Below are 230,686 nucleotides of genomic sequence, written 5' to 3'. Positions count from 1 at the left end.
GTCGGAATGTGGGTGGTGCAGACATGGTCGCCGTGAGCCAGTGAGGACAGCCGACGAACATCGACGCCCAGATAGTCCGAGAACATCGCGAGCTCTGCTTCGCAGATCTCGGGGAACTCGGAGGCGACTGCCTGGATCGGACAATGCCCTTGACACAGCTGCATCGCTTCGAGAGGGGTTCCGGCCGCCACCGGTGTCGCTGAGGCGGCGTACCCTTCCTTGGTCAATGCGGCAGCCAGTCCCCGGGAGCGGGAAGCCACGGTGGTGCCTCCCCGTCGGTCCAGCTCCGGGCCGAGGCGGTCGCGGAGTTTCGCAACCAGGTCCTCGGTGAAACCCTCAACGGCTTCAGGACCGACTCGGTCCTTCATAAACCGCAGGATGTCGACTGCCAGCTGGTCATAGGAGTGACTGACTGACCCGTGACCACGCGAGGTGACCACATAATGTCTGGCCGGTCTGCCACGGCCTGCCTGCTTGCCAGCGAGCTCTCGGACTTCGATGAAGCCCTCGTCCGCCAGCGCATCCATGTGACGACGAATCGCCGCCGGAGTCAGGTCAAGCCCTTTCGCCAACGCCGAGGCAGTGATCGGCCCTTCATCGAGCACCGATCGAAATACCTTCTCTCGGGTACGGCGATCTTCTGTGTCGTTCGCAGCCATTCTCCACCTCCTTGACTAACACAACACTATTGTTGCGTAATTTGTTTCGTAAAACTAGGTGAGCCTAACTACAGGCCGATTCGACGCGTCGTAGAATGGTGTGGTGTCAGAATCGGCCCTCACTATCCGTGGTCTCCATTACTCGTACGGCGCACACCACGTCGTCGACGGGATCGACCTCGATGCCACCACCGGATCCATCCTCGGTGTGCTCGGCCCCAATGGTGCTGGCAAGTCGACGACGATCTCCCTGGCGGTGGGCACAAGGCCTCCCGATGCCGGCCAGGTCGAGATCTTCGGCCACGATCCCTACCGTGAACATGGACGCACATCGCTGCTCGCCGGTGTCATGCTCCAAGACGGCGGGCTGCCGATGAGCGCGAAACCACTCCAGGTGCTGCGACATCTCGCCTCGCTCTATCCCAACCCGCTGACCATCGACGAACTCGCCGAGCCGCTGGGCATCCACGAATTCTCCTCCCGCACGATTCGTCGCCTCTCCGGCGGCCAGAAGCAGCGCGTGGCACTGGCGGCCGCACTGATCGGCCGGCCCCGGCTCGTCTTCCTCGATGAGCCCTGCGCGGGGCTTGATCCCCAGGCTCGGGCGGTCGTCCACGATTTCATCCGGGAGCTCGCGGCCGCCTCGGTGGCTGTGGTCCTGACCACCCATGACCTCGCCGAGGCGGAAGAGCTCGCCGATGAGGTCGTCGTCATCGATCGCGGTCGCATCATCGCCCAGGGTGCACCCGAGGAGCTCCGCAATGCCTCCCCCGCCGGTCGCCGACTTGTCATCACCGTCAGCCAGCCCCTGGAGCCGGCACCACGAGAACTTCTCGCATCCATGAACACGATCGCCCCCACCTCGGCGGTGGGACCGGCCTTCGTCGCCGACGGCGACCTCAACAGTGCACAGATCGCGGGCCTGTGTACGGCAGTTGCCGATGCGGGACTGGCAATCACGGACATCGACATGCACTCGCAGTCCTTGGCTGATGTGTTCTTCGAACTCACTGGCAGGCCGCTGCGATGAGCCAGGATTACGCAATGAGTTCCAGACGCGTCATGTCGCAGGTGCAGTTCGAGACGATCTCCGTCCTCCGTAATGGCGAACAGCTGCTGCTCTCACTCATCCTGCCGCTGGGAATGCTCATCTTCCTGGCGAAGACTCCTCTGCTCCGCGGCCTGGGCATCGTAGCAGAGGGAACGGACCCGCTGACCGTGGCACTGCCCGGCGCACTGAGTCTGTGTCTGGCGTCGACCGCGTTCACCGGTCAGGCGATCGCCACTGCCTTCGACCGCCGCTATGGGGTCCTGCGCCAGCTGGCGACGACGCCGCTGGGCACGAACGGTCTCATCCTGGGCAAGCTGGGAGCGGTCATCGCCGTTGTCATCATCCAATTCATACTTGCCTTCGCTATCGCTCTGGGCCTCGGCTTCGACGGCCCCATGAACGTCCTCGCACTGATCCTGGCCACGGTTCTTGGCACCGCAGCACTCCTGTCTCTAGGCTTGCTCATGGCAGGAACCGTGCGCGCCGAGGCCACTCTGGCAGGCGCGAACCTGATCTGGGTGCTTATGGCCGGTGTCGGCGGGCTCGTCATCGCGCACCCGGGAGAATGGGGCACCGTGGTCGGCTATCTGCCTTCCGGTGCCCTCGGCGATGCGATGCGCGCTGCCGTCGGCGGTGCGGGAATGGATATCAAAGCATTGATCGTGCTCCTCGTGTGGGGGCTGGTGGGAACGCTTGCGGCACGCAGGTGGTTCCGATTCGAATGAGGAGAGAAATGGTCACAAAGAGGATCCGCGTCGCCGCCTGGGCCATGCTCATTGCGCAGGCCGGAATCATCCTGAGCGGCGGCATCGTCCGCCTCACCGGTTCGGGGCTCGGCTGCACGAATTGGCCGAAATGCACGGACGACTCCCTCGTGACGACGCCTGAGATGGGGATCCACGGCCTCATCGAATTCGGCAACCGCACCCTCGCGGTGCTCCTGGCCATTCTCGGCGTCATCATCTTGCTCATGCTGTGGAAGAGCCGCAAACAGCGCCCTGACCTGTTCTGGCTCAATCTCGGTCTCCTCGCCATCGTGCCGTTTCAGGCAGTCCTCGGCGGGATCACGGTCTGGACGAAGCTCAATCCGTGGATCGTTGCCGGTCACTTCGTCCCCTCGGCCATCGCCGTCGGCGTCGCCGCCTACTTCGTTCGCCGCACCTACGACACTGGTGTGCGCACCGGCCAAAAGGCACCGTCCCCGTTGCCTGCCCTGGGCTGGATCATCCTTGCCCTGACAGCGATCATCGTCGTCTTCGGTGTCCTCACCACAGGTGCGGGACCACACTCGGGCTCGACGATGTCGACGCGAAACGGTCTGGACAACATCTGGATCACCCGCGCCCACGGATTCCCAGTCTGGTTGCTCGTCATCGCGACCATCACCACACTCGTCTTCGCGGTGAAACGGCATACCGTCATGGTCAAGCCCCTGGTTGTGCTTCTCATCGTCGAGGTCGCTCAGGGGATCATCGGCTACGTCCAGTACTTCACCGGGGTGCCGATAGTGCTCGTGGCATTCCATATGATCGGCCTCTCGGCCACGATCGCGGCAAGCGTTGTCGTCCTCGACAGCGCATACCCGAGGGGCACTCATGCCAACACCGATCAGGCCGCGCCCGTGGTTCACTGACCACGCCTTGGAGGCGATGGAGTTCTCCTGCTCCGTCTTCCCCAACTCGCACATCGTCTCCATCGACCGTTACCCGGATGAGTCCCTCGACCCGCATTACGCGGGAATGAGCGGCAAGGTCATCAAAGGGATCTTCGAACTCGACGGCAATCGATTCATCTGCCTCGACGGTGGCCCTGCTTTCACCTTCAATGAAGCGATCACACTGACCGTCGAACGCGGTGACCAGGCCGAGATCGACCATTATGGTCGTCGCTATCGGCTATTCACTCCAGCGAGCAGTGCGGCTGGCTCAAGGACAAGTATGGGATCAGTTGGCAGATCATTCCGGCCAACCTCGGCGAGCTGATGAACGGAGATGCTCAGCTGTAGGCGCTGATGGGGATGAAGAACACCGTCATCGAAGAGCTCGTCAACGCCGGCTGAGCGGCCCGACCCCTACACACTTGCCCGCTCCTTGCGTCCGGCGCTCACGTCCCAGTACGGACAGGTCGGTCTACGATCGTGCGCTACCTACCCGACACTTTGTAGCTGCGCTTGATAATGGCCGTCGCACGACCCCATTCGCTCGCTTTGACGCTCTTGATGGAATTCGAAGGAACGAACGTCCTTGAAACATTCGGAGACCTCCCACACCAACGGATTGTCACTCTGCTCCACGGCAAAGCAAACACACCCTGGTTCGGCCAGCGTCAACTCGATATGTCGAGGCAGAAAGCGGGATCAGTTTGCTGATTGTGCCAACCATTCTCGGCGCACAGTGACAATGAGCAAATTCATGGATGCCGGAGTCTGTCGGAGAGAGCCCGTCAGAGGGCGTTTGAGGTCTACCAGAAGCCGGGGAGGACGAACGGGTCGATCGCGACTGCGAGGAAGAGCAGCGACAAGTAGGTGATCGAGCCGTGGAAGACCTTCATCGCCCGCAGCTGCGTTCCGCTCTTGCCCTTCTTCGCCCGGGAGACGAGAGCGTAGCAGGAGAACAGGAACCAGGCACCGGCGAGGACCGCGACTGCTGTGTAGACGGGGCCCATCGGGGCAAGTGGAATGAGCGCCAACGAGCACGCGACCATCGCCCAGGTGTAGGCGATCATCTGACGCCCGACATTCGTCGGCGGCACCTTTGAGGGCAGCATCGGAACCTCTGCGGCGTCGTAGTCAGCCTTGTATTTGATTGCCAGCGGCCAGTAGTGCGGAGGTGTCCAGAAGAAGACGACGAGGAAGAGCAGGAGAGCTTCCCAGGACAGCCCGCCGGTGACGGCGGACCAGCCGATGAGCACAGGCATGCAGCCTGCTGCGCCGCCCCAGACGATGTTCTGCGTCGTGCGGCGCTTGAGGATCAGGGTGTAGAAGACCGCGTAGAGCAGGATGGCGCAGGCGGTGAGACCGGCGGTCACCCAGTTCGTGAAGCCGCCCAGCCAGAAGATCGACCCCAGGCCCAGGGCGAAGGCGAAGATGAGTGCGGCTCGTGGTGTGATCTCACCGGTCACCAGCGGGCGGTGCTTGGTGCGCTCCATCTTGGCGTCGATGTCACGATCGACATAGCAGTTGAAGACCGAAGCAGAGGCTGCGGCCGCTGCGCCGCCGATCAGAGTGTTGATGACCAGCCAGATATTCGGCATTCCCTGCGCGGCGAGGAACATCACCGGCGCGGTGGTCACCAGCAGGAGTTCGATCACGCGAGGTTTGGTCAGAGCAATGTAGGCACTGATGATCGAGCGAGGACTTTTTGAAAGTCGTTCCTCGTCGATTGCCCTCTGCAGAGGACGTTCACTCTGCGTGTCCTGGTTCTGACGAAGTTCACTCACGTCGTCGATTCTACCCTCTGTCGAATTTTTTGCCAGTCGGCGGATACTGTGTTTCGGAGTCTGTTCTCGGGCCAGATCTGCGTCGCACGGTCCAGATGATGAAGGCCACCACAAAGGTCAGCGGTGCCAACATGGCCAGTTGCACGACGATGACGGAGAGCAGCCCCAGAGCTGCGGTCGACGACTCGTCGCTCAGCACGGCGAGGCCAGAATCACCACGAACAGGAGCCATGAGACCAGTGCCGAAGCGTCAGTCTCACCAGTCAGCGGTCGGCCCAGGATCCATCCCACGACGAACGTGATGACGATGAATGCTGCAGGCACAACCGGTGCCGACCACGCACCGAGGCAGGCTGTCGATTTAGTCACTGTGCTCTTGTCTTCGGCCACGGTGCTACCTGCCTGGAACGGGTGCGGGCGATGACACCCTATCTCAGCCCTCGCGTTTGCGACCCGGCGCGGTAGAGTTTGAGTGCACGCCTCTAAGACGAACGAAGGATCGCTCGAAGACATGAACTCCCTGTCCTGGACAGAACTCGACAACCGCGCAGTCGACACCGCCCGCCTCCTTGCCGCAGATGCTGTGCAGAAGGCTGGACATGGTCACCCCGGAACCGCGATGAGTCTGGCACCTGTTGCCCATTACCTCTACCAGTACGGGCTCAAGCATGATCCCGCCGACCCAAGCTGGGCCGGCCGCGATCGCTTCGTTCTCTCGTGCGGACACAGCTCACTGACTCAGTACGTCCAGCTCTACCTCTCCGGCTTCGGACTTGAGCTCGACGATCTGAAGGCACTGCGCACCTGGGGTTCCCTGACGCCCGGCCACCCGGAGGTCGGTCACACTGCAGGCGTCGAGATCACCACAGGCCCGCTGGGATCCGGCCTCGCCTCGGCGGTGGGGATGGCCATGGCCTCACGCCGTGAACGCGGACTCTTCGACCCAGGTGCCGCCCCGGGAACCTCTCCCTTCGACCATTCCGTCGTGGTCCTGGCCTCCGATGGCGACCTCGAGGAAGGCGTTTCAGGTGAAGCCTCATCCCTGGCCGGAACCCAGGAACTGTCGAACCTGATCGTGATCTGGGACGACAACCGGATCTCCATCGAGGATGACACGGCGATCGCGTTCAGCGAGGACACCGCCGCACGCTACGCCGCCTATGGCTGGCACGTGCAGCACGTGGACTTCAGAGCCGGCGCCGAGTACAAGGAAGACCTCGATGCCTTCCACGCAGCCATGGAAGCGGCGAAGGCGGACTCACGTCCCTCCTTCATCCGTCTCTCGACGATCATCGCCTGGCCCGCCCCGAATGCGCAGAACACCGGCGGATCACACGGTTCGGCACTCGGTGATGATGAGATCAAGGCCACCAAGGAGATCCTCGGCTTCGATCCCGAGGCGACCTTCGATGTCCCCGCCGAGGTGCTCAATCACACCCGTTCGGCACTGGACCGCGGCCGCAGCGCCCACATCGAGTGGGACGAGTCCTACAAGGCATGGCGCGAGGCGAACCCGGCCAGCGCCGAACTCTTCGACCGTCTGTCCAAGCGCGAACTTCCGGCCGGACTCGACAGCGAGTTCCCCGTCTTCGAACCCAGCGACAAGGGCATCGCGACTCGGGCCGCCTCCGGACAGGTCCTCAACGCCATTGCCGCCACCATGCCCGAGCTGTGGGGCGGATCCGCGGACCTCGCCGGTTCGAACAACACACTGATCAAGGGCGATGCGAGCTTCCTGCCTGAGCATCGTTCGACAGGTGCATTCTCCGGCCACGAGTACGGGCGCAACATCCACTTCGGCGTCCGTGAGTTCTCTGCCGGACTCATCGGCAACGGCATCGCGCTGCACGGCGGCACTCGCCCCTACAGCGGCACCTTCCTCGTCTTCAGCGACTACCAGCGCCCTGCCATCCGCTTGGCCGCTCTGCAGCAGCTGCCGAACGTGTTCGTGTGGACCCACGATTCGATCGGTCTCGGCGAAGACGGTCCCACCCACCAGCCGATCGAGCACCTCTCCGCACTGCGTGCGATTCCCGGTCTCGATCTGGTCCGCCCTGCCGACGCGAACGAGACCTCGGTCGTGTGGCGCAAGATCCTCGATCGCACCGATGGACCCAGCGGACTCGTGCTCACGCGTCAGGCCGTTCCCGTCCTCGACCGGGAGAAGTACGCTCCGGCCTCCGAGGCGGCTCGTGGCGGCTACGTACTCTTCGACACCGCCGTAGAGCCCGAGGTGGCCATCCTCGCCAGCGGTTCTGAGGTCGCCATCGCGATCACCGCTGCCGAAGAGCTGCAGGCGGCGGGCACCGCCGTACGTGTCATCTCGATGCCGTGCCAGGAGTGGTTCGACGCGCAGCCCGAGGACTACCGCCGGGCGGTTCTCCCTCGCGGCCTCAAGGCCCGCGTGAGCATCGAAGCCGCATCGGCCATGAGCTGGCACAAATACCTCGGCGATGCAGGCCGTGCTGTGTCGATCGAGCACTTCGGCGCTTCGGCCGATTACGCCACACTGTACGAGAAGTTCGGAATCACCTCGGCGGCAGTCGTCACCGCCGCCGAAGAGTCGATCGCAGCGACGAAGGCGGACGCATGAGCAGCAATCTGGCACAGCTGAGCGAACACGGAGTCTCCATCTGGCTCGACGACCTGTCACGGACCCGCCTGGAATCCGGCGACTTGGCGCGGCTCATCGAGGACTCGAATGTCACCGGAGTAACCACGAATCCGACGATCTTCGCCAATGCCATCGCCGGGTCCGACAGCTACGACTCCGCCGTTGCCGAACTCGGCACGGACAAGGTCTCCGCCGATGAGGCGATTGAATCTCTGACCACCTCGGACGTGGCAGCAGCGGCCAGACTCTTCCGGCCCGTCTACGACGCCACGAACGGCGAGGACGGGCGTGTGTCGATCGAGGTCGCTCCCCCACTGGCACACGATGCCGAGGGCACCGTCGCAGCGGCGAAGGCCTTGTGGGAACGCGTCGGCGAACCTAATGCGATGATCAAGATCCCCGCGACCGAAGCCGGATTGCGCGCAATTTCCGAGACCATCGCGGCAGGCATCAGCGTCAACGTCACCCTGGTGTTCTCACTGACTCGCTACCGACATGTTGTGGAGGCCTTCCTCCAGGGCCTAGAGAAGGCACGTGCTGCTGGGCATGACCTCAGCCAGATCAAATCGGTGGCCTCGATCTTCGTCTCTCGTGTGGATGCGGAGATCGATGCGCGCCTCGACAGCATCGATGACCAAGCTGCAGCAGAACTCAAGGGGCAGGCGGGAATCGCGAACTGCGTCCTCGCTCATGAGATCCACTCGCAGCTGTTCACCTCCGAGCGCTTCCGGGTACTCGAACTCGCCGGCGCCACTCCGCAGCGACTGCTGTGGGCGTCGACCGGAGTCAAGAACCCTGATTACCCCGACACCATGTACGTGTCGGGACTCGTGGCCCAGAACACCGTGAACACGATGCCTGAGCCCACGATGCAGGCCTTCGCCGATCACGGTGAAGTGACTGCGAAGATCGCTCCGGAGAACTACCGGGCCGCTGACGAGGTCTTCGACCGATTGGCACGACTGGGAATCGACTACGCGGAGGTGATGACCGTGCTCGAGACTCAAGGACTCGAGAAATTCGACGTCAGCTGGGCAGAGCTCCAGGAGACGATTCGCACTGCTTTGGACCGCGCATGAGACTCCAGTACAGTGTTCCGGTCTCTGAGGACTATGAGGCCGAATTAGGCCGTCTCCTCGAAGCGTGTGTTCCCTCTCGTCTGGCGGCCAAGGATGCGTCCTTGTTCACCGCTGATGAGCAGCCTGTGCCGCGCATGGGTTGGGTAGATCTGCCACAGAGGGCTGAACAGCTCGTCGCTGAGATCGAGGCTCTGCGGTCTCGGCTGGAGGCCCAGGGCCTGCGCTCGATCAGTCTGACGGGGATGGGCGGTTCGTCCCTGGCCCCAGAGGTCATGGCCGAAGCTGCCGGAGTTAGGCTTGAGGTCGTGGATTCCACCGACCCCAATCAGGTCGCCGAGGCGATCGGGACCGATCTCTCACACACTGTGCTCATCGTCGCGTCCAAGTCCGGCACGACGATCGAGACCGATGCGATTCGGCGTGCGTTCTCGGCAGCCTTCGAATCGGTGGGCATCGATCCTGCGTCTCGCCTGATCGCCATCACCGATCCCGGCACCGAGCTCGACACTTTGGCCACTGAGCAGGGGTTCCTGGCCACCTTCCATGCCGATGCCACGGTCGGGGGACGCTACAGTGCCCTGTCGGCCTTCGGTCTCGTCCCTGCCGGACTTGCCGGTGTCGACGTCCGTGCGATTGCGGCGTCGGCGGCCGAGACCGTGGAAGGATTGGGAGCCGATACTCCTGATAATCCCGCGCTGCAGTTCGGCACGTGGCTGGGCATAGGTCATGCCAGGGCCACGGAGAAGCTCGTCCTCGCCGAGACCACCCCGGCTCTGTCGGGTCTGAGCAAATGGGTCGAACAGCTCGTGGCGGAGTCTTTGGGCAAGGACGGTCAGGGTATCCTGCCGGTCGTCGTCAACGGTTGCGCTGACATCGGCTTCTCCGATGCCCGCGCCGATGCGATGCTGTGCACCTTGGGTCCCATCACCGAGGTCGAGGCTCCATCCGGATTCGACTCCGAACTCGACGGTGACCTGGGCGAACTGTTCGTGTTGTGGGAGTTCGCCACTGCGATCGCCGGCTACAGCATCGGAGTCGATCCCTTCGACCAACCGGATGTGGAGTCGGCGAAGGAACACGCCCGGCAGGCACTATCACACGGCTCGTCCACGGCACCGGCAGAGCCGGCGATCCGTGAGGAGCAGATCGAAGTCTACGGTGAGTTCGAACAGGCCACCGATCTCGTCGACGCCATCGCAGAACTTTTCGCGCAGGTCGACGAGTACGGCTACGTCGGTGTGCAGGCGTTCCTCGACCGCATCGCGGATGCCGAAGCTGAAAACCTCCGTGCCTTGGTCTCACAGCATTCCGGTGTGCAGACCACCTTCGGTTTCGGACCCCGGTATCTGCACTCGACCGGCCAGTACCACAAGGGTGGGCACCCTAATGGGGTGTTCCTGCAGATCACAGCCGAACCTCGGACGGACTTGCTGGTACCTGGGCGTCGCTACGGCTTCACCGAGCTGCAGCGTGCGCAGGCCCTCGGCGATGCCGCTGCACTGGGTGAGAAGGGCCGCCCTCTCCTCAGGGTTCACCTGCTCGACCGTGCGCAGGGCCTTGAGCAGCTGCGCCGTGCGATTGCAGAGGTGGAGCCCAGGCATCATTATGGAGTCGACTGACACTTCCCGGCTCTGAGCATGAAGAAGGACCCTGACCGATCGGTCAGGGTCCTTCTTCATCGAACGTGGAAAGCGCACATGTCGTAACGTTCAGGGTCTGTACCAGAGACTGCACCGGCCAGGGGCCATGCAGATACACTGCCTGTGCCCACGAGAGTCGGCTGCAGTGTCAGGGAGAGCCGACGGCAATGTCAGGCGTTGAAGCGGGTGATGAGCCCCAGCAGGATGATGCATGCACCCCAGATGATCGCCATCAGCGTCGTGAACCGGTTCAGGTTGCGCTCGGCCACGCCAGAGGATCCCAGCGATGAGGACATGCCGCCGCCGAACATGTCTGACATGCCTCCACCCTTGCCCTTGTGCATGAGGATGAGGAGGATCAGAAAGATGCTCGTGAGCACGAGCAGCGCAATGAGAATGATGTTGAGGATTTCCACGTCGAGAACTACCTATATTTCGTCAGAGGATGTGTTGGTCAGTCTACTTCGCCACTGCGGCCTTGCACAAAGCGGCGAAGTCGGGCCCGTTGAGGCTGGCTCCCCCGACGAGTGCGCCGTCAACGTCATCGGAGGCCAGAATTTGCGCGACATTGTCGGTCTTGACCGAACCGCCGTAGAGGATCCGGGTGCTCGACGCCAATGCGGAGCCGTACTTCTCGACCAAGTGGGCGCGGATGGCCGCAGCCATCTCAGCTGCATCCTCGGCGGTTGCCGTCTCTCCCGTGCCGATGGCCCAGACAGGTTCATATGCGATGACGAGTCCCTCGAGTGCGGCGGCGTCCAGGCCGGCCAGCGACTCCTCCAGCTGAGTCAGTGTGAAGTCCACGTGGATCTTCTCCTGTCGCTGCTCCAGCGACTCACCGATACACAGGATCGGTGTGATGTCCTGCGCGAGAGCAGCCTTGACCTTGGCTGCGACGACGTCGTTGGTCTCGTGGTTGTTCGCTCGCCGTTCGCTGTGACCGACGACGACATAGGTGCAGCCGAGACGGGACAGGAACGATGCTGCGATCTCTCCGGTGTGGGCTCCGGGTTCGTACTGTGAAACATCCTGCGCACCGTAGGTCAACCACAGTTTGTCGCCCTGAATGAGGGTCTGCACGGACCGGATATCGGTGAAGGGCGGGATGACGACGACATCGCATTTGGTTTCGTCGAGTTTGGCGTCCTCGAGTGCCCAGGCGAGTTTCTGGACGCTCGAGATAGCTTCGAGGTGATCGTGGTTCATCTTCCAGTTGCCGGCCAGAAGCAGGGTGCGGTCGCTCATTGTCGCCTTCTTTCTCACGCGAGTGCTTCGAGTCCGGGCAGCGTCTTGCCTTCGAGGTATTCGAGGCTGGCACCGCCACCTGTGGAGATGTGGCCGAACTCGTCGTCGGCGAAGCCGAGCGTGCGCACGGCTGCGGCCGAATCTCCTCCGCCGACGACGGTCAGTCGTGACGAATCGGCGCCGGGTTCATCGGTCAGTGCCGCTGCCACGGCCTTGGTTCCTGCCGCGAACGCGGGGAATTCGAAGACGCCCATGGGGCCGTTCCAGAACACGGTGGTCGATTCGGAGATCACATCAGCATAGGCTGCGGCCGAGTCGGGTCCGATGTCGAGTCCCAGACCCTGCGCGCCGGCGGGGGTCGACTCGAGTTCTGCAACTGGGCGCACCCAGTTCTCCGCGTCGGCAGCGAAGGAGGCTGCCATCACGATGTCCGTGGGCAGGATGATGTTCGCTCCCCCAGCCTCGGCACGTTTGAGGTAGCCCTTGACGTCCTCGACTCGGTCCTTCTCCACGAGGCTGGATCCGATGTCGTGGCCCAGTGCGGCGAGGAAGGTGAAGACCATCCCGCCGCCGATGAGCAGATTGTCTGCACGGTCGATGAGGTTGTCGATGACTCCGAGCTTGTCGGAGACCTTCGAGCCCCCCAGGACGACGGAGAAAGGTGTCTGCGGATCGTTGAGCAGGCGATCGCTGACTTCGACTTCTGCTCGCACGAGTGATCCTGCGTAGTGCGGCAGCAGGCTGGCGATGTCGAAGACGGAGGCCTGTTTGCGGTGGACGACTCCGAAGCCGTCGGAGACGAAATCGTCTGCCAGCTCGGCCAGCTGCGCGGCGAAGGCTGCCCGCTCGCTGTCATCCTTCGAGGTCTCCCCCGGGTTGAAGCGCAGATTTTCCAACAGGAGAACCTCACCGTCGGCCAATGCTGCCGCTTTGGTCTTCGCTTCCTCACCGACGGTGTCGGCGGCGAATGCGACATCACGGCCGATCGCCTCGGCGAGTTCAGGAGCCAGCGGATGCAGCGAATACTGCGGATCGGGTGAACCCTTGGGCCGTCCCAGGTGGGACATCACGATCACCCGCGCCCCAGCCTCGGCGAGAGCCTTGATCGTGCCGGCCGAGGCCAAGATGCGACCGCGGTCGGTGATCGTGCCCTCATCCATCGGCACGTTCAGGTCACTGCGGACGAGTACCGTGCGGTGGGAGAAGATCTGCGGGTCGTCGTAAGTCCTCATTTGTTCCTTTCACCGAGGATGTAGCTGACCATGTCTTTGAGGCGGTTGGTGTAGCCCCATTCGTTGTCGTACCAGGCCACAATCTTGATCTGATTGCCAAGTGTCATCGTGAGCTGAGAGTCCACGATCGCCGAGGCGGTGGTGCCGACGATGTCGGTCGACACCAGTGGTGCTGTGCTGTATTCGAGGTACGGCGAGGATTCCGCGGCCTTCGCCAGGATCTCGTTGACCTCTTCGGTGGTGGCCCCCTGTTTCGGGGTGAAGGTGAAGTCGATGATCGACCCGGCAGGGACGGGAACGCGGATCGCGAGTCCGTCGAGTTTGCCTGCCAGGTGGGGCATCACTCTGCCGACGGTGCGGGCGGCGCCTGTGGTGGTCGGGACGATGTTGACGGCCGCGGCACGGGCCCTACGCAGATCGCGGTGCGGACCGTCGACGAGCATCTGATCGCCGGTGTAGGCATGGACGGTGTTGAGCAGTCCCGATTCGACTCCGATGGCGTCATCGACGGCTTTGACGATGGTGGCCATGCAGTTGGTTGTGCAGGAGGCGTTTGAGACGACGGTGTGCAGGGAGGGGTCGAAGTCGGCTTCGTTGACGCCCATGACGAACGTTCCATCGACATCCTTGCCCGGAGCCGACAGCACCACTGTCTTCACGGTCCCGCCGAGGTGGGCCTCGGCTTGGTCACGTCGGGTGAAGCGGCCGGTGGATTCGACGACGAGTTCAGCCTCGTGTGCGGACCAGTCGATTTCGTTCGGATCGGCCTGGCTGAGCACCGAGATGGTATTCCCGTCCACGGTCAGCGAATCGTCACCGGCTTCGACAGTGTGCTCGAAGCGCGGCCACACCGAGTCATAGGCCAGCAGATGGGCCAGTGTCTGTGTGTCGGTGAGATCGTTGATGGCGACGACCTCGAAGTCGGATGAGGGTTCGAGGGATAGGCGATACAGGGCACGACCGATACGGCCGAAGCCGTTGATGGCGATTCGTCTCATGCCTCGATCTTAGCGATCTTCGAGCATTTCCGGGGTGAGACTGGCCTCCGTGCCCGGAATTCCCAGATCTTCGGCATGTTTGTCGGCCGTGGACAGGAGACGACGGATGCGACCGGCGACGGCGTCTTTGGTCATCGGCGGATCGGCCAGTTGGCCCAATTCCTCCAGCGATGCCTGTTTGTGTGTCACGCGCAGCTGTCCGGCGTAGCGCAGGTGTTCGGGAACCTCGTCGCCGAGGATCTCCAGGGCGCGTTCCACTCGGGCACCGGCGGCCACTGCGGCTCTGGCGGAGCGGCGCAGGTTCGCATCGTCGAAGTTGGCCAGACGGTTCGCCGTGGCACGCACCTCCCGCCGCATTCGACGCTCCTCCCACACGAGGACAGCACTGTGAGATCCCATGCGGGTGAGCAGGGCCGCAATGTCGTCACCGTCGCGGATGACGACGCGGTCGACGCCGCGAACTTCGCGTGCCTTCGCGCTCAGTCCCAGTCGCCTGGCAGCACCGACCAGGGCCAGTGCCGCTTCTGGTCCCGGGCACGTAACTTCGAGCGCAGAGGAACGACCTGGCTCGGTCAGCGATCCGTGGGCGAGGAACGCTCCTCGCCAGGCAGCTTCGGCATCGGCGACAGAACCGTTGACGATGGCAGAAGGCAGTCCGCGCACGGGCCGTCCACGATTGTCGACGAGACCGGTCTGGCGAGCCAGGGCTCCGCCGTCACGGGTGACTCGGAGGAGGTAGCGATTGGATCGGCGGATTCCGGCAGCGTTGATGACGACGATGTCAGCGTATTGACCGTAGAGATCCTTGATCTCGCTGCGGAGACGTTTGGCGGCCTGGGCGGTGTCGAGTTCGGCTTCGAGCACGATCGAACCATTGACGAGGTGAAGTGCAGAAGAGAAGCGGAAAATCGCAGACACTTCGGCTTTGCGAGCAGAAGTACGGGTGATCTTCACCCGTGCCAACTCGTCCTTGACCTGAGCGGTCAGTGCCATTGTTCGTCCTCCTGCAACTGAATTTGCTACCACTGCTCGTCCACGCCGATGCCAGCGTCCACCAACATGTCACGGTAACACGCGGCGAGCTTGAGGGTGTCATGCTGTCCTGCCCGTCGTGACTGCAGGGGACGGGCCCACAGCTTGGCATTGAACATCTCATGTGCACACCGTTCCAGATCAGGCTCTGCCAGTGTTGAAGCCTCGTCGACGAGCACATAGTTCAGCTCGAGGGAGGGCGCATGCTTGTGCAGTGATACGAGGTGCTGACTGAGACTGAGATCTCTTGTTTCGGCGTCGCTGGAGCTGAGGTTCAACGTGAGGGACTTCACCGCAGAAGATCGTCCGATCGCTTCCGCGAGAGAGGGCACGAGGAGGTGCGGCATCACCGAGGTGTACCAGGATCCGGGTCCGAGGTTGAGCACATCGGCCTCGGCGACGGCGTCGATCGTTTCATGCCGTGCCGGCGGGACAGGCGGATCGAGCCGGACGGTCTCGACATGTCCGAGGGTGGAGGCGAGCACGGACTGGCCGCGCACGACCTGGAAGGAGCCCGGGAACTTCACATCTGCCTCGATCGTCAGCGGGATCGAAGACATGGGCAGGACGCGACCGTGGGCACGCAGCAGCTTGGCCATCCAGTCGAGCCCGGCGACATGATCACCGTGGATCTGCCACAGAGCGGAGATGAGCAGATTGCCCACGGAATGTCCGCTGAGCTCGCCGTCGGAGTCGAACCGGTGCTGGATCACGTCGCGCCAGGTCTTGCCCCAGTTCCCGTCGTCGCAGAGGGCCGCCAGGGCCATCCTCAGGTCCCCGGGCGGGAGTCCGCCGAGTTCGTCGCGCAGCCGACCGGAGGAACCTCCGTCATCGGCTACCGTAACGACGGCAGTGAGGGACTCGGTCAGCAGGCGGAAGGCACGCAGAGCGGAGTAGAGGCCGTGGCCTCCCCCGAAGGAGACGATCTTGGGACCCTTGTCCTTGACCGCGGGGATGATCTGCGGGAGATCTTCGGTCTCCATCTCACTCTCTCCCCAGATCACGGTGACGCACGGTGACCGGAATACCGGTCAGCGCGGCGAGGCTCTTGGCCACGCGTTCACTGATCGCCACCGAACGGTGCTTTCCGCCGGTGCAGCCGATACCGATCATGGCATAGCCGCGACCTTCGTGAAGATAGCCCTGCGAGACCGTCTCCAAGGTCGCGGTGTAACGCTCGATGAACTCTTCGGCCCCATTCTGGTTCAACACGAAGTCAGCGACATCTGAGTCGAGCCCGTTATGTCCACGCAGATGCGGAATCCAGTACGGGTTGGGCAGGAAGCGGACGTCGGCGATGTGGTCAGCGTCCTTCGGCAGACCGTATTTGAAGCCGAAACTCATCACGGTCAGACGCAGCAGCGGGGTGTCTCCGGTGCTGAAGCGTTTGCGCACCTGGGTGGAGAGCTGATGGACGTTGAGGTCCGAGGTGTCGATGATGATGTCGGCACGGCGTTTGAGCGAATCGAGAGCCGAGCGTTCGCCTTCGATTCCATCCAGCAGCGTCCCGTCGCCTTGCAGCGGGTGGGGACGGCGGGTGGATTCGAAGCGTCTGACGAGGACCTCGTCTGCGGCTTCGAGGTAGAGGATGCGCAGGGAGAGCCCCTGATCGACGAAGTCACTGATCGTGTCTTCGAGTTCTTCGTATTTCGCTCGCCCCTTAGAGTCGGTGACGATGGCGATCTTCGGCAGTGCACCGTCGGCGCGGGCCACGAGTTCCACGAGGGGACGCATCATCTGCGGAGGCAGATTGTCGACGACGTACCAGTCCATGTCCTCGAGCACATTGGCCACGGTGGTCCGACCTGCTCCGGACATTCCTGTCACGAGGACAACCTCGATGGGATGGTCGGCGCCGTTCGATTCGGCCTGCGTACTCACACGTCCTCCTTGGGGCTGCACGGTTGAAGACAGCTGTCGAAGACTACTCTAGAGCAGTTGTCCGCCAGTGGCCTCAGCGCCGGCTGCGACGTCAGTCTGCGAGTGCGGCGGCGACCTTCTCTGCGAGAGCTTGGCCGATGCCCTGGACCTCACACAGTTCTTCGATGCTCGCCGCGCGAACCTTCTTCACCGAGCCGAAATGGCGCAGCAGCGCGGTCCGTTTGGACTCGCCCAGACCGGAGATGTCATCGAGGACGGAGCTGGTCATCGCCTTGGCCCGTTTCGAACGGTGGTAGCTGATGGCGAAGCGGTGAGCCTCATCGCGCAGGCGCTGCATGAGGAACAGTCCCTCGGAGTTCCGGGGCAGGATGACAGGGAACGGATCGTCTGGGATCCACACCTCTTCGAGACGCTTGGCCAATCCCACCACCGAGATGTCGACGATGCCCAGATCATGCAGTGCCCTGGTCGCCGCCGCCACCTGGGGACCAGCGCCGTCGACGACGAGGAGGCTGGGGCGGTAGCCGAACCGCTCATCAGGTTCATCGGAGCTCAACTGCTCGAGGTACCGACTGAATCGACGTGAGACGACGTCGTACATCGATGCCGTGTCATCGGTTGCGGCTTCACCGTGGATGGCGAAATGACGATAGTCGCGCTTCTTCACGAGCCCGTCTTCGAACACGACGAGTGAAGCCACGACATTGGATCCCTGGGTGTGGGAGATGTCGATGCATTCGATTCGCAGCGGCGCCTCAGGCAACGACAGGTATTCCTGGATCTCTTTAAGCGCCGTGCTGCGGGTGGTCAGATCGGAGGACCGTTTGAGTTTGTGCTGAAGCAGCGCTTCCTTCGCGTTCTTCGCGACGGTTTCGAGAGCTGCCTTCTTCTCTCCTCGTTCCGGAACCCGAACTGTGACTCGGGATCCGCGCTGTTCACTCAGCCACATCTCGAGTGAGGCAAGATCGGCGGGGACCGTGTCGACGAGGATCTCGCGGGGAATGGCATCCGCGTCGAGACCTGTGTATGCCTGCCGCAGATAATCGGTGGTGAGTTCGGCTGGGCTGTGATCGTCGGAGCGTTCGATGATCCAGCCCCGCTGTCCCCGAATGCGTCCCTGCCGGACGTGGAAGACCTGCACCGAAGCTTCGAGTTCCTCAGTGACGAGTGCGAACACATCACAGTCGGCGTTGACGGAGAGGACGACCGCCGATTTGTCGAGCACCTTCTGTAGGGCAGCGATCTCATCGCGCAGGCGCGCCGCCCGTTCGTAGTCGAGTTCCTTCGCCGCCGAGGCCATCTCCTTCTGCCGGTAGCTGATGAAGCGGCCGGTGTTGCCAGACATGAAGTCGGAGATGCTGCGGGCAAGGTCCTTGTGGCCCTCCACACTGATCTGTCCCACACAGGGGGCGGCGCACTTGTCGATGTAGCCCAGCAGGCAGGGACGACCGCTGCGTTCGGCTCGTCGGTACACTCCTGCGGTGCAGGTACGCATCGGGAAGGCCCGCAGCAGCAGGTCGAGTGTGTCCTTGATCGCCCACACCTGAGCGAAGGGGCCGAAGTACTTCACGCCCTTGCGACGTTTGCCACGGGTGATGAAGGCCCGCGGCACCTTCTCATTCATCGTGATCGCGAGGTAGGGGTAGGACTTGTCGTCGCGGAACATGACGTTGAACCGCGGGTTGAATTCGTTGATCCACGTCCACTCCAGCTGCAGCGCCTCGACCTCGGTGTCGACGACTGTCCATTCCACCGAGGAGGCGGTGTGGACCATCGTCGAGGTGCGCGGATGCAGCTGCGCAGGGTTCGAGAAGTACGAGTTCAGTCGATTGCGGAGGTTCTTCGCCTTCCCGACATAGATCACCCGCCGGTCGGGGTCACGGAATTTGTAGACCCCGGCCGAAGTCGGAATACTGCCCGTGGCCGGGCGATAGGACGCTGGATCAGCCATCGAGCATCGCTTTGAGGAACCGTCCGGTGTGGCTCTTCTTGTTGACCGCTACCTCTTCTGGTGTGCCCTGGGCGATGATCTTGCCACCGCCGCGTCCGCCTTCGGGTCCCAGATCGATGACGTGGTCGGCGTTTCCGATGACGTCGAGGTTGTGTTCGATGACGATGACCGTATTGCCCTTTTCTACGAGTCCCTGCAGCACATGCAGCAACTTCGAGATGTCTTCGAAGTGCAGTCCGGTGGTCGGTTCGTCGAGCACGTAGGCGGTGCGGCCGCGGGAACGCTTCTGGAGTTCAGCCGCGAGCTTGACGCGTTGAGCTTCACCACCGGAGAGTGTGGTCGCGGGCTGTCCCAGGCGAACATAGCCCAGGCCCACCTCGACGAGGGTGTTGAGGTGCCGTGCGATGGCGGGGATCGCAGCGAAGAATTCCGCGCCCTGTTCGATCGGCATCTCGAGCACCTCGGCGATGGATTTGCCCTTGAAGGTCACTTCCAGCGTCTCGCGGTTGTAGCGGGCTCCCCCGCAGACCTCGCAGGTGACGTAGACGTCGGGCAGGAAGTTCATCTCGATCTTGATCGTGCCGTCGCCGCTGCAGTTCTCGCAGCGTCCGCCCTTGACGTTGAAGGAGAAGCGTCCCGGCTGGTAACCGCGGACCTTCGCCGATTCGGTCTCTGCGAACAGGCGACGGATGCGGTCGAAGACACCGGTGTAGGTCGCCGGGTTCGACCGCGGGGTGCGACCAATCGGCGATTGGTCGACATGGACGACCTTGTCGAGGTTGTCCAGACCGGTGACTCGCTTGTGTCGACCGGGTACCCGTGAGGCGCCGTTGAGGACGTTGGCCATCTGAGTGTAGAGGATCTCGTTGACCAGGGTCGATTTGCCTGATCCGGAGACGCCGGTGACGGCGGTGAGCACACCCAGCGGGAAGGAGACTGAGACGTCGCGGAGGTTGTTCTCCACGGCCTTCTCCACTGTGACGACTCGTTCTTTGTCCACTGGCCGACGGGTCGTGGGGACCTGGATTGCTCGGCGCCCGGCCAGATAGTCACCGGTGATGGACCGGTCCGCGTCTTTGAGCCCGGGGACCGGGCCGGAGTAGATGACCTCTCCCCCGTGTTCGCCCGCGCCGGGGCCGATGTCGACGATCCAATCGGCCGATGCGATGGTGTCCTCATCGTGTTCGACGACGATGAGTGTGTTGCCGAGTTCTTTGAGCTTGTTCAGGGTCTCGATGAGGCGCCTGTTGTCACGCTGGTGGAGGCCGATCGAGGGTTCGTCGAGGACGTAGAGGACCCCGACGAGGCCCGAACCGATCTGCGTGGCCAGGCGAATGCGCTGAGCCTCACCGCCGGACAGGGAGCCAGCGGGACGGTCGAGACTGAGGTAGTCGAGCCCGACGTCGAGGAGGAAGCCCAGACGTGCGTTGATCTCCTTCATCACCTGCGCTGCCACGGCTGCGTCGCGGGGATCCAGTTCCAACTGCGACAGGAATTCCGCGGATTCGTCGAGAGCGAGCTCGGACACCTCGGCAATCGACTTGCCGCCGACCTTGACGGCGAGGATCTCCGGCTTGAGCCGGGCACCGTTGCAGCTCGCGCAGGGGATTTCGCGCATATAGGACTCGTAGCGTTCCCGCGACCACTCGGACTCGGTCTCCTCGTGCTTGCGCTGAATGTACTGGTAGACGCCTTCGAAACCGGTTGAGTAGGTGCGTTCGCGCCCGAACCGGTTCTTGTATTTGACGTGGACCTTGTAATCCTTGCCGGTCAGGATCGCTGTCTTGTCTGACTTGCGCAGAGCCTTCCACGCGGTCTTCATGTCGAAACCGAGTTCGTCCCCGAGGCCCTTGAGGAGACGGTTGAAGTACTTCGTCACCTGCTTTCCGCCGGCCCACGGGGCGATGGCTCCCTCTCCGAGGCTGAGGTCCTCATCGGGGACGACGAGAGTCTCGTCGACCTGGAGACGAGTGCCGATGCCGTCGCAGGTGGAGCACGCGCCGAAGGGTGAGTTGAACGAGAATGTGCGGGGTTCGATCTCGTCGATGGCCAATGGGTGCTCGTTCGGGCACGACATGTGCTCCGAGAAGGTCCGGGTCACGCCGTCGTCGACCATCTCGACGTCGATGCGTCCATCGGCGAGGCCGAGGGCCGTCTCGACGGAGTCGGTCAGCCGGGGGCGCAGGCCGGACTTCGACACCAGCCGGTCGACGACGACGGAGATCGTGTGCTTGTACTGCTTCTCCAGGGTTGGTGGTTCGCTCAGGCTGATCTGCTCGCCATCAACGATGGCGCGGGCGAAGCCCTTGGCCTGCAGCTCGGTGAAGAGATCGACGAACTCGCCCTTACGGGAGCGGACGATCGGTGCGAGGACGAGGAACTTCGTCCTCTCCTCGAGTTCGAGCAGCTGATCGACGATCTGCTGTGGGGTCTGCTTCGTGATGATCTCACCGCACACAGGACAATGCGGTACTCCGATCCGAGCCCACAGCAGACGCAGGAAGTCGTACACCTCGGTGATGGTGCCGACCGTGGATCGGGGGTTACGCGACGTCGATTTCTGATCGATCGACACCGCCGGTGACAGACCCTCGATGAAATCGACATCGGGTTTGTCCATCTGGCCCAGGAACATTCGGGCATAGGCGGACAGGGACTCGACGTAGCGGCGCTGCCCCTCGGCGAAGATCGTGTCGAACGCCAAAGATGACTTCCCTGACCCCGACAGACCGGTGAAGACGATCATGGAGTCGCGGGGCAGGGCGACCTCCACGTTCTTGAGGTTATGGGCGCGCGCGCCCTTGACCCACAGAGTGTCGAGATGTGACACGCCTGCCGACTGCTCACCACTGTTAGTTTTCATCACCTGTCCACTGTATTACTCGGCACTGACATTGCTTGAATGGGGACGGGCACTGATCTCTCCGACTGCGAGGACACGGAGCACGATGTCTCCGGTTTCATCACTGGCGCGCACGTCCACCTCGGCGTCGATGGCCCAGTCCCGGTTGTCATCGGGATCGGCCAAGGTCTGACGGACGGTCCATGTCTGGGAACCAGGTTCGATCGAGATATATTCCTTGCCTCTGGCCTTCCCGTCGGTGAGGAGGTCACCGTACTCTTCGTAGAAGTCTTCGATCGCGTCTTCCCAGGCTGTGGAGTCGAAGCCGCTGTCGGCATCGAGACGGCCCAGTTCCGCGTAGTCGGCGCGTTCGGCCAGGAGCACCCGGTGGAACAGAGCATTGCGCACCTCGGCGGTGAAGACCCGCACGTTGTCGGAGAACTTCCGATCGAGGTCTGGCAGCTCTTCGTCCGCGAAGTCCGTCGGGGACAGTCCCTGCAGGGTGCGCCATTCATCGAGCAGGGATGAGTCGGTTCGGGCGATCGTCTCCCCCAGCCATTCGATGATGGTCGAGAGTTCATCGGTCCTGTCATCGGCGGGGACATTGTGTGTCAGTGCCCGGAAGACGTCGGTGAGGTAGCGCAGGAGGCTGCCCTCGACCCGGGTGAGAGCGTAGTAGCTGACGAACTGGGTGAAGCCCATCGCCTGCTCGACCATGTCGCGCACGATCGACTTCGGTTCGAAGTTGCCGGAGCGCAACCACGGGTGCACCTCGATGAAGTGTTCGAAGGCGGGTTCGAGGACCTCCGCCAGCGGCTTCGGTCCTTCGATCTCGTCGAGGATGGCCATCCGTTCGGGGTACTCGAGGCCTTCGGCCTTGAGCTCGGCCAAGGTGTCCTTCTTGATCCGATCGAGTTGGCCTTTGAGGACGGGGAACGGCACCGGTGTGGTGGATTCGACCAATGAGACCACATCGAGGGCAAAGGTCTCTGATTCAGGGTCGAGCAGTTCGAGTCCGGCGAGCACGAAGGGTGCCAGCGGCTGGTTGAGAGCGAACTGGGGTCCCAGGTCCGTGGTCGGCACCAACCCTCCGTCCTCGACTTCGATGAGACCGGCGTTGATCAGTGAGCGCCCGATGTTCAGTGCCGTGAGTTTAAGATCGAGGTGGCGTTCCCGGCTTTCGTAGGTCTTGTCGATGAAGCGGCTGATCATCGCCACGTTCGAGCCTGGGCGGGCGACCAGGTTGAGGATCGTCGAATGGTCGATCTTCATGCGTGAGCGCAGAGATTCGGCCTGGGATTCGATGAGTTTTGTGAAGGTCTCCTCCGACCAGCCGACGAACCCGGCGGGGGCGGACTTCTTCTTGACCTTCTTCTTTTTCTTGTCCGCGTTGGCCGCTTTGGCTTCTGCCCGCATGTTCTCGATGACATGTTCTGGTGCCTGCGCGATGACGTAGCCGCGGGTATCGAAACCGGCGCGACCAGCACGGCCCGCCAGCTGCTGAAATTCGCGGACGCTGAGTTTGCGCATCTTCCGGCCGTCGAACTTCGTCAGCCCTGTCAGCAGCACGGAGCGGATGGGAACGTTGATGCCGACGCCGAGGGTATCGGTTCCGGAGATGACCAACAGCAGGCCTTTGAGCGCGAGCTGCTCGACCAGCCTGCGGTATTTGGGCAGCATTCCGGCATGGTGGACGCCGACTCCGTGCAGTAGCAGTTTGCGCAGACTCTGCCCGAATCCCTTCGCGAAGGTGAAGCCCTTGATGGCTGCCGCGACTGCGGCCTTCTGCTCCTTCGACGCGAGGTCGACGGAGAGGAGACCTGTGGCCAGGTCGATGGCGCCCGCCTGTGAGTAGGACACGACGTAGACGGGGGCCTTGTCATTGCGCACCAGGGAGCGCAGCGTGTCGGAGAGGGGTTCGGTGGAGTATTCGTATTCCAGAGGCACCGGTCGGGTCGCCGAGGTGACTACGGAGCTGTCACGGCCGGTGGTGTCTTCCATGGTGCGGCAGATTTCACTCGTGTCGCCGAGGGTGGCCGACATGAGCACGAACTGCGCCTGCGGCATTTCGAGCAGCGGAACCTGCCATGCCCAGCCGCGTGAAGGATCGGCCACGTAGTGGAATTCGTCCATGACGACCATGCCTGCATCGACCAGACCGCCTTCACGCAGTGCCTGGTTCGCCAGGATCTCAGCCGTCGCACAGATCACGGGCGCATCTCCGTTGACGGTGGAATCGCCGGTGATCATACCGACGTTCTCAGCACCGAAGGCGTCGATGAGGGAGAAGAACTTCTCGCTCACCAGAGCCTTGAGCGGGGCCGTGTAATAGGCCCTGATCCCCCGGGTGAATGATTGGTAGAGGGCGAACAGCGCCACCAGTGACTTGCCCGAACCTGTGGGCGTGGCGACGATCGTGTTGTCGCCGGCCAGAATGTTGAGGATGGCTTCGTCCTGAGCGGGGTACGGTTCGATTCCCAGCTCGTCGCAGTAGTGGCCGAAGGCCTCGTACACCGCGTCTTCATCAGCGAATTCCGCTGGGATCTCCTGCAATCGCACCACAACTATGCACAGACCTTTCCGTTTAGACTGATGTCCATCCTATTGATCGAACCTCAGGAGTTTCAGATGCCGGTTTTCGCCGTCAACTATGTTTATGGTCCCGATACAGATACTCGCATGGATGCGCGCCCCGCTCATCGTGCGTGGCAGTCCGATCTGTATGAAGCCGGAACTGTACTGGCCTCGGGTCCGCTGGACAATGAGCCGGTGCCCGGTGGCCTGCTGCTGATGCAGGCCGCCGACCGCAAGGAACTCGATGCCCATCTGGCCAACGATCCCTACGCCTCGATCGGTGTCATCGACGAAACGGTCGTTCGGGAGTGGACCCCAGTCTTCGGTCCGTTCTCCCCAGCCTGAGCCTATTCCCTCAGGAGTGAGGCCGCATGGCCGCTGTGCGCGGGTCTCCCCATTCGGGAGGATACCCGCGCACAGTCATACCGGTGGCCAGCGGGCCCTTCGCTCAGTCCTGGGAGTCGTCTGACTCCTCGGCGTCGGTGCTGCGGATGGGAATGCCGTCCTTCTTCATCTTCACCAAGGAAGCGATCGTTGCCACCGCCATGGCAACGACGATGAAGCTCAGCGACAGCCACGTCGGGATCTCTGGGATTGACGCGCCCCAGGACAGGAAGTCCCAGTCCGATTCGTGGAGAGCGTGGACGAAGAGCTTGACGCCGATGAAGGCGAGGATCGCTGCGATTCCGTAATGGAGGTAGACGAGCTTGTCGACGAGACCTCCGAGCAGGAAGTAGAGCTGGCGCAGACCCATGAGCGCGAAGACGTTGGCGGTGAAGACGAGGAACGTATTCTGGGTGACACCGAAGATCGCCGGAATCGAGTCGAGCGCGAACATGACGTCCGTGGAACCGATCGCAATGAAGACGATGAACATTGGTGTCCAGTACTTCTTGCCTTCGAGAGTGACGCGCAGACTGTTGCCGTGGTACTCGTCGACGACATTGATTCGTTTGCGCAGAAGACGGATGAGTCCGTTTTCTCCATCGCCCTCATCCTCATCGCTGAATGCCTGCCGGTACGCGACGATGAGGAGGAAGATGCCGAAGATGAAGAAGACCTCGACGAACGCGGTGATGATCGCAGAACCGGCCAGGATGAAGATACCGCGGAAGACGATGGCGATGATGATGCCCACCATGAGAACTTCCTGCTGGTATTTCCGTGGCACTGAGAAGCTGCCCATGATGATGATGAATACGAACAGGTTGTCGATGCTGAGCGAGTATTCGAGCAGCCAACCGGTGAGGAACTCACTGCCGTGCGTTGCGTCGCCGATGGCGAAGAGCGCACCGGCGAACACAATGGCGAGGCCGACGTAGAACGCGACCCAGATGCCCGCTTCCTTCATCGACGGGGTATGGGGACGCTTGACGACGAGCAGAAGATCGAAGATGAGGATCGCGACGACGACGATGCCCGAGGTGATCATGAACCACGGAGGAATGGCGGACTCGCTGCCAGCTGCGGCTTGACCGCCTGCTGCGAGAGTGGAGGACAGGATATCCATGGATGCCTTTCAAAAGGAGTCGGTGATGTACCCGTGCCGAAAGTCTCTCCCACGCTATGACCACTGCGGCAGTGGCGGCGTGCGCTCCGCGCCCGGACCCTTCGAAGGATCGTGATGACGAGCACGGATGGACGGGATACTCCCTTTCGCCAGCCTCACCAGTATAGTCGGGCGGATGCTGGGCCACGCACATGCGCACCGATTCAGGCGTGCCCGGCTTGCTTCATCTGCCGCAATTCCTTCTTCAGGTCCGAGAGTTCATCTCTGAGGCGGGCGGCGAGTTCGAACTGCAGCTCCGCCGCTGCCGTGTGCATCTGCGATGTCAGGGATTCGATGAGCTCGGTCAGGTCCGCTGCCGGTGGACGCAGGGAACCGGCCTTGCCGGCAGCCTGACGCTGTTCGTCGGTGAGTGTCGAGTTGTACCCGCGTTTGCCCTTGCCGTAGTCGAATTCGGTCAGCAGCTCACGTGTGTCCGCGTCCTCCCGTTGCAACCGTTCGGTGATGTCGGCGATCTTCTTCACCAACGGCATGGGATCGATTCCATGTTCCTTGTTGTGGGCGACCTGGATCTCGCGTCGACGGTCGGTCTCGTCGATGGCCTCCCGCATGGACCGTGTGATGGTGTCGGCGTACATGTGAACCTGGCCGTTGATGTTACGCGCTGCACGACCGATCGTCTGGATCAGGGAGGTGGCAGAACGGAGGAAACCCTCCTTATCGGCGTCGAGGATGGCCACCAGGGAGACCTCGGGCAGGTCGAGGCCTTCACGAAGAAGGTTGATTCCGACGAGGACGTCGAATGAGCCGGCTCTCAGCTCTGTCAGGAGTTCGACTCGCCGCAGAGTGTCGACGTCGGAGTGGAGGTACTCGACTCGCACCTCGTGTTCGAGGAGGTAGTCCGTGAGGTCCTCGGCCATCTTCTTCGTCAGTGTTGTGACCAGGACCCGCTCTTGGGCGTCGACGCGGGTTCTGATCTCGTCGAGCAGATCGTCGATCTGTCCCTTGGTCGGTTTGACGACGATCTCCGGGTCGACGAGACCGGTGGGTCGGATGATCTGCTGGACGTATCCGTTCGCGTTGCCCAGCTCGAAGTTGCCGGGAGTCGCCGACAGGTACACGGCCTGCCCGATGCGTTCACGGAACTCATCGAACTTCAGCGGCCTGTTGTCCATCGCACTGGGCAGACGGAATCCGTGTTCGACCAGTGTGCGCTTGCGCGACATGTCGCCTTCGTACATGCCGCCGATCTGCGGCACGGTGACGTGGGATTCGTCGACGACGAGAAGGAAGTCTTCAGGGAAGTAGTCGAGCAGACAGTTCGGTGCCGACCCGGCGGGACGTCCGTCGATGTGCCGGGAGTAGTTCTCGATGCCGGAGGTGAAGCCCATCGACTCCATCATTTCGAGATCGTAGGTCGTGCGCATCTTCAGGCGCTGAGCCTCGAGGAGCTTGTTCTGCGATTCGAACTCGCTCAACCGTGTCTGCAGTTCGTTCTCGATCTCGCTGACGGCTCGACCCATACGGTTCTCACCGGCGACGTAGTGGGAAGCGGGGAAGACATGGATCGTCTCTTCTTCACGCACGATCTCACCTGTCAGCGGGTGCAGCGTCTGGAGAGTTTCGATCTCATCGCCGAAGAACTCGATCCGCAGGGCCAGTTCCTCATACTGCGGGATGATCTCGACAGTGTCGCCCCTGACACGGAAGGTGCCGCGGGTGAATGCCATGTCGTTGCGGGCATACTGCATCGACACGAAGCGTTTGAGGAGTTCATCGCGGTCGCACTGTTCGCCGCGCTTCAGCGTCACCATCCGGTCGACGTATTCCTCGGGTGTGCCCAGACCGTAGATGCAGGACACCGTCGAGACGACCACGACATCACGGCGGGTGAGCAGGGAGTTCGTTGCCGAGTGGCGCAGACGTTCGACCTCGTCGTTGACTGAGGAGTCCTTCTCGATGAAGGTGTCGGTCTGGGGAACGTATGCTTCCGGCTGGTAGTAGTCATAGTAGGAGACGAAGTACTCGACGGCGTTGTTGGGCAGCAGCTGACGGAACTCATTGGCAAGCTGTGCGGCCAAGGTCTTGTTCGGTGCCATGATCAGGGTCGGGCGCTGAACCTGTTCGATCAGCCAGGCCGTGGTTGCGGACTTACCTGTACCGGTGGCGCCGAGCAGGACGATGTCGCGCTCACCCCGGTCGAGACGTTCCGATATTTCGGTGATTGCGGTGGGCTGATCACCGGATGGGGAGTATTCGGAGACGACTTCGAAGGGGGCGACTGTGCGCGTGACATCCGGCCTGTGGCCGATGGCTGGCAGGGGACGTTCTGAGCTCATGGTCCCACACTAGCCCTCGACACTGACGCAGTGAATGATCGGGACCTGGCACAGGGAACTATTGGGACCTGCCACAGGGAATTCTCGGGGGTGAGACTGTCGTCGGGATGGGACTGGGGCGTGCGCCGCTCAGTCGAAGCTGCCGGGGACGAGTCGTCGGCGAATCGTCAGGAAGTAGGGTTCCTTCGCCTCCGCATATCCGTGGGAGTGATCATCGCCGGCATAATCAAGGGCCAAAGTGGACTTCAGCTGTGCGTATCGGTCGCGTTCGACGGTGTCCGTACGCAGCAGTTCAACGAATTCCCGCGCGAAGATGGCACCCACCGAATCCGTCGTTCGGACATGGAGGTTGACGGCCCGCCCCGGGTCCGTGTTCGCGTGAAATCGTTTGGTCTCCAGCTGCCCCTCGCCGAGGTTGTCGACAGCCTCTTTGCCCGGATATCCCAGCTCTGCCAGCCGGTCAGAGAGTTCATGTGCAGTATCGAGATCGGGTACGAGCATCTGCAGGTCGATGACGTCCTTCGCAGCGAGATCCGGTACTGCTGTCGACCCGATGTGGTCGATGTGGAACTGATCGCCGAGGCCGTGGTGGAGTTTGGCGATGATCCGCTGTGCCTGCAGCTCCCAGTCCTGACCATCGGGGTCAACGAGTTCGGCCGGGCCTCGTTCTGCACGCCGCTGCGCTGTCAGATTATCTGCGAAGGGAAGGATTCGGTCGTGGACGAGGTCGGCAACCCGGTCCTGCGTTGCAGTGACCGTGCCCGCGTTGTCGATGATCACGTCGCAGACGGCATACCGGTCCTCGTCGCTGGCTTGTCGGGCGATGCGCGATTCTGCGTCGTCGCGGGTCATGCCCCTGGCCCTCATCAGCCGTTCCAGGCGCAGTTCGGCCGGGACGTCGACGAGAAGATTGAGGTGGTAGGCGGGGGTCATCGCGTTCTCGACGAGCAACGGCACATCGTGGACGACCACCTCGGCGTCGGAATGCCTGGCGAAGTGCTCGAGGGTGCGGTCACGGATCGCGGGATGCATGAGCGCGTTCAAAGCCGCGGTGGACTGCTCATCGACAAATGCCGCGGCTGCCAGCTGCGCCCGGTCGAGTCCACCGTAGTCACCGATGATGGCCTCACCGAATCTCTCAGCAAGGTCATCGAGCAGGGGCTCCCCCGGTGCGACGACCTCCCGTGCGATCTTGTCGGCATCGATGATCGCGGCACCGTGGGCGGCGAGGATCTCGGAGACGGTTGATTTCCCGGCACCGATTCCACCGGTGAGACCTATTTTCAGCATGACCTCAGCCTAGCCATTTCAGGTGCACCTAGCGAGATCAGGTGCACCTAGCGATCGAGCGAGTAGACCAAAACTCCTTCCTCGGCGAACACCGGTTCGCCCAGGCTGGTGTTGAGGAAGTTCTCGTATTCTCCGGGACCACCGGGCAGAAGCGGCGCGTCCGGGGCAAGGACGACAAAGTCGACACCCGAATCGCGCAGCTCATCGACGGCCGCGCTCATCTCACTGCTCTCAGGATCTGGGAAGGGCGCACCGGAGTACACCACCTCGTGCAGCAGCGTGTCCAGAGCATCCTCCGGGGCTGCATAGGTGACACCCGCATCCGGGCTCGAGCCGATGAAATAGCCGCCGGTCTCCCGGTAGTGGAAACCGCTCACCGACTGCCACACCATGGCTTCGTCGGCATGGGGTTCGGCCCAGGCCAGCGGGCGGGGAACAGTCTTCACGACCGATCCTGCGGGAATCACCTCGGCGATGGATTCGGTGTAGAACTCGGGCACGTAGACTTCGCGTGACGTCTGCACACCAGGAATCACTGTGACCGCGGCAACTGCCAGCAGCCCCAGCAGAGCTTGGCCGACGCGGAGCCGGATATTCTCAAGCGCCCATTGCAGTCCGCAGCCGAGGATCACGAACAGTGCGATCGTCGAATGCAGGACCAGGCGCATGGGCAGGACGTTGTTGAGCACCGGTATCGCTTCGACCAATGCGAAGGGACCGGTCCCAAGGATGCTCTTCCCATTGAGAAGTACCGGTGAGCCCAGCGAGAGGACGAAGACCAAGAGCCCCGTCGCCGAGGCGATGGTCAGGATCGTTCCATACCTCGGCTTGCGGACCAGGCAGATGACGATGAGGGCAGCGACGATGAGGGCGGGCACTCCGACGTAGGCGCCGAGTTCGGCGGCATCGATGTCCATGATGCGCGGAATGGGTGAGGCACCTGACCCGAGAAGAGTCGGGCCGGCGGGGATGATGGGATCGAGCAGATCCGTGTTCCATACTCCGTGGGGTCGAATCGCACTGTCGGGCGCGTTGGGTCCGCGCATCGTGAACAGGAGGGGCAGGGCGATGAACAGCGCCAGCGCGGATCCGAGCACACCGCCGAGGCCCAATCTCAGCCAGCCGGGGAGGTTCCAGACCTTCCTGCCGAAGACGGCGATGCTGACCAGCAGGCACAGTGCGGCGATGAAGGTACCGGCGAGGACCTCGGTGGAGACGTAGAACTGGAACCCCAGCACAGCTCCCAGTCCGAGGCTCAAGGTCCAGAACTCACGGCTGCCGATTCCCACCCGAGGAGCCCGCAGCAGGAGTTTGAGGATGATCAATGCCACCAGTGGTGGTGCGACGGCGAAGGCGAGGTTGGGATGGCCGGAGGTCTGGGCGATCACGTAGCTGGAGAACCCCACTCCGCCGGCCGCGATGAAGGCAGGAATTCGGGTGAGGAACCGGGTGAAGAGAGCCGCAGCCGCGAGGCTGACCAGCACCGGGATGGAGATGATGAGCAGGTTGTAGCTGACGATGGGTCCTGCCGCCCAGGTGACGGGGGCCAGGATCAGGGCCAGGCCGGCCAGGGACGTGTTCCAGGCTCCGTTGACACCGCCGTTGAGTGTGTTCATCGCCTCCGTGAAGAGGAGGCCGTCCGCCGATCCTGCCTGAGGGGTGCCGAAGCCGAGCTGCGAGGCGAAGATGTCCGCGGCGTGTCCGAGCCACCAGATGAAGAGGGAGGAGTCGTCGTTGCCGGCGACAACTTGCCCTCCGGGATCGGCGGCGACCTGTCCGAACACGCAGATGCTGATGACAGTGAGCATAAGCGCATACCACAGCCACGGTCGGGCTCGCTGTCGCAGGGTGGATGCATACACAAAGGGCTCCCGGCCAATCGACCGGGAGCCCTTGTGAGTGCTGTTATCAGCTGCCTGCAAGCTTCTCACGCAGAGCTGCGAGAGCTTCGTCGCTGGCCAGTGTTCCTTCGTCGGCTGCCTCTTCCGAGGAGAACGATCCGGTGGCTGGTGCAGCTTCGGCAGGAGCGCTGCCGGCCTCTTCGGAGCCTGCTTCGGCATCCGCAGCGATGGCCTTGGCGACCTGCTTCTTGTGCTCTTCCCAGCGTTCCTGAGCGGCAGCGTACTGCTGCTCCCAGACCTCGCGCTGTGAGTCGAAGCCTTCCATCCACTCGTTGGTCTCTGGATCGAAGCCTTCTGGGTACTTGTAGTTCCCGTCTTCGTCGTATTCCTGCGGCATGCCGTAGAGGGCAGGGTCGAGGAATTCGTCGGCCTCGGGGTCGACGCCTTCGTTCGCCTGCTTCAGCGACAGCGAGATGCGACGACGCTCGAGGTCGATGTCGATGACCTTGACGTAGATGGTCTCGTCAACGGAGACGACCTGTTCTGGCAGGTCCACGTGGCGAACTGCGAGTTCGGAGATGTGGACGAGGCCTTCGATGCCGTCTTCGACGCGCACGAATGCACCGAACGGAACCAGCTTGGTGACCTTGCCGGGAACGATCTGACCGATGACGTGAGTGCGAGCGAAGTGCTGCCATGGGTCTTCCTGAGTCGCCTTGAGCGACAGGGAGACACGTTCGCGGTCCATATCGACGTCGAGCACCTCAACGGTGACCTCGTCACCAACGGTGACAACCTCGCCTGGGTGATCGATGTGCTTCCAGGACAGCTCGGAGACGTGAACGAGTCCGTCGACACCACCAAGGTCGACGAATGCACCGAAGTTGACGATGGAGGAGACGACGCCGGGACGGACCTGGCCCTTCTGCAGGGTCTGCAGGAAGTCGTGGCGGACCGCGGACTGGGTCTGCTCGAGCCATGCGCGACGGGACAGAACGACGTTGTTGCGGTTCTTGTCCAGTTCGATGATCTTGGCTTCGACCTGCTGGCCGATGTAAGGAGCAAGATCGCGGACGCGACGCATCTCAACGAGGGAAGCAGGCAGGAAGCCGCGCAGACCGATGTCGACGATCAGGCCGCCCTTGACAACCTCGATGACGGTACCGGTGACGACACCGTCGTCTTCCTTGATCTTTTCGATGTCACCCCAGGCGCGCTCGTACTGAGCGCGCTTCTTGGACAACATGAGTCGGCCTTCTTTGTCTTCCTTCTGAAGAACGAGGGCTTCGATTTCGTCCCCGACCTCGACGACTTCGCCGGGATCGACATCATGCTTGATGGAGAGTTCTCGCGAAAGGACGACGCCTTCCGTCTTGTATCCGATGTCGACGAGGACTTCGTCGCGATCGACCTTGACGACGGTTCCTTCGACGATGTCGCCATCGTTGAAGTACTTGATCGTCTCATCGACGGCGGCGAGAAAATCCTCAGCGGTTCCGATGTCGTTGACAGCGATCTGCTTCGGCTGCACCGATTCCGGCGTGGTGGTGGTCATATAGGTTGGGACTCCGATGGAATTATGGTCCAGATCCGATACTCTGAGGCGATGCTGTTAAACAGCCCGAGAACTGGATCCGGTCTCGATTACGATTTTGGACATGCATGCATACGCGCATACGGTTGTCAATACTAGCATCATCCATGGCGTGAATGCACGCCGCAGTCGGAAACAGAACATGGCAATCGCCACGGAGGAATGATGAGCGACGGAAGTTATCGGGCCGAGGTCATCAGCGGTGGCTATCTGCCCATCGATGAAGAGGCATCTGTCCGCGCCAACAGAGGCTATTGGGACAATTCAGCTGAGGAATATCTCGCCGAGCACGGCAGTTTCCTCGGTGCCTCCGAATTCATGTGGTGTCCCGAGGGAATTCATGAATCGGATGTCCGTCTGCTCGGAGATGTGAGCAGACGCCAGATCCTCGAGGTCGGCTGCGGCGCGGGTCAGTGCTCACGCTGGTTGGCCGAAGAGGGTGCAATCGCCACCGGAGTCGATGTCTCCGCCGGCATGCTCGAGCAGGCCTCGCGCCTGCAGCGTGAGCACCCGCTCAGCGACGACGCCACTCCCCCGACGTTCCTGCACGCCGATGCCCGTCAGCTTCCCTTCGCCTCGAACAGCTTCGACGTTGCGTTCTCCTCCTATGGGGCGCTGCCCTTCGTGAAGGACGCCGAGGTGGTTCTCGCCGAGGTCGCCCGTGTGGTCCGTCCGGGCGGACGGTGGGCGTTCTCGACGACGCATCCGATGCGCTGGATGTTCCCCGACGTGCCCGGCGAATCTGGCCTGACCGTTGAGTACTCCTACTTCGACCGGACCCCCTATGTGGAGATCTCCGCAGACGGCCAGCCGGTCTATGCTGAACACCACCGCACCATGGGTGATTGGGTGAACCTACTGGTGACAGCCGGCTTCACGATCGATTCGGTGACCGAACCTGAATGGCCGGAGTCCAACCAGACCGCTTGGGGCGGCTGGTCTCCGCTGCGTGGGACCCTGATGCCCGGCACCGTCATCTTCTCCACCACACTCAGCAAGGATTGACTCAACAGCAGACTGCCTCTGCACTGCCCGCTGCCCTCAGTGGGCGGCGTCGTGCCAGGAGACGCCGGTTCCGACGTTGACGTCCAGGGGCACGTCCAGCTCGAAGGCTGATCCCATCTCCTCGGTCACGATCGATGTCACCGATTCGACCTCATCAGGGTGGACGTCGACGATGATCTCGTCATGGACCTGCAACAGGACCGTCGACTTCAGATCGCCGAGGCGGTCGCTGACCTTGAGCATCGCAATCTTCATGATGTCGGCGGCCGAACCCTGGATCGGGGCGTTGAGGGCGGCGCGTTCGGCCATGTCCCGCAGCTGCCTCCGGTCACTGTGCAGAGCGGGCAGGTAGCGACGGCGCCCCATGATGGTCTCCGTATAGCCGTTGGTCCTGGCCTGCTCGACGATCTCGTCGAGGTAGTCCTTGACCGCACCGAAGCGTTCGAAGTACTGCTCCATGAGGTTCTTCGCCTCGTCCACACCGATCGCCAGCTGACGGGAGAGCCCATAGGCGGAGAGTCCGTAGACCAGCCCATAGGACATGGCCTTGACCTTCGAGCGCATCGCGGAGTCGACCTCGTCGATGCCGACGCCGAAGACCTTCGACCCGACGTAGGAGTGCAGGTCTTCACCGTCCTTGAAAGCCTGGATGAGTGCCGCATCGCCCGAGAGATGGGCCATGATGCGCATTTCGATCTGCGAGTAGTCCGCCGTCAGGAGCCGAGAGTCGGTGACCTGCGGGTCGGCGATGAAGATCTCACGTATCCGCCGCCCTGATTCGGTGCGGACCGGAATGTTCTGCAGGTTCGGATCCAGTGAGGAAAGTCGACCTGTCGCAGCAACGGTCTGCTGATAGGTCGTGTGGATGCGACCGTCCTCGGCCACGGTTTTGAGGAGCCCGACGACGGTCTGTTTGAGCTTCGTCGAATCCCGGTAAGCCAGCAGGTGCTGCAGGAAAGGGTGCTCGGTCTTGATGAACAGCTCTGCCAGCGCCTCGGCATCGGTGGTGTACCCGGTCTTCGTGCGCTTGGTCTTGGGCATGTCGAGCTCGTCGAAGAGCACGGCCTGCAGCTGTTTCGGCGACCCGAGATTGACCTCATGGCCGATTGCCTCGTAGGCGAGTCCGGCGCTGGCGTTCGCCTGCTTCGTGAATTCCTCGATGAGACCGGACAGGCCAGCCTCGTCGACAGCGATGCCAGCGAGCTCCATCTTGGCCAGCACAGGAACAAGCGGCAGTTCGATGTCGCGATAGACCTGGCTCATGTTCGCCTCGTCGATCGCCGTGGCCAGTTTGTCGTGGACTTCGAGCAGCGCGGCGGCTCTGTGCCCGTGAGTCTGAGCGGTCTGGTCGGAGTCGAGGTCGAGGACCAGCTGACCGCTGTCGCCAGTGGAGTCGCTGAGTTCGATGCCGGTGCGCTCGAGCGCGATCTGCGGCAGTTCGTAGCTGCGCTGATCGGGCACCAGGAGATAGGCGGCCAACGCCGTGTCACCGGCGACATCGTCGACGTCCAGGCCCAGCGAACGCCAGGCCTTGAGCTGCGTCTTCGAGCTGTGCAGAATGAGGGTCTTCGTCCGCAGCGCCGAGCTCAGCTTGGAGACGGCGGCTTCCCCCGCCTCGGCGAGGTCGACGACCCAGGCTTCCTCAGGTGCACCGGATACGGCGAGGATCCGAACATCACCGCGTCCGAGCTCGAAACGCGCATCGGAATCGAGGGCGAGCACATCGGAATCTGCCAACTTCTCAAGCAGTCCGGGAACCTCGAGAGTTTCAATGGAGACTTCCCGAGCCGGACCGGCAGCTGCTTCCGGCACGGCCTCCTCGCCGAAGATCGCACTGAGTCGCTTGCCGAGCGCCTGGAATTCGAGCTGGTCGAACAGGCTCGAGAGCTCGGACGGATCACCCTCGCCCCATTTCAAATCGGAATAGGTCAGACCCAGGTCCACATCGTCGAGCAGACGGTTGAGCCGGAAATTGCGTTCGACATCAGGAATGTGGTCCCGCAGCTTCTCACCGACCTTGCCCTTGATCGACTCCGCATTCTCAAGCACGCCGGGCAGGTCACCGTAGGATGCCAGCCACTTCGCCGCAGTCTTGTCACCGACACCGGGTACTCCGGGAAGGTTGTCCGCCTTCTCCCCCACAAGGGCTGCGAGTCCACGGTAGTTTGCGGGAGTGACCGCGTACTTCTCTTCGATCGCGTCCGGGGTCATGCGGTTGAGATCGCTGACTCCGCGCTTGGGGTAGAGGATCGTCACGGAATCGCTCGAAAGCTGGAACGAGTCCTTGTCCCCGCTCATCACCTCGACAGCGGCGCCCGCCTCGGTGCCCATGCGAGCCATGGTCGCCAGCGCATCATCGGCCTCGAAACCCTCTTTGGTCACCACGGTGAGTCCCATTGCGACCACGATGTCCTTGATCAGGTCGATCTGGGGATGGAACTCCGGTGGGGTCTTGGCACGTCCGGCTTTGTACTCTGGGTACTCCTCCAGACGGAATGTCTGTCGCCCCAGGTCGAAGGCGACGGCCACGTGGCTCGGTGACTCGTCCCTGAGGACATTGATGAGCATCGAGATGAAGCCGTAGATGGCGTTCGTCGGCTGGCCGGTGCTGGTGGCGAAGTTCTCCACCGGCAGGGCGTGGAATGCCCGGTACGCCAGAGAGTGTCCATCGATGAGCAGGAGAGATTCGTTTACTTGAGTCACATGGCATAGCCTATCGTTCAAAACTGACATGAAGGAGAACGATGTTCAGACCAGAGGCATCACTGACCGCGCAGACCACTGAGGGACAGAGCAGGGAGCTGCTCGGCCAGCTCAATGCTCCCGAAGCAATCGGTGATCTGGCGGCGAAAATGGGGATCGAGTTCACAGAGCTGACTCACGAACATGTCACCGGCCACGTGCCGGTGAAAAGCAACACTCAGCCCATGGGCCTCTTCCACGGTGGCGGTCATGTGGTGCTCGCCGAATCGCTGGCATCCATGCATTCGTTCCTCCTCTCCGGGGGTAAGAACGTCGTCGGTGTCGACCTCAATGCCACGCATCTGCGCGCCGCGCGAGATGGAACGGTGACCGGCCGCGCCGAGGTGCTCCATCAGGGACGCACGATCGTGTCCCATGAGGTGAAGATGACCGATGAAGCCGGTCGGCTTCTCTCGATCGTGCGGATCACGAACATGATCCTCAAGACCGACCCGAAATGATGCCCGGGCAGTAACAGCCGATGACAGGCAATGATGGCCAATGCGCTGTCACTGCTTCGCGGCAACGCAGGAGGCCGACGAATCGTCTTCGGATTCGCCGGCCTCAGTGTGTGTTCGGGTGGATGCTGACTACTTGTCGGAGCCGATCTGTTTGAGAACGGTGTCCGCGACCTCACGCATTGTCAGGCGGCGGTCCATCGAGGTCTTCTGGATCCAACGGAAGGCCTCTGGCTCGCTCAGACCCATCGAGGTCTGGAGCAGGCTCTTCGCACGTTCGACGACCTTGCGGGTCTCGAAGCGTTCGGTCAGATCCGAGATCTCGCTCTCGAGGGAGCTGATCTCCGCATGACGCGACAGGGCGATCTCGAGGGCTGGGATGAGGTCCGCTGCGGTGAAGGGCTTGACCACGTAGGCCATTGCTCCCGCATCACGGGCTCGCTCAACGAGCTCCTTCTGCGAGAACGCCGTGAGCAGGACCACCGGAGCGATGCGCGCCTTGGCAATCCTCTCCGCTGCGGAGATTCCGTCGAGGATGGGCATCTTGATGTCCATCACGACGAGATCGGGGCGCAGCTCTTCGGCCAGGCGGATTGCGGATTCACCGTCTGCGGCTTCGCCGACGACGTCGTATCCGACCTCGCGCAGCATCTCGACGATGTCGAGACGAATCACGGCCTCGTCTTCCGCCACTACGACGCGGCGAACCGGCACGGACTCATCTGAAGTTGGTTGTTCGCTGTTTGAAAGCACGGCACCAGTCTAAACCAGGCCCACGCGTGGACCGACCTCGGTACCCAAGTTTCTTCTGTGATGGTAGCCACCCGTGTGATCGCCGCCACCGCTGTCGATTGTGCAATCGCGCAAAAGCTGTCGTAAACTCTAGCGTGGCGCGGATTCAATCCGTGCTCAGCCGGATTGGCGGAATCGGTAGACGCGGTGCACTCAAAATGCATTGTCGAGAGACGTGTGGGTTCGAGTCCCACATCCGGTACTTTTCGCCCCAGAGGCGGCAGAGTTCTGACAGCAGAGAACCCCTGAGCATGATTGCTCGGGGGTTCTCTGCATTTCGGCTGAGGCGGTGTTCCACCGGCGAACTCCGCCTCAGCCGATTCGACACCGCTCAGATCGTGGACTCAGGCTCGGGTCCCACCCGAGGAGCCTTCGAGTGAGGACTCTTCGAGTTCGGCTTCGATCGTGCCTGCGCCGTTCTCACCTGCATCCACGTCCTCGCCCATCGGGACATAGCCGTTGATGCGGTCCGAGTCATAGCGTGCTTCGTCGAGGATTCCGTGGCGCTTGGCCACGATGGCAGGCACGAGGGCCTGGCCGGAGACGTTGAGCGCGGTGCGCCCCATGTCGACGATCGGCTCAATCGCCAGCAGCAGTCCCACACCTTCAAGTGGAAGTCCGAGCGTGGACAGCGTCAGTGTCAGCATGACGGTGGCACCAGTTGTCCCTGCTGTTGCCGCCGAGCCGATGACTGAGACGAACACGATGAGGAAGTACTGGACGATTGTGAGGTCGATTCCGAAGAACTGGGCCACGAAGACCGCAGCGATCGCCGGGTAGATCGCGGCGCAGCCGTCCATCTTCGTGGTCGCGCCGAAGGGAACCGCGAATGCGGCGTAGCTCTGGGGAACTCCGAAGTTGTCGGTGGCGACCTTCTGGGTGACCGGCATGGTACCGATCGATGACCGGGAGACGAAGCCCATCTGAGCTGCGGGCCAGACTCCGGAGAAGTACTGACGCACGGAGAGGCCATTGAGCTTCGCCAGGGTCGGGTACACGCCGAAGAAGACGATTGCCAGGCCGATGTAGACGGCCACGACGAACCACAGCAGGGAACCCATGGTCGACCAGCCGTAGGAGTTCACGGCATTGCCGATGAGCCCGAGGGTGCCGATCGGGGCGATGCGCACGATCCACCACACCACCTTCTGGACGACGGCCAGTGCTGCCTCCACGAACTGGAGGAATGGCTCGGCGGCCTTTCCGACCTTGACTGCGGCAATGCCGATCGCGCCGGAGACGATGATGAGCTGAAGGATGTTGAAGTTGACCTCGGAGACCATAGCGCCGGATTCATCGGCGGAGGTGCCGACCTCGAGGCCGAGGAAGTTCACAGGCACGAGACCGGTGAGGAATCCGATCCAGCTGCCGTTCGAATCCGGTGCAGATTCGCTCAACGATGAGGCATCAGCGTGCATGCCCGGCTGGATCACAACGCCGAGGATGAGGCCGATGAGGACGGCGATGAGGGCCGTGAGTGCGAACCATAGGAGTGTCGAGACTGCAAGACTGGCAGCGTTGGTGACCTTGCGCAGGTTGCCGATGCTGGCGATGATCGCGGTGATCACAAGCGGCACGACGGCCGCCTTGAGGAGTGTCACATACGAGGACCCGATGGTGTCCAAGGTCTGACCGAGCCAGTTGTCCTGGCCCTCACTGACCGGACCCCAGGACCGGGCGATCAGCCCGAGCACCACGCCCGCAATCAGGGCTATGGTGACCTGCACCCCGAAGGATCTGCTCCACTTGGGCAATCTCATGCGATTCCTCTTCTTTGCCTGTCGGTTTCGAAACAATGCTCAACGCAAGCGATGCTTGACTCAAGCATTGCTCAACTCAAGACACAACTGTTGAGCAATCTCTGAAATTCCGCAAGTCCAAGTGAAGTGGGTCTCACTCACCAAAGCCGCACCGGCCACCACCCTCCCCAAGCCACTCCGGTCACCACCCGCACATGGCAAACGGCGGCCACCCCAGATGGGGCGACCGCCGTTATCGACAGACTCAGCGCATGGGCGCTGTTGTGGCACTCAGTGCCTCGGTGTGCCGTTCTCCTTGACGATCGGCACCTCATGAGTGACCGGCGTTTCGGAGACGATGCCGTACCCGGCCAAAGGATCTTCCTCATCGTCCGAGGAGTCTTCGTAGGCTGCGGCAACACCCTTGGCTGCATCACCCATGGTGTGGATGCGCAGGGCATTGGTCGACCCGGGGATGCCGGGAGGGGAACCGGCTACGAGGATGGACTGATCGCCTTCGTGTGCTGTTCCGTCGGCTAGCAGCACAGCATCGACCTGTCTGGCCATCTGGTCCGTGTGTCGCACTGTCTTGACCAGGTAGGGGCGAACGCCCCAGGTCAGAGCCAGCTGGTGGCGAACCTGCGCATCAGGGGTGAACCCGAGGATCGGCCAGGCGGGACGCAGACGCGACATCCGGCGCACGGAGTCACCTGTCTGAGAGAAGGTGCAGAGCAGATCGATGTCGAGCTGTTCAGCAATCTGGACAGCGGCGGCCGTGACGGCCCCTCCCTTGGTGTGGGGAACTGTGCCCAGCTGCGGGATGCGCTCCATGCCGTGCTCTTCGGTGGACTCGATGATGCGGCTCATGGTCCGGATCGCTTCGACCCAGTATTCGCCGACCGAGGTCTCACCGGAGAGCATGAGGGCATCGGCACCGTCGAGGACGGCGTTGGCGCAGTCGCTCGCCTCGGCGCGGGTGGGCCTGGCAGCATCGATCATGGTCTCGAGCATCTGAGTGGCCACGATGACGGGCTTGGCCTGCTGTCGAGCGATCTCGACCGCACGCTTCTGGACGATCGGGACCTGCTCAAGCGGCAGTTCCACGCCGAGGTCGCCGCGGGCGACCATGATTCCGTCGAAGGCGTCGATGACCGCGTCGAGCTGCTCCACGGCCTGCGGCTTCTCCAGCTTGGCGATGACGGGGGCGTGGATGCCGACTTCGTCCATCACCGCCCTGACGTCATCCATGTCCTCGGGGCTGCGGACGAAGGACAGAGCCACCCAGTCGAAGCCGAGGTTGAGGCCCCATTTGAGGTCCTCTATGTCCTTCTCCGACAGTGCCGGCACGGAGACCGGAACACCGGGAAGGTTGATGCCTTTGTGGTTCGAGATCGTTCCGCCGATCTCCACCTCGGTGACGACATCGGTGTCGGTGACCTCGGTGGCACGCAGACGCAGGCGCCCATCGTCGATGAGCAGCGGATCTCCGACGGAGACATCGCCTGGCAGGGTCGAGAGCGTGGTGCTTACGACCTCCGCAGTGCCCGCGATGTCACGGTTGGTGATCGTGAATGTTGCGCCTTCGACGAGCTCTTCCTTGCCGTTGGCAAAATTGCCGACCCTGATCTTGGGGCCCTGCAGGTCCAACAGCAATGCGACTGCGCGACCTGTATCGAGTGCAGCCTGGCGAACCCAGGCGAATTTCTCTTCGTGCTCTTCCCGCTTGCCGTGGCTGAGATTGAATCTGGCCACATCGACGCCTTCGTCGACAAGAGCGCGGATCTCTTCATAGGAGTTCTGGTTCGGACCTAATGTTGCGACTATCTTTGCACGCCTCATGCACACCACCCTACCTGTAGCGTGGCAGGCGATACGAACCGCCTGCCACGTCTGTTCGTCGGAGGAGAATCACACACACCTACGTGCGGACTTCTCATTAAATGACACGGACTATCTTAACATTTAAAACTCTTTTCGTGTGGTCTGACCGGTTCTGGGAGCCGTGATGAGCCGGTGAGGAAGCGATCCACCTCGGCCGCAGCCGAGCGCCCCTCAGCGATGGCCCACACGATCAGCGACTGGCCCCGACCTGCGTCACCGGCGATGAAGACACCCGGCGCCGAACCCACATAGGAGTCATCGCGAGCGAAGGCGCCTCCTTCTGCAACGTCAAGGCCCAACGCTTCAGACTCGGGACCTGAGAACCCCAATGCCAAGAGGACGAGGTCAGCGTCGAGACGGTGCTCGGTACCAGGAGTTGGAACTCGTGCGCCATCGACGAAGCGGGTCTCGGCGACGTCGATGCCCATGACGCTGCCCCCGTCGTCGCCGACGAATCCAGTCGTCGACGCGAGGTAGCGCCGTGTTCCGCCCTCCTCATGAGAGGACTGGACTTCGAAGATCCGCGGAACCGTCGGCCAGGGATCGGACTCGCTGCGCTCGGCGGGAGGCTGCGTTCCGATCGCCAGTGTCGTCACCGAGGCCGCGGCCTGCCGCAGTGCCGTGCCCAAGCAGTCGGCACCCGTATCGCCGCCGCCGATGATGATCACGTGTTTGCCGCGGGCATCGATGAAGCCTCCGGACTTCCCGCGCCCCGACTGACCGGTGTCCTGCACCCCAGATTGTTCCCCCGCCTGCACCCTGTTCGAGGGCACCAGATAGTCCATCGCGAATTCGATGCCGTCGAGGTCCCGGCCGGCGATGCCCATGTCTCGGGGAACCGTGGCTCCCGTACATACGATGACCGCGTCGAAGCTCGACTGCAGCTCCTCGAGGCTGATGTCGACTCCGATCTCCATTGACGTCTTGAAGCGTGTGCCCTCAGCACGCATTTGGTCGAGTCGGCGGTCGATGTGGTGCTTCTCGAGTTTGAAGTCGGGAATCCCATAGCGCAGCAGGCCGCCGAGGCGGGCGTCGCGTTCGTAGACGACGACCGTGTGACCGGCTCTCGTCAGCTGTTGGGCTGCTGACAGGCCGGCGGGCCCGGAGCCGATGACGGCCACCGTGTGCCCGGTGATCCGCTCCGGGATCACCGGCTGGATGAGGCCGGCTTCGAAGCCCTGGTCGACTATGGTCACCTCGACCTGTTTGATCGTCACGGCCGGTTGGTTGATGCCGAGGACGCAGGCGTTCTCACATGGTGCCGGGCATGCCCTGCCGGTGAATTCAGGGAAATTGTTCGTCGCATGCAGCAGTTCGACCGCCCGGGGCAGCTCTCCGCGATACATTGCATCATTGAACTCGGGAATCAGATTGCCCAAGGGGCAGCCCTGATGGCAGAAGGGGACGCCGCAGTCCATGCACCGTGAGGCCTGTCTGCGCAGCTGTTCGGGGTCCCCCGCCTCGTAGACCTCGCGATAGTCCATCAGGCGGATGGGGACCGGTCGACGCCGGGGCGTCTCCCTCTGATCGACGCTTAGGAATCCGTGTGGATCAGCCATTGGCAACCTCCAGAATTGTGTGCCAGGCGGCTTCGGAATCCAGGGGCTCTCCGGACGCGGTGAGCTCGTCCTGAACGTCTTTGACCAACGCATAGGCGACGGGGATGATCTTCGTGAATCGGGAGAGGACGTCTTCTCCCCTGCGCAGTCCCTCGAGCAGCTGCGTGGCCAGGGGTGAATTCGTCCACTGAACATGTTCAGATAGCAGTCGCTGCAGCACGTCCGTATCGGCGATTCCGACCCCGGTGAAGCGGAACACCCCGGCGGCGCGTTCCTTGGGGTTGAGCCGGGCGGGGTTGAAGTCGAGGACGTACGCCGTGCCACCGGACATTCCGGCGGCGAAGTTGCGTCCGGTGCTGCCGAGGATCACGGCGATTCCTCCTGTCATGTACTCAAGGCCGTGATCGCCGATGCCCTCGGCGACCGCCTCGGCGCCGGAATTGCGCACCATGAAGCGCTCCCCCACCTGACCGGACACGAACAGCTTGCCGGCCGTCGCACCGTAGCCCAGCACATTGCCGGCGATCACGTTGTGTTCGGGACGGGTCGGGTTCTCAGGCTGGGGATGCACGCTGATCGTTCCCCCGGAGAGTCCCTTGCCGACGTAGTCGTTGGCATCTCCGTGCAGGTCGATGGTGACACCGTGAGGCAGGAACGCCCCGAGTGACTGTCCTGCGGTTCCGTGCAGCGACAGTCTGATCGTGTCCTCACGCAGCCCCCGATCTGCATGGGTGCGGGTGACGTGGTGGCCCAGCAGTGTGCCGACGCTGCGGTCCGTGTTCGCAATCGCCGAGGTGATCGTGACCTTCGTCCCGGACCGGATCGACGCCTGCGCCTGCGCCAACAGACGCAGGTCGAGTTCGTCCGCGAAGTCCCGGTCGACCGCGCTCGTGCATCTGCGCGCCACCGTGGTGTTGCCGTGAACATCTTCGGGCACCTTCAGGATGGATGCCAGGTCGAGGTGCAGGCCGGAGGCACGCTCTTGGGCTTCATCGATGCGCAGCCGCTCGACCGCGCCGATGGCCTCATCGAGCGTCCGCAGTCCCAGTTGTGCAAGATAGCCGCGGACCTCCTCGGCGATGAAAGTGAAGAAGTTCACCACATGGTCGGCCTGACCGTGGAAGCGTTCGCGCAGCTTCGGGTTCTGCGTCGCCACACCGACGGGGCAGGTGTCTTTGTGGCACACGCGCATCATGATGCAGCCGGAAACGACGAGAGCCGCGGTCGCGAACCCGAATTCCTCACCGCCGAGCAGAGCGGCGATGATGACATCCCGTCCGGTCTTCAGCTGACCGTCGACCTGAACGCTGACCTTGTCCCGCAGACCATTGAGCACCAGCGTCTGCTGGGCTTCGGCCAAGCCCAGCTCCCACGGTGTGCCGGCGTGCTTGAGCGAGTTCAACGGGCTGGCCCCCGTGCCTCCGTCATGGCCGGAGATGAGCACGACGTCGGCACCGGCCTTGGCCACCCCGGCGGCAACCGTGCCGACCCCGATCCCGGAGACGAGCTTGACGTGCACACGGGCCCGGGCGTTGGCCCGACCGAGATCGTGGATGAGCTGGGCAAGGTCTTCGATGGAGTAGATGTCATGATGCGGTGGTGGGGAGATGAGTCCGACTCCGGGAGTGGAGTGCCGGGTCTTTGCGATCCACGGGTAGACCTTGGCCCCGGGCAGCTGCCCGCCCTCTCCGGGTTTCGCTCCCTGCGCCATCTTGATCTGCAGGTCATCGGCCTCGCTCAGATAATGACTCGTCACACCGAAGCGACCGCTGGCGATCTGCTTGATCGCCGATCGGCGTTCGGGATCGGTCAGGCGTTCGGTGTCTTCACCGCCCTCACCGGTGTTCGACTTGCCGCCGATGCGGTTCATCGCGATCGCCAGGGTCTCGTGGGCCTCCTGCGACAGCGACCCATAGCTCATCGCGCCGGTCGAGAATCGCTTCATGATCGCCGAGGCGGGTTCCACCTCGGCGATGTCGATGGGTCCGGTGTCTGCGGGGACGAGCTCGAACAGGCCACGCAGCGTCATCAGCTCACGGGACTGTTCGTTGACCGCCCGAGTGTATTCGCCGAAGATGTCGAATCGTCCGGTGGCGGTGGAGTGCTGAAGCTTGAAGATCGTCTCCGGATTGAACAGGTGGCCCGGTCCCTCCCGTCTCCATTGGTACTCACCACCGATACGCAGATTCCGGTGCGCGGGTGCGGGATGATCGTCGCGATGGGCATCGGCGTGCCGGGCATTGGACTCCGCAGTGATCTCGATGATTCCCTTCCCACTCAGCTGATGCGGGGTGGAGGTGAAGTACTCGTCGATGAAGTCAGCGGAGAGTCCGAGGGCTTCGAAGGTCTGCGCACCGTGATAGGACTGCACCGTCGAGATCCCCATCTTCGACATGATCTTCAGCAGGCCCTTGTTCAGAGCCGTGAGCACATTGGCCACGGCAGCTGCCTCACTGACACCGCGGATGCGATCCGAGCGCACGAGCGCCTCCGCCGACTCCATGACGAGATACGGGTTGACCGCAGACGCTCCGAAGGCCACAAGAGTGGCCACATGATGGACTTCCCGCACGTCACCGGCTTCGACGATGATCGACACACGAGTGCGGGATCGGGCTCGCACCAGGTGGTGATGGAGCGCTGAGGTCAGAAGCAGGGACGGGATCGGAGCGAGATCGACCGTGGAGTCCCTGTCGCTGAGGATGATGAACACGGCTCCGGCCTCGACCGCGGCGCTCGCCTCCTGGCACAACACCTCGAGCCGTGCCGCCATGGCTTCGGGTCCGGCATTCACCGAATACAGGCCCGACAGGGTCACGCTGGGTCGGCCATCGTCGACGCCGAGGTGGTGGCCCTGGACGTGGGAGATCGCCGTGAGCTCGTCGTTGTCGATGACGGGCCGGTCGAGCAGGATGTGCGCAGAGTCAGGTCGCGTGGACTGGAGCAGGTTGCCTTCCCGGCCGATGCTCGAGGACATGCTCGTGACGATGTCCTCGCGGATGGAGTCCAGCGGCGGGTTCGTCACCTGTGCGAAGTTCTGATGGAAGTAGTCGAAGAGGAGTCTGGGCCGTGTGCTCAGCGCCGCGATCGCGGTGTCCGTGCCCATGGCTCCGAGCGGCTCGGCCCCGGTCTCCGCCATGGGTGAGATCAGGATCCGCAGCTCCTCCTCGGTGTAGCCGAAGGTGCGTTGGCGTCTCCGGACGGAAGCCTGCGGGTGGGTGACGTGGATTCGGGTAGGCAGGTCGGCCAGTCGTCGGGAGCACCCCTTGACCCAGTCCTCATACGGGTGTTCGGAGGCCAGCTGGTTTTTGATCTCTGTGTCGGAGATGATGCGCTCGGATTCGGTGTCGACGAGGAACATGCGGCCCGGGGTCAGACGCCCACGGGCAACGATGTCGGTCTCCGGTAAGTCGACGACGCCGATCTCGCTGGCCAGCACGACAGTGTCAGATGTCATGACGTAGCGCGCTGGTCGCAGCCCGTTGCGGTCGAGGACAGCACCGGCAAGCTTGCCATCGGTGAAGGCCACACAGGCCGGTCCGTCCCACGGCTCCATCAGCAGGGAGTGGTATTCGTAGAAGGCTCTGCGGGACTCCCCCATGCCGGGGGTGCTCTCCCAGGCTTCGGGGATCATCATCAGCATCGCCTGCGGCAGGGATCGTCCCGAGGCGACTATGAGCTCGAGCACGGAATTGAATGAGGCCGAGTCGGAGGCACCCGGGGGCACGATCGGGCACAATCTCTCGAGACTCGACGAGGTCCCGGGCACAGGAGACGTGAGGAGATCAGAGGCCAGAGTCGATTCTCTGGCCTTCATCCAGTTGCGGTTACCGCGCACCGTGTTGATCTCACCATTGTGGGCGATCGTGCCGAAGGGCTGTGCCAGCTGCCAGGACGGGAACGTATTCGTCGAGAATCGTGAATGCACGAGCGCGATCCGTGAGGTCACACGATCGTCAAGCAATTCGGTGTAGAAGGCGGAGAGCTGTCCTGTCGAGAGCATGCCCTTGTACGTGATCGTCGCGGGTGAGAGCGAGGGGAAGTAGATTCCGGCGTGGTCGAGACGTTTCCTCACAATGTAGGCCCGGCGGGTGAGGTCATGGTCGTCGCGTGAGGGGTAGCGTTCGTCGATGCCGAAGAAGACCTGCAACATGACGGGCATCGTGGCGCGGGCGGTGGCGCCGAGCACGCTGGCATCGTGGGGAACGTCGCGGTAGGCCAGAACACACAGCCCCTCTTCGGCGGCGATGCGTTCGAGGAGAGACTCCTCGTTGTGGGCCGAGGGGAACGAGACTGCGGGCTCGGGCTCAGACGCTCTGGTCAGGTCAGCTCGGTAGTCCTGAGCGAAGAAACCGATTCCCGCGGCGTAGGCGCCGGGATCGGGAAGCTCGACGCCCTGCTCACGCAGCACCTCGGCGAAGTAGTCGTGAGGCATCTGCAGGGTGATGCCAGCACCGTCGCCGGTGCCCTCATCGGAGCCGATTCCGCCGCGATGCTCAAGTTTGCGCAGAGCGCTCAGAGCCTGCTCGACAACCTTGTGGTCGGCCGGTCCGCGGTAGCGAACGATGAGTGCGAGTCCGCAGGCATCATGCTCGAGGGCGGGATCGTAGAGTCCTGCGCGCACTGGGTGGCGCAAAGTTTTCGGGTTCGAAGAGTCATCACTGTACATCGCTGCCTTCACGGGGTGTAGGTATCTACGTTAAAGACGGCGCTGTCTCTAGCTGTTGGTGCGGTGTCTTAAGAAGATCGTCCTCAGACAAAGGTGTGACGTGGTTCTCACGGTCGGATACCTAACCTACACCCCTGGGCAGCTCAGGTAGGCAGCGAAAAAGGACCGTAAAAAGAACCAGAACGTCTCAGTCGTCGGAGTTCGAACCGTTGGTGTCGTGAGATCGCGGCCTCACATCCGGCGTGATCGAGATCGCCGAGGTGACCGCTCCGAAGTATCCGAAGCCGTGCCCTCCGAAGTCCTCGCCGGCGCCCTTCGCGGCATCATCCGTGGCACGTGCCAGCTTCCGCGCACGCCGAGCCAGGCGATAGACGACTATGCCGACGATGAGGAGGACGACAAGGAGCGCAAGGGCCCCCAGGACCCAGAATGGGATCAAGACCGAGCCGAGCTGAAGGCCGTTGTCGGCGCTGAGCAAATCGGCCCGGCTCATGCACAGCCCTCGGCGAGTTCAGTGGCCAAGGCTGAGATTCCGCTGACTCCGTCGCTGTCAAGAGCACGCACCAGGGCAGAGCCGACGATCACACCGTCGGCGTAGTCGGCGACTTCTGCGGCCTGTTCGCGGGTTGAGACTCCGAGCCCGACGCAGGCGTGCGGTGCTCCGGCCTCTTTGAGGCGGGTCACCAGGTCGCGAGCGTGGTTGTCGACCTCGGAGCGAACTCCTGTCACGCCCATCGTCGAGGAGGCATAGACGAATCCACGGCTCGCATTCACGATGGCGGCAAGACGTTCGGGGGTCGATGAGGGTGCGGCGAGGAAGATGCGGTCCAGATCGTACTCGTCTGAGGCGCTCACCCATTCGGGGGCCTCATCGGGGATCAGGTCCGGGGTGATGATGCCGCCGCCGCCGGCCGAATCCAGGTCGCGGGCGAAGGCGGAGACACCGTATTGCAGGACGATGTTCCAGTAGCTCATCACTACGGCAGTTCCGCCGGCCTCGGCGACAGCTGAGACAGCGGTGAAGATGTCGGAGGTCCGCACCCCGGCAGCGAGTCCCTGTTCTGCGGCCCGCTGGATGACAGGGCCATCCATTCCAGGATCGGAGTAGGGCATGCCGACCTCGACGATGTCGACGCCGGACTTCACGAGTTCGACCATGGCCTCGATGGACCCCTCGACGGAAGGGAATCCGACGGGCAGGTAGCCGATGAGTGCGGCCTTGCGACCCGCTTGGGCGACCGCGTCGAGAGTGGTACCTGTTCGGAATCCTGAGCTCGTCATACCTGCACAGCTCCTTCGTCGAAGTAGTTGAACCATTTGGCGGCGGTCGTCATGTCCTTGTCACCGCGCCCCGAGAGGTTCACGAGCAAGACAGCATCGCTGCCGAGTTCCTGGCCGATGCGCATCGCGCCAGCCAGTGCGTGAGCGGATTCGATTGCGGGGATGATGCCTTCGGTCCGTGACAGGAGCTGCATGGCTTCCATCGCCTCTTCGTCGACGACGGGTTCGTAGGTCACACGCCCCGTGTCGTGGAGATGGGAATGCTCGGGGCCGACCGATGGGTAGTCGAGTCCGGCGGAGATCGAGTGGGAGCCTCGTGTCTGGCCGTCTTCGTCCTGCAGGATGTAGGTAGCGGAACCGTGAAGGACTCCGGGGCGTCCGCCGGAGAATCGGGCGGCGTGATGGCCGCTGTCGACGCCTTCTCCTCCGGCTTCGAAGCCGTAGATCTTCACCTCGGTATCGGCGAGGAACGCGGCGAAGATGCCCATGGCATTCGACCCGCCGCCGACACAGGCGCAGACCGCATCGGGCAGACGGCCGACAGCGTTCTGGATCTGTTCGCGGGATTCGATGCCGATGATGTCTTGGAATGACCGCACCATGGCTGGGAAGGGGTGGGGGCCAGCGACGGTGCCGATGATGTAGTGGGTGCGATCCACGTTGGCGACCCAGTCACGCATCGCTTCGTTCATCGCGTCTTTGAGTGTCTTGGTGCCGTTGGACACGGAGTTGACCTTGGCTCCGAGCAGACGCATCCGGGCAACGTTGAGTGCCTGTCGCTGAGTGTCCTCTTCGCCCATGTAGACCTCGCACTCCATGTCGAGGAGAGCGGCTGCTGTGGCTGTGGCGACACCATGCTGTCCAGCACCGGTCTCGGCGATGACGCGAGTCTTCCCCATGCGTTTGGCTAGGAGAGCCTGACCCAAGGCGTTGTTGATCTTGTGGCTGCCGGTGTGATTGAGGTCCTCACGCTTAAGGAAGACCCGGGCTCCGCCGCAGTGCTCGGCGAAACGGGTGGCCTCGGTGAGCAGGCTGGGACGGCCGATGTAGTTCTTCTGCAGGTCCAGCAGCTGTTCCGTGAACTGCGGATCAACTTGGGATTTGCGCCATGTCTCCTCGATCTCGTCGAGTGCGGGGATCAGCGCTTCTGGGAAGAACCTGCCTCCGTACGAACCGAAATAGGGTCCGTTCTCCTGGCTCAAATCGGTCATTGCCGTCCTTCGTGGTGCAAATTGGTGTTCGGGTGGATCAAGACTGACGACTGGTCGCCGCCCGGCGTTTCTGCCCGATCGAGGTGAACTCGGCCACAGCGGACTTCGCGTCGCCGCCGGTCACCAGCGCCTCGCCGACGAGCACGAGATCGGCGCCGGCATCGGCGTAGGTCTCGACTTCTGCGGGGCCTGCGACTCCGGACTCTGCCACGAGCGTGCATTCTGCCGGCGCCAGATCGGACAGCGGCGCAAAGCGGTTCGTGTCGACGCTGAGATCTTTGAGGTTGCGGGTGTTGATGCCGATAAGTGGGGCATCGAGTTCAGCCGCAATCGCCAGCTCTTCGGCGTTGTGCGTCTCTACGAGGGCCGTCATCCCCAATTCGTGGGCGAGGGCGTGGAACTCGTGGAGTTGGGCGACATCGAGTGCCGCAACGATGAGGAGGACGAGATCGGCGCCATGGGCTCGCGCCTCATGGAACTGGTACTCATCGACCATGAAATCCTTGCGCAGGACAGGAACGTCGACGGCTGCCCGGACGGAGTCGAGATCATCCAGGCTGCCGGAGAAGCGACGTCCTTCCGTGAGGACGCTGATCGCCTGTGCTCCCCCGGCGGCGTAGAGGCCGGCCAAGGTTCCTGGATCCGGGATGTGGGCAAGGTCTCCGCGGGAGGGAGAACGTCGTTTCACCTCGGCGATGACCCCGAATTCGGCATCAAGATCGAACGCACGCGCAGGCTGAGCCTCACGCGCGCGGTCGATGACGTCTGCCAGTGGTGTCTGCCTCCGGCGTTCGGCGAGATCTTCGCGTACTCCGGCGACGATGTCGTCGAGAACTGTCATTTCTTCTTCGGCTTGTTTCCCAGACCGACAGCACGCAGGATGACGCCGACGATGAAGCCGAGTACGACGACGCCGACGCCCACATAGGTGATGGTCGCGGTGTGGATCGTGAACCCGACGCAGCCGATGGTGACGCCGATGAGCATAATGATGACGCCGGTCCAACCGGCCACGGAATTCCCGTGTCCTGGGTCGGCGATGGCTGCATAGTCGATCGTCGATTTGTCGAGATCGGTTGCGCCGTTACGAGCGACGGTTTGCGACATGGTGCTCCTTAGAGATGCAGGCGTGGCACGCGTGAAAACTTGTTGCATCCATTGTGACACGCTTCGAGTTGGGTCGAGACACCGACCCGGTCACGAGGTCATTTCGATTCATCTTCGGCCCCACCAGCGTTGGGATCGGTGCCATCGGCTGTCGGCTCGTGGCCGTCATCGGACTCAGGGACCGATGTTTCGCTGGCCTCAGGCTCCGACGTTTCCGGGCCCGGTTCGGGGTCGTCTCCGCGGGAGAGTGCGTCCCAGGTCGCGGCCGAGTCGAATTCTTCGCCCCCGGCTTCCGCCGTCCTGGCATACCGGTTCGAATTGGCCCAACTCGCCGAGGCGAAGGCCACGTAGACGATGACGAGGAGGGCGATGGCTGCCGCGCACAGTCCCCCGATCGGCCAGGCGGTGGCACCGGGGGCCGACAAGGACTGCAGCGCCGTCATGCCGTAGCCGATCGCGGCCAATGCAGCGAAACCGAGGACGACGAAGCGTCCGATCTTGCCGAGCATGGCCGAGAGCAGTCCGGTGACGGCGATGATTGCGACGCAGGCGGTCGCGACCGGCGATGCCTGTGAACTCGCGTCCTCTGTGACATCGGCTACGCCTGCAGGTCCGAGCGTGTCACCGGCGACGCCGGCCTGCCAAGACGCAATGCTGATGGCCCACAGGGCACCGGCGAGGATGAGCACGAGGAGAACACCACGTGATTTCGTCATCTCAGCCTCGTTCCCTGGTCGAAGTTCCGAGCTTTTCCACGGCGCTGGCTGCTGCCGCCGCTCCGAGGACTGCTGCCGCCTTGTTCTGCGATTCCTCATATTCGGTTTCGGGCACGGAATCGGCGACGAGTCCGCCGCCGGCGTACACGCTCATGACCTTATTGCGAAGAACTCCGGTACGGATGGCGATCGCCAGATCGAGGTCGCCGGTGAAGGACATATAGCCCACGACTCCCCCGTAGATTCCGCGGCCGATGGGTTCGAGTTCGTCGATGATCTGCAGAGCCCGCGGCTTCGGCGCTCCGGAGAGTGTGCCCGCCGGGAATGTGGCCCGCAGAACGTCCACCGCGCCGTGGCCGGGTGCGAGTTGTCCGCGCACGGTCGAGGAGATGTGCATGATGTGGCTGTAGCGCACGATGTCCATGAATTCGCTGACATCGACGGTGCCGGCCACACACACCTTGGCCAGGTCATTGCGGGCGAGGTCGACGAGCATGAGGTGCTCGGCACGTTCCTTCTCGTCGCTGATGAGGTCTCTGGCCAGCGCCGAGTCCTCTTCGGTCGTGGCGCCGCGAGGGCGTGAACCCGCAATCGGGTGGGTCACGACGTCGCCGGAGCGGACCGTGACAAGAGCCTCCGGGGATGAGCCGATGATGCTGGAGGGCTGTTCTTGGTCGTCATGGAGGTTAAGCAGGTACATGAACGGGCTGGGGTTCGAATGACGCAGCATCCGATAGACAGTCAGCGGATCGGCTTCGCACGCGGTGTCGAAGCGTTGCCCGAGGACGACCTGGAAGATCTCTCCGTCGACGATCTCGAGTTTGGCGCGTTCGACGTTATCGAGATAGACCTGCGGGTCGGTGCGGGTCGTGACCTCGGGTTTGACGAAGTGCGTGCTCGAGATCTCGGCTTCGCTGGGCCTGCTGATTCGGGCCAGCATCGCTTCGATCCGATGCACACCAGCGTGGTAGGCCTCGTCGATGCCGGTATCGGCTCCGTTGACGTTGAATACGTTGGCGACAAGCGTGAGGGTTCCCGAGTAGTGGTCGTAGACCGCGATGTCTCCGGGGATCATCAGCTGCACAGTCGGCAGATGGTGCTCATTGGCGAGAGCGGGGCCGAGGCGCTCGAACTCACGCACAATGTCCCATCCGAAGTACCCGACGAAGCTCGAGACCATCGGTGGCAGAAGCGACTCGGTCCCGTCCACAGCAAGGAGCTCGAGGGTCGCGGTGACGGCATCGAGAACGCTGCCTTCGGTCGGGATCCCCACCGGCGGTGTGCCTTCCCAACGAAAGCTCTCTCCCTCGGAGATCAGGGTGGCCACCGGCGCGGAGCCGATGAACGAGTAGCGCGCCCAGGCTCCGGACACGGCCGATTCGAAAAGGAAGCTGCCGGGGCCACCGTCCGTGAGCTTGCGGTACAGGCTCAGCGGGGTCTCGGTGTCGGCGAGTACCTCCGCGTGGACCGGCACCAGGCGATGGTCGGCGCCCGAAGCGCGGAATTCCTCAAGGCTGGGGCGAATCGCCAGCGCTGTGTCTGCGGATCCGGTGTCGCTGGATCCTGTGTCGGTGGTCCCTGTGTCAGTTGGCACTGATGGTCCTTCCGGTGAAGCAGGTCGGGGTCTGGGTGTGGCAGGCCGGACCGGTCTGCTCGACCTCCATGAGCAGAGCGTCGGCATCGCAGTCGAGGCTCAGGGAGATCACCTTCTGTGTGTGCCCCGAAGTCTCACCCTTGACCCAGTATTCCTGCCGGGACCGCGACCAGTACACAGCGGCACCGGTGCTCAGGGAGCGTTCGATGGCTTCGGTGTCCATCCACGCCATCATGAGGACTTCTCGGGTCGTGACTTCCTGGACGATGACGGGAATGAGCCCGTCGGCGTTGACAGTGATCAGTTCGCGCCAATTGTCCGGATCGGCATCGACCTGGGTGGTTGAATCGTGTGTGCTCATCGGACCTCGATTCCTTCCTTGCGCAGTGCGTCTTTGACCTCGGCGATGCTCAGTGTCCCGAAGTGGAAGACACTTGCGGCCAGCAGCGCGTCGGCTCCGGCAGCCACGGCCGGAGCGAAGTGTTCGACCCGTCCGGCTCCCCCGGACGCGATCAGCGGAACGTCGACGGCTGCGCGAGCCGCGGCAATGAGCTCGAGATCGAAGCCGTCACGGGTCCCGTCTGCGTCGATGGAGTTGAGCAGGATCTCACCGACGCCGCGTCCGGCCGCCTCGGTGATCCACTCAATCGCACAGCGACCGGTCCCCTCACGGCCACCGCGGGTGGTGACTTCGAAGCCAGACGGAGTCTGCGTCCCCTGAGTACGACGGGCGTCGAGGGAGAGGACGAGGACCTGATTGCCGAAATGGTGGGCGATATCGCTGATGAGCGTCGGATCTGCCACCGCGGAGGTGTTGACGGAGACCTTGTCGGCCCCATCGCGCAGAAGCCGGTCGACGTCGTTGACGCTGCGGATGCCGCCGCCGACGGTCAGCGGGATGAAGACCTCTTCCGCGCAGGCACGGACGATGTCGTGGACGGTCTCCCGATCACCGCTGCTGGCGGTGACATCGAGAAACGTCAGCTCGTCTGCTCCGGACTCCCCGTAGCGTCGCGCCAGTTCGACCGGGTCGCCGGCATCCTTGAGGTCAGCGAACTTCACGCCCTTGACGACACGTCCTTCGTCGACGTCGAGGCAGGGTATGACTCTGATGGCAACCATGTGATTCTCCTAGATTCCCAATCGACGTTCAGATTCCAAGTGTGCGATACCGTTCCATCCGCCGCGCCAGGCGACGATCGGAGGGTTCGCGCATGAGTTCGATGAGTTCGTACTCCAGTGTCGCACCCACCCGGGACACGAAGTCCAACGGCTCCTGGCTAGCGTCCGGATGTTCGGCGATGATGCGGTCGACGACACCCGTCTCCTTGAGCATGGGTGCATGCACGCCCTGGCTTTGGGCCATCTCCGGTGCGCGCTCGGTTGTTCGGTGCACGATCGCTGAGGCGCCTTCCGGTGGCAGCGGTGAGAGCCAGCCGTTCTCGGCGCTGAGGACTCGATCGGCGGGAATCAGTGCGAGGGCTCCCCCACCGGATCCTTCACCGAGGATGAGGGACACCGAGGGGGCGTCGAGGTTCGCGAGGTCGGCGAGGCTGCGGGCGATCTCTCCGGCGATTCCCCCTTCTTCGGCGGATTTCGACAGTGCAGCGCCAGGGGTGTCGATGACGGTCACGAGAGGAAGATTGAGTTCGGCCGCCAACCGCATGCCGCGCCTAGCCTCGCGCAGTGCTGCAGGCCCCAGAGGTGCCCGGGAGTCCTGACGAAACCGGTCCTGGCCGAGAATGATGCACGGGGCGGAGCCGAATTTCGCCAGTGCGAGCAGCAGGCCGGGATCCTTCTCCCCCTGTCCGGTGCCGTTGAGTGGCAACACGGTGTTGGCTGCGGTGCGCAGGAGGTCACGGACTCCAGGACGCTCCGGGTTGCGCGACCGGGTGATCGCCTCCCAGGCATCGGAGTTCGGGTCCACCACCTCGGGGCGGGTGTCAGGATCGGCGACGCGCAGCGGAATCTCTTTGGCGCCCATGAGCACGTCGAGGACGCGAGCCACAGTGGTCTGAATCCGCTCGGGACCGATCACCGCGTCGATGATGCCGTGCTTGTGCAGGTTCTCACCGGTCTGCACATTCTCGGGAAACTTCTCCCCATAGATGGCTTCGTAGACACGTGGGCCGAGGAAGCCGATGAGGGACCCCGCCTCGGCGACGGTGACGTGGCCCATCGACCCCCAGGAGGCGAAGACGCCGCCGGTGGTGGGATGCCGCAAATACACCAGGTAGGGCAGGGCGGCCCGGCGGTGAGCCATCACGGCATTGGTGATCTTGACCATCGACAGGAATGCGATGGTGCCTTCCTGCATCCTGGTTCCGCCCGAGGCCGGTCCTGCCAGAAGCGGCAGCCCCTCGAGCGTGGCTCGTTCGATCGCCTCGACGAGCCGTTGGGCCGCTGAGACTCCGATCGAACCGGCGAGGAACCGGAATTCTCCGGCCACGATGGCGACGCGGCGCCCCTCGATCATGCCTTCGCCGGTGATGATAGCCTCATCGACCCCGGACTTCTCCCGGGCAGCGGCGAGTTCGGCCGCGTACTCCTCGGAGATGCCTCCTGCGGGCATGACCGGAGCCGTATCCCAGGACACGAATGATCCGTCATCCACGACGATGTCGACGAGTTCATGTGCATTCAACCGTGCCACGTGCTTATCTCCTGTTTCAGATGTGTCTGACGAACGGTAAAGCGAAGTTGGACCACCGGGTGCAGATCAGACGGTGGCGCTGCGGTCAGGGCCTCAGCTGTCCGAATCGAGCCAGGACACGATCGCCTCGGCATCCTCATTCAGCAGCGGCGGCGCATCGTGGGCTGTCCGCGTGGTTTCGACCTCGGCCTCACCATCTGCGTCGAAGAACCGCAGGGGTGGTCCGGGCAGGTCGATGTCACCGAGAACCGGGTGGTCGACCGAGACCTTGAGTCCTTGGCTCAGTGCCTGATCCCAGGAGTAGACCTCTTGCAGGGTGCGGACGGTGCCGGATGGAATTCCGGCGGCGCCGAGCTTGGCGAGGAGATCGTCCGGTCCGTAGGCGGCGAACTTGCTTTCGATGAGTTCGATCACGGCCGGACGGTTCGCGACGCGTGAGGCGTTGTCGCCCATGCCCTCGGTGGCCGGATCGATTTCGAAGGCTGCGCAGAACTTCTGCCACAGGTTCTCGTTGCCCACGGAGATCTGCACGGCACCGTCGTCGCACCTGAACAGTCCGTAGGGCGAGAGCGAAGGGTGGTGGTTGCCGCCGGGCCCAGGGGTCTGTCCGGCCACTGTGGCGCGTGTGCCCTGGAAGGCGTGGACTCCGACCATGCCGGCGATGAGGGAGGTGCGCACGACCTTGCCCTTGCCCGTGCGTTCGCGTTCGAGGAGGGCGGCGAGCACACCGTAGGAGCCGTAGATGCCGGCCAGGAGATCGGCGATGGGCACACCCACACGCTGCATGTCATCGGGCCCGGACCCGGTCAGCGACATGAGTCCGGCCTCGCCCTGGGCGATCTGGTCGTAGCCTGCCCGGGAGGACTCGGGGCCGTCGTGGCCGAAACCGGTGATCGAGAGCAGCACCAGGCGGGGGTTGATCTCCATGCACACGGCGGTGGAGAACCCGAGGCGGTCGAGGACTCCGGAGCGGAAGTTCTCGATCAGCACATCGGCGCGGGAGATCAGTTCCCGCAACGTCTCCTTGCCGGTGTCCGATTTGAGGTCGAGGGCGATGGATTCCTTGTTGCGGTTGCAGGAGAAGAAGTATGTGGCCTGCGGGTCGTCTTCGGGACCGACGAATGGAGGGCCCCAGGACCGTGAGTCATCGCCTTTGCCCGGGTTTTCGACTTTGATCACACGGGCGCCGAGGTCGCCGAACATCATTCCCGCGTGTGGGCCGGCCAATGCGCGTGAGAGGTCGACGACCGTGTATCCGGTCAGTGGGCCTTCGACCCCTGTGATTGTGTCCTTCGACATTCCTATTCCTCCTTGAAGTGGGTCCATCTAGCGATGAGCATACGCAACCGCTGACATTCCTCGTGGGCTCGGGGTCCATCTGCGTGCTGGATCGCCATCACGGCATATGTGGTTCCGTCGGTCAGATCAAGAGTGGGCCACGGATCGTCCCCTTCCGGTGAGAAGGCGACGCCGAGGATCTGCCCCCAGGCGAAGGTACGCGTCCTGACCATGTTCTTCACGACCAGACCGGATTCACTGGGTCGGGCCTGGATGTCGGCGACGCGCAGCAGTGCCGCAGCGAAGATGATACCGAGCAGGTTCATCCAGACCACGTCGAGCGGGGTCCAGGGATCCCAGTCCACGACGAGCAGTGCGATGGACAGCACCGCGAAGCCGATGAACACCATCACTGCGCCGACGGTGCTGATGATGCGCACCTGGCGGGGTCGGAAGACGCGGAATTCAGATTCGGCAGGCGCCAATGTTCGTCACCAGAATCGCACGGGCACCGACCGCGTAGAGACGGTCCATGACGTTGTTGACCTCTTTGGATTCGACCATGACGCGGGCCGCCACCCAGCCGGTCTCCTGCAGTGGGGAGATGGTGGGTGATTCGAGACCGGGGGTGAGTCCGAGTGCTTCGGGGAGCAGCCGCTCTTCGATGTTGTAGTCGACGAGCACGTACTGCCGGGCCACCATCACGGATTCGAGACGGCGTCGCAGCACCTCGATGGTCTCGGCTGCTCCGTCGCGCTGGACGAGGACGGCTTCGGATTCCAGCAGTGGCTCCCCGAATGTCTCGAGCCCTGCAGCGCGCAGCGTGCTGCCGGTCTCGACCACATCGGCGATGGCCTCGGCGACGCCGAGCTGGATGGAAACTTCGATGGCACCGTCGAGTTGGACGGTTTTTGCGTTGATGCCCCGGGCCTGCAGGTCGGCTTCGACGAGGTTCGGGAAGCTGGTGGCGATGCGTGCGCCTTCCAGCTGGGTGGGCGAGGTGTAGGAACCGGTGACTCCGGCGTAGAAGAAGCGGGAGGCACCGAAGCCGAGACCGATGACTTCCTGCGCTTCGGCCTTCGACTCCAACAGCAGGTCACGACCGGTGATGCCGGCGTCGAGGATGCCCGATCCGACGTAGACGGCAATATCGCGGGGGCGCAGGTAGAAGAACTCGACGCCGTTGACTTCGTCCTGATGGACCAAGGTCTTACTCCCCCGGCGAGTGGAGTATCCGGCCTCGCTGAGCATCTCGGAGGCGGCTTCGGACAGTGCGCCCTTGTTCGGCACGGCTACACGCAGCATGGTGTCCTTTTGTGTTTCATCGTCAACGGTTATTGTGGAGTCGATCTGCAGCTCCGTGCGTCTCGACTGATGCGGGTTGACCTCTAGAGATGTGAGTTGACCTCTAGAGATGTGAGTTGACGTCGTCGAGGCTGAGATCCTTAGCGACCATGAGCACCTGCAGGTGGTAGAGCAGCTGGGAGATCTCCTCGGCGAGCTCATCCTTAGTCTCATATTCGGCCGCCATCCAGACCTCTGCGGCTTCTTCGACGACCTTCTTCCCGATCGCATGGACTCCTGCGTCGAGTTCGGCCACGGTCTTCGAGCCTTCAGGACGATCGAGGGATTTCTGCAGGAGTTCGGCGTACAGCGAGTCAAAAGTCTTCACGAAACCAGCCTAATACATCGATCTCAACACGCTCACACGGGGTCTCGGCCATCGGGACGCTACCCCACTACGGAACGGTCCACTCGACGGGACGATCACCCACGACTGGGAGGTCTCATTCCTCGCTGCCTCGGTTGATGTCCGTGGCGCCTCGATGAGGCGCCGAGATCGTCTGCTTCGATCTCTTCGACCAGTCGATGAAGCCGAGGACGACCATGACGAGGAAGATGAGGTATACGGCACCGGAGAACACGAGTCCTCCGGCGACGGCCAGGGGTATCCCTACGAGGTCGACGGCCAGCCACACGAACCAGAATTCGACGATCGCACGACCCTGGGCGTACATCGCCACGATTGAGCCGACGAAGATGTAGGCGTCGGGATAGGGGTTCCAGGACCATCCGCCCAGTGCCAGGACGTAGCCGAAGACTCCGGTGCCCACGAGGAGCCCGCCGATCAGGAGCAGTCGCTCCTTCCAGATCGCCCAGCGGACGAGGACTTCGCCGGCGGCTTCCCGGGATTTCTTCCACTGCGTCCAGCCCCACACTGCGGCCACGATGATGACGACCTGGCGGGAGGCGTTGCCGCCGAGTCCGGCGGAGATGCTGGCGGCGAAGAGAAGGATGGAACCCAGGATCTGGACCGGCCAGGACAGAATGTTGCGCCGCAGCGCCAGGACCACGGTGGCCAAGGCGCAGATATTGCCGAACAGATCGGAATACGGCACTGGTTTGCCCAGCAGTTCGAATGCTGGGGTGTTCAGCCAGTCGAGCAGTTCCATTTCCGCCTTCTTCAGTGCACGTGTGATGCTGCGAGTTCACGCAGCTCCGAGATCGCGGTGGCTGCATCGTCGGGTCCGTAGACGGCGGAGCCGGCCACGAGCACATCGGCGCCGGCGTCGACGACGCGTTCGATCGTCGACGTCGAGACTCCCCCGTCGACCTGCAGCTTGATCTCCAGCCCGGAGGCTGAAATCGCCTCACGGGTGCGACGGATCTTCGGCAGGCACACATCCAGGAACTTCTGTCCACCGAAACCGGGTTCGACGGTCATGATGAGGATCTGGTCGAACTCGCCGAGGAGGTCGATGTAGGGCTCGATGGGGGTCGCCGGCTTGAGTGCGAGGCTGGCTTTGGCTCCCAGCTTTCGGATCTCCCGAGCCAGGCGCACAGGTGCGGCGGCCGCCTCGGCGTGGAAGGTCACCGAGGCGCAGCCGAGCTCGGCGTAGACCGGTGCGTTCCGGTCCGCGTCGGCGATCATCAGGTGTGCGTCGAGCGGGATCGGACTGATCGCCTGGATCCGTTCGACCACGGGCGGGCCGAAGGTGAGGTTCGGAACGAAATGGTTGTCCATCACGTCGATGTGCGCCATATCGGCGGTGCTGATTTTTGCCAGTTCGCCTCGCAGGTCCGAGAAGTCGGAGCTGAGGATGCTGGGGTTGATCTCGATCGCCATTTCAGTGCGCCTTCCGCATCAGAGCCAAGAACATTCCATCGGTGTTGTGGACATGGGGCCACAGCTGAGCGTACCGTCCCGTTCCCCGGCTCACCGAGGTGAACCCTTCGGCATCGGTGCCCGTGACCTCTGCGAGGACAGCTGGGGCATCCAGGATTTCAATGTCGGACCCGCGCAGGACATCGTCGACGACGAGCACTGTCTCCGCGTAGTGGGGAGAGCAGGTCGAGTAGGCGACGACTCCCCCGGCAGCGCATGCGTCCAAGGCTGCCCGCAACAGTTCTCGCTGCAGTCCTGCCAGCGCGTTGATGTCCTCAGGGCGACGACGGTAGCGGGCCTCGGGGCGACGACGCAGGGCGCCGAGTCCCGAGCAGGGAACGTCGACGAGCACCTTCGCGTAGGGGCCTGTGGCCTCGCGGGCGTCTTGGACGCGGGTCGTGACGTTATCGAGGGCCTGGGTGGAGGATCGCACAAGTTCGACCCTGTGCTCGCTGGAGTCGAAGGCATCGAGAAAGGTTCCCGACGCCTTCGCAATCGCCGCGAGGACTGCGGCCTTGCCACCGGGTCCTGCACACAGGTCCGCCCAGGTGCCTGCCGGTGCCTCAACCTGCGCCAGGGCCAGAGCCACCAGCGCGGACCCTTCGTCCTGCACTCGGGCCCGGCCGCTGGCGACGGCATCGACGTTCTTGGGCACCGCTGTGTCGAGGGTGACGCCGATGGGTGAGAATTCGGTCGGCTGCCCGGGCAGTTCGCTGCGGTCGATGAGTCCCGGCAGAGCGGAGACGCTGACCTTCGCTGCCGCATTGTCGGCTTCGAGCAGGGCCTGCAGTTCAGACGCCTGCCGGCCGTGGCCCTTAAGGGCCTGTGTCATGGCCCGGACGATCCATTCCGGATGGGAGTATTCGATGGCCTGCTCGCTCACTGCGCTGGCTCCGGCGGTGACACGGCGCAGCCATTCGTCCCGGTCGACCTCGGAGACCCGGCGGAGTACGGCGTTGACGAACCCGGCCGTCTTCGGAGCATAGGACTTGATGACGGCCACGGTCTCCGACAGTGCTGCATGGTCGGGCACGCGCATGGACAGGATCTGGTGGGCGCCGAGGCGCATTCCGGCCAGCGGTTCAGGGTCGATGCTGTCGATGGGGCGGTTCGCGGCCTTGGCGATGATCGCATCGTAGAACTCCTGTTGGCGCAGCGCGCCATAGGTGAGTTCGGTCGTGAACGCCGCATCTTGGGGATCCATATGCGTGCGGGCGAGCTTGGCGGGCAGGAGCAGGTTCGCGTACGAGTCCTTCGTCTCCACATCGACGAGGACCTCCCAGGCGATGCGCCGAGGCAAGTTCTTGGCCTGACGCGGCTCTCGCCCACCCGAGGGTCCGTTGCCGGAGGACTTGCCGCCTGTTGGGGGCTTGTTCCCCGCTGGTCTCTTCCTCGGCATGCGCTCATCTGCTGGCATCGGTCTCATGCTCCTTGCTCGGGGTCTGCCGTCGGCTCGGCACTAGCTTCGCTGGGGTCGAATCGGATGTCGCCACGGCCACGCAGGAAGTCCACGGCAGCCATCCGAGGCTTGCCGAAGGGTTGGATCTCCTCGACCTGGACCCAGCCGTCGCCGCAGCCGAGGACAGCTGTCTTCTGCCAAGAGGTCAGCAGCCCGACATCGGTGGCCGCGGCGACGTCGGGAGCGGGTGCGAGTCCGAAGAGTTTGGCCCGCTTCCCATCGATGTTGGCCCATGGTCCGGGACTCGGGCTGACTCCCCGGGCACGGTCAATGATCGCCCGTGCGGGCTCGGAGAAGTCGAGATGGGCGTCGGCGATACCGATCTTGTCCGCGTGGCTCGCTTCCCCTGACTGCGGGCTCATGACCGCGGTGCCGTCGGCCAGGTCGTCGAAGGCCGCGACCAGTTCGGCCGCACCCCTATGGGCATAGTCGTCGAGTGCGGTGGCGACATCGGGATGGTCCAACGGGAGTTCGAGGCGGCGCAGGACGGGTCCGGAGTCCATGCCCTCGTCGATCTTGAACACGCTGACTCCACTGTGGCTCTGGCCTGCGATGAGGGCACGTTGGACCGGGGCGGCTCCGCGATGTTCTGGGAGAAGCGAGAAATGGAGGTTGAACCAGCCGAGTTCGGCAGTCGCCAGTGCTGCCGGTCCGGCGATGGCCCCATAGGCGACGACGGCTACGGCGTCGACCTTGAGGGCTCTGAGTTCTGTGATGACCTCGCCGCGGAGTCGGCTCGCCTCGATGACGTCGAGACCGAGTTCGAGGGCACGGGCTTTCACGGGTGAGGGGGTGAGGACACGTTTGCGTCCCACCGGGGCATCGGGTCGGGTGAGGACGGCACGGATGCGGTGCCGAGATTCGACGAAAGCCTCGAGGGCTGGCACTGCGGCATCCGGAGTTCCGGCAAAGACGATATCCACTTGAGGAATTCTACTTGTTCGCTTCGCGGACGCGGAGTCCGGGCATCGGGATGCTCACAGAGACCGCGGATCGTCGATGCGCACACGCACCTGGGGGAGCTTCTTCGCAGACCGGGAGGCGATCAGATGAGCCAATGCCTCGCCGACCGTGTCGCCTGCAGCGATCGGGTAGGCGGCGACGGCCTTCTGGCCATCGTCGTCGGAGTCGCGGATGAGTTCGGTCAGCTCGGGTACGGCGGTGATCATGGCGTCGATATCGGCGCCGGCGCCGGTGAGTTCAACGATGCGCCGGTAGGGCGGAAAGCCGAGCTCCATCCGATCGTTGAGCGCCCGGGACATGGTGGTGACCGGGTCGAAGGTGGTCACCGTGTTCCGGATCGTCTCATCGGTGTCGCCGAGGTAGACGACTCCCCCGGCTGTGCGTGATCTCACGAGGACGGCCGCACGCAGCCTCCGGCTGACCCCCTCATCGGTTGAGCGCATCCATGGCCCCGGCCACAGCGAGTCGAGCAGGATTGCGCAGGCGTAGCCGCCGAGGACGTAGGGCTCTGCTCCGGTGGTGGCGACGACGATGCGTGGAGAGTCGTCGATGGCGACGGGGATGTCGTCCCCGCCGGACTCGAGGATTTCGATGCCCGGCATGGCCTTGCGCAGCTCTTCGACGGTCCGACCTCTGCCGCGCACGATCGAGCGGACCTGGTTCGAGCGGCAGCGTCCGCAGGAGAACGTATCGGAATGGAACCCGCATGAGCGACAGGCGAAGGGGCCGACCTCGGACTGTGTGGTCAGGGTTGCCGAACACTGTGGGCAGCGTGCGACCTCTTGGCATCTCGCGCAGGCGAACACCGGATAGTATCCGGCCCGCGGGACCTGGACGAGGACGGGTCCGACCGCGTTCGTGTCCTTGGTTCTTGGGCGCAGGGCACCGCGCATCAGCTGCCAGGCGCGTGAGGGGATGCGCTGCCAGGCGAAGGGGTCTCGCTCCTCGTCGGGGACGTATACCCGCGGTGCGCCCTCACGGCGTTCCGGGCCGGTGGGTGTGGCGTCGTGCAGCCATCCGACCTCAACCAGGCGTTGGATCTCTGCGCTGCGATCGGTGGAGACGAACAGCAGCCCGGTGGAGTCGATGGTCGACCTCAGCAGGCACACTTCCCTGGCGTGTGGGTATGGTGCGTGCTGGTCGAGGTAGTTCGAGTTCGAGTCGTCGAAGCAGATGATGAGGCCCAACCCTTCGACCGGGGCGAAGGCGGCTGCTCTGGTGCCGATCGTCACACGTGTGTGTCCCAGCAGGCCACGCAGCCAGGCTTTCCAGCGTTGCTCGGGTGATTGATCGGCGCTGAGCACGGAGTACGAGCCGATGTCCTCGCTGGAGTCGAGTGCGGCCGCGAGCACAGCAAGTTCACGATGATCGGGCACCAGCCACAGCACCGACTCCCCCGCCGCCAGCGTTGCTCGGGCAGCTTCCAGGCCGGCGGTGATCCAACTCAGTCCTGGGGTGGGTCCGGGGACGCAGGTCATGGCGATCCGCGGATGTTCGGCGGCTGGGAACTTGTCTTCTCTGTCGTGGGCGGATTCGTTGACCACCCATTCGCCGAGGCGGCCGATCGTGTCCGTTGTCGTCGAAGTCGGGGTGTTGGAAGTTGAAGCCGAGCCCTCGGACGTTGAGTTCGCGGCCTCGCCTGCCGTCGGCGCTGCGGAGTCGCTCTGCTGCTGTTGCGCGGCCTTCTCCGCCTTGAGCACCGCCTTTTCGGCACGTGCGTGGCGGGGCGGGATCGCCAGACGCAGCACATCGGAGAGGGTTCCCGCGTAGCGGCGGGCCGTGGCAGTGGCTAGGCGCAGCAGTTCTGGTGTGAGCACGACGACGGGGCTGGTGATGCGCTCGATCGTGGCGAGTGGTCCGATGTGTTCGGATTTCTCAACCCGTTCGAGGAGGAATCCGTCACGCAGCTTCCCGGCGAATTTGACCCTGACTCGCACACCGGGGCAGGCTGTGTCGGCGAATTTCTCCGGCACGGCATAGTCGAAGGTCCGGGCCAGGTGCGGCACCGGGTGATCGATGAGCACGTGAGCCACGGGGTCTTCCGATGCCACCGGCACCTGCCCGATGGCGGAGGTGCCGGTGTCGATGGGAAGAGGTTCGTCCATCAAGCCGAGGAGACTGCGCGCAGCAGATCGTCGGCACGGTCCGTGACCTCCCAAGTGAAGTCGGAGAGCTCGCGGCCGAAGTGGCCGTAGGTCGAAGTCTGAGAGTAGATCGGGCGCAGGAGGTCGAGTTCCTGGATGATCATGGCTGGTCGCAGGTCGAAGACCTCCCGAATCGCCTTCGAGATCGCGTGGGGGTCCACCTTCTCGGTGCCGAAGGTTTCGACGTAGAGGCCCATCGGGTCGACGCGGCCGATCGCATAGGAGACCTGCACCTCGGCGCGGTCGGCGAGCCCGGCGGCGACGACGTTCTTCGCGACCCAGCGCATGGCATAGGCGGCGGAGCGGTCGACCTTCGAAGGGTCCTTGCCGGAGAAGGCGCCGCCGCCGTGGCGGGAGTATCCGCCGTAGGTGTCGACGATGATCTTGCGGCCGGTCAGTCCGGCATCTCCCATCGGTCCGCCGGTGACGAAGGGCCCGGCGGGGTTGATGTGGATGTTGGCATGGCTGACGTCGAGGTTGGAGCCGGCGATGACCGGGTCGATGACGAAGTCCTTGATCTCCGAATGCAGCTGGGCCTGGTCGACGTGCGCGGCGTGCTGGGTCGAGACCACGATGTTCTCGATCGACACGGCTTCGTTTCCGTCGTAGCCGAGTGTCAGCTGGGTCTTGCCGTCAGGACGCAGATAGTCCAATGCTCCGGTCTTGCGCACTTCGGAGAGTTTCTCCGCCATGCGTGAGGCGAGATGGATCGGCATGGGCATGAGGACGTCGGTGGCGTTGTCGGCGTAGCCGAACATGAGGCCCTGGTCGCCGGCGCCCAGGCTGGAACCGTGATCGGAATCCACGGCTTCGCGGAAGTCCAGCGGGTTGGTCACACCGGAATGGATGTCGGTGGACTGGCTGCCGATGGAGACGGACACACCGCAGGAATGGCCATCGAATCCAGTGTCGGAGGAGTCGTAGCCGATGCCGGTGATGAGCTGACGGACGATGCCTGCCACGTCGGCGTAGGCCGCGGTGTTGACCTCGCCGGCCACGTGGACGAGTCCGGTGGTGACCATCGTCTCGACGGCGACTTTGGCGTTCGGGTCCTGACTCAGCAGATCGTCGAGGACGGCGTCGCTGATCTGGTCACAGATCTTGTCGGGGTGGCCCTCGGTGACGGATTCGGACGAGAAGAAGCGCAGATTTGATTGACTCACGGCGTCGATTCTACGCATTCCACACGATCGGCGAGAGCCTCGATGACCTTTTCCGAAACATCGTCTTTGCTGCCGTGGATTTCCGTGCCGGCGACGACGTCGTCACCGTCGGCGGTGAGAATCTGCACGGCATTGTCGTCCTGGCCGAAGGCCCTGTCGCCGGAGACGTTGTTGAAGACGAGGAGGTCCACACCCTTGCGGCGGAACTTCGCCTTCGCGTAGTCGAGTGCACTGTGATGAGAATCTCCGGTCTCGGCGGCGAAACCGATGATGATCTGAGGCTGACGACGTGATTCGACCAGCCCCACGAGCACATCAGGGTTCTGGATCAGCTGCAGAGTCATTCCCTCGTCGCCCGACTTCTTCATCTTCGAGTCGGTGCGCTCAGCCGGCCGGTAATCAGCAACGGCGGCGGCCATGATGACGGCATCGGCGTCGGCCTGAGAGGCGTGCATCTGAGTCTGGAGTTCAAGCGTGGACTCGACCGTGGTGATTCGGACACTGTCGGGCAGATCGGACAGCAGTCCCGAATCGATGTTGGCCGCAACCAGGTCAACGTGGGCTCCGGCACGGGCAGCGGCACGTGCCAGGGCAACGCCCTGCTTGCCTGAGGAACGATTCCCGAGGTAGCGCACGGGATCGAGTGGTTCTCTGGTTCCGCCGGCGCTGATGACGAGGTGCTTTCCGTGCAGCCGTCCTGTCCCTGCCGAGGCGACAGCGGACGTGTGTGCGTTCGCGGCGGCGGCCAGGGAGAAGTCGACTATCGTGTCGGGTTCAGGGAGCCGGCCGGGGCCCGAATCGGGCCCGGTGAGACGTCCCACAGCGGGTTCGAGGACGTGGATGCCGCGCTGTTTCAAGGTCGCGATGTTGGCGACGGTGGCGGCGTTCTGCCACATTTCGGTGTGCATAGCTGGGGCAACGACCACCTCGGCGGTCGTTGTCAGGACCGTGGCGGTGAGCAGGTCATCGGCGATGCCTGCGGCCAACTTGGCCAGAGTGTTGGCCGTGGCGGGGGCGATGATGACGAGTTCGGCTTCCTGCCCGATGCGGACATGGTTGACCGAATCAATCTCGTCGAAGACATCGGTGGTCACGGTCTGTGAGGACAGTGCCTCAAAGGTGGCGGCACCGACGAAATTCAACGCACTGGCGGTGGGCACGACTTTGACGCTGTGCCCGAGTTCCCGGAGTCGCCGAATGACATGGCACGCCTTGTAGGCGGCGATTCCACCGGCGACGCCGAGTACGGTTCTCACTGGTCGCTGAAGTCCAGTGCGCCGTCGTTGCTGGCAGCGGGCTGCGCAGGTTCTGGGGCGAGAGCACCGAAGTCGGCTTCGGTGACTTCGCGAGCCACGATCTTGCCTTCGTTGATCTCGCGGAGCGCAATCGACAGCGGCTTCTCGTGCGTGCCCGGGGTCACCAGCGGACCGACGTTCTCAAGCAGTCCCTCTTGGAGCTGGGCGTAGTAGGAGTTGATCTGGCGTGCTCGCTGAGCCGCAATCGAGACCAGTTCGTACTTCGAGCTGGTCACGGCCAGCAGATCATCAATCGGTGGATTGGTGATGCCTTCAGGTTGTGCAGGCAATGAATGTCCAATCTAATCGGTAGTGGATATACCCATCAATGATATGAGTTCTTCGGCCGCAGTGCGAACGTGGTCATTGATGATGGTGACATCGAACTCGGATTCGGCCTGCAATTCCCGCTTGGCCGTGGTCAGACGACGCTCTTGTTCTGCTGCCGTTTCCGTTCCGCGACCGGTGAGTCGCGACACGAGTTCCTCCCAGCTGGGCGGAGCCAGGAAGACGAACAGTGCGTCGGGCATCTTGTCCTTGACCTGGCGCGCTCCCTGGAGATCGATCTCCAACAGGGACGGTATCCCCTGGGTCAGCTTCTCCTGAACCTGAGCCGATGGGGTGCCGTAGCGGTGGCGTCCGTGGACGACGGCGTACTCGAGCAGCTCACCGGCAGCGATGAGTGAGTCGAATTCGTCATCGCTGATGAAGTGATAATGAACACCATCGGTTTCCCCGGGTCGCCGCGGCCGCGTGGTGGCGGAGACGGAGAACCAGACTTCGGGATGATGATCTCTGATGTACGCGCTGATGGTGCCTTTTCCGACCGCGGTAGGTCCCGCGAGGACGGTCAGTCGATTATTCACAGAACTATTGTTCACACATTCAGGAGTATTTCTCCAACAGGGCGTTCTTCTGGTGCACACCCAGGCCCTTGATTCGACGTGACGATGCGATGCCCACATCTTCCATGGCCGCTTCCGCGCGTCGATCGCCGACTCCGGGCAGTGATCTCAGCAGATCGACGACGCGCATCTTCGCGAGTGCTTCATCTGCATCGGCCTTCTTCAGCACGGAAGTGAGATCGGTTTGACCATTCTTCAGCGCGGTTTTGACCTCGGCTCGCGCCTGACGCGCTTTGAAAGCCTTGTCAAGAGCAGCTGAACGCTGTTGCGGGGTCAAAGGTTCGAGTGCCACATTATCTCCTCTGTCACCATGAACGGGCAGGTAGGGAAGTTGCTTCAGTCTAAAACAAAAACCCTCGTGAGAGGCATAAAGCGAGAAAGAAAACTCAAGTGTCTGCAGAAACCGTCGTTTTCAGCACCCCGTTGACCCGGGATATCACCAGTGGTTGGATAGGCGCATGGCGCGAGGCACAGCAATATCTCAGGGCGCAGCTCACGAAGGCGGTTGTGCCCCAGAACAGGCGGCCCCCAATGTCAGTGTCCGTTTGGCCACCGAGCAGGACCTGCCCGGCTTAGCCGAGCTGCGTTGGCGGTGGGCCCTGGAACAGCATGACCGCAGCGAACTTCTCCCACTCGAGGAATTTACAGTAGCAGCCGCTGATTGGTCGCAACGTCACTCGGACTCACACGTCCCCTTCGTGGCTGTCCTCAGAGACGAAACGGTCGGCATGGCGTGGTTGGCGATACTGCCGCGGGTGCTGGCGCCTCTGAATCCAAATCGAGCAAGCGGTGATGTCCAATCGTGCTTTGTCGCCCCGAAGCTACGCGGGTGCGGTATTGGTCATCGGCTCGTCACCGAAGTCGTCGAATATGCTCACCGACGTGGACTTGATTACATCACGGTCCACTCGTCCGAAGGTGCCGTGAGAATGTACGAGAGAGCCGGCTTCAAACAGTACTCTGGACTGCTGGGCAGAAGCACTGTCTGAAGCCGGGAGATCTCGTCGGTATCTGGGCTCAGCCCACCTGTTTCAGGGATAGGTTCAGTGCTTTCGCTGCGGCCTGCAGCCCGTCGGGCCCCGCACCGAGCACAGCGCGTGAGGTTGTGGCCAGAACCTGGTTAGCAGTGATCGCATCTGCTCCGAAGACGCCGATGAGTTCACTGATGCCCGCTCCCTGGGCGCCGACTCCCGGCGCCAGGATCGGCCCACCACATGCAGACGGGTCGAATCCGAGTTCGCGGGCCGCGGATCCGATCGTTGCACCAACGACCAGACCGAAGCGCCCGAGACCCTGTGGGGAGGCAGCCAAGTTGCGCTGCGCGACCTGGCCGACGATCGACCCGGCTACGGTGTCTCCGAAGCCTTCGACGGCCTCGCCGCGCCTGGCATGCTGGACCTCTGCCCCTTCCGGGTTCGATGTCAGTGCGAGGACGAAGACTCCCCGATCATGGGTCTGCGCGAGCTCGAAGGCAGGCTCCAGCGCCCCGAATCCCAGATACGGAGATGCCGTGATCGAATCGGCTGCCAGCGCCGAGGCGGGGTCCAGGTACGCGCGTGCGTAGGCTCCCATGGTCGACCCGATATCGCCGCGTTTGACGTCGAGGACGCTGATGAGATCGTGTACCCGGCAGACCGCCAAGGTCTCTTCGAGGACTGCGACTCCGGCCGATCCGTACTGCTCGAAGAAGGCTGACTGCGGTTTGACCGCGGCCACATTCCCCGCCAGCTCGGTCACCGTGCGCAGAGAGAATTCACGCAGCCCTTCCACTGTGCACGGCAAGCCCCAGGCTTCGAGGAGATGGTCATGGGGGTCGATGCCCACGCACAGCGGCCCGTGCTCGTCCATGGCCGCCTGTAGGCGGGCACCGAACATCACGAGTTCCAGTCCTGCAGGCTGCGGACCTTGAAGGTCTTGTCACGGACGACCTCGAGTGAGGTGACTGCGGCAGCGAACTCGGCGAGCGTCGTGATCAACGGCACGGAGTGCGCGGTCGCCGAGGCACGGATCTCGTAGCCGTCTGCCCTTTCCTGACGGCCGGATGGGACGTTGATGACCATGTCGATCGTGCCGGCGGCCAGGTAGTCGAGAATCGTACGATCCTCGGCGTCGGCCTCGAAGTGCTTGTGCACCTGTGTGGTCTTGATGCCGTACCGGGACAGGACTGCGGCCGTTCCGGTTGTGGCGACCACGTCGAAGCCCAAGTCGACGAGTTCCTTGACCGGCAGGACCATGGCACGTTTGTCCCGGTCTGCGACGGATACGAACACGGTGCCGGAGGTCGGCAGCTTGATCGATGCTCCCAGCAGCCCCTTCGCAAATGCTGTCGGGAAGTCGTGGTCGATGCCCATGACCTCACCGGTCGAACGCATCTCCGGTCCGAGGATCGAATCGACGACCTTGCCTTCGACAGTCCGGAACCGACGGAACGGCAGGACCGCTTCCTTGACCGCGATCGGATGATCCAGTGGAAGTCGCGAACCGTCGCAGGTCTCCGGGAGCAAGCCTCCGCGCATATCGGCAATCGTTCGTCCGACCGCGATGAGTGCGGCGGCCTTCGCCAGTTGTGTGGATGTGGCCTTCGAGACGAACGGCACGGTCCGGGAGGCACGCGGGTTGGCTTCGATGACGTGGAGCACGTCAGCGGTGATAGCGAACTGGATGTTGAGCAGCCCGCGCACGTTGGTGCCTTCGGCGATCGCCAATGTGGCCGTGCGGACCCGCTCAAGCACATCTTCGCCCAGGGTCAGCGACGGCAGCACGCAGGCTGAGTCGCCGGAATGGATTCCTGCTTCCTCGATGTGCTCCATGATGCCGCCGATGAAGATGTCGGTGCCATCGTAGAGGGCATCGACATCGATTTCGATGGCGTCCTCGAGGAACCGGTCGACGAGGACGGGACGGTCCACAGAGATCTCCGTGGCAGTGGCCATGTAGTCCACGAGCTGAGTGCGGTCGTAGACGATCTGCATGCCGCGGCCGCCGAGTACGTACGAGGGGCGGACGAGGACCGGGTAGCCGATTTCTTCGGCGATCTTCTCGGCCTCTGAGTACGTCACTGCGGTGCCGTGCTTCGGTGCGGTGAGACCGGCACGGTCGAGGACGGCGCCGAATTCGCCGCGGTCCTCGGCCAGGTCGATCGCTTCGGGCTGCGTGCCGAGGACCGGGACTCCTGCGGCCTTGAGATTGTCGGCCAAGCCCAGCGGGGTCTGACCACCCAGGGTGCAGACGACGCCGAGTACGGGACCGGCGGCCACCTCGGCGTGGTAGACCTCCATCACGTCTTCGAAGGTCAGCGGCTCGAAGTAGAGGCGATCAGCGGTGTCGTAGTCCGTGGACACGGTCTCCGGGTTGCAGTTGACCATGATCGTCTCGTACCCGGCTTCGGAGATAGCCATGGTCGCGTGCACGCATGAGTAGTCGAACTCGATGCCCTGACCGATTCTGTTGGGTCCCGAACCGAGGATGATCACGGCAGGCTTCTCGCGAGGTGCGACCTCGGTCTCCTCGTCATAGCTCGAGTAGTGGTACGGAGTATGTGCGGCGAACTCGCCTGCGCAGGTGTCCACAGTCTTGAACACGGGACGGACACGCAGCGCGTGGCGGACTCCGGTGACGACGCCGGTGTCGAGTGTGCGCAGACTCGCGATCTGCTCGTCGGAGAAGCCGTGGTTCTTCGCGACCTTGAACACCCGGGCGTCGAGTTCGTCTGCTGTGGAGATGTACTCGGCGACCTCATTGATGAGTTCGATCTGGTCAAGGAACCAGGGATCGATCTCGCAGGCTTCGAAGACCTCCTCGTTGCTCAGGCCGGCGGCCAGTCCGCGCTGAACAGAATGGATCCGGTCGGCTGTTGCATGCGAGATCGCTTCGAGGACGGATTCTCTGACATCCTCATCGCTGATGTCGGGCAGATCGGACCATGAGAATGAGGCGTCGCGCTGCTCCATCGACCGCATGGCCTTCTGCAGAGCGGTGGTGAAGTTGCGGCCCAGTGCCATAACCTCGCCCACGGATTTCATGGTCGTGGTCAGCGTCGGGTCCGCAGCAGGGAACTTTTCGAAGGTGAATCGCGGGATCTTGACGACGACGTAGTCAAGTGTCGGTTCGAAGCTGGCAGGCGTGACCCGTGTGATGTCGTTGGGGATCTCGTCGAGCGAATACCCCACGGCCAGTTTGGCAGCCATCTTGGCGATCGGGAAGCCTGTGGCCTTCGAGGCCAGTGCCGAGGACCTCGAGACCCGGGGGTTCATTTCGATGACGACGATGCGTCCGGTCTTCGGGTCCACGGCGTACTGGATGTTGCAGCCGCCTGTGGCGACTCCGACTGCACGGATGACGTCGATGCCGATGTCGCGCATCTTCTGGTATTCGCGGTCGGTCAGAGTCAGTGACGGGGCGACTGTGATGGAGTCACCGGTGTGTACTCCGACAGGATCGACGTTCTCGATCGAACAGATGACGACCACGTTGTCTTTGTGGTCGCGCATGAGTTCGAGTTCGTATTCCTTCCAGCCGAGGATCGACTCCTCGAGGAGCACCTCGTGTGTGATGGAGTCGCCCAGACCGGCGCCGGCGATGCGCCGCAGGTCGTTCTCGTCATAGGCCATGCCCGATCCCAGTCCACCCATTGTGAACGAGGGACGCACGACGACGGGATAGTTGAGTTCTTCGGCCCCGGCCAGTGCCTCGTCGATGGTGTGGCAGATGATGGACTTGGCCGATTCCGCGCCGCATTCCTCGACGATGGTCTTGAACTTCTGCCGGTCCTCGCCCCGCTGGATGGCGTCGACGTCGGCGCCGATGAGTTCGACCCCGTACTTCTCGAGGGTGCCCGCATCGTGCAGCGCGATCGCTGCGTTGAGCGCAGTCTGTCCGCCCAGGGTCGGCAGGATCGCGTCGGGGCGCTCCTTGTCGATGATCGATTCGATGATGTCGGGGTCGATCGGTTCGACATAGGTGGCGTCGGCGACGTCGGGATCGGTCATGATCGTCGCGGGGTTCGAGTTGATGAGGATGACGCGCAGGCCCTCTTCGCGCAGCACACGGCAGGCCTGGGTGCCCGAGTAGTCGAATTCACACGCCTGGCCGATGACGATGGGACCGGAGCCGATGACGAGGACGGATGTGAGATCTTGTCTGAGTGGCATGGTTCTCCTTAGGCCTGTGCGACCGGGGAAGCGGACATGAGGTCGATGAATCGATCGAACAGGTAGCTCGAGTCGTGGGGTCCGGCTGCAGCCTCCGGATGGAACTGGACGGAGAACGCGGGGATGTCGAGGCATTCGAGCCCTTCGACCACGTCATCGTTGAGGCATACGTGGGAGACGCGCACGCGACCGAAGCTCGCGTCGTGCGGGGCCTGTGTCTCGCCGTCTAGGGGTGCGTCGACGGCGAAGCCGTGGTTCTGCGAGGTGATCTCGACCTTGTCGGTAGTGCGATCCATGACGGGGACGTTGATGCCGCGGTGGCCGAAGGGCAGTTTGTATGTGCCGAAGCCCAATGCCCTGCCCAACAGCTGGTTGCCGAAGCAGATTCCGAAGAACGGGATCTGCGCGCCGAGGACCTCGCGGAGGAGTTCGACCTGGGTATCGGCGGTCGCGGGGTCACCGGGGCCGTTGGAGAAGAAGACCCCGTCGACGCCGAGTGCCTGGATCTCCGCGAAACTTGTCGTGGCGGGCAGGAGGTGGACCTCGATGCCACGTTCGCTCAGCCGTTCGGGGGTCATCGACTTGATGCCCAGGTCCAGGGCTGCGACGCTGAATTTCTTCTCGCCGACTGCGGGGACAAGTTTGGGCTCGGTGATCGAGACCTCTTCGGCCAGTTTCGCTCCAGCCATGTGTGGTGAGGCCTGAACCTTGGCCAGCAGCTCTTTGTCCTCAACCTCGGCGGCAGGGCCGGAGAAGATGCCCATGCGCATGGCTCCCGCTTCACGCAGGTGCAGGGTCAGGGCGCGGGTGTCGACGTCGCTGATGCCCACGATCTCTGATTCTTCGAGGCGCGTGGACAGGTCTCCGATGGAGCGCCAGTTCGAGGACACACGGGAGGCGTCGCGGACGACGTAGCCGGCCACCCAGATCTTGGCTGATTCGTCGTCGTCATCGGTGATTCCCGTGTTGCCGATGTGCGGAGCCGTCTGGATCACGATCTGACGGTGGTAGGACGGGTCGGTCAGGGTCTCCTGATAGCCCGACATTGCGGTGACGAAGACCGCTTCGCCCAGGGTCTCGCCGACGGCCCCGTATGCGGAGCCGCGGAAGGTGCGTCCGTCTTCGAGGACGAGGACAGCGGGTGTGGTGGACAGTCTCATTGTGCCTCTTCGATCATTTCGCGGATGCGGGCGACGGTGGGTGTGGTGCTGGCGGAGTAGCGGGCGCGGAAGCCTGTGTCGACGAGGGTCTCCCCCAGCCGCCAGGTGATGCGCACGATTCCGCCGCGTTCGACGAACTTGCCGATCATCCCGGCGGTGGTGTCGACGGAGACGATATCGCGCCTGGGGATCAGGAAGTCCTCACGTCCGGCGAGGTCCATGACGACTCCCCCATCGGTGATGACGATCTCTCCGGTGGTGCGGATGCCGAGGCCGTGGACGGCGACTCGTTCGAGTGGGTGCCCGGCCAAGGTCGTCGATACGTAGGATCCTTCGACGGGATCGGAGACGGCCTTGATTCCCATGTGCGGTTTCGCAGGCTGCGGCATTTCGGTCTGGCTCTTCTTTCGTCGGCTCCAGCCCCAGGTGATCGCAAGGATCAGGAGGAGGAAGACGACTGCGATTATGATGACGCTTACTGGTCTGTCCATGATGCTCCTGCCGGGTGGGGTGTGCTGAGTTCGCCGCCGGAGAGCACCCGGTGGCCGTAGAAGAAGGTGTCGGTGATCGAGGTGGAGACCTCGAGTCCGGCGAAGGGATTGTTGCGGCCCTTCGTGGCATGGTCCTCGGGCACGATCGTGTGTGTGGAGGCCGGGTCGATGAGGACGATGTTCGCGCTCGCACCGATCTCGAGGCTGCCGTGACCGGTGGCCCCTGTGATCCGTGCCGGTGTTGCGGACATGACGCGGGCAAGGTCTCCGTAGTCGAAGTCGTAGTTGCGCATCGCCTCAACGACGATGGGCAGCGCGGTCTCCATGCCGACCATTCCCATGGCCGCAGCCGTCCACTCGCTGCATTTGTGCTCGGCGGTGTGCGGGGCGTGATCGGTGCCGATGACATCGATCGTGCCGTCGGCCAGCGCTTCGCGCAGTGCGTTCACGTCGGCTTCCGTGCGCAGCGGTGGGTTGACCTTGTAGACGGGGTCGAAGCTGCGGACGAGTTCGTCGGTGAGCATCAAGTGGTGCGGGGTGACCTCGGCGGTGATCTCGACTCCGCGGGACTTCGCCCACCGGATGATGTCGACGCTGCCCTTGGTCGATACGTGGCAGATGTGCAGGCGTGAGCCCACATGTTCGGCCAGGAGCACATCGCGGGCGATGATCGATTCCTCGGCCACGGCCGGCCAGCCGGGCAGTCCCAGTTCAGCCGAGACGACTCCCTCGTTCATCTGCGCGCCTTCGGTCAGGCGCGGTTCCTGGGCGTGCTGGGCGATGACTCCGTCGAATGTCTTGACGTATTCGAGGGCCCGGCGCATGAGCAGCGGGTCTGAGACGCAGATGCCGTCGTCGGAGAAGATCCTGACTCGAGCCGCCGAACGGGCCATGGCTCCGATTTCTGCGAGATTCTTCCCCTCCAGGCCGATGGTCACAGCTCCGATGGGCACGACTTCGGTGTAGCCGGCGGTCCGGCCGAGCCGGTGGACCTGCTCGACGACGCCTGCAGTATCGGCCACCGGGGCCGTGTTCGCCATCGCATGAACACAGGTGAACCCGCCCGAGGCGGCCGAGCGTGATCCGCTCAGGATCGTCTCCGCGTCCTCTTTTCCGGGCTCGCGCAGATGCGTATGCATGTCGACGAGCCCGGGCAGGGCGATCAGCCCCTCAGCGCTCACGACCTCCACATCGCGGCTCGTGGGATCGAGCAGTTCGGGGTCGACGATCGTCGATTCCCTGACCGCAATATCGGCGATTCCCTGGCCCAGCACATTCGCACCGCGGATCAGATAATCATTCATTGGTTCCCTCCTGGCCCGTCAAGAGGCGGTACAGGACCGCCATTCGCACGCTCACTCCGTTCTCGACCTGGTCGAGAATGAGAGCACGCGGTGAGTCGGCTGCTGCCGCTGAGATTTCGAAGCCGCGGTTCATCGGCCCCGGGTGCATGATGAAAGTCTCCTTCGGCAGTCCGGCCAGCCGGGCTGCCGAAAGTCCCCACAGTCGTGCGTATTCGCGTTCGTTGGGGAAGAACGATTCGTGCATGCGCTCGTTCTGGACACGCAGCATCATCACGGCCGCAAAGTCTTCGCTGTGCAGGGCCTCGTCGAGGTCGTAGTGGAGTGTCACGGGCCAATTCTCGACACCCCACGGGAGCAGAGTCGGCGGTGCCACGAGGTGGACTTCGGCGCCGAGGCGGGCCAGCAGGTGGACATTCGAGCGGGCTACCCGGGAATGGAGAACGTCACCGACGATGGCGACTTTCGCCCCGTCGAGTCCGCGTCCGCGAGGGCCCTCTTTGACAGCGCCTGAGGCGGAGAACCCGCCGAGGGCACGACGCAGGGTGAAGGCGTCGAGCAGCGCCTGTGTCGGATGTTCGTGGGTGCCATCGCCGGCGTTGACGACGGGAACGTCGATCCAGCCGGTGTGGGCCAGGCGATGCGGAGTGCCCGAGCCGGGGTGCCTAACGACGAGAGCGTCGGCTCCCATTGCCGAGATCGTCTGGATGGTGTCCTGCAGGCTCTCGCCCTTGGACACTGAAGAGCCCTTGGCAGAGAAGTTGAGGACGTCTGCTGAGAGCCTCTTGGCCGCGGCTTCGAAGGACAGCCGGGTCCGGGTCGAGTCTTCGAAGAAGAGATTGACGACGGTGCGTCCGCGCAGGACGGGAAGCTTCTTGACCTCACGTTCGGAGACCTGAGTCATCTCCTCTGCGATGTCGAGGATCGAGATAGCTTCTTCACGGCTTAAGGAGATGGTGTCGAGGAGGTGTTTCATTCGCGACCTCCCGAGATGGTGACGCCGTCTTCTCCGTCGATCTCGAGCAGGGAGACGTTGACGCGTTCACTGTTGGAGGTGGGAAGGTTCTTTCCGACGTGATCGGCGCGGATCGGCAGATCCCGGTGGCCCCGATCGACGAGGACGGCGAGGCGGACCTTGGACGGACGACCCAGATCGGAGAGCGCGTCGAGGGCTGCTCTGATCGTCCGCCCGGAGAAGAGCACATCGTCGACGAGGACCACGGTCTTGGCATCGATGCCGTCGGCGGGGATAGTGGTGGGTTCAGGTGCACGGTAGGCACCGCTGCGCAGGTCGTCACGGTACATCGTGATATCGAGGCTGCCGACGAGCTCGCCGGCCATCTCAGGTCGTGCCGAGATCGAGGCGATCTGCTCTGCCAGACGAGTGGCCAGAGGAACGCCGCGGCGCGGAATTCCGAGAAGAACGAGGTCGTCGCTGCCCTTGTTGGACTCGATGATCTCGTGGGCGATACGGGTCATTGCCCGTTTCATATCTGGGGCATCGAGCACTGTTCGCTGTGTCATACTTCCCCTTCTCCGCCTCTCCGGACGGTGGTTAAAGGAGTGGTTCGATTCGATTGTAGACCTCAGCCGATTCGGCTCGGTTCGCGGGTCCGGATTCCGGACCCGCGGACTCAGATCAGGGTCGGCTTGACGTCCAGGACGCGTGAGAGCAGTCCTGAGATGAAGCCTGGTGAGTCATCCGTTGAGAACTGCTTGGCCAGGGACACGGCTTCGTCGATTGCCGCCTTGTCGGGCACCTCATCGTTGAAGAGGATCTCCCAGGTCCCGATCTGGAGCAGCGCCAGATCCACGGCCGGCATCCGCTCCAGGGTCCAGCCCTCAGCGTAGGTGGCGATGATCTCGTCGATCTCCTCACGATGACTCGTGATTCCTTCGACGATCTCGACCGAGTAGGCCTTCATCGGATAATCGGGGTCGTTGGACCGCATGGTCACGACCTGCTCGGTGTCGAGGCGACGTTGTCCTGCCTCGAACATCAGTTCCAGGGCCCGACGTCGGGCCCGCGTACGCGCTGACACTTACTTGACGCGACCCAGGTAGTCGCCGTTGCGGGTGTCGACCTTGACCTTGGTGCCCTCTTCGAGGAACAGCGGCACTTGGATGTCGTAGCCGGTCTCCAGCGTTGCAGGCTTCGATCCACCAGTCGACCTGTCACCCTGCAGGCCTGGTTCGGTGTGGGTGATCAACAGCTCAACCGAAGGCGGCAGCTCCACAGACAGGGCAGTGCCCTCGTGGAAGGAGATCTGCAGATTCTGGTTCTCGAGCATGTAGTTGGCGGCATCGCCGACGAGGTCTGGCGGGATGCTGACCTGGTCGTAGTCCTCGGCATCCATGAACACGTAGTCGGTGCCGTCATGGTAGAGGTACTGCATATCGCGACGGTCGACATTGGCTGTCTCGACCTTGGTTCCGGCGTTGAAGGTCTTGTCGATGATCTTGCCGGACATAACGTTCTTGAGCTTGGTGCGGACGAATGCCGGACCCTTGCCGGGCTTGACGTGCTGGAACTCCAGCACCTGCCACAGCTGCTTGTCGATATTGAGCACAAGGCCGTTCTTCAGGTCGTTGGTTGAAGCCACTAATCCGTCCTTCTTCGTGTCAGTCTTGGCCACCGCGAGGTGATTTGGTGTGTCTGGCGACAACGTGCAGTTTCGCCAAACAGCAATTCTAGCAAGCTCCTGCAGGGCCTGCCATCTCGGGCCTCAGCCCAGGTCGGTTCCGAGCATGACGCGGGGAGAGTCCTCCCCGATCTCCTGGTAGGCCGTGTGGAGGATCGAGACGTCCGGGATCTCCACTGTGGCGGGCGCGCCCACTTCGCTCAGAAGCACCATGCGCAGCATGGAGCCACGTGCCTTCTTATCTCGTTTCATCGTCTCCAACAGCTGCGGCCAGACATCGGCACGGTAGGCCACGGGCAGGCCCAGCTTGGTCAGCAGCTCACGGTGGAGGTCGACGGTCTCAGGGGGAAGGCTCTTGACCATCGCGGCCACCTCGGCGGCGAAGACCATGCCCACGGAGACCGCGGCGCCGTGGCGCCACTGGTAGCGCTCTTTGTGCTCGATGGCGTGGGCCAGGGTGTGTCCGTAGTTGAGGATCTCTCGGCGCCCGGATTCCTTGAAGTCATCGGCGACGACCTCGGCCTTGACTGCGATCGCACGTTCGATGAGCTCGCGCAGGACGGGGCCTTCCACCTCGGCGATCTCAGCCTTCGAATGGTTGCTCACCAGATCGAGGATCGCGGGATCGGCGATGAAACCGGTCTTGACCACCTCGGCGAGACCGGTGAAGAGTTCGTTCTCCGGCAGTGTCTGCAGGGTGTCGAGGTCGACGAGGACGCCGGAGGGCGCGTGGAATGAACCGACGAGGTTCTTGCCTTCGGCGGTGTTGATCCCTGTCTTACCGCCGATGGCCGCGTCGACCATTCCCAGCACCGTGGTGGGAATGTGGATGACGGAGATTCCGCGCAGCCAGGTTGCTGCGACGAAGCCGCCGAGGTCGGACACGGCTCCCCCGCCCACGGTGATGATGGCATCGCTGCGGGTGAAGTCGCTCTGCCCCAGCACCTGCCAGCAGAACGAGGCGACCTGCACGTGTTTGGCTTCTTCGGCGTCGGGGATCTCAGCCACGATCGCATCGAGACCGGTTGCACGCAGATCGTCACGAACCGTCTCTCCGGTGGCACGCAGAGCCCGCGGATGGATAACGAGCACCTTCTCGACCCGGGGGCCGAGGAGCTCGGGAAGTTCGCCCAGGAGACCCTGCCCCACGAGAACCGGATAGTTTCCGCCGGCTTCGACGTTGATGCGTGTGAGACTCATTCGTGCACTTTCCCCTTTGCTGCCTCCGGGCATGTCATGGCCGCGTTGGCTGAACTTACGAACCTGTTGCGACCCCAAGCCTAACTCTCCGACTCGCGGCCCGAGTACTTGGCATACTCCTCGGCTCGCTGCAGGCCGGTGAGGACGTCGACGACGCGGTTGACGATGGTCGAGGGATGGGAATTCGACGCATGGACACGGAACGTGGCGACCTGATCGTAGAGGGGCTCACGCTCGTTGACCAGCGACAGCCAGTTCTCCACCGGAGTTCCTGCCCCGCGCAGCAGCGGCCGGTGCGGGGAATTGAGCCTCGTCATGACGGTGTCGACGTCGATATCGATGTGCACGACCTTGATCGCGGGATGCCCCAGCTGGGCTCGGGTGCCCGGATTGAGGATCGCTCCCCCGCCCAGGGACACGATGCCTGGACGGTCGAGCAGCCTACGCAGGGCACGCCGGACGACCTCGCGTTCGATCCGCCGGAAATAGTCCTCACCGCGGTCGACGAAGATCTCTGCGATGACACCGTATTTGTCGACGATGTTGGCATCCGTGTCGATGAGCGGCAGATCGAGCCGATCCGCCAATAGCCGACCGATCGTGGACTTGCCGGCTGCGGGCGGCCCGGTCAGGACGATGCGTGATTGCGATGCCGGGACCGGTTCCAGCGGAGGAACCGGTTTCGGGTGCGGGCGCTGTGTCATTGGCCGATGTGAAGGTTCTCCGGAATGGCGGCCACGTAGGCATCCAGGTTCCGTTTGGTCTCGGCCACGGAGTCTCCGCCAAACTTCTCCACCACTGCCTCGGCGAGCACCAGGGCAACCATCGCTTCGGCGACGACGCCGGAGGCCGGAACCGCGCAGACGTCGGAGCGCTGATGGTTGGCCTTCGCAGGTTCACCGGTGACGACGTCGACGGTTGCCAGAGCGCGGGGCACCGTGGCGATGGGCTTCATGCCTGCCCGGACGCGCAGCGGGCCGCCCGTCGACATTCCGCCCTCGGTGCCGCCGGCACGGTTGCTCACGCGTCGGATCCCGTCCTCGCCCACCTCGAGCTCGTCATGGGCGGCCGATCCGGGGCGCTTCGTGGTCTCGAAGCCATCGCCGATTTCAACGCCCTTGATCGCCTGAATGCCCATCAGGGCCCCGGCGAGTCGGGAGTCGAGGCGACGGTCCCAGTGGACATGCGACCCCAGCCCGGGCGGGAGATTGTAGGCGAGGACCTCGACGGCTCCGCCCAACGTGTCACCGGCCTTCTTCGCCGCATCGATTTCGGTGACCATGCGGGCCGAGAGATCGGGATCGAAGCAGCGCACAGGATCGGCGTCGAGGGCATCCACATCGGAGGCCAGGGGCAAGGAAGGTTCCGTGGCGGAATCCACGGCATTCTCGGCGGTCCCGATGGCCACGGTGTGGGCGACCAGGGTGATGCCGAGCTCGCCCAGGAAGTTCGAGGCGATGGTGCCCAGCGCCACGCGCATTGCGGTTTCCCGTGCGGAGGCGCGTTCGAGGATCGGTCGTGCTTCGTCGAATCCGTATTTCTGCATACCGACGATATCGGCGTGACCCGGCCGCGGTCGGGTCAGCGGGGCGTTGCGCGCCTGCCCGGCGAGCTCGTCCTCGTCGATCGGGTCAGGACTCATCACGGACTCCCATTTGGGCCATTCCGTGTTCCCGACTTCAACAGCCACCGGTGAACCCAGTGTTTGACCGTGCCGGACTCCGCCGAGGAGTCGAACCTCGTCGGCTTCGAACTTCATCCGTGCTCCACGGCCGTAGCCCAAGCGGCGCCTCGCCAAGCTCGCGCGAATATCTTCCCTGGTGATAGGAACGTGGGCAGGAAGCCCCTCAATGATCCCAGTCAGCGCTTCGCCGTGGGATTCGCCTGCAGTCAGCCATCTCAACATTCAACCGATTCTACAAAATGTTTGGCGCAAGTACCGCCCCGAACCACATTCCGGATAACATCGCGGGCCCGAATGCGATCGTCGTCGCCCTCAGACTGCGCTTTGCAGCGGCGGTTATGAGGGCCACGATGCCCGCGATGAGCATCATGATGATGAAGACAAGCGCCGGTGCCCAGGCGGAGAAAAGGGTGGGCACGCAGAACACGATGAAGACGAGTTTGACGTCGCCAAGGCCCATTGTGCGTGCGTGCAGCACCCGTCCGATCAGGTAGAGGGAACCGAAGAACAGAACTCCGGCAGCACCGGCGATGAGGCCGAGGACCCAGATCGGAGACTCCCCCAGCAGCTGCCCGAGAACGAGGACGAGCAGTTCGGTGCCGATGAGCGGATACACGATCCGGTCAGGCAGCCGGTGGACGACGATGTCGACGATGACGAGGAACGGCGTGGCTGCAGCGGCTGCGCCTAGGCTCAACGCCAGGAGCAGCCGGTCGAAGGTCCCGAAATCGGCTCCGGGACGTGCGAGGCCGGAATCGAGTGTGGTGTCCGTGCCGGGAAAGAACAGAGCCGCGGCAACAGCGAGGACCGTGCCGAAGATTGTCAGGGGCAGGGGGCGGAAGAGGCGAGTTCTGGAAAGGACGGCGAAGTGTTTGTCATCGGCCAGCCACCATGATCGGGCGCAGGCCAGGAGAACGCCGAGGACGGCGCTGAAGACTGCTGTGGCAACGATCGGCCACCCGTGGAGAACTCCGCTGTCCACCCTCGCCCGCCCTTCCCGTCCTTGTGGTCAGTCGCCTGCTGGTCGGTCGTCCGCCGGGAGGTCATCTGACGGTCGGTCGTCTGACGGTCCGGGTTGGTGTTCGAGCGCGCGATACATGGCTGCTGTGATCACAGCGCGACGGTCTGCGTCCCAGGTCGGGTTGGCAGGAGCATCCGCTGCTTCCGCTGTTGCGACCTCCGTCGTTTCGGCGGCGGCGATGAACATCTCCGACTGTGCGACGGCCTGTTCAACGAGCATCACAGTGCCTTCGACACAGATGAGTCCGTGTGATTTCGCTGCATTAAGGAACCCGGACTCGGCGGCATAGGCGACGTCTAGGGCCACTCCACCACGGAAGCCCGGTGACCATTCCAGCTCCGGGACAGCCTCGGCGGGCAGAGTCGAAATGACCACTGCCGAGGGTTCGATCAGTTTCAGCGGTGCGGTGGTCGCCGACATCCCGAGCCGTGCGCTGAGTTCCAGGACTCGGCGGGCACGGTCAGGGTTTCTGACGAGGAATTCGACCGTGGTGATGCCCAGTTCGTGGCAGGCCATCAGCGCCGAGGCTGCGGTGGCCCCGGCACCGAGAATCGTCGCCCTGTCGGCACCGTCATGTTCGGCGGTGCTCACACCTGCTGTCGCGCCGAGGACGACGACCGCGGCCGATATCGCAGCGGTGACAGCGCCTCCCCGGCAGGTGGTCAGGCCCGGGGTCAACGCGCGCACGATTCCCTGCACATCGGTGTTGGCCACCGATGTCACCCCGTGCCGGCGAACCAAGGTGTTCGCCACCCCGGTCAGCGTCGCCGTGTCATCGAGGCCCCACCCGTGGGTGAGCGCAAGTTCGACAAGCCGTTCCTTCAGAGGCATCGTGACAGAGAACCCGACCTGGCTTGGATGAGCGGCCAGAAAGGTTTCCAGTTCATCGGCGCCGAGGTCGAAGCTGGTGTATTCGCTGCCGTGAAGACCAAGAGCGTGGAACGCCGCACGATGCAGCAGCGGCGATTTGGAGTGGGCGATCGGGCGACCGAGCACCGCTGCCGAGATCGTCATTTGTCGCCCTTGTCCTCTCCGTGCTCCTTGAGCCACTTCCGGTAGATCTCAACGTTCTTCCGGTGCTCGTCGAAGGTGTCGGCGAACTTGGTCTCCCCGGTGTCCGGGTTCGTGGCTACGAAGAACTGCCAGTCTCCCTTAGTCGGGTTGAGGGCGGCGTCGACTGCGCCGGAGCTGGGCGAATTGATCGGCCCCGGAGGCAGACCCTTCTTCTTGTACGTGTTGTACGGACTGTCGGACTTGCGCTCCTTCTTCGTCGTCGTCAGGTCACTGCGTGCACCGTGGATATATGCGACGGTCGCATCGGACTGGAGCAGTTTGCCGGTCTTCGAGTCGTCCGAGATTCGGTTGAGGAAGACGCGCGCGACCTTCTTCCGGACCTCTTCATCGCCGGGTGATTCGATTTCGACGAGGCTGGCCAGGGTCATGATCCGATTCGCATCGTCGAGGTCGATGTCAGCGTTCTCGATCTCCGCCTTCGTCTTGTCTACCATTTCGGACACGATGTCCTCGGCGGTCTTGTCTTTGTTGAGATCGTAGGTCGCCGGGTACAGATACCCTTCGAGGCTGGGGGCATCGACGTCGAGGCTGTAGTCCTTCGGGGTCTTGTCGTCGATGGCTTTGTCGACCGCTTCGGCCTTCATTCCCGATTCGACCATCGTAGATTTGATCTGGTCGATCTTGCGCCCCTCGGCGATCGTGATCTTGGGAGGTTTGATCGGATTGACGATCGCCTCGACCGCTGCCTTGGAGCTCATCTTCTCGCGCATGATGATCGGGCCGGCTTGGATCGTGATGTCGCGACGTTCGACCTCATCGAGGAACGGTTCGGAGTTCATGATCACTCCGGCTTCGACAAGCTGGTTGGCCACCGAGCGCGCTGAGGACCCCGGTGGAATGTCAATCGAGACTTCGCTGGTGCCGGCGCCCTCGTAATCGCCCTTCGGTCCGAACAGGTCGTCGAAGACTCCGCCTGCGGCTCTGATGCCGAAGAATCCGCCGATGCCGAAGACCAGCACACAGATGACGACGATGGCCGTCGTCCGCCGCCTGCGCAGCATCCGGCGGTGTTTCTTTGCTTTGAGATCGGACCTGGACAGCCCTTCGTCTTCCGAGAACTCGCCTGGGAACGGGCTCATTGCTCACTCTCCTCGTCGGGCATTGCTCGACCGGCTGGCTCACCGGTGTTGTGTTCGAATTCGAGGGCATTCTGCAAGATGATCACAGCAGCTTGGGCGTCGACGATCTCACGGCGCTGCCGCGAGTTCTTCCCTGCAGCTGCGAGGGCGTGATGAGCTTCGACCGTGGTGAAGCGCTCATCGACGAGACGGATGGGTGTCGACGTGGCGACGCTGATCCGTCTGGCGAACTCGAGAGCAGTGGCTGCCGCCGCCCGGGCCGCTCCATCGAGGGATTTCGGGTCCCCGATGAGCAGTTCGATCGGCTCGTATTCGTCGATGATGTCCCGCAGCGCGCGCAGCGCAGCGGGTTCGTCGGTCCGCTGCACCACGGTCAGTGGTGTGGCGAGGATGCCATCAGGGTCGCTGCTGGCCACCCCGATGCGCACCGAACCGATGTCGAGGCCCACACGTCGGCCTCGGCGGAAACTCACTGGAGGGCTGCCTTGACCGCTGCAATGGATGCTGGGATCGCGGCGACATCGCTGCCGCCACCCTGGGCGAGATCGGGTTTTCCGCCTCCACCGCCGCCGAGTTCACCGCAGGCCAGGGAGACGAGTTTGCCGGCCTGGTGACCTTCCTCTCGTGAGGCGGGAGTCGTGGCGACCACGACGACGGGCTTTCCATTGCTGGTCCCTATGCCAAGAACCACGGCGGAGCGTTCGGAGACGCGGCTGCGCAGGTCAGTGACGACGGTGCGGATGTCTCCGGCGTTTGAGACCTCGCCGAGTTCGGCGACGATGAACAACGTCGATCCCACGGTTTCAGCGTTGTCGAGGAACTTCCCGGCCGAAGCCAGGAGCTGCTGGGAGTTCAGGCGCGCGATCTCCTTCTCCGCGTCCTTGAGCTTGCTCATCAGATCCCCGACGCGTTCGCGCACATCGGTTCCGGGCACCTTGAGCATGTCGGAGAGCGAGGAGACGATGCTGCGTTCGGCGGCCAGTGAACGGAATGCGTCCATGCCGACAGCAGCTTCGATGCGGCGTACACCGGAGCCTACGGAAGCTTCGGACAGCACGGAGATCGGACCGACCTCGGACGAGGCACCGACATGGGTACCACCGCAGAGTTCACGGGAGAAGGGCCCGCCGATGTCGACGACGCGCACGATGTTCGGGTACTTTTCGCCGAAGAGTGCCATCGCACCGGATTTCCTGGCGTCCTCGAACGGCAGGAACTCCGTGCCGACCTCATAGTTGGAACGCACCGCGAGGTTCGCGACGTCTTCGATCTCTGCCCGCATCTGCTGACTCGGAGCTTCAGGGAAGGAGTAGTCGAAGCGCATGTAGCCCGGCTGGTTCATCGAACCAGCCTGGACAGCATGGGTGCCGAGAATCTCGCGCAGGGCAGCGTGGACGAGGTGGGTGGCGGTGTGAGCCTGCGAGCCCTGGAACCGGTGGTCGTGGTCGACGACGGCCAGGACTTCGGCACCGACGTGGATCTCACCGTCGATGACTTCGACCCTGTGTGCGGGCAGCCCCTTGATGGGATTCTGCACGTCGAGGACGCTTGCGGTGAAGCCATGGCCCTTGATCTGGCCGATGTCTGCGCGCTGACCGCCGGCTTCGGCGTAGAACGGAGTCAGGTCGAGGATGAGGTCTGCGGTCTGTCCCGTAGTCAGGACTTCCTGAGCGAGTCCGTCGACGACGATTCCGCGCACCCGGGAGTCAGCTTCGAGCCGGTCGTAGCCGACGAACTCGGAGGCACCGTCTTCGAGCAGTGCGGAGTACGCGGAGAGGTCGGCGTGCCCCCCGCCCTTCTTCGACTTCGCATCGGCCTTCGCACGTGTCCGCTGTTCGCTCATGAGGGCGCGGAAGCCCTCTTCGTCGACGTTCACACCCTGTTCGGAAGCCATCTCCAGGGTCAGGTCGATGGGGAATCCGTGGGTGTCGTGGAGGGCGAATGCGACGTCGCCGCTCAGTGTCTTGTTCGACTCCGGAAGCGAGGCCGCAGCGTTCTGGAACAGCTGAGTGCCCGATTCCAGGGTCCGCAGGAAGGCCTTCTCTTCGGCATAGGCGATACGGGAGATGCGATCGAAGTCGGTCTCCAGCTCGGGGTAGGAGAGTTTCATCGACTGCATGGACACCGGCAGCAGTTCCGGCAGAACCTCACTGGTCACGCCGAGGAGACGCATCGCACGCACAGCGCGGCGCAGGAGACGGCGCAGGATGTAGCCGCGACCTTCGTTTCCGGGACGCACACCGTCGCCGATGATGACGAGAGACGAACGCACATGGTCGGCCACGACGCGCATCTGCACATCGGCCTCATGTTCGTTACCGTAGCGGTGGCCGGAGAGGCGGCTGGCGGCCTCGATGACAGGGAACACCTCGTCGATCTCGTACATGTTCTCGACACCCTGGAGCAGGAAGGCGACGCGTTCGAGCCCCATACCGGTGTCGATGTTCTTAGCGGGGAGGTCGCCGGCGATATCGAAGTCGACTTTGGAGCGAACCTCGCTGAGTTCGAACTCCATGAACACGAGGTTCCAGATCTCGATGTAGCGGTCCTCATCGGCCACGGGGCCGCCTTCGACACCGTAGTCCGGGCCACGGTCGAAGTAGATCTCGGAGCAGTAGCCACCAGGGCCAGGCTGTCCGGTGTGCCAGAAGTTGTCCTCATTGTCGCGCGGCTGGATGCGCTCGCGCGGAATCGAGGTCTCTTCGAGCCAAAGATCGATGGTCTCAATGTCGTCTTCATGGACAGTTGCCCACAGTCGGTTCTTATCGAAGCCGAACCCGCCGTCGTCTACGGAATTCGTCAGCAGACCCCAGGCGAAGCGAATGGCTTCGCGCTTGAAGTAGTCGCCGAAGGAGAAGTTGCCATTCATCTGGAAGAAGGTGCCGTGTCGGGTGGTCTTGCCGACTTCTTCGATGTCACCGGTGCGCACGCACTTCTGGACGCTCGTAGCGCGATTGAACGGGGCGGGCTCTCGACCGGTGAGATACGGAATGAACTGCACCATTCCCGCGATGTTGAACAGGATCGATGGATCGGAGCTGATCACCGACGCTGAGGGGACGACTGCGTGCCCGTTCGCTTCGAAGTAGTCCAACCAGCGCTGTTTGATCTCTGCCGTCTTCATCCATGGCCTTTCACATCTTGCGTGTGCACTCTTGCACTCATCAGTGATTAGTTTAGTGGCTCATCCACATTATGCGAGGTGCCGACGCTGCGCGCCGCCGACCCGCGGGTGAATGCACAACTGCCCGGAACTCGACGTTCCGGGCAGTTGATGTCGTGCGATCCCTCTGGGGTGATCAGCGCGAGTAGTGCTCGACGACCAGCTGAACGTCGACGGTCACAGGGACCTCTTCGCGCTTGGGGCGACGAACCAGAGTGGTCTGCAGACCCTCGAGGTTGACGTTGAGGTAACCCGGAACTGCAGGGAGAACATCCTTGTGTCCACCGGCTGCGGCGACCTGGAACGGATCCATCGATGCGCTGCGTTCGTGAACCTGGATGGTCTGTCCTTCCTTCACGCGGAATGAAGGACGATCGACGCGCTGGCCGTCAACGGTGATGTGACGGTGCACGACGAACTGACGCGCCTGGGCAATGGTGCGGGCGAAGCCCGAACGCAGAACCAGGGCGTCGAGACGCATTTCGAGGAGCTCGACCATGGTCTCACCGGTCAGACCGGAGAGGCGGCTGGACTCCTTGTAGATCTTGAGCATCTGAGCTTCGCGGATGCCGTACTGGGCGCGAAGACGTTGCTTCTCCTTGAGGCGGACCGAGTAGTCGCTGTCATTGCGACGACGTGCGCGGCCGTGCTCGCCTGGAGGATACGGGCGACGCTCGAAGTACTTCTCCGCTTTCGGAGTCAGCGGCATGCCGAGGGCGCGCGAGACGCGCGTCATCCGGCGGTTACGTGCTGGTGCTGGCACAGTATTACCTTTCATCAATGTAGTGTGTCTCGACCGGCCATAGGTTCTCGCCCTAGTCGACACGGTTGTTTCCCAGGATGGGAAAGAGGGATTGAGCGTCGAGATACGCTCGCACCGACCGCCTTTAGCTTGCAGGCACAACAGCTACCCACTTTAGCGGATTCCATTCCCCCTGCGCAAAGCGGAATCGACCGGAGAATCCGCACTCAGCCGAACAACAGAAAGACCGCCAACCCTGCGGTCAGCCGTTGGCAGGCTGTCCTCCGTCATCGGGCCGTCGCTTCGTGGGCAGACGCATCGCCGCATCGGCGACTTCGGCTCCCGAACCACCGTAGATGTTGACGACTGTGTGAACTCCTGCCGCAGTCAGAGCATCGGCCTGATCTTGGCGCTGAACCACTGCGGCGATGGCACCATCGAAAGCGGCTATCCTCAGCTGCTCCAGTGCAAAGGTGTTCGAGTCGTGGATCGCCATAGCCAAAATCACGGTTCGAGCGGACCCACCGACGACCAGGCGGTGCCAGAATTCGTGATCGGTGGCATCACCTTCGAGCACATTGAACTTCTCTCGCTTCAGCTCCTCCACCACCTGGTGGTCATTGTCGACACCGATGACTGAGAGTCCTCCGTTGTCGACCAGCCTTTCGTAGGCGCCGCGACCGATGCGCCCCATCCCCAGCACCACCACCTCGGCGGACCCGGTGTCGATCGGACGGTCCGGCAGTCGCAGTTTCGATTCGTTCTCGTCAGGCAGGATCTCATCGAGTCGGCCGACGATCTGCAGGCTGTAGGCATTGGCGAGGGAGGAGATGATCATGCCGATGGCGACGGCCAAGGCGGTCACGGTCAGCCAACTGTCCTCGAACACTCCGTTGGCCGCTCCGACGGCCACCACGATGAGGGCGAATTCGGAGAAGTTGCTCAACGCGAGACTGGTGCGGATGCTGGTCCGATTCCGCAGGCCGAAGAGGCGCCCCATCAAATAGAAGCTGAGGAAGTTGAAGGGAATGAGGATCACGCAGAGGATGAGCGCCATGAGCAGGTCGGCCCAGGTCGGGATCGCCTGCAGTCCGATGACGACGAAGAAGGCGACGAGGAAGAGTTCCTTGACGCTGAACAAAGACTTCGACAATTCGCTGGATCTGGGATGGCTGGCAAAGAGCAGACCCATCACCAAGGCACCGAGGTCGCCGTGGATGCCCACGGACACGAATGCCACGTATCCCGGCCCCAGCGCCATCACCACACCGAAGAGGACGAGCAGCTCGCCACGGCCGACTCGGTCGAGGACGCGACGCAGAACCCAAGCGGCGGGAACGACAAGGACGAGGGCGAAGGCCCACGGGCTCGGTGGCTCCTCCCCCGCAACAGTGATGAAGGCGACCGCAGCGATGTCTTGGATGACGAGAATCGCAATGGCGATCTGACCGTAGTAAGACCCGTCGTCGGAGCGATCCTCGAGGACCTTGACGACGAGAACCGTTGAGGAGAACGACAGTGCGAAGCCGAGCAGACCGATCGTGCCCAGCCCGCCATCGAGTGACACGACACCCACGACCGCGGCGAGCCCGATCGTGCCCGCTCCGACGAAGACACTGGAGATCATGTGGAGCGCGGCAGTACCGTAGGCCTCGGGCTGCAGGAGAGATCGCAGATCGAATTTGAGTCCGATGGTGAAGAGGAGCAGGACCACGCCTAGGTCGGAGACCTGCTCGAGCCCGTCGAATGCTGTGACACCGAGGAAGTGAAGCAGGAAACCTGCGCCGAGGAAGCCCACCAATGGTGGGATGCGCAGTTCACGCGCCACCAGTCCCAGCGCGAGGGCCGCCGCGATGGTGACGATGATGTCCTCCACGTCGACCCCCCTCGGCCTCTTTGGCACCAACTCACCGAGCGTGGCGGCGGCGCGCTTTCACCCTGTGCACAAAACTACCGTGTCACACGAGCCAAAGGGAGGAATTCGGGGCGAATATCGTCAGACGGGTGCCGGCCTCAGGGTCGGAGCAGTCGCTGAAGCATCTCGAGTCTCTCCCCCAGCGAACGTTCCATGCCATTGCCTGTCGGTTCATAGTAGCGCTTTCCACGCAGGGTTTCGGGCAGGTATTCCTGGGCGGCGACCCCATGAGGATGATCGTGGGAGTACTTGTAGCCTTCGCCGTGACCGAGTTCCTTGGCTCCGGGATAATGGGCGTCGCGCAGATGCGTGGGCACCTGTCCCGAGAAACCGTTCTTGACGTCAGCGATCGCTGCGTCCAGTGCCCGGTAGCTGGCGTTCGACTTCGGCGCCATGGCCAGATAGGTGACCGCCTCGGCCAGGGGGATGCGACCTTCGGGCATCCCGATGTTCTGCACGGCCGTTGATGCCGCCACCGCGATCGGCAGCGCCTGCGGATCGGCCATCCCGATGTCCTCGGCAGCCGATATCACAACGCGTCGGGCGATGAACCGGGGATCTTCCCCGGCGACGATCATCCTAGCCAGGTAGTGCAACGCGGCGTCGACGTCTGAGCCGCGAATGGATTTGATGAATGCGGAGACGACGTCATAGTGCTGGTCGCCGTTCTTGTCGTAGCGCAGCACCGTTTCGGAGCTGGCCTCGGCACAGGCGGCCTCGGTGATGAGGATTGCTCGAGTCTCGGAGTCCGAGTCAGTCGAGTCCTCGCCTTCGACCTCTGAGTCTGCCTCATCGTCTGCGTCTCCATCGGCATCAGCATCAGCATCAGCATCAGCATCAGCCGAGTCTCCGCCAGCCGCCTCGGCGAATTCCGCCTGTGCGGCAGCGATTCCGGCAGCGGCTTCGAGGATCGTCAGGGAGCGTCGGGCATCGGCACCGGCGATGCGGACAATGAAGTCCTTCGCGGCCGGTGCGAGTTCGAACTGCCCGGCCAGACCGCGTTCGCTGGTCATGGCCCGGTCGAGGAGATCGGCGACGGCGGCATCGTCGAGTGGACGCAACGTCAGCAGCAGCGAGCGGGACAGCAACGGGGAGATGACGGAGAAGGACGGGTTCTCGGTCGTCGCGGCGACGAGAACGACGAGGCGGTTCTCCACTGCCGGCAGCAGCGCGTCTTGCTGCGCCTTTGAGAACCGGTGGATCTCGTCGAGGAACAGCACAGTCGTGCGCTGATACATGTCGCGCTCACGCCTGGCGTTCTCAATCACCTGGCGCACGTCCTTGACGCCGGCGGTGATCGCGGAGAGTTCGACGAAGGTGCGGCCCGGTGCGTGGGAGATGACGTGGGCCAGGGTGGTTTTGCCGACGCCGGGAGGACCCCACAGGATCACCGATGAGGCTCCTGCCCGGTCTCCCCCGCTGGCTTCGACGAGCTGGACGAGAGGCGAGCCGGGGAATGTCAGATGATCTTGGCCGACCACCTCGGAGATGGTGCGCGGACGCATCCGCACCGCTAACGGATCGAGGGCACGCCCCGAACCGACGGAGGAACCACCGACGCCCGGACCAGGAGATCCCTGGCCCGGGCTGTCGGAGGAGAAGAGGTCAGGGCCGTCGGTCATCAGGCCTCAGCGTCGTCGTCTTCCGGTTCGAAGTCCACGCCGGCCTCTGCACGCTGTGTGTCGGTGATCGGCGCGGGAGCCTGGGTGAGCGGATCGTATCCGGCACCGGTCTTCGGGAAGGCGATGACTTCACGGATCGAGTCGACCCCGGCGAGCAGGGACACGATGCGGTCCCAACCGAAGGCGATGCCTCCGTGTGGTGGTGCGCCGAATTTGAAGGCTTCGAGGAGGAAGCCGAACTTCTCCTGAGCGTCCTCTTCCGAGATGCCCATGATCTTGAACACGCGTTCCTGAACATCCTTGCGGTGGATACGGATCGAACCGCCGCCGATCTCGTTGCCGTTGCAGACGATGTCATAGGCGTAGGCCAGGGCTGCGCCGGGATCGGATTCCAGGGTCTCGAGGAATTCGGGCTTCGGAGCGGTGAAGGCGTGGTGGACTGCGGTCCACGATCCCTCGCCGACGGCGACGTCGCCTGCTGCCTGTGCCGCGGCTGCGGATTCGAAGAGAGGTGCGTCGACGACCCACACGAAGGCCCAGTCGCCTTCCTTGATGAGTCCGGTGCGTTCGGCGATCTCGTTGCGGGCCGCACCTAGGAGTGAACGCGAGCTCGCAGGGTCACCGGCGGCGAAGAAGATCGCGTCACCGGGGTTGGCTCCGGCAGCCTCGACGAGGCCGGCCTTCTCCTCATCGGAGATGTTCTTGGCCACAGGACCGGTCAGGGTTCCGTCTTCGCCCACGAGGACGTAGGCCAGGCCCTTAGCGCCGCGCTGCTTTGCCCAGTCCTGCCAGCCGTCGAGCTGACGGCGGGGCAGGGTGCCTCCGCCGGGGTAGACGACTGAGCCGACGTACTCGGACTGGAAAACCCGGAACGGAGTCTCCGAGAAGAAGTCCGTGAGATTATGCAGTTCGAGTTCGAAGCGCAGATCGGGCTTGTCGCTGCCGTACTTCTCCATAGCATCGGCGTAGGTGATGTGTGGGATCGGCGTCGTGATCTCGTGACCGATGAGCTTCCACAGAGCAACGAGGATCTTCTCCGCCAGAGCAATGATGTCCTCCTGCTCGACGAAGGAGGCTTCGATGTCGAGCTGGGTGAACTCCGGCTGCCGGTCGGCACGGAAGTCCTCGTCGCGGTAGCAGCGAGCCAGCTGGTAGTAGCGTTCCATGCCGGCCACCTGCAGGAGTTGCTTGAACAGCTGCGGTGACTGCGGCAGGGCGTACCAGGAGCCGGGCTGCAGACGTGCGGGAACCAGGAAGTCACGCGCGCCCTCAGGTGTGGACCGGGTCAGGGTCGGGGTCTCGATCTCGAGGAAGTCCTGCTCATCGAGGACCGTACGGGCGGCCTTGTTCGCGGCCGAGCGCAGACGCATCGTGGCGGCTGGACCGGACCGGCGCAGGTCGAGGTAGCGGTAGCGCAGGCGAGTCTCCTCACCAACGATGCCGGCATCTTCGGCGTGGTCGGAGACCTGGAACGGCAGAGCCTCAGCGAGGCTGAGGATCTCGACGTTCGTGTCGATGACCTCGACGTCACCTGTAGGCAGGTTGGCGTTGGTGTTGCCCTCGGGACGCAGGGACACGGTACCGGTGACCTTGACGACGGTCTCGTTGCGCAGTGCGTGCGCATCGTCCTCACGGACGACGACCTGGACGATCCCCGATGCGTCACGCAGATCGATGAAGGCGACACCTCCGTGATCGCGACGGCGGTCGACCCACCCGGAGAGGGTGACGGTCTGTCCTGCGTGTGAGGCTCGCAGGCTTCCGGTTTCATGGCTTCGCAGCACCTAGGGCTCCTTTACGATGTTTATGTGGCAGCGCGTGAACAATGATAGTGCCTCGCCGCATGATTGCTGGCACGGCCCACTGCAGGCCATCCGCTGAGGGGCACGAGAAAGAGGATGACATGAGCACTGGTGGTACAGGCACGGAGGGACTCGACTCGGACGTGGGAACTGACCCCACCTCGGCGCAGGTCGAGGTCGCAGCCGAGACGTTTCGCATGCTCGCGTCCGGGACGCGATTGCGTCTGGTGTGGAGCCTGGTCAACCAGGAACTCGATGTCTCTTCCCTCGCCGAGGCGATCGGTGCGGCCGTGCCCACCGTGAGTCAGCATCTGGCGAAGATGAGATTGGCGGGCCTGATCTCGTCTCGTCGAGACGGGCGTCGGATCTTCTACACCGTCGATGACCCGCATGTGGTCTCGATGGTGCGTGAGATCTTCGATCACATCGCCCCGGACGGATCGCTGGCTCCCGACCCGCCCGTGAGCGATTCCTGAAACAGGGCAGACTCAGCACACGTCAGCTCAGGTGATCGCCAGCCCGCCTGACGTCATTCCCGATATACCCGGGGCCTGCGGTCAGCGTCGACAGGCTCCCAAGTCGCCGGGTCTGCCGAGGCCTGCTCGCCGGAGCGGATGTCCTTGATTTCGTGACCACTCTCACCATCGGTGAACCAGACGAAGGGGATCCCTCGACGTTCGGCGTAGCGAATCTGCTTGCCGAACTTCGCCGCGCTCGGTGAGACCTCGCAGGCGATGTCGCGGGCACGCAGAGCGGTGGCCACCGCATCGGCTTCGCTGCGCTTGTCCTCTTCAGTCACGGCAACGACTACGGCCGAGGGTGTTCCGCGTGTGGCTTTGATGCCGCTTTCAGCATCGAGGATGAAGGCCATAAGGCGAGAAACGCCGATCGACATGCCGACGCCCGGGTAGCTCTTCTTCCCCACGGTCACGAGTGAGTCGTAGCGTCCGCCCGAGGCCACCGATCCGAGCTCCTCATGTCCGATCAGCTGCGTTTCATAGACGGCCCCCGTGTAGTAGTCGAGTCCGCGCGCGATCTTCAGCTGCGCCACAACGACACCGGGCGCTCGGTCGTGGGCGGCGCGGAGCATGGTGGTCAGAGAGTCGAGTCCCTCGTCGAGCAGCGGGTGCTCGACTCCGAGGGCACGCACGTCGTCTGCGAAGTCCGGCGAGTCCGATTCGATCGCAGCCAGTTCAAGGCACAGTCGCTGCTGTTCCTCGTTCGCATCGGCTTCGGCGGCCAACAGCTTACCCACCTCGGCGGGGCCGATCTTGTCGTACTTGTCGAGGCAGCGCAGGACAGCCTGGATGTTCGTCAGACCGATGCCACGAGCGAACCCTTCGAGGAGCCTGCGATCGTTGACGACGATCTTGACTCCTGGCACGCCCAGCGGCGCCAGCCGGCTGAAGGCATCGGCGACGGCAAGCGGAATCTCGACTTCGAAGTGGCCGGGCAGCTCCGCCTCGGCGATGACGTCGATATCTGCCTGGATGAACTCGCGGTACCTGCCTTGCTGAGGTCGTTCACCACGCCATACCGGCTGGATTCGGGCTGCCTTGAACGGGAAGGAGAGTTCGTTCGCGTTATCTGCGATGTACCGTGCCAACGGCACAGTGAGGTCGAAGTGCAGACCCAGTGGATTGCGCTCGCTGCCATCGGAGTGCAGCCGGCTCACGGCGAAGATCTCCTTGTCGATCTCTCCGTCCTTTGCCAGCTGGCTGATCGGCTCGACTGCACGGTGGTTGAGTGCCGAGTATCCATGCAGCGCGAAGGTGTGGTCGAGGACGTCGATGATCGACTTCTCGATGACGCGTTCTGCTGGAAGTCGTTCCGGGAATCCGGACAGTCGGGCTGACTTCGCCATTATTCTCCTAGGTGCTCGTCGCTTCTGATGGGGTTCGGGTGCTGTCGGTGCTCGGTTGGTCTGCCCGAGCTGAACGGATTCGTTCCTAGAAGAACGGGTTCGTCGCCAGCTCGTGCCCGACTCGAGATCCTGGACCGTGTCCAGGATAGATGGGAACGTCGGGCAGTGTCGCAAACGCCTGCAGTGATTCTGCCATCGCCGAGGCATCTCCTCCTGGCAGATCGACCCGGCCGATCGCTCCGGCAAAGACCACGTCGCCGGTGAAGATGATCTCCTCACCGTCGGCTTCCACTCGCAGGAGAGTCGATCCTTCCGTGTGTCCAGGTGCTGCCACAGCGGTGATGGTCAGTCCTGCGACCTCCACGGTCTGCGCATCGACGAGAGCGTTCACCTCGGGTGCCGACCAGTCCTTGACAAGTGGCTGAAGCAGCTGAGCAAACTGCGGACTCAGCGTTTCGGCGGGCCGGTCCAGGCGGTAGTGGTCTGTCTCGCCCAGGTAGACGGGCACATTCCAGCGGGCCAGCACGTTGGTCAGTCCGAGGATGTGGTCGGGGTGACCGTGGGTGAGGAAGATGGCGCGAGGCACCAGTTTCTCCTCGTCTACGATTTCGGCAAGGCCGGGTGCGCAGTCGAATCCTGAGTCGATGAGAATACAGTCGTCACGGCCTTCTGCACGCACGGCGTAGCAGTTGACGTCGAGAAATTCGGCACGGGTAACAAATACATCCATGCTCAAAGTCTATCCAGAGCCTGGGGCTTAGTTATGCTGGGATAACGTCAATCAGGAAATCGAGTGATCTGCAGGCACAGAGTCCCGCAGGTTCGACCGATGGAAACAAGGTGAGAATCATGTCGACCCCGACACCGAAGCCGGTCCCGCGCCCGTCCTCTCTGCCCCGCCCGCAGGCGGCACAGACCGTGACCGGGACAACCGTTGATCATGATGCCGAAGTCCGGCGCGCAATCGAGCACGGTCGCGCTGACCAGGAGGGCAATGTCTTCGTCGTCACTGCCGACGGCGAGCGGGCGGTCGGGCAGTATCCCGACGCCACTCCCGAAGAAGCCTTGGAATACTTCGCTAAGAAGTACGTCGAACTCGTGGAGAACGCAGCGCTTCTCCGCAACCGCCTGTCCGCCGGAGCCCCGGGCCGCGAGGTCGTCTCTGCCGCGAAGACCCTGCAGGAGACTCTGCCAGAGGCCAATGTCGTCGGTGATCTCAAGGGCCTGTCTGCCACCTTGGATACCCTGATCTCGGATGCTGAGGCCACCGAGTCGAAGCAGGCTGCTCGTGCAGAGGCAGCAAAGCTAGAGGCCGCGCAGGAACGCGAAGAGATCGTCGCCGAGGCCGAATCATTGGCCAAGCGTGATCCCGCGAAGATCCAGTGGAAGCAGTCAGGGGCACGTCTGCGTGAGCTCTTCGGTCAGTGGAAGGACATGCAGCGCAGCGGTCCCAGGCTGCCGCGTGCTGTGGACCAGGAACTGTGGGGCCGTTTCTCACAGGCTCGGAACACGTTCGAACACAAGCGCAAGGAATTCTTCGCAGAGCTCGACAAGCAGAACTCCGAGGGCAAGCGAATCAAGGAAAAGCTTGTCGTCGAGGCGGAGTCACTGTCTGATTCCACTGACTTCCGAAACGTATCTCAGAAGTACAAAGACCTGATGAACCAGTGGAAGAAGGCTCCACGTGCCTCCCGCAAGGACGATGACGCCCTGTGGGCGCGCTTCCGTGCCGCCCAGGACGTCTTCTTCGCCGCTCGCGACGCAGAGAATGCTGCCGTCGACGAAGAGTACAAGGGCAATCTGGAAGTCAAAGAAGCAATCCTGGCCAGGGCGCAGGGTCTGTTGCCGATCGGCGATATCGGTGTGGCGAAGAAGGAACTGCGCGTCATCCAGGACGAGTGGGAATCCGCTGGCAAGGTGCCGCGAGCCGATGTCTCTCGCATGGAGAACGGACTGCGTGACGTCGAACGTGCCCTCTCCGACGCAGAGAATGCCGAATGGAAGCGCAGCAACCCAGAGACCAAGGCACGAACGTCCGGTGCGCTGAGCCAGCTCGACGATTCGATAGCTGAGTTGGAGCAGAAGTACGAAAAGGCGAAGTCCGGTGGCGATGAGAAGGCTGTCGCTGAGGCACAGTCGGCTCTCGACGCACGTCGGGCCTGGCGCGATCAGCTGGCTCAGACAGCTGCCGAGCTGGGCTGACGCTTCTTCCACAGCCTGGCGAACACGAGTCGAAGTTTATCCACAGATCGCCTCTTCGGTCTTGAACACGCCTCCATACAGCGCAATAGTGTCTGTATGGAGGCGATGTTTCATCTGCGCGATTACAGCTATGAGCACCTCACCGAGCTGACCCTTGATGGTCTGCTGACTCGACTGACCGAGTCCACCTGGGTGCGCAAGGGTGCCGTGCTCAGCTCAGAGGACCGGATGGCTGCATTGCATGCGCAGATCCCGCCACGACTTGTCCTCTCGCATGACATCGCATGGTGGGTCCACAGTGGTCTGGGGCGGGCTCCGCGTCCGCTGACGTTCATCACCTATCCAAGGCGGCGTTATGTCGATGGCAGCGATGTCGTCGTCCACGAGCTCACGATTGCGCGAGACGAGTGGGAACTGATCAACGGTCTGCCCATCACCACAGAGGATAGGACGCTCTACGATCTGCTGCTGCCACATCTGCGCAGCCCCGATGACCGCTCGGCTCAGACCGTGAAGAACCTCATCGACGAACTTCCCGGACGGGCGAGGCAACGGTTCCGACTGTATTTGGCAGAGATGTCGCGCAGGCCTTATGTCGCCCTCATGCGGACCGTGTTCGAGCGGACCTGTGCCGCATCAGATGGTGACAGACGCTGATCCTGTGTAAATCCCCGCCCGGATGCGATCAGCCTCCAGCGATGCGGTAGACGTCGAAGACCCCTTCGACCTTGCGAACTGCTGAGAGCACGGTGTCGAGGTGGCTGGCATCGCTCATCTCGAAGACGAACTTCGACTGAGCCACTCGGGCACGGGAAGTGGCCACAGTGGCAGACAGGATGTTGACGTGGGTCTCGGTGAGAACCTTCGTGATGTCAGAGAGCAGACCGGAACGGTCAAGTGCCTCCACCTGAATTTGAACAAGGTAGATGCCGCTGGTCTTCTCGCCCCAGGAAACATCGACCATCCGCTCGGGTTCGCGTTCCAAGGACCCGATATTGGGACAGTCCACCCGGTGTACGGAGACTCCCGAACCGCGGGTGACGAAGCCAAGGATCTCATCACCCGGCACCGGAGTGCAGCAACGGGCCAGTTTCACCAGAACATCGTCGACGCCTCTGACGGTCACTCCCCCAGATGAGGAATGGTGGCCCGAGGACTGGCCGGTGCGATTACGCGGCGCAGGCGGCAGAACGGCCTCATCGGCGTCGTCTCCGACCTCCTTTGCCAGCAGGTCGACGACGTGGGCAGCTGAGCTCACTCCATTGCCGATCGCGGCGTAGAGGGCGGTGACGTCGGGTAGGCGAAGTTCTGTAGCGACGACCTGCAGTGCTTCTTGGCTCATCAGCGTCTTGGCTGCGAGTGTGTGGCGACGCATTGCTCGCGCCAGCTGTTCGCGACCGTTCTCGATCGCTTCTTCCCGGCGTTCTTTCGAGAACCACTGACGGATCTTGCTGCGTGCGCGGGGACTCTTGACGAAGCCGAGCCAGTCGCGGCTGGGGCCCGCGTTCTCATCTTTGGAGGTGAAGACCTCGACCGAGTCGCCGTTCTTCAGCTCGGTGTCGAGCGCCACGAGACGGCCGTTGACTCGGGCGCCCATTGTCTTGTGCCCGACCTCGGTGTGAACCGCGTATGAGAAGTCGACTGGGGTCGCTCCTGCGGGCAGGCTCATCACATCTCCCTTGGGGGTGAAGACGTAGACCTCCTTGGAATTCACCTCATAGCGGAGGTTGTCGAGGAACTCATCGGGGTCGCTGACCTCGCGCTGCCATTCCAGCAGCTGCCGCAGCCAAGCGGCGTCATCGACTTCGCCTTCATCGGAGACCTTGACCGACCGTGCGGTATTCGACGTCGCGGCATCCGAGGGATTGCGACGGTCTTTGTACTTCCAGTGGGCGGCCACACCGAATTCTGCTCGCCGATCCATTTCATGGGTGCGAATCTGGATCTCGACAGGCTTCCCGTTGGGACCGATCACTGTTGTGTGCAGGCTCTGGTACATATTGTACTTCGGCATCGCGATGTAGTCCTTGAACCGCCCGGGAACAGGATTCCAACGAGCATGGACGATGCCCAGCGTCGCGTAGCATTCGCGGACAGTTTCAACGAGGACGCGGACACCTACGAGGTCGTAGATGTCGGCGAATTCGTGTCCGCGGACGACCATCTTCTGATAGATCGAGTAATAGTGCTTCGGCCGACCCGTGATCGCTGCTTCGATGTTGGATTGCACGAGCTCCGATTGGAGTTCGTTGGAGACCGTGGCCAGGTACTTCTCACGTTCGGGTGCCCTGTCAGCAACGAGACGCACCACTTCGTCATAGACCTTGGGGTGCAGAACCTGGAAGGACAGGTCCTCAAGTTCCCACTTGATCGTGTTCATACCCAGGCGGTGAGCCAAAGGGGCATAGATCTCAAGCGTCTCGCGTGCCTTCTTAGTACTCGAGGAAGCAGGCACGAAACGCCAGGTGCGGGCGTTGTGGAGTCGATCGGCAAGTTTGATGACGAGGACACGGATGTCCTTGGCCATCGCCACGATCATCTTGCGCACGGTCTCAGACTGGGCGGCCTGACCGTAGGTGAGTTTGTCGAGTTTGGTCACCCCGTCGACCATTGCTGCGACTTCGGGACCGAACTCCTCTGTCAGCTCCTTCAGGGAGTAAGAGGTGTCCTCGACCGTGTCATGGAGCAGAGCGGCGGCGAGGGTGACCGGCAACATGCCGATCTCAGCCAGGATGGTGGCCACGGCCACGGGGTGCGTGATGTAGTCGTCGCCGGACCTGCGGGTCTGCCCCCGATGAGCCTGTTCGGCGATCTTGTAGGCCCGCACCACCAGGTCGATGTCGGCCTTCGGGTGGTTGGACTGCAGCGCCCTGATCATCGGGCCCAGAACTCGTGGGTAGCCAGGGTTGTTCTGTGCCCTGGCTGCCCACCAAGCTAAGCGGGAGATGCCTCGCGGACGGCGCGAATCGGCGGAAGAAGCCATGACATCCCCTTTCTGATCAAACCTCGGCGTGAATCACCGGTGGAACATCTTCTGTCCCATTCTTCAATCGTAGTTCACGCACGGCCTCTTCCTGCTTCCTGACCGCGGGTTCATTCGCCCGCAGGAGAGCATAAAGAGGGCTGGCGACGAACAACGTCGAGGTCGCGGCCACAATCATTCCGATGAACAGCGACAGCGAGATGTCAACCAATGTTCCAGCCTTCAGCGCGATAACGCCGATGAACAGAATCGATGCGACAGGCAGTACCGAGACCACGGTCGTATTGATCGAGCGCACAGTCGTCTGGTTGACACCAAGATTCACCAGTTCAGAGAACTTTAGAGTTCGTTTGTCCTTGAACCGTGTGGTGTTCTCCCTGATCTTGTCGAACACCACCACTGTGTCGTAGAGCGAGAAACTCAGCACCGTGAGGAAGCCGATGACCGCCTCTGGTGTGACCTCGATTCCGGTCACGGAGTAGATGCCCATGGTCACGATCATGACCACGACCAGCCCGACGATCGCCGCCAGCGACATCTTCCAAGTCCGGAAGTACAGAGCCATGACGATCATCGCGATCGCCACGAAGATGACCAGGGCGCGGACCATCTTTCCTGTCACGTCCTTGCCCCATTCAGGGCCGACGAATGTCGAGGTGACGTCTTCGACCTTCACGTCATAGCCCTTTACGAGGGCATCGCGAACTTCCTGCATCTCTGGGTCGGAGAGCTGACTCGTCTCGATCTGCACCGCAGTGTCGCTTGTCGGAGTCAGGCGCGGCTCCGATCCGGAGACGACATCGTTGACTATGCCCTCGCCTTTAGGCGCCGAGGTATCCGTGACGTGATCGACTTGGAACTGCGACCCGCCCTTGAACGCGATTCCGAAATTGAACCCAGCGACGAGCGGGACCAGCACAGACAGGAGGACTGCGATTCCGGCGATCGTCAGCCACAACTTGGCCTTCCCTACGAAGGGAATCGACGTTTCACCGTTGTGGAGCCTATTGCCCCAGGCAAAGAACCTTTTCATTTGTCTGCCTCCTCGCCCTTGTCGGCAGATTCTTCGGCAGCCTTCTTCGCGGCTGCCTTCCGCTCGGCGATTGAACCGCCGGTTGCGCCCGCCTTCGTTGAAGTCGAGATTTTGCCCTTCGACCCGTTCTTCTTAGTCGGCTTCTCGGACTTCGAAGACGACCCGGTTGCGGTCACATCTTCTTGATCGGACCTCTCAACGGAGACCTCGCGGTCCTCGGACGTAACTGTCTCGGCAACGTCGTCGTTCGGCGAAGTTCCGCGTTTCTTCTTCGTCGACGTTTTCGTCTTGGAGACAGTGCTGGATTCAACCGTCGCGCCCACCTCGTTCTTCGCATTCGTCGCTGAAGTGGCGGAATCCGCCCTCGACGAATCGGCTTCGTCTGTCGATGAGATTCCAGCCTTACGTGCTCGAGCCTTCGCCCGACGTCGCGCCTCGGGCGACATCTCGCTGTCTTTACTCAGGTTGAGTGCACCGCGGTACGAAGCAGGACTGACGCCGAGCAGGCGTGGATCCATACCTGACATCGGATGACCTTCACCGAAGAACTTGGTGCGCGCCAACAGCTGGAGCATCGGGTGCGTGAACAGGAAGACAACAACCACATCGACGATCACGGCCATACCGAAGGTAAACGCAAATCCACGGACCGAGCCGACGGCCAGGATGTAGAGGATGACTGCGGCCAACATGTTGACCGCCTTCGAGGCATAGATCGTTCGTTTGGCGCGATCCCAGCCGACCTCGACAGCGGACAGAAGGACTCGTCCGCTGCGCAGCTCGTCTCTGACGCGTTCGAAGTAGACGATGAACGAGTCGGCTGCCATGCCGATGCCGATGATGATACCTGCGAGACCTGCCAATGACAGGCGATAGCCGTAACGCCACGAAGCCAACAACAACAGCAGATAGGTGACGACACCGACAACCACAAGACTGGATACGGTCACGAGCCCGAGGACCCGGTACTGCAGCAGCGAGTAGACGACAACGAGGATGAGTCCGAGCAAGCCGGTCAACAGACCGATCTTCAGGTAGTTCGAACCCAGAGTCGGCGAGATCTGGTCCTCGCTCTGGACCTGGAAGCTCAAAGGCAGCGAGCCGTTCTTGAGCTGGTCGGCCAAGGTCTGTGCCGAGTCGAGGGTGAAGCTACCCGAGATCTCTGCGTTTCCGTCGGTGATCGCTGCATCTGAAGACGGTGCCGAAAGCACGTTCCCGTCAAGCTCGATGGCGAACTGGTTGTACGGCTGCTGCTTGCCGGTGATGTCGGAGGTGATCTGTTTGAAGATCTCCCGTCCGGTGGAGTCGAACTTGAGGTTCACAGCCGGCTGGTTCGTCTGTGTTCCGTTGGCACCCGCCTTGTAGCCGAAGCTGGCATCTGCGAGATGGTCTCCCGAAAGTTCGACCGGACCCAGAATGTACTTGGACTTTCCGTCCTTGGCGCAGGCGACGACTGGTTTATCCGACGCCTGCTGCTGACCACCGGTGCGATTCTTCGGATCGGTGCAGTCGAGCTCTGTGTACTTCTTGATGATGGCGTCGGTCTGCCACTTGTCGGTGTCCTTCTCAGGGTCGAAGAGAGGACGTGGAGTCGAGTCGGTGACCTTCGTATCTTCGCTGTCTCCGGACCCGTTCTTCTCGGTCGCCTTGTCCCCGCTGTTCTCTCCTGATTTCGCAGCGTCCTTGCCGGCTGGGCCAGGAATCTTTCCACCAGCGTTGGCGTCATCGCCGCTTGCCTTAGAGACCTCGCCCCCGCCAGCAGGTGCGTCTCCTTTGTCTTCGCCACTGCCACCGGTGAGATCTTTGAGGCGTTTCTTCTCCTCATCGGACAGACCCTTGGACGGGTCCTCCTGCTTGTCTCCGCCGCTCTTCTCCTGTTCCTTTTGGATTTCCTCCTGGGAACGGGGGTCACCGACGAGGGCGACACGGCGGAAGACGAGCTGGGCGGAAGAGCGAACCAGGTTGCGTGTTTCCTCGTCGGGGTTGCCCGGCAGGTTCACGACAATGTTGCGGTCACCTTGAGTAGTGATCTCGGCTTCAGACACACCGGTCGAGTCCACGCGCTGTCGGATGATCGACACAGCCTGGTCAAGCTGTTCCTTGCTGATGTCCGTGTCCTTCGAAACCTGGGGTTCCAGGATGATCGAGGTTCCGCCCTCGAGGTCGAGAGCGAGCTTCGGAGTTGTTGTGGCATCGGACCACACGACACCGCCGGCAATGATGGCCAGGAGCAGTGCAGCAATGATCGACAGCCACACGAAGCGCAAACCAGGACGTGGCTTTTCTTCAATATCGGACACGTTTCAGCTTTCGATTGAGTGCAGTGAGCGAAGTCAGTTCTTCTTTTTGTTCTCAGGATCGGAAGGATCGATGTCCGATGCATCAGCATCAGCCTCACCGAGGTCATCCGCACCGTCGTCGGCTTTAGGCTCATCGGCGTCTGAGATCACTTCGGCGTCAGAGTCGACGACGTCGTCTGCTGGAAGCTCTGTCTCGCCGGTCGTTCCCTCTGCACGCTTGCGCTCATTCATAGCGTCGAGTTCCGCGTCGGTGATTGCCGGAGCATCGCTGCTCTCAGCGTCGTCGGCAACGTCGGCTGAACCTGCAACCGCACCGTCTGCAGCGGCGCCTTCGGTTTCAGGGTTGTTGATCTGACCGATTGCCTGGCGGTGCACGCGCAGGACGGTGCCGGGGCCAGATTCGAGAGTGACCTGGTTGTTTTCTTCGTCGATGGACAGAACGGTTCCGAAGACACCGAACGTTGTCATCACAGTAGCTCCGGGGACGAGTCCCGTCTTGATCTGCTCTGCACGCGCCTTCTGCTTACGCCGAGAATTGAATAGGAAAAAAATAAGCAGCGCAGCAAGCGCAAGAGGGATCAATAAATCCACAGGTATCTACCTTTCATAAGAACGAACCAGTCCACTACCTTAGTTCGTACTAAGTACTCAAGGCGAACTCAATTGCCGGGATCAGAACTCATAGTTTGCTGGGATCTGCATCCCAAGGTGCTTCCAGGCTGCCGCGGTCGCGACGCGACCGCGCGGAGTTCGGCTGATCAGACCTTCTCGAACAAGGTAAGGTTCCGAGACGGTTTCAACGGTATCGGCCTCTTCTCCGACGGAAACAGCGATAGTGCCGAGGCCAACCGGTCCCCCGCCGAAACGCTTGCACAGCACCTGCAGCACGGAACGGTCGAGTCGATCCAAGCCCAGCTCGTCGACTTCGTAGACCTTGAGTGCGGTGAGTGCCGCAGCTTCGTCGATGATGCCGGTTCCGCGCACCTGCGCCCAATCTCTGACTCGGCGCAGAAGTCGATTGGCAACACGTGGTGTGCCGCGAGATCGCGTTGAGATTTCTTTCAAACCTGCGAGATCTGCTTCGATTCCGAGCATGTGAGCTGATCGTTTCAGCACGGTCAGGAGATCGGTGCTGGAGTAGAAGTCCAGGAGTCCCGTGAATCCGAACCGGTCACGCAACGGCGCGGGGAGCAGGCCAGAGCGGGTCGTGGCTCCGACCATGGTGAATTGCGGCAGGTCGAGGGGAATTGCTGTGGCGCCGGGGCCCTTGCCGACGATGACGTCGACGCGGAAGTCCTCCATCGCAACATAGAGCATCTCTTCTGCGGCACGAGCCATGCGATGGATTTCGTCGATGAATAGAACTTCGCCTTCTTCCAGAGACGACAAGATCGCGGCGAGATCTCCGGCATGCTGAACTGCCGGCCCTGAGGTGACCCTCAGGCTCGATTGCATCTCATGCGCGATGATCATCGCCAATGTGGTCTTTCCCAGTCCAGGAGGGCCCGAGAGCAGCACATGGTCGGGGGCCCTGTTTCGTGCTTTCGCGGCATCGAGCACGAGGGAAAGCTGTTCGCGGACCTGAGGTTGGCCGATGAAATCCTGCAGTCCCTTGGGACGAAGCGCAGCTTCTGCATCGCGCTCTGCGGTCTCGGCGCGACCAGAGACCAAACGCTCTTCTTCAGCGCCAGTCAGCTCCTGATCGCCGAATTCCATTTCATAGGAGGTGCTTCCGTCCTCGTAGGAGCTTGTCACTTCCGGGCACCCATGACCTTGAGCGCAGCCTTCAGGAGCTCCGACGTGCCAGCATTCTGGCCAAGATCGTTGACGACTTCCTGCACGACATCAGCGGCTTGGGACTCTTTCCAGCCAAGTCCGACCAGTGCATCCACGACCTGCTGGTTCGCTCCGCCGAAGGACAGCTGGGGGCCCGGGTCTGATGCGGCGAGTTTCGGCAGTTTGTTTTCGAGCTCGAGGATGATTCGGGAGGCACCTTTTTTGCCGATGCCTGGGACTCGAGTCAGCGCGTTGGCGTCCTGGTTCGAGATCGCGGCCGCCAGTTCTCCCGGTCCCATTACGGACAGGATCGCCATCGCCAGGCGCGGACCGATTCCGGAGATCGACAGCAGCACTTCGAAGGTGTGGTTCTCGTCTTCAGTTCCGAACCCGAAGAGAGTCATGGAGTCCTCACGCACGACAAGGGTGGTCACGAGCTCGATGTTCGCACCATGGCGAGTGTTTGAAAGGGTGTCCGGCGTGACGTTGACCTTGCGTCCGACACCGTAGGTGAGAATGACGAGGTGGTCAGCTGCGATGCGATGGACCGTACCGCTGAGGAAACTGATCACGGCCTGCCTTTCGTGTGGGAACACTTGTACGAATCCAGGCTATCAGTTGGTCTTCCGGAACCGGCCTCGACATACCGACGATATCAAGGCACCGCCCTGTTGCAGACAGCGTTGAAGGCATCATCAGCCAACTTTTGGGACGGGAATCCTTCCCCGCCGGAGAGTCCATCGATGATCGCCTGCGCGACGAACCTGGAATGCAGGATCGGGCGCCGTTCCACGTCGATGCTGGGCGGCGGAATCCAAGCGGGACGGCCGTCGTGGAGCATTCGGGCATACCAGTCTGATTTGTCGATCAGGTGGTGGTGCAGCCCGCATGCCAATGTGAGGTTGTTTATATCAGTTTTGCCTTCATTGGCCCAGGGCACGATGTGGTGAGCATCGCACCATCCCGGCGGTGCGTCGCATCCGGGGAATGTGCAGCCTTGGTCTCTGGCCGCCAGTATTGCCACTTGCCTGTTCGTGGCATATCGGCCTTCGGTGGAGATTTCCATCGTTTTGGCTTTGTCCGACATCAGGTGGAAGAAGACTGATCCGTTCAAGCCTTCGCTGGCTGCCGTTGATAGCGGAAATTCGGCTTCGCAGCCGGTGGATGCGCGTCCTTTTCCGGACGTGATGTCTTCGGCTTTCGCTGTGACGACCAGGGCGAATGGTGAACCACGGCCTATCCGATCCATTTCGACGCGGGAGATCATTGTTGCGAAGCGTTCGTAGATTCGGTTCCTCACTGTGCCTTGGCCCGTACCCGTATCGATCGGTGTGCCGTCTTCGCGTACGCCGAAGCCTGAGGACTTCTCGTTTCGCAGATGATCTGCCAGTGGAGCGTCCGCGACTTCTCCGGCCAGAACTGCTCTGAAGATATCGAACTCGGGCTCGTCGAGATCCTCGTCGTTCGTGGTTACCCGCTCATTGCCTTGTTCCTGCAGATCTTCTACGGGTCCCGGCGCACCCTGCCCGATTTTCGAACTGCTTCCAGGCAGTGTGCGCGAAGTCAGCAACCCGCTCAGGACTCCCCCCGATACAGGATCCAGCAGTCCTCTGAGAACCCAGGTCCCGTCATCGCGGGCTCGAACGTTGACGTAGCAGCGCCCACGATCCGGCGGGAGCTTCGGCTCTTCTCCGTCGGGGTCGAGACGGTCCAGAATAGCGGCGAAGATCGTCTTCAAATCTGAGACCCGAACACGCGGCGCTTTGTCCACGAGGTCTGATTCCACTGTGTCGCGAGTTTCGGCCGATACCCAGAACGGCAGTTTGGACAGGCAGTCGTTGATCGTGGTCGCCTGACCTGCCGAAAGCACTCCAGCGTGCAGAGCCTTCGCAACGATGGGGTTGACGGGTTCTCTGGGTTGGCCCGTCATATATGCGCGGCTGCCAAGATTCTTGGCGAGCTCGGTGCGTCGGTTGGCTTCATAGCCGGTCAGGTTGAAACGGTTCTGGACCAGCGCCTTCGTCGTCTTTGCCCCGTAGTCGGCGGGCGTCCCACACCGGTCGTAGACCGATAGTGCAACGGCCGACATCGCCTCGAGGATGCGGGTGGCGGTTTCGATCCCATTGACAACTGTCATCGCCTGATCGGGCCCAAGAGGGCGTGAGAAACTCAGCAGTTCGTCTTTGAGAATGGTGAGACCACTGATGCTGTGGGTCAGTTCAGGTGCAAGTCGGTCGAGGTCACGCCATTCGGTCTCGGACAGGAGTGGGTGAGGAACCGTGGCAGCTGGTTCACTTCCATCTCCAGGTGTGGATTGTTCGCTGCCGCTGCCGTCCGTGGGCGTGCCAGCATCTGAATCGAATGTCTCCGCATCGCCCAGAGAAGCAAGCTGCGCCTCCGCCACGGCAGAATCGCCGGGAGGAATCTGCTCATCATCACAGTCCTCTAGGGGCCTCACGGGAACCGCGGCGATCGAATCGAGCTTCCCCACCAGGGGGGTTGCCAGTCAGGTCCATTCCAGCGGCTTCGAGCTGCTCACGAAGCGATGTCGGCTCTGATCCCGTCGCCGGCGCCGCCGATGGTTCGTTTCGACCGGCAACGGACTCCCCCGCCACCGCGTCAGATCCGTGCCGGCTCGCACCAAGTTTCCGCCGAGCAGCACCAAGTGAGCGTTTGCCGCTCTTTCCTGGCGTCTGGTCGGGGGTGAGAGTCATCGCCTGTGCGTCCGTTCGTCAACAACATTGTTGCGTGATTAATCTCATTATAATAGCGCTAACATCACTTGTACAGACCTATATTCGATTCTTCGGTCATAGTTTCTATCACTTTCTAGTGTGTTCGAATCGCAGCTGCCTCCAATCAGTATCTGCCCAGGGCAAATAGAACTGCGAACACAGAACAACGAGCACCTCGGGACAGAGAGACACACAACCAACCCACTACATCGAGATCCGGGTGCAGATTCCCGGTACCCGGATTCTCGGGCTCGTGCACTCCAAACAAAAATAGCCGCCACACCTGCCTCGCATTGCGAAACGAAATGACGGTGAACAGAAAAGAATGACGGTGAAACGAAGTGCCAAAATCACGGCACAGCAGAACACCGGCAGAACACCAGCAGGACGCAAAACCGCTATGACGCTATTTGGAGTTGCGAAGGGCCTTGGCCCACTGCTCCTGTGCCTTCGTCATACCTGCACCTTGGCGGCCAGCGCTCTTGCGCTCGTTGAGGTCTTTGTTCGCTCCGGGGGTCGATTGTCCGCTCAGCGCCCCGCGCCATGAGTGGCAGATAGCAATCGCGAGAGCGTCGGCGGCATCGGCCGGCTTAGGTGCCGCGTCGAGTTCGAGGATCCGGGTCACCATGTTCGTGACCTGCTTCTTATCAGCGCGTCCCGATCCGGTGATGGCGGCTTTGACCTCGGAAGGCGTGTGCATGGCCACAGGCAGTCCACGTCTCGCGGCAAGGCCCATCGTCAGACCCGAGACCTGTGCAGTGCCCATGATCGTGGAAACATCGTTGCGAGCGAACACGCGCTCGATGGCGACGACATCGGGACGGTACGTGTCCAACCAGCTGTCGAACGCCTCGGCAAGGGCGCCCAAACGCAGGTCCACGGAATCCGTGGATGGTGTCCGCAGCACATCGACTGACACCATTTTGACCTTGCGGGCGGGCTGGGTGTCAATGACACCCAGCCCGCACCGGGTCAGGCCCGGATCAACGCCGAGGATTCTCATCGGTAACCATGTTCGATGCCATCACGCATCGAGTTCGGCAAGAACCTCGTCGCTGACATCAGCATTGGAGTAGACGTTCTGTACCTCGTCGCTGTCTTCAAGCGCGTCGATGAGGTTGAAGACCTTGGTGGCTGTTTCCGCGTCCAGGCTGACTTCGATTCCGGGCACGAACGATGCTTCGGCCGAGTCGTAATCGATGCCTGCATCGACAAGTGCTGTACGCACGGCAACGAGGTCAGTGGCTTCGCAGATGATCTCGAAGTTCTCACCTTCGTCCTTGACCTCTTCGGCACCGGCGTCGAGGGTCGCCAGGACGATGGAGTCTTCGTCGGTTCCTTCAGCCGGAACGATGATGACACCCTTGCGGTCGAAGTTGTACGTGACCGAACCGGGGTCTGCCATAGTACCGCCGTTGCGCGTGACTGCCACTCGGACTTCCGAGGCTGCACGGTTGCGGTTGTCGGTCAGGCATTCGATGAGGAGTGCGACACCGCCGGCGGCATAGCCTTCGTACAGAATGTTCTCGTAGTTCACGGCCGAACCGTCGAGGCCGCCGCCGCGCTTGACCGCACGGGTGATGTTGTCGGCGGGAACAGAGTTCTTCTTCGCCTTCTGAACCGCATCGAACAGCGTCGGGTTGCCTTCAAGATCAGGCCCACCGTTTCGAGCGGCAACCTCGATGTTCTTGATCAGCTTGGCGAAGAGCTTCGCCCGCTTAGAATCGATGGCGGCTTTTTTGTGTTTAGTCGTTGCCCACTTGGAATGACCTGACACTGGTGTTCCTTCCTTTAGATATAGCCCCTAGAGTCTATACGCTCAATGCCCGTTATGTGCCCCGCTCTGCCGTCTCGGGAGCACCACGCATGCACCACGGTGTTCAGTCGATGACGAGAGGAACCTCGGGCACAGAGCCGGCCGTGACGAGATCCATGAGGCTGAGCAGATTCTTCGGGTAGATCGTCTCCGTCGTGGCCGTCAGCTCCTCGCGGGACCACCACCGGAATTCGAGCAGACTGCGCTTTTCGATGTCCGTCCAGACGGCGTCCTCGAGCTCGATGTCCTCGCTGGTGCGGAATGCAAAATAGGTTTCCTGCTGATGCAGCGACTTCTCCGTGAATTCGAAGACCTCGTCGCGTGTGGCCAAGGGGCCGATGAGTTCGCCGGGTTCGCATTCGATTCCGGTCTCCTCTGCGAGTTCACGTGCTGCGGTCTGCGCCGCCGATTCACCCAGCTCGGATCCTCCACCGCAGGTCATCCACCATTGGTGGGTGGGCGTGAGCAGGTCCTGGGCTCGAATCAGGAGAACCTCGTCGCGCTCATTGAGTAATACGACCCGTGAGGCTTTACGCGGTTTCATGGTTCTCCAGGAGTTGGCTATGGACGGAAGCAGTCTGTGCAGAATAGTGAAGCGGCAAGCAACCAGCAAGACCGCAATCGTAACCGACAGAACGATATCGGGTAGTGCTCACTCCACCAAGCTGGTGGCGTTCAATGTGAGAAATCACCGACTTGGGACGTGTTCTCACCAGGTGCAGGCGGGGTAAGGGGATCGCCTCTGAGGCGCTGTGGTCAGCCATGGTTCAGCGGATCGCCGAGGTGGCTTCGTCGTCGAGATTCGCATCGACGTCTCCCCCCAGATGCTGATCCCACCAGTCGAGCATCGCCTCGAAGCGCTGCCGACGGTGCCGAGGTTGGCCCGCGCGTGAGAGTTCGTGATTCTCGCCTGGGAAGATGAGCAGCTCTGTGTCGACACCCGCTCGCTGCAGTGCGGCATAGTACTGCTGTGCCTGTTCGAGCGGACACCGGAAGTCGAGTTCCGAATGCATCACGAGGCTGGGTGTGCGCACCTGTGAGGCATGTGCCAACGGCGACTGCCGTGCAATGGCCTGCGCATCACGAGTGGTGTATTCCTCTGTGAAGAAGCGTCCGATGTCGGAGGTGCCCACGAAGCTGTCGGGGTCGAGATAGCCACGTTCGACGATCGCCGCCTGGAAGCGGTGATCGTCGGCGGTGATCATCGCGGTGAGATAGCCGCCGTAGGAACCGCCTTGGACGCCGAGGCTGCTGGAGTCGAGCTCTGCATCGCCGGCCAATGCGTGGTCGAGGACGGCCAGGACGTCGGCCATTGCTGGGGCGGCCATGTCCCCCTGAACCGCTGTCCCCCACGTACGAGTGCGTCCGCCGGAGCCGCGCGGATTTGCGTAGACCACGGCATAGCCCGCCGAGGTGAGGATCTGGGTTTCGTCGAACCACCCGTGGGTGTACTGCGCGAACGGTCCACCGTGGATGTTGAGAATGACGGGGAACGGTCCTGGGCCGCTGGGCTTCGCCAGCCACCCGGTGATGGGCCCGCCCTCACCGTCGACTCGAAGAAGCTGTGGGAGGACGGAATTCGCGGGCGCTGGGTGTGCCCTGACCGCGCCGTCGTCTGTCGTGGTCGAGCCGGCGTCCGTGGCGGTGATGTCCCCGCCTGTGCCCGTGGCTTTCGTGCCGTCGGCTGAGAGCCGCACTCGGTGTAGCACGGCTGGATTGGTGGGCGTGTCCCCTGTCCAAACTAGGCTGTCGCCGTCGACATCGATGCCGTTGACCACGGCTGTTTCGTCCGTGAGGAAGTCCAGCTCGTCCAGCGTGCGGTTCTCCGCCGCCAGTTCGATCGAGATGATCCGTGAGGCTCCGTCCGTGTCCACAACAGCGATGACAGGCGCATCTCCGCGGACACCACTGCCGTGGCCGGTGCCATGGCCGGTACCGGCGATCTGAGGCCGGATCGAGGCGACTGAGACGGTCTCAGGGTCTGTCAGACGCCGTGTCGAACCGGCTGTCAGATCGTGGACGAAGAGTCCGGGCATCTGCCCGACGAAGTCGAGTTCGTCTCGGGTCAGTTCGTTGCCGATGAGCAGCAGGGTCTCTTCGTCGATCCACCGGTGCAGGTTCACACTCATCCGTGGCAGCGTCAACGCTTCGGGGCGTTCTCCGCCGAGCAGCCACACGGTAGAGCGCAGGTCAGGCTCGCCGTGGTCAGGCGCCAGCGAGGAGACCACACTGACTCTGGTGCCACTCGGTGAGAACTGCGGGTCGTGGACGTCGGATTCCGGGGTCTCTAAGAGTGTGGACAACGGGACTTCGGCACCGCCGGCAATGCCGGACTTGCCCAGCCCCGGTTCGACGAGATCGACGAGGAATGCTCGCGCCGGACGGTTGTTCGTGTAGCCGAGCCCATTGCTCAGGTAGGCCGCCGAGGTGATTCGCCGTGGCGCTTCCTCGCTGGCGGGAACATCCTCGTCCTGACCGTAGCGTCCCGTTTCAGCGACCCGGGCGACGTAGAGAGCTCGTGCGCCGTCATCATCGAGTGCGAATTCGGAGACGCCGAGGTGATTGTCCGTGATCCGATGAGCAGTTTCGAGGCTGGAACCGACGAACAGCTGACCGGATTCCTTCTTGGCCGCGCTCAGATATCCGGACCAATTGGTGCGGACCTCGGGTGCGTAGTCTCGCCAGTTGTGGGTCAACCGTCGCGAGGACTCCCCTGACAGCGCGAACAGCTGCGAGAGGTAGCTGTTGGATTCAAGGTCGGGACGGGTGATTGTGATGACGGCTTCGCTGCCGCGTATCACTGGGGATGAGTACTCGGCGAGGGCGTCGAGATCTTCGGGGTTCATCTGTTCCATTCCTTTGACAGCGCTGCCTGCACATCAGCGTGCACCTGCGGCAGAGCTTTGGTCTGTGCCACGACGGGCAGGAAGTTCGAGTCCCCGCCCCATCTGGGCACAATGTGCTGGTGGAGGTGTGCGGCGATTCCGGCACCTGCCACGGGACCTTGGTTCATTCCCAGGTTGAAGCCGTCCGGGGATGACACGGCGCGGATGACGGTCATCGCCTTCTGCGAGAAGTGAGCGAGTTCAGCGGTCTCCGACTCGGTCAGCTCCGTGTAGTCCGCGACGTGACGATAGGGGCAGATGAGGAGGTGGCCCGGGTTGTACGGATACAGGTTGAGCACCGCGTACACCTCGTCACCGCGGGCCACGATCAGGCCCTCTTCATCGGACTTCGTCGGTGCCGTGCAGAACGGACATTCGGAGACTCCGGAGTCCTTGGGTTTGTCCTGTCCGCCGATGTAGACCATCCGATGTGGTGTCCACAGCCGCTGGAAGCCATCAGGTTCGCCGGGAAAGCCTGCAGCCGCCTCTGGTTCAGGTATGCCCTCACAAGGATCGGAGCTGCCCTCGCCGAGGTGGTTGTGTGGTTTCTCCGTCATACCTGGGCCTTGGCTTCGATGGATTCGACGATCCTGCTGACCGCCTCGGCGACGGATACGCCGTTGTCCTGTTCACCGTTGCGGAAACGGAACGACACGGCATTTGCGTCGCGGTCCTCCCCACCGGCGATGAGCACGAAGGGCACCTTCGACTTCGAGGCGTTGCGGATCTTCTTCGGGAACCGATCGTCGCTGTCGTCGATCTCCACGCGCACTCCGGCGGCGCGCAGCTGTGAGGCCACCTCCGCGAGGTAGTCGTTGAATTCCTCGGCCACGGGAATGCAGGTGACCTGCACAGGTGCCAACCAGACGGGGAACGCACCCGCATAGTGTTCGATGAGCACACCCATGAACCGTTCGATGGAGCCGAACTTCGCCGAGTGGATCATCACGGGCTGTTTGCGGGTGCCGTCGGCGGCCTGGTACTCCAGACCGAAGCGCTCGGGCTGGTTGAAGTCGAGCTGAACGGTCGACATCTGCCAGGTCCGGCCGATGGCATCGCGGGCCTGGACGGAGACCTTGGGGCCGTAGAACGCGGCTCCGCCCGGGTCGGGAACCAGTTCGAGTCCGGTTTCCAACGCGACCTCTTCGAGAACCTGCGTGGCTTCTGCCCACTGCTCATCCGAGCCGATGAATTTGTCCTTCTTCTTCCCGTCTTCGTCGCGAGTCGACAGTTCCAGGTAGAAGTCATCGAGTCCGAAATCGCGCAGCAGGCTGAGGACGAATTCGAGGAGGTGGCGGATCTCCTTGGCGGCGTCTTCCTGAGCCACATAGGAGTGCGAATCGTCCTGTGTCAGTGCGCGCACGCGGGTGAGGCCGTGGACGACTCCGGAGGCCTCGTCGCGGTACACGGTGCCGAACTCGAAGAGACGCAGGGGAAGCTCACGGTATGAGCGGCCGCGCGAGCGGTAGATGAGGTTGTGCATGGGGCAGTTCATCGCCTTGAGGCGGTAGGGAGTGCCCTCCTTGACGATCTCACCGGACTCGTCGCGGACCTCGTCGACGGAGATCGACGGGAACATGTTCTCGCCGTAGTACGGCAGGTGCCCCGATGTGTAGTACAGGTTTTCCTTCGAGATGTGCGGGGTGCCGACGTATTCGAAGCCTTCTTCGATGTGGCGGGCGCGGACGTAGTCCTCCATCTCGCGCTTGATGACACCGCCCTTGGGGTGGAAGACGGGCAGGCCGGAACCGAGTTCCTCGGGGAATGAGAACAGGTCGAGTTCGGCGCCGAGCTTGCGGTGGTCACGGCGTTCGGCCTCGGCGAGGCGGTCCTGGTGTGCTTTGAGATCCTCTTTCGAGGCCCAGGCGGTGCCGTAGACGCGCTGCAGGCTGGCATTGGCCTGGTCTCCGCGCCAGTAGGCCGCCGAGGAGCGGGTGACGGTGAATCCGTTGCCGATCAGTTTGGTGGTGGGCAGGTGCGGTCCTCGGCAGAGATCCTGCCATACGATCTCGCCCTTGCGGTCGAGGTTCTCATAGACGGTGAGCTCGCCGGCACCGACCTCGACGGAGGCGGAATCGTCGGAGCCTGCACCCTTGTCGGAGATCAGTTCGAGTTTGTAGGGCTCGTTGGCCATGCGCGCTTTGGCTTCGTCCTCGGTGACGACGACGCGGTTGAAGCTCTGGCCGGACTTCACAATCTGGGCGGCCTTCTTCTGGATCGCCTTGAGGTCTTCGGGGGTGAAGGGCTCGGCCACGTCGAAGTCGAAGTAATAGCCGTCTGTGATGTAGGGGCCGATGCCGAGCTTCGCGTCGGGGAACAGGTCCTGGACAGCCTGGGCTGTGACGTGGGCGGTCGAGTGGCGAAGAATGTCGAGTCCGGCTGGAGAATCGATGGTGATCGGAGCGATCTGGTCACCAGCGGCGAGTTCGCGACTGAGATCGACGGGCTGTCCGTCGAGCCACATTGCAACGACTGTGCGGTCCGTGGAGAAGATCTCCGTGCCAGTCAACCCCTGTTTCCAAGGAATGGTCTCTCCCGCGCAGTCAATGCTGTCAGCCACTGATCTTCTCCGTTCGTCTGTGTTGGGGTGCCTCGCCCCTAGAGTCTAATACCTAATCGGCGGTGCGAAATCAGTTGGGTGGCAGTCGTGAGACCGCCACCCAACTGATGAATCGTATGCAATTTTCGATGTCTGCGCGGTTCGCGCCTATGTGGCTCGGGATCGGCGCACCGCCCCGAGCCACATCACGCGGCCTTGCTGAATTCGAAGTCCTTGCCCTTACCGAGATCTTCGGTCAGTGAGAGCTTCAGGTGAACCTTGTCGACTTCAGCCGACGGCACTGCGAACGCGAGCTGGACAGTGTTCTCTCCATTCGCGGGGACCGGCTCGCTGAATGCGAAGCCACCTGAGTAATTCTTGGAGCCGTCGAAGACGTCCTTATACTCCTTGCCGGCACCGTTATCGGCCGTGACTCGGGCAAGCCCCAGATCGGCGTCTGAGCTCCCGCTGTTCTTCACGGTCACAGTCACGACTGCGACCTCACCCTTGGTGCTTTCGGCTCCTGCCGCATATTCGTCCACGGTACCCGGCTTCACTGCGATGGCCGCGGTCAGATCGGTGCCGATCTCGACCCCGCCGTCCTCGACAGGAGGAGCAGCTTCTTCACTGTCGTCAGATGAACCTGCACCCTCGCTGGGATCCTGTGCTGGGTCAGAGGGGCCTTGGACCGGTGCTGGGGATGAGGACTGCGCATCGGCAGCTTCGCCGATCGCGGTGATGAACATGCCACCGAAGATCAAGGTGACGATGACAGAGATGATCGAGAACAGGATGGCAATGAAACTGAGGATCATGCCGGTAATAGTCATGCCCTTGTTGTTGGCCACCCCCTTCTTGATCGAGGAGAGACCGACGAACGCGAAGATCACACCAGCAACTCCGAAGAGGAATCCGATCCCGAAGAAAATGGACAGGACGATACCGGCGATGCCACCGACAAGAGCGAGAATGCCCCAGATGTTCTTCGACTTGTTGTTGCCCGGGCCAGCAGAATACGAACCGTAGCTCGCATTGGGGTTGGCAGGAATGAACTGGTCCGAAGAACCGTCAGCACCGGCATAAGCAGGCTGCTGACCGTATTGGTTTGCGTCATAACCCTGTGCATTGGTGTCATAACCCTGGCCGTAGCCGCCCTGGTTCTGGCCGTAGGGGTCTTGACCGTAGTAGCCCTGTGCGTTGGCGTCGTAGCCCGGCGCGTTGGCATCGTAGCCTTGGCCGTAGCCACCCTGATTCTGGTCGTAGCTTGGCGCTCCCGTGTCAATCGGCTGACCGTACTGAGGCTGCGAACCATACTGGGGCTGTGAGCCGTACTGGGGCTGCTGGTTCGGGTCGTTCTGTGAGCCGTACTGAGGCGCGCTGTTCTGATCTCCAGAGAAACTAGGAGCGCTGGGCGGCTGATTGTCGGGGCCCTGACCGTTGGGGTTCTGATTTCCAGAACCGTCATTCGGTTCATACGGGTTCTGAGGAGTAGACATGAGTGCTCCGAAGTATTCGTCGATGGTTACCCTCACTAGCGTACTAGTGAATGTGTGCCTTTCCCCATGACTTCCACGTGGCAGTCTTGACACACGGCCGACACATCGGTCCGAGCTCCTCCGGCCGGAATCATTCGGCGATGAATGCACGAAGCCCCGAGTGAGTCACTCGGGGCTTCTTCTGTGCGCGATACTGGGATCGAACCAGTGACCTCTTCCGTGTCAGGGAAGCGCGCTACCGCTGCGCCAATCGCGCCTTATTCAGTTATTGCACCGGAACACAAGGTCCCTGTGCGCGATACTGGGATCGAACCAGTGACCTCTTCCGTGTGAAGGAAGCGCGCTACCGCTGCGCCAATCGCGCCGACTCACCAATGGAGAACCATCGGACGAATCTGAGGTGGCGACGGGATTCGAACCCGTGTATACGGCTTTGCAGGCCGCTGCCTCGCCTCTCGGCCACGCCACCGCCAAGGCAGTGCCATGACGCCTCCGAGCGGATGACGGGATTCGAACCCGCGACCCTCACCTTGGCAAGGTGATGCTCTACCAGCTGAGCCACATCCGCATTTCTCACTGCCCGGTTTCCCTGGCAACGAGATACAACTCTATACGCAGGTGACGGTCCATGCAAAATCAGATCGGCGTGATCGTGGTCACACGCGCAAATCTAGCTTTCAGACTCATCGACTTATATTGGAAGAGTGAACGATGACCCCACGGACAAGCGCCCGCAAGGGTGGCTGTCGCGCCATCACAAGCAAGGCGTGCGCCCCTGGCGCAAAACACGTCTGAGCTTCCTGCGCTGGCGCGGAAACATCACAGCCAACCCGCACGCGGCACGGCTCTATCGGATCGTCGTCGGCGCAGTGGGCACTCTCATCGTGCTCATCGGACTACTGCTTGTGCCACTGCCGGGCCCCGGGTGGCTCATCGTCATCATCGGACTGTTCGTCATCTCCAGCGAGTTCCGCTGGGCGCAGAGGATTCTGCACTTCGTGCGAGTCCACGTCGAGAAATGGACGCATTGGGTCATGGCGCAGCCGCTGTGGGTCCGCTGGACGATCGCTGCGGTCACAGCAGCGTTCGTCGCAGTCCTCGTCTGGAGTGCATTGAGGATCATCGGTCTCCCCGACTGGATCCCCGAACTCGAGGTCCTCAGGTATCTCAAGTTGCAGTAGCGCCGAAGCCTCCGCGCTGAGTGCTCGCTGCTGAATGCTGCAGGGAGAGCGCCGGCTACTGCGCAGAGAGTGCCGTCAAGCGCGAAAGGCAGCGCATGTACTTCTTGCGGTAGCCTCCGGCCAGCGACTCGTCGGTGAAGACCTTGTTCAGCGCCTGGCCCGAGTTGATGATCGTGACGTCGCGGTCATAGAGCCGGTCGACGAGCGCGACGAAGCGCAGGGCTACACCCTCGTTGTCGATCGTCTGCACGTCCTCCCACACGGCTGCGTCGAGACCGTCGACCATGCGTCCGTAACGCGAAGGGTGGACCGTGGAGAGATGCCGCAGAAGCGTCGGGAAGTCGTCGCGGGCGACGGTGCCGGTCAACTTAGCCGTCTCGGCGTCAAGGCTCTCAGCCGGAACCGGATCAGCAGGTTCACTCAGCCCGCGATGGCGGTAGTCCTTACCCTCGATCCGGTAGATGTCGAACTGGTCGGCAAGCGCCTGGATCTCCCGGAGGAAATCCTGTGCCGCGAAGCGACCCTCTCCCAGTGACCCGGGCAAGGTGTTCGAGGTGGCGATGATCTTCACCCCAGCGTCGGTGAGTTCGCGCATGAGTCGCGACATGAGCACCGTGTCACCGGGATCGTCGAGTTCGAACTCGTCCACGCAGACGAGCTTCATCTGTGAGAGATCGTCGCGAGCACGGATGAAACCGAGCGCGCCGACGAGGTTCGTATATTCGACGAACGTGCCGAAGGTCGCAGGCTTCTCATTGGCATGCCATGCCGCGGCCAGGAGGTGGGTTTTGCCTACGCCGTAGCCGCCGTCGAGATAGACCCCCTTGGGTCCGTCCTTGCCCTTCGAAAACAGTTTGCCCAGGAAGCCCTTCGATGTCGACGACGCCACGAACTCCTCAAGCTTGTTGCGTGCTTGAGCCTGCGAGGGCTCCGAGTCATCGGTGCGGTAGCTGGCGAAGGACACGTCCTGGAACTGCGGTGGCGGGACAAGGCCCGCAATGAGTTCGTCGGGGGCAACTTGGGGGGAACGGTCGCTCAGTGCGACCAGAGTCTGCTCGGCATTCACTCGGCCTAGTCTATTGCAGGCCGCGCCTCGTCAATCAACTGCCGCTGACGTGAGAGTCCTCTCAGCCGAAATTGCATCGGCCGACGACCTGTCAGCTGAAGTCGAAGCCCAGGCGTCCCAGCTGCTTCGGGTCACGCTGCCAGTCCTTGGCGATCTTCACATGCAGGTCGAGATACACCTTGGTCCCCAGCAGTGCCTCGATGCCGCGCCTGGATTCGCTGCCGATGGCTTTGAGTCGGCTGCCGCCCTTGCCGATGATGATCGCCTTCTGGCTGGAACGTTCGACATAGAGATTGACGTGGACGTTCCACAGCGGGTTGTCCTCGCTGCGTCCCTCACGGGGGTACATCTCCTCGACCTGAGCGGCTAGGGAGTGAGGAAGTTCGTCGCGGACGCCTTCGAGCGCGGCCTCACGCACGAGTTCGGCAATCATCTTCTCCTCCGGCTCGTCCGTCAGCTCCCCTTCCGGGTAGAGCGGGGGCGATTTCGGCAGATGACCGGTGAGCACAGAATCGACCGTGTCGATCTGGAACCCATCCACGGCGGAGACCGGGACCACGTCGGCGAAGTTCGCGAGCTCGCCGACGGCCATCAGCGCCTCGGCGACCTTGTCTTGGGAGACCTTGTCGGTCTTCGTCACCAGGGCCACGATCGGGGTGCGCCCGTCGAGGAGCTCAAGCTGGGAGGCGATGTACCGGTCGCCGGGACCGATGGGTTCGTCGGCGGGCAGGCAGAAGCCGATGACGTCGACCTCGCTCAGGGTCGAGGCCACAAGGTCGTTGAGCCTGCTGCCCAACAGGGTGCGTGGTTTGTGGAGGCCCGGGGTGTCGACGAGGATCAGCTGGTGGTCTTCCTTGTGGACGATGCCGCGGATCGTGTGCCGAGTGGTCTGGGGCTTCGACGAGGTGATCGCCACCTTCTCCCCCACCAGAGCATTCGTCAGCGTTGATTTTCCGGTGTTCGGCCGGCCGACGAAGCAGGCGAAGCCGGCCCTGTAGTTCTCGGGATAGTCCGTGCGAAATTCCATTTCAGTTCTCTTCCTTCGTAACCCTGACGTGGGTGATGCGGTGGCGGCGGCCCTGGCCCTCCATCGCTTCGATGTTGAGGCCTTCGATCTGTGCGTGCGAACCGTCGATGGGGACGCGGCCGATGAGCTTCGTGAGAAGACCGCCGACGCTGTTGACGTCGTCTTCGTCGATCTTCACATCGAAGTGATCGGCGAAGTCGGAGATGGACATGCGGGTGCTGATGACGAATGAGCCGTCTTCGGCCTCGACGAGCTCTTCGTCGCTGGTGTCGTATTCGTCTTCGATTTCGCCGACGATCTCTTCCACGATGTCCTCGATCGTGACGAGCCCAGCGGTGCCGCCGTATTCGTCGACTAGGATCGCCAGATGCGTCGAATCAAGCTGCATCTGCTCCAGCAGGTCATCGGCGGGTTTGGTTTCGGGGACGAACAGCACTCCTCTGGCCAGGATGTCGACCGACCGCTCCGCGTCCTCCGGGTGGAGATGGAGTCGTCGGGCCACGTCCTTGAGGTAGGCGACGCCACGAATGTCGTCGAGGTCCTCGCCGCTGACGGGGACCCGTGAGAACCCCGAACGGAGGAAGAGATTCATGACTTTGGACAGCGGGGTTCCTGAGTTGACGGTCACGAGGTCGGTGCGCGGGACCATGACCTCGTTCGCCGAGGTGTCCGAGAGGTTGAACACGGATTGGATCATTTCGCGTTCGCCGTCTTCGATGACATCGGATTCGCTGGCCCGCTCAACCAGGTCGCGCAGCTGGTCGGAGGTGACGAAGGGGCCGTCCTTGTACACGCGATCCGGAGTCAGCAGGTTGCCCAGGAGGACGAGGATCTTCGTCAGCGGTTTGAGTACCACGAGGGCGACGCCCACAACCCAGCTGAGATTGAGGCAGACTGCCAGAGAACGGCGTCGTCCGATGGTTCGCGGCGACACTCCTGCAACGACGAAGACCGCGATCGATGCGGTGAGCACGGTGAGGACGACCATGAGCGGTCCGACGGAGTAGATCGAGTCATAGGCCAAAGCGATGAACACTGTGGCCAGAGCTTCCATGAAGTTGCGGACGAAGATGATGACGTTGATGTTGGTGGGCAGATCGATCAGGATCTTCTCTGCCCGGAACGCAGCCTTCTTGCCTTCGTCCTTCGCGTCCTGGATCGCCTGATGGGAGACACTGAGCAGAGCGGCATCAACGGCCGAAAGCGTCGCCGAGACGACGAGACACAGTGCTGCGCCGAGGAACAGCCAGAGCACGACTCAGACCTCGGTGGGTGAAGGGATGTCGGTGCGTCCGTCGTAGCGCGCAGCGAAGAAGGTCAGCAGCAGATGCCGCTGCAGCGCGAACATCTCTTCCTTCTCTTCGGGTTCGCTGTGGTCATAGCCGAGAAGGTGCAGGAAGCCGTGGACAGTCAGCAGGAGCACCTCGTCCATCGTCGAATGTCCCGAAGACGAGGCTTGGGCTGCGGCCACCTCGGGGCAGATGATGATGTCGCCCATCTGGCCCTCGGTGGGCGCCCCGGCCTGCCCCTGCGTGAGCTGGTCCATCGGGAAGGACATCACATCGGTGGGACCGTCGAGGTCCATCCAGGTGACGTGGAGTTCCTCCATCGCCTTCGCATCGACCATCGTCACGGCGAGTTCTGCACCGGCGTGCATGTGCAGAGCCTGGCCCAGGTATTCAGTCAGAGCTACCACCTCGTCGAGGTCGATCGCTGCATCTGTTTCGTTGGAGATCTCGGTATTCATTCGCTGCTTCCCCACAGGTCGTAGGCGTCGACGATCTTCGTCACCAGTGAGTGGCGGACGACGTCCTTGCTGCCCAGGTGGCAGAATTCCAGGTCTTCGATTCCGGTCAGGATGTCCTGCACGACGTTGAGACCGCTGCGAGTCTTGCCCGGCAGGTCGATCTGGGAGACGTCCCCGGTCACGACCATCCGAGCGCCGAAGCCCAGGCGGGTGAGGAACATCTTCATCTGCTCACCGGTCGTGTTCTGCGCCTCGTCGAGGATGATGAACGCGTCGTTGAGGGTGCGCCCGCGCATATAGGCCAGCGGTGCGACCTCGATGGTTCCCGTTTCGATGAGCAGCGGGATCGATTCGGGATCGACCATGTCGTGCAGGGCGTCGTAGAGGGGCCTCACGTACGGGTCGATCTTCTCGTTGAGAGTTCCCGGCAGGTAGCCCAGGCTCTCTCCGGCCTCAACCGCGGGACGGGTGAGGATGATGCGTGAGACTTCTTTGTGCTGCAGTGCGTTGATGGCCATGGCCATGGCCAGGTAGGTCTTGCCCGTGCCTGCAGGCCCGATGCCGAAGGTGATCGTATGGTTGCGGATCGCCTTGACATAATCGTGCTGGCCCATCGTCTTGGGACGGATGGACTTTCCACGGGTGGAGAGGATGTTCGTTCCCATCACCGCCGAGGCGGCCTTCCCCTCGGAGGAGAACGACGCCACCCGGTCGATCGTCTCTTCGTTGATGCGGTGGCCGGAGGCGTGCAGCTTCTTGAGTTCCCCGATGACGGAGACGAATGCTGCGACGCGATTCGGTTCACCGGTGGCCTGCACCTGGTTGGCCCGCACATGCAGGTCGAGGTCGGGGAAGACTCGCTCGAGCTTGCGCAGGTTCGACTCCCCCGGTCCGAAGAACTCGACCAGATCGATGGAGTCGGGAATCACGAGACGCACTGTGTCCGACGGCGTTTCTTCGCCTGGAGTGGGGTTCACAGAGTTCGTGGGCTGAGTGGAGGTGTCCAGAATGATCCTTAGTGGCTGTTCGTACGTTTAGGAGTACTGCAATTGCGTGCTTCCATCGTAGTCCGCTTAGTCACCAACGGCCCAATGAATTCTGAGCCATGACGAGCCCGGCCGCACCGGCGGAGGACGACCGCAGGACTGTAGGACCGAGAAGTACGGCTTTGGCGCCGACGGCCGCGAGTGCATCAAGCTCTGCGTCGCTGACGCCGCCTTCGGGACCAACGACTAAGACGATGCGTTCGGGATCTGGAGAATTCTCCATTCCAGAGGCAGCAGACCAGATGCCCGCGGAACGAGGTTCACTCAGGGCCTGCGAGAGTCTGAGTTCTGCGGCCTCATGCAGGACGTAGACGGTGTCAGTCTCGCTCAGAGTCGCTGCGAGGCCGGTGCCGCGGACCAGGTCGTGGCGCAACGGGAAGCGGGAGCGTCGGGCCTGCAGGGAGGCCGCCCGGATGACGTTGTCCCATTTGGCGGCGAGCTTGTCACGCTTCTTCGTCGGCCAATCGGCGATCGAACGCTCGGCGGCCCAGGGAACCACCTCGTCGACGCCGATCTCTGTGGCGGTTTCGATCGCCTGCAGGTCACGGTCGCCCTTGGCCAGAGCCTGCACGAGAACCAACCGTGGCTGGTCTGTTCTCGTGTGCGTGACCGATGCGACGTGAAGTCCGAGTTCGTTCGCCGAGGCGTTCGAAACGGTTCCGCGCACACGGGTGCCGGATCCGTCGACGACTTCGAGTTCGTCCCCCGGTCCGAGTCGGCGGACTCGGACCGCGTGCCCGGCCACGTCCTCACCGAAAGTGAGCACCTGGCCGGTGACCGCCTCGGCGGACTGGGGCGAGAAGAAGACGGGAAGACTCACCGACCGGCGAACTTCTCACGCATGCGGGAGAACACGCCACGGTTCTGGGTGGTGATCTGGGCGCGTGGGGTCTCTTCCTCACGCAGCGTTGCCAACTGCGCAAGCAGGTCCTTCTGCGCGTCGTCGAGCTTGTCCGGCGTCATCACGTCGACCGTGATGAGCAGGTCGCCTCGGGTCTCCGAGCGCAGTCGGGTGGCGCCGAGGCCGGGCAATTTGACGACGGTGCCCGACTGGATGCCGGCCTCGATGGAAAGGTCCTGCGTGCCGTCGAAGGTGTCGAAGGGGATCGAGGCACCGAGTGCGGCTGCCGTCATCGGCACGGAGACGGAGGCGCGCAGGTTGTCACCGTCGCGCTGGAAGACTTCGTGGCGGGCCACCATGACCTCGACGAAGAGGTCGCCGGCAGGTCCGCCGCCGGGGCCCACTTCGCCCTGGGATGAGAGCTGGATGCGTGTGCCGTCGGAGACTCCGGCGGGGATTCGGATCTTCATGGTCCGCTGTTTGCGGACGCGTCCGTCACCCTGGCAGTTGAGGCAGGGGCTGGGAATGACGGTGCCGTAGCCGTGGCAGGAGTTGCACGTCTGGTTGGTCACCATCTGGCCCAGCAGGGTCCGGGTCATGCGCTGGACGCTGCCGGCTCCGTGGCACAGGGTGCAGGTCTCAACGGATGTGCCCTGCTGTGTTCCGGCACCTGAACAGGTGTCGCAGACGACTGCCGTGGTGACATCGAGATCGATGTTTCCGCCGAACGCGGCGGTCTCGAGATCGATGTTGACTCCGACGAGTGCGTCCTTGCCACGCTGTGTGCGCGGCATCGGGCCACCGGCCGAGCCGGCTCCCCCGCCGAAAAAGGTCTCGAAGATATCGCCGAAGCCGCCGAAGCCGCCACCGCCGGCAGGGAAGCCCTGTCCGTTCTCGCCGCCTCCCATGTCGTAGTTACGGCGCTTCTCCGAATCGGAGAGGACGTCGTAGGCGAGGGAAATGGCTTTGAATTCGTCCTCGTGTCCGGGGTTCACATCGGGGTGATATTTCCGAGCGAGCTTTCGGTACGACGATTTGATTTCAGCCGCCGAAGCGTCTTTGGACACTCCGAGTGTTTCATAGTGATCGGCCACAGAAACTTCTCTCTCCCTGGTGGTGTGCGTTGTTCGCGTTCTCGTGCCTGTTCGCGCGGTGGTGTTGGTGCGCGCTGTGCTGTGTGGTCCTATTGTGCTGTGTGGTCATGGTGTGCTGTGTGCGCTCGTGCCGGTGCATCTAGCCCTGATCGAGGACAGAGGAGACGTATTTCGCTACGGCCCGCACAGCTGTGATCGTCGTGGGGTAGTCCATCCGGGTCGGCCCGAGCACAGCCAATCGAGCGGAGGACCCCGCGTCATGACCATATTCGGCAGCCACGAGAGATGTCGAGCTGAATGACTCGTGAGTATTCTCACGACCGATCCGAACGCTGATCTCCTCTTGATCCTCGGCCATCGATGTCAGCAGCTTGAGCAGTACAACCTGTTCTTCGAAAGCTTCGAGGATCGGTGCCATCTTCTCACCGAACTCCCTCCCGGAGCGAGCCAGATTCGCTGTGCCCGCCATGATGATGCGTTCTTCGCGTGTGGCCATGATGAGATCGGTGACCGCGGACCGGACCTGTGCCAGCGCTGCGGCGACGTCCGCGCCTGGTTGGCTGGTCGCCACGACAGGCTCTGTCACAGCGGGGTCCATGCCCTGCACCGAAGCCCTGGATGTACTCGTGCTCATCACTTGCGATAACTTCTGGCCGGAGAATTCGGTGTTGACCTCATCGCGGATTCCCCGCAGCACCTCGTCATCCACGCTGCCGGGAGTGATCACAATCTTCTGTTCGACCTGACCGGCGTCGGTGATGAGGACGACGAGGATGCGGTTGGGGCCCAGCCCTACGACCTCAATGTGTTTGATCGTGGCGCGGGAGACGCTCGGGTACTGGATCAGTGCCACCTGATGGGTCAGGCCTGAGAGCACACGCACCGTGCGGTCGAGCATGTCATCGAGGTCCCCGTCGCCGTCGATGAGCTGGAAGATCGCACGTCGCTCAGCATGCGTCAGCGGTTTGAAGTCGTCGATGCGGTCGACGAACATGCGGTAGCCGAGATCGGTCGGAATCCGCCCTGCCGAAGTGTGGGGCTGCGCAATGTAGCCCTCTTGCTCTAGATGGGCCATGTCGTTGCGGATCGTGGCCGGAGAGACGCCGAGCGTGTGGCGCTGCACGATGGCCTTCGATCCGACGGGTTCGTTGGTGGCGACGAAGTCTTCGACGATCGCACGCAGAACCTGTGCTCGCCTGCTGTCGTTCATTCGTCTCCTTCCTTCGCTCGGCACCGTTTTTGGCACTCATCTGTCTTGAGTGCCAATTCTACGCCTCTTATATTCCGAATTCACTTTCGGCTCCATCTCAGCGGGTCACCACCCATCCCATCGAGTCCTTGATTAGGGTGGTTGTCCGTGAATACCTTTGATCGCTACGGGCCCGATGTGCTGGCCGGCTCCTCGCCCTCCTCACACCGACCCAAGAAGTCCACCCCCGTCGAACTGGGTCTCGGCATGGTTCTCGAAGACGCGATGAGCGGATATGTCGGTGCCGTCGTCGGCGCCGAGAAGACCACCGCCGGAGTCGTCGTCAATCTCGAGGACCGGGCAGGAAAGGTCCGCGCATTCCCCTTGGGGCCTGGCTTCCTTCTCGAAGGCAAACCCGTCGACCTCAGACTGCCGGCCAAGAAGAAATCGGCTCCCGGTCGCACAGCCTCGGGGTCGCGCGCGGTCGGCAATGCTCGGGCCCGAGTGGCTCGCGGATCTCGCATCTGGGTCGAAGGCAAACACGATGCCGAGCTCGTCGAGAAGATCTGGGGCGACGATCTGCGCATCGAAGGTGTCGTCGTCGAACCGCTGGGCGGCCTGGACGATGTCGCCGACAAGCTCGCGGCGTTCGGTCCCGACAAGGACCACCGCGTCGGGGTCCTGGCCGACCATCTCGTGTCCGGCACCAAAGAATCCAAGATCGCCGAGGCGGTGCGCGCCGATCCGCGCTATCGCGACGTCGTCCACATCATCGGTCATCCTTATGTCGACATCTGGCAGGCCGTCAAGCCTCATGTCGTGGGCATCAGGGAATGGCCAGTCGTGCCTCGGGGCGAGGACTGGAAGACAGGGATCCTGCGGCGTATCGGTTGGCCTCACGCCGACCACAGGGACGTGGCCCGGGGCTGGGTGCGTATCTTGGGCAAGGTCAGCACCATCGCCGACGTCGAACCCACGCTCTCAGGTCGAGTCGAAGAACTCATCGACTTCGTCACCGTCGGTTGAGGCCCAGGTCGATTGTGATCGATCTGGTACACGATTCGGGCTTTCCCCAGTTCGGCGACATGGCGTTTCCGATAGTGTGAATGACCAGAAGCTCTGAAAGGACCCGCATGTCTTATAACCTGCAGCAGCCGAACAACGGCTCTGACCAGTCGCGTCCCATGCCACCGAATTATTCTCAGGCCTCTGGACCCCACCAGCCCTACAGCCAGCAGAACCAAAGCTACGGTTCGCAGCAGCCAAACCCGGCTCAGCAGAACTATGGTTCCCAGCAGGGCCAGCCCCCACAGCCCGGCTACGGTTTCCAACAGCCTTATGGTCAGAGCCAGCCCGCTCAGCCCGGCTACGGTTCCCAGCAGGCCTACGGCCAGGGTCAGCAGCAGTACACGCAGCAGCCCTATGGGCAGCAGGCCTACGGCAACGGTCCTGCGCAGCCGGTCGGCAATCCGGCCATGTTCGACTCGCGGATGCTGCCGGGGAATGCCTATGGTCCCGGCTCCGAAATGTTCTGGCAGGCCAGCGAGAGCGAAAGAACCACGGTGCTGTGGACTCATATCGGGTCCATCTTCGTCGGTTTCCTGCCTCTCATCATGTTCCTGGTGAAGAAGGACGAATCGCCCTATGTACGCGAACATTCGCGGCAGGGACTCAACGCGATGATCACGAACTGCATCGCCACGTTCGCTGCTGTCATCGTGTTCTTGGTCTTGGGTTTCCTCCTCGCCTTGGTCACCTTCGGCCTGGGCATCTTCATTTATTTCTTGGCGTTCATCGTCCCGATCTTCTACACGGTGCTCTACATCATCGCTGCGGTTGCAGGGAGCAAGGGCGAGGGCTATAAGTTCCCGCTCGTGTTCAACTTCGTGAAGTGATCACGCCAATCAGATGATCTGATCGTGTTATCTGCACGCAGAAGTCGCTGTCATCGCATTTGATGACAGCGGCTTCTCTGCGTTCGACTCAGTTCACAGAGTCGAGCGGTTCAGTTAGTGGGACCCAGCGGTTCAGTTCACGTAATCCGTGAGGATGCGGACCATGTAATCAGCCATCAGCCGGCCCTGCAGCGTGGGTGCAAAGCGGCCTTCGCCTACAGCGTCACCATCGAGCAGTCCCTGTTTGACGAACCCTCTGATTGCCCGCTCACTGCCTGCGCCCAGTGAATCCAGCGGCAGTTCCGAATCGATTCGAGCCGCGAGCATGATCCGCTCGACCTCCTGGGTCGTTGTGTCCAGCACCTCGCGTCCGATGGCGGGCGACTCACCTGCCAGCAGGCGGTCGGACCAGGCACGGGGATGTTTAGCATTCCAGAATCGCACCCCACCGATGTGCGAATGGGCTCCGGGACCGAAGCCCCACCAATCGGCATTGCGCCAGTAGGCCATGTTGTGGTCGCAGCGGGTCTTCGCTGACGTCGACCAGTTGCTGACCTCATACCAGTGCAGACCGGCGGCTTCCATAGCAGCATCGGCGATCTCATACTTATCGGCCAGGTCGTCTTCGTCGGGCATTGCCAGTTCGCCGCGGCGAACCATGGCCCCCATCTTCGTCCCGGGCTCGACGATCAGCGAATAGGATGAAATATGATCGACGTCGTTGCTCAGAGCCACTTCAAGTGATCTGCGCCAATCGTCGATGGACTCCCCCGGGGTTCCATAGATGAGGTCGAGGCTCAGTTCCAGTCCGGCCTCTTTGATCCACCGGGCCACATCCGGAATCTTCTTTGGGTCGTGTGTGCGATCCAAGGTCGCGAGCACATGGGGTACCGCTGATTGCATGCCCAGGGAGATCCGAGTGAAACCTGCGGCTGCCAAGGTGGCGATATAGGACGGGGCTAAGGTGTCGGGGTTCGCTTCGGTCGTGACCTCGACGTCAGGTGCCAACCGGAAGCGGTCGCGGATGTCGTCCATCACTCCGGCCAGCACCTCGGCGGCCAGCATCGTCGGAGTGCCCCCGCCGAAGAAGATCGTCGTGACCGTACGATCGCCGGCGCCTGCCTCGGCGAGCACACGGGTCGAGAGGTCGAGCTCCCGGGCAAGATTGCTGCGATAGTCGTCGCGGGAGGCACCGGGACCCAGATCTTCGGCGGTATAGGTGTTGAAGTCGCAGTAACCGCAGCGGACCCGGCAGTACGGGACGTGGACGTAGAGGCTCAGCCCACGATCTGTCGCGCCGATCCCGGCCGAGGCCGGCAGCGAACCGTCGAGCGGTGGGGTCTCACCAGTCGGTTGTGCGGGCACTTACTTCTTAGGTTCCTTCTTGGACTCCGGCTCATCGGAGGACAGCGCTGCGATGAAGGCTTCCTGTGGAACTTCGACATTGCCGACGAACTTCATTCGCTTCTTGCCTTCCTTCTGCTTCTCCAGCAGTTTGCGTTTACGGCTGATGTCGCCGCCGTAGCACTTGCTCAGCACGTCCTTGCGGATGGCGCGGATGGTCTCGCGGGCGATGATGCGCGAACCGATGGCCGCCTGGATAGGCACCTCGAACTGCTGGCGGGGAATCAGCTTGCGCAGCTTCCCGGCCATGAGCACGCCGTAGGAGTAGGAATTGTCGCGGTGGACGATCGCAGAGAAGGCGTCGACCTGGTCGCCGTGGAGCAGGATGTCGACCTTGACCAGATCTGCCGCATCTTCGCCGTCGTCGGAGTAATCCAGCGTGGCGTAGCCCTTGGTCTTCGACTTCAGCTGATCGAAGAAGTCGAACACGATCTCGGCCAGAGGCAGCCTGTAACGGATCTCTACCCGGTCCGAGGACAGGTAGTCCATGCCCAGCAGGCTGCCGCGACGTGTCTGGCACAGCTCCATCACCGCACCGATGTGCTCACTCGGCGTGAGGATGGTCGCCCGGACCATGGGTTCGCGGACCTCTTTGATCTTGCCCGTCGGATACTCGCTGGGGTTCGTGACCTCCATCTCGGATCCGTCTTCCATCGTGACGTCGTAGATCACGCTGGGTGCGGTGGAGATGAGGTCGAGGTCATATTCGCGTTCTAGGCGGTCGCGCAGAACTTCAAGGTGGAGGAGTCCGAGGAAGCCGCAGCGGAAGCCGAAGCCCAGTGCCGTGGAAGTCTCCGGCTCGTAGGCCAGCGAGGCGTCGTTGAGCTTGAGCTTGTCGAGCGCATCGCGCAGCACCGGATAGTCCGATCCATCGATCGGGAAGAGCCCGGAGTACACCATGGGCTTGGGTTCCTTGTAGCCATCGAGTGCCTGTTCGGCCGGCTTCGAGGACGAGGTGACCGTGTCACCGACCTTGGACAGGCGGACGTCTTTGACACCGGTGATGAGGTATCCGACCTCGCCGACCCCGAGCCCCTTCGTGGCATTCGGCTCCGGTGAGGAGACACCGATCTCGAGGAGTTCGTGGGTGCTGCCGGTCGACATCATCGTCAGCTTCTCACGCGGGCGCAGGGCACCGTCGATAAGGCGAACATACGTCACGACGCCCCGGTACGTGTCGTAGACGGAGTCGAAGATCATGGCTCGCGCTGGAGCATCCGCGTCGCCGACTGGAGCGGGAATGTCGGAGATGATGCGGTCGAGGACCGCGTCGACGCCTTCGCCTGTCTTACCGGAGACCAGCAGGCAGTCTTCGGGTTCGCAGCCGATGAGGTTGGCGAGTTCTTCCGCGTACTTCTCCGGCTGGGCCGCGGGGAGGTCGATCTTGTTGAGCACGGGAATGATCGTGAGATCGTTCTCCATGGCCATGTAGAGGTTAGCCAGCGTCTGGGCTTCGATGCCCTGTGCGGCGTCGACGAGGAGGAGCGCACCTTCACAGGCGGCAAGCGACCGGGAGACCTCATAGCTGAAGTCGACGTGGCCCGGTGTGTCGATCATGTTCAGAGCGAAGGGAGTGTCGTCGTTCTCCCAGGCCATGCGCACGGCTTGGGATTTGATCGTGATTCCGCGTTCGCGTTCGATGTCCATCCGGTCGAGGTACTGAGCACGCATATCGCGCGGCTGCACAGCCCCTGTGACCTGGAGCATCCTATCGGCCAGGGTCGATTTGCCGTGGTCGATGTGAGCGATGATGCAGAAATTGCGGATCAACTCGGGTGATGTAGCGGACGGAGAAATCCGTTCGAGTGCTTGTGGCTTCACCTGAGGTGACATGAACGCCCTTCCTTCGACAGACCAGAACTTCCATTGTTCCATGGGTTGCGCACCAGACTGGAATCCTCAGCACCTGGGAACAGTCCGGGCGTCCGGTCACATGCGGGCAACACGTGTTCGAAGCCACTTCAACTGGCTGAGAATCCCGACGCCGATCCCCACTTTCGGTGCTGATCGGCGAAGATTGGGGCATGAGCGATTTCTCGATCATGAGCTTCAACCTCAGGTATCCGGCGCTGGACGGGCATCCCGTGTCCAAGCGTCTGCCCATCGCCGCCGATCTCATCATTGAGGCTCACCCTCACATCATCGGCACGCAGGAGGGTGAGCTCGATCAGCTCGAGACACTCATCAGCCTGCTCCCCGATGAGTACATCTGGTTGGGTGAGGGGCATTCGGGCGGGAATTCGGGTGAGTTCACCGCCGTCATCTACGACTCGTCGCGCTTCGACGTCGACAAGGTCGACATCAGTTGGCTCTCCAAACAGCCGGAGACGGTCGCCTCCGAATCGTGGGGCGTCTCCCACGCCCGAACCCTGACCGTCGTGGACCTTCGAGACCTGGTGACAAGTCGGTCGCTGCGCCTGCTCAACACCCACCTCGACCACAAATCGGAGGAGGCCCGTCTGGAGTCGGGGAAGATCATGGCACTCCACATCGCCGAGGCGAACGGTCCGGCCGTGGTCACCGGCGACTTCAACGTCGCCACCGGCTCCCCCGTCTACGACTATTTCTGCACAGAGCTGGGACTCACCGACACTGGGGCGGTCGTCCCGAGCCAAGACATCGGCACCTTCCACCGTTACAAAGGTCCGAAAGTCGGTGATGGCCGCATCGACTGGATCCTCACAACTTCTGACCTGCGGACCCTGTCGACTCGGATCAATACCTTCTGCACTGATGGTGAGTACCCGTCCGACCATTTTCCGATCGAAGCGGTTCTGGACTACGTCGATTAGGATTGGCGCACATGAGTTGGAAAACACTGGTCAATCGCGCCGTCAAGATCGGCGTCAATGAAGGCTTCAAGTTCCTCAGGGACTCCCAAGCGAAGAAGAAGGCAGGCTCGCAGGGGTCAGGACCCCACCCGAGCAACCCCCCGCGAGGTGATGCACGGGCCTCCGGCGCCGCCTCAGCGAAGGACAGTGACTATCCGGGTGACTACCAAGGCTCGGTCAATGTCTCCTATGCACCCGATCTCGACGGCGATGCCGATCCGGGTGAGGTCGTGTGGGGGTGGATCCCCTTCGAAGAAGACTACTCCCAGGGCAAGGACCGCCCCTCCTTGGTCGTCGGCAAGGATGGTCGCTGGGTTCTGGCACTCATGCTCACCAGCAAGGATCACATCCCCGGTGGCGTCGGCGAGGTTCGCGAAGACCGTCACGCTCGGTGGATGAATATCGGCAGCGGCGACTGGGACTCGCAGGGTCGGCCCTCTGAGATTCGTCTCGATCGCGTGATCCGTCTCGATCCGCAGTCCATCCGCCGCGAAGGTGCGATCATGCCCCGCGAGATCTTCGAACAGGTCGCCAAGAACGTCAACGCCGGCTGACCCCGGGCCTGAACCGAGACCGAGATCCTGCGACCAGGCGTAGGGAATTTCTGCCTGACAGGATCAGCCTGTATCGTAGAGAGAGTATCTTCATCAATGGCGTGTGTCTCGTCTAGGTCGGGTGAAGATGCCACCGGATTCGATATCGTCGATGTGTTTCCCCGCGGAGACGAATATGTCGATCAGGTGTGCCCTCACGACCATGTTCCACTAACACGAAAGAGTGTTGAAATTGGCTAATATCAAGTCACAGATCAAGCGGATTGAAACCAACGAAAAGGCTCGCCAGCGCAACAAGGCTGTGCGGTCCGAGGTTCGGTCACACGTCCGCGTCGTCCGCGAGAACATTGCTGCCGGCAAGAAGGACGAAGCACAGCAGGCTTATGCTGTTGCCGCCCAGAAGCTCGACAAGGCTGTTTCGAAGGGTGTTCTGCACAAGAACAACGCTGCGAACCGCAAGTCGAGAATGGCCACGCAGATCAACGCTCTCTGAGTCGATCACTGAGGCTATAGCTTCGAGGGGCCCGATCCGTTTGGATCGGGCCCCTCGTCTATTCACTGCTCAGTGTTTGCGATGTGTTCACCGCTTAGCGTTATGCAGCGTTTGGGATGTGTTCGCCGCTCAGCGTTGGCGAGCCAGCCGGCAGACTTCGGAGACGAACCATTCGACCGCGTAGACCGGGTCACGGCCTCCGCCCTTGACGGCTTCATCGGCTTCGGCCGCCGCAATCAGTGACTGTCCCAGCGCCACTTCGTTCCAACGGCGCACCTCACGCCGGGCACGGTCGACCTGCCACGGAGCCATCTTCAGCTCCGCCGCGAGTTCACCGCTTGATCCCGAGAAGCCCTGGACCTTGGCCATCCCCCGCAATTTCATTGCAACAGCGGCCACCAGTGGCACCGGGTCGGAGCCGGTCGACAGTGCGTGACGCAGGAGGCTCAGTGCATTCTTCGCATCTCCCCCGACGGCAGCGTCGGCGACCTTGAAGCCGGTGGCTTCCACCCGACCGCCGTAGTACCGGTCGACAACCTGAGCGGTGATGGTTCCTTCCGTGTCTTCTACGAGCTGCTCCACACCGGCGTTGAGCTCGGACAGGTCGGCCCCGAGCGCGGACATGAGTGCTGCCATCCCGGATTCGTCGATCTGCCTCTTCGCAGCCTTGAACCGGCCTTGGGCGAATTTGGCCCGGTCACTCTCGTTCTTCAGCGCGGCCGCATCAACTCGGGGGAATCCGTTCGCCTCGATCTTCTTGACCAGCTTCGCACCCCGATTTCCTCCCCCGTGCAGGAGAACGACGACGGCATCGTCATTGGGGTCATCGAGGTAGGCGAGCGCATCTGCCAAGAATGCTTCCGAGCACTTCTCGACGCTGTCGACGACGATGAGCTTCGAAGAAGAGAACAATGAGGGCGAGGCCGCCATGAGCAGCTCTCCGCCTTGGTATCCGGCGGCGTCGAATTCGATCTCCTCCGGGTCGGACTTCCGTGCGGCAGTGACGATCCGATCCTTGGCCATTCGGATGAGCACAGGCTCGTTTCCAGAGATCATCACTACGGGCGCGGGCTTCGCGGAACTCCACGGGATCAGGGTCTTCTTCACTGCCATGGCCCAAGCCTATCGTTAGCCATGGACACGACGCGCCGCAGTCACCGGCAGTCATGGGCAGCCTCGCCCGGTGCTGTACTGTGCGTCCGCATAGATGGCGACGGTGCCGCAGAGGTCGGTGCGCAGAACAGTGACGGGTCCGAAGGCCTGCAGGGCTCGTGGCGTGGGATGGCCGTAGCTGTTGTCTCCCACCGAGACCACTCCGAGGCGAGCGCCTGCGGCCGTGAAGAAGTCCTCTGACAGGTCGGAAGAGCCATGGTGGGGTGCAATGAGCACATCGACGGGTTCGAGGTTCTGAGCGACGATGAACTGTTCGTCCTCGCCGATATCTCCGGGGACCAGGTAACTCAAATCGTTCTGCTCGACCCTCAGCACCAGAGAATCCTCATTGCGCACCTCGGTGCCCCCGCTCCCTTGTGCTTCCTCGGCCCCTGCCGCCTCCTCTGCACCCCCTGACTCCTCCGTGTTCGTCGTAGGCGGCCAGAGCACCTCGATCTGTGCCCCACCGGCGTCGATCGTGCGTCCACGTGCTGTGGCAACCACCTCGGCGCCGGTGTCTTCAACGATGTTGCGGGCTTCGGCTCCCCCACTGACGTTGGCAGACACCCACAGCTGCTGCAGGGTCCGCGACCATGTGGTTCCGGCATACCCAGCACTGTGATCGGCATCGAAGTGGGAGATGAACAGATCGAACTCCTCAATCCCACCCTCGTCAAGGCACACGTCGACCGGCTTCGGGTCCTTCCCCGTGTCGACGACGAGCCCACGGCCTTCGCCGAGGTTGATCAGCGTTGCCGAGCCCTGCCCCACATCGCAGACCATCACCAACCAGTCATCTGCCGGTGGTTTCGTCCGGCCGACCACGATGATCAGCGCTGTCAGGCAGATGCAGACGACGACCACTGGAACTCCCCACAGTCTGCGGCGCACTATCAGCCATGTGCCTGCGGCCAACACGACGAGGAGCCCGGTTGCGGCCAGCGTCCCCCACGGCGGTTGCGGCCAGTCCAATGCCGCCCCGGGCAGTCCGGCACAGGCCCTGGCCACGGCAACGATCCACCATGCGCACAGAGAGCCGAACCAGGCAGGCAGTTGAGCAGCCCACAGCAGTCCCGGGACGCCGACGAGCCCGAGACCCCCGCACACCAGCGATAGGAACCCGAGGATGGTGGCCGGCAGCACTGCGGGTGCGGCCAGGGCGTTGGCCGCCACCGACCACATCCCGATCCGAGGATCGATCGCCACTAGCACCGGGGTACATGCCAACTGAGCAACCAGGGGCACGAGGAGGGCGCTGATGACGATGGCGGGGACCAGCGACAGTCGCAGGCTCAGATACCGCAGAAGGATCGGAACGATGAACATGATGGCGGCGGTCGAGACGACGGAGAGCACAAACCCCACCGAGGTGGCCAGCACGGGGACCAGGCTGAGCAGAAGGCACACGGTCGTGCTCATCACCGCCACCGGTGAGATCCCTCCCCCACGTAGGAACACGAGGGCCACCGCGATAGCCATCCCAGCGGCCCGGATGGCACTGGGTTCGAATCCGACTACGAACACATACCCGATGCAGGTGAGCACCCCGACTGCGACGCGTGTTCTGGGCCCGGCCCGACACAGTCCGGCAAACAGTCCGGCGCCGAGGCTGACGATCGTGACATTGCTGCCTGAGACGGCCGAAATGTGAGTCAGGGACACCACACGCATGTCGTCTTCCATCCGTGCATTCTGCGGCCCGGTGTCTCCGACCACGAGTCCTGGCAAGAGTGCTCCGCCGCTGTGGCCCGAGGCCAGTGAGTCTTCGCGCAGCTGCATGCGCAGGTCCGTTCGCCACTGCCACAGCCTGTTCGGTGTACGAAGGACGTTCGCATCAACGTTGGAGATGCGAATGTCATCGAGGGCTTCGGTGCGCATGGACACACGAGCACCATCGGGTGGCGCCGAGGGACTGAGCACCTCGGTGATACCGGTCGAGGTCAGCACCGTCAGCCGAGACCAGCCCGATTCCCCCGGCTGGCTGTGCCCGACCACGATGCCCTCCGCCGAGGTGGCATCATCCGTTCCTCGAGCGGCGCCGAGCATGGTGGTCTGGATCGTGAACAGGCAGGTGAAGACGATGAGGAGCACACCGAGGTGATGGTGCCTGCGCAGACACAGGAAGCCGAGGCCGACGAGAGCTGGTGCAGCCAGCAGCGCCCAGGGTCCGAGGTCCAGCAGTGCAGTGGTCCATAGTGCCAGCGCGCAGATGAGCAGGCGAACCGATCCGGGCCAGATCTGGGCAGTGGTCCTCACACAGGTGACAACCGTCTTCCACCGGTCTCTGACCCGCTCAGATTTCGCCCCACCAGTCCTCGCTCGCTGAGCCCTACCCGACGGTGACAAGGTCTTTGAGACTTTCGAAGGTCTTGGGTCCGATACCTTGGACGAGCAGCAGATCCTCGACGCTGGTGAAGGGCTGCTCCTCACGGTGGGCAATGATCGCCTCTGCGGTCACAGGACCGACTCCGGGCAGTGTCTCCAGGCTCGTGAGGTCAGCGGTGTTGAGGTCGACTTTTGCCCCCGGATTCGGATCTGCGGAGCCGCTGCCGGGATCACCTGCTGCGTTGTCCTCCGCACCACCGGAACCTGCGCCCCTGGAGCTCGCAGCCCCTCCTGGGTCTCCGCCTGGACTGGCACTTGAGCTCCCGCCTGCGTTCGAAGCAGTGCCGGCGTCATCAGCACGACTCGTCTCTGGCTCTTCTCCGCGGGCGGGGATGTGGATCTGCTCGCCGTCTTTAAGGACCCGGGCAAGGTTGATCGCCTCCGCGTCGGCTTGTTCCTTCAGTCCCCCGGCCTCTTCCACCGCGTCCTGGACTCGAGTTCCTGCACTCAGGGTCACGACGGAGGGTCTGTGCACTGCTCCGGTGACATGGACGACGACGGTTCCGTCGTCGGCGCTCTGGGTCGCAGTCGCGCCTGCACTGCCACCGGCGTCTGTGCCGCCGCCCTCTGCTGATCCCACCTGTTCTTCAGAGGCGGCATGGTGTGGGGCGGGTCGGAAGATGAGGAAGGCGATGACGAGCACAGCAATTGTCGCCACCGCCAATGCCACCAGGATGGGCAGGCGCACTCGACGCTGCTCTACCGGCTCTTCTTCGCCTTCGGTGTCGCTTCCGAACACATCTCCTGGGACCCACCCGCCGCGTTCGGCGCTGGAATTGATGAGGCCTGCGAAGCGATCATCGGGAGAGACGGCCATGTCGACAAGCTTTGGGTACAGGCCTCGCTCGCACCAGCGCCGAACTGCCGCTTGTGGAAACCGTCTCTGGGTCCACAGGTCAAACACGCATGACTGGGCCACTCGTCCACAGTCTGGTGAGCATGAGTGGACCGGTGGTGAGAAGCTCAGGGTCTGGTTTGGACCGTGATTCCGATGGTGCCGGATCCGACGTGGGCGGTGATGATGGTCGACAAGGTTCGAAATGTCGTCGGTAGGCCGGCCGCTTCGATCTTCTCGCGCAGCGTGACCACATCTGGGTGGGAGGGTTCACCGTCCGCGTGCTGGATCTCCACGTACACGTCCTGCTCATCGGAGGCGATCTCGGCTGCGGTTTCACCGGCTAAGGCAACCATGCGATCGAGTGCCTTCGTGCGGGTGCGGACCCTGGCGACAGGGGCCACGACACCGGCGTTGAGCCCGAGCACCGGAACGATCTGCAGGGCCCGGCCCAGCAGCGAGGACGCGGCACCGATGCGACCGCCTCGGCGCAGGTGTTCCAAGGTCTCTGGAGCGAATGCGGTTCGGGTCTCGCCGGCGCACCAGTCGGCGACGGTTCCGGCGATCGACGCCACATCGTGTCCCTGTGTGATTCCGGCGGCAGCGATCGCAAGTGCGCCGGCCAGTCCCGCCGAGGTGGTCCTGGAATCCACAACGTTGATCAGCGAATCCTCGAGCGCAGCGGCGGCGACGGCCGAGTCACGTGTCCCGGAGAGCTCCCCCGACATGGTCACAGCGATGATCGCCTCAGCCCCATGGTCGAGCAGGGTTGAGTAGGCCTTGGTGAACTGAGCGGGAGTCGCCATGGAGGTCGACACCTCGGCGCCTTCGTCCATCTTCTGGCACAGGTGCCCCGGTTCAAGCTCGCCGTCTGCGAAGGCGACCCCTCCAACGAGCACCGTCAAGGGAACGACGGCGAAGAGGTCACCGGTGATCTCGCGCAGCATGGATTCCTCGTCGTCCGACAGCTGTGCCGTCGAGTCGGTGACCAGGCCGATCTTCATGGTCGGCCCAGCGCCCGATACGTCCAGCCGGCCGCGCGCCACACCTGCGGTGTCAGCACATTCCTGCCATCGATGAGGAGTTTGTCTGCCACCAACGACGCTGTGGCCACCGGATCAAGATCCCGGTACTCCTGCCACTCCGTCAGCAGCAGCACAGCATCGGCGCCGGCCAGAGCCTGCGAGGTATCAGCCACATAGTTGAGTTCGGGGAAGGTCTTGGCCGCATTGTCGATCGCCTGCGGATCCGTCACCGTCACCACACCGCCCTGGGTCGCGATCAGACGCGCCACAGCCAGAGCAGGCGAATCCCGGACATCGTCGCTGTTGGGTTTGAACGCGGCGCCGAGGACCGTGACCTTCTTCCCGATGAATGACCCGTCCAAGGTATCCCGGGCAATGTCGACCATGCGCACACGGCGTCGCATGTTGATCGAGTCGATCTCCCGCAGGAACGCCACCGCCTGATCGGCACCCAGTTCACCGGCACGGGCCAAGAAGGCACGGATGTCCTTGGGCAGGCAACCGCCGCCGAAGCCGAGGCCGGCGTTGAGGAACTTCCGTCCGATGCGATCATCCATCCCGATCGCATCCGCCAGCTGGGTGACGTCGGCCCCCGAGGCCTCGCACAGCTCCGCCATCGCATTGATAAATGAGATCTTCGTGGCCAAGAATGAGTTCGCCGCGGTCTTGACCAGCTCGGCGGTCGCGAAGTCTGTGATCATGCGCGGCGTCTCTTCGGCCAGCATGGTCGCATACACCTCGTCGAGGCCAGCAGTGGCCTGTTCACCGGCCTGCCCATCTGCGACACCGTAGACCAGGCGGTTGGGGTGCAGCGTGTCCTCCACAGCATGACCTTCCCGCAGGAACTCGGGATTCCACATCAGGGTTGCTCCCGCGGGAGCCAACAGAGCGGCCAAACGTTCTGCAGTACCGACAGGAACGGTGGACTTACCCACAACCACCGACGTCGAAGTCAGATACGGAATCAGCGAATTCGCTGCCGCATCGACGTAGGTGACATCGGCTGCGAACTCTCCCGGCTTCTGTGGGGTTCCGACACACACGAAATGGATCCGCGAGTCCGCGACACGCGAGACGTCTGTGGTGAATTCGAGACTGCCGAGGTTCTGACCCTTCACCAGCAATTCACTCAGCCCCGGCTCGAAGAAGGGCGGCCGACCAGAGGTCAGCGCCGCCACCTTGTCAGCGTCGACATCGACGCCGACTACCTCGTGTCCCAGTGATGCCATAGCCGCCGCGTGAACAGCGCCCAGGTATCCGCACCCGATGACTGAAATCTTCAATCCGTGTTCTCCCTGCTTCGTCCCGGCATTTCAGCCACACTATATGCCACTAGGTTCCACGATATCTGCAGGTTGAAACAGTACCCTTGGAATTGTGAAGCGTTTCTTGGATTTCCTGACCAACTCACCGGCGGCGGTAACATTCGCGGTGCTCAGCGTGCTGGGCATCGTCCTCTTCGCTGTGCCCGGACTCCACCCCTTCGCCTGGATCATCGGCCTGATTCTGTGCCTCGGAGTCATCATCGCCTTGCTCATGTTCCATGGCGAGTGGCGGCGGGCACAGATACAGATCGATTCTCTGCGCCAGCTGTTGAGCACCGAACGTGGGCGTCTCGATACCCTGGGTCTGACTCCTGTCGACGAAGACGTCACTGCGCTGCCCGACGAAGAGCGTGCGCGGCGGATCCTGGGCCTGCTCCCGGATTCTGCGGGCCTGGTGCAGTCGCTGCGTCTGGATGCGACTTACGGGACGCTCGAGGTTGACGAACTCGAGCCGCTGCACACGTTCCGGAAGGAATTCGCGAAGTCCAGCTTCGACAACCCGCGTTCCCACACAGCGTTCATGGATCTCTACCGTGCCGCCGAAGCTCTGTCGATCTGGGTGAATGAGGAGACTCGCCAGCTTGCCGACGATAAGTCGAAGCGAGAGATCCGTCCCGGAGATTCCCGCAAAGGCGGCTGGAGAGAGTACACGGAGGCTCGCAGCCGCGGCGAGAGCCTGGGCGACAAGTTCGTCTCCGCCCGGTGGGAATTCAACCAAACAGCCCTGGAGCTCGGACTCGTCGCCTAAGGCGAATTGAACTGAGAACCACGATGGCGACGGACTCGTATCGAGTCCGTCGCCATCAGTGTCAGCAGCGTTACCGAGTCAGTGCCGGCTACCGGGTCAGTGGCGGCTACCGGGTCAGTGGCGAATCCACCACGAATCGGTCGGTGTCACCGGTGTGCGACGTTTGTGTTCGGAGGCACGGTATTTCTCAACGAGTGCCGAAGCAGCAGCCTTATCGATGTCCTTGCCCTCGAGGAAGTCATCGATCTGGTCATAGCTGAGACCCAAAGACGACTCGTCGGTCTGGCCCGGTGCATCATCGAGCAGGTCCGCTGTGGGAACTTTGCGAACCAGGTGCTCGGGAGCGCCGAGGTGGTCAAGCAGCGCTCGTCCTTGTCGCTTATTCAGTCCTGCCAGCGGCACAACATCGGCGGCACCGTCACCGAATTTGGTGAAGAAGCCGGTCACGGCCTCTGCCGCATGATCGGTGCCCGCGACGAGGAGACGCTTCTCCCCTGCCAGCTCGAACTGCGCGATCATGCGCATCCGTGCCTTGACGTTGCCCTTGCCGAAGTCGGTAATGGCGTCTCCGGTCGCGCTGGCATATTCGGCCGCCGCAGCGTCGGTGGCCGAACCGATGTTGATGACGACCTCATGGTCGGCTCGGATGAACTCCAGCGCACTCTGAGCGTCATCCTCATCGGTCTGCACATGATGAGGCAAGCGGATCGCCCAGAATTCGGCGTTCGCTCCCCTCCTGCGCAGCTCCTCGACCGCCAACTGGCACAGTCGTCCGGCCAAGGTGGAGTCCTGCCCACCACTGATGCCCAAGGTCAGACCCTTGACTCCGGTAGTCAGGATGTATTCGGCCAGGAATTCGACACGACGAGCGACTTCCGTTGCCGGATCTATTGTCGGCCTCACACCCAGGGTGTGCCGGATTTCGTCCCGTGTGGCTTCCATTGACATATGTATTCAACCCTTCCGGGCAGACGCCGTGTCTCAGGCGTCGGGGACGATATTGACCAGTTTGGGCGCGCGCACGATGACCTTGCGCACCCCGGCCCCGTCGAGTGCCTTGAGCGCATTCGGCGATTCCAGTGCCAGCTCCTCCAGGTCCTCGGCCGAGATCTCGGGGTCGACCTCGAGTCGTGCACGCACCTTGCCCTTGACCTGGACGACACAGGTGACCTGGTCGGCGACCAGATGCTGCGGGTCGGCGGCCGGGAACGTCGCATAGGTCAGAGTTGAGGTGTGGCCCAGTTTGGCCCACAGCTCCTCGGCCAGGTGCGGCGCGAAGGGCGAGAGCATGATGGTCAGCGGCTCCAACACATCTGCCGTGACTCCGCCCTGCTTCGTGGCGTGGTTCGTGAGCACGATCAGCTTCGAGATCGCGGTGTTGAAACGCAGATGGTCCATGTCGTCACGGACGCCGTCGATGACCTGGTGGAGCACCTTGAGCGTCTCAGGTTCGGCCATGCCGTCCCTGATCGCCGACTCGCCGGTGGTCTCGTCCACGAACAGACGCCACACACGCTGCAGGAACCGCTGCGCACCGACGACGGCACGCGTCTCCCAGGGACGAGCCTGTTCGATCGGTCCCATCGACATCTCATAGACACGGAACGTGTCAGCACCGTACTCGTCATACATCTCATCGGGCGAGACCGAGTTCCTCAGTGATTTGCCGATCTTGCCGTATTCACGGTTGACCTGTGCACCCTCGTACCAGAAGGTCGACTCACCGTTGCCATCTGTCTTCTCCTCCACCTCGGCGGCGGGGACATAGACGCCGCGTGAGTCGGTGTAGGCGTAGGCCTGGATGTAGCCCTGATTGACCAGACGGTGGAACGGTTCCGACGATGAGACATGGCCGAGGTCGAACAGGATCTTGTGCCAGAAGCGAGCGTAGAGCAAGTGCAGAACCGAGTGCTCGGCACCGCCCACGTAGAGGTCGGCACCGCCGCGCGGCTTGGATTCGCGTGGGCCCATCCAGTACTTCTCGTTGTCCGGGTCCACGAGACGTTCGCTGTTGTGCGGGTCGGCGTAGCGCAGCTGGTACCAGGACGATCCGGCCCAGTTGGGCATCGTGTTCGTCTCGCGGTAATACTTCTGCGGACCATCACCCAGGTCGAGTTCGACCTCGACCCAGTCGCGGTTGCGCCCCAAAGCAGGCTCCGGATTGCTGTCTGCATCATCGGCGGCAAACGTCCGCGGAGCGAAGTCGTCGACCTCGGGCAGCCCTACCGGCAACATGGAGTCGGGCAGGGCAATCGGCGTTCCGGCCTCGTTGTAGACGATTGGGAACGGTTCGCCCCAATAGCGCTGGCGGGAGAACAGCCAGTCGCGCAGTCGGTACTGAGTCGACTCGGTGGCCAGCCCCTTCTGGGCCAGCCATTCGGTGATCGTCGCCTTCGCCGCGTCGACTTCGAGACCGTTGATGTCGATCTCGTCGTTGGCGGAGTTGGTCATCACCCCGGTCCCTGTGTAGGGCTTGTCCTCATCGTGATCGGCCGGGGGCGTAACGGTGCGCACATACGGCAGTCCGAATGATTTCGCGAAGTCCCAGTCGCGGGTATCTTCGGCCGGAACGGCCATGATCGCGCCGGTTCCGTAACCCATCAGCACATAGTCGGCAACGAAGACAGGAATCTGCTTCCCGGTCGCGGGATTGATCGCATAGGACCCGGTGAAGATTCCGGTCTTGTCTTTGCTCTGCTGACGATCCGCATCGGTCTTCGCCGCTGCTTCGCGCTGGTAGGCGGCGATCGCCTCGACGGGGGTGGGCTGACCGCCGCGCCACGACTCGGGAGTCTGCTCGCCCCACTCAGCGGCTGTGAGTGCGGCAACCTGCGGATGCTCTGGGCTGAGCACGAGGTAGGTGGCACCGAAAAGGGTGTCGGGACGAGTCGTGTAGACCTCGAGCTGCGCATCCGAGGCGGCCACGGGCAGGCGCAGCAGGGCACCCTTCGAGCGGCCGATCCAATTGACCTGCATGCTGCGCACTGCCGAGGGCCAGTCAAGGCCGTCCAGATCGTCGATGAGGCGATCGGCATAGGCGGTGATGCGCATGTTCCACTGCCGCAGGCGGCGGGTGTAGACAGGGAAGTTGCCCCGCTCGGAGAGGCCTTCGGCCGTGACTTCCTCGTTGGCGAGCACGGTGCCCAGCCCCGGACACCAATTGACCGGGGACTCAGAGACATAGGCCAAGCGGTAGTCCTGCAGGATGGCCTCCTGCTCGGACGAGCTCAGCTCCGACCAGGGACGGGAGTCAGGGGTCTGTTTGGCTCCCTGCTCGAACTTCTCGATCAGCGTGGTGATCGGCCGAGCGGCGCCGACAGAGTCTTCGCCTTCGGTGCTCGCCTCCGGGTCATACCAGGAGTTGAAGATCTGCAGGAAGATCCACTGGGTCCACCGCACGAACTCATCGTCGGTGGTCGCGAAGCTGCGGCGAGCGTCATGGGCCAGACCCAGCCGACGCAGCTGTCGTGTCATGTTCTTGATGTTCGCATCCGTCGTGATGCGTGGGTGCTGCCCCGTCTGGACTGCGTATAGGTCGGCGGGCAGACCGAAGGCGTCATAGGACAGTGCGTGCATGACATTGTGCCCGCGCATCCGCTGATAGCGGCCGTAGACGTCCGTGCCCAAGTAGCCCAGAGGGTGACCGACGTGCAGCCCTGCCCCTGACGGGTATGGGAACATGTCCATGATGTAGAGGGACTCACGCTCGCCGAGGGCCTGTGGCGGACCATATGCAGAGTCCGAATCCTGTTGACCGAGACCTCCAACAGCCTGGCTCAGATCACCGGTTGGGTTCGGGGCGTGGAATGTTCCCGCCTGTTCCCATGTGTGCTGCCATGACTTCTCGATTTTCTCGGCCAGCACCGCATCGTAGCGGAAACCGGTCTCCTCAGGATTCGTCGTCATTACCTTCCTTCACTGGCTGGGCGTGAGCGGGTTTTGACCATCGTACTCTGAACACTCCCTGCTTCGACTTGGCTAGACTGCGAGACAGAGGTGTGACGAGGGTTTGAGCTTCCAAACGTGAGCGATTTCACCTCACAACGCCAGACCAGTAAGATAACCGGGCAGTAACTTATGCCACGAAGGAGAGCTCATGAGCCAGGCGACAATGCCTCAATCCACAACCCCGGTTGTCGACTTCAAGGTCGACACGGCATCATCTACGACCGATATCTTCCTTGCGAAGGTCGCCGAGGACCCGAATCTGCCGCTGGTGGCCAAACCAGTTGAGAACAGCTGGGACGAAGTCACCGCCGGTGAATTCCTCACCCAGGTCCGAACAGCGGCCAAGGGACTCATCGCATCCGGAGTCGAGGTCGGAGACCGGATCGCGATCTTCGGACCCACCTCCTTCGAATGGACTCTCAGTGATTACGCCGTGTGGTTCGCGGGCGGAATCTCCGTACCCTTCTACGACACATCCTCAGAAGATCAGCTCGCCTGGATGATCAAGGACGCGGCCGTCGAACGTGGCCTCGTCAGCACTCGTGAGCACGCCGACCGGGTCGAAGCCGCCGCGGCCGCCGCTGGAGTCGCCACACCACAGCTGTGGGTCTGGGACCAGGGCGCGTTCTCCGAACTCGAAACCACCGGGCGACAGATCAGCGACGACGCCCTCGAAGCCGCACGCTCGCAGGTCACCAGCGAAACAGCCGCCACCCTCATCTACACCTCCGGCACCACAGGCAAGCCAAAGGGCTGTGTTCTTACGCATGGGAACTTCGTCCAGACCGTCCAGGCTGCTCAGGAGCAGATCCCGGAGGTCTTCACCGGAGGCATGCGCGCGCTGCTGTTCCTGCCACAGGCACATGTCTTTGCTCGCTTCATCGAGGTCCTTTCGATCAGCTCCGGCGCTGTGCTGGCCCACCAGTCCGACCTGACGAAGCTCACAGACGCTCTCGGCAGCTTCCGTCCATCGTTCATCCTCGGAGTCCCCCGCGTCTTCGAGAAGGTCTTCAACTCTGCACTGGCGCAGGCCCAATCCGGCGGCAAGGAGAAGATCTTCCGCCGCGCTGAGCAGGTCGCTGTCGCCTATTCCAGGGCCATGGATGCAGAGAAGATCCCAACCTCACTCAAACTCCAGCATGCACTCTTCGACAAGCTCGTGTACTCGAAGCTGCGTACGGTCATGGGCAACAACGTCCGTGCCGCGGTCTCCGGTGGCGGCCCGCTCGGCGCTCATCTCGGCCACTTCTTCCGGGGAATCGGCCTCGTTGTCCTCGAAGGTTACGGCCTGACGGAGACAACCGCCCCGATCACCGTGAATGTGCCGGAGAAGGCCAAAATCGGCACCGTCGGCGTTCCACTGCCCGGTGTCAGCGTAGCCATCGCCCCCGATGGCGAGATCCTGACCAAGGGCGTCCCTGTCTTCCGCGAATACTGGAACAACCCGAAGGCCACCGACAAGGAGTTCCACGGCGAATGGTTCGCCACCGGTGATCTCGGCTCTCTCGATGAGGACGGCTACTTGACGATCAATGGTCGCAAGAAGGAGCTCATCGTGACTTCGAGCGGCAAGAACATCGCCCCTGCACCACTCGAAGATGCCCTGCGTCGCCACCCGCTCATCGGCCAGCCCGTCGTCGTCGGTGACAACCGGAAGTTCATCTCCGCGCTCATCTTCCTCGATTCGGAAATGTTGCCGACATGGCTGAAGAACCATGACCTGCCGCAGATGGACCTGCGCCAGGCATCGGCAGACGAAACCGTGCGGGCCACCATCGAAAAGGCCGTCGAGAACGTCAACAGAACCGTGTCACGGGCGGAGGGCATCAAGAAGTTCACCATCCTGCCCGTTGAGCTCACCGAAGACAACGGCTACCTATCGGCCAAGCAGTCGGTCAAGCGTCACCTCGTCAGCAAGGACTTCGCAGCCGACATCGACGGGCTCTACACCGACTGATCACGGCGCGGCGATGAGACGTAGGCTGGGGCCCAACGTGACAACTGAGGCACTTTCACGAAGGAGCAGACCATGTCCGATGACACCAGCCAGATGAACAGCTACGTGGCCAAGGGCGAGGATTTCGACCGGGACACGAACTACATCGAAGATCGGATCCTCGCCGACCCTGACTCGCACTGGCCGGTCGAGTCCGGTCGCTACAGGCTCATCGCTGCTCGCGCCTGTCCATGGGCCAACCGGACCATCATCGTCCGCCGGCTGCTGGGGCTCGAGGACGTCATCTCCATCGGAATGCCCGGACCTACGCACGATGCACGGTCCTGGACGTTCGACCTCGACCCCGGCGGAGTAGACCCGGTGCTGGGAATCGAGCGCTTGCAGCAGGCGTTCTTCGCACGGTTCCCGGACTACCCGCGTGGAATCACCGTCCCTGCCATTGTCGACATCGCCAGCGGAATGGTCGTGACGAACGACTTCCCCCAGATCACTGAGGACTTCTCCACTCAGTGGACGCAGTATCACAGAGATGGTGCCCCAGATCTCTGGCCCGAGGAGTCTCGGGAGGAGATGGAGAAGGTCATGCGCCTGATCTACACCGAGATCAACAACGGCGTCTATCGCTGTGGCTTCGCCGGCTCGCAGGAAGCCTATGAGGCTGCCTTCGACCGGCTGTTCACTGCCCTGGACACCATTGAGGAACGACTGAGCCACTCCCGATATCTCATGGGCGGTTCCATCACCGAGGCGGATGTCCGTCTGTTCACCACTCTGGTTCGCTTCGACCCGGTTTACTTCGGACACTTCAAATGCAATCGCCAGACGCTGCGCGACTTCGAGAATCTCTGGGGGTACGCCCGCGATCTCTACCAGACGCCGGGATTCGGCGACACTGTCGACTTCACTCAGATCAAACAGCACTATTACATCGTCCATGTCGATGTGAACCCGACACAGATCGTTCCCCGAGGACCGGACCTCGCGGACTGGCTCTCACCTCATGGCCGAGAGGAGCTGGGCGGTTCGCCCTTCGGGGAGGGCACCGCCCCCGGGCCTGTCCGCGCCGGCGAAGTAGTTCCGAAAGAACATACTGCTGCAGCCTGGCTGTGATGACACGGGCAGCGCGGTGACACTGACTCTGCAGTTACTCGGGCTCAGCAGCGACTCGAGCTCAGCAGCGACCTGCATTGATCCGAGCCGAAGGCTCAGTCCCCTGACAGACCGGCTGGGCCTTCGGTGCTATCGCGGGAGAATTCGGTTCGCCCGGCAGCCTTGGCCTTCCTGCGTTTGCGGATCTTGAACACGATCCACACTGCGACGAAGACGAGCACAGCAACGATGACCAGCGTCTGGAAGTAGCCCGCGTAGGTTTCGACAATCGACCAGTTCTCACCGAGGTAGAAGCCAGCGACGATGAGGATGGTATTCCAGATCGCGCTTCCGGCTGTGGTCAGAGCCAGGAACTTGACGATCGACATGTTCCGCATGCCGGCGGGAATGGAGATCAGGGACCGGAAGATAGGGACCATCCGTCCGAAGAACACAGCCTTATCCCCGTGCTTGTCGAACCACCCAACCGTTTTGTGTACATCGTCGACGTCGACCAGCGGCATCTTCACGGCGATCCGGGCTATGCGCTCAAGGCCGATCCATTTGCCCAGCGCCCACAAGATGACCGCGCCGACGACCGATCCCACGGTGGCGAGGACGATCGCCAGAACGATGCTCATGCTGCCCTGACTGGCGGTGAAGCCCGCCAGCGGCAGCACCAGCTCGCTGGGAATCGGCGGGAAGATGTTGTCCAAGAAGACCAAGAAGCCGACACCGATCGGTCCCAGCGTCTCCATGAGCGTCACGGCCCAACCGGAGAACCCGCTGAGGTTGTCCGCTGCTGAGGAACCTGCGGACAACCTCAGATCAGCGCACTGGACTGTCGAAAATAGTGTCGGCATGATCGAAAGTCTAGATTACAGGCGCGGCCCACCCCTTTCAGGGCGCTCACAGCGGCTAGTGTTGAAACAGACACCTGCGGGTCAAGATCGAAGGAGCATGAAGTGGCACCAGCCAAAGTACTGGCCTCACGCAATACGGTCGCCGAAGTCGGCCACAATGCCATCACCCAGCCGGGACCCGCCCACCTGATGCGTGCCGTCAAACGTTTCGGCGAACGCCTGGGCAACCAATTCGGCGCGGCCATCACTTACTTCCTGGTTCTCGCGGTCATGCCGATCGCGATGTTCACCTTCGCAAGTCTCGGCTTCGTCCTCGACGTCGCCAAACCGGAGCTCCTCCCCGTCGTCGTTGAGCAGATCGAAAAGCAGGTCGGCGGAAATTCGTCTCTGACGGAACAGCTTGAGAGCTTCCTCACCAGCTGGCAGTCGGTCGGAATCATCGCCATCCTCGCCGCTCTCTATACCGGGCAGGGATTCATCGGCAACCTCGGTGCCGCTGTGAGAGCACAGCTGCATGCAGATTTCGACGATGTCGTTCCCAACCAGTCCTTCGTCAAGAAGATCCTCAACAATGTTGTGACACTCCTGGGACTCATCATCGGCCTGCTGCTCACAGTGGCCCTGACAGTCATCGGCACCGGATTGGGATCGGCCATCAGCGAGGCACTTCACCTCGGCGGATTCGCTTCGGTGGTACTGCGCGTGGTGCCGTTCATCATCACGTTGGGCGCCGCGTGGCTGATCTTCATGTTTCTCTTCACCATGTTGCCCGATCACCCGGTGGGCAAGAGAGCCAAGATCAGGGGCTCACTCATCGGCGCCGTGGCTTTCACCGTCCTCATCAACCTCGCGACAGTCCTCGTCGACGTCTTCTCCGGCAACAAAGCCGCCGGCGTGTTCGGATCGATCATCGCAATCATGCTGACAATGAATATCTTTGCTCGTATCATCCTCTTCGTTGCGGCCTGGATCGGAACCGCGAGTCCGCCTCGGCCACGGAAGGAGGACTCCCCCGAATACCGCTTGGTCGAACCCCAGGTTCAGATCCAGAGCCTCGGTGCGTTGTTGGCCGGAGCCGGCATCATCGCGCTCACGCTGCTCGGATTCCGTCGACTCGATGAACACCAGACGAATCGCGAGCAGACAACCCGTTAGACTAGGCGAGAATTCGCTAACTGACCGAGGAGACACGACCTTTGACTGATGCAACGACGGCTCGCCTGAACGAATGGGCGAACAAGCAGACTGCCGCCGAAGAACTCATTCCACTGACCGGACGTCTGTACCGAGAGAACGACGTCCTCCTGACGCTGTTCGGCCGGTCACTGCTGAATAAGTCAGTGACCGGGATGATCAAGGCACACCGATATGCCCGCCACTTCCTCGGCGAGGATCTCGACATCGAGGTGACGCTGGAGATCGTTCGAGCACTGTCCGAGCTTGATCTCGGGCCCACCCGCATCGACCTGGGCCGCCTCATCCAGAAGCAGCAGCAACAGTCGGACTCCATTGAGAGCTTCCTCTCCACGGAACTCGCATCAGTTGCCGGCGGCAATGGCGAAGAAGGCGCCGTACGCGACGTCGTTCTCTACGGCTTCGGACGCATCGGTCGCCTGCTGGCCCGCATCCTCATCGATCGCGCCGGCGGCACCGGAATGCGTCTGCGTGCGATCGTTGTCCGCAAGGGCAGCGATGATGACATCGTCAAGCGCGCTTCGCTCCTGCGACGTGACTCGGTGCACGGCAACTTCGACGGCAGCATCGTCGTCGATGAAGAGGCCAATACGATCCAGGCCAATGGCACCCTGATCCAGGTCATCTACTCCAACGATCCTTCACAGGTCGACTACACCGAATACGGAATCAACGATGCCGTCATCGTCGACAACACCGGCATCTGGCGTGACGAGGAGAGCCTGTCCAAGCACTTGGCCTGCCCCGGCGCATCGAAGGTCCTTCTCACTGCCCCGGGCAAGGGCGAGGTCAAGAACATCGTCTACGGAGTCAACGACGCGGCCATCCTCGACGAGGACACGATCATGTCAGCGGCTTCGTGCACCACGAACGCGATCACACCGGTACTCAAGGCCCTGCATGACAAGTACGGGGTCCGCAACGGTCACGTCGAGACGGTGCACTCGTTCACCAACGACCAGAACCTCATCGACAACTTCCACAAGGGTTCCCGTCGTGGTCGCGCTGCCGGCCTCAACATGGTCCTGACGGAAACCGGTGCTGCCAAGGCTGTGGCGAAGGCTCTACCTGAGCTCAAGGGCAAGCTATCTGGCAACGCGATCCGCGTTCCCACGCCGAACGTGTCGATGGCGATTCTCAACCTCAACCTTGAGAAGTCTACGAGCGTCGATGAACTCAACGCGTTCCTCCGCGAGACTTCGATGAATTCGGAGCTGCGCAACCAGATCGACTACGTCTCCTCCCCCGAGCTGGTCTCCAGTGACCTGGTCGGTTCGAAGCGCGCCGGAGTCGTCGATGGCCTAGCCACAATCGTCGACGAGGATCGTGTCGTCGTCTATGTCTGGTATGACAACGAGTTCGGATACAGCTGCCAGGTCATTCGCTGTGTGGCGAAGATGGCTGGGGTCGACGTCCCCGCCTTTCCCTGACCTGATCGGTTCGATCCTCTGATCTGACCGCGTCGATCCTCCGATCGAATACACAAGCGCCCGCAGCCTCATTCGGCTGCGGGCGCTTCGTTGTCTCCGCACAGACAGTAGGTTGTGCCTACACGGCCAGTTGGTCGGTGAACCTGTTCAGGGTCGGTTTCTGCCGTGGCCTGCCCCATCGCCCTCGACCGCGTCGTGGAGCCAAATCGGGGTGTAGGTGCGGAACCGGTTGGCCAGATCGTCGTCGCTGTCGAGCATCACAGCGAAACGATCGTCGGCACTTGAGAGTTCGTTGGCCCAAATGGGTCCCAGGCAGGCGAGAATGGCACATGCCAGGACGACTGCGACTGCCAGGATCGGCGTCATCGAGTACAGCATCCATCCGAACAGAAGACCGAGTACGGCGAAGGCGATTGCAACGGCCATTCCCGCATTGCGGGTTCTCGGGGCGCGGGCCCGGGCCGGCCTGGCGGAGGCAACCGAATCCAAGACATCACGATTGATCCTCGTCCATGCGATGATCGCGCCGAGTGCACACACGATTCCGATCATGATGAGGCTGAACGCGGAGAACAGCAGAACCGTGTCCACTCGAGTCCCCTGCGCCTGCATCGCCGCACCGAGTCCGGCCACGAGCATGGCGAGAGCCAGCACGAGCATGCTCAGCAGTCGCGCCCTGCGCACCGCGATGAGTTCGCTGACAACCTGAGCCAGGAACGCCCGCTGGGCAACATGGTCTGACTTTTCGGTCATCGGACGTAGCCCGCCGCCTTGTCAACCGTGTGTGGGAACGTCTCACCTGCCGTGTACTTCTCGAACAGGTCGACGAATTGCTTGGCCAAACGCATGCGCCACCCATCGGTGTCCCCGCTCATGTGCGGGGTGACGATGACGTTGTCCATCTGCCACAAGGGGTGCTCAGCAGGCAGCGGCTCTTCGTCGAAGACGTCGAGGCCGGCCCCGGAGATTTCGCCGGTTTCGAGTGCATTCACGAGGTCGGAGGTGACGACACCCTCACCTCGGCCGACATTGACGAAGTAAGCGTTCGGATCCATGGCGGCGAACACCTCGGCGTCGATGAGGTTCTTCGTCTTATCCGTCAGCGGTGCAATGTTGATCACCCAGTCCACACCGGACAGATGAGAACTCAGCTGTGCCGAGTCGATGACGGTCCCGAAGTCCGCGTCTCCGCTCCGTGCGTGACTGCCTGCCCCGGTGACGTTGACGTCGAGGGCCCTGAGGACTCTGGCGATCTCCCGGCCGATCGAACCGGTGCCGACGATCATGGCCTGTGATCCGGCAAGATTCTTCGTCGAGCGCCGGTTCCACACGGACTCGCGCTGGTCCGCAAGCGACCCCAGAGAGTTCTTCGCATGGATGAGAATGTAGTTGAGCACGAATTCCGCGATCGGCCGATCGAAGATTCCCCGTGCATTCGTGACCACAACGTCCGAGGCGGAGAGTTCATCGAACAGCAGCGAGTCAACACCTGCTGCGGCCGCGTGGATCCATTTCAGGTTGTCGGCGCGTGCGAATTCGCTGCGCAGCGCCTTTGAGAAGAAATCCCAAAGAAGGAGGACATCGGTGCCGGGCAGCGAGGAGCCCAGATCCTGGGCCTCGACGATCCGAAGCTCGATGCCCTCCCTCCGACCGAGGTCAGTGAGCTGGTCGGGAATCTCTGTCCCGGGGGCGTTGAGTATTGTCAGTACCGTCATGAGTCGACTCCTTCAGCCTAGCCTTCTCAGCCAGACTATCGGATGAGTCGGTGTCAGCAGCGGAAGCATCGTTGAGACTCTCAGACGTTTCTGCCCCGACTGTGACGAGTTCGCGTTTCGCAGGGTCAGCCTTGAGCGTCTGCGCCAGCGGAGTGTTGGGCAGGAAGCACAGGAAGATGAATCCGAGGACCGCCAGAGGCGCGACCCACAGGAACAGCGGCACCAGAGCATCGTTATATGAGGTGATGATGAGGGAGTGCAGCGGCTCGGGCAGATTGGACACGATCTCGGGCGTCAGCCCGGTCGAGGAGACCTTGGGCAGCGGCTGCGAGGGTGCGGCTTTGGCCAGCTCGCCCATCCCGTCCTTGATGTTGTCCATGAGGCGCTGTGTGAACACAGACCCGATGAAGGCCATGCCCAGCGTCGCTCCGACCTGCCGGAAATAGTTGTTCGATGCTGTCGCTGTTCCGACCATAGCAACGGGGAATGCGTTCTGGACGACGAGGACGAGGGTCTGCATACTCAGGCCCAGGCCGAGCCCCAGCAGCGCCAGGCACCCCATCGTCTCCCAGGCCGCGCTGTCGGCCTTGAGCTGCGAGAGCAGAACCAGCGATGCCGCCATGATGAGCACGCCCATCAGCGGGTACTTCTTGTATTTGCCTGTGCGGGAGACGACGAAGCCGATGAGGGTGGAGGAGATGAGCATCGTACCCATCATCGGAACCATCATCAGGCCTGCGACTGTGGCGTCGATACCGTGGACCATCTGGAGATAGGTGGGCATATAGGACAGGACACCGAACATTCCGACACCGATGAAGAGGCCGGCAATGGTGCACAGCAGGAAGTCGCGGTTCTTGAACAGGAACATCGGAATGACCGGCTCACTGACCTTGAGTTCGACGAAGATGAATCCGGCAATGGCGAGGACTCCGACGACGATGAGTCCGTTGATCTGCCATGAGCCCCATTCGTAGTCGTGGCCGCCCCAGGCGGAAACGAGGACTATGCAGGAGGTGACGATCGAGATCAGAGCCATCCCCACAAAGTCGACCTTCGGGCGGTGTCCGCTGGTGTGCTTGGGCACTTTGAGGAAGATCGCGGCAGCGATGAGAGCAATGATGCCAAGGGGGAAGTTGATGGCGAAGGCCCAGCGCCAGCCGGGTCCTTCGGTCAGCCAGCCGCCGATGAGCGGACCGGCAACGGAGGACACGGCGAAGGCGGAACCCATGATGCCCATGTACTTTCCGCGCTCACGAGCCGGGACCACAGAGGCGATGATCGACTGGGAGAGGATCATCATGCCGCCACCTCCGATGCCCTGGAGAACACGACCGAAGATGAGCATCGACATGTCGCCCGCGATTAGCGCGAAGACCGACCCCAGCAGGAAGCAGCAGATCGCGAACATGAAGAGGGGCTTGCGACCGAACAGGTCTCCCACCTTGCCGTAGATAGGCATCATGATCGTCGACGCGAGCATGAACGCTGTGGACACCCACAGCATCTGGTCGACGCCGTCGAGTTCGCCCACGATCGTCGGCAGAGCGGTTGCCAGCACCGTCTGGTTGAGGGAGAACATGAACATGGCGATCATCAGACCCACGAAGAGCAGGATGATCGCAGATGTCTTCATCGGCTCGGTATCGTCGTGGTCTTGCACGGTTTGGGTCATTTCCCCAGTCCTCGGTCCTTGGTTACTTCTCATCACAGCCTTTGTCATAGTCGGTTCAGAACCTTGAGGAAGAGCCCCAGTGATTCTTCGTAGATTTCTTTGGTGCCACCCTTTTCGTCCACGAGCTCAGGCGATCGTTTGAGCCTCTGGCCCGCGTGGTTCAGCGGCACTCTGCATAGTTGGGTGAGCATCCTGGCACTGCGCCAGGCCGATTCCTCCGAGGAGAACTCCTGGCCCAGGAAGCGCAGGCGGGCGAGCACATGCTCTGCCACCAGCTCTTCGAGTGCCTCGGCACGGTCGAACCGTTTGCTGACCAGCTCCGGGTATCGAGCAAACAGCGTTCTCCGCCGCGCGGGCATAGCGGGGTCGACGGACCCCATCAGCAGCGCTTCGCGCACGAATCGGGACGTGTCTGCAGCTAGGTCTTCGATTCCGGTTTCGGAGTGGACGTAGGCATCGACGACGTGTTCATCGATATTGGACTCATCGAGTCCGACGATCGCGTCTTCCTTCGTCGCGTAGTAATTGAAGAAGGTGCGTGTTGACACGCCCACGTCTGCAGCGATGCTCGCGACAGTTGCACACTCGAGACCGTCGGCGAGGACCCTCGTGATCGCAGCCTCATGCAGCGCGTGTCGTGTCAGACGCGCTTTTCTGGAGCGGAGGGATTCGGTTTCGGTCATGAGAATATTTTTGCATCTCATGCAACTTTTCACCAACTGCAAAATTGCAATTGTGCACTATTTCACGTTCTCAGCCGAGAACCGCAGTTCTCACATGAGTGTCTTCAGACGGGCCCTGTGCTGTTCGAGGACCTGCAGCTGCCCCAGAAGCGTCGTCTGCGCAGCGGTGTCCGTGGTGTCCTGTCGCTGCAGACGTGAGTGCAGTTCCTTAGCGATCCGTTCGAGGTCGTAGTCGAAGAGTCGGGCCACGATGCCCCTGGCAAACCCCTCCGCGCTGACACCGTCGGCCACCGGCAAAGGAGTCACCAGCAGCTGTGTGACATAGGGTTTGAGGTCCTCGTCACTGGCGGCGAGGACGGCATCTGCCCACCGAGCGGCGTCGGCCGTTCCAGGCGATGTCGAACCGCCTGCTGATTTCAAACCTCCGGCAGCCTTGATGGCAGCCTGGATTCGGCGATAGCCGGGGTGTTCGAAAGCTCGTGCGGACAGGGAATCGAAGAGCTTGGCATTGACGAACTCTGGATGCTGCAGCGCCACCATCAGGGCGCCCTTCTCCGTTTTGAGGCGAGCGGGGCTGATCGGTGCCGACAGGTTCGATACATCGGGGCGCTCGTCATAGACATATTCGATGGCGGTGTCGTCTCGGCCCGGGACTCCCCCAACTCCGGGCGCCTGCGGCCTGTTCATCTGCGCTGGCTGCCCACCGGCCGGGTTCTGCGGTGCACCGGGCGAAGGCTGCGCTGACCCAGGAGGGGACTGCGAAGGAGCCTGAGGTGGGGCCGGTGGACCTCCGGCCAGAGGCTGACGAGCCTGGCTCGGCTGCGTCTTCTTCGGGCGCTTCCGGGCATCCCTGACGGCGGATTCGACTTCGTCGATGTCGACGCCGATACGACCGGCGACGAAGCGATAGTAGTGGCTGAGGCTGTTGCGATCACGGATATCTGCCAGGACCTCGGCGCTGGCTTTGACTGCAGCGATCCTGCCCTCGACCGAGTCGAGGTCGTAACGCGAGATCGCGGTGGTGATGACGAATTCGAAAAGCGGTTTGCGACCGTCGATGAGTTCGCGCAGAGCACCATCGCCCTTCTGCATCCGCAAGTCGCAGGGGTCGAGTCCACCGGGTTCGACGGCGACGAAGGTCTGGGCAGTGAACTCACTTTCGAATTCGAAGGCTCGCAGGGCCGCTTTCTGTCCGGCTGCGTCTCCGTCGAAGGTGAAGATCACCTGGCCAGTCGGATCGTCGCCGAGCAGGCGCCGCACGATCTTCACGTGTTCGGGCCCGAAGGCCGTTCCACAGGTGGCGACCGCCTGTGTGACTCCTGCGAGATGGGCGGCCATGACATCGGTATAGCCTTCGACGATGACCACGCGTTTGGTCTTCGCAATGTCCTTCTTCGCCAGGTCCAGCCCGTAGAGCACCTGGTTCTTGTGATAGAGAGCAGTCTCCGGAGTATTGAGATACTTCGGCCCCTGGTCGTCGTCGAACAGACGCCTGGCACCGAAGCCGATAGTCCTCGATGTCATGTCTTTGATGGGCCAGACAACCCTGCCGCGGAAACGGTCGTAGATGCCGCGGCCGCCCTCGCTGGCCAAGCCACCGGCGAGGATCTCCTCTTCGCTAAACCCAGCCCGTTTGAGCTGCTTGGTCAGCGAATCCCATGATTTGAGTGCGAAGCCGAGACCGAACTCCTTGCTCGAGCTGAGAGGGAAGCCACGGCCTTCGAGGAACTCCCGACCGATCTGCCCCTGCTCGCCTTCGAGAGACTGGGTGAAGAAGCGCTGCGCGACCTCGTGCATCTCCAGCAGCCGTTGCCGCCGGCTGGCCTGTTCGCGGTCGGGTCCTTTGCCGTCTTCGTAGCGCAGATGCATGCCGATCCTGCCGGCCAGCGACTCGACGGTTTCGACGAAGCTGAGCTGTTCGACCTTCTGCAGGAACGCGAAGACATCGCCGGACTCCCCGCAGCCGAAGCAGTGATACATCCCGACCTGGGGTCGGACGGTGAACGAGGGCGTCTTCTCATCGTGAAAGGGGCACAGGCCCTTGAGCGAGCCGATCCCCGCGGTCTTGAGCGTGACGAACTCACCCACCACCTCGTCGATACGAGTGCGATTGCGAAGCTCGTCGATGTCCTCGCGTCTGATCAGTCCGGCCATGGTCTAGAGACGATCCCCCGCCCCTGCTTTGAGCTGGTGGTACAGGGCCCAGGCGGAATGGTCGGTCAGAGATGCGATCTGGTCGACGACGACACGCAGCCGAGCAGCGTCATCGTTCGCCTCGAAGTAGTCAGCTCTGAACATCGGGTCAAGATTGATCGGTGCTTCGGAATACCACTGGGCCAGCTCGGTGATGACCGCGGACTGGATGTCATGGAGGCGCAGACGATCTTCGGCGACCATCACCGTCAGCGTCGCCATTCCCTTGAGGATCGCGATCTCGACGCCCGTGGGTTCGGGCACGACCAGTGAGGCCGCGTAGCGAGCAAGAGGCTCCCAGCCGAATTCCTCACGAGTTGCTGCTTCCGCTGCACCGACGAACCGACCGATGAGCTGGCTGGTCATGTGTTTGAGGGTTGCTTGGGCACGCCTGGATCCGTCATAAGTCTCCGATGGCCAGTAGGCTGCCGCCTGCAGTCGTGACAGCGCCTTGTCCATCTCCTCGTCACTCGTGGTCGGCAGATACCACTTGCGGGTGATTTCGAAGAGCTCTCCGCGCCGGATCTCGGCAGCGAAATCTCCCAGGTGCAGATGTCCGCCGGCGATCGCGTCTTCGACGTCATGGACGGAGTAGGAGATGTCATCGGCGAGGTCCATCACCTGGGCCTCAAGGCACCGCTTCCCTGTCTCGATGCCGTCACGGTAGAAGTCGAAGACTCCTCTGTCATCGTCATAGACGCCGAATTTTCGTACACCGGAATCGCGTCGACCCACCGATGCCTCACTCCGCGACCAGGGGTATTTGGTCAGCGCGTCGAGGCTGGCTCGGGTCAGGTTGAGCCCGGCTGGGCGCCCGTCATCAGCGATCACCTTCGGTTCGATCCGCGTGACCAGTCGCAGCGTCTGCGCATTGCCTTCGAAGCCGCCAACGTCGATGCACAGTGCGTCGAGGATGGTTTCGCCGTGGTGGCCGAACGGCGGGTGTCCGAGGTCATGGCTCAGGCAGGCGGTGTCGACGATATCGGGGTCGCAGCCGAGGTAGCGGGCGAGTTCGCGTCCGACCTGGGCGACCTCGAGGGAGTGGGTGAGTCGGGTGCGGACGAAATCGTCTGTCCCCGGCGAGACGACCTGGGTCTTCGCGCCGAGTCGGCGCAGGCCTGCGGAGTGCAGCACCCGGGCACGGTCACGCTGAAAAGCCGATCGGCGCGGATTCTTCGCCGGTTCGCTCACCCACCGATCTTCGTCCCACGGCGTGTAGACCGCCACGGTCCCCGAGCGCACCGATGTGCGTGGGTGAGATTCGAATGGCATTGTCATCCTCCCGAGATGTCGAGTTCCGCCTCGGAGAGCAGTGACTTCCCGCTGACATCGAAGATGCGGGAGTCGAGCCACCCTTCGGGCAGATGCGGCTTCTTCGGGCGGGTGGTCCGCCCCCGGGAGCCTTCCGCATCGGTACCAGGATACGGTGCCTCGTGATCGAGCTGAGCCAGCAGCCCCTCGAGTTCCTCCAGCGAGGAGACCATCGCCAGCTGACGACGCAGATCTCCCCCGACCGGATAGCCCTTGAAATACCAGGCAATATGTTTGCGCAGGTCACGAACACCGTAGAACTCGTCCGCATAGTATTCGACCAGGTATTCACCGTGCTTGTAGACCGCACGTGCCACCTCGGCGAGGCCCGGTCGGAAGCGTTCATCACTGCCACCCAGAGCATTGGCGAGGTCGCCGAACAGCCATGGCCGTCCCTGGCATCCACGGCCGATGACGACACCATCGCAACCGGTCCTGGCCATCATTTCCAGGGCATCCTCGGCAGTGAAGATGTCACCGTTGCCCAGCACAGGAACGGTGTCGCCGAGGTGGTCCTTGAGTCGTGCGATCGCGTCCCAGTCTGCCTGGCCCGAGTACAGGTCCGCCGCGGACCGGCCGTGAAGTGCGACCGCTGCGACACCTGCGTTGCGGGCTGTCTCACCGGCATCGAGGAAGGTCTGGTGGTCCTTGTCGATGCCCTTGCGCATCTTCACCGTCAGCGGGATGCCGCCACGGTCTGCTTCGGTCACAGCCGTGGTGACGATGGCCTCGAAGAGGTCCTTCTTCCACGGCAGGGCCGAGCCGCCACCCTTACGAGTGACCTTGGGTACAGGGCAGCCGAAGTTGAGGTCGATGTGGTCGGCGCGGTCCTCTTCAACGATCATCCGCACGGCCTGCCCGATCGTCTCCGGGTCGACGCCGTAGAGCTGAACCGATCGCGGGGTCTCGAAGGGCTCGTGTTGGATGATGCGCATGCTCTTGGGGCTGCGTTCGACCAGGGCTCTGGACGTCACCATCTCCGTCACGTAGAGACCGGCACCGTACTCGCGGCACAGGCGCCGAAAGGCTGTGTTGGTGATTCCCGCCATCGGTGCGAGCACCACTGGCGAGGACAGCTCGATGGGGCCGATGCGCAGAGGCTCGACGGTCACTGGGGATACGGACTCTGGGGCAGGGCTGATGACACTCACCATGCTATTATCCCCGAGTCGTCAAATGATGAGACACCTGCACAGGCAGAAGCCTCAGTCTCACGATCGCGCATAGGTGCCCTCCTTCGGGATCTCGACTCTGTCCTCATCAACTTCCCTGTCCACATCAACCCGAACCGGAGCCAGAAATTCCCGAATGTCCCATTCGACGTCGAGTCGCAGTTCTTGTGCGAGGCGATCATCGTGGGTGATGACGATCATCGCACCACCGAAACCGTCCAAAGCTGTGACCAAAGCCCTCAGCGATGACAGGTCGAGGTTGTTGCCGGGTTCATCGAGGACGAGCAGCTGCGGCGCAGGGTCCTGGAGCAGGCTCTTCGCCAAGGCCACACGGAACCGTTCTCCTCCGGACAAGGTCGAGCAGAGCTGATCGGTCCGACCTGCCCTCAGTCCCATCGCCGCCAAGACCTCATGGACGCGGTGCGGCCCCAGACTATGGTTGTTCTCCCTCACCGCTTCCATGACGGTGAGCGTCGGCGGCAGCCTGTACTGCTGGTCGAGGATGCCGATCGAGACCGGAACCGTGACCGCCAGGTTCGGGAACAGCTCGTCGATCGGAGCACCTGTGTCGTGACGGCCGGCGATTGCTGCCATCATCGTCGATTTCCCAGAGCCGTTGGCGCCGGTCAGTCGGATGCGCTCGGGACCGACCACTGTGCGTGGCTGGGCCAGTGCTCCCCCGGTGATGTCGAGGACTCGTTTGCCGGAATGGATCACAGTCTCCGGCAGATCCAAGCGAATGCTCGAGTCTCTGCGCAGTGCGTCTTTGGCCGTGTTCACCGTCGACCGTGCCTCCGCCTCGTCGGCTGCCTTGTCTCCGCGTCTCTTCGCCGCACTCTTCTGGGCGAAATCCGTCAGTCCATTCATGACTATCTTCGGTCGGCGCTTATTCTCTTTGTCTTTGGCCGCCTTCCGATCGGCCCGGGCCAGCTTCGTTTCGAGTTCAATGCGCTGGCGCTTTTCGATCGCCAGGGACTTCTTGGCGTCGACGAGGTCTGCCAGTTTCGCCTTCCTCTTCGGCCGCGACCATGGCTTCATAGTTGTCGAAGTCACCTCCGTACACCCGCAGCTGGTCGGTCATCTCAACGATCGTCGTCACGCTCGTCAACAGGCCGCGGTCATGGGAGATCACCAAGGTCGGGCCCGTCCTGTCCCGCAGCAGCGTGGCCAAGCGGGCACGCCCCGCCTCGTCGAGGTTGTTGCTTGGTTCGTCCAGGATCAGCCAGCGATCGCCCGCCAACGCAGCCCGGGCCAGACCGATGCGCATGGCCTGGCCTCCCGAAAAGGTGGACAGTCGGCGGTCCAGGGCATCGGCGTCGAGTGTCAAGCCGAGATCGGCCAGAGCACTCAGGGCCCTTTCTTCGATGTCCCAGTCATCCCCGATGACGTCGAAGTCACCTGGCTGTGCTTCACCGGCCAGGGCGGTCGACAGCGCCGACCTGATGTCGGAGATTCCAAGCGCCGTGGCGACGGAGTCCTCGGTGTGCGGCAGCAGCTGATCGATGTAGACGGCACCTTCGGCACCGGTGATATGGCCGGCACTGGGTCTGATCTGACCGGCGATGATCCTGGCGAGGGTGGATTTGCCGATCCCGTTCTCGCCGACCAGCCCGACGATGGCGGCCGGGATTGAGGCGGTCAGTGATGTGAAGATCTCGGTGTCGTCGCCGAGGCGGTATCCGAGATTGGAGATGGATATGGCAGCAGTCATATGTGTCCTCATTTCGTGCACAGAAGTGCGGCGCGGGTCCGTAGCACCCGCTTGATGCGGAAATGAGGAATTACTTCACGAAGTGACTGTCTTTCGCCGGAAATGTGTCAACACAAGGATGCCGGAGGTCGGATGACCGCGTCAAGAGCCATCTGCAGCCGAGGCTTTCTGCAACTGAAGCTACCTGGCCGAGGGGTGCTTCAGACGATGATGAGCATCAGCTCTGCTGGCTCGTCGCCCGGGTTGGACAGCTGATGGGGAACATCGCCCGGTGCCTGGGCACAGTCACCGACTCGCAGTGTGGTTCGGCGATCGATGGTGACGATTTCGATGCTGCCGGCAAGGACGAAGAAGGTCTCCCGTGAGCCGCTGCGGTGAGCTGCGAACGAGGCGGTCTCGCAGTGCGGATCGAGTTTGTAGTGCACGACTTCCATGTTCTCCCGCGGCGCGGGGAGATCCCGTCGCACTGTGCCCCTGCCATAAGCGCTGTGGGAGGGGATGGAGCGGCTGGGGGTGATGATCACCTCCGGCGGAGCGAGGAGTTCTCCCACATCGACGCCGAGGGCTCGGGAGAGGCCCATGGCGTTGGAGACGGAGGTGTCCTGTTCGCCGCGTTCGATCTTCGACAAGGCCGCCCGGGAGATCCCGGCACGGACTGCGAGCTCATTGAGCGTCAAGTCGTTGTATTTGCGGCGGGCTCTGATGCGCGCGCCAAATACTCGAGCCCCGAGGTCCTCTGTGGTCGCCATTGTGACATCATAGTTTATTCTTGAATAATAGAGTCAATTCTACCAAGGTAAACTTCTTCACATGATGGATCTGTTCATATGACTCCGCTGCTGGCGCTTGCCCCCATTATGCTCGCCATCGCCCTGCTCATCCTCAAGCAGAGTTCGTGGATCTCCGCCACGGCCGGGGTGATTGCCGCCGTTCTGGCGGTGATCTTCTTCTTCCCCACGCCGATGTCGGTTCTGCTCGAGTCCGGCGCGGCTTATTTCCCTCTCATCCTTGAGGTCGCCCTTATCCTGCTCTTCGGCATGGTTCTGGCCCGACTGCTCGAAGCCGCAGGCTCAATGGGTGAGATCTCCGCGTGGGTCGAAGCGGCGGCACCCAGTCGCCCTTTGGGTGTGGCTCTCGTCGTCTTCGGACTAGTCCCCTTCGCCGAGTCCGTCACCGGCTTCGGCATCGGTGTGACTATCGGTGTCCCCGTGCTTCGACTCCTTGGCTGCTCGCTGCGGCAATCGGCGATCCTCGGACTCCTGGGGCTCATTGCTGTGCCTTGGGGCGCACTGGGTCCGGGGACGACGGTTGCGGCGGCACTGGCCGGCCTCGATGTCGACGAGCTCGGCGTGGCGACGGCGTGGATCAATGCGATCCCCGTCATCATCGTCGCCGTCTCGGTGATCCTCATCATGCGCCCCGGCCTCGTCTCCTGCCTGGGAATCGCGGCGGCCGCGGCACTCATGTGGGCAGGCATCCTGACCGCGAGCATTGCCATCGGCATGGCCCCGGCAGGCATCATCGGTTCGCTCCTCGTCATCACCGTGATGGGAGGCATCTTCATACTCCGACGTCGCAGCACCGGCTTCACCCGGAGACTGGGGATCGCGGTGCTGCCTTACGCAACACTGACACTCGGCCTGCTGCTGGCCCGCGCACTCTACTCCGCTCTCCCCTCGCTGCTGACCCAGATCCTCGCCTCTCCCCCGGTCTGGCTGGCCGCCGCCTGCCTGATCGCAGCGCTGACGGTGACATCACGGCGCATCGTCACCCGTTCCGCCGTGCGCTCCTGGGCACCCATCGGAGCGGGGACAGCGGCCTTCATGCTGATGGGCTGGATCATGACGACGACCGGCATGAGTGCTGCGATCGGCTCGCTGGTGCCTGCCGGTCTCATTCTGCTCACGCCTTGGCTGACCGCCACCGGAGCCGTGGTCACCGGCTCGAACACCGGCGCCAACTCCATGTTCACCGGCACCATCGACGCGGCCGCCACGGCCTCCCACGTCTCCTCCCTGCCCGTCGTGGCTGCAGGAAACGCAGCGGGCTCGCTCGCCGCCCTCGCAGCTCCTCCCCGTGTCGCAATGTCGGTGCAGATGGCCGACTCCTCCGGCCCCGCCTCGGCGAATGACATCGGCTGGGTCCAAGGCCGGGTACTGGCCGTGGCCGGAGTCAACGCGCTCTGCCTCGGGCTCTGGATCCAGTTCATGGTCTGATATCGCCGAGGCTCGCCCCAGACCCGAACCTCAGGTCAGACCCGAAGCTGCGGTCAGACCCGGATGAGTTCGCGCGGGAACGCGGTGAACGTGTCACAGCCGGTGTCGGTGATGAGTATGGACTCGGACAGTTCGTAGCCGTATCCGTTCATCCACATGCCGCAGATGAGGTGAAAGGTCATTCCCGCTTCGAGGAACTGATCGTCCTCGGTCCTGATCGAAATCGTGCGCTCGCCCCAATCCGGCGGATAGCCGATCCCGATGGAGTAGCCCAGTCGGCTCGGCTTCTCCAGCCCCGCCAGCGCCAGCACTCGATTCCACGTCCGCGCGAGTTCGGCGGTGGGCACCTCGGGCGCGGCTACATCGAGTACGGCAGCCAGCGCCTCGGCGACGACGCCCTCGAGCCGGATGAGCTCCTGCTTCGGCTTTCCCATCACCGCGGTGCGCGCCAAGGGCACATGATAGCGGCGGTGGACACCGGCCAGCTCAATGCTCACAGACTCATCGTCGATGAACTTGCGGTTCGTCCAGCTCAGGTGCGGGGTGTCAGCGCTCTCCCCCGTAGGCAGCAGCGGAACGATGGCCGGGTAGTCTCCCCAAGCATTTCCGCGTCCGCGGGCCTGCGCGGCGGCGATCTCCGCGGCCACCTCGTTCTGCGCAACCCCGATCCCGATGGTTCCCAGTGCGGCATCCATCGACTCCGTGGTCACCTCGGCGGCAGTATGCATCAGCGCCACCTCGGCTGGGGATTTGATCGCCCGGATCCAGTTGACCAGCTCGAAGGAGTCGACGAGGCGCCACTCAGGGACGCCATTGACCAGGGATCGAAATGCCCGCGGCGAGAAGAAGTGGGAGTCCATCTCCACACCGACCGGTGACGAGGACGCCCGGGCGACCTCCCAGCGTTGCCGCAGCGCGAAGGATACCCAGTCGAAGGGGTGAATATGGGGCCGCTGCACGTAGCGTTCGGGATAGCCGACGATGTCCTCGGGCGGCAGCCACGACGTGTGCGTGGCACCCCTGGCGTCCATGTCCCTGAGGAACAGCGTGAGCGGACCCGCGGCCGGCACGAACAGCAGCTGCGGAGTATAGAAGGACCAGGCGTTGTAGCCGGTCAGATAATAGACATTCGCGGGGTCCGTGACGATGAGCGCCGACAGTCCCTGATCGACCATGCGATTGCGCACCGAGGCGATGCGCCCCAGGTATTCATCAGGGCTGAACGACAGGTCGTTCGCGCCGATCGTGTCGACCTCGCCCGGCCGCGGCTGGGGGCGAGCCCTGACTTCCTGCCCTGCCCGGCCCTGTTCGGCACCGGGCCGCATTCCCTGCACATCCGGCCGGTTGTCTTCTCCGGCGTAGAACAGCTCACCCTCATTCATGATTACAGTCTGGTGAGCCGCATCACACCGTGTCAATCACTCCGACACGCGTGTTGCCGAGTGACGCCCACGCGTGTTAACGGGCGGCACTAAGCGTGGAAAAGTGAAATCCTGACGAATCCAGAACCATTATTTTTCAGATTCGACTGAATTCGCATACGAACATGCGCATTCCGACTGATTCAATGGTAGATTGTATTGAGATCCAAATCACGGAGGTGAAGAATGACCCACTTGATGCCGAGCGGAAGCAATCACCGCCTGGGCAATCTCGACGAGAAATCGAAAGCGATCATCGTCGAGCTGCAGCACGACGGACGCAAGTCCTATTCCGCCATCGGAAAGTCCGTCGGACTGTCCGAAGCAGCCGTGCGTCAGAGGGTCTCCAGACTCATCGATTCCGGCGTGATGGAAATCGTCGCCGTAACCGATCCGCTGAGTCTGGGCTTCGCCCGACAGGCCATGGTGGGGGTCAAGGTACGGGGCGATATCTCGAAGGTCTCCGACCGGCTTCACGGATACGACGAGATCGACTATCTCGTCGTGACCGCAGGGTCGTTCGACATCCTGGTCGAGATCGTCTGCGAATCGGATCGCCACCTGATCGAATTCGTCAACCAAGAACTCCGCTCGATCGACGCAGTCGTGGACACGGAGCTCTTCATGTACCTCTCACTCGAAAAGCAAAAATACAATTGGGGGACGCGATGACAGAGAATGTCACCAGAACCGGCACCGGCTATCAGGATGCCATCCGCAACAACATGTGGATGCACATGTCGCCACACCAGGCACTGTTCAACGGCGGTGAAGCACCGATCATCACCCGTGGCGAAGGCCACCACATCTTCGATGACAAGGGCAACAAGTACATCGACGGTCTGGCCGGACTATTCACGGTCCAGGTGGGCCACGGTCGCGAAGAGATCGCAAAGGCGATGTACGATCAGGCACTGAAGCTGCCATTCATGCCACTGTGGTCCTTCGCCCATCCGCAGGCCATCGAGGTCTCTGAGCGCCTGGCCAGCTACGCTCCCGGCGACCTCAACCGAGTCTTCCTCACCTCCGGCGGCGGCGACTCCGTCGAGTCCGCAATGAAGCTGGCGAAGAACTACTTCAAGATCACGGGCAAGCCGGGCAAGCACAAGATCATCTCGCGTGCCACCGCCTACCACGGCACCCCACACGGCGCCCTGTCCGTGACCTCGCTGCCCGATCTGCGCGAACAGTTCGCGCCCCTGGTGCCCGGTGCGATCAAGGTGCCCAATACGAACTTCTACCGTTCGCCGCAGCCCTACGCCCACGATGAGAAAGCCTTCGGCCGCTGGGCAGCGGACCGCATCGCCGAGGCCATCGAGTTCGAGGGCGCCGATTCAGTCGCGGCCGTCTTCCTCGAACCGGTGCAGAACTCCGGCGGCTGCTTCCCGCCGCCACCCGGATACTTCGATCGGGTGCGCGAGATCTGCGACGAGTACGACGTGCTCATGGTCTCCGACGAAACCATCTGCGCCTATGGCCGCATCGGCGACATGTTCGCCTGCAACGACTTCGGATATGTCCCCGACATCATCACGAGCGCCAAGGGCATCACCTCCGGCTATGCACCGTTGGGCGCAATGATCGCCTCGGATCGCCTGTTCGAGCCCTTCGGCCCCGGTGGAGACGAGACCTTCTACCACGGCTACACCTTCGGCGGTCACCCCGTCGCCTGTGCCGCGGCGATGGCGAACTTCGACGTGTTCGAAAAGGAGAAGCTCAACGACCACGTCCATGAAAATGCCGCTGCGTTCAAGTTCACCCTCGAGAAGCTCAAGGATCTGCCGATCGTCGGAGACGTTCGCGGTGAGGGCTTCTTCTACGGCATCGAACTCGTCAAGGACCGTGACACCAAGGAGTCCTTCACCGAGGAGGAGTCCGAACGCATCCTCAAGAACTTCGTGTCCGCGAAGATGTACGAAAACGGCCTGTACTGCCGCGCCGATGACCGTGGAGATCCAGTCATCCAGCTCTCGCCTCCGCTGACCGTGGGCCAGAAGGAGTTCGACGAGATGGAGCAGATCATCCGCGGCGTCCTCTCGGAGGCCTGGACGAAGCTCTGATCCCAGCTGAGACTCGTTCGCACCGGGTCGAGGCGACCCTGGAGCTGTCAGCCGAATCGGCCCCGATGCCTCATAGAGGAGTCGGGGCCGATTCGCGTCCGTCAGAATCTCTCGAATCGTTCTCGCTCCTGTGCCGGAAGCTCGACGGGCGCCCTCGAACGGGCGTTGAGACCACCCCGACTGACGTCGTCGAACCAGCGTCGGCACCGCCCGAACTCATGCCCTCGAATCGGTGACGTCGCCCTATGACGGGCCGGAAGAATTCGCAGCTCGGCCAGGCACTCCTGGCCCTTCAGCAGCTTCACCGCCACTCCGGTCACGTTCAGGACGCAGGCCGGATCTGACAACGAGGACACCCAACCCAGTCGTCAGAGGAATCGCGATGACGAGACCGACCGAGCACACGAGGATACTCACGACATCGACCGACATCTCTCCCAGAGTCAGGGTCTCGAAGAACGACTGGTCATGCGCCGAGACGATGATGAGCGTCAACAGCGCAGACCCCACATAGGCGAATGTGATCGTGTACACGGTCGAGGCAATGTGGTCGCGGCCGATTCGCATGGCTCGGGTGAAGAGCTGCCCGGCCTTCAGATCCGGTGCCACGCTGGCCAGCTCCCACACCGCCGAGGCCTGTGTGATGGTGACGTCGTTGAGCACGCCGAGGCCGGTGACGACAATTGCACAGACGATGAGGTCGGCCATCGACACGTCTGCGGTGTCCGCGAGCAGGAACGCATCCTCGGTGTAGGCAACGCCGAGATTCGCCCAAGAGGTCATCCAGGCACCGAGCACGCCGGTGATGATGATGCCGAGTACAGTTCCGAAGAGAGCTGTAGTCGTCCGCGTAGACACTCCGTGTGCCAGATACAAGGCGATGAGCATGATCGCACTCGCGGCGACCATGGCCACCAGGATCGGCGGCTGACTGTCGAGAATGGCCGGCAGCATGAAGACGATCAGTACGACACCAGCGAAGCCGAGGCCGGCCAGCGCCCGCAGACCGCGAAAGCCCGCGACCAAGAGCACGACGAGCCCGTAGATGATCGCCAGTGCGAGAATCGGAACATTCCTGTCGTAGTCGATGAAGACATAGTCTGAGCCGATCTCCGCGCTGTCCGGGGAATCGGTGAAGTCGAGGACCTTGACCGTGTCTCCGACGCCGATTCCGGACTTGATCGCATCGGGAGTCACATAGAGACTCCCCTCTTGCCCGTCGACTTCGGCCGTGAACGTCATACAGTCCACTGCGAGCGTCGAGTCCTCCTCATCGCCCGACGCACAGTCGGAGGCGTCGACGGCAACGATCTTTGCCTCGGCGTCGGCGACGCCCTCGGCGGAGTTTGTCATCGGGCCGCCGCCCGGCAACTCCTGTTCGGGAGCGTCCGGCCACAGCAGCAGCAGTCCCCCGATCGTGAGGAGGACGAGTGGGACGAGACAAACGGTCATGATCAGACGGACTCTCGGCGAGGCCTTGGGTCCCCGATGGGCTGGCATATGCATGTCGAACCTTCATATGGGTGATGCGAACTCACTGCAGGTGTGTGCACTCGCGATGCGCGGCTCCCAATGCGCGAGGTGCATCACACGCGCCGTTTGCGCTCGAAGGAGCGCTGCCGAACGAGTCAGGTCCGGCCGACCGCCGTTCCGATCGACCGGACCCGCCGTTCAAGGCTCTGCCGACGTGCTCAGGCTCCGCCGAGCGCCTCGGCCAGGTAGTTCTCCACCTGATCGAGGCTCACGCGCTCCTGGCTCATGTCGTCGCGCTTGCGGATCGTCACCGCTTGGTCGTCGAGTGAGTCGAAGTCGAACGTGATGCACAACGGAGTGCCGACCTCGTCCTGACGACGGTAGCGACGTCCGATCGCACCCGCGTCATCGAAGTCGATGTTCCAGCGCTTGCGCAGACGAGCCGCGAGCTCCTTGGCCTGCGGGGACAGCTTCTCGTTGCGGCTCAGCGGCAGGACTGCGGCCTTGACCGGAGCCAGACGCGGATCGAGCTTGAGCACGATGCGCTTGTCGACGCCGCCCTTGGTGTTCGGTGCCTCGTCCTCGGTGTAGGCGTCGATGAGGAAGGCCATCATCGAGCGGGTGAGCCCGAAGGACGGTTCGATGACATAGGGGGTGAAGCGTTCACCGCTGGCCTGGTCAAAGTACTGCAGCTTCGCGCCGGAGGCCTCGGTGTGGGTGCCGAGGTCGTAGTCGGTGCGGTTGGCCACACCCATGAGCTCGCCCCATTCGGAGCCCTGGAAGCCGAAGCGGTACTCGACGTCGATCGTGCCCGACGAGTAGTGTGCCCGGTCATCTTCGGGGACGTCGAGGCGGCGCACGTTGTCCTCGGAGATGCCGAGGTCGAGGAACCAGTTCCAGCAGGCCTCGACCCATTCGCGGTAGTAGTCGTCGGCCTCGTCGGGACGAACGAAGTACTCGAGCTCCATCTGCTCGAACTCACGGGTGCGGAAGATGAAGTTACCGGGAGTGATCTCGTTGCGGAAGGCCTTGCCGATCTGGCCGATGCCGAACGGCGGCTTCTTCCGTGCAGCGGTCACGACGTTGTTGAAGTTGACGAAGATCCCCTGCGCGGTCTCAGGCCGCAGGTAGTTCAGACCCGCTTCTGATTCCACCGGACCCAGGAAGGTCTTGACCAACCCGGAGAACTCCTGCGGCTCGGTCCACTGACCGCGGTTTCCGCAGTCGGGGCAGACGATGTCGGCCATGCCGTTCTCGGGTGCCTTGGAGTGCTTGGCCTCGTAGGCTTCGACGAGGTGGTCCTCACGGTGGCGCTTGTGGCAGCTGAGGCATTCGACGAGCGGATCGACGAAGGTAGCCACGTGGCCCGAGGCTTCCCAGACCCGTTTGGGCAGGATGACCGAGGAGTCGAGTCCGACGACGTCTTCGCGTCCGCGGACGAAGGTCTGCCACCACTGGGCCTTGATGTTGTCCTTGAGCTCAACACCCAACGGCCCGTAGTCCCAGGCCGAACGGGAACCGCCATAGATCTCTCCGGCTTGGAAGACGAATCCTCTGCGTTTGGCCAGGGCGATGACGGCATCCAACTTGGACTGTGCCACGTTTATTCTCCTTGAGGTAGTTCGCCGACGGCCGGCTGCCGTGGCTCGCAGGTACAGCCTATCGGTTCGCCTGCGATCGGTGGCTGTCGACTCCTGGGCGACGGAACTCACACTTAAAGCGGGCCGCAGAGCCACCTCGGCGGGCAAGTGGCATGTAGAGTTGAGGTACACCCAAACCTTTCTCCGTACTGACGGTTTTCAAGTCTGTCCAAGCAAGCCTTGGATCTCATACGGTTTCGGCCCGGATTGCTCACGATGATTGCACAAGCGGCCGCAGGGTAGATCGCCACTACAGTCATCTGCGATCAAGTGTGTGCCGACGTGAGAGAGAAAACTCATGACCGATGTGTCCTCATCCGACGATCCGACAACACCGAAGTTCTCCGAGCTGGGTCTCCACCCGCTCGTCCTCCAGGCGGTCGAGGCTCAGGGTTACGAAACCCCGACCCCGATCCAGGCCGAAACGATTCCCGCACTGGTCGAAGGCCGCGACGTCATCGGACTCGCCCAGACCGGTACCGGCAAGACCGCCGCTTTCGCCCTGCCGGCACTGTCCGACCTCGCCGAGGCGGGTCGCGCCAATGACGGCCCCTTCGCTCTCGTACTGACCCCCACCCGTGAGCTTGCAATCCAGGTCGCCGAGGCGTTCACCTCCTATGCGACGAACCTCGACGACTTCTCCGTCCTCCCGATCTACGGCGGCCAGGCCTACGGCCCGCAGCTGTCCGGGCTCAAGCGCGGCGCTCAGGTCGTCGTGGGAACGCCCGGTCGTGTCATCGACCACCTCAAGAAGGGCTCCCTCAGGCTCGGCAGCCTCCGTCACCTCATCCTCGATGAGGCCGACGAGATGCTCAAGATGGGCTTCGCCGAAGACATCGAAGAGATCTTCAGCCAGTCCGGTGACTCACGTCAGGTGGCTCTGTTCTCCGCCACCATGCCGACGTCGATCCACCGCCTGACCGGCAAGTACCTCAACAACCCCAAAGAGGTGCGGGTCGCGTCGAAGTCGCAGACCGGATCGAACATCCGTCAGCGCTACCACATGGTCCAGCACTCCCATAAGCTCGACGCCCTGACCCGGATCCTCGAGGTCGAGGAGTACGAGGGCATCATCATGTTCGTCCGCACCAAGCAGGCCACGGAGGAGCTCGCGGAGAAGCTGCGTGCACGCGGCTTCAAGGCCTCGGCAATCAACGGCGACATTCCCCAGCAGGCCCGTGAGCGCACGATCGACATGCTGCGCAGCGGCAAGGTCGACATCCTCGTCGCCACCGATGTCGCAGCCCGCGGCCTCGACGTCGAACGCATCACCCTCGTCGTCAACTTCGACATCCCCCATGACACCGAGTCCTACGTCCACCGCATCGGCCGCACCGGCCGTGCAGGACGTTCCGGCGAGGCCATCCTCTTCGTCACCCCGCGTGAACAGCGTCTGCTCGGCTCCATCGAGCGCGCAACGAAGCAGAAGGTCGAACCGCTGTCGATGCCCAGCGTCGAACAGCTGACGAATACTCGTGTGGAGAAGTTCACGAAGCGCATCGACGATGTGCTGGCCACGACCGAACTGACCGAGCTCGCGACCGTCATCGAACAGTACGAGCTCTCCCGCAATGTTCCGGCGACGGACATCGCAGCCGCTCTGGCCTCCATGGTCCTCGAGTCGAACTCTCTCACGGCAGACCCCATGCCTGAGCCGAGCCGCGGCAAGCCAGGACGTGACCGTGACGGCGGCGGACGCGACGGAAAGCCCGGTCGTGAACGCTCGTCTCGTCCGCGTGATGAGAACATGACCACCTACCGTCTGGCCCTTGGCCGCAACGAACGCCTGCAGCCAGGCGCGGTTGTCGGTGCCATCGCCAACGAGGGCGGCCTGACCTCGAAGGAGATCGGCCACATCGATATCCGGTCGAACCACACCCTGGTCGACCTGCCCAAGGATCTCGATTCCTCGGTCATGCGCAAGCTCTCGAACACCGAGATCCAGGGTCGTCCGATCGACATTCGTCCGGATTCGGGACGTCCGTCTCGCCCGTTCAAGAAGCGCAACTTCGACAAACAGCCCGGCGACAGCCGCAACTTCCGCGGCGACCGTCGTGGAGGCCAGAAGAAGTTCAGCAATGACCGCTTCGGCGGCGAACGCTCAGGCGATCGTTACTGAGGTTCTGGGCAGTGCGCAGGTACTGCCCGCTGCTGAAGTTCCGGCGCAGCTGAAGAGCTGAGCAGGGTTCGGCACGAAGCTCATAGAGAAGAGGTCCCGCAACGTTTTCGCTGCGGGACCTCTTCTTGTTGCTTGCAGGTTTCGAGGGTTTGGCTTGCGTTTGGCGCCGAGAGCTCAGGAGCTCGATCGGTCCACGGCACCGCCGAAGCGACGGTCACGACGGGCATACTCTTCGATCGCGGACCAGAGGGTGCGGCGATCGACGTCGGGCCAGAGGACGTCCTGGAAGACCATCTCGGCATAGGCGGACTGCCACAGCAGGAAGTTCGAGGTCCGCTGCTCCCCCGACGACCTGAGGAACAAGTCGACGTCCGGCACCTGCGGGGCGTAGAGACGGGAGCGAACGGTCTTCTCGCTGACCTTTCCAGGTTTGAGCTTCCCGGCGGCCACCTCGGCGGTGATCTGGTTGACCGCGTCGACGATCTCCGATCTGCCTCCGTAGTTGACGCAGAACTGGAGGACCAGGCCAGTGTTGTCCTTGGTCATCTCCGCCGCGGATTCGAGTTCGTCGATGACCGAGCGCCACAGGCGACCACGGCGCCCGGCCCACACGATGCGCACACCGAGCTCATTGAGTTCATCGCGGCGACGGCGGATGACATCACGGTTGAAGCCCATGAGGAAGCGAACCTCATCCGGGGACCGTTTCCAGTTCTCGGTGGAGAATGCGTAGGCGGAGAGATAGTCGACACCCATCTCGATGGCACCGTGGATGACTTCGAGAAGTGAGGCCTCTCCGGCCTTATGGCCTTCGGTGCGCGGCAGTCCACGATCATTGGCCCACCGGCCGTTGCCGTCCATGACCACGGCGACGTGCTTCGGGACGAACTTCGCCTCGATGCCGGGGGGTCGGGCTCCGCTGGGGTGCGGGGGCGGCGCGGGGTAGCTCATCTGGCCTCCAGAACTCTCAGTGATCGGATATTGCGCTCCAAATGCCATGACACCCAGTCGGAGACGAGTTTGGAACCGTCGATCTGGTCGTGAAGGTCCGAGGACTCCGCTCGCTGCCAGTCTCCGGAGAGCAGAGCGGCCATGTGCTCGAGCGCATCGGTGTCTGGCAGAGCCGCGCCGCTGGGTCGGCACGTGGTGCACACGGCTCCGCCCAGGGAGGCTGAGAACGCGCGGTGGGGACCAGGGCTGCCACACTGTGCGCAGTCGAGCAGACTCGGTGCCCAGCCGGCCACGGACATGGCCCGGAGAAGATACGCGTCGAGGGCCAACCTCGGCGGGTGCTCGCCGTTGCACAGGGAGCGGATGGCGGAGACGAGAAGCAGGAAGTGGGTGCGCGACTGGGGTTCTACCTCGGTGATTCGGGCGGCAGTCTCAGCCATCACACTGGCTGCGGAGTAGGCGTCATAATCTGCGCCGATGCCGCGGGCGAAGGGCTCGATGAGTTCGACCTGGGTGACGATGTCGAGGCTGCGGCCGACGTGACACTGCAGGTCTACGAGCATGAAGGGTTCGAGTCGGGAACCGAAACGTGACTTGGTGCGGCGGATGCCCTTCGCAACTGCTCGGATCAGCCCGTGGCTGCGGGTGAGAACAGTGACGATGCGGTCGGCTTCGCCGAGTTTGTGCCCCTGGAGCACGATGCCTTCATCACGATAGTTGTGCACCCGCCCATTATCGCAGAGTGCGGCGGGGAATCATCCCCGCCGCACTCATGCATCAGTTGTGAGATTGCTCCCCGGGCAGGCTGCCTGCCCGGGATGCTCAGCCCCGAAGGATCAGCGCTCTCCGTCGCGATCGCGGGCGGCCCGGTTGACCGCCGAGACGACGGCCTTGAGTGAAGCCTTCGTGATGTTGGGGTGCAGTCCGGCACCCCAGACCACACGGTCTTCGACAGCGAGCTCGACGTAGGCTGCGGCCATCGTGTCAGCGCCCGAGCCGATGGCGTGCTCGGTGTAGTCCTGGAGACGGACATCGACGTCGAAATTTTCGATCAGGATCTTCACCAGCGCATCGATGGGTCCTTTGCCGTGACCTTCATAGGTGCGCTCCTGACCGTCGACGATGAGGTCGACTTCGACGCGTTCCGAGGTGCCCGAGTCGTCAACCGTGCCGGAGTCGGTGCGCAGACCCACGATCTGGAAGCGGCCCCAAGCCTTGTCCTGATCATCGCTGGGAAGGTACTCGTAGTTGAAGATGCGACGGATCTCCTCGGCGGAGACCTCTCCCCCACCTTCAGTGTGCACCTGGACGGCGCGGGAGAACTCGACCTGCATGCGGCGAGGCAGATCCAGGCCGTACTCGCTCTTGAGCAGATAGGTGACTCCGCCCTTGCCGGACTGCGAGTTCACGCGGATGATCGCCTCGTAGGAGCGACCCAGATCTTTCGGGTCGACCGGCAGGTAGGGCATGTCCCATTCCATCAGGTCCACGGGAACGCCCTGCTCACTGGCTCTCTTCTCACGGTCGGCGAACGCCTTGTTGATGGCATCCTGGTGCGAACCGGAGAACGAGGTGAAGACGAGGTCACCGCCGTAGGGGTGACGTTCGTGGACGCCGATCTGGTTGCATTCGGTGACGGTGTGGATGACTTCGTCGATGTCGGAGAAGTCCAGTTCGGGGTCGACGCCCTGCGTGTAGAGGTTCAGCGCCACGGTGACCAGGTCGAGGTTTCCGGTCCGTTCGCCGTTGCCGAAGAGGCAGCCTTCGATCCTGTCGGCACCGGCCATGATGCCCATCTCCGCGGCTGCGACACCGGTTCCGCGGTCGTTGTGGGGGTGCAGGGACACGGCCACCTCGTCGCGGTAGGGCATGTTCCGGCAGAACCATTCGATCTGGTCGGCGTAGGTGTTGGGAGTGCCGCGTTCAACCGTGGCGGGCAGGTTGACGACCGTCTCACGGCCGGAAGCCGGCTGCCACATATCGAGGACGCTGCCGACGATGTCGAGAGCGAACTCGGGTTCGGTGTCGACGAAGATCTCCGGCGAGTACTGGTAGCCGAAGTCGACGTCGCCGAGGAGTGACTCGGCGTGCTTCATGACCGCCTGGGTGCCGCGGGTGGCGATGTCGCGAGTCTGGTCGAAGCCCTCACCGTCGAAGCCGAACACGACCTTGCGGAAGACCGGTGCCGTCGCATTGTAGAGGTGAACTGTCGGCTTCTGCGCGCCGACGAGGGATTCCACTGTGCGCTCGATGAGGTCCTCACGGGCCTGGGTGAGCACCGAGATGCGAACGTCGTCGGGGATGGCATCCTGTTCGATGATCTCGCGGACGAAGTCGAAGTCGACCTGGCTGGCTGCGGGGAACCCGACCTCGATCTCCTTGAAGCCGAGTTTGACGAGGAGATCGAACATCTTGCGTTTGCGATCCGGCGTCATCGGATCGATGAGAGCCTGGTTGCCATCACGCAGATCTGTGCTCAGCCAGCGCGGAGCCTTCCGGATCAGCTGGTCGGGCCAGGTGCGGTCGCGCATATCGAGGGCGATCCGGTCCTGGAAAGACTTGTATTTGCTGAATGGCATGGGGGTTGGCTTCTGCAGTTTCATGGTTCCTCAATCATTGTTCGTGTGCTTCTTCAGCATAGGAGAAACTCCGCGACGAGGGTGCTGTTATGTTCAGGACTCGTCGCGGCAAGGAAGGAGGAGCAACCTGTAAGCCACACACACAACTTAGCCCTGGTTGCTCCGCCGGTTCCAAACCTGTCCAAATCCTAAGATCGCTATCCGTCTAGTCGAGGAAGTCGACCGCTGCACGCCGCATGTTGAAGCCGACTCCGGTCTCGTCGGACTTGCACGTCATGCCCTCACGGGTGGAGGTGCAGGTCATCCCCTCGGCCGTGATCGATTCGCCGTAGCCGAGCACTCGAGCGGGACCGGAGCTCTCCGGCGCCTCACGGCAGGAGAAGCCGGCACCTTCATTGTTGGCCACGACGACAGCTCCCCAGTTCTCCATTTGACAGTCGTCGGGCTTCTCGGGGCTGGTGTAGTCGAAGGATGAGATGACGCATCGGGTGCGGTCTGAATCGATCGTGCAGGAGATGTTGCCGGACGGAGACTTGAACGATTCGGCAGCGACCGGCGGCGCCGAGGTCGATGGTTCATCGGTTGCAGAGCCTGCACCCTCGGAGGGCCCCTCGGAGGACGTGCCGGACGCAGAATCGTCCTGGCCCTGCGTCGCATCCCAGGCGATGTATCCGACGATGCCGAGAGCGAGCACCAGGGCGATCGCGGCCAATGCCCAGAGCCAGCCTGGGACCTTCTTCGTCTCGTTGTCATGTCGGTAGGGTCCGCCGGGACCGGCCGGTCCACCCGGTCCGTATCCGCCCGGTCCTCCGGGGCCGTATCCGCCGCTTCCGGGGCCGTATCCGCCGCCGCTGGAACCGTAACCACCGTTGGAGCCAGCGGGTCCTGCAGCACTGCCGCCGGGGCCATAGGCACCACCGGCGGGTCCGTGGCCACCGTGTCCTGCGTAGGCGACTGCTGTCTGTGGGGCGTAGGCTGATGCGCCGTTGGGCACGTGCGACTCGTTTCCGGGGTGTTCGGTGGGATGGGGTTCAGGAGGGGGCTGCGGGGCAGGTGGTCCGGGCGCACCGAATTCGCCATCCCAGGGTTCGGGGTTCGGAGATTGCTCTGCCGACACGCCCTGCGGATTCCACTGCTTCGGTGCCGAGGCAGCTTCTGCCTCGGCGATGTCTTCGGACCTCACCTTGCGCGGGATCGGACCGCTGAATCCGGTTTCGTCGTTCTCTGCTGCGGCCAGCTGGCGCAGCTCCTCGAGGCTGAGCACCTCGGTGGCGTCGGCCCCGTCGGAGGACACCATCGACCGGAGTCTGGCCAGCTCCTCGGAGCTGAGTGCTTGGGTCGAACCATCAGCGGCCGGGGATTTGTCCTGTCCGATGAACAACTGCGTCGTGATCGAATCTGGAGACTCCTCGGCCGGCCTCCGACGCCCGGGGCGCGGAGGATGATTCGGCACAGGTGGAATGCTCATGGGGTCATTTTCGCATAGTCACTTCCACTGAGTTCTCAAGGTTCGTGAGAAGATGACCTCATGTTCAGTGGTGGAGCCCGAACCGGGACCAGCCTGACGGTCGCCGTTTTGGCCCTGACGCTGTCGTCATGTGCAACGCCGACCGACAGCGACGACGATGACGGCGTGACCGCCCCGTCCGGGGAGGTCGCGGCACCTGCACAGCAGAACGACCTCGGCGATTTCGCAGCTCCCGCACAGATGACTCCGCCCGGAGCCGCAACCGCAGAGCCAACAGGACCTGCCCATTCTGTTCCGGTCCCTGGGCTGGGCCCGGAGACAGCAGCTCAGATTCCGGCCGAGACCTCTCAGGTCCTCGTCGCCAGTGGCCGGGACGCGTCCTCGGATTCCGGTCAGCTGAGTTTCTACACCTTCGCTGATGGGGCGTGGAAGAAGCGCAAGACCTTCGACGTCCACAATGGGGAGAACGGGTGGTTGGCCGATCGTCGGGAGGGCGACAAGACAACACCGATCGGTGTCTTCACCCTCTCCGATGCGGGCGGCTACAAACAGGACCCGGGAACCGAACTTCCCTACACCCAGGACGACCGACTGCCCTCGTCAGCCACCGTGGCCTACGGACACGAATATGACAGGGTCTTCGACTACATCATCGCGATCGACTACAACCGTGTGCCGGGCACACCGCCCACCGACAAGACTCGCCCGCTGGGGTGGGACAAGGGCGGTGGGATCTGGCTGCACATCGATCATGATTCCGGGACGAGCGGGTGCGTGACGCTGAAGGAGAAGGACCTCACCTGGATCCTCGAGACCATCGACCCCGATGCCCATCCACGTATCGCCATGGGACCTGAGTCCCAGCTGCAGAAGTAGAGGCACCTCGATGCGAAAGCTCATCATCTCCCTGGTGCAGACGATCAACGCCTCATATGCCCAAGACGGTTGGTCGACGGGTGTGTCCACGAAGGCCGACTTCGCCTATTTCACCTCCCTGCGTAAGCGGGCAGGTGCCATCATCATCGATCGCATGACCGCGCTCAATCCCGCACTGCCGGTCATCAACGCACCGGGCAAAGCCCTCGAGCACACACCCGTGCATGTGCTCACCGAGTCAGATCCGGAGAAATTGAGCAGGCACCTAGCCGAGGCTGGCCTGGACTATCGAGCACAGGGCTTCACTCCAGAAACTGCCGCACAGGTGCTCAACAGCATCGAGTCCACGAGTGAGACTCTGGTGTGCGAGTCCGGACCCAATCTGGCCTACCGCCTCCTCGATGCCGTTCCGGGTGCCGAACTGCACCTGAGCCTCAGCCCGCTCTACTCCCGAAACTCAGGCAGCCACTTCTCCCAGCTCGAGGCCACCCTCAACCTGCGACTCATCGATGTGCGCACCGTCGATGACCAGGTCTTCATCCGCTACCGCAAAGCTTGACCTGACTTGCACAGGTGGCTAGTGATTTCAGGGTTGGGCTGAATGTTTATGCTGGTAAGCGGTCTGCGGTTCTTGTTTTTGGGTAACTAAATTCGACACTAAAATGAGGCCATGAGCCCATTCGTGCGTAAAGTGCCCACCGCCTCGGGGGCCACTGCCGTGCAGATCGCGGACAAAACCGGTGGACGCTACCGCATCGTCGAACACCTCGGCTCAGCCCACACTCCCGAAGAACTCGCAGCACTCATGGCCATCGGCCGCGATAAGCTCCACCCCGGACAAGGTGTCCTCGACTTCGACCACACCGACAAACCCGCCACAGCTCCCGCGGTCGTGAAGTCCAGTAGGTCACAAGTCATCGTCGATACGATCCGGACCGCCTACGAGCGTTTGGGCTTCGATACCGTCGATGACGAAGCATTCTTCCAACTCGTCCTCGCCCGCCTGATCGAACCGACGTCGAAGTCCGACAGTGTCCGCGTCCTGGGTGAGCTCGGTGTTGATGTCGTTCACCGCAACACGTTCCTGACCTGCCTCAAACGCGCCCGCGACAACAACTACCGCGACCAGATCGCGGCGAAGTGCTTCGACTACTCGGTGGCGACAACCGGGATCAGTCTGTTGCTCTACGACGTCACCACCCTATATTTTGAGGCTGAAAAGGAAGATGGCCTACGCAAGGTCGGGTACTCAAAAGAACGTCGAGTCGACCCGCAGATTGTTGTTGGTCTCCTCGTCGATCGGACCGGGTTCCCACTCGAGATCGGATGCTTCGAAGGTAACAAAGCAGAGACCCACACGATCATTCCCGTGATCAAACGATTCCAAGACCGGCATCAAGTCTCGGACATGGTCGTCGCTGCCGATGCTGGCATGTTGTCAGCAAAGAATCTCAAGGAACTCGATGATGCCGGCTTGCGATTCATTGTTGGTTCCAGACAGGTCAAGGCTCCGCACGATCTGGCGACGTATTTTCGGTGGAATGGCGAATGGGCCGAAGACGGAACCGTCATCGATACGATCACTCCGCGTGGCCAGAAACGACTCGACCCTACCCGGACGAAGGTGAAGGCCGAACCAGTCTGGGACGCGGAGACGTTTCCGGATGCGTGGCGGGCTGTGTGGCAGTACCGGCGCAAGCGTGCAATGCGCGACGAGCAGACTCTGAATCTGCAGCGCAACCGCGCCATTGCCATCATCGAGGGAGACTCGCAACCGAAGCCAGCACGGTTCGTGAAGACAAAAGGGGCCCAGAAGGTCTTCGACGAGAAGGCCTATGACCGAGCGATGAAGCTGTCCGGATTCAAAGGTTACGTGACCAATATTCCAGCCACCATCATGTCGGCGGGCGAGGTCATCGGTAGCTATCACGACTTGTGGCACGTCGAGCAGTCGTTTCGGATGTCGAAGACTGATCTGGATGCCAGGCCAATGTTCCACCGGACCAGGGACGCGATCGAGGCACACCTGACGGTCGTGTTCACCGCGTTGGGTGTTGCGAGGTTCATGCAAGACGCGACAGGGGCTTCGTTGAAGAAGATCATCACGACGCTACGTCCGTTGCGAGAGTTCACGGGCGTCATCGGTGATCAGGAGATCACTTTCGCCCCAGATATCCCGCCAGCAGCGCGGGAACTCCTCGATGCGCTACCCAAGAGCCGGTGACACTGATTGGCCAGGGTAACTAAACCTGTGCAACTCGGGTCCGGACCCAATCTGGCCTACCGCCTCCTCGATGCCGTTCCGGGTGCCGAACTGCACCTGAGCCTCAGCCCGCTCTACTCCCGAAACTCAGGCAGCCACTTCTCCCAGCTCGAGGCCACCCTCAACCTGCGACTCATCGATGTGCGCACCGTCGATGACCAGGTCTTCATCCGCTACCGCAAAGCTTGAGGCACGCGACCAGGCTCGAGCTTGTTGTGTCGGCCTAGACGCCCAGCTGGGTGCTGATCTCGTGCTCGCCCGTTCGGGACAGGACCGAGCTGACAGCCTCGGCGACTGCCGGCAGGCTGATCGTCTCCACTCCCCCGCTGAGATCGTTGCGGTCATCACCGCCGATGGGCGCCATGACCTTGAGCTCGCGGTAGTACACGGAGTCCGTCTCTGCCGCAGCGACCCGGAGGAGCATCTCCTGGGCCGCGCCGAAAACGCTGATCGCACCGGACCCGACGCAGGCTTCGACGCTGGCCACACCGTTGAGGGCGAGGTGCCGGACACGGTCACTTCGCCCCTCCTCGGCGAGCGCCTCCGATACCGCGCAGGCGGCGAAATGGCCCCGCAGGTATGAGGAGTAGTCCGCGTCGAAGGAGTCGATTCCGCGGTCGATCATCGAGATGTCCACGTACCACCCGCCGACCGTGGCGATGACCGCATCGACCGGGGGTGCGTCCACCTTCTTAAGTGCTTCGATGACTGCCTGCGGTCGATCCACCCAATCGGGGACGACGACCGGCCGGTAGGCGGTTTCGTCCTCCGGCTGCGAACGGACGATGCCGGTGATGTGGTGCTCAGGCGACAGCTGCTTGGCCAAGCCCGTTCCGACATGGCCTGAGGCTCCGAAGATGACGATGTGCATGCCCCGAGTCTATTAGCCCGCGATAGGGTTCTGTCGCGACCGCTTCCCCACAGCCGAAGGATCTTATGGCCGATCAGCATGAACTCACACGGCTCGAACGGCTCCTCGACAGTCTTGCCAATCGTCATCTCACTCGGGTGCCGGCAGGGTTGCGTGAGTCCCTCGTCTTCGGGATCAAGCAGGCCTGGGCCTGTCTGTTTGGGGCCCTCATGATGCTGGCGATCATCCTCACCGCCTGGTGGTACCCGGACGGGGCGATCCTGGCCCGCAATGATCTCCTCGTCATCCTGGCAGTCCTGATCCAGACGGCGATGCTGCTTCCGGGTTCATGTACGCCGCGGTCGGCTCCTACATCGTGCGCGTCTATCGTCTCTTCGACCTGGGGGTCAGCCATTACCCGCCGAGGTGGAGCGCCGCGGTCATCGCCGCAGCGATCTATCTCAATTTCTTCACCCACCACTATGTGGTCGACGTGCGGGTGTTCCTCGTCCCTGCTGTCGGGGTCGCTGTCGCATGCACTTCCGTGTGCACAAGCTGACTCTGCGCATGCCGGTCCTCCTCGCATTCGTGCTGGTGACGTTCTTCATCTGGATCGCTGAAGACATCGGAACAGTCACCGGCGCATGGCTCTATCCGTCCCAGATCGACGGCTGGGAGATGGTTCCGGCGACCAAACTCGTGGCATGGTTCCTCCTGATGATGATCTCCGTCGTCCTCGTCACCTTCATCTACCCACCCAAACCTCCTGATGAGGCCAGGTCACCTGATAATCTGAGCTGAAACTCAGACTCGGTCGAAGGAGACACATGACAGACGCGGATTCAGAGGATTCCAATGCTCTGGTGGCAGCCGTCCGTCCGCCGTCAGGTGCGCATCGCTTTGTGAGCGCGAAAGTCCTCATCCGCATCCTCGCAGCAGTCCTCGTCTTGGTGCTCATCCTCACCCTGCTCGGCGTATTCCTCGTCCGTCGCTCCTTTCCCACCACCGACGGTGACATCTCGCTGCCGGGCCTCAACGGCGAGGTCAGCGTCACCCGCGATGACTCAGGAGTCCCGACCGTCGAGGCGAGTAACTCCCACGACCTCTTCATGGCCCAGGGTTTCGTCCATGCCCAGGATCGGTTCTGGGAGATGGACTTCCGCAGGCATGTCACCTCGGGCCGACTCTCGGAACTCTTCGGAGAATCACAGTTCAGCACAGACTCGTTCATCCGCACGCTGGGTTGGAGGAAGGTCGCCGAGAAGGAAGTCGCGGCCCTTGATGACAAGACGCTAGCGTACTATGAGGCCTATGCCGAAGGCGTCAACGCCTACCTCCACGACAAGTCCCCCACCGAGGTGTCCCTCGAGTACGGAGTCATCGGGCTCCAAAACGGTGGGGTTGAGATCGAGGAATGGACTCCCGTCGACAGCGTATCCTGGCTCAAGGCCATGGCCTGGGACCTGCGTTCGAACGTCGAAGACGAAATCGACCGAGCCATCAGCCAGTCCACGCTCGACGATGAGCAGATGGCCGATATCTACCCCGACTATCCCTATGACACCCGCCCGACGATCATCGGCGGCAATGCCGGCGCCAAATCACGCGCCGCCGGCAGCAAGGGCAGCGGAGACAGCAAGTCAGACAAAGGCAAAGCCGATGACAGCAAAGCCAGGAAGAGCAAAGCCGCTGAAGACGAGACCGGCGACGAAGCGCATGCCGGCGGAGAGGTGACCAAGACTCCGTCCAACCTCGGCGAACTCAAACAGCACCTGAGGTCACTGCCCGCGCTTCTGGGGGTCAACAGTCATGACATCGGGTCGAACTCGTGGGTGGTCTCCGGTGAGCACACGGCCACCGGTGCCCCGCTGCTGGCCAATGATCCACACCTGGCTCCCGCCATGCCTTCCGTATGGCATCAGATCGGTCTGCGCTGCACCGAGATCACACCCGAATGTCCCTTCGACGTGTCCGGTTTCTCGTTCTCGGGCCTGCCCGGCGTCGTCATCGGACACAACCAGTCCATCGCCTGGGGGCTGACGAACCTGGGGCCCGATGTCGCCGATCTCGTAGTGGAGAAGGTCCGCGACGGCGAGGTGATTCGTGACCCCGGGGATGAAGCCGTGACCACGCGCAAAGAGACCGTGAAGATCGCGAAAGAGGAACCGCGCGAAATCACGATCCGTTCAACACGCAACGGCCCTCTCATCTCCGACCTCAATGGGCCTTACCGCAGTGTGCTCGATGCTTCAACCGGGGCGAACACCGCGGACACGAAGTCGGGTCCAACCGACGAACACTACCAACTGGCGTTGCAATGGACGGCGTTGGAACCGGGCAACACCGCCTCCGCGATCTTCGGGCTCAATGCGGCGACGAACTGGAAGGAATTCCGACAGGCCGCTTCGCTCTTCGACGTGCCCTCCCAGAACCTCATCTACGCGGACACTGCCGGCAATATCGGCTACCAGGCCCCGGGGAAGATCCCCAAGCGCGGCAAGGGCGACGGTATGCTGCCACGCCACGGTTGGAAGACCGATGAGGACTGGCAGGGATACATCGACTTCAAGGATCTGCCGAGCCTGTACAACCCCGATCGGGGATGGATCGTGACGGCCAACAACCCGGTCACGCCCCCAGGAGAGTCCGTGCAGTTGAGCGACGACTTCGACTATGGAGACCGAGCGCGGCGGATCACGAAGCTGCTCCGGGACACGATGGCGAAGGGTCCCGTCACAACCGCCGACATGTCGCGCATCCAGGGTGATGACCTCAACCCGCTTGCGCTGACCCTGATCCCGCTGCTGGAAGACATCGATGCGGGCAAGGACACCGACATAGCAAAGGCTCAGAAGCTGCTCGCAGACTGGGATGGCCGCGATGATGCCAACAGTGCTGCAGCAGCCTATTTCAATGTGCTCTCGAAGACGATCCTCGATGAAGTCTTCGCTCCGAAGCTGCCCGATGCGGTGCCCCCTGCAGGCGGATCCCGCTGGTACCTCATCATCAAGAACCAGCTGCAGAAACCCGATTCGCAATGGTGGGCCGACGATAAGGTCGACAACCGGGACGAAGCGCTGGCTCGGGCCATGGACTCGGCGTGGGAGACGACCGAGGATCTGCTCGGCTCCGAGCCTGTGACCTGGCGGTGGGGCATTCTGCACAGGCTGACCATCCGCAACGCCAGCCTCGGCGAATCAGGGATCAAACCCATTGAGCGGCTATTCAATCGGGGCCCCTATGAGGTTGCCGGCGGGTCGGGAGAGGTCAACGCCACAGGCTGGGACGCCTCGGTCGGCTTCGAGACGAACTGGGTGCCCTCGATGCGGCAGATTGTGGACCTCAAGGACTTCAACCACTCGCAGTGGATCAACCTCACCGGCGCCTCGGGGCACGCCTTCCACCCACACTATGCCGACCAGACCGAGGACTGGGCCGCCAACAGGACCCGACCCTGGCCGTACACGCCCGATGCACTGGGTAGGCACACCGAAGATTCTCTGGTGCTGCGGCCCTGAACTCAGCCCCGAGTTCAGGGCTTGGGCAGAATCTTCGCCTCGAGGAAGTTCGCCACATCGTCTTCCCAGCGGACGGGGTCGATGTTCCATTCCTTGGTGTGGCGCGCCTGGTCATAGACAGGCATCGTCACGAGGTCGCGGCGAACGGACGCCAGCGCGTGGGACGGCGAGGATGGCACGAATTCGTCATCGTCGGAGTGGATGAGCAGCACCGGGACGTCGAGCTCTGCCGCGCGTGTCACCCAGTCCAGCCTGCCCAAGTCCAATGGCGTCTGCAGGCCGGTGATCGGTCGCGCCCACGGCTGGGTGATCATCTCAAGAGTGAGTTTGGCGATCGGTGTGGGAAGCATGTTGCGCCGGGCCTGGCCGTCAAGGACATTCACCCAGTCGACGACGGGCCCGTCGAGGACGAGGGCCTTCACGTAACGGCGGTTCCGGCCACGGGAGGCGGCCTGCAGCGCGATGGCTCCGCCCATCGACCAGCCGAAGAGGACGACCTCGCGGGCTCCGCGTGAGATCGCGAAGTCGATGGCCGCGTCCACGTCGATCCACTCTGTGTCGCCGAGGCCGTAGCGAGATGTAGTCTCGACCCTGACCTCGGCGTCGTTGCGGTAGGACATGGCTATGGCCGGGACACCCAAGGTATTGAGGATCGGGGCAGCACGCAGCCCCTCGGCCCGGGTACTGGCACGGCCGTGGACGAGGATCGCCCACGTGTCCTGAGGTTCGGGGTGGTCGGTGGGCAGCAGCCAGGCAGGCAGCCGTCCGGCGTCGGATTCGATCTCGATGTCCTCGGCGTTGACTCCTGCCGCCAACGGTTCCGGGTACACGATGCCCGTCCACCGGCCGTGCGAGGCGCGTTTGATGTCTCCACGGGTCACCGAGAGGATCTCTCGGGAAACGGTTCGCGATCGCGGATCGTATTCGACGATATCGCCGATCACGGCATGACCGGCGCCCTGGTTGAAATAAAGCCCGTAGGTGCCGCGCACCGTGGTCTCTTCATCAGCAGGCAGGTGAATGCGCATGTTCGGCGGGAATCCGTCGATGTGGAGAATCTCGAGTTCTTCCGGCGCGTTCTCGGGAACGAGGATTCTGCGTGCAAAATAAGCGGCCAGTCCCGAAGACGCCACCGAGATCACGGTGCCGATCCCAGCACCGACACCCACCGAAGCCAGAAGCAGGCGAGTCGGGAATTTAGTGTCGCGAACCATGAAAACCTCCTGACTTCATTGTCACCCAAGGAATGAGCAGTCTCCAAACGCTGTTGTGCAGGTCAGAGGGCTCTCCAGAGCCCGAGTGCAGTGGGACAATGGACTCCAACAGATATCGACAAACACCGGAGGTCGCGATGAGTCAGTCGCCAAACGTCAACACAGAAGACAATCCCGAGGAGATCCGCTGGCAGGACGTACTCACTCCTGATGAATTCGCGGTGCTGCGCGAAGGCGGCACGGAGCGTCCGTTCACCGGCGAATACGTCGACACGAACAGCGTCGGAATGTACCAGTGCCGTGCCTGTGGAGCAGACTTGTTCCCCTCCGATACCAAGTTCTCCTCGCACTGCGGTTGGCCCTCGTTCTACGCTCCCCTGGCCGAGGACCGGGTCCGCTACCTCCGCGATTCCTCGATGGGCATGGAGCGCGTCGAGGTTCGGTGCGCGAACTGCGATTCGCACATGGGGCACCTCTTCGAGGGCGAAGGCTACGACACCCCCACAGACCAGCGATACTGCCTGAACTCGATCTCCCTGCGGCTCATCGACGGCCAGGAATGAGCGAAGGATCAACGCTTGTCGTCAAGACCTTCGAGGAGCTGAGCGGGACGGAGCTCTACGGGATCATGCAGCTGCGGTCTCAGGTCTTCGTCGTCGAGCAGGACTGTCTCTTCCTCGATCAGGATGGTGTCGACACGCTCCCGCAGACTTTGCACGCCTTCTACCCTGATGAGGTGCGGACAATCCAGGACAGTCATGGCACCGAGGTTGGCCGCAGTCTTGCTCCCAAAGCCTATGCCCGTATCCTGCCGCCCGATCTGCCCGACGGTCCTGCCTTCGAGCCGGGAGCCCGCAGCATCAGCCGCGTCGTCACGAATCCGCAGGCGCGCGGCCAAGGCTGGGGCCGCAGGCTCATCGGCGAGATCGTGGCCGAGCATGGGGATCGTCTTCTGACGCTGAACGCCCAGACTCATCTCGAGGGCTTCTACGCGAGCTTCGGGTTCAGCCCGAATGGTCCCCGGTTCCTTGAGGACGGGATCGAGCACACCCCGATGTCACGCCGAGGCGGCGCCTGAGGACACTGCGTCGGCTGGGCTGGCTGTGTCAATTGTGTGTGAAGCGTCGACGGCGTCGATGAGCCGCGTCATCGTGGCGTGCAACTCTCGCAGATCTGCCTCGCCCATATCGAGTTTGGCCATCATCTGCCCCGGTATCGCCTCGGCAGTCCTCCGCAGCTGGATCCCGGTCTCGGTCAGCGAGACCTCCACGACTCTCTCGTCGTGGCTGCTGCGTGCCTTCTCCACATAGTCAAGGGCTTCGAGGCGTTTGATCAGTGGCGACACCGTTGCAGCTTCAAGACGCAGCAGCTCGGCGATCTTCCTCACCGGCAGAGTTTCGTGCTGCCACAGAGCCAGCATGACCAGATACTGCGGGTGGGTGAGGTGGAGGGGCTCGAGCACCGAACGGTAGGCAGAGATCACTCCGCGGGAGGCAACAGTCAGTGCAAAGCAGATCTGGCTCTCCAGAGCCAGCGGATCGTACGAGGTCGACATCGATTCCGTGTCCTTCCGACGAATCTGATCTGTTCGTCAACCAGGCTGATTGATTAGTTAGTGCACTAATGTTTAGCGTACACTGATTATATTGTGATCGCCTCAGCCGAGCACCAACCTCACCAGCTCGACACCACCGAATGGACTCGCATGTCAGACTCGCACGACTCCCAGCGACGCGTTGCATGGCTCAACCGCTTCTTCCGCAAGATCGTCGGCCCTGCACAAGTCGATAACTCCCGACCCGGTGGCTACTACGAGAATGAGCATCTGCGTCACGAACGACTCGACGCGATGGGCTTGGAGATGCGCACCGACGCCAATGGCCACTCGTATGTGGTGGAGAAGAAACAGCCCGAGTGATCAGTTCTGCCCTGATCACGGTTCTGCTTTGATGAGGACCAGGGACCCATCGAAGTGCGATGCAGTCCGCAGCGACCCGTGTGCGTCATCCCAACTTCCATCGTTCAGGCTGCGGCGCAGGTTTTCGACCGATCGCAGAGCCGAGTCCTCGGCGACGAAGCTCCACGCGGAGTTCGCTTTCCTGGCTCCCGGATCGAGAAACATCTCCGGCCGACCGAAATAGGCCTCGGAGAAACCGTCTACGCAGCCGAAGGGGATCGGCAGATGAGTGACCTCGACCGTGCCGCCAAGACATTCTGAGATTCGTTCGAGGCTCGGATATCGGCGTGCCTCAGTCTCGAACACTTGGGGCGCGAAGTCACGGAGCCAGAATCGCTCCACCCGAGTCGGATCACAGGTCATGATGACCACCGGGCCGGAAGCGACTCGCCGCATCTCAGATAGACCCGCGTCGAGGCTCTGCCATTGATGGACTGAGAATGTCGACAACGCGGCGTCGAAGGAATCGTCGGCAAACGGCAGTGCCTCTGCACGGGCGTCGACGACCGATGCCTGACCCTTCGCCCGCTGTGCCCGCATCGCAGCCGATGGTTCCACCGCCGTGACGCCACATTGGCTGGGTTCGTAGGATCCGGCTCCGGCACCAACGTTGATCACCTGTCGAACATCGCCGAGAGCGTGCAGGATCGCTTGCGCAAACTCTGGTTCCGGGCGCCTGTACTGACGGTAGCCGGCACCGATCTTGCCGTAGTCCGCGTCGCCGGCGAAGCCATCTGCAGCAGTCATGCTCACAGGCTACCCGCTGCTTGCTCCGTCATTGCCGCCGGACGCTTCGGTGCCCCGGCAAGGCGTTGTGCCCTGCCGGGGCCCCGAAAAGGTGATGCGGATCAGTCACTGCAGAGATCAGTCGCTGCGGATCACTCGCTTCTGGTCAGTCGGTGAAGATCAGCGCCAGTCGCTGATGATATCGACGAGCTCGCGGAGAGGTCCGGTGTAGAACGGGACCTCTTCGCGCACATGCAGACGAGCTTTCGTATTGCGAAGATCGCGCATGAGGTCGACGATGCGGTGCAGCTCTGGAGCTTCGAAGGCCAACAGCCATTCATAGTCGCCCAGGGCGAACGAAGCGATCGTATTGGCCTTGATGTCCTTGTATCCTGCTGCGGCCATGCCGTGATCTCGCAGCATCGTGGAGCGCTCAGCGGGATCGAGAAGGTACCAGTCGTAGGACCGAACGAAGGGGTACACGCAGATGTACTTGCCCGGCTCGTCATCGGTCAGCAGTGCCGGCAGGTGTGCCTTATTGAATTCGGCTGGACGGTGCAGACCCACGACAGACCAGACCGGCTCGAGGATTCCGCCGAGCATGCTGCGACGCACTGCCGAGTAGGCGGCCTGAACCAGTTCAATCGTCGGCGCATGCCACCAGAACATCACATCGGCATCTGCCCGCAGTGCGGAAACATCGTAGATTCCGCGGACGACGAGGCCCTGCTCCTTCAGCGGAGCGAGTGCTTCGTGAACCTCGTTCGCGAGTTCGGCTCGGTCGGCATCGCCGAGTTCGCCTGCCGAGGCGAAGACCGAGTATGCGATATACCGCGTGTCGTTGTTCGCCTGTTCGATCTGCTCGTCGGTGGGGTTGGAGTATTCGCTCATTCCTGCTCCTTCTTCTCTGTGTGTCGGTGCTTGAGTACGGTGTTTCGTCGGTCGGTTTTCGGTGAAATGCTAGAGCTTTAAGTGAAGTTCACGTCTGGGCGGCTGTGATTCTCTGGGCCACCGTTTCGGCACGATCGATGCAAGCGGGGATGCCGACGCCGAAGTAGGCCGAACCTGCCAGTTCGAGACCGGCGATGTCGGCGATGTCCGCATCGATTCTCTCCACCGTCTCGGCGTGGCCCGGCAGGTACTGGGGCAGCGCGCGTTCCCACCGGTGTGCCTCTGCTGCGATGAGCCGATCCGATCCGCGCTCGGCGATGGCCTGCCAATCCTCAAAGGCACGGGCGATGAGCTCGTCGTCCTCCCACTCTTGCCAGCCTCCCGGCCCGTCACCGTATCGCCCGATGCTCATCCGGATCAGGGCTGTGCCCTCAGGAATGCGCTCGCCCAGCCACGGCCATTTGTTCGAGACGAACGTCGAGGCCTTGATGAATGACTTCTCCGTCGGTGGGACGAGGAATCCAGATCCTTCGAGCCCCCGATCCCCAACCTCGACGAGGGCCGGGATCAGTGCGGTCGAAGCGTAGGGCACGGATGCCAGCAATGAAGCGGATTGAGGGGCCGCCTCGGCGAGCAGATGCTTCGTCACATGTGCGGGAGTGGCCAGGACGACCGCATCGGATTCCAGGCTGTCGTCCACAGTGGCCACCGTCCATTGTCCGTTCTCGGACTGCACGGATTTCACGTGTGTGCCGGTGTGGATCGTACCGCCGTGGGCACGGATGCGTTCTTCAAGGGCCGGGACGAGGCGGTTGATCCCTCCGATGAGAGACATGAACACAGGTTGTGGGTTCTCTCCCCGTGCAAGTGCCGCGGATTGTGCGTCACGTGCGGCGAGCAGGCTGGAAACAAGTTCGAGCACCGAGGTTCCCTCGAGTGCAGCCGGCAGCAGGGCGGGCACGGTCGATGCAAGTGACAGGTCACGGCACCGTCCGGCATACACTCCCCCGAGCAGCGGGTCGATGAGCGTATCAACGAGGTCGGCGCCGAGGCGGTCTGCCAGGAACTCTCCCAAGGAGACGTCCTGACCGGCGATCGGAGCGGTGATGACCTCATGAGCGACCCGGTCCGTGGCGGAGGCGCCGAGGAGGTCCCTGACCTCGGCAGCATTGCCGGGCACTCCCATGACTGTGCGTTTGGGAATCGCGTGGAGTTGCCCCTTCGACAGAACTCGCGAACTGTGCACAGTCGAGGGGAATTCGGTGTCCAGACCGAGTTCAGCGACGAGGTCCTTCGTCTCCGGGCGACGGTAGAGACTGGCTTCGGCACCGGTGTCGAGTCCCACGGGCACAGTCCCACCCAGGTTCGTCGAGTGCAGACACCCACCGAGGCGCGCATCTGCTTCGAGGAGAGTGACCTGATGGTCGGGGGCAAGGCGATAGGCGGTGACAAGACCGGAGATGCCTCCCCCGACGATCGTGATGTGACTCATCGGCTCAGCCCCGTGCGGCCAGAATCTCTGCGGAGATGCGGTGGACTTCGGCGACGATCCGTCCGGGCACTTCGGGATCGGTGTCGGGGAGGACTCCGTGACCGAGGTTGAAGACGAAACCGGCCTCATGGTCCAGGCCCTGCCGCACGATCTCTTCGATGCGCGGTGCCAGAGCTTCCCAGGGGGCGAAGAGCAGAGCCGGATCCAGGTTGCCCTGCAGGGGCTGCTCCGGCTGGACTCGTGTCGAGGCATCGGCCAGGTCGACGCGGAAGTCGACGCCGACGGCGGTGGAGCCGGCCCGCGACATGGAGGTCAGGAGCTCCCCTGTCTGGACGCCGAAGTGGATGCTGGGCACCTCGTGATGGCGCAACGATTCGAAGACCGCGCTGGAGTGCTCGAACACGTGGGCTTCGTAATCGCGCCGGGACAGGTATCCGGCCCATGAGTCGAAGAGCTGGAATGCGGAGGCGCCAGCGTTGAGCTGAACGTCGAGGAACGTCGATGAGATCCGAGCGAGCTTGCTCAGCAGCAGGGAGAAGGTCTCCGGCTCTGCGGCCATGAGGGACTTCGTCTTCTCATGGTTCTTGCTCGGCCCGCCTTCGATGAGGTAGCTGGCCAGCGTGAAGGGAGCACCGGCGAAGCCGATGAGCGGGGTTTCCTGGCCGAGTTCTTCGATGATCCGACCGATCGATTCCGCGATGTCGGGGATCTGGTCGGGTTCGAGCTCGGCCAGTGCATCGATGTCGGCGCGGCTGCGGATCGGGTTCGCGATCACGGGTCCGGTGCCGGGGACGATCTCGACATCGACACCGGCTGCCTGCAACGGAACCACGATGTCGGAGAAGAAGATGGCGGCGTCCACACCGTGTCGTCGCACCGGCTGCAGAGTGATCTCTGAGACCAATTCCGGGGTTCGGCAGGCATCGAGCATCGCGGTGCCTGCACGCAGCTCGCGATATTCGGGAAGTGAACGGCCGGCCTGCCGCATGAACCAGACCGGAGTGTGCGCAATCTGCTCTCCGCGCAGGGCGGGCAACAAGGTTGAAGTCATGCCCCCATCCTCCCATCACAAGCAGATCAATGCCCACCGGGTTTCGGTTTCAAGACGCCGTGTCTTGATCGCAGGTGCGGGCGAAAACTCTTGGTCCCGCCACGGCGTGGACGATTCACCTCTACCCTGGCCTGATCTATCGTGGCAAGTGTGGTCAACACCTCACCTCTCAATCGCATTCCGTCGGAGTTCTCCGCCGCGACCTCGGTTCTGCGCGAAGCTCGGAACACGAGCAACGTCTCGATTTCCGAAATACCTGCGCCGGCCCGTTTGGCGCCGTATTCCTATGCTCTGGGTGCCGAAGTCAGGGCCGATGAGACTTTCCTGCATGCCACCGGTGAGGCGATCGAAGAGTTGGCTACCGGCCGTATCGTGGTCCTCTATGATCCCAGCTCTCCTGAGGAGTGGGAGGGTCAGTTCCGAGTCGTTTCCTATATTCGTGCCGAACTCGAGCACGAGCTCGGCAATGAGACGATGCTCGGTCCGGTCGCCTGGACCTGGCTCGAAGAGGCCCTCGAGTCGAATGACTGTGAGGTCGTCGCCGCCGGTGGCACGACAACCCGCGTCCTCTCTGAGAGCTTCGGCACTCTTGCCGATCGGTCGTCCACGATAGACTTGGAGTTGCGCGCTTCATGGACCCCCGTGATCGCGGAGCCGGAACTGATCGGCGATCACTTCGAAGCCTGGATCGATCTGCTGTGCACAGTTGCCGGACTGCCACCGCTTCCTGAAGGAGTTTCAGCCCTGCCCGGGCGACGTCGATGACAACCGAACTACCGCTCTTGGCCACACCCGCTCATGGCGTTCCGCCGCTCGTCGACTCCTCAGCCGAATTCTCTAGGGCCTGCGACGAGCTCGCACATGGATCCGGCCCCATCGCCATCGATGCCGAGCGTGCATCAGGCATCAGATACGGTCAGCGCGCCTTCCTGGTTCAGCTGCGACGCGAGAATGCTGGCACCTTCCTCCTCGACTCCGAAGTGCTTGAGGACCTCAGCCCCCTCAACTCTGCATTCGGTGGAGACGAATGGGTCATACACTCTGTGACTCAGGATCTGCCCTGCCTGCAAGAGCGCGGGATGCGACCGGAAGTGCTCTTCGACACCGAGCTCGCTGCTCGGATGCTCGGGTGGGACAAATTCGGTCTGGCGGCCGTGGCCGAGAAGACTCTCGGTGTTCGCCTGGCCAAGGAGCATTCGGCGGCCGACTGGTCGAAGCGCCCACTGCCCCAGGAATGGCTCAATTATGCCGCCCTCGACGTCGAGGTTCTGCTGCCTATTCGCGACATTCTCCACGATGCTCTCGTCGAAGCCGATAAGTGGGAGTTCGCACGGCAGGAGTTCGAGCATCTTCTCGATTTCGAGCCCAAGCACTTCGCCGAGCCCTGGCGCCGGACTCACGGATTGACCAAGCTCAAGTCTCGCAAGGATATCGCCAAAGTGCGGGAGCTGTGGACGGCCCGTGACGAGATGGCCTCGGAAACTGACAATGCTCCCTCGCGTATCCTGCGCGATCGGGATCTGATCGCCTTGGCTCAGTCACGGATCCAGTCCAGCGACGACATCATGGCGACGTGGCCCAGGCTCTCGCGCGCAGACGCCGGACGACTCTTCCGGGCCTACCGCAAGGCGACTCGGCTGACGGTTGACGAGTTGCCTGGCAGAAGGGAAGCCAACGCAGTTCAGACACGGACGCCGTTCAGTCACACAGACATCAAGGAACGAGTGGCGGCTCTTAAATCTGCGATGGCAGAGCTGGCCGAAGAACACGCAATTCCCCACGACGTGCTGTTGCAGCCGGCCATCGTCAAGGCACTCGGCGCACAGCCGCGAGTCGACGTCGAAGAGTTCCTCTTCGAGCGTGGAGCCAGGAAGTGGCAGGTCGAGCTGAGCGCACCGGTGCTCAAAGGCACCATCGAGACACTACCCGCAGCCTGAACCTGCCGACCTAGGGCCCAGACACGCAGTCAGACTGCTCTGCGGGATCCCTGCTGAGCGCGGTTCCTGACATCTGCGGGCAGGATATGAACGATCTCGGAAACGATGGTGTCCACGTCAAGTCCCGCGTATTCGAGGATCTCGTCGCGAGTGCCCTGCGGCAGGAACTCATCGGGTGCTCCGAGTTCGAGGACTCCGACGCGAGAGTCGGCGGCACGCAGATCGCTGCGGACCTGTGAACCGATTCCGCCGACCTTGACACCGTCTTCGATCACCGCAACGAGACTGTGCTCAACAGCCATGTCGATGACGCTGCCCGGCACAGGCAGTACCCAACGCGGGTCGACGATCGTCGACGCGATGCCCTGGTCGGCCAACTCTTCGGCGACTTCCTGGGCTCGCCCGGCGAACGGACCGACGGAAACGATGAGCACATCCTTGGCGGTGCCTGTAGGCACCTCGCGCAGAACGTCGACACCATCATCAAGGCGACGCAGCGCCGGAATGTCCGTTCCCACACTTCCGCGCGGGAATCGGATCACGGTGGGTGCGTCCTCGATGGCGACAGCTTCGCCCAGTTCTTCCGTCAGACGAGCGGCATCACGAGGCGCCGCGAGTTTGAGACCAGGCACGATGCGCAGCATCGCCATATCCCAGATCCCGTGATGGCTGGCACCGTCGGGACCGGTGATTCCGGCCCGGTCGAGGACGAAAGTGACTCCCTGACCGTGCAGGGCCACGTCCATGAGCATCTGGTCGAAAGCGCGGTTGAGGAACGTCGCGTAGATGCACACGATGGGGTGCAGTCCGCCGTAGGAAAGTCCGGCCGCGGAGGTGACTGCATGCTGTTCGGCGATGCCGACGTCGAAGACCCGCTCCGGGTACACCTCGGCGAACTTCGCAAGGCCCACGGGCAGGAGCATTGCCGCGGTGACGGCGACGATGTCATCCCGGGACTGTGCGATCTGGAGGACCTCCTGACCGAAGACCGAGGTCCATGAGGTCTGCTTCGACGGAGACGACTTACCGGTCGTAGGGTCGATGACGCCCACGGAGTGGAACTGATCGGCATCGTCGTTGATCGCTGGGTCGTAGCCCTGGCCCTTCTGGGTGATCATATGCACGATGACGGGACCGCCATCGTACTGTTTGGCCCGCTGCAGCGCCTTCTCGACCATCGGCAGGTCATGACCGTCGACTGGCCCGAGGTACTTGATGCCGAGCTCGTCGAACATTCCGGCCTGATCCGCGGAGACCATGTCCTTGAGTCCTCGTTTGACCCCGTGGATGGCACTGTACGCGGCTCGTCCGGGTGCGCCCGACTGCCGAAGCGTCGATTTGCCCCAGGACAGGAGCTTCTCGTATCCGGTGGTGGTGCGCAGTTCGTCGAGGTGTTCTGCGAACCCGCCGACCGTCGGTGCATAGGAGCGGCCGTTGTCGTTGACGACGATGATGAGCTTGCGCGGTGGCGTCGATTTGTCGGCGGCGATGGTGTTGAGAGCTTCCCAGGCCATGCCACCGGTCAGTGCGCCGTCACCGATGACGGCGACGACGTGGCGGTCGCTTTCGCCCTGGAGCTGATGAGCCTTGGCGATTCCGTCGGCCCAGGACAGCGATGCCGAAGCATGCGAGTTCTCGATGACATCGTGTACGCTCTCGGCCCGACTGGGGTATCCCGAGAGTCCGTCGCGCTGGCGCAGACTAGAGAAGTCCCCCATGCGACCGGTGAGGAGTTTGTGCACGTACGTCTGGTGGCCGACATCGAAGAGGATCGTGTCGTGAGGGGACTCGAACACGCGATGCAGGCCCACGGTGAGTTCGACCACGCCGAGGTTGGGCCCCAGGTGACCACCTGTGCCGGCAACCGTGGTGACCAGATAGTCCCTGATCTCCTTCGCCAGAACTTCGCACTCGGCGTCGTCGAGTTCACGCAGCTGTGATGGCGAGTTCATCGACTCGAGGAATGTCATTCGACCTCGCTCCTGAATGCACAATAGATGGTCTGATACTGCAATTTCCGCTCGGATCATCTTAACGCTTCACGGACCAGAGTTGGTTCATCCCCGGGTTCGGCAGATGTCGAGTGTGTCTGGTTCCACAGGCACAGGGGACTTTTTGTTCTCCAGGTGCCAGGGTTTCCGGGTCGGAGGCACCTGGGTTTCCGCGTCGTAGGCATCCGGGCGTCAACTTGGCAGGCAGCAGAGGGTCTGCATTTCCGATCTCAGTCGCGAGCACTCCCCCAGCACCCAACACCGTTACTTGCAATAACAGCCCCAGCAGAGGTTGTCTTAGGTGCTGACGGCGAACATTGTGCAGCTGGTGGTAGGAGTTGGCAGCAATGATGACGATAGGCGGCGAGGGTAGAACGTGCAGCTCGCGGGAGGTTGTGACGCTTGGCGCAACGACCTGTGCAACCGGCTGAGGCCGTTGCGACCTGGCCGAATAGACACAAGCGTTGAGCACGTGCGGGTATAACGAAGGCCGGTGGGATGATCCCACCGGCCTTCGTCGGTCAGGCCTGAACTCAGTCAGACCTGAACTCAGTCAGACCTGAACTCGGTCAGACCGAGTCGTCGCCACAGGGACGACGGTTTCAGATCAAGCAGTCGCGAGCTGACGCAGCACGTACTGCAGGATGCCGCCGTTACGGTAGTAATCGGCTTCACCCGGGGTGTCGATGCGGACCACTGCGTCGAAGTCGACGGTGGTGCCGTCTTCCTTCTCTGCCGAGACCTTGACAGTCTTGGGTGTGGTGCCTTCGTTGAGCTCGGTGATACCGGAGATCGAGAAGGTCTCCGTGCCATCGAGTCCCAGCGAGTCAGCGGACTCACCGACGGGGAACTGCAGCGGAACAACGCCCATGCCGATGAGGTTCGAGCGGTGGATGCGCTCAAAGCTCTCGGTGATGACGGCCTCGACGCCGAGCAGCTTCGTGCCCTTGGCTGCCCAGTCACGCGAGGATCCCGAACCGTATTCCTTGCCACCGAGGATGACCAGTGGGGTGTCGTTCTTCGCGTAGTTCACAGAAGCATCGAAGATCGTGGTCTGTGGACCGCCCTCCTGTGTGAAGTCACGGGTGAAGCCACCCTGAACTCCGTCGAGGAGCTGGTTCTGCAGGCGGATGTTCGCGAACGTGCCGCGGATCATCACCTCGTGGTTGCCACGACGTGAGCCGAAGGAGTTGAAGTCCTTGCGCTCGACACCGTGATCGATGAGGTACTTGCCGGCCGGCGTGTCGGCCTTGAAGGAACCTGCAGGCGAGATGTGGTCGGTGGTGACCGAGTCGCCGAGCTTCGCAAGCACGCGGGCGCCCTTGATGTCGGAAACGGGTTCTGCTTCCAGGCCCATTCCGTCGAAGAAGGTTGGTTTGCGCACGTAGGTCGACTCGTCGTCCCACTCGAAGATCGCACCTTCAGGTGTCTGCAGCGCCTTCCAGCGGTCGTCGCCTTCGAAGATGCGGCCGTATTCCTCGTCGAACATATCTGTCGAGATTGAGGAGGCGATGACCGACTCGACCTCTTCTGGCGATGGCCACAGATCCTTGAGGTAGACGTCCACGCCCTCCGAGTCTTGGCCCAGAGGCTGGTTCTCGAAGTCGAAGTCCATGGTTCCCGCCAGAGCATAGGCGATGACCAGAGGAGGCGAAGCCAGGTAGTTCATCTTCACATCAGGGCTGATGCGGCCCTCGAAGTTACGGTTGCCCGAGAGGACTGCAGAGACTGCCAGGTCGTTGTCCTGGATGCTCTGCGAGATGTCGGAATCCAGCGGTCCGGAGTTTCCGATGCAGGTGGTGCAGCCGTAGCCGACGACGAAGAAGTTGAGTGCTTCGAGGTCCTCAATGAGGTTGGCCTTCTTGTAGTACTCGGTGACGACCTTCGACCCCGGTGCAATGGAGGTCTTGACCCATGGCTTGGAGTTGAGTCCGCGCTTGCGGGCGTTGCGGGCCAGGAGGCCTGCAGCCATCATCACCGAGGGGTTCGAGGTGTTGGTGCACGAGGTGATCGAAGCGATCGCCACAGCACCGTTGGCCAGTTCGAAGCTGGATCCATCGCCGGTGGTGACCGGAGCCGAGTTGTTCTCTTCGCCGGGCTTTGCGTAGTTGTGGATGTCCTTGGCGAACTGGTTCTTCGCGTCGGAGAGTTCGATGCGGTCCTGCGGGCGCTTCGGTCCTGAGATCGAAGGCACGACGCTGGAGAGATCGAGTTCAATGTACTCCGAGTACTCAACTTCGTTGCTGGGGTCATGCCACAGGCCCTGGGCCTTGGCGTAGTCCTCAACCAGTTGGATCTGCTCGGGCGAACGACCGGTGAGCTTCATGTAGTCGATGGTCACTTCGTCGATCGGGAAGATCGCGGCGGTCGAACCGAACTCGGGGCTCATGTTGCCGATCGTGGCGCGGTTGGCCAGCGGCACAGCGGAGACACCCTCACCGTAGAACTCGACGAACTTTCCGACGGCTCCGTGCTGGCGCAGCATATCGGTGATCGTGAGCACGACGTCCGTTGCGGTCACACCGGCAGGGATCTCGCCGGTCAGCTTGAAGCCGACGACGCGAGGGATGAGCATTGAGACGGGCTGGCCGAGCATGGCTGCCTCAGCCTCGATGCCGCCGACGCCCCAACCGAGGACACCGAGGCCGTTGACCATGGTGGTGTGGGAGTCGGTGCCGACCAGGGTATCTGGGTAGGCGCGGAGAACACCGTCGACCTCACGCGGCATGACGACGCGTGCGAGGTGCTCGATGTTGACCTGGTGGACGATGCCCATGCCTGGAGGAACGACCTTGAAGTCGTCAAAGGCCGTCTGGCCCCAGCGCAGGAACTGGTAGCGCTCACCATTGCGTTTGTATTCCATGTCCATGTTCAGCTCGATCGCTTCGGCGGTGCCGAAGTTATCGATCTGAACCGAGTGGTCGATGACCAGCTCGGCCGGAGCCAGCGGGTTGACCTGCTCCGGCTTTCCGCCGAGCTCGACGACCTTCTCGCGCATTGTCGCGAGGTCGACGATACAGGGCACGCCGGTGAAGTCCTGCATGACCACACGGGCGGGGGTGAACTGAATTTCCGTAGCCGGTTCGGCACTGGGATCCCAGTTGCCGAGGGCTTCGATATGCTCCGAAGTGATATTCGCACCGTCTTCAGTGCGCAGCAGATTCTCCATCAGCACCTTGAGGCTGAAGGGAAGCTTCTCTGACCCTGGGACCTGATCCAGGCGATAGATCTCATAATCCGTTTCGCCTACGGTCAGGGTGCTCTTCGATTTGAACGTATCGACGTTGCTCATCGTGATTCTCCTGTTTCATCCGACACTCATCCAAGAAACCGGGCAAGCCCGTGAGCCGCGCACCGATTTACGCGACACAAATGTTTCCAAAAGTATCTTGACGTCAAGATAAATTCTATCTCATTTGGTCGCCCTTGACCACCTTCGGACAGTGGCCTGTCGGTGAACTGAGAATCGGGTTTTCCCCAAGTCACAGTCCGGACAACTCCCGCGCGAAGAGGTGCCGCAAGTCCCTAATCTGGAGTCATATCAGCCGCTGCGGACTAGGAGCATTCATGGACCCGTTCACCCTCGGAGCCGGATTCGGATTCGGTGCACTCCTCGTGGGCATCATCTTCGCTGTCATCTGTCGAACATTGGCCAGTGAGAAGGGCCGCTCCTCAGGATGGTGGGGCCTATGGGGCTTCCTGACCACCTTCATCGCGCTCATCGTCCTCGTTCTCCTCCCCCAGAAGTCCCGAGTCTGACAACCCACCCTCGCCGAGATGGGTTCAGGTCCCGATGGCGCCCCAGGTCGCCGAGGTGGGCCGACGGCCGGATACGGTCATCGTCTGAGGACGGTGACCGTTTCCACGTGTGCGGTGAGCGGAAACAGGTCGAAGCCGCGGAGGCCCTCGATGGTGAATCCACCATTGACCAGGACCGCGAGGTCGCGTGCCAGAGTGGCGGCGTCGCAGGAGACATAGATGATCGTCTTCGCACTCGATTCGAGAAGTGCCCTGGTGACGGCTTTGCCAGCGCCGGAACGCGGTGGATCGAGGATGATGACGTCGGAGTTCGGAATGCTCACGCGGTCTGCCCGGGCGGCGTCGAAGGCCGCCTTGAGGCCCTTCGCGTTCACCTTCGCGTTCTCGATGGCCGACTTCGCACCCTCAACTCCGTAGAGGCGGGCACCGGTGGCGTTGGCGGCGCTGATTCCCAACAGCCCGACACCGCAGTAGAGATCCGTGATCATCCGAGTCTGCTCATCGAGCGCAGAGTTGACCTGAGCGCTCAGCAGCTCAGGCGCCTGCTCGTGGACCTGCCAGAAACCATCAGCCGCGACTCGGTAGTCACGCCCGGAGACCGTTTCGATCAGGTGGTCATCTCCTCTGACCATGCCCAGCTTCGAATGACCACCCTTGGTGCCTGCGCCCTTGCGTCCGATGCCGTTGCGCGCATCGGCGAGCACCGACCAGTGCGCAGGCAAAGCCTCGGCGAGGTCGGTGAGAGCCGAGCGCTCACAGTCTCCGCGCACAATCGCTGCTCCGCGCTCACCTGACCAGACGAACTCGAGCCGATCGGCACCCGGCAGACACAGCGAGGACAGGGCAACCTCGGCGATGGCAGAAGTCGCCAACGGGGCCATGGACAGGGGCACGACATCATGGGAACGCGGTGCCAGCATCCCCAGCCGGCCGTCGGCGTCGACAGCGAGCTGAACTCGGGTCCGCCAGTTCAGTCCGCTGCTCTCCCCCGGCGCGGCTGCAACGTCGACGCTGCGATCGATATGTCCGATGCGGGAGAGCTGATCGTGCAGGATCTCGGCTTTGAGATCACGACTGTGGGCGAGATCGACATGGGCGTACTCCATTCCGCCGAAGAGCGGCCCTTGGCTGGCCTCGCCGGCGAGGAAATGTGAGCGCCGGTCAGCAACGCGGAATTCCGAGGCTTCGAGCACCTCGGTGACGTCGGCGCGCAGGAACTTCGCTGCCGGTCCTGCCTCGGTGCGAGCACGCACAGTCTCCCCAGGAATGGCTCCGGTGACGAAGACGACCTGTCCCTCGTGGCGAGCAATGCTGCTGCCGCCAGCGGCGGGGCTCTCGATGTGCAGGGTCAGATCCATCGGCGGGATCGCTTCGGCTGAGGGTGCGCTCATCAGTGTTCAAGCCTGTCTGTACAGAGGATTGTCGTTTTCGGGTCCGTCGCCGCCGTACTGCCGGGAGAAGGAACGCAACCGCCAGGGTACAGAGACCACGACGACGTTGGGGACCAACAGCAGACGAGTGCGCAGCTTCAAGGCTACTTGGTTGTGCAGAATGTGCTCCCACCAGCGTCCCACGATGTATTGGGGAATGTAGACGATGACGAGGTCACGCGGGGACCTGCGGCGGATCGCGAGCACGTGTGCCAACAGCGGCCGGACCAGCTCTCGGTAGGGCGAATCGAGAACCGTCAGCGGCACAGGCAGAGCCATTTCGTTCCACTGCCGTTGCAGTGCCCCGGCCGAATCCTCATCGATGGCGACGGTGATGGCCTCGAGTTGGCTGGAACGGGTCACTCGGGCGTAGGAGAGAGCTCGCAGCGTCGGCTTGTTGATCTCATTGACGACGACGATCGCGTGGGTATTCGACGGGATTGTCCGCGAGCCGCCGTCAGCCTCCGGGGCCAGTTCCCGGGCAACGCGCGAGTAGTGGCGGTGGATCGCGCCCATGATCAGGAACAGTCCGGCCATCGCCGCGACCGCGAGCCAGGCACCGGCGAGGAATTTGGAGACGATGACGACGAGCAGCACGCCAGAGGCGATGATGCAGCCGGCCCCGTTGACGAGTCGGTTGAGGTGCATCCGCACCCGCGCCTTCGAGTCGATGACCAGCCGCAGGCGCTTGTTCCAGTGCAGGACCATGCCCGCTTGTCCGACGACGAAGCTGGCGAAGACACCGACGAGGTAGAGCTGAATCAGCGTCGTCGCTGAGGCCCGGGTTGCGATGACGAGCAGGATTGCGGCGAAGGCCAAGAGCAGGATGCCGTTGGAGAACGTCAGCCGGTCGCCCTTCGTCGCCAGCTGTCTGGGCAGGAATCCATCACGCGCCAGCCGTGAGGCCAGACCGGGGAATCCTTCGACGGCGGTGTTGGCGGCGACGAGCAGCACAAGGGCCGCGACGAGCACCACAACGTAGAACATCACGGGCGCGTTGTCGAAGATGGCGTGTGCCAGCTGTGCGAGGACGGGTTCCTGTTCGTATTCGGCACTGACCGCGCTGCCATCGGGTCGCACGAGGTAGAGATGAGGATCGTCGACGTATTTGACCCCGGTCACCGAAGCCAGATACGTCAGACCGGTGAGCATCATGGCCGCCAACAGGCCCGAGAGCAGCAGGGTGTTGCCGGCATTTTTGCCGCGTGGCTTCTTGAAGGCGGGCACCGCTGTGGCCACCGTCTGAACACCGGCCAATGCCACCGATCCCGAGGAGAAGGCACGTAGGACGATGAGGACCGTCGCCAGCCCCAGCGTGGCTTCGTCGTTGATTCCGCTGTGAGCGATGGTGTAGCTGGCTGTCTCCGCCTGTGGGAGGTCTCCGGCGCCGACCCGCAGCAGTCCCACACACATGGTGAGGAAGACTGCGCCCAGAAACAGGTAAGTCGGGACTGCCAGCAGCACCGGCGTGGCACGTGAACCGCGCAGCCCGGCCAGGGTGATGAGCAGGATCCCGATGATCGCCACGGGGACGCGGTAGGGGGCCAGGAGCGGGAAGGCCGTCGTGATGTAGGCCGCGAAGACCGTCATCGACACGGCCAGGGTCAGCACGTAGTCCACCAGCAGAGCCGCGGCGACAACCAGACCGGCACGGGGTCCGAGGTTCTTCGATGCGACCTCGTAGTCACCGCCGCCGGAGGGGTAGGCCTTGACGTTGATGCGGTAGCAGGCGACGATCACGAGGATCACAGCGCCGACGGCCACACCGATCCAGGGCGCCACGGTGAGGGCGACGAGGGAGGTCAGGGACAGCGCCAACAGGATCTCGTCGGGGGCATAGGCCACGGACGAGAGCATGTCGGAGGCGAAGACGGGCATCGCGATGCGCTTCTTCAGCGCCGGCGTACGCCTGTCCTCACTGCGGAAGGGCCGTCCAACGAGTAGTCTTTTGACGGCATCAGAAAAACTGCTGGCCACGGGCACTAATGGTAGATCAATGCGGAGAGGATTACCCATGCACTTCGTGATTATGGGCTGCGGGCGAGTCGGAGCGTCCTTGGCCAAAGCCCTCGATGCTAACGGGCACTCGGTGGCAGTGGTCGACCGCGACCCCGATGCATTCCTCAAGCTCGGTCGAGATTTCAGCGGTTCCACCATCACAGGCATCGGGTTCGACCGTGAGACTCTGTCTCAGGCGAAGACCTCGGACGCCTATGCCTTCGCCGCCGTGTCCAGCGGCGACAATTCCAATATCCTCGCCGCGCGTGTCGCCCGGGAGACCTTCGGTGTGGCCAACGTCGCTGCCAGAATCTACGATCCCAACCGTGCCCAGGTCTTTGAGCGACTGGGCATTCCGACCGTTCCCACGGTGCGGTGGACAGCCGATCAAGTGATGCGCAAACTCGTTCCGCAGGGATCGATCACCGAATTCCGCGAGCCCTCCGGCAGGCTCGTTCTCGCCGAAGTCCATCTCGATCCCGGCTGGGTGGCCAGGCCCATCAGGGAGATTGAGACGAGGACCAAGGCCCGCGTCGCCTACGTCACTCGACTCTCCGAGGGCATCCTCGCTCATGAGGATCTGCTCCTCCAGGACGGGGACCTGGTTCATCTGATGTGTCCGGTGGACCGCCTCGGCGAGATCGAGAAGATTCTGGACCAGCCGGTGCGAGCAATGGAGGAAGAATGAGAGTCGTCATCGCAGGGGCAGGGTCAGTCGGTCGGTCAGTGGCCCGGGAGCTCCTCGACAAGAAGCACTCGGTCATGCTCATCGATCAGAGCAAGGAAGCTCTGGGTCATGAGCGCATACCAGGTGCCGAATGGCTGCTCTCGGATGCCTGCGAGCTGGCTGGATTGGGCGAGGCCAAACTCGAAGAGGCCGATGTCGTCGTCGCCGCGACCGGTGATGACAAGACAAATCTCGTTCTGTCGCTGTTGGCCAAGACGGAGTTCGGTGTTCCGCGCACCGTTTCGCGGGTGAATAATCCGAAGAACGAGTGGCTCTTCGACGAGAACTGGGGCGTCGACGTGGCGGTGTCGACTCCGCGACTGATGACTGCCCTGGTCGAGGAGGCTGTCGAGGTCGGCGGCCTTGTGCATCTGATGAGCTTCGAACGTGGCCAGGCGGGACTGATGGAGTTCACCGTCCACGAATCCTCCGCGCTCGTCGCCTCACGGATCGGCGACATCGCCTTCCCACTCGACACTGTGCTCGTCGCCGTCATCCGCAACTCGCGGGCATTCGCGCCCAGCTCCGATGACGTGATCGAAGCAGGAGACGAGCTGTTCTTCCTCTCCTCACCGGATCAGGAAGGCGCACTGCTCGAACTGCTGCAGGCTCCCGCCGAATGAGCTCACTCGTGGTCGTCGCGGGTATGGATCAGTTCATAGACCGGGTTGTGGGCCTTCAACGCTCCGTCGTGAGCGCAGAAGCGCCCCTCTAGGACGATCAGGGCACCGGGTCTGATTCCACTGATCTCACGGCGGCCCAAGAACTGTGCGTGGACCTCCCCGGTCCCATCGGCAACCGTGATGTGCAGACTAGGATTGTCTCCGCTGCATGACTGCGTCACAGCGCTGACGACACCGGCGACCCTCGACATCTGCCGTGGGTTGAGGTCCTGGACGCTGATGACGCCAGGAATCTGGGACACCAGTCTCAGGTCGGCCCGGGCCTCAGCATCTCTGGAGCCGAAGTCACGCATGAAGCGTGTGATGACGTCCAGCATGGGACTCAGCGAACCTCGGTGATTTCCGGGCCGCGTTCAAACGGATTGAGTTCGTCCTTGTTCTCGTCCCCAGCCTCGTCCTCAGGATCTCCGTCGACCTCGGGCGCGGTGAGCACGATGAGCTCGCGTGGAGCCATCGCCTCCTGTCCTCTGTCGACGATGACGCCGCGGAAGAGTGCACTGAGTTCGGACCGGATCTCTTCGTTCGTGACGGCCTTGCCGGAGAACACCGCACGGACGAACCAGCGTGGTCCGTCGACTCCGGCGAAGCGCATGGAACGCTTTCCAGGTCGGCCGTCCTCGGTTTTGGCGGGAACTTCGACTGCGAGTTCTCGGCCCAGTGAGGTGTGCAGCTCCGAGGCTTCACCACCCTGGGAGGTGACTCCGTCCGCCAACTGTTTGCGCACGGTGTTCCACAGGCCCTCTGAGCGTGGTGTTGCGAAGGCCTGCAGCTGGATCCCGCCGCCTTCATGAATGAGTGTCACTGCCAGCACGCGCTGAGAGTCGTCGTCGGTGTCCAGGCGCACCTGCATGCCGTCGACAACGGGCACCTTGAGAGCGCCCAAGTCGAGTCGGTTGAGCTCAGGGAAGTCTTCTGCAGCGTCGAACGGGCCCTTCTCTGCACGATCGTAGGGAGCTGACTTCTCGAGCAGGGCCTCCTCGTCGAGCTCGTCGTCGCTCGTCATGTCCTCGGAGTCTTCGTCGATCTTCGCGTCAGCGGTTGCGCTCGTGGCGGTCTCATCCGAGTCAGTGTCGGCGGAGTCGCCGGCGTCTGTGTCATTTGTCACAGCATCGTCGACGCCGTGCTCCTCGTCGACGGTGTCGTCGATCTTCTCAGCGGAGGATTTTTTGGAGAATCGGGAGAACAGTCCCATGGTCGTTCACACCTCTCTCTCGGTCAGACCTGCTTGTACTCCACCTGTGGAGCCGAAGCCCCCTGCGCCGCGATCGCTGTCGTCCAGCGAATCGACCAGGGTGAAGTCTGCTTGTTTGATTTCTTGGATGATGAGCTGAGCAATACGGTCTCCACGCGAGATGCGCACAGGGACCCGCGCATCCAGGTTGATCAGCGGCACCTTGATCTCACCACGGTAACCGGCGTCGATCGTGCCTGGAGCATTGATCACGGTGACCCCGTGTTTGCTCGAGAGACCCGAGCGCGGATGGACGAATCCGGCGCAACGGTCAGGAAGGGCGATCGCGATGCCGGTGGGCACGACCTTCCGTTCGAATGGTTCGAGGACGCAGTCGATGGCTGAGCACAGATCGGCACCTGCATCGGACGCGTGCGCGTACGAGGGAGGTGTCATGCCTGCATCGAGCAGCTTGAGGTCAATCTTCAGGATTCCTGCCACAAAGAAGCACTCTAATGCCGAAGCCTGAGCGCTTCCAAAAAGTCCGTTATGGGAGAATGGCCATATGGCAACGACTCAACCCGAAACACGCGTGGTCTACACGGAAAAACTCGGCCCATCCATCGGCATGTGGATTCTCATTGTGATCGCTGCGGCTTCGACCGCGCTCATGGTCCTGCCGGTGTGGAAGGCTGGCACCATCATCCTTCCGGTGATCAGCTTCGTCCTCTTGGCGTGGTGGCTGCGTTCACTCGGGATCTCGATCATCGTCACCGAACAGCAGCTCTTCGTCGGTGACGCACATATCGATCGCCGTTTTGTAGTTGATGCCACCGGCTACGACGCCGAAGGTGCACGGACCGCGCGAGGTACGGGCCTCGACGCTCGAGCCTTCCTCATGCTGCGCCCTTGGGCCAAGTCTGCGGTGCGGATCGACATTCACGATGAGACCGACCCGACGCCCTACTGGCTGGTTTCGAGCAAACGGCCGATGGAGCTCGCCGCAGCGCTCAAGCCCTGAGCCTCACCACCTCACAGCACTTGCTTCGATCACGCTGACGCACCGGAACTCACGCTGAAGCACCCGAACCAGAACCCATCCGAGACACAGAAACGCGCCCCGACAAGGGCGCGTTCTTGTATCTTCCGACAGCCGATTCAGCCAGCACAGTCCGTGCAGATGGGGACTCCGCCTTCTTCGCTCGCCAGCTGTGAGCGATGGCGAACCAAGAAGCATTCCATACAGGTGAACTCGTCATTCTGCTTGGGCAGCACTCGAACGGAGAGCTCTTCGTTCGACAGGTCCGCACCGGGGAGTTCGAACCCTTCCGCAACTGCAGTCTCGTCTTCGTCAATCTTACTGGCCTGCGCCTGCGAGCGTGAAGCCTTCAGCTGTTCAATCGAATCGCTTTTGATTTCATCGTCTTGCTTACGAGGTGCGTCGTAATCCGTTGCCATATGGCTCATCGCTCTCTGTCGGGTGTGCTCAAGAGGTTTTTCAGCCCCTCTCGCCAAACGTGTCCCCAGCATTGTGCACTGTATGGGTGCTGTTGGCAAGATCAGATCGTCCATGTTCATTGTGATTCTCGTCACCGGAGAGTCGATATGCGACGGGCTGCACATACGACTCTCGAAAAGCTCTGCGAGAATGCATAAGTCGAATAGCGCCGATAGCATGTAGTCGGTGAATGAAACTGGGATCGCCCCATGCGTGGGAGACGGCCCGAGGAAGGACGAATACACGATGAGTGAATTCGCAAATCAACTCGATACCAGGATCGACGATGTCCGTCATCGCATTCATGAAGCTCGGTCCAATGGGGACGACTACCTCGTCGAGACCCTGATCGACGACCTGCAGAATCTCTTGGAACTTGCCGATCGCAACGATGTGGACACTGGTCCGATCGCCGCGGTCATCACAGCAGAGACCGGAGCGATTCCCGTCATTCCCGCACCGGAAGAGTCCTGACTCACCGGGCAGACTGACACCGAAAATCCCTTCCCTGCACAACTGGCAGGGGAGGGATTTTCGTATCTCCAGGAACCCTCGGAGAGCGTTTGGTTCAGACTGTCCAGTTCGGCTCGGTCGCCCGTTCGATGCGTCCGCGACAGCACTCGATGCTGCACGCGCCGCTGCCCGGCACTAGCGCAGCAGAGCCGGGAATGGTCGGAGCCGGAGGCTGTTCGTTGCGAAGCTGTGCGATTCTCTCCTCGACCAGGTCAACGAGTCCCGATACGAACAGCGGGTGCGTTCCGACGGTGGCAACACGGGTGAAGGCGAAGCCGAGTTCGGCAGCCGTCTCCTTCGCCTCGGTATCGAGATCGAAGACGACCTCCATGTGATCGGAGATGAACCCGATCGGAACGAGGACCACCCCGGTGACACCGTCGGCGGCGAGTTCCGTCATCCGATCGTTGACGTCCGGCTCGAGCCACGGCACCTCCGGCGACCCCGAACGAGAGCAGTACACCAACTCGGCGGGAAGCACTTGGGACGCTGGCAGCCCATCCATGAGGTGGGCCATGAGCTCTTCGTGCTGTGCGCGATAGCCGCTGGTCTCCACTGCGGAGGCGTCCTGCATGACATCTGGGATCGAATGTGTGACGAAGAGGATCCGATGCTGCTTCGCGTCAAGAGCACCGACCTGCTTCGAGAAGTCGTCGAGCCCCTCTTTGAGCAGGAGCGCACACGCGTCGGCATATCCGGGGTGGTTGTAGAACTGCCGGATCTTATCGATCGTGACGGTCGTGCCCTCGGCAGACAGCTCCTCGATGGTCTTGGCAAAGTCTTCGCGGTACTGACGGCACGAAGAATACGACGAGTACGCCGAGGTGTCGATGGACAGGAATCGAGTTCGGCCGGCCTGCGACTCGGCACGCACCTCGTCGGTCAGATACGGTGCCCAGTTGCGGTTGCCCCAGATGAGCGGGGTGTCGATGCCGCGACGAGCAAGCTCTTCTCGCAGAGCCTGCAGAAGCGCCTTGTTCTGATCATTGATGGGCGACTTTCCGCCGAATCCGTAATAGTGCTCACCTACTTCTTCGAGTCGCTCCTCCGGTATTCCGCGACCGGCGGTGACGTTCTTGAGGAAAGGGACGACTTCTTCTGGAGCCTCCGGTCCCCCGAATGACATGAGGACGAGAGAGTCAATGGGTTCAGTGTTATTCACAGTTACAGATTTTACAGCCTGTAGAGTGTCTGTGCCTGTCGTCCGCCCTGTGAGCCAGTTCCACTCACGGATCAGACCTGCCCAGTCCCTCAAACAGACCGATTCAGGACCTCAAGCAGACCGGCTCAAGCTCTAGAGCAGAGTGTTCACCGACCGAACCGGCCAGCCAAGCGCCGATGAGAGCCGTGATTTCGCGACTCGCGCGCAAATCTGCCCTGCTCGTGTGCCCGGACGTGACACGATGCAGGGAGACGCGATAAAGGAGCTTAAGGCATGCGTGAACTGATCTTGAACGGAGTCGACGCCGACGGCACTCATCTGCTGCTGAACGACGAGAACGGACTGCAGTACCGATTGGCTCTCGACGAGGCCCTGTACGCCGCTGTCCGCAAGGACCGCACCAGCGTCAAGCCCGAGACCCCCGTGCGCCCCCGTGACATCCAAGCCATGATCCGTGGCGGGATGAGCGCCGAGGAGGTCATCGCCTCCACCGGAGCCGATGCCGAGCAGGTCCGCACCTATGAACGCCCGGCTCTGGCCGAACGCGCTCACACGGCGTACACGGCCAGCCAGCACCCGATCTATTCCGACCATGACCCCAATGGCGACCCGACTCCCCTGGTGGAACTGTGCCAGACCCGTCTGGCGATGCGCGACGTCGACATCGAGACCATGGATTGGGATGCGTGGAAGCAGCAGGATGGCAACTGGTACATTCAGCTCAGCTTCACCGCCGCGGATCGCACTCGCACGGCTGGATGGAACTACTACCGCCGGTCGCTGACTCCCATCGACGACGAAGCGAAATGGCTAGCCGATTCGGGACCGACAGATACAGGACCCATTCCGAATTACGGGACCGGTGCCGAACGTCAGAAGATCACCGAGGAGATCGACACGCCCTCCGCTCCTCCAGCTCCTGCTGAGACATCGCCTGCCGCTCGTGATCATCAGGCGGAGACCGGACGGATCTTGGAGAATCTGCGCAAGCGTCGCCGCTATGAGGACGAGGAAGAGCCACGTGGCAAGCTTCGCGCTGTCACTGAGGACCCTGAGACTCACCCGCAGGGCGCGCACACCGCGCCGGGACGTCCGGAAGACGCCTCCGATGACGAGGTCTTCGCGTTCGAAGATCCCACATCCGTCGATCCGGATGAGCCTCAGGAGCCGACTCAGGAGGTCGGCAGGTTCGATGACGACAATCAGCTGTCTCTGCTCAATGAGCCTGGTGTCAGCGAGGAGTCGAATCAGTTCAAAGACACTGCTGAGTCCAAAGCGAAGTCGAAGAAGAACAGTCGTGCATCGATCCCCAGCTGGGACGAGATCATGTTCGGCTCGAAGCGCGACTGAGTTCGCCACCCAGCTCGACCAGGCGGTCGTCGTCTGTGATCAGGCTGGCGTCATGAGTGACCATCACAACGGTGTGTGAGTCCAGGTTCTTTCGCAGGTCATTCACCAGTCGGTGTGCCATCTTATCGTCAAGGTGTGCAGTCGGTTCGTCGAGGACGAGGACTTTCGCCCCGCTCAGGAGTGTCCTGGCCACGGCCAGACGCTGACGTTGTCCTCCTGAGATCTCTGCCCCGTGATCGCCGACCCAGAGTTCGAGGCCAGCTGGGTCGGCCCATTCGGCCAATCCCGCGCTGGTCAGTGCCGCGCACATCTCCTCGGTGCTGGGTGCGTCTCTGCGCGCGATCGCCAGATTGCCCCTCACTGTTGACCGGAAGATATGTGCCTCCTGCGGGCACCAGGCGATTGCGCCTGCGAGGTCTGCCGGTGACAATCCGAGGACATCCGTCTCCCGACCCGCGTCGTCCTCGGCGCTATATGAACCTGACCACTGGTCCAGGAAGCGCAGGAGCACACTCAGCGTCGTCGACTTTCCGGTACCACTGTCACCGTGCAGGACAGTCCATCGGCCCCTCGCTGCTCGCAGGTCCACATGGTCGACGACCGGACCGGCATCCCATCCGACACTCATATCGTCGAGCTCAAGCACGGTGAACCCGTCTGCCCTGGTGATTTTGTCCCGATGTTTGTCCGTCGAGGACTCTGCCCTGGTAGGCGCCAAAGCGGGGATCCGGTCAAGGACAGCACCAAGCGTCGGCAGCGCACGGAAGGCCTGCAGCGACTGCGTGAAGACATCGACAGAACCGAGTGCGATGAGAACAACGACGGCTCGGATCTCGGTCGGCGCTGAGGAGGTCATCGCAATGAGCACAGCGGCGCCCACCGTGCTCAGCTGCACCCAGAGCTGCGCAATGCCGAAGTGGTGTGAGGAGCGGCGCTGAACACGGTAGAGCTCCTGCTCTTCGCGACCCAGTGCTGTCAGAACCCTCTTGTCAGCACGGTTCGCCCGCAGGTCCGCTGTGGCGTTCAGCGCCCGTGTCAGGACTGAGAGGATCCCGTTGCGGATAGTTCGGACGCGCCGGGCCAGGCTGCTTTCACTCCTGATAATGGCGGCCGGCAGCACGACCAGGTTGAGGATGCCGAGTGTCAGGAACACCGGCAGGGTCGCCGGGTCGAGTGCCCAGGCGGTGATGAGCACCGCGAGGAAGACCAGCGATGAAGCGACAGGTGGGAACAGAGTCCGCGGAATCAGATCCCGCACATCATCGGCGTCGGCGACCATGGTGCGCAGCGCGGCATCGGAGGTCAGCAGTTTCCGATCCCCCATTCCGACTGCTTCGAAGTGCTCCCAGAGTCGAGACCGCAGTCTGCCCAGCGATGCGAAGATCACCGAGTGCAGCTTGAGTCGGCTGAGATAGAGCAGCACTGATCGGCTCAGCCCGAAGAACCGCACACCGACGATGGCGACCAAGAGGATCATTATCGGAGGTTGGTAGGACGCTTCGACGATGAGCCAGGCGGAGACCGCAGTCAGCGCTATCGCTGCCAGGCTGGAGCCACACGATGCGAGCAGAGCAACAATCATGTTCGGGGTGAAGAGCGGCATACTCGACCGCAGGAGCGACCACCGGCGACGAAGCGTCGCCCTCTGTTCCCTCTTTGACCAACCGGGCTCCTCGCCCACGTTCGCCGCGGTCTGTGAAGCGTCGGTCAGTGTTGTTGGGTCGGTCAGTGTTGTTGGGTCGGTCAGTGTCGCCGGCTTCGGAGTCGTCGCTGAGTGCGAAGCCACTGCTGGTGCGGCGGTCGCACCCATGTTGACCTTCCGGGGGCTGATCTCGTCCTGGGCGAGTGCAGTGACCCGGTCATCATGGCTGGCCAGGATGACACGCACGCGCTTGGCCGCCTCGGCGATCATGTCGATGATGATCTCAGCATTGGCATCGTCGAGGTGAGCGGTCGGTTCGTCGAGGACGAGTGCCTCGGAGTCGCCGTCAATGAGGTGGCGTACCCGGACGAATGCGAGTCGGCGGAGCTGTCCGGGACTCAGCGCAGACGTCGATAGTGCCGGGTCCTCGGGCAGACGAGCGCCACGCAGAGCGGTACCCTGTTGGGCAAACGGGAGACCGTAGACGTCGAGTTCGGCTCCGATCGTCGCACCGAAAAAACGGGGAGCCTGCGAGACGAATGCGACCTGACGCGATGCCAGTGTTGTTCTGGCCTGAGCGGGCAGATTGCCGGACAGAGCGGCCAGAATCGTCGATTTGCCTGCCCCTGAGACACCTCGGATCGCCGTAATGCCGGGAGTGGTCGAGAAGGTTCCGGTCCACTCGATCGTCGTGCCGTTCGGGTAGACGACGCGGTGCTGGGCATCGAGGAAATCGTCGCTGGTCTCATCGTCGTTGGATTCATCGTCATGGCCGAACCCGTCCTCGGCTACGTTGTCGCTGTCGCTGTCTGCGACGAGTGCAAGGGCACGAGCCTGTGCCTCGCGACCGTTCTCACTGGCGTGGTAGCCGGCGCCGAGCTCGCGCAGCGGGGTGAAGCACTCTGGCGCTAGGAGCAGGATGAAGAGGCCGGAGCTCAAATCCATGCTTCCGGAGACGAGGCGCAGACCGATGACGACGGCGACCAGGGCGACGGAGATCGTGGCGATGAGTTCAAGGGCAAGACTTGAGAGGAATGCAATGCGCAGTGCGGCGAGGTTGGCGCTGTGGTACTTCTCCCCCAGTTCGCGCAGGGTGCGTGCGTGGTCCCTTGAACGGCCGAGTCCGATGAGCACGGGCAGCCCTTCGGCCAGCTCTGCGAGGTGATCGGACAGTCGCTCAAGTGCAGTTGAACTGGCTGTGGTCGAGGCCTCGGTGAATCGGCCGATGAGGATCATGAAGACCGGCACCAACGGCAGGCACAGTGCGATGATGACGGCGGAAAGGACATCCGTGAACACGATACGAACGAGCAGCGTCACCGGGACCACCGCTACGGCACTCAGCGCGGGCACCACGGTCGTGAAGTAGTCGTCGAGGTCGTCGATGCCGCGTGTGACTGTGACGGCAGTGTTCATGCGCGGCTGCCCACGCCTGGTCAGCAGCGACCGCAGAATCGAGAACCGCAGCCGCCGCTTGTTCACAGCCGCCAGTGACGTCCCCAGACTGTGATCCGCCCACAGGCTCGCACCCCGCAGTGCCGCTCCCAGAAGCCCCAGCACCGCCCAGACCGCAATCGGGCTCGGCCCGACGATCGAGCGCACCAGAGCCTCGGCGATGAGCACGATGCCCACGGCACGCGCCAATGCGCTGAACAGGGAGAGACAGAATCCGCGCTGTCCGCCCGGCAGGTCGAGCAGGATCCGCAGGGGAGAATTCATGACCTGATCGCCACCGGCACGCGGTGAGCTTCGGGGATGTGCGTTTCGGCGATGCGGCCTAGGAACATGCGATAGCTGAAGATCTGGTAGCCGATGATGATCGGCAGACAGATCACGGTCACCACAAGCATCACAGTGAGTGTGTAGTCCTCCGAGGACGCCGAGGCGATGGTCAGGGAGTTTGCCGAGTCCAGTGTCGAGGGCAGCACGTTGGGATAGGCACCGGCGAATACGGCGAAGAGTCCAGCTGCGAGGTAGATTCCGTGCAGGACGAAGGCCGCCTTCTCCGCCCCGGATCGGACCGCAAAGTACGCCGCCACCAGGGCGACGACCGCAGCGAGAACCACGGCGGCCAGCCACGTGCGATGAGTGATGGAGAGACCGAACCAGATGAGGAAGCCGATGGAGCCGGGCAGCAGCAGCCTCCGAGCCCACCGCTGAGCCTTCTCGCGCATGTCGCCTCGCGTCTTCAGACCGAGGAAGATCAGGCCGTGGACGAGGGCGAAGCCGATCCCGCCCAGGCCTCCGAAGACTGCGGGCCAGCCCACCCAGGCGAAGGCCCCTCCGATGAGGTCACCATTGTCGTTGAGCGGCAGCCCGGTGGAGGTGATGGCGAGCATGGCCCCGACGAAGAAGGCGATTCCAGCCGAGCCCACTGCCATCGCCCAGGTCCAGAAGGACTTCCACGCCTGGCTGTGTCCCTTGCCGCGGTATTCGATGGACACGGCACGGAAGATCAACGCCAGCAGGCAGAGTGTCAGCGGTATGTAGAGGGCGCTGAACAGGGAGGCACACCAGTGCGGGAAGGCAGCGAAGGTCGCCCCAGCTGCGGTGATCAGCCACACTTCGTTGCCGTCCCAGGTCGGCCCGATGGTGTTGAGCAGCACTCGCTTCTGTCGTTCGGTCCGGCTCAGCAGCGGCATGAGCATTCCGACACCGAGGTCGAAGCCGTCGAGGAACAGGTATCCCGTCCACAGCACGATGATGAGGACGAACCAGATCGTGGCAAGAATTTCCATCGTGTCTTCTCCTCAGTACGCGAACGACAGGACGTCGTCTTCGTCGTTCGTGATCCGCGGGGTGTGGTTGGTCTTCGTGACCTCAGGCATCGCCGAGGCGACCCCTCCCCTGATATAGACGATGAGCAGCCGCAGTTCGACTACCATGAGAATGCCGTAGACAAGGCTGAGGCTGATCAGTGAGAACAGCAGCATCGCCGGTGTGAGTTGGGGCGACAGGGCTGCCTGAGTGAACATATACACGCCGTCGAGCTGTGCGGGATTCGGCGCGACGACAAAGGGTTGACGTCCCATCTCGGTGAAGATCCAGCCCGCTGAGTTCGCTATGAACGGTGCGGTGATGGACAGGAGCGCCCCGCGCATCAGCCAGGGTGAGGCTGGAACAGTACCCTTGCGAGTCAGCCACAGTGCCAGGGCACTGACTCCCGCGGCGAGGATGCCGAAGCCGATCATCATCCTGAATCCCCAGTAGGTGACGATCATGATGGGCTGGTAGTCGATCTTCTCCCCGGAGTGCTCTCCATAGCGCTCATCCTCGGGCAGGTGGGTGCCGTACTTCTGCTGATAGTCGGGAAGCAGCGTCGTCACACCGTGGACCGGGGTGTTGAAGTCGCCCTTGGCGAGGAAGGACAGCAGCCCGGGAATCTCGAACACGTTCTCGACTCCATCGCAGTCGTTCGAGGAGGGGTCTCCGATCGTGAGCACCGAGAACTCGGTGCCGTCGTGACAGGCAGCCTCTGCTGAAGCCATCTTCATGGGCTGCTGTTCGAACATGAGTTTGGACTGGATGTCGCCGGTGATCGCCACTCCGACGAAAGCGACAAGGCCGACGATTGCACCGATGCGCAGAGATTGAATCCAGACCTGGTGGTCGATGGCGTCTCTGCCGGGCAAATCTGGTGCGGAGCCGACGACGACCTTCCCGTCGGGACCGATTGTGTCGATGCCGTCCTTGCGTCGACGGTACAGGTGGTACCAGGAGATTCCGAGCAGGAAGCTGCCACCCACGGCAAGTGCCCCACATAGCGTGTGAGTGTAGGCGGCGATTGCCGTATTGTTCGTCATCACCGCCCAGACATCGGTCATCACCGCTTTGCCGTCGACCAATTCGACACCGACGGGGTGCTGCATCCAGGAGTTCGCGACAATGATGAAGTAGGCGGAGATCCATGACCCGATGACGGCGAACCAGAGACTGCCCAGATGGATTGCGCGTGGGAGCCTGCCCCAGCCGAAGATCCAGAGTCCGATGAATGTCGACTCCAAGAAGAACGCGAGCAGTGCCTCCAGCGCTAGGGGCGCACCGAACACGTCTCCGACGAAACGGGAGTACTCACTCCATGCCATTCCGAACTGGAACTCTTGGACCAGTCCGGTCGCCACTCCCATGATGAAGTTGATGAGGAAGAGCTTCCCGAAGAACTTGGTGCTGCGCAGGTACATCTCGTTGCCCGTGCGGTGGTACATGGTCTGCAGGATCGCGACCAGCATGCCGAGACCGAGGGTGAGTGGGACCATCCAGAAGTGATAGACGGTGGTGATGCCGAATTGCCAGCGCCCGATGAGAACCGGATCCAGGTCCATGGGTACTCCGTTCGTGGAGGATCTAATTTCTACAACACGTAGAATTCTACAATGCGTAGAAGACATTAAGGCAAGATTCTGCCATCTAAGATCTGCCGTCCCAGAACGCGCATCATTGCCCGCTTGCGCTCACCCTACTCTGCGAGGATGCTCGCACGGCCCTGGTCCCGCCAAAATCTGGTCCAGCGGCAGACACGAAGTTGATTACGGTCGATCTCACATAGAATTCGACGGCTTGTAGAGTTAGACTGAACTCGCAAGAAAAAACATCCCCTCAAAGGACAAGGACACCGTGGGAACACTGGGCGAACTCGAACGCAGCGTCATGGACGCCATCTGGGTACATGATGATGGGTTGAGCGCGGCCGAGCTTCGCGACGTGCTGGCAGCACGCGACCTCGCCCTGACCACTGTTCACACCGTCCTCACTCGCCTGGAGAAGAAGGGCTTCGTCACCCGCGATCGCAGCATCCGGCCACATCGCTACCTCGCAGTATCAACGCGAGAAGACCATGTCGCAGAGCTGATGACCGAGGTGCTCTCACAGGCTCCGGATCGCCAGGCGGTTCTTGCACGATTCCTCGGCACCGTGTCGGAGGCCGATACGAAGGCTCTGCGCAACCTGCTGGGACGCAATCACTCGACCAATTCCTGAGGCAGGTCGTTCCCGAGCATGAGCATAGTGGGATCCGTCCTCGCTGTACTTGCATTTCTCTTAGCGTGGCCGGTTCCGGCCGCGCTATCCCGTTTTCGCGGAGACCCCATCTCGAAGGTCATCCTGTGGCAGGCCGTCGGCCTCTCCGGTGGCCTCTCGCTCATCGGCACGGCGCTGGCGTTCGCTGTTGCTCCCAACTCGCACAGCCTGCCTGAGGGGCTCTGGCAGCTGGCCAGAGGAGAGTCACACGCCCACTTGACAGTCTTCGCCTGGATCTTCCTCATCATCGCCGTAGCACTCATCGGACGGCTGCTGGGTTGCCTTGCTCTGACGTTCTATTCAGCTCGCAAGACTCGCATTCGCCATGATGAGATCCTGCACCTGCTCAGCGAACCATCCGCGACTTACCCAGATACGCGCATCATCTCCACCGACGAGGCCGTCGCCTATTGCCTGCCCCAGGGTCCACGCAAGGGCACTGCAGTTCTCTCCACCGGCCTACTCGAAGTCCTCAGCGAGGACGAGCGCACAGCCGTCATCGCCCATGAGAGAGCCCACCTGGATTTCCGCCACGACGTCCTGGTGATTCCCTTTGCCGCGTGGCACCGTGCTCTGCCGTTCTTCGCCGCCACCGCGATCGGCCTCAACTCCATCAATGGTCAGATTGAGCTCATGGCCGATGACCAAGCGCGCGAACACGTCGACCCCGCGATTCTGGCCCAGGCGGTGCGTGAAGCCGCAGGCATCAGCCCGGAGCACCGCAGCGACCTCTCGGCCCAGCGGATCGACCGTCTCTCCCGGCCCCTGGACCCAGCGCGGATACCGGTGCGCGTGACGTCGAGCCTCGTAGCATTGGGCCTGCTGCTCGTCCCCAGCCTTCTGCTCTTCGCTCCGATCGCTTCCGGGATCTGAGCTGACAGAACGCACCGACTAGCCGAACACTTCGGCTCTGCTAATCGGTGCGTATGCTGCAGCTGTCGAGGGATGGCTCAGCTGTCGATGCGTTCGGCGTCGAGAACCGCGGCTCCCGAGACGATGAATTCCTTGCGCGGACCGACCGAGGAACCCATGAGCAGTTCGAAGGTGTTCTCTGCCGCCTCGGCGTCGGCCATCGTGACCCGGCGCAGTGTGCGCATGCTCGGATCCATGGTCGTCTCGGCCAGCTGGTCGGCATCCATCTCGCCGAGTCCCTTATAGCGCTGGATGGGTTCTTTGTACGTCTTCTTCGACTTCTCCAGCTTCTTCAGCAGTGCGTGGAGCTCTGCCTCGCTGTACGTGTATACGACGTCGTTGGGCGTGCCTCGCTTAGTGACGACCTCCACGCGGTGCAGGGGCGGAACAGCAGCGAAGACTCGCCCCTGTTCGACCAGTGGTTTCATATAGCGGAAGAACAGGGTCAGCAGCAGGGTCCGGATGTGAGCGCCGTCGACGTCAGCGTCGGTCATGATGATGACACGCCCGTAGCGGGCCGCATCAATGTCGAAACTGCGGCCGGAACCGGCCCCGATCACCTGGATGAGTGCTGCACACTCGACGTTGGCCAACATGTCCGAAAGCGATGCCTTCTGCACGTTGAGGATCTTGCCGCGGATCGGAAACAGGGCCTGATGATCGGAGTTGCGCGCGGCTTTCGCCGTTCCCATCGCAGAGTCACCCTCGACGATGAAGAGTTCTGTGTTATCCACCCCGTTATCGCGGCAGTCGTAGAGTTTGGCTGGCAGCGACGATGCCTCAAGAGCCGTCTTCCGACGCTGGTTCTCTTTGTGAGTACGTGCCGAAATGCGCGACTTCAGCTCCGCGACGACCTTCTCCATGAGCACGGCAGCCTGCTGCTTCTCTGCGCGTTTGCTCGAGGACAGGATAGCGCCCAGCTGCTTCTCGACCGTTTTTGCCACGATCTGTTTGACCGCAGCCGTGCCCAGGACCTCCTTGGTCTGTCCCTCGAACTGCGGCTCGGACAGCTGCACCGTGACCACAGCGGTCAGACCGGCCAGGACATCGTCCTTCTCCAGCTTATCTTTGCCCAGTTTCAGTTTGCGTGCATTGGCTTCAACTGCTTTGCGCATGGCCTTGAGACTGGCCTGCTCGAAGCCTGCCAGGTGCGTCCCGCCTTGGGGTGTGGCCACGACGTTGACGAAGGACTTCACCTTCGTGTCGTAGCCGGTCCCCCATCTCAGAGCGATGTCAACGCCGACTTCGCGTTCAACTTCCTTCGAGACCAGGTGCCCCGTTGAGTCGAGAACCGGGACTGTCTCACTGAACTTTCCGGTGTCGTGCAGTCGCCAGGTATCCGTCATCGGTGGGTCGATCGACAGATGGTCGACAAACTCAGTGATGCCGCCGTCGAAGCGGAAGACCTCAAGGCGTTCAGCGATGACCTCGCCCGTCTCATCACGGGCAACTCCACGGCGGTCTTCGATGCGCAGCTCGAGTCCAGGGACGAGGAACGCCGTCTGGCGTGCGCGCTCGACGAGATGCTGGTAGTCGAACTGGGCCTTGGCCAGGAAGATCTGCGGGTCTGCCCAGTACTGGACACGGGTGCCTGTGACGCCCTTCTTCGCCTTGCGGACGACGTCGAGCCCGGTCGGCTCGTGGAACTCCTCGAAGGGATTGTCAGGGCTGGGCTGGCCGGAGGAATCGTCGAAGCGTCCCGGTACACCACGGCGGAAGGACATCTTGTGAACCTTCGAACCACGTGTGACTTCGACATCGAGCCGGGCGGAGAGTGCGTTGACGACGGAGGCACCGACACCGTGCAGGCCACCCGACGCGGCATACGAACTGCCGCCGAATTTGCCGCCTGCGTGGAGTTTGGTCAGGACCACCTCGACGCCGGTCAGCCCGGTCTTGGGTTCGATGTCTACGGGGATGCCTCGTCCGCTGTCGGAGACAGCCACCGAACCATCTGGTTCGAGTTCGATGAGGATGGACTTTCCGAAGCCGCCCAGAGCTTCGTCGACGGCATTGTCGATGATCTCCCACAGGCAGTGCATCAGCCCTCGGGAATCAGTGGTCCCGATGTACATGCCTGGACGCTTGCGAACCGCTTCGAGACCCGACAACACGGACAGATGCCTCGCGCCGTAACTTTCCTCTTCCACACGTTTCCTCTCGTTCGATTAAATTCTAATCCCTCAGGCCGATTTGTATCAGCCATTGCGTGCCGTGTCTCGTGTCGATTCTGCCGAAAGCTCCTATCCATTGCTTCATTGCTGGAACAATGGCCCTATGTCTCCTCGTCGCAGCCTAGTATTCTCCCTCATATGTGCGGTCCTCGTCTTGCCGGGCCTCACCGGTTGCGATACGAACCCGCCAGACGAATCTGCCGGTTCCACGCCGTCCGAAGGAACATCAAACTCGACAGACACTGTGCCCTCGACGGATTCAGAATCATCTACAGGCTCTGAGGCCTCTCCGGACGCTGATGGGCAGAAGATCCCGACAACGGAGCCGGCGGTCGACCTGAGTGGGCGGACCGTGGCTATCGACCCTGGCCACAACGGAGGCAATGCCTCTCACCCGAGCGAGATCGCCAGCCCGGTACCGGGTGGGCGCGGCGGAACCAAAGCCTGCAACACGACTGGTACCGCCACGAGCACCGACTACCCCGAGGCCGATTTCAACTGGGCAGTTGCCCAGCAGCTGAAACAGGAACTCAAGGATGCGGGGGCGAAGGTGGTCATGAGCCGCGATGACAACGACGGTGTGGGCCCGTGCGTCGACGAGCGCGGCACGTTCGCCGATGACGCCGATCTCATGGTCAGCATCCACGCCAACGGAACCGAAACTGCCTCGACCAAGGGGTTCCATGTCATCGTCGCCAAGCCCGGCAGTTCGGATGCTGTCGAAGACGACTCGAACCGCCTCGCCGATTCAATGAGTGAAGCCATGTCCGGTCCGTTCACGCCCAACAGTGCCTACGGAAAAGACGCGATCAGTCGGCGCCCCGACTTGGCTGGACTCAACAACGCTTCTGTCCCTGCTGTGATCGTCGAGTGCGGTGAGATGCGCAATGCCGACGAGGCCAAGACCATGGAATCGAAGTCTGGTCAGAAGAAATACGCGAACGCTCTGCTCCAGGGCATCGTCGACTGGTACTGACTGGTGCTGAATCAACGTCGCCGGTTGAGCCTCATCGACGTCGTCTGCTGATCCTCGACCGGTGCTGAATGGACACAGGGGGCGAGGCTCTGCAGATAACCAGATCGCCTGCGGTCGCGAGAGTTCGCGTCCGCAGGCGATCGTGGTCACCGAGCTCATGCCGTTGGGCCGAAGCCGCGGCAGGAGGCATCTGTGTCAGTCGAGGTAGTCCCGCAGAACCTGTGAGCGCGAAGGGTGCCGCAGCTTTGCCATGGTCTTCGACTCTATCTGGCGGATACGCTCGCGAGTGACTCCGTAGACCTTGCCGATCTCATCGAGAGTCTTCGGCTGGCCGTCGTTGAGGCCGAAGCGCATCGACACAACACCGGCTTCACGTTCCGACAGGGTGTCGAGAACGGAGTGAAGCTGTTCCTGCAGCAGAGTGAAGCTGACCGAGTCAGAAGGCACGACTGCTTCAGAGTCCTCGATGAGGTCACCGAACTCAGAATCACCGTCTTCACCCAGAGGTGTGTGCAGTGAAATGGGCTCGCGACCGTATTTCTGAACCTCGACGACACGCTCTGGCGTCATGTCGAGTTCCTTGGCGAGCTCTTCCGGACTCGGCTCACGGCCGAGATCCTGAAGCATCTGACGCTGGACACGAGCGAGCTTGTTGATGACCTCGACCATGTGCACGGGAATGCGAATGGTGCGAGCCTGGTCGGCCATGGCACGGGTGATGGCCTGACGGATCCACCACGTGGCGTAGGTCGAGAACTTGAAGCCCTTCGTGTAGTCGAACTTCTCGACTGCACGGATGAGGCCCAGGTTGCCTTCCTGAATCAAGTCCAGGAAGAGCATTCCACGTCCGGTGTAGCGCTTGGCCAATGAGACGACGAGACGCAGGTTCGCCTCGAGCAGGTGGTTCTTGGCGATGCGACCGTCGTGGATGATCCACTTGTAGTCCATGGACTCACGCGGTTCGGTGATGCCGCCAGCGTCGAGCAGGTGCTCGGCGTACATGCCGGCTTCGATGCGCTTGGCCAGGTCAACCTCTTCGGCCGCGTTGAGCAGGGCGACCTTGCCGATCTGCTTGAGGTAGTCCTTGACCGGGTCCGCGGTGGCTCCCGCAGACACGACCTGCTGCGCAGGAGCATCCTCTTCGTCGGCATCGGAGACGATGAAACCGCCAGCCTCTGTGACAGCGGCGTTCTTCTCCTTCTCCTCGGAGTTCTTCGTCTCAGTCGCCTCAGCGGGGCTCTGCTCGGTGCCGAGGGTGTCGGTTGCCGGCTCGACTGTCTCGCCGGCCTCGAGCACGTCATCGGACTTCTTCTTAGCGCCCGCAGCCTTGGTTGTCTTCGCAGCAGGCTTCTTAGCCCCGGCAGTCTTCGCCACCTTAGCTGCGGTCGATTTCGTCGCAGTTGATTTGGCGGTCGTCGTCTTTCGGGCCGCGGTGGTCTGCTTGGTCCCGGTTTCTGCAGCGATCGCTGAAGCCGATGTCTTCGTCGTCTTCTTGGCTCCCTTCGACGCCGCAGTGGTCTTGGATCCAGCGGTGGAGGTCTTGGCGGCCGTTCCCTCCGACTTTTCCGTCACCGTCGTGGATTCCTTGTCGACTCTCGGCACGTGTTCACCTTTCGCGAGCGTTGAAACTTCTCGAATGCACCAGGACATTACTAAGACCCATGTCAAGAGGTCCAGGTATCTGGCCCGAGGGGAACACATAGTTCTCCCATGATGCTATGACAGGGTCAACACCCAATTTTCGCACGATATTCCCGGCTTTGCGAATTGACCCCGGGACGGTGATTCATCGATCGCTCGCCGAAGTGGTTGCGAAGAGCCGCCGCGTGCCCGCAGGCCTCATCCGGGGCCACGGCGTGCTGACATCAGCCACCGTGGGAGATACCCCTGTTCGACCGCGTTCAAGATCAACGTGGCCATCCCATGCTCAGCATCAAGCTCCAGCCCTGCCCGCGCGTAGTGCTCTGCCATGGTCGAGCCTCCCAAAGACCATTCGAACCATGCAACCACAGCATATGCAGTGGCCCGGACGTCGGGATGCCCCATCGCTATATAGGCTTTGAGGAACTCGATGCCCAACTGAACATCGCGGGGTCGAGGAGCGCGCGGGGAGAGTCCCACCATGTCCTGAGCGGCCTGCGGGGACAGCGCATACCGCTGTGCGCGCAGATACAGCTGCCCCGGCCCACACCTTTCGATCTCGGCCGGCGCGAAGTTCGGGTGATCAAAGCTGAGGATCATTTCGAGTGCGTCCCGAGACCATTTTTCGGCCAAGATCGCATCGACTGCCATCACCGTCCGCAACGTCATCAACTGGACGACAGCACTCCGGTCGATACTCTCCTCCCCTTCTCTCAGCCGAGCCAGGCTCGGGTAGAGCGTGGACAAAACGTCGAACCCATCGGCGATGCTCGGACACGTTTCGAGGTGACCGCTGCGACTGACCGTGAATTCTTCTGGCGACACGGGCTTGACCACTAGTTCTTGCGGTGACGCGACAGGAGAGGATCCCGCCGCGACGAGTTCTGTTGCGCAGGCCGAGGTCGAAGCGGCCTCGAGCAGAGTGCTGTTCTGAGCATCGTCGTCGATGCGGCCGAAACGGTCCTCGCCGACCCACCAAGCGCTGAGCGTAGCGATACCGCGGTCCCCCAACGACAGTGCGATCTCGTCGATCGCGGCCCGGACGAGTTCCCGATGAACACGGGGGTACTCATCATCAGGTGTCCCGGATCCGGTCACCGACTCGTCTGCGATGCCGCGCGGGTATTCCGAGTCGTAGAGGACGAGGAGCACTCCCGACGCCGCGCACGCTCCAGCGATGAGATCGCTGTACCACCGCCCGCCTTGGGCTACGAGATGGGCGGCCGTCTCCAGGTCGAAGTCGACCCGCATCGTCGTGGCGCATCCTTGGCCGCCGTGTTCATTCTCCTCCACGATCACGGCCACAAGGCTCTCGCGTGGAATATAGCCGAGGGTATGGGGCACGATTCCGATGATGTCTTCTGCTGTCTTCGCTGTGGTCTCCATGTCATCACTTCAGCCCCTCCCCTGTCGGATTGACCAGAGTCACCTGTGCGCATGTGGAAACACCGGACGTGTCCACAGCTCAAACGCACACGAGTGAGGACCGATATCCCCACGTGCTGTTGGGCAGAATTGCCACCGCGGCATAACTGGCATACAAGTGAGGGGTGGCAAAACGACGGATATACACAGCACCCGGCTCACAAGTCGTTGACATCTCGACCGGCACCGCGCGCCTGGAAAAAGTAGACGGAGAGGTCGACAGCTATGTCCTCCATGTCAATGGGGTGCCCTCCTCGTCGATCACTCTGAGCGAACCGACTCGTCTGGACTTCGAATATCTGGATTGGATGTCACGAATCATCGAGATCCAGTTCGCGCCCGGCCCGCTGCGAGCAGTCCACATCGGGGCGGCTGGCTGTGCACTCGCCCGGGCACTCCATGCCCAGCGTCCGAGGTCAAAGCAGACAGCCATCGACATCGACCCCGTTCTCCTCGACTACTCGCGCACCTGGTTCGATCTGCCGCGGGCCCCTGGACTGGCGCTGCGTGCCGGAGACGGAGCCGTTGAGACCGAAAAGTTCCGTCCCGACACTCTTGATGTGCTCATCCGTGACGCCTTCGACCATGACTCTGTACCCCCGACACTGCAGACTTCGGAGTTCTTCTCCACCTGCGCGCGCATCCTCAAAGACTCTGGCGTCTATATCGCCAACGTTCCCGATGCTGGCGACCACCGCGTCCTCAGAGCTGAGCTGGAGCTGCTGACGCCTGCCTTCACCCATGTCGCGGCCGCGGCCGAACCCGGAATCCTCAAGGGCCGCAGACGTGGCAACGTGGTCGTCATCGCCTCCAATTCCCCGCTGCAGGAGCCCGAGCTCGATCGGAGTCTGCGCACCGCAGCGACAATGGCGACCTTCCTGACCGGACAGGGTCTGCGGTCGAGACTGGGACTGTGACGGAACACACCATCCACAAATCATTGCTTCCGACTACTCCCGGTGAGAAAAGTTCGGCATAATGGAATGCCGATTGGGAAGGTGAGATGACCGAGACTTCAGAAATAAACGTCGAGCAGATCAAGCTTGACGAGCTCTATGCACGACTCGACGAATTGCGAGATGAGGCTACTGCCCGACTGGGCACAGTAAGGATCTCCGAGGTCGGCGGCAATCATCAGCACCGGAGCGAACGGGATGCGTTCGCCACCATGTATGAGGACCAGCTGATTCGGCTCAACAGCGCCGAGGATGGCCTGTGCTTCGGCCGTCTCGATCTGCGATCGGAGGTGGAACCCAGCTACATCGGACGGATCGGGCTCACCGATTCCGACCGCCAGCAGATCCTCATCGACTGGCGCGCACCGGCTTCGGAGCGCTTCTACCAGTCGACTGCCGCCAACCCGGCGGGAGTCATCCGGCGGCGGCATCTGGTCACGAAAAACCGTATGGTGACAGATCTCGAGGACGATGTGCTCGACATCGACGCTCTCGACGATGCTGAGCGATCGAACCTGCAGGGCGAGGGTGCGCTGATCGCTGCACTGACCAATCACCGGACAGGTCGCATGGGCGACATCGTCGCCACCATTCAGGCCGAACAGGATGCCATCATCCGCCAACCCCTCCAGGGTGTGCTCGTCGTCCAGGGCGGACCGGGAACGGGCAAGACAGCGGTGGCACTCCACCGTGCGGCATTCCTCCTCTATCGGCACCGGGAGCGCATCGCCAAATCGGGCGTGCTCCTCGTCGGACCCTCCGCTGTGTTCCTCAAGTACATCGAGAAGGTCCTGCCCAGCCTCGGCGAGACCGGTGCGCTTCTGCTCACACCGGGCCAGCTCTACCCAGGTCTCGAGACCGAGTTGAGCGATGATACGAATGTGGCAGTGATCAAGGGCCGGTCCGAGATGGCTGCGGTGCTGAAGAATCACATCGCCAACTACGAGCGGATCCCGGACCAGGACGAAGAGCTGCGCGTCGGCTCACACACCATCTGGCTGCGTCGCCGTGACGTGCGCGCTGCTCGTGATCGTGCCCGCCGCAGCGAGGATGCTCACAATGCTGCCCGGACCGGCTTCGTCTTCGGTCTGCTGAAGATCCTCGCAGAGGACCTGGCCCGCCAGATGGGTCTCGATGGTGCAGGTGAGAGGCTGCCGGAGCTGATGGATGAGCTGCGTTCGAGTGTGGACGTGCGCCGTGCTCTCAATCTCGCGTGGTTCCCGATCAGTCCTGCGGCGGCGCTGCGTGCCCTGCTGTCCAAACCTCACAAGCTGCAGGCCGCTGCCGCGCACCTGCTCTCACCTCAGGATCAGAAGACGCTAGTCCGCCCGGCCAACTCCGCGCTCACCATTGAGGACGTTCCGCTCCTCGACGAGCTCGCGGAGCTGCTCGGCAGCAGCCCCCAGCAGACCGCAGCTCGGGACGAGTCCGCTCGTGAGTACGCCGAAGCGGTCCTCGATATGACCGACACCTCCGCCCTCATCGATGCCGATACGCTGGCAGCCAGGTGGGAGGAAGAGGGGCCGACGATCACCCTGGCGGAGCGGGCGCTCGACGACCGCGAATGGACGTACGGCCACCTCGTCGTCGATGAGGCTCAGGAGCTCTCACCCATGCAGTGGCGGGTGCTCTTCCGGCGAGTTCCGTCGAAGTCCGCGACCGTTGTGGGTGACCTGGCACAGTCCTCGCACGTGGACAACACTCGGACCTGGGACTCCATCCTGTCTGAGTTCGTCGGAGATCGCTACGCTCTGCAGGTACTCACCGTGTCCTACCGGACGCCCCAGTCGGTGATGGACCTGGCCAACCGCTACCTGCACCGACATTTCCCACAGCTCGAACTCGTTGAGTCCGTCCGGCAGGGTGGCCCCGACCCGCAGATGGAATCGTTCACTTCGACTCAGGAAGTGGTCAATGCTCTCGTGCCCACCGTCAGAAATGAGGTCGATTCGGTCGAGGGTGGCAAGATTGCCGTGATCGCGCCCGTCGATCTCATCGATTCCGTCGCCGAGGTGCTCGCAGGCTTTGACATCGGCCGTTCGGTCCTCGGCCTCGACCATCAGATCGCGGTCATCACTGCCCAGCAGGCGAAGGGCCTTGAGTTCGATTCCGTCGTCATCGTCGAACCAGGACTGATCGCCCCTGACGGTCATGAGGATGGTGTCGGCGCGCTCTATGTGTCGCTGACGCGCACCACGGATCGCTTGCGGATCTTGGCGGCCACAGCGACCGAACTGAACGAGCTCATCGTCGGCTGATTCGCAGAAGCCTCCCCCGCCTCGGTGTAACCTGGGGCGACACAGACGAAGGGCGCAGCGGAGTCATCTCCGCTGCGCCCTTCGTCATATTCTGCATTTGACTCTGTGTCTGACTCTGTCCACACGGCTGGCCTGTCACCAGGCTTTTCTGTCTTCGCAGAGAAATTAAAGGGCCGCTTGACGGTTCGGCTTCCCCTCCGAACCGCAAGCGGCCGCGCGCCGAAGCGCGCACTCTCAATATTACACAACAATCAGCGTGCTGGAGTACTCCGCTCACAGATTTCTGGGGCTATTTTCTCAGGCTTGGAAATCTTCGGGAGTCGCCTGCCGGGCTTCTCCCGACTTCAGAGCCGCATCCGCACGCAGCGAATCGATTGCGGTCTCAAAGTCTTCGAGGGAGTCGAAACCCTGGTACACGCTGGCGAAGCGCAGGTAGGCCACCTGGTCGAGCTCACGCAGGGGCTCGAGGATGCTCAGACCCACCTCGTCGGCATCAATCTCAGCAATTCCTTTGGAACGGATGTCCTCCTCGACCTTCTGGGCCAGCTTCGCCAGATCGTCGTCGTTGACGGGCCGCCCCTGACAGGCCTTGCGCACACCCGACATGATCTTCTGACGGGAGAACTCCTCGGTCACACCGGAACGTTTGATCACCGACAGGCTGGTCGCTTCCATGGTTGTGAAGCGACGCCCGCAATGACGGCATTGACGCCTTCGACGGATAGCGGCGCCATCTTCGCTCGTTCGCGAATCGACGACTCGAGAATCTGATTCACGACAGAATGGGCAACGCATATCTACTCCTCTAACCGGATGCCGACGGCCCGACCGTGAGCGGGCAGCTGTTCGCTGTCCGCCAGCACCTTGATGTGGTCGGCCACCTCGGCCAGTGCCGACCGGTCATAGTCGATGACCTGGCTGACCTTGATGAACGAGTGAACGCCCAGCCCGGATCCATGGGCGGCTGTTCCCATCGTGGGCAGGACGTGGTTCGAACCTGCGCAGTAGTCACCCAGGGACACCGGTGACCAGTCTCCGACGAACACCGCTCCCCCGTTGGTGATGCGGGCGGCGACCGAATTCGCCTCGGCAGTGTGGACCTCGACATGTTCGCCGGCGTATCCGTTGACGACGTCGATGCCGGCGTCGAGATCATCGACGAGGACGATGGCCGACTGCTTCCCGGCCAGGGAGATGCTGATGCGCTCGTCGTGAGCTGCGGCGGGAACCTGGGTCAGGAGTTCGGCCTGCACCCGTTCGGAGAGCTCGGTCGAGTCCGTGACGAGGACGGCGGCGGCCAGTTCGTCGTGTTCGGCCTGGCTGATGAGATCGGCGGCGACGAACGCCGGATCTGCTGTGGCGTCGGCAAGAATGATGATCTCGGTGGGTCCGGCGACGGCGTCGATGCCCACCTGTGAACGCATGAGAGATTTCGCCGCGGCGACATAGGCGTTGCCCGGACCCGTGATGAGGTCGACAGGCTCCAACTTCTCCTCATCGTCCAGGCCGTAGGCAAGAGCACCGATGGCTTGGGCACCGCCCATGGCCCACACCTCATCGACGCCGAGGATGTGTGCTGTAGCGAGCACCGTGGGGTGAGGCAGTCCGTTGCTTTGGGGCGGACTGGCGATGGCCAGTGAGGCGGACCCCGCTGCCTGCGC

The 230,686-nt window shown here is 62.4% G+C and carries 194 protein-coding genes, 5 tRNA genes and 2 pseudogenes (2 of these 201 cut by a window edge); 52 read left to right on the top strand and 149 right to left on the bottom strand.

Annotated elements, in window-relative coordinates; genetic code table 11:
• Positions 1-659, bottom strand: partial view of a helix-turn-helix transcriptional regulator gene (locus INT40_RS01470; protein WP_193070508.1) — the 5' portion only. The gene continues 61 nt to the left of window position 1, outside the view; the window shows 659 of its 720 coding nt (coding positions 1-659); its start codon is at positions 657-659; the stop codon falls past the left edge of the window.
• A 103-nt stretch (positions 660-762) separates the two neighbouring features.
• On the opposite strand from INT40_RS01470, the gene INT40_RS01465 reads away from it, so the two are divergent.
• From INT40_RS01465 to INT40_RS21300, 4 genes and pseudogenes are all read left to right on the top strand, one after another.
• Positions 763-1,689, top strand: coding sequence for an ABC transporter ATP-binding protein (locus INT40_RS01465; RefSeq protein WP_193095318.1), 927 nt, complete (start codon positions 763-765; stop codon positions 1,687-1,689).
• A gap of 14 nt (positions 1,690-1,703) precedes the next feature.
• Positions 1,704-2,435 (top strand): ABC transporter permease, encoded by a 732-nt coding sequence (locus INT40_RS01460; protein ID WP_226830499.1) that lies wholly within the window; start codon positions 1,704-1,706, stop codon positions 2,433-2,435.
• An 8-nt stretch (positions 2,436-2,443) separates the two neighbouring features.
• Positions 2,444-3,343 carry a COX15/CtaA family protein gene (locus INT40_RS01455; RefSeq protein ID WP_193070506.1) on the top strand — a complete coding sequence of 300 codons (900 nt, stop codon included), beginning with the start codon at positions 2,444-2,446 and terminating at the stop codon, positions 3,341-3,343.
• Positions 3,306-3,715 (top strand): annotated as a pseudogene (locus INT40_RS21300) (VOC family protein). Before INT40_RS01455 ends, INT40_RS21300 begins: the two are co-directional and overlap by 38 nt.
• Before the next feature lie 455 nt (positions 3,716-4,170).
• On the opposite strand, the gene INT40_RS01445 reads toward INT40_RS21300, so the two are convergent.
• Genes INT40_RS01445 through INT40_RS01435 form a run of 3 tightly spaced genes read right to left on the bottom strand, consistent with a single transcriptional unit; the run spans position 4,171 to position 5,517 of the window.
• Entirely contained in the window at positions 4,171-5,148 is a 978-nt protein-coding gene (locus INT40_RS01445) for a heme o synthase (RefSeq protein ID WP_101570263.1), read from the bottom strand.
• 10 nt (positions 5,149-5,158) lie between these two features.
• A complete protein-coding gene (locus tag INT40_RS01440) occupies positions 5,159-5,380 on the bottom strand; it encodes a hypothetical protein (RefSeq protein WP_193095317.1) in 222 nt (73 codons plus the stop codon).
• Entirely contained in the window at positions 5,341-5,517 is a 177-nt protein-coding gene (locus INT40_RS01435) for a hypothetical protein (RefSeq protein WP_193070503.1), read from the bottom strand. The genes INT40_RS01440 and INT40_RS01435 overlap by 40 nt, the downstream gene beginning before the upstream one ends.
• A 142-nt stretch (positions 5,518-5,659) precedes the next feature.
• Between INT40_RS01435 and tkt the strand changes: the two genes are divergently transcribed.
• Genes tkt through INT40_RS01420 form a run of 3 tightly spaced genes read left to right on the top strand, consistent with a single transcriptional unit; the run spans position 5,660 to position 10,460 of the window.
• Positions 5,660-7,741 carry a transketolase gene (gene tkt / locus INT40_RS01430; protein ID WP_193095316.1) on the top strand — a complete coding sequence of 694 codons (2,082 nt, stop codon included), beginning with the start codon at positions 5,660-5,662 and terminating at the stop codon, positions 7,739-7,741.
• Positions 7,738-8,841, top strand: coding sequence for a transaldolase (gene tal, locus INT40_RS01425; protein ID WP_101570267.1), 1,104 nt, complete (start codon positions 7,738-7,740; stop codon positions 8,839-8,841). Before tkt ends, tal begins: the two co-directional genes overlap by 4 nt.
• Positions 8,838-10,460 (top strand): glucose-6-phosphate isomerase, encoded by a 1,623-nt coding sequence (locus INT40_RS01420; RefSeq protein ID WP_193095315.1) that lies wholly within the window; start codon positions 8,838-8,840, stop codon positions 10,458-10,460. Before tal ends, INT40_RS01420 begins: the two co-directional genes overlap by 4 nt.
• 191 nt (positions 10,461-10,651) lie before the next feature.
• Here INT40_RS01420 and secG read toward each other — a convergent pair whose 3' ends face one another.
• The 10 genes from secG to INT40_RS01370 all read right to left on the bottom strand — a co-directional run bounded on the left by secG (position 10,652) and on the right by INT40_RS01370 (position 24,224).
• Positions 10,652-10,897 carry a preprotein translocase subunit SecG gene (secG, locus tag INT40_RS01415; RefSeq protein WP_101570269.1) on the bottom strand — a complete coding sequence of 82 codons (246 nt, stop codon included), beginning with the start codon at positions 10,895-10,897 and terminating at the stop codon, positions 10,652-10,654.
• A gap of 43 nt (positions 10,898-10,940) precedes the next feature.
• Positions 10,941-11,726: a triose-phosphate isomerase gene (gene tpiA / locus INT40_RS01410; RefSeq protein ID WP_193070500.1), complete on the bottom strand. Its 786-nt coding sequence runs from the start codon at positions 11,724-11,726 to the stop codon at positions 10,941-10,943.
• A gap of 14 nt (positions 11,727-11,740) precedes the next feature.
• A complete protein-coding gene (locus tag INT40_RS01405; RefSeq protein WP_193070499.1) occupies positions 11,741-12,958 on the bottom strand; it encodes a phosphoglycerate kinase in 1,218 nt (405 codons plus the stop codon).
• Positions 12,955-13,956 carry a type I glyceraldehyde-3-phosphate dehydrogenase gene (gene gap / locus INT40_RS01400; protein ID WP_193095314.1) on the bottom strand — a complete coding sequence of 334 codons (1,002 nt, stop codon included), beginning with the start codon at positions 13,954-13,956 and terminating at the stop codon, positions 12,955-12,957. The genes INT40_RS01405 and gap overlap by 4 nt, the downstream gene beginning before the upstream one ends.
• Positions 13,957-13,965: 9 nt before the next feature.
• On the bottom strand, positions 13,966-14,949 hold the full coding sequence (gene whiA / locus INT40_RS01395) for a DNA-binding protein WhiA (protein ID WP_009881375.1): 984 nt from the start codon (positions 14,947-14,949) through the stop codon (positions 13,966-13,968).
• A gap of 26 nt (positions 14,950-14,975) precedes the next feature.
• Positions 14,976-15,971, bottom strand: a complete 996-nt coding sequence (locus INT40_RS01390) for a gluconeogenesis factor YvcK family protein (protein WP_101570273.1) — start codon at positions 15,969-15,971, stop codon at positions 14,976-14,978.
• Position 15,972: 1 nt separating this feature from the next.
• Positions 15,973-16,869 carry an RNase adapter RapZ gene (rapZ, locus tag INT40_RS01385; RefSeq protein WP_193070497.1) on the bottom strand — a complete coding sequence of 299 codons (897 nt, stop codon included), beginning with the start codon at positions 16,867-16,869 and terminating at the stop codon, positions 15,973-15,975.
• 91 nt (positions 16,870-16,960) lie between these two features.
• Entirely contained in the window at positions 16,961-18,820 is a 1,860-nt protein-coding gene (uvrC, locus tag INT40_RS01380) for an excinuclease ABC subunit UvrC (RefSeq protein WP_101570275.1), read from the bottom strand.
• Positions 18,813-21,683, bottom strand: a complete 2,871-nt coding sequence (gene uvrA, locus INT40_RS01375; RefSeq protein ID WP_193095313.1) for an excinuclease ABC subunit UvrA — start codon at positions 21,681-21,683, stop codon at positions 18,813-18,815. Before uvrA ends, uvrC begins: the two co-directional genes overlap by 8 nt.
• Before the next feature lie 15 nt (positions 21,684-21,698).
• Positions 21,699-24,224 (bottom strand): DUF3516 domain-containing protein, encoded by a 2,526-nt coding sequence (locus INT40_RS01370; protein ID WP_193095312.1) that lies wholly within the window; start codon positions 24,222-24,224, stop codon positions 21,699-21,701.
• 66 nt (positions 24,225-24,290) lie between these two features.
• Between INT40_RS01370 and INT40_RS01365 the strand changes: the two genes are divergently transcribed.
• The gene (locus INT40_RS01365) at positions 24,291-24,581 is read left to right on the top strand and encodes a YciI family protein (RefSeq protein ID WP_101570278.1); all 291 of its coding nucleotides are present in this window, start codon (positions 24,291-24,293) and stop codon (positions 24,579-24,581) included.
• A 103-nt stretch (positions 24,582-24,684) separates the two neighbouring features.
• On the opposite strand, the gene INT40_RS01360 is transcribed toward INT40_RS01365, so the two are convergent.
• The 5 genes from INT40_RS01360 to rpsA form a co-directional block, all read right to left on the bottom strand.
• A complete protein-coding gene (locus INT40_RS01360; protein ID WP_101570279.1) occupies positions 24,685-25,746 on the bottom strand; it encodes a TerC family protein in 1,062 nt (353 codons plus the stop codon).
• Positions 25,747-25,949: 203 nt separating this feature from the next.
• Positions 25,950-28,082 (bottom strand): excinuclease ABC subunit UvrB, encoded by a 2,133-nt coding sequence (gene uvrB / locus INT40_RS01355; RefSeq protein ID WP_226830497.1) that lies wholly within the window; start codon positions 28,080-28,082, stop codon positions 25,950-25,952.
• 129 nt (positions 28,083-28,211) lie between these two features.
• Positions 28,212-29,372, bottom strand: a complete 1,161-nt coding sequence (coaE, locus tag INT40_RS01350) for a dephospho-CoA kinase (RefSeq protein WP_193095311.1) — start codon at positions 29,370-29,372, stop codon at positions 28,212-28,214.
• A 47-nt stretch (positions 29,373-29,419) separates the two neighbouring features.
• Positions 29,420-31,180: a hypothetical protein gene (locus tag INT40_RS01345; RefSeq protein WP_226830496.1), complete on the bottom strand. Its 1,761-nt coding sequence runs from the start codon at positions 31,178-31,180 to the stop codon at positions 29,420-29,422.
• 100 nt (positions 31,181-31,280) lie between these two features.
• On the bottom strand, positions 31,281-32,768 hold the full coding sequence (gene rpsA / locus INT40_RS01340; RefSeq protein ID WP_101570283.1) for a 30S ribosomal protein S1: 1,488 nt from the start codon (positions 32,766-32,768) through the stop codon (positions 31,281-31,283).
• 204 nt (positions 32,769-32,972) lie between these two features.
• Here rpsA and INT40_RS01335 point away from each other — a divergent pair, with 204 nt between their 5' ends.
• Positions 32,973-33,812, top strand: a complete 840-nt coding sequence (locus INT40_RS01335; RefSeq protein ID WP_101570470.1) for a class I SAM-dependent methyltransferase — start codon at positions 32,973-32,975, stop codon at positions 33,810-33,812.
• Between the two features lie 36 nt (positions 33,813-33,848).
• On the opposite strand, the gene polA is transcribed toward INT40_RS01335, so the two are convergent.
• Entirely contained in the window at positions 33,849-36,515 is a 2,667-nt protein-coding gene (gene polA / locus INT40_RS01330) for a DNA polymerase I (protein WP_193095309.1), read from the bottom strand.
• 41 nt (positions 36,516-36,556) lie between these two features.
• On the opposite strand from polA, the gene INT40_RS01325 reads away from it, so the two are divergent.
• A complete protein-coding gene (locus tag INT40_RS01325) occupies positions 36,557-37,015 on the top strand; it encodes a PaaI family thioesterase (protein ID WP_193095308.1) in 459 nt (152 codons plus the stop codon).
• A gap of 129 nt (positions 37,016-37,144) precedes the next feature.
• On the opposite strand, the gene INT40_RS01320 is transcribed toward INT40_RS01325, so the two are convergent.
• On the bottom strand, positions 37,145-37,765 hold the full coding sequence (locus INT40_RS01320; protein WP_374701013.1) for an ANTAR domain-containing response regulator: 621 nt from the start codon (positions 37,763-37,765) through the stop codon (positions 37,145-37,147).
• Positions 37,766-37,924: 159 nt separating this feature from the next.
• Between INT40_RS01320 and INT40_RS01315 the strand changes: the two genes are divergently transcribed.
• A tRNA-Leu gene (locus INT40_RS01315) sits at positions 37,925-38,006 on the top strand.
• A 142-nt stretch (positions 38,007-38,148) separates the two neighbouring features.
• On the opposite strand, the gene INT40_RS01310 is transcribed toward INT40_RS01315, so the two are convergent.
• The 28 genes from INT40_RS01310 to mihF form a co-directional block, all read right to left on the bottom strand.
• Positions 38,149-39,564 (bottom strand): dicarboxylate/amino acid:cation symporter, encoded by a 1,416-nt coding sequence (locus tag INT40_RS01310; protein ID WP_101570287.1) that lies wholly within the window; start codon positions 39,562-39,564, stop codon positions 38,149-38,151.
• A 270-nt stretch (positions 39,565-39,834) separates the two neighbouring features.
• The gene (pyk, locus tag INT40_RS01305; protein WP_193095307.1) at positions 39,835-41,382 is read right to left on the bottom strand and encodes a pyruvate kinase; all 1,548 of its coding nucleotides are present in this window, start codon (positions 41,380-41,382) and stop codon (positions 39,835-39,837) included.
• Positions 41,383-41,498: 116 nt separating this feature from the next.
• A complete protein-coding gene (locus INT40_RS01300; protein ID WP_193095306.1) occupies positions 41,499-42,983 on the bottom strand; it encodes a glutamate synthase subunit beta in 1,485 nt (494 codons plus the stop codon).
• Positions 42,976-47,652, bottom strand: a complete 4,677-nt coding sequence (gene gltB, locus INT40_RS01295; RefSeq protein WP_193095305.1) for a glutamate synthase large subunit — start codon at positions 47,650-47,652, stop codon at positions 42,976-42,978. The genes INT40_RS01300 and gltB overlap by 8 nt, the downstream gene beginning before the upstream one ends.
• Before the next feature lie 187 nt (positions 47,653-47,839).
• On the bottom strand, positions 47,840-48,145 hold the full coding sequence (locus tag INT40_RS01290; protein ID WP_193070492.1) for a hypothetical protein: 306 nt from the start codon (positions 48,143-48,145) through the stop codon (positions 47,840-47,842).
• The gene (gene trpA / locus INT40_RS01285) at positions 48,142-48,933 is read right to left on the bottom strand and encodes a tryptophan synthase subunit alpha (RefSeq protein WP_193095304.1); all 792 of its coding nucleotides are present in this window, start codon (positions 48,931-48,933) and stop codon (positions 48,142-48,144) included. Before trpA ends, INT40_RS01290 begins: the two co-directional genes overlap by 4 nt.
• On the bottom strand, positions 48,930-50,144 hold the full coding sequence (gene trpB, locus INT40_RS01280; RefSeq protein ID WP_193095303.1) for a tryptophan synthase subunit beta: 1,215 nt from the start codon (positions 50,142-50,144) through the stop codon (positions 48,930-48,932). Before trpB ends, trpA begins: the two co-directional genes overlap by 4 nt.
• A gap of 37 nt (positions 50,145-50,181) precedes the next feature.
• On the bottom strand, positions 50,182-50,985 hold the full coding sequence (gene trpC / locus INT40_RS01275; protein WP_193095302.1) for an indole-3-glycerol phosphate synthase TrpC: 804 nt from the start codon (positions 50,983-50,985) through the stop codon (positions 50,182-50,184).
• Complete coding sequence (locus INT40_RS01270; protein ID WP_101570295.1) at positions 50,982-51,251, bottom strand: HGxxPAAW family protein; 270 nt, start codon at positions 51,249-51,251, stop codon at positions 50,982-50,984. The genes trpC and INT40_RS01270 overlap by 4 nt, the downstream gene beginning before the upstream one ends.
• A 98-nt stretch (positions 51,252-51,349) precedes the next feature.
• Complete coding sequence (locus INT40_RS01265; protein WP_226830494.1) at positions 51,350-51,967, bottom strand: Trp biosynthesis-associated membrane protein; 618 nt, start codon at positions 51,965-51,967, stop codon at positions 51,350-51,352.
• A gap of 1 nt (position 51,968) precedes the next feature.
• Positions 51,969-53,561: an anthranilate synthase component I gene (trpE, locus tag INT40_RS01260; protein WP_193095301.1), complete on the bottom strand. Its 1,593-nt coding sequence runs from the start codon at positions 53,559-53,561 to the stop codon at positions 51,969-51,971.
• Complete coding sequence (hisI, locus tag INT40_RS01255) at positions 53,551-53,922, bottom strand: phosphoribosyl-AMP cyclohydrolase (RefSeq protein WP_193070489.1); 372 nt, start codon at positions 53,920-53,922, stop codon at positions 53,551-53,553. The genes trpE and hisI overlap by 11 nt, the downstream gene beginning before the upstream one ends.
• Complete coding sequence (gene hisF / locus INT40_RS01250; RefSeq protein ID WP_101570298.1) at positions 53,919-54,683, bottom strand: imidazole glycerol phosphate synthase subunit HisF; 765 nt, start codon at positions 54,681-54,683, stop codon at positions 53,919-53,921. Before hisF ends, hisI begins: the two co-directional genes overlap by 4 nt.
• A gap of 28 nt (positions 54,684-54,711) precedes the next feature.
• On the bottom strand, positions 54,712-56,214 hold the full coding sequence (locus INT40_RS01245; RefSeq protein ID WP_193070488.1) for a carboxyl transferase domain-containing protein: 1,503 nt from the start codon (positions 56,212-56,214) through the stop codon (positions 54,712-54,714).
• 93 nt (positions 56,215-56,307) lie between these two features.
• Positions 56,308-57,513, bottom strand: a complete 1,206-nt coding sequence (locus tag INT40_RS01240) for a CaiB/BaiF CoA transferase family protein (protein WP_193095300.1) — start codon at positions 57,511-57,513, stop codon at positions 56,308-56,310.
• A 2-nt stretch (positions 57,514-57,515) separates the two neighbouring features.
• Positions 57,516-57,932, bottom strand: coding sequence for a PH domain-containing protein (locus INT40_RS01235; protein ID WP_257930062.1), 417 nt, complete (start codon positions 57,930-57,932; stop codon positions 57,516-57,518).
• Positions 57,933-57,957: 25 nt separating this feature from the next.
• Entirely contained in the window at positions 57,958-58,797 is an 840-nt protein-coding gene (gene hisG / locus INT40_RS01230) for an ATP phosphoribosyltransferase (RefSeq protein WP_101570302.1), read from the bottom strand.
• A gap of 103 nt (positions 58,798-58,900) precedes the next feature.
• Entirely contained in the window at positions 58,901-59,164 is a 264-nt protein-coding gene (locus INT40_RS01225; protein ID WP_193095299.1) for a phosphoribosyl-ATP diphosphatase, read from the bottom strand.
• A gap of 115 nt (positions 59,165-59,279) precedes the next feature.
• The gene (locus INT40_RS01220) at positions 59,280-59,945 is read right to left on the bottom strand and encodes a nicotinamide mononucleotide transporter family protein (RefSeq protein ID WP_193095298.1); all 666 of its coding nucleotides are present in this window, start codon (positions 59,943-59,945) and stop codon (positions 59,280-59,282) included.
• Positions 59,946-59,956: 11 nt separating this feature from the next.
• Positions 59,957-60,619 (bottom strand): ribulose-phosphate 3-epimerase, encoded by a 663-nt coding sequence (gene rpe / locus INT40_RS01215; protein WP_101570305.1) that lies wholly within the window; start codon positions 60,617-60,619, stop codon positions 59,957-59,959.
• 1 nt (position 60,620) lies between these two features.
• On the bottom strand, positions 60,621-62,075 hold the full coding sequence (locus INT40_RS01210) for an RsmB/NOP family class I SAM-dependent RNA methyltransferase (RefSeq protein WP_193095297.1): 1,455 nt from the start codon (positions 62,073-62,075) through the stop codon (positions 60,621-60,623).
• Positions 62,076-62,080: 5 nt separating this feature from the next.
• Complete coding sequence (locus tag INT40_RS21100; RefSeq protein ID WP_193095296.1) at positions 62,081-63,040, bottom strand: methionyl-tRNA formyltransferase; 960 nt, start codon at positions 63,038-63,040, stop codon at positions 62,081-62,083.
• A 54-nt stretch (positions 63,041-63,094) separates the two neighbouring features.
• A complete protein-coding gene (locus tag INT40_RS01200; protein WP_193095363.1) occupies positions 63,095-65,185 on the bottom strand; it encodes a primosomal protein N' in 2,091 nt (696 codons plus the stop codon).
• Entirely contained in the window at positions 65,185-66,387 is a 1,203-nt protein-coding gene (metK, locus tag INT40_RS01195; protein WP_319020811.1) for a methionine adenosyltransferase, read from the bottom strand. Before metK ends, INT40_RS01200 begins: the two co-directional genes overlap by 1 nt.
• Positions 66,384-67,643 carry a bifunctional phosphopantothenoylcysteine decarboxylase/phosphopantothenate--cysteine ligase CoaBC gene (gene coaBC, locus INT40_RS01190; protein WP_193095295.1) on the bottom strand — a complete coding sequence of 420 codons (1,260 nt, stop codon included), beginning with the start codon at positions 67,641-67,643 and terminating at the stop codon, positions 66,384-66,386. Before coaBC ends, metK begins: the two co-directional genes overlap by 4 nt.
• Positions 67,640-67,972 (bottom strand): DNA-directed RNA polymerase subunit omega, encoded by a 333-nt coding sequence (gene rpoZ, locus INT40_RS01185; RefSeq protein ID WP_101570311.1) that lies wholly within the window; start codon positions 67,970-67,972, stop codon positions 67,640-67,642. Before rpoZ ends, coaBC begins: the two co-directional genes overlap by 4 nt.
• Before the next feature lie 12 nt (positions 67,973-67,984).
• Complete coding sequence (gene gmk / locus INT40_RS01180; protein ID WP_101570312.1) at positions 67,985-68,548, bottom strand: guanylate kinase; 564 nt, start codon at positions 68,546-68,548, stop codon at positions 67,985-67,987.
• A 19-nt stretch (positions 68,549-68,567) separates the two neighbouring features.
• Positions 68,568-68,879 (bottom strand): integration host factor, actinobacterial type, encoded by a 312-nt coding sequence (gene mihF, locus INT40_RS01175; protein WP_101570313.1) that lies wholly within the window; start codon positions 68,877-68,879, stop codon positions 68,568-68,570.
• 166 nt (positions 68,880-69,045) lie between these two features.
• On the opposite strand from mihF, the gene INT40_RS21295 reads away from it, so the two are divergent.
• Entirely contained in the window at positions 69,046-69,576 is a 531-nt protein-coding gene (locus INT40_RS21295; protein ID WP_101570314.1) for a GNAT family N-acetyltransferase, read from the top strand.
• Between the two features lie 28 nt (positions 69,577-69,604).
• Here the strand turns inward: INT40_RS21295 and pyrF are convergent, their stop codons facing one another.
• From pyrF to aspS, 21 genes are all read right to left on the bottom strand, one after another.
• Positions 69,605-70,462, bottom strand: a complete 858-nt coding sequence (pyrF, locus tag INT40_RS01165; protein ID WP_193095362.1) for an orotidine-5'-phosphate decarboxylase — start codon at positions 70,460-70,462, stop codon at positions 69,605-69,607.
• On the bottom strand, positions 70,462-73,737 hold the full coding sequence (gene carB, locus INT40_RS01160) for a carbamoyl-phosphate synthase large subunit (protein WP_193095294.1): 3,276 nt from the start codon (positions 73,735-73,737) through the stop codon (positions 70,462-70,464). The genes pyrF and carB overlap by 1 nt, the downstream gene beginning before the upstream one ends.
• Positions 73,738-73,745: 8 nt before the next feature.
• Positions 73,746-74,897 carry a glutamine-hydrolyzing carbamoyl-phosphate synthase small subunit gene (gene carA / locus INT40_RS01155; protein WP_193070477.1) on the bottom strand — a complete coding sequence of 384 codons (1,152 nt, stop codon included), beginning with the start codon at positions 74,895-74,897 and terminating at the stop codon, positions 73,746-73,748.
• The gene (locus INT40_RS01150; RefSeq protein WP_101570318.1) at positions 74,894-75,388 is read right to left on the bottom strand and encodes a hypothetical protein; all 495 of its coding nucleotides are present in this window, start codon (positions 75,386-75,388) and stop codon (positions 74,894-74,896) included. Before INT40_RS01150 ends, carA begins: the two co-directional genes overlap by 4 nt.
• The gene (locus INT40_RS01145) at positions 75,373-76,692 is read right to left on the bottom strand and encodes a dihydroorotase (RefSeq protein WP_193095293.1); all 1,320 of its coding nucleotides are present in this window, start codon (positions 76,690-76,692) and stop codon (positions 75,373-75,375) included. The genes INT40_RS01150 and INT40_RS01145 overlap by 16 nt, the downstream gene beginning before the upstream one ends.
• Positions 76,685-77,665 carry an aspartate carbamoyltransferase catalytic subunit gene (locus INT40_RS01140; RefSeq protein WP_101570320.1) on the bottom strand — a complete coding sequence of 327 codons (981 nt, stop codon included), beginning with the start codon at positions 77,663-77,665 and terminating at the stop codon, positions 76,685-76,687. Before INT40_RS01140 ends, INT40_RS01145 begins: the two co-directional genes overlap by 8 nt.
• Positions 77,662-78,213: a bifunctional pyr operon transcriptional regulator/uracil phosphoribosyltransferase PyrR gene (pyrR, locus tag INT40_RS01135; protein ID WP_101570321.1), complete on the bottom strand. Its 552-nt coding sequence runs from the start codon at positions 78,211-78,213 to the stop codon at positions 77,662-77,664. Before pyrR ends, INT40_RS01140 begins: the two co-directional genes overlap by 4 nt.
• Before the next feature lie 110 nt (positions 78,214-78,323).
• Entirely contained in the window at positions 78,324-78,731 is a 408-nt protein-coding gene (nusB, locus tag INT40_RS01130; RefSeq protein WP_193095292.1) for a transcription antitermination factor NusB, read from the bottom strand.
• Positions 78,732-79,292 carry an elongation factor P gene (efp, locus tag INT40_RS01125; protein WP_101570323.1) on the bottom strand — a complete coding sequence of 187 codons (561 nt, stop codon included), beginning with the start codon at positions 79,290-79,292 and terminating at the stop codon, positions 78,732-78,734.
• A 123-nt stretch (positions 79,293-79,415) separates the two neighbouring features.
• On the bottom strand, positions 79,416-80,531 hold the full coding sequence (aroB, locus tag INT40_RS01120) for a 3-dehydroquinate synthase (protein WP_101570324.1): 1,116 nt from the start codon (positions 80,529-80,531) through the stop codon (positions 79,416-79,418).
• A gap of 80 nt (positions 80,532-80,611) precedes the next feature.
• The gene (locus INT40_RS01115) at positions 80,612-81,235 is read right to left on the bottom strand and encodes a shikimate kinase (RefSeq protein ID WP_101570325.1); all 624 of its coding nucleotides are present in this window, start codon (positions 81,233-81,235) and stop codon (positions 80,612-80,614) included.
• A complete protein-coding gene (gene aroC / locus INT40_RS01110; protein ID WP_101570326.1) occupies positions 81,232-82,437 on the bottom strand; it encodes a chorismate synthase in 1,206 nt (401 codons plus the stop codon). The genes INT40_RS01115 and aroC overlap by 4 nt, the downstream gene beginning before the upstream one ends.
• Positions 82,438-82,447: 10 nt before the next feature.
• Positions 82,448-83,197 (bottom strand): hypothetical protein, encoded by a 750-nt coding sequence (locus INT40_RS01105; RefSeq protein ID WP_101570327.1) that lies wholly within the window; start codon positions 83,195-83,197, stop codon positions 82,448-82,450.
• A 27-nt stretch (positions 83,198-83,224) separates the two neighbouring features.
• On the bottom strand, positions 83,225-84,250 hold the full coding sequence (locus tag INT40_RS01100) for a shikimate dehydrogenase family protein (protein ID WP_193095291.1): 1,026 nt from the start codon (positions 84,248-84,250) through the stop codon (positions 83,225-83,227).
• Positions 84,247-85,389, bottom strand: a complete 1,143-nt coding sequence (gene mltG, locus INT40_RS01095) for an endolytic transglycosylase MltG (RefSeq protein WP_101570329.1) — start codon at positions 85,387-85,389, stop codon at positions 84,247-84,249. Before mltG ends, INT40_RS01100 begins: the two co-directional genes overlap by 4 nt.
• Positions 85,386-85,862, bottom strand: coding sequence for a Holliday junction resolvase RuvX (gene ruvX / locus INT40_RS01090; RefSeq protein WP_193095290.1), 477 nt, complete (start codon positions 85,860-85,862; stop codon positions 85,386-85,388). The genes mltG and ruvX overlap by 4 nt, the downstream gene beginning before the upstream one ends.
• Positions 85,859-88,513, bottom strand: a complete 2,655-nt coding sequence (alaS, locus tag INT40_RS01085) for an alanine--tRNA ligase (RefSeq protein ID WP_193095289.1) — start codon at positions 88,511-88,513, stop codon at positions 85,859-85,861. The genes ruvX and alaS overlap by 4 nt, the downstream gene beginning before the upstream one ends.
• A 175-nt stretch (positions 88,514-88,688) precedes the next feature.
• Positions 88,689-89,330 (bottom strand): 30S ribosomal protein S4, encoded by a 642-nt coding sequence (gene rpsD, locus INT40_RS01080; protein ID WP_101570332.1) that lies wholly within the window; start codon positions 89,328-89,330, stop codon positions 88,689-88,691.
• Between the two features lie 226 nt (positions 89,331-89,556).
• Entirely contained in the window at positions 89,557-91,170 is a 1,614-nt protein-coding gene (locus INT40_RS01075; RefSeq protein WP_319021912.1) for a cation:proton antiporter family protein, read from the bottom strand.
• Positions 91,171-91,307: 137 nt separating this feature from the next.
• Positions 91,308-92,831, bottom strand: a complete 1,524-nt coding sequence (locus INT40_RS01070) for a replication-associated recombination protein A (RefSeq protein ID WP_193095288.1) — start codon at positions 92,829-92,831, stop codon at positions 91,308-91,310.
• Positions 92,831-94,615, bottom strand: coding sequence for an aspartate--tRNA ligase (gene aspS / locus INT40_RS01065; RefSeq protein WP_193095287.1), 1,785 nt, complete (start codon positions 94,613-94,615; stop codon positions 92,831-92,833). The genes INT40_RS01070 and aspS overlap by 1 nt, the downstream gene beginning before the upstream one ends.
• Positions 94,616-94,734: 119 nt before the next feature.
• On the opposite strand from aspS, the gene INT40_RS01060 reads away from it, so the two are divergent.
• Positions 94,735-95,109: an ArsR/SmtB family transcription factor gene (locus INT40_RS01060; RefSeq protein WP_193070467.1), complete on the top strand. Its 375-nt coding sequence runs from the start codon at positions 94,735-94,737 to the stop codon at positions 95,107-95,109.
• Positions 95,110-95,162: 53 nt separating this feature from the next.
• Here the strand turns inward: INT40_RS01060 and hisS are convergent, their stop codons facing one another.
• Both hisS and INT40_RS01050 read right to left on the bottom strand, forming a co-directional pair.
• A complete protein-coding gene (gene hisS, locus INT40_RS01055) occupies positions 95,163-96,497 on the bottom strand; it encodes a histidine--tRNA ligase (protein WP_193070466.1) in 1,335 nt (444 codons plus the stop codon).
• 85 nt (positions 96,498-96,582) lie between these two features.
• The gene (locus INT40_RS01050) at positions 96,583-97,227 is read right to left on the bottom strand and encodes an MBL fold metallo-hydrolase (protein ID WP_193095286.1); all 645 of its coding nucleotides are present in this window, start codon (positions 97,225-97,227) and stop codon (positions 96,583-96,585) included.
• Positions 97,228-97,346: 119 nt separating this feature from the next.
• Here INT40_RS01050 and INT40_RS01045 point away from each other — a divergent pair, with 119 nt between their 5' ends.
• Complete coding sequence (locus tag INT40_RS01045) at positions 97,347-98,699, top strand: DUF349 domain-containing protein (RefSeq protein ID WP_193095285.1); 1,353 nt, start codon at positions 97,347-97,349, stop codon at positions 98,697-98,699.
• A gap of 96 nt (positions 98,700-98,795) precedes the next feature.
• Positions 98,796-99,356: a hypothetical protein gene (locus tag INT40_RS01040; RefSeq protein WP_226830493.1), complete on the top strand. Its 561-nt coding sequence runs from the start codon at positions 98,796-98,798 to the stop codon at positions 99,354-99,356.
• Positions 99,357-99,384: 28 nt separating this feature from the next.
• Here INT40_RS01040 and INT40_RS01035 read toward each other — a convergent pair whose 3' ends face one another.
• From INT40_RS01035 to INT40_RS00950, 18 genes are all read right to left on the bottom strand, one after another.
• The gene (locus INT40_RS01035) at positions 99,385-101,682 is read right to left on the bottom strand and encodes a RelA/SpoT family protein (RefSeq protein WP_193070463.1); all 2,298 of its coding nucleotides are present in this window, start codon (positions 101,680-101,682) and stop codon (positions 99,385-99,387) included.
• A 16-nt stretch (positions 101,683-101,698) separates the two neighbouring features.
• Complete coding sequence (gene secF, locus INT40_RS01030) at positions 101,699-102,715, bottom strand: protein translocase subunit SecF (protein WP_193095284.1); 1,017 nt, start codon at positions 102,713-102,715, stop codon at positions 101,699-101,701.
• Positions 102,712-105,015: a protein translocase subunit SecD gene (secD, locus tag INT40_RS01025; RefSeq protein ID WP_319021911.1), complete on the bottom strand. Its 2,304-nt coding sequence runs from the start codon at positions 105,013-105,015 to the stop codon at positions 102,712-102,714. Before secD ends, secF begins: the two co-directional genes overlap by 4 nt.
• 33 nt (positions 105,016-105,048) lie before the next feature.
• Entirely contained in the window at positions 105,049-105,606 is a 558-nt protein-coding gene (locus tag INT40_RS01020) for a preprotein translocase subunit YajC (RefSeq protein ID WP_319021910.1), read from the bottom strand.
• Between the two features lie 81 nt (positions 105,607-105,687).
• The gene (gene ruvB, locus INT40_RS01015) at positions 105,688-106,731 is read right to left on the bottom strand and encodes a Holliday junction branch migration DNA helicase RuvB (protein WP_193070588.1); all 1,044 of its coding nucleotides are present in this window, start codon (positions 106,729-106,731) and stop codon (positions 105,688-105,690) included.
• A 35-nt stretch (positions 106,732-106,766) separates the two neighbouring features.
• A complete protein-coding gene (gene ruvA, locus INT40_RS01010) occupies positions 106,767-107,363 on the bottom strand; it encodes a Holliday junction branch migration protein RuvA (protein WP_257930066.1) in 597 nt (198 codons plus the stop codon).
• An 83-nt stretch (positions 107,364-107,446) separates the two neighbouring features.
• The gene (locus tag INT40_RS01005; RefSeq protein WP_193095283.1) at positions 107,447-109,282 is read right to left on the bottom strand and encodes an HNH endonuclease signature motif containing protein; all 1,836 of its coding nucleotides are present in this window, start codon (positions 109,280-109,282) and stop codon (positions 107,447-107,449) included.
• 650 nt (positions 109,283-109,932) lie between these two features.
• Entirely contained in the window at positions 109,933-110,529 is a 597-nt protein-coding gene (gene ruvC, locus INT40_RS01000) for a crossover junction endodeoxyribonuclease RuvC (protein ID WP_101570347.1), read from the bottom strand.
• Positions 110,530-110,550: 21 nt separating this feature from the next.
• Positions 110,551-111,303, bottom strand: coding sequence for a YebC/PmpR family DNA-binding transcriptional regulator (locus tag INT40_RS00995; RefSeq protein ID WP_193070459.1), 753 nt, complete (start codon positions 111,301-111,303; stop codon positions 110,551-110,553).
• Between the two features lie 103 nt (positions 111,304-111,406).
• Positions 111,407-111,886: an NUDIX hydrolase gene (locus tag INT40_RS00990; protein WP_193095282.1), complete on the bottom strand. Its 480-nt coding sequence runs from the start codon at positions 111,884-111,886 to the stop codon at positions 111,407-111,409.
• 223 nt (positions 111,887-112,109) lie between these two features.
• On the bottom strand, positions 112,110-114,188 hold the full coding sequence (locus INT40_RS00985) for an alpha/beta hydrolase family protein (protein WP_193095281.1): 2,079 nt from the start codon (positions 114,186-114,188) through the stop codon (positions 112,110-112,112).
• On the bottom strand, positions 114,185-114,784 hold the full coding sequence (locus tag INT40_RS00980) for an HIT family protein (protein WP_180958914.1): 600 nt from the start codon (positions 114,782-114,784) through the stop codon (positions 114,185-114,187). The genes INT40_RS00985 and INT40_RS00980 overlap by 4 nt, the downstream gene beginning before the upstream one ends.
• A complete protein-coding gene (thrS, locus tag INT40_RS00975; protein ID WP_193095280.1) occupies positions 114,781-116,787 on the bottom strand; it encodes a threonine--tRNA ligase in 2,007 nt (668 codons plus the stop codon). Before thrS ends, INT40_RS00980 begins: the two co-directional genes overlap by 4 nt.
• A gap of 185 nt (positions 116,788-116,972) precedes the next feature.
• On the bottom strand, positions 116,973-118,262 hold the full coding sequence (locus INT40_RS00970; protein WP_226830492.1) for a DUF4190 domain-containing protein: 1,290 nt from the start codon (positions 118,260-118,262) through the stop codon (positions 116,973-116,975).
• A 184-nt stretch (positions 118,263-118,446) separates the two neighbouring features.
• A tRNA-Val gene (locus INT40_RS00965) sits at positions 118,447-118,518 on the bottom strand.
• Between the two features lie 36 nt (positions 118,519-118,554).
• Positions 118,555-118,626, bottom strand: a tRNA-Val gene (locus tag INT40_RS00960).
• Between the two features lie 34 nt (positions 118,627-118,660).
• Positions 118,661-118,731: transfer RNA gene (locus INT40_RS00955), tRNA-Cys, on the bottom strand.
• A 26-nt stretch (positions 118,732-118,757) separates the two neighbouring features.
• A tRNA-Gly gene (locus INT40_RS00950) sits at positions 118,758-118,830 on the bottom strand.
• Between the two features lie 136 nt (positions 118,831-118,966).
• Between INT40_RS00950 and INT40_RS00945 the strand changes: the two genes are divergently transcribed.
• Complete coding sequence (locus tag INT40_RS00945) at positions 118,967-119,443, top strand: PGPGW domain-containing protein (RefSeq protein WP_319021909.1); 477 nt, start codon at positions 118,967-118,969, stop codon at positions 119,441-119,443.
• Between the two features lie 55 nt (positions 119,444-119,498).
• Here INT40_RS00945 and zapE read toward each other — a convergent pair whose 3' ends face one another.
• From zapE to hrcA, 8 genes are all read right to left on the bottom strand, one after another.
• A complete protein-coding gene (gene zapE, locus INT40_RS00940; RefSeq protein ID WP_193095278.1) occupies positions 119,499-120,509 on the bottom strand; it encodes a cell division protein ZapE in 1,011 nt (336 codons plus the stop codon).
• 91 nt (positions 120,510-120,600) lie between these two features.
• Complete coding sequence (gene era / locus INT40_RS00935; protein WP_101570355.1) at positions 120,601-121,536, bottom strand: GTPase Era; 936 nt, start codon at positions 121,534-121,536, stop codon at positions 120,601-120,603.
• A gap of 1 nt (position 121,537) precedes the next feature.
• Positions 121,538-122,791, bottom strand: a complete 1,254-nt coding sequence (locus tag INT40_RS00930) for a hemolysin family protein (protein ID WP_101570356.1) — start codon at positions 122,789-122,791, stop codon at positions 121,538-121,540.
• A 3-nt stretch (positions 122,792-122,794) separates the two neighbouring features.
• The gene (ybeY, locus tag INT40_RS00925) at positions 122,795-123,283 is read right to left on the bottom strand and encodes an rRNA maturation RNase YbeY (RefSeq protein WP_101570357.1); all 489 of its coding nucleotides are present in this window, start codon (positions 123,281-123,283) and stop codon (positions 122,795-122,797) included.
• Positions 123,280-124,293 (bottom strand): PhoH family protein, encoded by a 1,014-nt coding sequence (locus INT40_RS00920; protein WP_413463151.1) that lies wholly within the window; start codon positions 124,291-124,293, stop codon positions 123,280-123,282. The genes ybeY and INT40_RS00920 overlap by 4 nt, the downstream gene beginning before the upstream one ends.
• A 67-nt stretch (positions 124,294-124,360) precedes the next feature.
• On the bottom strand, positions 124,361-125,149 hold the full coding sequence (locus INT40_RS00915; RefSeq protein WP_193095277.1) for a 16S rRNA (uracil(1498)-N(3))-methyltransferase: 789 nt from the start codon (positions 125,147-125,149) through the stop codon (positions 124,361-124,363).
• Entirely contained in the window at positions 125,146-126,264 is a 1,119-nt protein-coding gene (gene dnaJ, locus INT40_RS00910) for a molecular chaperone DnaJ (RefSeq protein ID WP_101570360.1), read from the bottom strand. Before dnaJ ends, INT40_RS00915 begins: the two co-directional genes overlap by 4 nt.
• A 139-nt stretch (positions 126,265-126,403) precedes the next feature.
• Complete coding sequence (hrcA, locus tag INT40_RS00905; protein WP_193070453.1) at positions 126,404-127,474, bottom strand: heat-inducible transcriptional repressor HrcA; 1,071 nt, start codon at positions 127,472-127,474, stop codon at positions 126,404-126,406.
• A gap of 141 nt (positions 127,475-127,615) precedes the next feature.
• Between hrcA and INT40_RS00900 the strand changes: the two genes are divergently transcribed.
• Together INT40_RS00900 and INT40_RS00895 are read left to right on the top strand one after the other, a co-directional pair.
• Positions 127,616-128,479, top strand: a complete 864-nt coding sequence (locus tag INT40_RS00900; protein WP_193070452.1) for a DUF3097 domain-containing protein — start codon at positions 127,616-127,618, stop codon at positions 128,477-128,479.
• A gap of 107 nt (positions 128,480-128,586) precedes the next feature.
• Positions 128,587-129,348, top strand: a complete 762-nt coding sequence (locus INT40_RS00895; RefSeq protein WP_101570363.1) for a DUF4870 domain-containing protein — start codon at positions 128,587-128,589, stop codon at positions 129,346-129,348.
• Between the two features lie 132 nt (positions 129,349-129,480).
• On the opposite strand, the gene hemW is transcribed toward INT40_RS00895, so the two are convergent.
• Positions 129,481-130,713: a radical SAM family heme chaperone HemW gene (gene hemW, locus INT40_RS00890; protein WP_193070451.1), complete on the bottom strand. Its 1,233-nt coding sequence runs from the start codon at positions 130,711-130,713 to the stop codon at positions 129,481-129,483.
• Positions 130,714-132,585 (bottom strand): translation elongation factor 4, encoded by a 1,872-nt coding sequence (gene lepA, locus INT40_RS00885; RefSeq protein ID WP_226830491.1) that lies wholly within the window; start codon positions 132,583-132,585, stop codon positions 130,714-130,716.
• 191 nt (positions 132,586-132,776) lie between these two features.
• Here lepA and INT40_RS00880 point away from each other — a divergent pair, with 191 nt between their 5' ends.
• The 3 genes from INT40_RS00880 to rpsT all read left to right on the top strand — a co-directional run bounded on the left by INT40_RS00880 (position 132,777) and on the right by rpsT (position 134,630).
• Positions 132,777-133,544, top strand: coding sequence for an endonuclease/exonuclease/phosphatase family protein (locus INT40_RS00880; protein ID WP_193070450.1), 768 nt, complete (start codon positions 132,777-132,779; stop codon positions 133,542-133,544).
• Between the two features lie 11 nt (positions 133,545-133,555).
• The gene (locus tag INT40_RS00875; RefSeq protein WP_193070449.1) at positions 133,556-134,137 is read left to right on the top strand and encodes a type II toxin-antitoxin system PemK/MazF family toxin; all 582 of its coding nucleotides are present in this window, start codon (positions 133,556-133,558) and stop codon (positions 134,135-134,137) included.
• Positions 134,138-134,369: 232 nt separating this feature from the next.
• Positions 134,370-134,630, top strand: coding sequence for a 30S ribosomal protein S20 (gene rpsT, locus INT40_RS00870; protein ID WP_101570367.1), 261 nt, complete (start codon positions 134,370-134,372; stop codon positions 134,628-134,630).
• Positions 134,631-134,759: 129 nt separating this feature from the next.
• Here rpsT and holA read toward each other — a convergent pair whose 3' ends face one another.
• The 5 genes from holA to INT40_RS00845 form a co-directional block, all read right to left on the bottom strand.
• Complete coding sequence (holA, locus tag INT40_RS00865; RefSeq protein WP_101570368.1) at positions 134,760-135,743, bottom strand: DNA polymerase III subunit delta; 984 nt, start codon at positions 135,741-135,743, stop codon at positions 134,760-134,762.
• A gap of 51 nt (positions 135,744-135,794) precedes the next feature.
• The gene (locus INT40_RS00860; RefSeq protein WP_193070448.1) at positions 135,795-138,038 is read right to left on the bottom strand and encodes a ComEC/Rec2 family competence protein; all 2,244 of its coding nucleotides are present in this window, start codon (positions 138,036-138,038) and stop codon (positions 135,795-135,797) included.
• Positions 138,039-138,111: 73 nt separating this feature from the next.
• Entirely contained in the window at positions 138,112-138,984 is an 873-nt protein-coding gene (locus tag INT40_RS00855; RefSeq protein ID WP_193070447.1) for a helix-hairpin-helix domain-containing protein, read from the bottom strand.
• A 146-nt stretch (positions 138,985-139,130) separates the two neighbouring features.
• On the bottom strand, positions 139,131-140,006 hold the full coding sequence (locus INT40_RS00850; RefSeq protein ID WP_226830490.1) for a DegV family protein: 876 nt from the start codon (positions 140,004-140,006) through the stop codon (positions 139,131-139,133).
• Complete coding sequence (locus INT40_RS00845) at positions 140,003-141,310, bottom strand: UDP-glucose dehydrogenase family protein (RefSeq protein ID WP_193070445.1); 1,308 nt, start codon at positions 141,308-141,310, stop codon at positions 140,003-140,005. Before INT40_RS00845 ends, INT40_RS00850 begins: the two co-directional genes overlap by 4 nt.
• 94 nt (positions 141,311-141,404) lie before the next feature.
• On the opposite strand from INT40_RS00845, the gene INT40_RS00840 reads away from it, so the two are divergent.
• Positions 141,405-142,100 carry a hypothetical protein gene (locus tag INT40_RS00840; RefSeq protein WP_257930071.1) on the top strand — a complete coding sequence of 232 codons (696 nt, stop codon included), beginning with the start codon at positions 141,405-141,407 and terminating at the stop codon, positions 142,098-142,100.
• Between the two features lie 114 nt (positions 142,101-142,214).
• Here INT40_RS00840 and nadE read toward each other — a convergent pair whose 3' ends face one another.
• Together nadE and leuS are read right to left on the bottom strand one after the other, a co-directional pair.
• The gene (nadE, locus tag INT40_RS00835) at positions 142,215-143,042 is read right to left on the bottom strand and encodes an ammonia-dependent NAD(+) synthetase (protein ID WP_308298055.1); all 828 of its coding nucleotides are present in this window, start codon (positions 143,040-143,042) and stop codon (positions 142,215-142,217) included.
• Positions 143,043-143,081: 39 nt separating this feature from the next.
• Positions 143,082-146,006 carry a leucine--tRNA ligase gene (gene leuS / locus INT40_RS00830; RefSeq protein WP_193095276.1) on the bottom strand — a complete coding sequence of 975 codons (2,925 nt, stop codon included), beginning with the start codon at positions 146,004-146,006 and terminating at the stop codon, positions 143,082-143,084.
• Positions 146,007-146,196: 190 nt separating this feature from the next.
• Between leuS and INT40_RS00825 the strand changes: the two genes are divergently transcribed.
• Positions 146,197-148,005, top strand: coding sequence for an AMP-dependent synthetase/ligase (locus tag INT40_RS00825; RefSeq protein ID WP_193095275.1), 1,809 nt, complete (start codon positions 146,197-146,199; stop codon positions 148,003-148,005).
• A 72-nt stretch (positions 148,006-148,077) separates the two neighbouring features.
• The gene (locus INT40_RS00820; RefSeq protein ID WP_193095274.1) at positions 148,078-149,115 is read left to right on the top strand and encodes a glutathione S-transferase family protein; all 1,038 of its coding nucleotides are present in this window, start codon (positions 148,078-148,080) and stop codon (positions 149,113-149,115) included.
• A 95-nt stretch (positions 149,116-149,210) separates the two neighbouring features.
• Here the strand turns inward: INT40_RS00820 and INT40_RS00815 are convergent, their stop codons facing one another.
• On the bottom strand, positions 149,211-149,957 hold the full coding sequence (locus INT40_RS00815; RefSeq protein WP_226830489.1) for a DedA family protein: 747 nt from the start codon (positions 149,955-149,957) through the stop codon (positions 149,211-149,213).
• Positions 149,958-150,059: 102 nt separating this feature from the next.
• On the opposite strand from INT40_RS00815, the gene INT40_RS00810 reads away from it, so the two are divergent.
• Positions 150,060-151,112, top strand: a complete 1,053-nt coding sequence (locus INT40_RS00810) for a YhjD/YihY/BrkB family envelope integrity protein (protein ID WP_101570377.1) — start codon at positions 150,060-150,062, stop codon at positions 151,110-151,112.
• A 41-nt stretch (positions 151,113-151,153) separates the two neighbouring features.
• On the top strand, positions 151,154-152,581 hold the full coding sequence (locus INT40_RS00805) for a glyceraldehyde-3-phosphate dehydrogenase (protein ID WP_193095273.1): 1,428 nt from the start codon (positions 151,154-151,156) through the stop codon (positions 152,579-152,581).
• A 147-nt stretch (positions 152,582-152,728) separates the two neighbouring features.
• Here the strand turns inward: INT40_RS00805 and INT40_RS00800 are convergent, their stop codons facing one another.
• From INT40_RS00800 to INT40_RS00760, 10 genes are all read right to left on the bottom strand, one after another.
• The gene (locus INT40_RS00800) at positions 152,729-153,334 is read right to left on the bottom strand and encodes a hypothetical protein (RefSeq protein ID WP_193095272.1); all 606 of its coding nucleotides are present in this window, start codon (positions 153,332-153,334) and stop codon (positions 152,729-152,731) included.
• On the bottom strand, positions 153,331-154,296 hold the full coding sequence (locus INT40_RS00795) for a D-2-hydroxyacid dehydrogenase (RefSeq protein WP_193095271.1): 966 nt from the start codon (positions 154,294-154,296) through the stop codon (positions 153,331-153,333). Before INT40_RS00795 ends, INT40_RS00800 begins: the two co-directional genes overlap by 4 nt.
• Positions 154,238-155,971, bottom strand: a complete 1,734-nt coding sequence (locus tag INT40_RS00790) for a DHA2 family efflux MFS transporter permease subunit (protein ID WP_193095270.1) — start codon at positions 155,969-155,971, stop codon at positions 154,238-154,240. Before INT40_RS00790 ends, INT40_RS00795 begins: the two co-directional genes overlap by 59 nt.
• Positions 155,972-156,015: 44 nt before the next feature.
• On the bottom strand, positions 156,016-156,654 hold the full coding sequence (locus INT40_RS00785; RefSeq protein WP_180958916.1) for a TetR/AcrR family transcriptional regulator: 639 nt from the start codon (positions 156,652-156,654) through the stop codon (positions 156,016-156,018).
• Between the two features lie 90 nt (positions 156,655-156,744).
• Positions 156,745-158,808, bottom strand: a complete 2,064-nt coding sequence (gene dnaG, locus INT40_RS00780) for a DNA primase (RefSeq protein ID WP_193095269.1) — start codon at positions 158,806-158,808, stop codon at positions 156,745-156,747.
• A 3-nt stretch (positions 158,809-158,811) separates the two neighbouring features.
• Entirely contained in the window at positions 158,812-160,119 is a 1,308-nt protein-coding gene (locus INT40_RS00775; RefSeq protein ID WP_101570383.1) for a deoxyguanosinetriphosphate triphosphohydrolase, read from the bottom strand.
• A 2-nt stretch (positions 160,120-160,121) separates the two neighbouring features.
• Complete coding sequence (dusB, locus tag INT40_RS00770; RefSeq protein WP_193095268.1) at positions 160,122-161,312, bottom strand: tRNA dihydrouridine synthase DusB; 1,191 nt, start codon at positions 161,310-161,312, stop codon at positions 160,122-160,124.
• Between the two features lie 57 nt (positions 161,313-161,369).
• Entirely contained in the window at positions 161,370-162,368 is a 999-nt protein-coding gene (locus INT40_RS20440; protein WP_226830488.1) for an ATP-binding cassette domain-containing protein, read from the bottom strand.
• Positions 162,274-163,041, bottom strand: coding sequence for an ATP-binding cassette domain-containing protein (locus INT40_RS20435; protein WP_226830487.1), 768 nt, complete (start codon positions 163,039-163,041; stop codon positions 162,274-162,276). The genes INT40_RS20440 and INT40_RS20435 overlap by 95 nt, the downstream gene beginning before the upstream one ends.
• A gap of 200 nt (positions 163,042-163,241) precedes the next feature.
• Positions 163,242-163,790, bottom strand: a complete 549-nt coding sequence (locus INT40_RS00760; RefSeq protein WP_101570386.1) for a helix-turn-helix domain-containing protein — start codon at positions 163,788-163,790, stop codon at positions 163,242-163,244.
• Positions 163,791-163,868: 78 nt separating this feature from the next.
• Here INT40_RS00760 and INT40_RS00755 point away from each other — a divergent pair, with 78 nt between their 5' ends.
• Positions 163,869-165,257: an L-lactate permease gene (locus INT40_RS00755; RefSeq protein ID WP_193095267.1), complete on the top strand. Its 1,389-nt coding sequence runs from the start codon at positions 163,869-163,871 to the stop codon at positions 165,255-165,257.
• 53 nt (positions 165,258-165,310) lie between these two features.
• On the opposite strand, the gene INT40_RS00750 is transcribed toward INT40_RS00755, so the two are convergent.
• Entirely contained in the window at positions 165,311-166,639 is a 1,329-nt protein-coding gene (locus tag INT40_RS00750) for a M24 family metallopeptidase (RefSeq protein ID WP_180958917.1), read from the bottom strand.
• A 225-nt stretch (positions 166,640-166,864) separates the two neighbouring features.
• On the opposite strand from INT40_RS00750, the gene INT40_RS00745 reads away from it, so the two are divergent.
• Together INT40_RS00745 and INT40_RS00740 are read left to right on the top strand one after the other, a co-directional pair.
• Positions 166,865-167,350 (top strand): Lrp/AsnC family transcriptional regulator, encoded by a 486-nt coding sequence (locus INT40_RS00745; protein ID WP_101570388.1) that lies wholly within the window; start codon positions 166,865-166,867, stop codon positions 167,348-167,350.
• Positions 167,347-168,738, top strand: coding sequence for an aspartate aminotransferase family protein (locus INT40_RS00740; protein ID WP_101570389.1), 1,392 nt, complete (start codon positions 167,347-167,349; stop codon positions 168,736-168,738). Before INT40_RS00745 ends, INT40_RS00740 begins: the two co-directional genes overlap by 4 nt.
• 243 nt (positions 168,739-168,981) lie before the next feature.
• Here INT40_RS00740 and INT40_RS00735 read toward each other — a convergent pair whose 3' ends face one another.
• Both INT40_RS00735 and INT40_RS00730 read right to left on the bottom strand, forming a co-directional pair.
• The gene (locus tag INT40_RS00735; protein WP_193095266.1) at positions 168,982-170,190 is read right to left on the bottom strand and encodes a YibE/F family protein; all 1,209 of its coding nucleotides are present in this window, start codon (positions 170,188-170,190) and stop codon (positions 168,982-168,984) included.
• Between the two features lie 239 nt (positions 170,191-170,429).
• On the bottom strand, positions 170,430-171,812 hold the full coding sequence (locus INT40_RS00730) for a glycine--tRNA ligase (protein ID WP_193095265.1): 1,383 nt from the start codon (positions 171,810-171,812) through the stop codon (positions 170,430-170,432).
• Between the two features lie 337 nt (positions 171,813-172,149).
• On the opposite strand from INT40_RS00730, the gene INT40_RS00725 reads away from it, so the two are divergent.
• The gene (locus INT40_RS00725) at positions 172,150-173,970 is read left to right on the top strand and encodes a DEAD/DEAH box helicase (protein WP_193095264.1); all 1,821 of its coding nucleotides are present in this window, start codon (positions 172,150-172,152) and stop codon (positions 173,968-173,970) included.
• Positions 173,971-174,144: 174 nt separating this feature from the next.
• Here the strand turns inward: INT40_RS00725 and INT40_RS00720 are convergent, their stop codons facing one another.
• The 4 genes from INT40_RS00720 to INT40_RS00705 all read right to left on the bottom strand — a co-directional run bounded on the left by INT40_RS00720 (position 174,145) and on the right by INT40_RS00705 (position 178,968).
• Positions 174,145-174,921 (bottom strand): isoprenyl transferase, encoded by a 777-nt coding sequence (locus INT40_RS00720; protein ID WP_101570393.1) that lies wholly within the window; start codon positions 174,919-174,921, stop codon positions 174,145-174,147.
• On the bottom strand, positions 174,918-175,646 hold the full coding sequence (recO, locus tag INT40_RS00715) for a DNA repair protein RecO (protein ID WP_101570394.1): 729 nt from the start codon (positions 175,644-175,646) through the stop codon (positions 174,918-174,920). Before recO ends, INT40_RS00720 begins: the two co-directional genes overlap by 4 nt.
• 111 nt (positions 175,647-175,757) lie before the next feature.
• Positions 175,758-177,524 carry a 2-isopropylmalate synthase gene (gene leuA, locus INT40_RS00710; RefSeq protein WP_101570395.1) on the bottom strand — a complete coding sequence of 589 codons (1,767 nt, stop codon included), beginning with the start codon at positions 177,522-177,524 and terminating at the stop codon, positions 175,758-175,760.
• Between the two features lie 181 nt (positions 177,525-177,705).
• Positions 177,706-178,968, bottom strand: coding sequence for a DUF6636 domain-containing protein (locus INT40_RS00705; protein WP_193095263.1), 1,263 nt, complete (start codon positions 178,966-178,968; stop codon positions 177,706-177,708).
• A 60-nt stretch (positions 178,969-179,028) separates the two neighbouring features.
• Between INT40_RS00705 and INT40_RS00700 the strand changes: the two genes are divergently transcribed.
• From INT40_RS00700 to INT40_RS00685, 4 genes are all read left to right on the top strand, one after another.
• A complete protein-coding gene (locus INT40_RS00700) occupies positions 179,029-179,844 on the top strand; it encodes a L,D-transpeptidase family protein (protein ID WP_193095262.1) in 816 nt (271 codons plus the stop codon).
• Positions 179,845-179,854: 10 nt separating this feature from the next.
• Complete coding sequence (locus tag INT40_RS00695; RefSeq protein ID WP_193095261.1) at positions 179,855-180,403, top strand: hypothetical protein; 549 nt, start codon at positions 179,855-179,857, stop codon at positions 180,401-180,403.
• 111 nt (positions 180,404-180,514) lie between these two features.
• Complete coding sequence (locus tag INT40_RS00690; RefSeq protein WP_127361984.1) at positions 180,515-182,068, top strand: IS1634 family transposase; 1,554 nt, start codon at positions 180,515-180,517, stop codon at positions 182,066-182,068.
• Positions 182,069-182,095: 27 nt separating this feature from the next.
• The gene (locus INT40_RS00685) at positions 182,096-182,296 is read left to right on the top strand and encodes a hypothetical protein (RefSeq protein ID WP_193095260.1); all 201 of its coding nucleotides are present in this window, start codon (positions 182,096-182,098) and stop codon (positions 182,294-182,296) included.
• Positions 182,297-182,330: 34 nt separating this feature from the next.
• On the opposite strand, the gene INT40_RS00680 is transcribed toward INT40_RS00685, so the two are convergent.
• Entirely contained in the window at positions 182,331-182,978 is a 648-nt protein-coding gene (locus tag INT40_RS00680; protein ID WP_101570399.1) for a hypothetical protein, read from the bottom strand.
• Positions 182,979-183,043: 65 nt separating this feature from the next.
• Here INT40_RS00680 and INT40_RS00675 point away from each other — a divergent pair.
• Positions 183,044-183,758, top strand: a pseudogene (locus INT40_RS00675) (DUF817 family protein).
• 26 nt (positions 183,759-183,784) lie between these two features.
• Complete coding sequence (locus INT40_RS00670) at positions 183,785-186,475, top strand: penicillin acylase family protein (protein ID WP_193095259.1); 2,691 nt, start codon at positions 183,785-183,787, stop codon at positions 186,473-186,475.
• 14 nt (positions 186,476-186,489) lie between these two features.
• Here INT40_RS00670 and INT40_RS00665 read toward each other — a convergent pair whose 3' ends face one another.
• Positions 186,490-187,689: an alpha/beta hydrolase gene (locus tag INT40_RS00665; RefSeq protein ID WP_101570401.1), complete on the bottom strand. Its 1,200-nt coding sequence runs from the start codon at positions 187,687-187,689 to the stop codon at positions 186,490-186,492.
• 137 nt (positions 187,690-187,826) lie between these two features.
• Between INT40_RS00665 and msrB the strand changes: the two genes are divergently transcribed.
• The gene (gene msrB, locus INT40_RS00660; RefSeq protein ID WP_101570402.1) at positions 187,827-188,252 is read left to right on the top strand and encodes a peptide-methionine (R)-S-oxide reductase MsrB; all 426 of its coding nucleotides are present in this window, start codon (positions 187,827-187,829) and stop codon (positions 188,250-188,252) included.
• Positions 188,249-188,767 carry a GNAT family N-acetyltransferase gene (locus tag INT40_RS00655; protein WP_193095258.1) on the top strand — a complete coding sequence of 173 codons (519 nt, stop codon included), beginning with the start codon at positions 188,249-188,251 and terminating at the stop codon, positions 188,765-188,767. The genes msrB and INT40_RS00655 overlap by 4 nt, the downstream gene beginning before the upstream one ends.
• On the opposite strand, the gene INT40_RS00650 is transcribed toward INT40_RS00655, so the two are convergent.
• A complete protein-coding gene (locus INT40_RS00650; protein WP_193095257.1) occupies positions 188,747-189,244 on the bottom strand; it encodes a MarR family winged helix-turn-helix transcriptional regulator in 498 nt (165 codons plus the stop codon). The two genes, INT40_RS00655 and INT40_RS00650, sit on opposite strands and share 21 nt — an antisense overlap.
• A gap of 150 nt (positions 189,245-189,394) precedes the next feature.
• Here INT40_RS00650 and INT40_RS00645 point away from each other — a divergent pair, with 150 nt between their 5' ends.
• Entirely contained in the window at positions 189,395-189,607 is a 213-nt protein-coding gene (locus INT40_RS00645; protein WP_226830486.1) for a hypothetical protein, read from the top strand.
• 15 nt (positions 189,608-189,622) lie between these two features.
• Here INT40_RS00645 and INT40_RS00640 read toward each other — a convergent pair whose 3' ends face one another.
• From INT40_RS00640 to hemE, 4 genes are all read right to left on the bottom strand, one after another.
• Positions 189,623-190,393 (bottom strand): class I SAM-dependent methyltransferase, encoded by a 771-nt coding sequence (locus INT40_RS00640; protein WP_226830485.1) that lies wholly within the window; start codon positions 190,391-190,393, stop codon positions 189,623-189,625.
• 159 nt (positions 190,394-190,552) lie between these two features.
• Complete coding sequence (gene hemQ, locus INT40_RS00635) at positions 190,553-191,263, bottom strand: hydrogen peroxide-dependent heme synthase (protein ID WP_101570407.1); 711 nt, start codon at positions 191,261-191,263, stop codon at positions 190,553-190,555.
• An 88-nt stretch (positions 191,264-191,351) separates the two neighbouring features.
• Positions 191,352-192,755 (bottom strand): protoporphyrinogen oxidase, encoded by a 1,404-nt coding sequence (hemG, locus tag INT40_RS00630; RefSeq protein WP_193095256.1) that lies wholly within the window; start codon positions 192,753-192,755, stop codon positions 191,352-191,354.
• A gap of 4 nt (positions 192,756-192,759) precedes the next feature.
• The gene (hemE, locus tag INT40_RS00625; protein ID WP_193095255.1) at positions 192,760-193,806 is read right to left on the bottom strand and encodes a uroporphyrinogen decarboxylase; all 1,047 of its coding nucleotides are present in this window, start codon (positions 193,804-193,806) and stop codon (positions 192,760-192,762) included.
• 150 nt (positions 193,807-193,956) lie between these two features.
• Here hemE and INT40_RS00620 point away from each other — a divergent pair, with 150 nt between their 5' ends.
• Both INT40_RS00620 and INT40_RS00615 read left to right on the top strand, forming a co-directional pair.
• Complete coding sequence (locus tag INT40_RS00620) at positions 193,957-194,571, top strand: DUF3000 domain-containing protein (protein ID WP_101570410.1); 615 nt, start codon at positions 193,957-193,959, stop codon at positions 194,569-194,571.
• Entirely contained in the window at positions 194,568-195,743 is a 1,176-nt protein-coding gene (locus tag INT40_RS00615) for a ribonuclease D (RefSeq protein ID WP_193095254.1), read from the top strand. The genes INT40_RS00620 and INT40_RS00615 overlap by 4 nt, the downstream gene beginning before the upstream one ends.
• A gap of 29 nt (positions 195,744-195,772) precedes the next feature.
• Here the strand turns inward: INT40_RS00615 and dxs are convergent, their stop codons facing one another.
• Together dxs and acnA are read right to left on the bottom strand one after the other, a co-directional pair.
• The gene (gene dxs, locus INT40_RS00610) at positions 195,773-197,713 is read right to left on the bottom strand and encodes a 1-deoxy-D-xylulose-5-phosphate synthase (protein WP_193070422.1); all 1,941 of its coding nucleotides are present in this window, start codon (positions 197,711-197,713) and stop codon (positions 195,773-195,775) included.
• Positions 197,714-198,341: 628 nt separating this feature from the next.
• On the bottom strand, positions 198,342-201,026 hold the full coding sequence (acnA, locus tag INT40_RS00605) for an aconitate hydratase AcnA (RefSeq protein WP_101570412.1): 2,685 nt from the start codon (positions 201,024-201,026) through the stop codon (positions 198,342-198,344).
• A 275-nt stretch (positions 201,027-201,301) separates the two neighbouring features.
• Between acnA and INT40_RS00600 the strand changes: the two genes are divergently transcribed.
• A complete protein-coding gene (locus tag INT40_RS00600; protein WP_101570413.1) occupies positions 201,302-201,493 on the top strand; it encodes a hypothetical protein in 192 nt (63 codons plus the stop codon).
• Positions 201,494-201,570: 77 nt separating this feature from the next.
• Here INT40_RS00600 and INT40_RS00595 read toward each other — a convergent pair whose 3' ends face one another.
• Positions 201,571-202,884, bottom strand: a complete 1,314-nt coding sequence (locus INT40_RS00595; RefSeq protein ID WP_226830484.1) for a class I SAM-dependent RNA methyltransferase — start codon at positions 202,882-202,884, stop codon at positions 201,571-201,573.
• 6 nt (positions 202,885-202,890) lie between these two features.
• Positions 202,891-204,801 carry an APC family permease gene (locus INT40_RS00590; protein WP_193095358.1) on the bottom strand — a complete coding sequence of 637 codons (1,911 nt, stop codon included), beginning with the start codon at positions 204,799-204,801 and terminating at the stop codon, positions 202,891-202,893.
• A gap of 136 nt (positions 204,802-204,937) precedes the next feature.
• Here INT40_RS00590 and INT40_RS00585 point away from each other — a divergent pair, with 136 nt between their 5' ends.
• Entirely contained in the window at positions 204,938-205,609 is a 672-nt protein-coding gene (locus INT40_RS00585; RefSeq protein ID WP_101570415.1) for a potassium channel family protein, read from the top strand.
• Positions 205,606-206,271 (top strand): potassium channel family protein, encoded by a 666-nt coding sequence (locus INT40_RS00580; protein WP_101570416.1) that lies wholly within the window; start codon positions 205,606-205,608, stop codon positions 206,269-206,271. Before INT40_RS00585 ends, INT40_RS00580 begins: the two co-directional genes overlap by 4 nt.
• Positions 206,272-206,273: 2 nt before the next feature.
• Here INT40_RS00580 and INT40_RS00575 read toward each other — a convergent pair whose 3' ends face one another.
• The 3 genes from INT40_RS00575 to dut are packed head-to-tail and all read right to left on the bottom strand — an operon-like array spanning position 206,274 to position 208,003.
• Positions 206,274-206,648: an OB-fold nucleic acid binding domain-containing protein gene (locus INT40_RS00575; RefSeq protein WP_193070421.1), complete on the bottom strand. Its 375-nt coding sequence runs from the start codon at positions 206,646-206,648 to the stop codon at positions 206,274-206,276.
• A 5-nt stretch (positions 206,649-206,653) separates the two neighbouring features.
• Positions 206,654-207,523: a DUF3710 domain-containing protein gene (locus INT40_RS00570; RefSeq protein WP_101570418.1), complete on the bottom strand. Its 870-nt coding sequence runs from the start codon at positions 207,521-207,523 to the stop codon at positions 206,654-206,656.
• Between the two features lie 6 nt (positions 207,524-207,529).
• Entirely contained in the window at positions 207,530-208,003 is a 474-nt protein-coding gene (dut, locus tag INT40_RS00565) for a dUTP diphosphatase (RefSeq protein WP_180958921.1), read from the bottom strand.
• Between the two features lie 64 nt (positions 208,004-208,067).
• Here dut and INT40_RS00560 point away from each other — a divergent pair, with 64 nt between their 5' ends.
• On the top strand, positions 208,068-208,523 hold the full coding sequence (locus INT40_RS00560; protein WP_101570419.1) for a DUF3093 domain-containing protein: 456 nt from the start codon (positions 208,068-208,070) through the stop codon (positions 208,521-208,523).
• Between the two features lie 137 nt (positions 208,524-208,660).
• On the opposite strand, the gene INT40_RS00555 is transcribed toward INT40_RS00560, so the two are convergent.
• Positions 208,661-208,960 carry a DUF4193 domain-containing protein gene (locus INT40_RS00555; RefSeq protein ID WP_092107696.1) on the bottom strand — a complete coding sequence of 100 codons (300 nt, stop codon included), beginning with the start codon at positions 208,958-208,960 and terminating at the stop codon, positions 208,661-208,663.
• A 286-nt stretch (positions 208,961-209,246) separates the two neighbouring features.
• Between INT40_RS00555 and INT40_RS00550 the strand changes: the two genes are divergently transcribed.
• Positions 209,247-209,474 (top strand): hypothetical protein, encoded by a 228-nt coding sequence (locus INT40_RS00550; RefSeq protein WP_101570481.1) that lies wholly within the window; start codon positions 209,247-209,249, stop codon positions 209,472-209,474.
• Positions 209,475-209,568: 94 nt separating this feature from the next.
• Here INT40_RS00550 and INT40_RS00545 read toward each other — a convergent pair whose 3' ends face one another.
• Positions 209,569-210,675 carry a ferrochelatase gene (locus INT40_RS00545; RefSeq protein WP_193095253.1) on the bottom strand — a complete coding sequence of 369 codons (1,107 nt, stop codon included), beginning with the start codon at positions 210,673-210,675 and terminating at the stop codon, positions 209,569-209,571.
• A gap of 273 nt (positions 210,676-210,948) precedes the next feature.
• Here INT40_RS00545 and sepH point away from each other — a divergent pair, with 273 nt between their 5' ends.
• Entirely contained in the window at positions 210,949-212,025 is a 1,077-nt protein-coding gene (sepH, locus tag INT40_RS00540; protein WP_101570421.1) for a septation protein SepH, read from the top strand.
• On the opposite strand, the gene cydC is transcribed toward sepH, so the two are convergent.
• The 3 genes from cydC to INT40_RS00525 are packed head-to-tail and all read right to left on the bottom strand — an operon-like array spanning position 212,000 to position 217,989.
• Positions 212,000-215,386, bottom strand: a complete 3,387-nt coding sequence (gene cydC, locus INT40_RS00535; protein WP_193095252.1) for a thiol reductant ABC exporter subunit CydC — start codon at positions 215,384-215,386, stop codon at positions 212,000-212,002. The two genes, sepH and cydC, sit on opposite strands and share 26 nt — an antisense overlap.
• Positions 215,383-216,405, bottom strand: a complete 1,023-nt coding sequence (cydB, locus tag INT40_RS00530) for a cytochrome d ubiquinol oxidase subunit II (protein WP_193095251.1) — start codon at positions 216,403-216,405, stop codon at positions 215,383-215,385. The genes cydC and cydB overlap by 4 nt, the downstream gene beginning before the upstream one ends.
• A 12-nt stretch (positions 216,406-216,417) precedes the next feature.
• Positions 216,418-217,989 (bottom strand): cytochrome ubiquinol oxidase subunit I, encoded by a 1,572-nt coding sequence (locus tag INT40_RS00525; RefSeq protein WP_193095250.1) that lies wholly within the window; start codon positions 217,987-217,989, stop codon positions 216,418-216,420.
• 292 nt (positions 217,990-218,281) lie between these two features.
• Here INT40_RS00525 and INT40_RS00520 point away from each other — a divergent pair, with 292 nt between their 5' ends.
• Together INT40_RS00520 and INT40_RS00515 are read left to right on the top strand one after the other, a co-directional pair.
• A complete protein-coding gene (locus INT40_RS00520; RefSeq protein WP_009884389.1) occupies positions 218,282-218,644 on the top strand; it encodes a BlaI/MecI/CopY family transcriptional regulator in 363 nt (120 codons plus the stop codon).
• Positions 218,645-218,662: 18 nt separating this feature from the next.
• Complete coding sequence (locus INT40_RS00515; protein WP_101570425.1) at positions 218,663-219,556, top strand: M56 family metallopeptidase; 894 nt, start codon at positions 218,663-218,665, stop codon at positions 219,554-219,556.
• Between the two features lie 77 nt (positions 219,557-219,633).
• Here the strand turns inward: INT40_RS00515 and INT40_RS00510 are convergent, their stop codons facing one another.
• Positions 219,634-221,745 (bottom strand): DNA gyrase/topoisomerase IV subunit B, encoded by a 2,112-nt coding sequence (locus tag INT40_RS00510; protein WP_193095249.1) that lies wholly within the window; start codon positions 221,743-221,745, stop codon positions 219,634-219,636.
• A gap of 376 nt (positions 221,746-222,121) precedes the next feature.
• Between INT40_RS00510 and INT40_RS00505 the strand changes: the two genes are divergently transcribed.
• The gene (locus INT40_RS00505) at positions 222,122-222,745 is read left to right on the top strand and encodes an N-acetylmuramoyl-L-alanine amidase (RefSeq protein WP_319021908.1); all 624 of its coding nucleotides are present in this window, start codon (positions 222,122-222,124) and stop codon (positions 222,743-222,745) included.
• A gap of 195 nt (positions 222,746-222,940) precedes the next feature.
• Here INT40_RS00505 and INT40_RS00500 read toward each other — a convergent pair whose 3' ends face one another.
• Positions 222,941-224,347: an RNA polymerase sigma factor gene (locus INT40_RS00500; protein WP_193070415.1), complete on the bottom strand. Its 1,407-nt coding sequence runs from the start codon at positions 224,345-224,347 to the stop codon at positions 222,941-222,943.
• A gap of 237 nt (positions 224,348-224,584) precedes the next feature.
• On the bottom strand, positions 224,585-225,772 hold the full coding sequence (locus INT40_RS00495; protein ID WP_193095247.1) for a DUF4192 family protein: 1,188 nt from the start codon (positions 225,770-225,772) through the stop codon (positions 224,585-224,587).
• A 164-nt stretch (positions 225,773-225,936) separates the two neighbouring features.
• On the opposite strand from INT40_RS00495, the gene INT40_RS00490 reads away from it, so the two are divergent.
• Positions 225,937-226,728, top strand: coding sequence for a spermidine synthase (locus tag INT40_RS00490; RefSeq protein WP_101570430.1), 792 nt, complete (start codon positions 225,937-225,939; stop codon positions 226,726-226,728).
• An 86-nt stretch (positions 226,729-226,814) separates the two neighbouring features.
• Positions 226,815-229,025 (top strand): HelD family protein, encoded by a 2,211-nt coding sequence (locus INT40_RS00485; protein ID WP_101570431.1) that lies wholly within the window; start codon positions 226,815-226,817, stop codon positions 229,023-229,025.
• 297 nt (positions 229,026-229,322) lie between these two features.
• On the opposite strand, the gene nrdR is transcribed toward INT40_RS00485, so the two are convergent.
• On the bottom strand, positions 229,323-229,820 hold the full coding sequence (gene nrdR, locus INT40_RS00480; RefSeq protein ID WP_101570432.1) for a transcriptional regulator NrdR: 498 nt from the start codon (positions 229,818-229,820) through the stop codon (positions 229,323-229,325).
• A 2-nt stretch (positions 229,821-229,822) separates the two neighbouring features.
• Positions 229,823-230,686: the 3' portion of a histidinol dehydrogenase gene (gene hisD, locus INT40_RS00475; RefSeq protein ID WP_193095357.1), read on the bottom strand. It continues 447 nt past the right edge of the window; the window shows 864 of its 1,311 coding nt (coding positions 448-1,311); its start codon lies beyond the right edge, outside the window; it ends in the stop codon at positions 229,823-229,825.

The sequence above is a fragment of the Brevibacterium sp. FME17 genome (assembly GCF_014897515.1).
In the GTDB taxonomy this organism is placed as follows: domain Bacteria; phylum Actinomycetota; class Actinomycetes; order Actinomycetales; family Brevibacteriaceae; genus Brevibacterium.
Note: the sequence above shows the minus strand (reverse complement) of the source record. Positions and strands in the feature narration are given on the sequence as shown.

Excerpts from the sequence above, each read along its gene's own strand:
- carB (WP_193095294.1), bottom strand. The coding sequence starts at position 73,737 with ATGCCACTCAGACAAGATCTCACATCCGTCCTCGTCATCGGCTCCGGT.
- cydC (WP_193095252.1), bottom strand. The coding sequence starts at position 215,386 with ATGAATTCTCCCCTGCGGATCCTGCTCGACCTGCCGGGCGGACAGCGC.
- INT40_RS00970 (WP_226830492.1), bottom strand. The coding sequence starts at position 118,262 with ATGTCTACTCCTCAGAACCCGTATGAACCGAATGACGGTTCTGGAAAT.
- INT40_RS00980 (WP_180958914.1), bottom strand. The coding sequence starts at position 114,784 with ATGACGGAGAAACCACACAACCACCTCGGCGAGGGCAGCTCCGATCCT.
- INT40_RS00560 (WP_101570419.1), top strand. The coding sequence starts at position 208,068 with ATGGCAACGACTCAACCCGAAACACGCGTGGTCTACACGGAAAAACTC.
- secF (WP_193095284.1), bottom strand. The coding sequence starts at position 102,715 with ATGAAAAGGTTCTTTGCCTGGGGCAATAGGCTCCACAACGGTGAAACG.
- INT40_RS00825 (WP_193095275.1), top strand. The coding sequence starts at position 146,197 with ATGAGCCAGGCGACAATGCCTCAATCCACAACCCCGGTTGTCGACTTC.
- tal (WP_101570267.1), top strand. The coding sequence starts at position 7,738 with ATGAGCAGCAATCTGGCACAGCTGAGCGAACACGGAGTCTCCATCTGG.
- nadE (WP_308298055.1), bottom strand. The coding sequence starts at position 143,042 with ATGGAAGCCACACGGGACGAAATCCGGCACACCCTGGGTGTGAGGCCG.
- lepA (WP_226830491.1), bottom strand. The coding sequence starts at position 132,585 with ATGTCACCTCAGGTGAAGCCACAAGCACTCGAACGGATTTCTCCGTCC.
- hisF (WP_101570298.1), bottom strand. The coding sequence starts at position 54,683 with ATGGTTGCCATCAGAGTCATACCCTGCCTCGACGTCGACGAAGGACGT.
- ybeY (WP_101570357.1), bottom strand. The coding sequence starts at position 123,283 with ATGAATACCGAGATCTCCAACGAAACAGATGCAGCGATCGACCTCGAC.
- INT40_RS00705 (WP_193095263.1), bottom strand. The coding sequence starts at position 178,968 with ATGAGCATTCCACCTGTGCCGAATCATCCTCCGCGCCCCGGGCGTCGG.
- INT40_RS00640 (WP_226830485.1), bottom strand. The coding sequence starts at position 190,393 with ATGACTGCTGCAGATGGCTTCGCCGGCGACGCGGACTACGGCAAGATC.
- holA (WP_101570368.1), bottom strand. The coding sequence starts at position 135,743 with ATGGCAGTGAAGAAGACCCTGATCCCGTGGAGTTCCGCGAAGCCCGCG.
- INT40_RS00515 (WP_101570425.1), top strand. The coding sequence starts at position 218,663 with ATGAGCATAGTGGGATCCGTCCTCGCTGTACTTGCATTTCTCTTAGCG.
- INT40_RS00875 (WP_193070449.1), top strand. The coding sequence starts at position 133,556 with ATGAGTTGGAAAACACTGGTCAATCGCGCCGTCAAGATCGGCGTCAAT.
- INT40_RS00650 (WP_193095257.1), bottom strand. The coding sequence starts at position 189,244 with ATGTCGACCTCGTACGATCCGCTGGCTCTGGAGAGCCAGATCTGCTTT.
- INT40_RS00775 (WP_101570383.1), bottom strand. The coding sequence starts at position 160,119 with ATGCCATTCGAATCTCACCCACGCACATCGGTGCGCTCGGGGACCGTG.
- INT40_RS01115 (WP_101570325.1), bottom strand. The coding sequence starts at position 81,235 with ATGACACAGCGCCCGCACCCGAAACCGGTTCCTCCGCTGGAACCGGTC.
- INT40_RS01150 (WP_101570318.1), bottom strand. The coding sequence starts at position 75,388 with ATGGACAGACCAGTAAGCGTCATCATAATCGCAGTCGTCTTCCTCCTC.
- alaS (WP_193095289.1), bottom strand. The coding sequence starts at position 88,513 with ATGAAGACGGCAGAGATCAAACAGCGCTGGTTGGACTACTTCGAAGCG.
- INT40_RS00815 (WP_226830489.1), bottom strand. The coding sequence starts at position 149,957 with ATGCCGACACTATTTTCGACAGTCCAGTGCGCTGATCTGAGGTTGTCC.
- leuA (WP_101570395.1), bottom strand. The coding sequence starts at position 177,524 with ATGAAACTGCAGAAGCCAACCCCCATGCCATTCAGCAAATACAAGTCT.
- INT40_RS00525 (WP_193095250.1), bottom strand. The coding sequence starts at position 217,989 with ATGGACCTGGATCCGGTTCTCATCGGGCGCTGGCAATTCGGCATCACC.
- nrdR (WP_101570432.1), bottom strand. The coding sequence starts at position 229,820 with ATGCGTTGCCCATTCTGTCGTGAATCAGATTCTCGAGTCGTCGATTCG.
- INT40_RS00695 (WP_193095261.1), top strand. The coding sequence starts at position 179,855 with ATGCGAAAGCTCATCATCTCCCTGGTGCAGACGATCAACGCCTCATAT.
- pyrR (WP_101570321.1), bottom strand. The coding sequence starts at position 78,213 with ATGACACAGCGAACAGTGCTCGATGCCCCAGATATGAAACGGGCAATG.
- INT40_RS00495 (WP_193095247.1), bottom strand. The coding sequence starts at position 225,772 with ATGGAGACCACAGCGAAGACAGCAGAAGACATCATCGGAATCGTGCCC.
- aroC (WP_101570326.1), bottom strand. The coding sequence starts at position 82,437 with ATGTTGAGATGGCTGACTGCAGGCGAATCCCACGGCGAAGCGCTGACT.
- INT40_RS01420 (WP_193095315.1), top strand. The coding sequence starts at position 8,838 with ATGAGACTCCAGTACAGTGTTCCGGTCTCTGAGGACTATGAGGCCGAA.
- INT40_RS00985 (WP_193095281.1), bottom strand. The coding sequence starts at position 114,188 with ATGAACCCCGAAGATCTCGACGCCCTCGCCGAGTACTCATCCCCAGTG.
- carA (WP_193070477.1), bottom strand. The coding sequence starts at position 74,897 with ATGAGACTGTCCACCACACCCGCTGTCCTCGTCCTCGAAGACGGACGC.
- dxs (WP_193070422.1), bottom strand. The coding sequence starts at position 197,713 with ATGACATTCCTCGAGTCGATGAACTCGCCATCACAGCTGCGTGAACTC.
- hemE (WP_193095255.1), bottom strand. The coding sequence starts at position 193,806 with ATGACTTCAACCTTGTTGCCCGCCCTGCGCGGAGAGCAGATTGCGCAC.
- INT40_RS01440 (WP_193095317.1), bottom strand. The coding sequence starts at position 5,380 with ATGGCTCCTGTTCGTGGTGATTCTGGCCTCGCCGTGCTGAGCGACGAG.
- msrB (WP_101570402.1), top strand. The coding sequence starts at position 187,827 with ATGAGTCAGTCGCCAAACGTCAACACAGAAGACAATCCCGAGGAGATC.
- INT40_RS01265 (WP_226830494.1), bottom strand. The coding sequence starts at position 51,967 with ATGACGAAATCACGTGGTGTTCTCCTCGTGCTCATCCTCGCCGGTGCC.
- ruvB (WP_193070588.1), bottom strand. The coding sequence starts at position 106,731 with ATGGAATTCGGCGATCAGGAGCTGACTGGCGCTGAAGAAGAGCGTTTG.
- rpe (WP_101570305.1), bottom strand. The coding sequence starts at position 60,619 with ATGGCGATCGAGATCAACCCCAGCATCCTCAGCTCCGACTTCTCGGAC.
- dnaG (WP_193095269.1), bottom strand. The coding sequence starts at position 158,808 with ATGGCCGGACTGATCAGACGCGAGGACATCGACGAGCTTCGCAATCGC.
- cydB (WP_193095251.1), bottom strand. The coding sequence starts at position 216,405 with ATGGAAATTCTTGCCACGATCTGGTTCGTCCTCATCATCGTGCTGTGG.
- INT40_RS20440 (WP_226830488.1), bottom strand. The coding sequence starts at position 162,368 with ATGAAGCCATGGTCGCGGCCGAAGAGGAAGGCGAAACTGGCAGACCTC.
- INT40_RS01360 (WP_101570279.1), bottom strand. The coding sequence starts at position 25,746 with ATGGATATCCTGTCCTCCACTCTCGCAGCAGGCGGTCAAGCCGCAGCT.
- leuS (WP_193095276.1), bottom strand. The coding sequence starts at position 146,006 with ATGACGACGAATCCTGAGGAGACCGGTTTCCGCTACGATGCGGTGCTG.
- INT40_RS01310 (WP_101570287.1), bottom strand. The coding sequence starts at position 39,564 with ATGAGATTGCCCAAGTGGAGCAGATCCTTCGGGGTGCAGGTCACCATA.
- tpiA (WP_193070500.1), bottom strand. The coding sequence starts at position 11,726 with ATGAGCGACCGCACCCTGCTTCTGGCCGGCAACTGGAAGATGAACCAC.
- pyk (WP_193095307.1), bottom strand. The coding sequence starts at position 41,382 with ATGAGGCGTGCAAAGATAGTCGCAACATTAGGTCCGAACCAGAACTCC.
- INT40_RS01140 (WP_101570320.1), bottom strand. The coding sequence starts at position 77,665 with ATGAAACACCTCCTCGACACCATCTCCTTAAGCCGTGAAGAAGCTATC.
- acnA (WP_101570412.1), bottom strand. The coding sequence starts at position 201,026 with ATGAGCAACGTCGATACGTTCAAATCGAAGAGCACCCTGACCGTAGGC.
- INT40_RS21295 (WP_101570314.1), top strand. The coding sequence starts at position 69,046 with ATGGCGCGAGGCACAGCAATATCTCAGGGCGCAGCTCACGAAGGCGGT.
- INT40_RS01045 (WP_193095285.1), top strand. The coding sequence starts at position 97,347 with ATGTCGACCCCGACACCGAAGCCGGTCCCGCGCCCGTCCTCTCTGCCC.
- INT40_RS01460 (WP_226830499.1), top strand. The coding sequence starts at position 1,704 with ATGAGTTCCAGACGCGTCATGTCGCAGGTGCAGTTCGAGACGATCTCC.
- uvrC (WP_101570275.1), bottom strand. The coding sequence starts at position 18,820 with ATGGCTGATCCAGCGTCCTATCGCCCGGCCACGGGCAGTATTCCGACT.
- INT40_RS01365 (WP_101570278.1), top strand. The coding sequence starts at position 24,291 with ATGCCGGTTTTCGCCGTCAACTATGTTTATGGTCCCGATACAGATACT.
- mltG (WP_101570329.1), bottom strand. The coding sequence starts at position 85,389 with ATGAGCCCGTTCCCAGGCGAGTTCTCGGAAGACGAAGGGCTGTCCAGG.
- trpC (WP_193095302.1), bottom strand. The coding sequence starts at position 50,985 with ATGACAGTTCTCGACGACATCGTCGCCGGAGTACGCGAAGATCTCGCC.
- INT40_RS00850 (WP_226830490.1), bottom strand. The coding sequence starts at position 140,006 with ATGAAGATCGGCCTGGTCACCGACTCGACGGCACAGCTGTCGGACGAC.
- INT40_RS01290 (WP_193070492.1), bottom strand. The coding sequence starts at position 48,145 with ATGAGCCGGGCCGATTTGCTCAGCGCCGACAACGGCCTTCAGCTCGGC.
- INT40_RS01390 (WP_101570273.1), bottom strand. The coding sequence starts at position 15,971 with ATGGAGACCGAAGATCTCCCGCAGATCATCCCCGCGGTCAAGGACAAG.
- INT40_RS00725 (WP_193095264.1), top strand. The coding sequence starts at position 172,150 with ATGACCGATGTGTCCTCATCCGACGATCCGACAACACCGAAGTTCTCC.
- INT40_RS00795 (WP_193095271.1), bottom strand. The coding sequence starts at position 154,296 with ATGACGGTACTGACAATACTCAACGCCCCCGGGACAGAGATTCCCGAC.
- trpB (WP_193095303.1), bottom strand. The coding sequence starts at position 50,144 with ATGACCGATTTGAGCCAGGAGAACGGACCCTATTTCGGTTCGTACGGA.
- INT40_RS00585 (WP_101570415.1), top strand. The coding sequence starts at position 204,938 with ATGCACTTCGTGATTATGGGCTGCGGGCGAGTCGGAGCGTCCTTGGCC.
- INT40_RS00550 (WP_101570481.1), top strand. The coding sequence starts at position 209,247 with ATGAGTGAATTCGCAAATCAACTCGATACCAGGATCGACGATGTCCGT.
- INT40_RS01040 (WP_226830493.1), top strand. The coding sequence starts at position 98,796 with ATGGAGGCGATGTTTCATCTGCGCGATTACAGCTATGAGCACCTCACC.
- INT40_RS01335 (WP_101570470.1), top strand. The coding sequence starts at position 32,973 with ATGAGCGACGGAAGTTATCGGGCCGAGGTCATCAGCGGTGGCTATCTG.
- INT40_RS01060 (WP_193070467.1), top strand. The coding sequence starts at position 94,735 with ATGAGCACTGGTGGTACAGGCACGGAGGGACTCGACTCGGACGTGGGA.
- INT40_RS00745 (WP_101570388.1), top strand. The coding sequence starts at position 166,865 with ATGACCCACTTGATGCCGAGCGGAAGCAATCACCGCCTGGGCAATCTC.
- gltB (WP_193095305.1), bottom strand. The coding sequence starts at position 47,652 with ATGTACAGTGATGACTCTTCGAACCCGAAAACTTTGCGCCACCCAGTG.
- hrcA (WP_193070453.1), bottom strand. The coding sequence starts at position 127,474 with ATGAACGACAGCAGGCGAGCACAGGTTCTGCGTGCGATCGTCGAAGAC.
- INT40_RS00655 (WP_193095258.1), top strand. The coding sequence starts at position 188,249 with ATGAGCGAAGGATCAACGCTTGTCGTCAAGACCTTCGAGGAGCTGAGC.
- rpsA (WP_101570283.1), bottom strand. The coding sequence starts at position 32,768 with ATGACCACCACCACGCCGGAATCGGTGCAGCCGAAGCAGATCGCTGTC.
- INT40_RS01345 (WP_226830496.1), bottom strand. The coding sequence starts at position 31,180 with ATGCTCACTGTCATCAGCATCTGCGTGTTCGGACAGGTCGCCGCCGAT.
- hisS (WP_193070466.1), bottom strand. The coding sequence starts at position 96,497 with ATGGCGAAGTCAGCCCGACTGTCCGGATTCCCGGAACGACTTCCAGCA.
- INT40_RS00690 (WP_127361984.1), top strand. The coding sequence starts at position 180,515 with ATGAGCCCATTCGTGCGTAAAGTGCCCACCGCCTCGGGGGCCACTGCC.
- tkt (WP_193095316.1), top strand. The coding sequence starts at position 5,660 with ATGAACTCCCTGTCCTGGACAGAACTCGACAACCGCGCAGTCGACACC.
- aroB (WP_101570324.1), bottom strand. The coding sequence starts at position 80,531 with ATGAGTCTCACACGCATCAACGTCGAAGCCGGCGGAAACTATCCGGTT.
- INT40_RS01050 (WP_193095286.1), bottom strand. The coding sequence starts at position 97,227 with ATGGATGTATTTGTTACCCGTGCCGAATTTCTCGACGTCAACTGCTAC.
- sepH (WP_101570421.1), top strand. The coding sequence starts at position 210,949 with ATGCGTGAACTGATCTTGAACGGAGTCGACGCCGACGGCACTCATCTG.
- INT40_RS01270 (WP_101570295.1), bottom strand. The coding sequence starts at position 51,251 with ATGTCGCAAACCGTCGCTCGTAACGGCGCAACCGATCTCGACAAATCG.
- INT40_RS00580 (WP_101570416.1), top strand. The coding sequence starts at position 205,606 with ATGAGAGTCGTCATCGCAGGGGCAGGGTCAGTCGGTCGGTCAGTGGCC.
- INT40_RS00855 (WP_193070447.1), bottom strand. The coding sequence starts at position 138,984 with ATGGCCGTCTCTCCCGATGATCGCTTCGCAGGCCTCATCAATTCCAGC.
- INT40_RS00755 (WP_193095267.1), top strand. The coding sequence starts at position 163,869 with ATGACTCCGCTGCTGGCGCTTGCCCCCATTATGCTCGCCATCGCCCTG.
- INT40_RS00575 (WP_193070421.1), bottom strand. The coding sequence starts at position 206,648 with ATGCTGGACGTCATCACACGCTTCATGCGTGACTTCGGCTCCAGAGAT.
- INT40_RS00570 (WP_101570418.1), bottom strand. The coding sequence starts at position 207,523 with ATGGGACTGTTCTCCCGATTCTCCAAAAAATCCTCCGCTGAGAAGATC.
- INT40_RS00665 (WP_101570401.1), bottom strand. The coding sequence starts at position 187,689 with ATGGTTCGCGACACTAAATTCCCGACTCGCCTGCTTCTGGCTTCGGTG.
- INT40_RS00790 (WP_193095270.1), bottom strand. The coding sequence starts at position 155,971 with ATGACCCAAACCGTGCAAGACCACGACGATACCGAGCCGATGAAGACA.
- INT40_RS01220 (WP_193095298.1), bottom strand. The coding sequence starts at position 59,945 with ATGGAACTGCTCGACTGGCTGAACACCCCAGCATTCGAACTGCTGGGC.
- hemQ (WP_101570407.1), bottom strand. The coding sequence starts at position 191,263 with ATGAGCGAATACTCCAACCCCACCGACGAGCAGATCGAACAGGCGAAC.
- INT40_RS01100 (WP_193095291.1), bottom strand. The coding sequence starts at position 84,250 with ATGACGATCTCGGCAGCGGTGCTCGGTCGCCCGATCGCCCACTCCAAA.
- hisG (WP_101570302.1), bottom strand. The coding sequence starts at position 58,797 with ATGCTGCGTGTAGCCGTGCCGAACAAGGGCGCACTGTCCGAAGCCGCC.
- INT40_RS01035 (WP_193070463.1), bottom strand. The coding sequence starts at position 101,682 with ATGGCTTCTTCCGCCGATTCGCGCCGTCCGCGAGGCATCTCCCGCTTA.
- INT40_RS01145 (WP_193095293.1), bottom strand. The coding sequence starts at position 76,692 with ATGAATGATTATCTGATCCGCGGTGCGAATGTGCTGGGCCAGGGAATC.
- INT40_RS00820 (WP_193095274.1), top strand. The coding sequence starts at position 148,078 with ATGTCCGATGACACCAGCCAGATGAACAGCTACGTGGCCAAGGGCGAG.
- INT40_RS01405 (WP_193070499.1), bottom strand. The coding sequence starts at position 12,958 with ATGAGGACTTACGACGACCCGCAGATCTTCTCCCACCGCACGGTACTC.
- INT40_RS01240 (WP_193095300.1), bottom strand. The coding sequence starts at position 57,513 with ATGTCGAAGGACACAATCACAGGGGTCGAAGGCCCACTGACCGGATAC.
- INT40_RS00485 (WP_101570431.1), top strand. The coding sequence starts at position 226,815 with ATGACCGAGACTTCAGAAATAAACGTCGAGCAGATCAAGCTTGACGAG.
- INT40_RS00670 (WP_193095259.1), top strand. The coding sequence starts at position 183,785 with ATGACAGACGCGGATTCAGAGGATTCCAATGCTCTGGTGGCAGCCGTC.
- INT40_RS00590 (WP_193095358.1), bottom strand. The coding sequence starts at position 204,801 with ATGCCCGTCTTCGCCTCCGACATGCTCTCGTCCGTGGCCTATGCCCCC.
- INT40_RS00595 (WP_226830484.1), bottom strand. The coding sequence starts at position 202,884 with ATGAGCGCACCCTCAGCCGAAGCGATCCCGCCGATGGATCTGACCCTG.
- INT40_RS00785 (WP_180958916.1), bottom strand. The coding sequence starts at position 156,654 with ATGACCGAAACCGAATCCCTCCGCTCCAGAAAAGCGCGTCTGACACGA.
- INT40_RS00735 (WP_193095266.1), bottom strand. The coding sequence starts at position 170,190 with ATGACCGTTTGTCTCGTCCCACTCGTCCTCCTCACGATCGGGGGACTG.
- INT40_RS01200 (WP_193095363.1), bottom strand. The coding sequence starts at position 65,185 with ATGGACGAACCTCTTCCCATCGACACCGGCACCTCCGCCATCGGGCAG.
- INT40_RS00645 (WP_226830486.1), top strand. The coding sequence starts at position 189,395 with ATGTCAGACTCGCACGACTCCCAGCGACGCGTTGCATGGCTCAACCGC.
- uvrA (WP_193095313.1), bottom strand. The coding sequence starts at position 21,683 with ATGAAAACTAACAGTGGTGAGCAGTCGGCAGGCGTGTCACATCTCGAC.
- INT40_RS01455 (WP_193070506.1), top strand. The coding sequence starts at position 2,444 with ATGGTCACAAAGAGGATCCGCGTCGCCGCCTGGGCCATGCTCATTGCG.
- gap (WP_193095314.1), bottom strand. The coding sequence starts at position 13,956 with ATGAGACGAATCGCCATCAACGGCTTCGGCCGTATCGGTCGTGCCCTG.
- INT40_RS00615 (WP_193095254.1), top strand. The coding sequence starts at position 194,568 with ATGACAACCGAACTACCGCTCTTGGCCACACCCGCTCATGGCGTTCCG.
- ruvC (WP_101570347.1), bottom strand. The coding sequence starts at position 110,529 with ATGAGAATCCTCGGCGTTGATCCGGGCCTGACCCGGTGCGGGCTGGGT.
- INT40_RS00600 (WP_101570413.1), top strand. The coding sequence starts at position 201,302 with ATGGACCCGTTCACCCTCGGAGCCGGATTCGGATTCGGTGCACTCCTC.
- INT40_RS01300 (WP_193095306.1), bottom strand. The coding sequence starts at position 42,983 with ATGGCTGATCCACACGGATTCCTAAGCGTCGATCAGAGGGAGACGCCC.
- INT40_RS00740 (WP_101570389.1), top strand. The coding sequence starts at position 167,347 with ATGACAGAGAATGTCACCAGAACCGGCACCGGCTATCAGGATGCCATC.
- whiA (WP_009881375.1), bottom strand. The coding sequence starts at position 14,949 with ATGGCACTGACCGCTCAGGTCAAGGACGAGTTGGCACGGGTGAAGATC.
- INT40_RS00720 (WP_101570393.1), bottom strand. The coding sequence starts at position 174,921 with ATGAGCTACCCCGCGCCGCCCCCGCACCCCAGCGGAGCCCGACCCCCC.
- INT40_RS01210 (WP_193095297.1), bottom strand. The coding sequence starts at position 62,075 with ATGCCAGCAGATGAGCGCATGCCGAGGAAGAGACCAGCGGGGAACAAG.
- INT40_RS00750 (WP_180958917.1), bottom strand. The coding sequence starts at position 166,639 with ATGAATGAGGGTGAGCTGTTCTACGCCGGAGAAGACAACCGGCCGGAT.
- era (WP_101570355.1), bottom strand. The coding sequence starts at position 121,536 with ATGGAATTTCGCACGGACTATCCCGAGAACTACAGGGCCGGCTTCGCC.
- INT40_RS01070 (WP_193095288.1), bottom strand. The coding sequence starts at position 92,831 with ATGACCGACGGCCCTGACCTCTTCTCCTCCGACAGCCCGGGCCAGGGA.
- rpsD (WP_101570332.1), bottom strand. The coding sequence starts at position 89,330 with ATGAAAGGTAATACTGTGCCAGCACCAGCACGTAACCGCCGGATGACG.
- INT40_RS00760 (WP_101570386.1), bottom strand. The coding sequence starts at position 163,790 with ATGGCGACCACAGAGGACCTCGGGGCTCGAGTATTTGGCGCGCGCATC.
- INT40_RS00800 (WP_193095272.1), bottom strand. The coding sequence starts at position 153,334 with ATGACCGAAAAGTCAGACCATGTTGCCCAGCGGGCGTTCCTGGCTCAG.
- INT40_RS00700 (WP_193095262.1), top strand. The coding sequence starts at position 179,029 with ATGTTCAGTGGTGGAGCCCGAACCGGGACCAGCCTGACGGTCGCCGTT.
- hemG (WP_193095256.1), bottom strand. The coding sequence starts at position 192,755 with ATGAGTCACATCACGATCGTCGGGGGAGGCATCTCCGGTCTTGTCACC.
- trpA (WP_193095304.1), bottom strand. The coding sequence starts at position 48,933 with ATGACGAGCTCAGGATTCCGAACAGGTACCACTCTCGACGCGGTCGCC.
- INT40_RS01325 (WP_193095308.1), top strand. The coding sequence starts at position 36,557 with ATGTTCAGACCAGAGGCATCACTGACCGCGCAGACCACTGAGGGACAG.
- INT40_RS00680 (WP_101570399.1), bottom strand. The coding sequence starts at position 182,978 with ATGCACATCGTCATCTTCGGAGCCTCAGGCCATGTCGGAACGGGCTTG.
- INT40_RS00555 (WP_092107696.1), bottom strand. The coding sequence starts at position 208,960 with ATGGCAACGGATTACGACGCACCTCGTAAGCAAGACGATGAAATCAAA.
- coaE (WP_193095311.1), bottom strand. The coding sequence starts at position 29,372 with ATGCTGAAAATAGGTCTCACCGGTGGAATCGGTGCCGGGAAATCAACC.
- dusB (WP_193095268.1), bottom strand. The coding sequence starts at position 161,312 with ATGGTGAGTGTCATCAGCCCTGCCCCAGAGTCCGTATCCCCAGTGACC.
- hisI (WP_193070489.1), bottom strand. The coding sequence starts at position 53,922 with ATGAGCACACACGATTCAACCACCCAGGTCGATGCCGATCCGGACAAT.
- pyrF (WP_193095362.1), bottom strand. The coding sequence starts at position 70,462 with ATGTTCGGTGCCCGCCTACAGGCGGCCATGGACGAGCACGGGCCGCTG.
- INT40_RS00880 (WP_193070450.1), top strand. The coding sequence starts at position 132,777 with ATGAGCGATTTCTCGATCATGAGCTTCAACCTCAGGTATCCGGCGCTG.
- uvrB (WP_226830497.1), bottom strand. The coding sequence starts at position 28,082 with ATGAGCTCAGAACGTCCCCTGCCAGCCATCGGCCACAGGCCGGATGTC.
- INT40_RS00990 (WP_193095282.1), bottom strand. The coding sequence starts at position 111,886 with ATGAAACCGCGTAAAGCCTCACGGGTCGTATTACTCAATGAGCGCGAC.
- INT40_RS20435 (WP_226830487.1), bottom strand. The coding sequence starts at position 163,041 with ATGACTGCTGCCATATCCATCTCCAATCTCGGATACCGCCTCGGCGAC.
- INT40_RS00895 (WP_101570363.1), top strand. The coding sequence starts at position 128,587 with ATGTCTTATAACCTGCAGCAGCCGAACAACGGCTCTGACCAGTCGCGT.